Consider the following 230,686-nt stretch of genomic DNA (forward strand, 5'->3'; position numbering starts at 1 on the left):
CTGGATTCGAATCTATTATCCCACTGCATACGGGGATGAGACATATTAATGGATTCATTTTCGTCGCAGAAGGCGTCTGTGCCTGAATAACTTTTCATCGGTACAATTTTCTTGTAGTCAAAAAGGCACCAGTGGCGTTCTCCCTCTGGGCCAACCATGCAGTAATGCCATCGTCCACCTTCTTTGAAATTCATCGATTTGGTCTCTGCCCTCCACGGTTTTGGAGCCCACCATTGATCAAGTATTTCAGCCTCCGTCCAGGCTGCCCAAACAAGTTCTATAGGCGCGTCGAATGAGCGTTCCACTTTGATCTTCTTGTTGGTTTTGTCTACCTGAAAGTTGAAAAGCATTGTAGCATTCATTTCTTTTTGGTTTTAAGTTGAGCTAATACGTCATCTAACTGTTCGAATCGTTTGGCGAGGAGTTTCCTGAATTCCTCGATCCATTTTTCAATCTCTCTCATTTTGTCTGCATTCAAATGATAGTAGATTTCTCTGCCTTGATGTTCCTGACTTACGAGCGCACATTCAGACAATACCTGAATGTGTTTCGAAATCGCTTGTCTGCTGCTGTTGAAATGTTCGGCAATGGCGTTTGGTGTCATTGCCTGGACTGCCAACAGCATAATGATAGCACGCCTGGTCGGATCGGCGATCGCCTGAAAAATGTCCCTTCTCATACCTGGAAATAGTGTGATAGCCCGAATAAGCAACTAACTGGTTGCAAATATATACGCAACTGAACGGTTGCACAAGTGCTTGTGGTAAATTTTTTTATTGCTCGCTTAGCCCGAAGCTATTTTCAGAAGAGCCTGAATCTACTTCAGGCTGGAACGCCAGCGTACGAGTTCTCTTGGATGGTCCGTTTGCATGCCCTGCACTCCCAGTGAAAGGACCTTTGTCCATAAAGCCTCATTTTCATCTGGTTCTTGAACATCGACCCATATGGATTGCCCATTCTTATTAATACCGCGAACGAGATCGGCAGTGTAATCACTATGGTCGCCGTCAACGATCTGGACATTTACCAACTTTTGAAAGTTTAAATATGAATTGATATTCTTAACGGTGTCGGGCAAACTGGCCATCAACGGTACTGCTGGAGCATGTGACCGCCAGCCCTGAAGCTGCTCCTCTTTATTCAGGTAGACAACGACCCGGTTCTCCATGTCAAACTCCTGAATCAATCGCCAGGCCTTTTCAATGTCTCCGTCTTTAAAATCCAGGTAGATACCGATCTTGCCCTTACAGATCTTTAACACTTCAGCAAATAAAGGCACTTTGTGATTCCCAAATTCCGGATGCTTCTTGTCGCTGACCATCAGTTGTTTTATGTCGGACCATTTGAGATCGCTTAGTTTTCCATGTGATGTTGTCATCCTGTCGATGGTCGCGTCGTGCATAACAACAAGTTCACCATCACTGCTGGCACGTACGTCGACCTCTACATAGTCAACGCCAGTAGCGATAGCATCACTAAATGCCTTCAGTGTGTTTTCAGGTGCCGTCGTGTGATCACCACGATGCGCGATGACGATTAATTTTTTTGATTGACCTGAGGTGCGTTGTGGCATCGCAGCGCATAGGGTTAGTGCTGTAACCAAAATCACAGCATGATATCGGAGTGTTTTCATATTTCAATACGATCGAAAATTTAACAGAACACTGGCTGAATGCGAAATCGCGCTGATGATTTCACTGCCTCATTCCATCGTTTTATCTTTATGGCCACGTAATACAATGACGAATCAGAAAAATTTGTTGGTCAGCTTGTGTAAGGAATCGATCAGGCAAAAGATCGAGCGTATGCGCGTGTTGATTCAGGAGGCTCAGCAATCTGCCAACGAAGAAACAAAGAGCACCGCTGGCGATAAGTACGAAACGGCGCGGGCTATGGCCCAACTGGAGATCGAGAAGTATGCCTCTCAACTATCCGAGCTTCAGAAGCAGTCTCTTGAGTTGGAGAAGATAAATACTTCGGTATTGCGTGATCGTATCGGCCCTGGCAGCCTGGTGGAAACAAGTAACGGAAACTTCTTAATCACTGTTAATGCCGGCGAGTTTGAAGTTGGCGGAAGAAAGTTCTATGCAGTTTCCCAGCAGTCGCCAATAGCCCAGAAAATGTCGGGTTTGACAACCAATGATTCGTTCGCCATAAACGGACGGACTTACACGATCGTATCGTTGGAATAGGACAAAAAAATACCCCTTCCTTGTGAAAAGAAGGGGTAACTCTAAGTGATTGACACTCAGTAAGTACCTAAGGCCGGAATCGAACCGGCACTCCCGAAGGAACACGATTTTGAGTCGTGCGCGTCTACCAGTTCCGCCACTCAGGCTTTTCTGCAACTAATTGCAGCTGGTATGAACCCGCCAGTTGAATAGCGGGGTGCAAATATGTGTTAAAGTTTGATGGAGAGCAACCGCTTATGCTAATTTTCGGCAAGTCTGTTGAGGGAGAAAACGGACCAAACCATGCGGGTTCATGTACTAAAGCGGCGTCATAGAATGGGCTCGTGGCTTTTGATCGAACATAGGTTTGACCCGACCCCAGACGGTTCGAAAGAGAGAGGAAGTCCGATAGTTTTCAAGATCTTCAAGCTTTTCCCAATGACTGATGGTTGAAAAGTGGCAGTCATCGTCAATGTCATGTAAAAGTTCGAGCCTCACGCAACCCTGCATGCTGCGGATCGAGCTTTCACTCTCTCTGAAAATCTCAAGGAACTTTTCGACCTGATCTTTCGTAAAGTGCATATGTACAATCCTTACCAGCATATCGCCATGATTGTTCCTGCTATTCGTCAAATGTGATGTTCACTGCGCTGTCATAGGCCAGGCCCAGCAATTCACAGGCGTTACCTTTGAATATTCCAATCTCAAGGAGGTTGAGACTATTGAAGACCAGAAAACATTCTCCCTGCTCTGCCTGTTGATAGCTGGTGTGAATGCGTCTGAATTTTTCGCCACCAAATTGCACTGTGTAGTTCTTACCTTTGCTCAGTAGCTCGAAAGTGTCGCGCTGAATGTTGGTGATAAGATTCCCCATTCCGTCGACTCGGATCACTGTACCAACGATCTGTTTACGAGTGGCCTTTACCTGGCGATCTATCAGCTTTTTGATGTTGTCGACGGGCGTTCCCAGTTCGATAAGCGGCATTCCACCAGCAATTCTGGCGGCCGCTGCTGCAAAGACGTCGCGTTCGGGGAACGTACTGGAAGTATTTGCTGACAGACTAAGCTTGACAACCTGCTGTACCTGTTGATCACTGATCAGACTGAAAATGCCATTATCACAGCCGACAAAGAAGTGGTCCTCGAGTTGCAGCGCGATGAATTGGTCATCACGGCCGCCTGTAGCATTTACTCCGACCAGATGAACAGTGCCGGTTGGAAATTCGCGAAATACACTGCGGAGAACATACGCCCCATGGGCTATGTCAAGTGCACGGATGTTATGGCTGATGTCCTCGATACGAATAGCTGGATTGATCCGGATAATTCGGGCTTTCACAGCAGCTACATAATGGTCACTTTCGCCGGAGTCTGTTAGAAGAGTAACAATGGCCATGGTTGATGCTGCCGGGGATATTCGCTAATTTTACCAATGGCAAATTAAAGAAATTTTTAGAGGGATTTTATTCACACAAATTAGTATCGCTTTGATCGAAAAAGTAGTTACACTGGACAACATATCCTTAATTGACTTTCTGGGCGTTGAAAACAAGACAATTGATACGCTCTCAGCCGCATTTCCAAAGACCCGAATTGTTTCGCGAGGTAATCAGATCCTTTTGAAGGGTTCAACCGAAGAAATCCTTCAGGTCGACGATATTTTGAATTCTCTTAAGGATCACTATCACAAGTATGGTCGCGTCACCGAGGAAAATGTGCAGGCCATAATCGACCAGGAACATGAACTTCAGCTTCCTGAGGGACAGCAACTGAATGCTGACGATGTGATTGTTTACGGCACGAAAGGAACACCTGTAAAGGCAAAATCCGTAAATCAGCAGAAGCTTGTACAACAGGTTCGCGACAACGATCTGGTCTTTGCACTCGGCCCCGCGGGTACAGGTAAGACGTATATATCCGTGGCATTGGCCGTAAGAGCACTGAAGAACAAACAAGTGCGAAAAATTATCATAACCCGACCTGCTGTTGAAGCAGGGGAGAACCTCGGATTTCTTCCTGGCGACCTCAAGGAAAAAATTGATCCTTATCTGCGGCCGATCTACGATTCGCTTAATGATATGATTCCCTATGAAAAGCTGGGCTATTACATGGAGCGCGAAATAATCGAAATTGCACCGCTGGCATACATGCGCGGACGTACGTTAAACAATGCGTTCATCCTTCTCGATGAAGCACAAAACACGACGCCCATGCAAATGAAAATGTTCCTGACAAGAATGGGCCCGGAATCCAAGATGATCGTTACCGGCGACCTTACTCAGATTGACCTTCCGTCTCGCCAGAGTTCCGGCTTGCGTGAGGCTGCGCGAATATTGAAAGATGTGAAGGGTATTGGCTTTGTTGAGCTCAACGAAAAAGATGTTGTCAGACACCGGCTCGTTCGCGACATCGTGGAAGCGTACGGCAAAGAGGGGTCGTAATAAATGCGGTACCTTCCATCATGTATAGATGGATACCCTACGCATTTGTCCGCATTTCAATTCTGTACGGCAGTGGCGTTGTGATCGGTATTTCATTTGCCGATCGCATCGACACACGTATTAACATTATCATTACCTCCGGATTCACGATAGCCTTCCTTCTTTGTGTGTTCATTAATTGCGGGAGAACACTAACGGCAGGATTATTCGCGGCGACCTCACTATTTTCAGCGGGGTGCCTCAATGTTTTGCTCTCAGACGAATCACGAGAGCGGTATCATCTCACCAATGTTAATGGGAATGTAACTGCGTTTCAAGCCATCATTGATGCGGCAGCGCAGGAACGACCAAAGACCTGGAAGTATGAGATCGCAGTACAGCAAGTGTTGATCGGTGAGAACTGGACGGTGGCGAGTTCGCGCGCGATCTTATACGTCCGAAAAGATTCGCTCATAAGACCATATCGTTATGGCGACGTAGTTCTTGTGAGCGCGCCCCTCATCCGTATTCCGCCGCCACAGAATCCGGGAGAATTTGATCTGCAGGCGTATCAGAAAAACCGACAAGTGTATTTTCAATCCACCGTTGCCCCCTCTAAGATACAACGATTGTCATTTCACCCGCCAAACCAAATGATCGGAATGGCCATCACGGCACGGCTATGGGCAGAAGGAGTTATCGAAAAGTTTGTGCAGGGCGATCGCGAATCGGCAATCGCTTCGGCTTTCGTATTGGGAGTCACAGATGGCCTTGATAATGACCTGATCAGTGCCTATGCCGCGACAGGAGCGATGCATGTCCTGTCTGTTTCAGGGTTGCATGTAGGCATTGTATATTGGCTGTTACTCCTCTTGTTCAAACCATTCTCCAGTCAACATGTACGTTGGCAGCTGCTCGTTTTGAGCCTTATCGTACTGTGGTCATACGCATTTATAACAGGCATCTCAGCGTCGGTCTTGCGTGCAGTAGTCATGTTCTCTTTCGCATCCATTGCGCGTGCCTCGAATTACCGGATCATAATATATAATATACTGGCAGCCACAGTTTTTATACTGCTCGTCATAGACCCATTTATGATTATGTCTGTCGGGTTTCAGTTATCATTCATTGCCGTTGTTGGAATCGTCGCGATACAACCAGGTCTTTACCAGCTATGGGAACCCCATCGATGGTTATGGGATGAAGTATGGAAGGTAGTTACCGTTTCCGTAGCGGCGCAGGTGGCAACATTACCCCTCTGTCTGTTATACTTTCACCAGTTTCCGAACTACTTTCTTCTCTCAAATCTTTTCATAGTTCCCGGATCATTTGCTGTATTGCTGTTGGGAATCGGATTGTTGCTGGTGAGTCCATTGGATTCGGTCGCAAAACTGACCGGCCGCATTCTTGAATTGCTTATTGATTTCCTTAATCAACTAATTTTCCTTGTGGAGAAGTTGCCGGGCAGTGTAATAGAAAATATCTTCATTACATCTTTGCAGTGTCTTGTCCTGTCTGCCGTTGTGATTACAATCGTAGTCTGGATTGGACGCCGGTCAGGATCTTTGCTTGTTGTCGTATTATCACTAATCGCTACTTTTGGCATGACTTCGTGGGTATACACAGTCAATTTAAATACTCCGACGGTGACCGTATATTCAACAAGAGGAACAACGGCTGTCGATCTGATCTCAGAATACGTAACTTACTATATCGGTTCGCCTGATTTGAAGTACGACAGACGCCAGGTCGTTCCAAACAGGGTCTCTCATAGAGCGGCTGATAACGTAATGAATTTGACTGGCCAAACTGTATTCCCGGGATGCGATCTTTTTGTTTGGCATGGCTATAATATTGTCCGTGTTTACGGCGAGATTCCGGAGCTGGAAGGTCCGTTGCAGGCAGACCTGGTGATCTTTAGTGAGAACGCAGTAAGGGATCTGCGACGCGCCTCGGATTTGATAGTAGCGAAACGATATGTTGTGGATGGAAGTAATGATTTGAAAGTAGGCCAACAGTTAATTGAACAGGCTGCCGGCCTTCACTTTCTGCTTCATAGCGTCCTGCATCAGGGCGCCATGCAACTTAACTTTGAATATGGAACTCATTAGCACATACCAAAAAGGTAGCAAAGCTGTTATTGTTCTCAACCAACCGGAAAAGAGAAATGCGCTTTCTCCTCTAATGATCAGGGAATTGAAAACAGCATTTGACGACTTTAGCAATGACCCGAATGTTAGGGCGATTGTGCTGCGTGCGGAAGGAACTTCTTTCTGCTCCGGAGCTGATCTTGCATCCTTGCGCGACATGCAGCAGTATGGCTATGCTGAAAATGTTGCGGACTCGGCAGCGTTAAAGGATTTGTATTATAGCATGTACACCAGTCCTAAACCAATCATTGCCGAAGTACAGGGACATGCATTAGCTGGAGGATGTGGCCTTGTAACGGTATGCGACTTTGTCCTTGCTGTTCCCCAGGCAAAGTTCGGCTATACTGAAGTACGGATCGGCTTCGTGCCTGCCATAGTCATGGGCTTCCTCATTAGAAGAATAGGCGGCGGGCATGCACGAAACATGTTGTTGAGTGGCGGCTTGATCAGTGCGGAAAAGGCCTGCGAATGGGGACTAATAACACGTGTAGTATCGCCGGATGAACTATCTGCAGAGGTAGAAAAATTTGTTGATCAGTTAGTGACAGGTAATTCCGGGGAGGCAATGGCCATGACCAAACAGATGCTTGCTGATATTCAGTCAATGGGTCTCGTTGAGGCGCTTAGCCATGGCGTTGAAACAAATGTGAGGGCAAGAGTAACAGCCGACTGCCGTCGGGGTGTCGAGGCTTTTTTACGAAAAGAAAAACTTGACTGGTAAGTGGAGACACCCCATAGCATTCTCAGGAAATACTGGAAGCATGATCGTTTCCGTCCGCTGCAGGAGGACATAATACAGGCAGTTCTTACTGGTAAAGATGTGCTTGCCTTACTCCCAACGGGTGGTGGAAAGTCAGTGTGTTTTCAGGTGCCCGCGCTGTTGCTTGATGGAATATGTGTAGTGGTCACACCACTCATTGCCCTGATGAAGGATCAGGTGGAGCAATTAAAAAACCGGGGCATTGAAGCGGTGGCTGTATACTCAGCAATGCCGCGATCACAAATAGACATCCTTTTGGACAACTGTGTTTATGGGCAGGTGAAATTTCTGTACGTCTCGCCGGAACGTTTGCATAATGATTTGTTCATGGCTCGATTCCAGAGAATGAAAGTCGCCCTCCTCGCTGTTGACGAAGCCCATTGTATATCCCAGTGGGGATATGATTTCCGTCCACAGTATCTTCAGATCGCCGCTATCCGCGAATTCCATCCTGAAGTTCCTGTAATAGCGCTTACCGCTACCGCTACACGCCAGGTAGCATTCGACATCATGGATAAACTTGCCTTTCGTGCTGGAGGCGTTAAGTTTCAAAAGTCATTTGCCAGGGACAACCTGGCATTCGTCGTTCGGAAAAGTGAGAATAAGGAGAAGAAATTGCTGGAGGTTCTGCGAAAGGTGAAAGGCAGCGCTATAATCTATGTTCGCTCGAGAAAGGCAACGCAGGATATTGGTTCGTGGCTCTCCCAGAGAGGAATTACCGCATCCCACTATCACGCCGGCCTGTCATTTGAAGAACGTACTTCGAGGCAAGACTCATGGATAAAAAACCAGGTAAGGGTAATGGTAGCAACCAACGCCTTCGGCATGGGTATCGACAAACCTGATGTCAGGATAGTTATTCACCTCCATCTGCCTGAGAACATGGAGGCTTATTATCAGGAAGCGGGCAGGGGAGGCAGAGACGAAAAGCGGGCCTACGCGGTTGTTATATTTCACGACGCCGACATTCAGAATCTGGAGGTCAAGGCTGAACAATCCCAACCTACAGGCTCTTATCTGGCACGTGTATACCAGGCGTTGTGTAATTACTTCCAGTTGGCAATTGGCAGCGGCGATGGTGAAAGCTTCGACTTTGAGCTTCAGGATTTCAGCGAACGCTTTCATCTGCATCCCGCAGAAGTCTTTCATGCCTTAAAGAGACTTGAATCCGAAGGGCTGATCCAATTTTCTGAGAGCTTCTACAGCCCATCGGCAGTTCATATGGTGGCGGACAGAACGAAACTCTACGAGTTCCAGATTGCAAATGCCAAATTCGACCCGATAGTCAAGTTATTGCTGCGCCTCTATGGGGGGGAGCTGCTTTCCGGTTTTTCGAAGATCTCCGAGAGCCAGATAGCGCGGGCGTTGAAGGTTGGTCAGAATGAGGTTGTGGATATCCTCAAGCACCTGCATGAGCTTCGGTTGATCATTTATCTGCCGGTGAAAGACAAGCCACAAGTAACCTTCACGCTACCAAGGCAGGACGCCGAACGTCTACCCATCGATAACAAGCGTCTGGAGGAACGACGCGTACTGATATTGTCCAAAATGAAAGCGATGTCCGGGTTCGTCACAAAAGATCGCTGCCGGATGCAATTGATTCAGGAGTATTTTGACGAAGAAACAGACAGAACTTGTGGAATATGTGACGTTTGCGTGAAAAATAAGAAGGATGCGGACGATGATGCCTTCGCTAATATGCGGGCAGAGGTATTGAGAGTTCTGCAAGGGCGGCTTCTCACGATTGAACAAATTGAAACTCATATCTCACCGTCAGATCGTGAGCTCTTCGTTGATGTAATCCGGGACATGGTAGACGAAGGAATTCTGGAATACGATTCAGCCTGGAAACTAGGGATAGCCAAACAAAAGCGGTAATTTGTTATTTTAGGGATATGACACGTGGGTTGAAAAAGTTCTTTAAGATTTTCCTGTACTTCCATGTTTTCCTTGCCTTGGCGATGCTGCTGACACATTGCAGCTTTTCTCATTATGCGAAGAAGTCTTATGAACGTGCAAAAAAGGAAAAACCTTTTGATGTAATAATTGTACCCGGTGTTCCCTACGAAAAGGAAAACACCACATCTATCATGACGATGCGCATTCTTTGGGCGAAGCAACTTTATGATAGCGGATTTACTAAGAACATCATATTCTCAGGTTCGGCAGTGTATAGTCCATACGTGGAAGGGATTACCATGAAGATCATTGCGGACTCGCTGGGCATTCCCCCGGAGCACACATTCTCTGAAACCAAGGCCGAGCACAGCACGGAAAATGTGTACTACAGCTGGAAGATGGCCAAACAAATGGGCTTTGAGAAAATTGCTCTTTCGACCGATCCCTTCCAGGCCGGCTTGCTTCGAAGCTTTATGAAGAAGTACACGCCTGGGGTAAAAGCTATTCCGATAGTGTTCGATAGGATTGACCTTGATGGAAAAAAACTGCCAGTAATAGACTACTCCTCTGCATACGTTTCGGATTTTGTCAGTATCACAAAGCGTGAAGGTTTCTGGGAGCGACTCAGAGGAACAATGGGACGGCGAGTAAAAAAGGAAGTGAAAGCTGAGCGTAAAGCACAGAAGAAACTTTCAAGGAAGAAAGAAGTTGCCTGATGGCCGTTAAAAGTCAGCTGAAACCTTAACGAGGCTTTGTTCGGATGAACACTAACGAAGTTATTGGTTAGATAGGAGATTGACGAAGCTATTATTTCGCGTTCAATAACTCCTGTGCATTTTCCAAAGCTACGCGCGACGGTTTTTCTCCTCCTATCATTTTGGCGATCTCAGAAACGCGCTCCTGCTCTGATAACGGGCGGATTGAACTGGTCGTTTTTGCCGCAGAATGATCCTTGAAGACAAAGTAATGAGCATCTGCTTTTGCTGCAATTTGTGGAAGGTGGCTGATAGAAATGATTTGATGACGCTTCGAAATCACTTTCATCATGTTACCCAGCTTAATGGCAACTTCACCTGAAATGCCGCTGTCTATCTCGTCAAGAACCAAAGTAGGCATGGCACTTTTCTCTGCCATTACATATTTGATACTGAACATAAGTCTTGAGAATTCTCCGCCCGAGGCAACTTGTGACAATGGTCTTGGCGCTATGCCTTTATTGGCGCTGAACAGGATATCTATCCGATCAGTACCATTTGCCGACAACGGTATCTTTTGTGCGTCTACCTGCAGCGTTGCGTTTGGCATTCCCAGATTGCCCAGGAGCGAGGAGATTTGTTTTCCCAGCGGCGCCAGCACTTTCTTTCGCGCTGCACTGAGTTTGGAACTGGTTTCAGTAACTGTTGTCAGGGCCTGTTCCGCATCTTTTTCTGCAGCGGCCAACGCTTCGTCCAAATTTGAAGTGAGCTCGTTCTTGCGACCAAGCTCAGCCTGGATCACCAACAATGCTTTGAGATCACCCGCCTTATGTTTCTTGAGCAACCGATAGAGCTGATTCAAACGTTCTCTAACGACCTCGGCACGTTCGGGATCGAACTCAACTCTTTCACCTTCCCGTTCAACCTCACCCATCAAATCGTCAAGTTCAATGATCACGCTTTCCAGCCGATCCTGAAGCTGCTGAAAAGCCGGTACGATTGAGGCCACTTGCTGAAGATGTCCACGAGCCTCTGACAGTCCGTTACGGGCCGCATATTCAGATTCAGTTACGAGGTCAAGTACCTGCTTGAAGCGTCCTTTAATGTCGCTCGCATGATCCATAATCCGAACCTCCGACTCAAGCGTATCCTGCTCGGTCTCTTCAAATCCCATCTTTTCCAACTCCTCAAGTTGAAAACCGATATAGTCTGCTTCCTGCCGAAGAGTATCTGCTTCGGCGGTCAGCTCTTCAAATCGTTTGCGCGCCTTTTGATATTCAGTCCATTCAGTTGCATACGTTTCGAGCAAAGTGTGATTCCCGGCAAACGCATCGACAAGGCGTAATTGAAATGCTTGTTGCCCCAGCAGAAGTGTCTCGTGCTGGGAATGAATATCCATCAACATGCCACCAATGCGCTTCATAACATCAACGGTAACAGGTGTGTCATTAATGAAGGCGCGCGACTTCCCACCAGGACTAAGTTCCCGCCGGATCACCGTCTGATCATCATAGTCGAGATCTTCTTCTTTAAAAACGCGTCTGAGCTTGTATTCTCCAATATCAAACGTGCCTTCAATAATGCATTTCTGATCTTCGTCGAGCAGTACTTTGCTGTCGGCGCGATTACCCATGAGCAGCCCCATGGCGCCCAGTAAAATTGATTTTCCCGCTCCGGTTTCTCCGGTTATTACGTTCAGACTTGCCGAAGGCTCAAGCGAGAGTTGACGGATCAACGCGTAGTTCTTAATGGTAAGTTGCTTCAGCATCAGGCCAGCGAATCAATGTATATCTCAGTAATTTTCGATAGAGGATAACTCTGTTTCCTCATTGCCATGTTTTGCAACACGATTTCATGATCGTTAGACGCTTTCAATATTCCAAGCATAGCCGTTCCGTCGTGAAGTACAATATTGATTTTTTTGCCCACAAGCTGCCCTACTTGCTGCCTGATTTGCTGAACATCCGATATCCTGAGTTGTCGTGTTGCCATGTTAGATGCAATCAATCCAGCGCAAAGTCGTAAAAGAGAGGGGCGTGTGCAATGCCTGAGGGACAGATCAGGAAAACTGTGTCAGTAACTGACACTAAAAACACCAGGCAGGGTCAGTTCTTGATCATTTTCTCGTACGCCGTCCTGTTGGAAGGATCGATGGCAGTGATGATATCGTATGCCTCCCGACGCACCTGTACGTTTCCGGTCGAGAAGAGGTTGGCCAGCTCTTTACTCTTGGCATCGAAGAAACTGACCACGAGTATTGAAGTTGGATTTACATCGCGGACTTTTTTTACTTCGCGAAGGCCTTTCACGATGACTTCACGACTCTTGTCAGGGTCTTTTTCAAATGTGTCGAGACCCAAACGATGATAGGAATAGAATGATTTTCGCATTTCGGTCATCTGCCCATTATTATAATTCTCCACAATCCAGTAGCGGCTCCGGTTACTGTTCATGGGCTCCCAGCCAGCACGGTTTGATTGCTGCGCATTGTTCACTACGGCAAGTGCTTTTTGGAAATAGGGGGTACCTCCAAGTTCAGCAAAGGAATCAGAATCCACACCGATCATGAGGTAGGCGTAAACCGCCAGCATCGAGGTGAGGTTCGTCGTAAAGGTGTTGTCGTTGTACTCCATTGGCAACGACTCGATGTACTCAAACTCAAAATCCCGGTCGGCAAAATTGAATGTGAGGCTCGAGTAATTTGTATTGAACACCGGACGTGCTGACTGTATCTGGAGTGATGCCGAGAAGTTTCCGACTGAAGGCATCTTGGTGATTGTCATCAAAAGGTTGCATTTGATCTTCTCATGGCTCTTGTAAGCATCGCCCGACCACTTACGGGAATTCATGAACTGTTCGATCGCTGATTTCATGTCACGGAAAATACCACGGTCAGAGGTAGTGATCTGGGTCGAGTTAATGGTGCAGGTGCAGTTCAATTCCTGCCCAAGAAGCGGCGTTCCGACACAGACTATCAATAGCAGTGCAAAAAGTTTACGCATCGTTACAAGGTGTTCTAACTAAAAAAATAATGATCGGGTCTGACCTTTATAAACTCGTGACCGACCGTTTCGTCTGTAAGATTTCCACAATGGCATTTACAATGTCATTGGCCACCTCGCGCTTGCCTTTAAGCTCAAAAGTGGTTGCCTTTTCATTCCGATCAATGATCGTCACCTTGTTGGTGTCAAGTCCGAACCCAGCTCCTTTGTCCTGCAGTGAGTTCAGTACGATCAAATCAAAATTCTTGGCCTTCAGTTTTTTCAATGCATTCGAAACTTCATCATTGGTTTCTAGAGCAAATCCTACAAGGACCTGATCAACGCGTTTCCCTTTTCCAAGCTCCGCTGCAATGTCCCGCGTCTTAGTCAGTTCAAGGTTAATATTGGAGTCCTTCTTCTTAATCTTTTCACTCGCTGCCGTCACGGGGAGGTAGTCTGCAACTGCTGCTGCTAGTACTGCGATGTGAACAGTTTCAAAGCTTTTCCTGCACGCCTCGTACATTTGCTCCGCGGAGATTACAGGCGTAACGCTGATGAGTGGATGGTTAGTATGTTGTTGGGTTGGGCCACAGACTAAATGTACCTCGGCCCCAAAGTTCGCAAGTGCTTCAGCGATTGCGAATCCCATTTTGCCACTGGAGTGATTGCTGATAAATCGAACAGGATCAATGGCCTCGAGTGTAGGTCCTGCAGTCACCAGGGCCTTCACACCACGTAGTGGCTGCACGCTGGTGAAAAACATCTGTACTTTTTGAAGAATGTCCTCAGGCTCCGCCATTCGTCCCTGACCAGACAAACCACTGGCAAGTTCTCCGATGCCCGGATCAATGATGTGATTACCGTATGAAAGTAACTTCTCGAGGTTCTCCCTGACCGAAAGATGCTGAAACATATCCAGGTCCATAGCAGGGGCCACGAACACAGGACATCTGGCCGATAGATAAGTCGCCAACAATAAATTGTCAGCCTGGGCGTGAGCCATTTTCGCGATCGTGTTGGCTGTTGCAGGTGCGATCACCATTACATCAGCCCACAAACCCAGATCTACGTGGCTGTTCCATTCGCCCGTATCGCCTTTTGAAAAGGCCGTCAATACCGGATTCTTTGATAATGTAGAAAGGGTAAGCGGAGTAATGAACTCGTGCGCCGATGGTGTCATGATAACTTTCACGACGGCACCCTCTTTCACCAGCAGACGCGTTAGCACGGCCGTTTTATAAGCAGCGATGCCGCCACAAACGCCCAGCAGAATACGCTTACCCTTCAACATGAGATGGCTAAGATCAGAGATCCTGCTTCGAATTCAATTCATTTCTCATCCGGAAGTTCAACTTTCCTTCCAGGAATTCTTCTGTTGCCGTGGTTGTAGGCTTCGGCATACGTTCATAAAACTTTGAGATCTCAATCTGTTCGCGGTTCTCGAACACTTCCTCAAGGTTGTCCACGGTGGTAGCAAATTCAGCAAGCTTGTTGTTAAGCTCTTCTTTAATGTTTACCGCGATTTGACGAGCACGCTTGGAAATAACCACTACTGATTCATAGATGTTTCCAGTTTGCGCTGCAATCTTTTCTACATCGCGAGTAATGACTGATGATTGAACTGCCATTTGTTTAAGTATTACGGATTTTCGACTTGTTTACTTTTTCCAAACTTGATGCATAAAGTTTCTCTGCATCATTGAGGTAGGTACTATTGGGATACTTGTCCACAAAAGTTTTATAGTGTTCAACTACCTCCTTATAACGATCAAGCTGTTTGCTATAAATGCTTTGCTCTGCCAGTCTGTACTCTGATACGATCACCAGATAATACGACCGTTCGAGATATTTTGAGTCAGGGAAATTATCAATGAAGTTACGCAACGCAACAATCGCTGCCTTGTAGCTGCGCATCTTATAATACTGATATGCATTGTCAAATCCTTTCTTCTCAAGCTTCTGCTGAGTGTCAAGTATGACCTCTACAGCCTGGTCCTTAAATGAGCTGGCGGGATACCGGTTCAGGAATGACTGCATGGCAGACATTGCATCGACACTGCTCGACTGGTCAAGATTGGAATTAGGCGATGATCTGTAAAGCGAGTATGCGTACATGTAACGAGCTTCTTCTGCCAGTGCGCTGCGACCATAAGTCTCGTAAAACGTTTTGAACTGCTCCGAAGCCAGAAGATAAAGCTTGTCGTAATACTGGCAGTATGCCAGGTTAAACTGAACCTTTTCACCCTCGGGTAATCCACGCACGATGGGAATGATTTGTTCGAAAAGCACCGATGCTTTGTAGTAGTCCTTCTTGCTATTGTAGTATTTCAGTGCCGCATCGTATTTCACACGCCAGTCCTGGCTCTTCTCAATTTTCCGGAAGTTACTACATGATACACCGGTCAATAGCACGGTAACAAGTACAAGGATCGTTGAATGGCGTCGCATAAGCCCGCAAATATAGTACAATAATGGGATGAAGTGAAAAACAGGAAGGTTTCCCGCTAGGGCGCTAAATCCGCGATTTATTTTCGTACGATCAGCTTGCGGGTCATCACGCTCTCATCGTCCACGTACAGGGTGTAAAAATAGATTCCAGCGGCCAGGTCGTCAGTTTTTACGCGAACAAGGTTTTCGAAGCTGGGAAGCGAGTATTCTCCAACCACATTGCCCAGCAAATTGTGGACGACGAGCTTTGCCTTAATGCGTTCGTTGAGGATTTTATAGTCTACAACGGCCTGATCTACAACTGGATTGGGGTAGACATCGTGAAGGGTCACAAAGCGGGATGAGTATATATTTTCTTTTTCCGGTCGCTCCTCTACGTTGAAATTCAGGTCGAATTCTACAGGCTGGCCAGGGTTGATGCGGTTGTAAATCTGGTACTTAACTACACTTTCTCCAGATACAAGCCCGGCGTCCAGCACAATCTGAAAGGTGTTCAGACTTTGGCCGGCATCCAGCTTCACAATGTAGTCTTCTACCCGTTGATCGAGGCAGTTGCCATCAATACACAGATAGTTCTTTTGTGTGGATCCGATTTGACTGGAAATCTTGCGAATAACGACCGTAATGGCCTTGTCAGAGGTGTTCTTGATCCTGACGGGAGCCTTGATGGTTTCTCCGATTGTGCCGTTGTAGTTGTCCTGGAGGCCTGTTATTTCGAATCCCTGTGGGAATGCCACAGTATTCAAAACAACCACCATCACCACTAACAACACAATCTTCATGGCTCCGAACGAATTTCACAAAAGTTAAACTTTTTGCGGTTTTGTCATAATAGAACCATGACATTTTCGTTACCAACAGGTTAACTTTTTAGAGCAAACGATTGCGGCGATTGTAAATGGCTGTCTCCTAGGGACGAGATCCGACAACGTCGCTCCTTTCAGGCTTCTTGTCTTCCTTCCAGGTGAACCCTCTAAGAGTCATTTCCTCCTTTTTTAGCTCGTGGGGTGGGATAAAGCGTGCATCGGGCTGCCTGTAGAAACTTAGGGTCTTCACTTGTCCATCAGAAAACCTGATGGTAATGTCGCTGCAGATAATCCTGTTCATACCCATGGCACCCCCCTCTTTTTCGCTCAGCAGGAAGTATATACTTTCTCCGTTACCATTGACGTAAACCCGGTTTATCTTCTGGTTCTTAAACTCCGCCGTCATATGCCGGCCTTTGATCTGATTAAAGTTCAGCAAAGTATCTCTTGAAATCACAAAGGCGTTAGCATTCAGATAAACCTTATCAATGGTCTGGTTGCGCAGGATCATTTGTATTGAATCAGCCGACATTTGATTACCCTGAGTCCAAAGAACGGGCTGCTTATAAAAATACAAAGCTGAATCCAGCGTACGGTACTCTAGCGAGTCGGCAATTCCCTGCATGTCGCTTTTGTATATACGAACATTGTTGTAAGCCAGCAACCGCTTCTTGGATTCGTCTTCATTCTCGATTGATACCAATGTATCGGCCGCGATGAAAAGCGTATCATTGTTGTCGGTGATCTTTGCCGCATAGGCGCGATTATAAACCTTTGAGTAACCCTTCGCCCGGTAATAGTCGGCAGCCTGCCCGAATATGAGAAGGTTATCTTTCTTAGAAGTCATTACAACATCGCCTCGCAGTTTATAAATCTTGCGCATATCATCAAGCTGATAGTCTTTGCTTACCACCTTGTATTCTGAAGTCTCTCCTGTGCCTTGCTCTGCAACAGAGTGGCGTGCGCGCGTGTCGTACTCACCGGATTGATATACGAACGTGCTGCTGTCTTTCCGATGCACCACGTTTGTCGGGGTACGGAAGTATATGACTTTGCTTTTCGAATTGTATTGCAGACTGTCAGCCTTCATGATGTAGTCGGGATGGGTAACAACAACATCCTTCTTGAACGATGCCATGTTGTTATTTACATTATAATATCCCTTACTGCTGGTCAGCACATTTATACTGTCGACTAACTTTCCTCCGTTATAGTAAAAGGCCAGATTATCGGGACGACTGAAGTCGAGAAACTCTGTGTATAGCGTAGACGTTGCAAGTTTCGTGAACACGACGTTCTTCCGCAGCTTTGCATGCTTGGTATTTCCATCATATTCCAACCGGTTACCGGTGATCGTAACGGAGTCTCCCTCCGTTATACGAATGTGACCAAATGCTTCAATAGAGTTTTTCTGCTTGTAGAAATAGGCAGAATCGCAGTATATCGTCGTTGTGTTCTGATTAAAAATAACATTACCGATAACCCTGTCGAACTTGTTTCCGGCAGCATCCTTCCCGCTGCGCAGCTGATCGCCGTGTTTGAGCTTGAGGCGTTTCTGGGCCGAAACCTCTGTCGCCGAAGTCACCACCAGAACCACACACACTAATATGCTGAGGATCAAGCCGGAACAAAGTCCGGAAAAATAACAGCTCGTGGAGTGCGTTATGGAGGATGGTCCGTTTTTCATCGCGTCTGCAAGCTACAACCATTGGGCCAAAAAATGCAGTCCTGTCCATCCATTGGGAGTCGAAATCGTACATTTGCAGAATGCTTGACCAGTTTTTGCAGTTCGTTAGCCGGAATCAGTTGTGCTCTCAGAGCGATTCAACTTTGCTCACCGTTAGCGGTGGTATCGACTCTATTGTCATGCTGTACCTTTTCCGTGAGGCTGGTTTCAATATCTCCGTTGCCCACGCAAATTTTCAACTGCGGGGAGATGAGTCAGACGGCGATCAGCAATTTGTCACGGAAGTCTGCAAGGCGTTTAATATACCCTTCTTTACCCGTCGCTTTAACACTGAAGAGTATGCGTGGGAAAATTCTTTATCCATTCAATTAGCGGCGCGTGAAATGAGATATGCCTGGTTTAAAGAACTGGCCGACGCAAAGAAATTTGATCACATAGCTACTGCACATCACTTCGATGATACTATGGAAACCATACTTCTTAATCTTATAAGAGGAAGTGGCGTAGATGGTTTTTCAGGAGTGCCCATAAAGAATGGTCGCATTATCAGACCATTGATGTTTGCTTCCCGAAAACAGGTTGAGAAGTATGCCGATGTGCATGGAATTGTCTGGCGCGAAGATGAGAGTAATCATTCGGATAACTATCAGAGAAATTATATTCGACATCATGTGATGCCTCATCTGCGTGAAATGAATCCCTCACTTGAATCAACCTGGAGAAATGGATATGACAAGGTGAATCAGGAGATCAGCATCATTCTCCGCGCATCCGAAAAATGGAAGACTGAATACGTCAGGGAGTTTCAGGGCAGAACCTTAGTGAGCAAGACGGCACTTGATGAATATCCCGGCAATCCGGCGATGCTTTGGAGATTCATCAGAAACTTTGGTTTTAACTTCGACCAGGCTTGTGACATACTGCGCGCCGTACATGGTCAGCCTGGGAAGCGTTTCACTTCACCGACTCACCTTCTTGTATTGGATCGTACAGATATCATCATCATAGAAAAAAAGAATGAGTGGAATGAGGTAATAGTTAATGGTGCAACCGGAGCATACTATATGGGACCCTGGTCACTTGCATTTCATAGTGTTTCTGAAACCGAGCCTTCCGACAGTCATTTAAACAATTCACAAGACACGGCAATTCTCGATGCATCAAATGTATCTCTGCCGTTGACCTGGAGAAAATGGAAGGCGGGTGACTTCTTTTTTCCATTGGGTCTGGGACACCGGAAAAAGCTGAGTGACTTTCTGGTTGACGAGAAACTCTCGGTTGCCGACAAGGAACTGGTAACTGTAGTGGAGTCAAACGGCAATATTGTCTGGGTTTCCGGTCTGAGAATAGACGATCGATTCAAGATAACTACGGCCACCACGAAACGTATCAGGTTAGAGATCAGTCGTTTATAGAAATGTTTTCCTGGTCCCGGACCATTTTGGTGCGTTCGTCTTTTGCGAAAAATAATTTTCAAATCGGTATCGAATTAATAACTTGCCGCGCCTCAAAAGGAGGTCTTTATCCAATCATTTAAACCCAATTAAAAATGAAAGTGACCGTAGTTGGCGCTGGTAACGTAGGTGCCACTTGCGCTGATGTACTGGCCTACCGTGAAGTAGCCAATGAGATAGTACTGGTAGACATCAAAGAAGGTCTCGCTGAAGGCAAAGCCCTTGATGTTTGGCAAAAAGCGCCCATCGACCTTTACGATAGCAGAACAGTTGGCGTTACGAACGACTACGCTAAGACAGCAGGTTCCAGCGTCGTGGTGATCACTTCAGGTCTTCCCAGAAAGCCTGGCATGAGTCGTGATGACTTAATCGGAACAAACGCCGGTATCGTAAAGTCTGTTACAGAGAATATTGTAAAGTATTCACCTGAGGCGATTATCATCGTCGTTTCTAATCCGCTCGATGTGATGACCTATCAGGCGCATATTACAAGTAAGTTTCCTAGAACTCGCTTGATGGGTATGGCAGGTATTTTGGATACAGCCCGCTATCGTGCATTCCTCGCAGAAGCACTGAATATTTCTCCTAAAGATATTCAGGCCATGCTGCTCGGTGGTCACGGTGATACAATGGTGCCACTCCCTCGTTACACTACTGTCGCGGGCATCCCTGTTACAGAGTTGATCGACAAAGATAAATTGACTGCTATCCTTGAGCGAACCAAAGTTGGTGGTGGTGAACTCGTGAAGCTGATGGGCACATCTGCCTGGTACGCTCCTGGTTCTGCCGCAGCACAAATGGTTGAAGCGATCGTTAAAGATCAACGTCGTGTGTTCCCGGTTTGTATGAAGCTTGAAGGCGAGTACGGAATTAAGAACTGCTACCTTGGTATCCCTGTAGTTCTTGGTAAGAACGGTATCGAAAAGGTTATCGAACTCGATTTGAATGCCGGTGAAAAAGCTCTGCTCGAATCAAGCCGTGCAGCTGTGCGAGAAGTAATGGATGTGCTTGAGAAATTAGGTTAATCAAATTGTTAAAAGAGTTGCAGACGGAATTGTTCGTCGGCAAACTTTAAAATAATAGTGTCACCGACACTCAAAAAAGTAAAAGGCCACCCAGGTGGCCTTTTCTTTTTGTATGAAACTGTGCTGCCAAACCTTCGCTTACGAAGGCGGGGCATATTCGCCTTTGAATCCTCCGTAAAGAATCTCACCCTTAACAAGACCGTATTTCTTTTGATCGGCTTCACTCAGGTGATCAACGTAATCACTTTCGATCGGAGTGAACCCCCCTCGTTTTAAGCGCAACGGATAATCGTGGCCATACTTACGGACGTGATCAGCCTGTCCAAAGATGCGTTCCCTGTCGCGAGGGCTCGTAATGGCAGGGTCTTCATATGTGGTATCGTCGATCGGTCGGAAGAACGGTACCTGGAGGATGGCAAATGCTTCACGTTTAAGAACCCGTGTCATTTCCCGCATGGCGGCGATGTCATCCTGAACATGCTCCAGTACGTGGTTGCATAATACCACATCAAATGTGTTACTCTCGAAAGGTAAGTGATGAATGTCTGCTTTGATTTTGGCCAAAGGCGATTCAATGTCAGCGGTGATGTACTGGTCACCATGAATCTCCTCCAGCCGTTTCATGAAGCACGCCTCCGGCGCAATATGCAGCACTCTTTGTTTTCTGGTGAGCGCATCGCTGTTGTCTTTCAGGTAAAGCCATATCAACCGATGTCGCTCAAGCGACAGGCAGCTGGGACACAGTGCATTCTGCCGGGGATTGATGCGTCCATAAGGCAGAAATTTCTTGAATTCCCGTTCACAGATTGGGCACTGGACTCCTTTGCCACTGTACAAAATGGCCAGTATTTTCATTCCCACGCCACTTACCCTCTGCAGGTACTTCCGCGGTACATAACGTATCAAAAAGGCAATGATATTCTTCATGGCCCGCAAATCTAATAAAATGACCTCTCAGGCCACCGATCACAGGCCATAGTAAAACCTGACAAAATTACTTTTGATCGGGTTCCATAGGATTGTCATTACGGGACCACTCGCTCCAGGAGCCCACATACAACTTTGGAATTTCCATACCAGCCTGGTCGAGTGCCAGGAGCGTATGGCATGCCGTTACTCCGGACCCGCAGTGGACGATCACATGGCTGGCACTTATCTCACCAAATGCCTGTTGATATTTTGCACGCAACTCCTCAGGCGACAGGAACTTGCCATCAGCATTCAGGTTTGAAGCAAACGGAATATTCACGGCTCCGGGAATATGTCCTGCAATAAGATCGATTGGTTCCTTAATGCCATTATAACGATCCGGATCGCGAACATCAACGACAACAGATCCGGAATCTTGCCTGGCCTCGTCTACATCAGACATGCCAGCAAGCGGCAGCCGGAATTCACTGGCAGGGTAGGGGGCTACTTTTTGGGGAACTGTCGATTCCTTCGAAACAGGAAACCCGGCTGCTACTGCCGACTGATACCCGCCATCGAGGACCTGGACACGCTTATGCCCGACTGCTTTCAACATCCACCAGAGCCGCGCAGCAGCGTTTGCTCCGTTCTTGTCGTCGTAGGCAACGACCCGGCTATCAGGCGTAATTCCAAGCGAGGTCAGCGATGCAGCAAACTTCTTTGCTGACGGCAATGGATGGCGACCACCTTTGGAAGCATCGGGGCCGATCTCGGCAAGTTGCCTGTTCATGTCAACAAAGACTGCACCTTCCAGGTGATGATCGTCGTAGGTTGTGCGGGCATCTGGTGCCCCGTTTGCATCGACCAATACGACATCACTTTTGCTCAGGAGCGACATCAGCTCGGAAGCATCGATTAAGGGAGAAATGCGTTCAGCCATAGCGTTGTTGTTTACTCTCAAGGTTATTGTTTTCTCTCAGGAAAGGTACAAAGTTAACAGTTGAGAGCTTTGGGCCCGGCGAATTAATTGAGTCAGTCTGCTGAAACAAGCATTCACGAGTACCTAGAACCATCTGCGCTAGGCTTCCCGCACGATCGGGAATAGTCGTCTCAGCGCAGGTAGCCGCAGCCACAGACCTCCCCACATCAGAATTCCAATGTATACTGGAAATAACTGATGACTGAACAACGGATTGTCCACACGCACATGAATGGCAATTGCGCCTCCCATTTGAGCTGTTATCAGAACTGCTCCAAGCACCGCCGTCCGGGGGATTGCGTACAGAATAACTGCGACTAATCCAATCACTCCGAGGAGGCCAATATGATGCGGCTTGAAGCCTAATTCATTAACCGTTGTTTCTACAACCTGTGGTGGCATGGCGAACTTGATTACAGAGTCGAACAGCAGAAACATGATCACGAATCCACTCATCACCCAGCCAGTGATGCGTTGTGATTTACTGGGAATAGTTTCAGTAAGCGAAAGGGTAGTCATAATGTTGAAGTTTATTTCTTTGATGTATTTGCCTCAGCCGCGTTCATTGCTGCTGATGATACAAATCTCAGCAATCATAGCGATTTGTCTGCTTGTCGGATGCGACAAACCAAAGGGTACATTGCGACAAATCAATTGCCCGCATCGAGGGCATCAACCCACGCTTTGACAACACGGGTTAAAGCAGCCTTGCGTTTGATCACTTCCGCTTCCGACCGGAAACTGGCAATGGCTCTGTCATTTCCTCTCCAATTGAGCATGCCGGAATTATCTTCTATCAGAGGCGCTGGAGGCTGTTCAAGCACTGCTGCCCCTCGGTGAAATATGAGTTGTATCTGAGTTGGCGGATGGATTTTCATCGTTATGCGATCTTCACCTTCGTGAAAAAAATTGGGCCCGTTCCATTTGATATTCTCCTCAAGGTCCGGAGATGCGCTCGTGATAATTCCTCTCAGGTCATCAATTACTTTTCTTAAAGGATGATTCAACTCGTCCAGAAATCCCTTTACATCTGTTGGCGAACTTTTTTTACCGATAGCCTTTTTGGTCATATAGTTTTCTCAAAACAGTTGTTGTCGTTGCCTTCTTCTGTTCTCCGGAATGACAATCAATTGCCAGTTCCTTCGATATGCTTCTTTTGAACCCTCAGGAATTGCCGATAACGAACTCGAATAATGTTGTCAACGCTTGTGAAAGCCTCATTGATTCCATTTCGCGATTCCTGTAACATATAGATCAACTCGAAGCGACTGCCCGCGTTGAGTCTATACCCAACGCCCGTTCTGATTCGGAACCTGTTGGCAAATCGCTCTTTCACATCGTTAGTGGTATAAAGCAATTCTACGTCAACAATTCCATACCACAACCTGTCTTCATAATAGCTCTTACGGTTAATGGGAATGATTGATTCAAGTCTTACACGTGGCCGGTAAGACGTCTCCCATTCCTTGGTATCTAAATTTTTCAGGTTCCGCTGTTCAACTCTGAGATATGTCCTGAGCAATACTCGTTGATTGGGAGTAATATGAATGCGCGTGCCAATTGCGGGACGAAGTTCAAACGTATTGTAGTCTTCGGTTTGCGCAGTAAATGTCATGGTAGCTGCGGCCGTAAGTGTCAACCAGTTTAATACTGAGTAATCAAGTGTTGGGCTATACTCGAACGATCGCCATTTGGGCGTGGTAAACGCGGTGCTGTAGGATATTGTGTTTTCAAGATTAAAGGAATTGGCAAACGCATAGTTGAGCATATACTCTGCCCACAATTGCCCGTTGCGCGATTGCGACATTGCTGACGGGCAAATCACCACGAACCAAATGAGCAGTAATCTACACTTCATGTACGACGATGGATTCAAAGCTGAAAGTGATTAGTCAGTTGTGTACGGACCGATCATCATAAACCTACGAATTGTATGTCAATTGTAAACGAATCGCAGATGGTGACCTTCAGTTAACGGTTAATGGAAGGTAAAACATCATTCCTTTTGACTGGCCTTTCTGGCCTTCTTGCTGATGCCAATTGGTATTCCGACATAGGCATAGAACGAACGATTGAAAACATCTGGTCCGCTGTCATCAATTTCAATATCAGTAAAACCAAAGTAGTATCTGACGCCGAGATTTAAACCATGTCCTTTCATTAGTCGGTAGCAAACCCCGCCAATCAAACCGAAGTCCAGAGGATGATATTGTTTCTTAATTTTCACCGTGTGAATAAGATCGTCGTCATCTGCAACAGAGTTGATAAACTCATCCACACCCTTGTTCATGAGACTTATCATGGGGCCTGCTTCGACAGAGAACCTGCGCGTAAACTTGTACTTCATCATGACGGGCACATTGAAATAACCAAGCTTGCGTGTAACTGAGCCGTTAGTGAATACCGCGTCGAGTTCTGGATCGCCTAGAGGATATACCGGCAGTTTGCGCGCACCAAACGAAGACTTCACCATTACACCGGTGTGCACCATCCAAGAGGTGTCGCGCAGCTTGATGTCAAAGTAAAATCCCAGGTTAAAGGCTGTTCGCGGTTTGCTGATAGGAAGTCCCTCCAGATTGGACATACTTATTCCGCCGTCCAGGCCGAACTCTATTTTGTTGGAATTGAGTTTGTCGCCAAAGACCAGGCTGATGAGTACCTGGGCATTCGAGGTCTGAGAAGTGAGGATTGACATGAGAACGACAATGACAGACCACTTTGGAAATGACAAACCTTGCGCTGGTCGTATTGAAATCTCTTTTACCTCTTTTTGACGATCCATGAGTCAGGGTGACGCGACTCGTCAATATACAAGATGCAATCGATATGCAATAAAAGTGGCTTCAAATTCATAGCAGGATGGTCGTTCCTGGTATTTGGTTGCCTAATCATGGCGTCAGAGCCGACGCCATGATTACAAGCATAATGTTACTTTGACACTTTCTGCATTTTCCCATTCGAATCGTAAGTTACCTTCCGGCCGTCTTTCAAAGACAGTACATAGTATTCAGTTTTTTTTCCGTGATCAATAACTTTAACATGCTTGTCTTTGGCCAGAGCGACATCCTTGTATTCTCCGCTTGCCCAGGCAGTGCGAACCGCAGGCGGCAAGGCAACGTCTTTCTGTTCTTCCCTGGACATAATCAACTTGCCCGTTGCATCGTAAAGGGCTTCAAAGTTTGAGTTCTTCCCCTTCATGTCAACTTTGTAATAGTCTATTTTTTGGCCAGGCTTCATGTCCACGGATTCGGACACACGCCAGTCACGGTTCACCGTCGTTTCGCCCACATTATAATATTTGAATGGAGATGCATCTGGGAAATCCTTCTCTGCTTTCGCTACAACCGGTCCGGGTACCGCATCCTTGTTAACAAGTTTGGCGTCCATTTCTTTAACTTTTTCATCCTGGGCATAGCTGCTAAGAGCGATGCACAGTGCCGCGCATGTTGTTAAGAGAGTTTTCATTGTATTAGGGTTAATGTTTTGTTGTTTGTTGAAATCCTTAAAATTTTGCGATGAGAAGTTCAACGCCTGACTCCTGACCGATATCAAAAATCGCGCTGCCTCAGCACATATTACTTTGACTCAAATGTCAACTCCTCTTGATAGCGGCGTATCATATTATGTGTTACATATAAACGTTCGCGATGCTATCCGCAGCTCATTTCACCTTAACCAGGAACTTCCGAATACGATGTAATACGCCCATTGTTCCGGTCCGCGTGCGAGATCAACTCCCATTCGCACTTTGAACTTCCGAGCTATCAAATAGCGAAATCCTCCACCTCCACTTCCTACCCAGCTTGCATTTTTAAATTCTCCCCAGCTATCATAAGCTTTACCAGCGCCTCCGAACCCAACAACACTCCAACGGGAAACAATGTCCCACCGTACCTCTACTTCTCCAACTGAAAATATGTTTCCCTGGTATCGTGCGGTGGGAACACCACGTAAATCAACATAAGGCTCAAGATAGAAAGGTACATCGCCAAATACCTGTTGCATCTCATAGCGCAAACCCGTCACAACGTTGTGAAACATTTGGAAGTAGCCGTAGATGAAAGCATTCAGATTTTGGTAATTGTAATCACTCCCAAATCCATCATCAGAGAAGCTTACATTCACCTGAGACCGGATGCCTTTGTTCGGCGTGAAGATGTTATCCCGACTATCAAATTCCAATGTCAGTCCTGGCATACTCACTCTGCTATTGATTTCTTTGCTCTTAACGAAATCAGGTAATGAACCGCCATCTACGGATACTTTAGTATTTAGAAAAGTATAATCAACTCCTGCGCTCCAGGGTGTACTCCCAAAACGTTTTAATAAAGATCCGGTAAACGGTGTCGTTCGAAGATTAAATTCTGTTGAAAACTCTTTACCGGCTGCAGTGTTTCGATAGAACTTCATGTTAATGTTGGCGTAACCCCCACCTGCGCGATATTTACTCCCCGCCTTTAGCCATGTGCCCTGACGAAATGCCAGTGCAGCCCAAGTATTGTTTACTGTATACATGCCAACACCCCCTGTGACATCCGGCGGAATTCTCACAGCTTTTCCAGACTTATCGACTGTCGGTTTGCGCCGGGTGATGAAGATGGGAGCGACTCCAAGTCCAAATCCTCCAAGTGCTGGTTCTGTGACTATTACCGGCACTGGTATGAATCCGTTCGCTTCTATCAGAAAGTCACTCATGTCCAACTTGTGGTCGAGGGAATCGAACATCGATGGCTTACTTTTTTTCTGAGCACATACCGACAAGGTGACGAGCAATGCAAGTGTCGCCGTAAGTACGACTTTCAATAAGGTCTTCATGTTAAGCCGCACTTATTTAATAATTAAGCTGAGGCAATGATTGCGGAATCACGACCTCGCGATGACCGAACTATCGGCCAAGCGATGTAACTAATCCAAGATTCAGTCCAAGAAATGATTGTGAGTCCAGATCGCGGGAACTGAAGCTCATATTGTATCGCACCGAAACAAGCGCTGATGTTCCCTCTGCAATTTTGTAAGCTAAACCTGCTTCGGGTGCAACCGAAAACTGCCACGGGTCGGCCCTCCATGTGTACATACCCATCTCGAGATCAACACGGTTATACGTCGTGCCAAGGCCAACCCCCACGAACGGTTTCAAATCTGCCTCTGAAAAATAATAGTCTGCCATAACCAGCAAGGGTACACTGTTCATGTAGCGGAATTGTTGTCCGCTCGCTGTGATCGACTCGTCCTTTGAAGTATATGAATCGTAGCCAGCTTCATTGTAGAATGTATACCAGCCTGCGCTCACACCAACCAGGATCCTGGGTGTCACTTCATACCGATAATCAAATGTAAGTCCTCTAAAACTTGGCTTCGATATAAAATCTGCTGTGTTCCCCATGGGAAAATTGATGGAATATTGTGCAGACGCATAGCTTTGGGCAAGAGCAGAGTGACCGATGCTACACAACAATATTGCGTATAAATATTTCATGGCATCTACGGTTTATTTGTCAATATCCAGATAAGGTGATTGCTTGAATGCCTGATCAATGCCTCGCTCAATTCGCGAGTCGACATTATTTGTACCGCCCTCCAGCAAGCCGTTGAGGATTGCAGCCCATGGTACCGGAAGATTGCCCACTGCGGTCTGACCTTCGCGGTGCGTCATCTGTAGAAACACAGTGCCCGACGTGTAAGAGCCTCCATAGATGTCGTATGGATAGTACCATCCAAAATAATCCCACGGGTACCACCAATCCCACCACCACCAGTCATAGTACCAGACAAAAGTTGTTGAAGACATTGCAGTTGGAAAGATCACCACATCAGCCGTCGAAACATCAGCCTGCTCCCAGCCATACGACTCCAGATTGTCTTTAACGGCTTTGAGTATGACCTGCGCATATTCATCGTCGACAAACACTATCTCATCACCCTTAGACGCGTTACCTGTGATCTTCACTACGTCATCTGGAATTGCATAAGTGCGAACGTTCTTAAAATTGAATGTCTTGTCAAACCTCGTGACAACGAGGTCCAGGTCATTAACATAATCAGGTCCATTGGGGTAGCATCCGCAAACGATGCCCATGATCATCCCCATTCCCCATACACGTAACAATACCTTCATAATTTCTTCTTTTTTAGATTATGACATCGATCGGTTCTGCCAAATACATATTTAGAGATATTGAATACGCAGCGACAGTTAAACGGGGACTTAACAGTTAACCCTTGCAGCTTCCGTGCGTTTGCCGTGCATTATGTGCAGGCGTACACATCGCTGCTGGCAATTCCGGACGATCCGGAAGAAAGTATCCGATTGTGGCTCCCACGGATCACGTCCTTCTCGACTTTCCGAGATATTTTAGTAATTCGGTTTCCAGATCAAGCAAGAGCTTTCGATACTCAAGTTCGTGATTCTGATTAGAAAATAGTTTCCTCTCATGGCGTTCAAGCGTTTGCGTCATAGTAAATATGTCTTCGCAAAGACCTTTAAACTCGTCATTGTCGGTATACGCCTCAATAATTTCCTCCTTAAAAGAGGGAAAACGGTTTAGAATGAACTTGATGTCCTCGCTCATATTGACGACTCCGGATTAACACGCAAACGCGTCGGATTTTTCTCGCATGAATGGATAACAGCCTTGGAATGGCCGGATTTTGCTTAACTTACCTACGGTATTTTGAAGTTCGCCCAGGAATCACTGAGACACAGATGTATCTCTTAGGGTGAATTTATCGAGTGTTAAATTTTCTTAGAAGTTGTACACCGTGTTTTACGGTGAAAGTCAGATGTTGGGTTTAACGCTATAGAAACATGAACTCCATTACCAATCACGAAGTTGTAAGGCAACTGGATCGTGTACTTGCCTCGGCAAATTTTTTGCATTCATCGGTTCTCGCCAGGTTTCTTAAGCACATTGTGCAGGAAACTATTGAAGGTAGGGCACACGAGCTAAAGGAATACACTATCGGAGTTGCTGCTCTGAAGAAGGATCCTGACTTCAATCCGCAGATCGATTCTATTGTAAGAATCCATGCAGGAAGATTGAGGCGCGCCTTGCGCGAATATTATCAGACCGACGGTGCCACCGATCCAATTGCAATCGTGGTTCCGAAGGGAAGTTATGTGCCTACGTTTGAAATCAATACCCTGGCAAATTTTGTGGCCGCCTCAGAGGTGTCCCATGAAATAACGTATGACGTAGCAAAGTCCAGGGCAGACAGCCTTAGTCCATCGCCTCTGGAGCGCCTGGAAGGAAAGCCATCTATCTTTGTTGCGCCCTTCAAGATTGTCACCAGCGACCAGGTGGAAATTCATTCGTCCCTGCCTGAGTATCTGAGTTCTGAGCTCACCAAATTTGAAGACATCGTCGTGATATCTGTTGAGGCTGACCCGGCCACGTCACAAAGAGCCGACTACATTATAAGGGGGACCATCCATATGGTCAATCAACGCATGCGCGTATTCGTGTATTTACTCGGCAGAGACAGTCGTCAGCACTGGTCAAATACTTTCACGATGACATTTGACGAGCTGTGGCAAATGGAAGAAGAAGTAGTCGCGCGGACGGTTGCAGCTATAGCCGGTATTAACGGTGTGATTTCACGTGTCGAAGCTCAGCATATGGCATTGCATTCTTCAGGCGACACCCATCGTCCCTTATCGTACTGGTATAAGCAGAACATAACTCATTTCGATCCACTCAAGACCCGTGCGGCAAGAATGTATTACGAGGACGTACGCGCGCGTATGCCTGACAACGCTCTCGCTGCCGCCTATCTTTCCGAGATAACTTGCAGGCAAGCTTTCTTCGAAGGCGATAAGGAAAGGGGAGAACTTTTATTGAAAGCCATGGACCTTGCACGTGAGGCATTGCTCATCGATCCTACTTGTCAGCAAGCCTATCATGCGATGGCTATGATCACTATGGTTTTTGGCCGCGGCGAAGAATCTGTCAGATACATTGAGAAGGGTCTTGCGATAAACAGCAACTCAGTAGACTTTCAGGCAGCAGTTGGATCATTGTTCATCTATCTGGGAAGGTATGAGCGTGGCATGGAGCTGTTGGAACGCGCTCTTGAATTACTTCCCGATCCAAGCTGGGGGCATTTGGTGAGTCTGTCTATCAATGCATTTCATCACAAAGAATACAGAGAGGCGCTTGCGTGGCTGGATCAGTCGAAGGTGGATACCTATTGGGCGCTTCTGGTTAAAGCCGCGTCGGCCATAAACATTGATGAGCCCGACATAGCAAACGAAGCACTCGCTAAGTTTCGCAGAAACTATCCCAATCTTAATCCCAGTGAGAAATCTGTGATCAACGACCTGTTCGTGCAACCGGATATTGGTAACGCAATTCATGAAGCATTGCAAAAGTTAAGCGGTGCACCGTTGTATGTAATCGAGAGGGAAAGCACCCGCTTTGCCAAGAAAAACAGAATGTCACTTTAACTGTTAAACACGGTAATTAACTTTTACATGGATTAAGTCGTGTGTAACTAGGTAGCGGAAAAGAAGACAATTATTCTATAACGCTACCGATAATGAAACATGCGGCATTTGTATTTGTCCTTGTCGTCACTGCCTGCGCAAGTGTTTCGACCAGCTACGACTTCGATAAGTCTGCAGACTTCAAAAAGGGAATGACTTATAACTGGGATAAGCATGTGCAGGATCTTGCTATCGACCAGCTCAACAAAACACGCATTATCAATGCGGTTGAAAAGGAAATGGCCGCGCGCGGCTATACAAAATCAGAAAGTCCCGACTTCCTTGTCGATCTTCATTTGAAACTTCAACAGGAGGAATCTGCGACAGCCACAACAACCGGGCCTGGTGGATATGGCCGCTGGGGCTATGGATGGGGCGGTGGCTTTTCGACGACCACGATCGATGTGAACAAATATGTCGATGGCACTTTGTTCATCAATGTGATTGATAAAGCAACAGAGAAGATCATCTGGCAGGGCAGGGGCGAAAAGACCCTTGATGATAAGCTCACTCCCGAAAAACGCGACGCACAAATCAACGCCGCTGTTGCGTCAATTTTTAAGCAGTATCCGATACAGGCGCCGTCGGCCAAAAAATAAGGGCTCCGCTATTTTTTTTAGTTAGCAGGGTGTACAAAGGGATGACCGGTAAGGGTGACCGGTCTCCCTTTTTTTATTGCAAATCCGCTGGATCTTAGTCAAATGCAACCGATGACAGCTGGATGTAACGGCTTGATTGACAGGACTCAGTTCAAATTTTCACAATTGCTTTAGAATGTGCTAAAAAACTTTCAGAAAGGGCTAAAACTATTTTTTGAAACCCGTCATCTTTAAGTAGAAAAACGCGGAAAACTGCGAATTAGACCGAAACCCGTGACCGAAACGCTTCCTCAAACTGCAATGATGCATTCTGACAATCTCATTGCCCAGGCAAAAGCCGGCGACCAGAATGCGCAAGGAAGGGTTGTGCAGCTTTGGTATAAGCGGATTTACAACTTTGGTTACAAGTTCTTTCAGGACCATGACATGGCCATGGAGGTATCGCAGAAGACCTTTATTTCCATGTGTCGGAATCTTCCCTCTCTGCAGGAAAATGCACGATTCAAGTCGTGGCTGTATAAGATCGCTGTAAACTACTGTCGCGAGGAAGCGCGCAAGCGTAAGAACAACCGCTCTCTTTCATTTGATGTGGTTTGGAATCGCGAGGCTGAAGAGTCGCCGCGGTGGGAATCGTCCTCCAGCCGGTTCGATAGCCCTGAGCGTCAATTTCAGCAGCAGGAGCTTGCCGATGTACTTCAGAATGCCCTGATGGAAGTGAATGAAGAGCAACGCGAAGTAGTGATCATGAAAGAGTACGAGGGGCTTAAGTTCAGAGAGATTGCAGAGATCCTGAACATCTCAGAAAATACAGCCAAGTCGCGCATGTATTATGGACTCGAAGCATTGAGAAAAGTTTTAGAAAGTAAAAACATAAACAAGGAAACGATCGGTTATGGCTTATAAAGCAACGGAACAGGACTTGATGGCATACCTGTACGGCGAGCTTGAGGGCTCCGAAAAGGAAGCCGTTGAAAAGTATTTGGCAGAGAATGAAGAGGCGAGAGCGTCACTTGAAAAGCTTAAGTCCCTGCGTATGCTCATGTCGAACGTTAAAGACAAGGAGGTAATCGCACCTCCGTTGTTCCTGGGAGATGCTCCCAGGGCTCGTCTGCTGGATACACCTTATATTCGAACGATACTGAGCATAGCCGCATCGTTGCTACTTGTGATGCTTGCAGGCAGGCTGCTTGACATACGTGCGTCATGGTCAGGAAACGAATTGTCGCTCAGCTTTGGCGCACCTTCAAAGCCGGTTGAAGTTACTCCTGTAAATGCCACGCCTTCGATTACTGAAAACAACGTTCAGCAAATGATCAACGCTGCCCTCGCTCAGAACAATGCAGCGATGCAGGTTAACTGGGAGGCTACACAAAAGAAACTGGATGCTTCTATTAACAGGAATCTCGACCAGAACTCAGCCAAGATCGATCAGCTATTAAAGGAATCTTCTGCTGCTTCGCAGGACCAGATCCGTGAATTTGTCGCAGGCATGCAGACCGAAAACCTAAAGGTTGTGAAGAGTTACTTTCAAATGAATTCTACAGAACAAAAGAAATATGTTGAAGGGTTGCTCGTAGATTTTTCCAAGTATCTGCAACAACAGAGAAACGACGACCTGCAGGTTGTCCAGACGCAAATGAAGAGTCTGGAACAAAACACAGATCTGTTCAAACAGGAAACGGAACAGATATTAACAAGCATTATCTCTACGGTGGGCACAGGCAAACCGGCGGGAACAAGAAATTAAATCACTGCCTGAGCAAGGTTCACAGTTAAGTCATCTCAAAATTGAAAGCTACCATGAAACCACGGATTTGGATGCTGTTCACACTGACGGCATCGATAATATTGAACAGCGCTGCAGTCAACGCACAGAGATTTGACAAGGAGCGAATGGATCGCGACATCGCAGTGGCAGAGAATGTTTTGTATACACTCATTAAACAACAGTTTGCCAATCAGCGTACATTCTTTCAGCTTCAGGTAAGAGGAAGTTATCAGGCAGGATATGGAGTTACCTTTGTTCTCCCTGCCGATTACACGACACCTATTGTTCTTCAGCAAAATGACATGATCTGGACACCGGCGGGCGGTGGTACCAACGTAAGCATATACGATGGCAGCACACCGAGGTCGCAGGACGTAATAGTCAACAGGCAAAATCGACAGAATAATTCAAACGTGGAAAGCCTGGGTGATCAATCGCGTGAACGTGCGAAGATTGATATGGACAGCATTCGCGATGCATCTAATAAGAAAGTTATTGACGCAGCAGCTACCTTCCTTCTCGATTATGGAGATCTCATCGCTCAGCTTGCACCAAACGAAAAGGTCATTGTAACCAATCAGGGAAATCAGCCACGTGCATGGGTGAATCAATATTTTTCAGCACCAAAACGTACGCACCTTTCTGTCGAAGCACTCAAGTCGGATCTCACACTTCTTAGAACGGGTAAGCTCACCCGCGAGCAGGCACAGTCACGACTCAAGGTGATCAACACAGAAACGGTAGAGGAAGTTGAGGCGGATCTTGAGTTGCTCTCCAGCATCTTTACGCGTCTGTACAGCGAGGATATTTCAAAGACCTACTTTGTCGGTGATAACGTCTACTTCGAACACCTCAAAGACTTTGGCGCCATCTACTATATGACGATGTTCAGCGCTATCGAAATGGGCGACTATTCACGTCGGTATATCCTTCCAACGATTGGCCTGGCAGATGTGGATCAGGCTACCCGCGACAAGAAAGTCAAAGAGATGTATCCGAAATTCGAGAGTGACCTCAAGGAAAATATCCTTGAGTACGGACGAACCTTGAAGAGCCTGAAGGACGATGAGGTGCTGGTGTTTCAGATAACCAATACACGGTGTGAAGGTTGTTCAATACCCGTAACATTGGAAATTACGCTGAAGGGCTCTGCTCTGAAAGAGTATAGCCTGGGTAAAGCCGATAAGGCAGCCACGCTTGCAAAGATGACGGTAAAGAAAGGCGCCGCTCAATAGGCGCTCACCTTCACCATTTGCATAGCGGCTTTCTCACGGTTCTTTAAAGGATAACAAATCCCGTTGATCATTTGAACGAAGTGTATGCCGAAAGCCAGGACCAATGGCTTGGTACTCCCAGCAATCTCGGTGTCAAACGATGTGGCGTCCTGACGTGGCCTGTCAATTGGAATAGGTTCGCTGTTTAAACTCCTGGAATTAAATTTATGGCTGATGAAGTCAAGTTCAGCAGCGATCGTTGTCAAAATGAAATGGGTGGCACCAGGAGGTGAAGTTATTATTGCTGCCGGGGAAAACATGTTCACGTCAACGGACAGCCTACCTGATGAACGATCGATGCTCGGTGATACCAACATCCTGAGCTCTGGCGACAGCGATGTTTGCTTATTGAATTCGAGTCCTTCGAACGCGGCCAGGGCATTGGACTGAAGCTTGCGGGAGCCCCTTAAATTTATATTATCCTGCTGCACAAGTTTAATGAACAACGACGATAAGCGTTTCGTGATGCCACCGTCTGCTACTTTTGTAACCACGTCAGAGAATGCAGCACGGAAAAGTTTAACACACTTCATTGCCTCTGCGAACTCCGAATTGGACTCCCGGGTTCGCACAAAACAAGGGTCGTTTTTTATCCTGTTCCTATCGTTGCCTCCTGATCTTCTCACAGCATATCCGTAATCGGTCTGGTAGAAAATCAGGTCTCCGATTCTTCCTGTGAGCTGAATTAATCCCTGTTGAATAGCCATAAAATTTGATTCAATAATTAGTTTATCTGTCGTGTAACCAGGCACACGACAGTCAAGCCTCACAACGAGAAAGAATCTGATGCCAAACCCTGGTTTTAGAAGCTTAAGGTTATTCACCGGTTTCCTGATCGCTGTTAAAGCAATATACAGTGGCCCAAAATTTCACTGTCCGGATTTTTTCCGTTCCTTTTCGTTTGTTGCTAATATTTCCATTATTTCTCAAAGAATGTTTTGCAGTCAGCAGCCGGCGCGGTCGCCTGAGCATTTACCGGCATCCCCTCATCTGCATAAGTGTTAGCCTGACACGAAATTCCATGTGACCTTAATCTTCCCTTGTAGCATGCGGGCGTGGTACAGGTGTTATAGTGGTGCCATCGTGGTGGTATACTGGTATCAAACCCGTGTCAGACCCGTGTCAGACCCGTGTCAGACCCGTATCAAACCCGTGTCACATCCGTATCAGACCCGTGTCTAATTGCTTCGGTAGTGCTGTGGAAAGGTATCTTGAGCCGTCTGATTACGCACGACTGGCGCAATATTGCGAATGAGCTTTCACGGGCGACCGACGCAACTACTGGCGGGCTGAGAAGGTAACTTTCAGCAACTTTGATAGTAGGGGTGGCGGTGGATGCGAATCTATTTTCGGCCTAAACAGACTTCAGCAATTCAGAACGGTACCTGGTGAGTACGCTGGATTTGGACACAAAGCCCACATACTTTCCATTGTCAACCACGGGCAGGTTCCATTGGCTGGTATCGTCAAATTTCTTTAGTACCGTGTCGAGATTCTCGTGCAGGGCAATGGTCGCCGCGGGTTTAGTGGTAAGATCCTTAACGGTCAGCTTTTCATATTTCTCCGGACTGAAAATGATGCTCCGTATGTTGTCCATATGAATGATGCCCATCAGTTCCCGGTTTGGATTAACCACAGGAAATGTGTTCCGGTTCGACGACGAAATTACTTTGATCAGCGACTGTACCGGTTCATCTATCCCCAGCACGGAAAAGTTGGTTTCTATCAGTGCCGAGAGATCCAGTTTACTGAGCAGGAACTTGTCGCGGTTCTCTACCGTAAGGTTGAGCATGGATGAGAGCTTCTTGGCTTCCATGGAAAGTGGCTCAAAGTAATGTGCAACGGTATTGCTAAGCGCCGAAACAATCATCAGAGGAATCATCAGTTCATAGCCGCTGGTGATTTCCGCGATGAGGAATATAGCAGTGAGAGGTGCATAGAACACGCCACTCAGGATACCTGCCATTCCAACCAGGGTGAAGTTCGTCACAGGGATATGGGCTATTCCGGTCATGTTAACGAGACTGGAAAAGATGTATCCCAGATAGGCACCGACGAACAGCGATGGACCGAAACTGCCCCCATTTCCTCCACTTCCGAGTGTTACGGCAGCGGCTACAGTTTTCAAAAACATAAGTGCACCCAGGAACAGCAACAATACGCCTTCTGAATTGATGAAACCGCGCAGGATGCTGGCGTCAATCAGTGAATCAGATTGGAGCTTAGCAAGGACCTCTATAGAGGTGTAGCCCTCTCCGAACAGTGGAGGAAACAGGATGAGCAAAACAAATAACGATAGTCCTCCCACCAGAATCCGCAGCCATACGTTCTGAACGGACTTTATTCTTTTTTCAATCCAGCCGAATACCTCTGCGAAATAGAGCGACATGAGACCGGCAAGCACACCCAAGATGATGTAGTACGGCACATTACTGCTGCTAAATGGTTGCTGCAACGTAAAGGCTAGTATCACTCCTTGCTTGACAACCACTTTCGACAGCAGTGCTCCACAAGCTGCGGCGATGATGAGAGGAACGAATGCGGTCACGCTTACATCAGTAAGTATGACTTCAACAGCGAACAGCACACCTGCTATTGGCGCATTAAATGCCGCGGCGATACCGGCCGCCGCCCCGCATCCCAGGAGGATTGTCCGGTCCTTGTACGACAAATTGTACGTACGCGCGAAGTTTGATCCGAACGCTGCCCCCGTCGTCACCATCGGAGACTCCAGTCCCGTGCTACCTCCGAATCCAACGGTAAGCGCGCTGGTGATCATGTTCGAGTACATCTGTTGAGTAGGAAGTATGCTTGACTTCTTTACAATTGCATAAACAATCTCGGCCGTGCCCTTCTTGAAATTGTTACGAAGTGCATATTTCACAAACAGCACAGCAAGCAGGATGCCCACAAGCGGAAGAGCAGCAAACACCACGAAGCCTTCGTAGTTAACAGCATAACTTCTGACAAACGCTGCAATCGAATGAACAAAATACTTCAGTGTAATAGCGGCCGCTCCGGATGAGAGACCAACAAAAATGCTTGAAAGTATAAAGAACTGGCGCGCTGAAAGTTTATCACGAAGATAAGCAACTGGCTTACTGACGATATGATGAATGGCACCCAGCATGAATCGGTAAATATACTATCGCATTGGCTAACGGCACAATGCGACGTGTTATCATTCATTCTTCAGTAGTTCATACTTTCCCTGAACAGGAAAATGATCAGTGTAGGGCAGGTCATATCGTGTCTTCAGCTCGATCGACCGCAGGGGGCCACGGTAGAATTGATTGTCGATTCGAAGAACCCGAAGTGTTCCGCCATTGTATGTAAAACCGAATCCCCGCCCGGATTCTTCAAAAGCGTTCTTCATATACTTACGTAGATAACGATAGGTATAAGCGTAAGGCATGTCGTTATAGTCACCGGCACAAACAACGGGATAAGGAGAATTTTCAACAAACCTGGATAACTGTTGTGCCTGATTGCTTCGTTCGAATACGCCTTCTTTAAGTTTTCTAAGGATTATGCCCGTAGCGCGCCCCATGTCTTTCAGACGCGACCGCTCGCGGGGATCAAAGCGACCCAGCCCCATAGAGTGTAAGTGCACGTTGACTATCCTTACAGTATCGGACTGAACAACTATGTCCACATACGACACCCTGTTGAATCCTGCTGTGCCTTCCAGTACATCGCCTCTGGCAATGATTGGAAACTTTGAGACGATAAGAGTGCCCGCTCGGGCCCAGTCAGCGTATCGTGCGTCCGGATCCATGGAGAAATAGAAATTCCGGTTTAACTCAGTAAGCCGTTGAATTATGTTTCCGGTCTTGCTCCACGGGTAGTTCATGAACTCCTGGTAACATTGCACATCCGTTTCAGGATTTAGTACCATGTCGTATAACTCTGTGGCGCTGTCCAGTTTCTGCTGGCTGAATTCCCCCTTCATATGAAAGTTCGACAAGTTGTAATCGAGCAGCGTAAATGATGTCGCGGAAGGATCTGCTTGCTGAAAGTAGGACTTAACTCCTATAGTGCTCACCATGTAAGGAAAGCCGATTACCATAGGTACCAGATAAAACAATCCGGACCGAATTCGTCGAATAGCCGTGATGACCAACAAAATTGTATTGGTCACCATGGCAAAGGGAATAAGAAAAATTGTTATCCAGATATTATAGCGTTCCGTAGGAGGGATGCTGCCGGTCAGATACAGCAGCGACAACAGAACGGCGACTATAATATGAAAATACTTCAAGGGACTGAAGCGTTGTTATTGCTGGTGAAAGCTTACGCTCGCGAACTTTAATACTTCCGGCAGGGCCGACCGCCAGTAAGACCAGCTGTGCACTCCTTCACGAACACGGAATTCGTGAGGAATTTTCTTATCGATCATTGCAGCATGCAGCGCCATATTTCCTTTGATGAGAAAGTCCTTGTCGCCGCAATCGAGATAGTACCTAACCTTGCTTAATGCCTCTGCATTCCCGTTGTTCACAATGCTGATAATTGAATTCTCCTGGTAGTGAGGAGTGAGGCGGTTCTTTCCTGTAAGCTCTTTCTTTCCATAAAGGCTGCTCAGCATAGACCACACGTTATCGCTGGCTGAAGCTATTTCGTCATCTGTGAATACTCCCGAGCTAAGCGCAGAACAGGACGAGAACATATCGGGATGCTTTGTTGCCTGTAGCAGCGATCCGTAACCCCCCATTGACAAGCCGGCGATCGCACGGTATTGTTTGCTGGCACGGGTCCGGTAGGTCTTATCAATATGAGGTATGAACTCCTTGATGAAGAAATCCTCATACTTCACCTTGCCGTCAAAAGTATTCAGGTACCAGGTAACGCCACCATCAGGCATCGCGATGATCATGGGCGTGGCAGTGCCATCGGCAATCGCTTTATCAGCGATGTGTTCCACCTCTCCGAATTGAGTCCATCCTGTTTCATCGTCACCGTATCCGTGAAGCAAATAGAGTACAGGATAAATGCGATTGGTACGATCGTATCCGTCAGGAAGGTAGATACTGTACTGCACTTCCTTTCCAAGTATTGTACTCTGAATAGGCAGAGTTTCTTTAATAACGCTCTGACCAAATCCGGCCGAAGAAAGTAAGAAACTGAACAGGAGGAGGAATAGAAATGATTTCATTGGATTTGATTCCATTTAAGCTTACAAGGTAATTAAAAACTATGCAGTATGGTTTGAGGTTGTCAGGAAAGAGACGGCGTGAACTCTGGCTTTTGTCGCTTGTGAGAAACCTGTTCATAAGCATATGCCAGTGTGATAAGCGATGCTTCCTGGTACGCACCTCCAACAAAGGAGAGCCCGATGGGTAGTCCCGATACCAGCCCCATGGGAACGGTAATGTGGGGATAGCCAGCCTGTGCTGCAGGACTGTAAGTTCCGTACCCTGTGAAAAAGTCGCCGTTAACGTGATCGGTACACCACGACGGTCCGTTGGTAGGGCCAATAATGGCATCGAGTTTTTCGGCTTTGAGCACACTATCGATGCCCTCACGCGTGGTCTTCTGAACAGTCTGCAGAGCGCTAAGATATTCTTTGTCGTTGAGATCGCCTTTGGCCGCTGCATCTACGAGGATGCTTTGTTTAAAGTAGGGCATGGCCCGTTCGGCGTTCTGATTGTTGAACGAGATAACGTCGTCGAGTGACTTCATTTTTGAATGAGCTGTTGAAAGGTATTTGTTCACACCATCTTTGAATTGGAACAGCAGCACAGTGAATGGGGCTGAGCCCATGTCCCTGAACTTTGAACGGATGTCGATGTCCACTATGGTGGCGCCTTTGGAGCGCAATGCGTCCAGAGCAGCCGTTATTAACTCATCTACTCCCTCATGTTTCCCCAGGACAGACTTGTCGAATCCCAGTCGCTTGCCGTTCAGTCCGTTTTCGTCGAGGGCAGATGTGTAGTCAGCGAGCCGATGCCCTTCGCTTTTAAGAGTGACAGGATCTGCCGGATCAGGCCCAACCAGAGCGGAAAGTAGAATGGCTGCGTCAGTTACCGTGCGGGCCATGGGCCCTGCCGTATCCTGTGTGTGAGATATCGGAATAATTCCATTCCGGCTCAATAGACCAACCGTTGGCTTGATGCCCACGATCCCATTGATAGACGACGGGCATGCAATCGATCCGTTGGTTTCAGTTCCTATGGCTGCGGCGCACAGGTTTGCAGCCACCGCTGTACCCGATCCGGAGCTTGAGCCGCAAGGATTTCGGTTCAGCACGTAAGGATTTTTGGTCTGGCCACCACGACTGCTCCAGCCGCTGCTTGAGCGCTCGTCGCGAAAGTTTGCCCATTCACTAAGGTTAGTCTTACCCAGCACAACGGCGCCTGATTTTCGCAGCTGCTCAATGATGAAGGCGTCCTTTGAGGCAATGTTTCCTTCAAGAGCGAGTGCACCCGCGGTAGTCATCATCTTGTCGCCGGTATCAATATTATCTTTTATGAGGATGGGTATGCCGTGCAACGGTCCCCGTAGGCGTCCTTCGGCCCGTTCACGATCGCGTTCGTCGGCAATAGACAGTGCATCCGGATTAATCTCGATCACAGAATTTAGCGCCGGGCCATTGCGATCTTTCTGCTCGATCCGCTCCAGGTAAAGCTCACAGATTTTCCGGGAGGTAAGTTTGCCGTCTTTCATTTGTTGCAGCATGGACGTAATGTCTGATTCCTCCAGAGGGAACTCCACAGGTGTTGTCGTTGCTTGTTCTGTTGTCTTTACGGTTTCCCGGCACGCATAGAGTATCGTCATGGTGCTGCCCAGCCCCAGAAGGCCGGTGGAGAGAAAGTTTCGGCGTTTCATGTTTGAGTTGTGTGGTCTTTATTATGACTTCCTGCGATCATCTCACATGGAAATGATTTCGCCGGCGCCATAGTGGTGTGTTTGGTCTCGTCAATTTATATATTTGGATGAGCTTTCCCAGAAGTTTATGCCCGGATCCCGCAGGCTTTCCTTGTTGATCGCCTTTATTCCCTTCTTTATGCAAGTGTTGTTACAAGGTTGTCAGTCTGACGCTGACCTTCGGCGGCAAATTGAAAAGGAACTGTCTTCCGTAGACGGAGAATTTGCTGTGGCCTTCGAAGACCTCACTTCGGGTGAACAACTCCTGATCAATGAGCGGAAACATTTTCACGCCGCCAGCACGATGAAGACACCGGTCATGATAGAAGTGTTTAAGCAGGCGGCAGCTGGTAAGTTTTCGTTGAAGGATTCTATCGAGATCCGCAATTCATTCAGCAGTATTGTTGATAAAAGTTCTTATAGCCTGAAAGTTGAAGATGATAGTGATACGCTTATTTACAGGCAGATCGGGCAGCGTCGAACCATCTATGACCTTGTCTATGACATGATCATTCAAAGCAGCAACCTGGCCACGAATCTGGTGATCGAACTGGTAGGACCAGACAATGTAACGGCAACCATGCGAGACTATGGAGCGAACGACATACAGGTTCTCCGCGGTGTAGAAGACCAGAAGGCTTTCGATAAAGGATTGAATAATTCCATCACAGCCTTTGATCAGTTACTGATCATGAAGAAGATTGCTTTGGGCGAGGCGGTAAGTAAGGAATCTTCGGAAGCGATGATGAACATACTATTCAATCAACGGTTTCGGGAAATAATTCCTGCCAGGCTGCCATCTGATGTTAAAGTGGCTGACAAGCGCGGATGGATTAAAGGTCTTGAACACGATTGTGCGATAGTTTTGCTGCCCAACGGTAAGAAGTATGTACTTATCTTGTTGTCAGACAAACTAGCCGATCGGAACAAGGCAGTCGGGGCAATGGCAAATGTATCGCGGTTGATCTATGATCATGTTGCGCGGGAATAGGAATTTGCAGTCAATATGGGCCTTGTGTGGGTTGAATCAGGCTGCGTTGCCGTCTGAATTCTTTATCAGTGACCCACTGACTACTGGTTTTCGTTTTGGATACCATCATTCTGTAGCTGCCTGGTTTTATCCAACAGTTGATTAAACAATGCCAGGAATGTCTCTCCGGCGCCTGCGTTATTCTCATTGCGAAGGCGTTTGATATTCAGGCGGAAGGTCTCGTCATTCATCAGGTTGCTGAGCTGTGTTTGTATGCGATCTGTATCTGCATCAATGTCACCGAGGATGCCCATGCCATGAAACTGAACGCGGGCGGCATTGCCTGGAGGATCGAACTGTTGGTGCACCACAATCATCAGCATGGGAACAATGGCCTCAATGGCTTCCTTAATAGAACTCAGTCCGCCGTGAGTGATGAAAGCATCGCTGTCACGCAGAAGTTCCTGTTGTGGTACCGAGGGAAACACCCATACATTTTTTCTTATCAGCCCAGCAGGAGCAGTTCTTCTCGTACCTATTGAAACCACGAGCTGATTATTGTCACGGGTAACGGCGTCGGCAAGGCGCAGAAGGAACGCATCGGTCTGCTCTTCGCGACCGGACGCTATGGTGCCGAACGAGCAATAGACCAACCGTGATCCGGAAGCACGTCGCCGTTGTATTACAGACTTCACCTTCGACCACTCTTCAAACGCCGGCAGGTTCACTTCAGCCTGCATGAAACCGACATAATGATAGTTAACGGGATTTTGAAATGAGGGGTAGTCGAATTGTCGCGGTGCAAGAACGAAGGATGGTACGTTGTTGGTCTGAAAATCAAACAGCGAGGGGAGATCGAGACGCACGTTCGCTGGTATCCGGTTCTTTTTCAGCCTGCGGCTAATGAGAAAGCGATCACTAATGCCAAGGTACAGAAGGCGCTGCTTGAAGTCCGTCCGGTTTAGTTTAGCATTCATTCGTTTGAGTGCTTGCGTTTCTTCGTTGTCATCACCCGGTACCAGGGTGCTGTCAACAGGAGGACGTCCGGGAACAACATGCGTGGGAAACATGGCATGTAACATCGCATGCCCTATATGCCGCTCTTTCATGGTGTTGTACAGTACAATGAAGTCGGTTGCCTGGGTGGCGTCGAAGAATATTATATCCGGGTTTAGCGCGTCCAGCGCGGTTGTCAGCTCACGCTCGCGCTCGTGATAGAGGCGATCAAAGTATCGGTCAGTCAGGTCTGCCCAATACTTGAATCGTGCTTTTCGCTGTGCATTGACCCACGACTCAAAACCTAATCCAAAGGGAACTGATTTTAGCGGATAGTGATGAAATCCAGAGCGTGTAACGTGACCGTTGAAGTGCGCAACGGTTGCCAGTGTTACAGTGTGTCCTTCATTTTCGAGAATGCGGGCGAGTGGAAAACAGGGATTGATGTGACCAACTCCATGATAGCAGAGAAAGAGGATGCGCGCGGGCATAATCTACATCATGATTCAGTCATTTACGTCGTTATCGGACAACCACCTTTCTTATAATCTTCGAAAACAGAGAAGGGAAGAATCGCTTGATATAAATCATCAATACTTCTTTGCCTCCAATGTAAACTTCGTCACGTTCGTTCTCCATTGCATTAACGATCGCATCGGCACATTTTTCTACTGGCATTCCTTTCGACTGAAGGTCATCCATCTTATTGTTTTTCGAGCCATCGCCTTTCAGTGCGGAGTAAGAGATCGCCGTCTTAACCACACCAGGGCAAACCATGGTCACCCGCACATTATCCTTCCAGTATTCAGCTCTCACGGCATCATAAAATCCATGTAATGCATGCTTTGACGCCGCGTATCCGGATCTGAAGGGTGTGCCATACTTTCCTGTCACGCTGCTGATCACAACAAACTGACCTTGCTTACGTGAAACAAAGTGAGACACAAGATTGCGCGTCAGGGCAATTCCACCGAAGAAGTTTACTTCCATGATCCGTCGATATACATCCATGCCGGTCTCGTGAACGAAACTTCTTTGGCTGATGCCACCGTTGTTGATAAGCACGTCGATATGTCCGTAAAGAGATAATGCCTTTCGTGTGACATCATCAAGTGTGTCTGCCGCAGTGAGATCCAGAGGAAGGAGTTGTGCCTCACCTACGCAATTTTGTTTCACGCGGTCAAGCTCTTCGGTACGTCGCGCTGACAGGATTAAGCGTGCACCTTTCCTGCTCAACGCTATCGCCAGGGCTTCGCCGATTCCTGACGATGCGCCGGTAACCCAAATTACTTTATTGCTGAGGCTTGCCATGAGTTGTTAGGTTTGAGGAGATCACTTTATTTGTTCCGTTCGTACACGACGAAGTCAAAGGGGTAAGCGTGTTTTTCGTCGGCATCATGATGCCTGCGGGTTGCTACGTGCCAGTCCTCATTCTTAAAAGCGGGAAAGTATGTGTCGCCCTGTATTTCTGCATCTATTTCCGTGAGATAAAGGCGATCTGCTTTAGCCAAAGCGAGGGCATAGATCTCCGCTCCGCCGATTACAAACGCCTCGGTCTCACCGTTCTTGCGTGCAACTTCGAGTGCATGTTCCATGTCGTGAACAACAATGCATCCCGGTGCATGAAAGGCACGCTGACGTGTAACGACTACGTTGGTACGGTTAGGTAATGGTTTGTAATTGTCCGGTAATGAATCATAGTTTTTCCTTCCCATGATCGCCACATGACCACGCGTAGTTGTCATAAAATACTTCATGTCGTCAGGAAGCTTCCATGGCAGATCGTTGTTTCTGCCGATCACGCCATTCCGGCTGCGTGCAGCAATAAGGGAAATAATCATAGGCTAAAGGAACTGCGCCACCTTGAAGGCGGCAGTGCTAAATGCCGCACAAAATAGTCACAACTTGTTTCCCCTGAAAAAATCGGAGACACTCATTTTTCGCTTTCCTTCTGGCTGGAGCTCTTCGATAGCCACCCAACCATCGGCCGCACGGACCTTCAGATAGGTCTTTTCATCCGTCTCGATAGTTCCCGGGCTGCCAGTGCCGCCGCCTTCCACGGAGGCCCGCTGGATTTTAAAAATCTTTCCCTGCAGCGTTGTCCAGGCAATTGGAAATGGATTAAGGCCCCGAATGAAATTCCTGATGTCATCAGCAGGTTGATCCCATTTGATCTCACACGTCTCACGAAAGATTTTGGGTGCGTGTTTAAGTGTGCCGCCATCGTGTTGAGGCTGAGCAGGTGCATTACCTTGTTCTATAGCCTGTACCGTCTTCAGTACGAGAGCCGCTCCTTTGATCATCAGGCGTTCGTAAACTGATCCCACAGTGTCGTCGTATGTTATTTGCTCACGGTCCTGGTAGATGACACTACCGGTATCAATCTCGTGCTTCAGGAAGAACGTTGTTACCCCTGTTTCCTTTTCACCATTGATGACCGCCCAGTGAATAGGTGCCGCACCGCGGTATTGTGGCAACAGGGACCCGTGAAGATTGAACGTTCCGAGTTTTGGCATAGACCATACTATTTCAGGAAGCATTCGGAATGCAACGACAATTTGAAGATTGGCATTGAGCGATCGCAAGGCTTCAACGAATTCTGTTGCCTTCAGATTGGTAGGCTGGAGGATGTTCAGGTTATGCTTTACTGCCGCAGCTTTGACAGGGGATACTTCAATCTTCTGTCCACGGCCCTGGGGCTTGTCAGGTGCGGTCACCACAGCGACCACGTTGTAACCCCGTTCAAGAAGAATTTCCAGGCTGGGGACGGCAAATTCAGGCGTGCCCATGAAGACTATTCGCAACTCATTCATACGAGTGCGAAATAAGCGATCACTGCGATATTTCAGTCACAAATGCCGGGTATTTTGTATATATGCTTTCAGGAGGAAGCTTCCATATGGAAGATCCACCGCGTTACCTATGAGTACAAGTACGAAAGTTTCTCAACCAGAATATATCTCCGTTCGTTTTGGTAGCTTATTGCCCTGGCCATTTCATTTCGGCGCCGGAGTTGGGATTTTTATTGCTATTGGCGTCGGTGCCGAACATCCATGGACGGCCCTGACTTTTGCCGTTTGCTCATTGTTTGTGTTCACCAGTTCAGAAGGAACCGACATTGACCTGGTTAACCGTCGCTTTCGTGAGTACACATCGATTTTCTTTTTTAAGACAGGCAAGTGGGTAGCCTTCGATGCCATCGAGAAGATATACGTGAACAGGAACAAGATGCGACAGAATGTTACTCCGACCAGGACTGGATTTACGTCGTCATTTACGTTTGATGAATTCAGTGCTTTTCTAAAGTTCAATGAATACGAGGTCGTTCAGCTGATCAAGGACAAAAACAAGGATGTTGTGATGAAGCGCTCCAGAATATGGTCGGAGCAAATGAACATACCTCTTTACGACAACGCTGGAGATGAGTAACGATGATTCGTGGCCCGGTAGAAACCTGTTTTGCTGTGTCCTTGGCATTCAAAAACATGAATCGAATCTTCATGGCAGTCGCCGTGGATTTGTAACCGGTGAGGCCTAGTCCCGGAGATCCTTCCGCATATACTTTGAGCAGATTGGACAGTTCGTCCATACATGACCTCGTGCCGGGCAATACTTCCTTCCGAAATAGATGATTTGCAAATGGACCTTATTCCAACGAGCTTCCGGAACCAGTCGCTTCAGGTCGTGCTCTGTTTGCTCAACGCTTTTACCATTGCTGAGCCCCCATCGGTAGGCCAGCCGGTGAATGTGCGTGTCGACGGGAAAGGCAGGCACGCCAAACCATTGCGTCATCACAACTGATGCTGTCTTATGACCGACCGCGGGCAGAGACTCGAGGGCTTCGAATGAGTTGGGCACCTCGCCATTGTATTTGTCAATGAGAATCTTCGATAAGCCATATATGCCTTTCGATTTCATCGGCGACAGACCACAGGGTTTTATGATCTCCCTGATTTCATCGGCGCTCATCTTCACCATGTCGTAGGGATTGTCGGCTTGTTTGAATAATGAAGGTGTGGTTTTATTGACTCGTTCATCAGTGCATTGAGCAGAGAGCAAAACAGAGATCAGTAACGTATAAGCATCTTTGTGATGCAGTGGCACTTCTGGATCGGGGATGTATTGGTCGAGTAACTGAAGAATGTCTGCGACCTTCTCGGCTTTCTTTGTCATCGTTACATGATCATTCGTACAACAGATATTTCCTGCGCATCACTTTATACTTTTGAAGATCGTTTTGCCAGGTGGCGCGAATTTGTTCTTCAGTCATGCCGCTTTTAATCTGTTGAGCCAGGTCATTGCTGCCCGCCCATCGTCCGAAGTGTTCCACGAAGAATTTGTCCTTAACCGGAAACGCGTTGTACATACTGATCAGGTAGGAGAGATTAATCTGTTTTTCCACCTTTACCTTCCTAAGGTCGAGGCCGTGACAAAGTTTCCCTTCCAACGGAGGGTCTACTGCCATTCCGGGAATGTCGACAGGAGTAAAAGAGAACGGCTGATTTTTTAAGTCAGGATGACCAATTACCTGAAATGGCATTTGCGTACCACGGCCAAGGCTTAGTGCAGTGCCTTCAAAGAAACAGACCGAAGGATATAGCTTTATTGATTGTTGATTCGGAAGATTAGGAGAGGGCTTAATGGGTAATATGTATTCATCGCTGTGCTTCCAGTTCTTCATTGTTACCACTTCGAGTGCACATTGCCTGCCGCCTGCAAGCCAGCCCTCGCCATTGATCATACCAGCGTATTCGCCAACGGTAAGACCATGCACAACAGGTACCGCGTGCATGCCGATGAATGTTTCAAACTCCTTATGCATTATCGGACCGTCTATGTAACCGGCATTTGGATTAGGACGGTCCAGAACAATTACTTTCCTGTTGTTCTCAGCGCAGGCCTCCATGACATAATGTAGCGTACCTACATAAGTGAAGAAGCGAACACCCACATCCTGAATGTCGAACACCACAATATCAACATCGGCAAGTTGTTCGGGCGTAGGTTTGCGTCCTTTGCCATATAGCGATACAACAGGCAGGCCGGTCTTTGTATCCAACCCATCACTAACATGTTCACCAGCCGTCGCGTTGCCTCTGAAACCGTGCTCCGGCGACATGATCTTTATAATGTTCACCCCGAGCGCCCTCAGCGTATCGGCCAGGTGTGTCTTGCCGACCATCGCCGTATAATTCACGACTAATGCCACATTTTTGCCTCTGAGTTTATCCAGTACCGGCAGGATCTGTTCCGCGCCTGTTACTGGTAGTGCAGTTTTAACCGCTTTAGTGCCGGAGGCTTCGTTTGTGTCAGCCGATGGAGTGCTACTGCCGGAAGCCGTGGTGGCTGCCGGTGTGGTATCAGAATTAGCGTTGTTTTTTGAGGCGCTCTTACAGCCATGTGTGATGGCTCCTGCAACAATGAACGCCATGATTATTAATCCTCTCATGATGTCTTCAAATGGCACTTGTCGATTCTTCGCGTATTGTCTTATCTTAGCATTTTGGCGCTTAAGTTAGCAATTAGCATTGAACCTGTCTTACTTCATATCCCGCAGAATAACCCGTGAACAAACCCGGGGTTTCTCTGCCGCTATACACAGAATAGCTGTTGTCAGCATCGGCATCGGCCTCGCTGCCTGCATCGTTTCGTTCCTCGTAATGCTGGGATTCCAGGAAACAGTTAAAAATAAGATTTATGGTTTCAGTGGCCATCTGCTCATTACAAAATTCACGATGAGCAATGCGATGGAAGAGCCTGCAATGAATTACCATGTCAAGGTATACGATGACCCAAAGCAGTTTCCTTATGTGACTCACGTGCAGGAGTACGCGCATAAAGGCGGACTCATCAAAACATCAACCGATGAAGTACTGGGAGTGTTTGTGAAAGGGGTTGGTCCCCGTTTCGATACTAAGGCCTTTGGAGTGAACATGGTGGAGGGCACCTTCATCAGTTTCCCGGATTCTGCTTACGCGCCCGAGGTTGTGGTTAGTCGTACCATTGCCGACAAGCTGGATGCAAAAGTGGGCGATCAGCTAGTCATTCACTTTTTTCAAGATCCGCCACGCTTCAGACGATTAAAGATCACCGGCATTTACGAGACCAATTTGTCCGAGTACTTCGATGGCCGCTTCATAATCAGCGACATTCGCATGATACAACGATTGAATGACTGGTCAGACAGCATTGCCGGAGGTCTTGAAGTTTTTGTTAGTCAGGAAGAGCAGGCCGAAGTTGCGCAGCAGGAAATCGGCGAATCAATGGATTTCGACTTGTCTATTGAGCTGGTGAAAGACAAATTCATGCAAGTCTTCGAATGGTTGAATCTCGTAAGCAGGCAGGTGAACATTCTTCTTGCGATCATTCTTATTGTGGTATGCGTAAATATGATTTCCATCGTTTTGATTCTGGTGATGGAGCGAACGCAGATGATTGGCATGCTGAAGGCTATGGGTGCTCACAACGGATTTATTCGGTCGATATTTGTATTTAACGGCGTGAATCTCATCCTTAAAGGCTTGCTGTTGGGAAACCTTCTTGGCCTTGCCGTATGTTTTCTGCAATGGAAGTTTCAACTCGTTAAACTTAACCCTCACGACTATTACATGAGCTACGTTCCGATCGGATGGCACTGGGATGTAGTGATTGTTTTGAACCTGCTAACGTTTGTCGTTGTGACAATGGTGCTGCTGGTGCCTACGATGGTAATCGCACGTATCAGTCCAATCAAATCAATCCGTTTTGACTGAAGCATTTAGATGACAAACTCGAATAATTTCCTATTTTTGCTTTAATCAGGGAGCCCACCCGATCCGAAAAGTTAAAGTTATGCAGCTAAAATTTAAGAATCCGGTTCGACCGGACTTGACCAGTACTATTCAGAAGAGAAACCGTCGATTGCAGGCGTTCTTTAATGCAAAGAATCTGGATGTTCGTTTACACGGTGACGCACAGAATCCTCTTATGGTGTTGTGCGGTTGCGTCGGCTTATCGTCGTACGTTCACAACTTCGATCTGAGAATGTTGGACAAACCCAACCAGGGAGAAGTTTTAAAGATCTACAAGCTGACTGAAATTATTCAGGGAACACGCGAAGAGATTGTTGAATGGTTGCAGCAGTATCCTCAGATGCCTCTGTACAGGATTCAACATAAGGACAGCAGACTGTATTTGTGTGGTTTCAATTTCGTTGACCGTGAGCAAAAGCTTGGACGCTATCCGGTGTTTGCCCGCGAAGATTATCACATTTACAAGCAACGGGAAGCAGCAGACGATATTCTGAACATGCTCAAAGAAGATGGCTACGAAGTTGAAATATCGGAGCCGGATCTGGAGCTTGTGAAATCGCACGTTGGTCCCGTGTCGTTTGTCGGTTACCAGGAGTAATAGAGAAATTGAATTGAGAGTCAAAGAAATTATTAAGGCCCCACGTGGGGCCTTGACCAGGTTTCTTTGAGTCAAAAATATTTGCACGTATTTACATATATTATACCCGTTGTCATTAACTTCTGTTTCTAGTTAATAATTTGCCGCACTCACTAAATACCTCCCCGTTTTATGAAATTACTTAAAGTCGCAGTGCTGCTACTCGCAGTATCCAGCGTGTCGCTGGCGCAGTCTTTTGAGGGCAAGATCATTTACCAGAATTCATACAAGAGCAAAACGCCGAATGTTACGGATGCGCAATTCAATGAAATGATGGGAACCAGGCAGGAGTATTACATTAAGGGAGCTGAATACATGACTGCTACGAACGGTACTTTTTTTCAATGGCAAATTTATTCAAGCAAGTCGAACCTTCTCTACAGCAAAATGTCGAATTCGACGTCAATATTTTCGAATGATGGTGCTGCTAGTACAGACGAAATAGTTAAGGCCGAGGTGAACAAAGGTGTGACCACAATTCTGGGGCACAAGTGCGATGAGCTGGTTTTGACGTGCAAGAACAGTGTGCAGAAATATTATTTCAGTTCGGAGCCTAAGATGGATGCCAGTTTATACGCGAAGCACAAGTTTGGCAATTGGAGTGAAGTGCTTGCTAAAACCAATGCAATGCCGTTGAAGATTATCATGGACAACCAACAGTTTTCACTCGAAAGTGTAGCTACAGACGTCACAACTTTTAAGGTGTCAGACAAAATTTTTGAGCTTCCAGCCGGAAGTAAGGTCGAGAAAAGTCCTTATTAATTCTTGCTAAGGGTGCCCGCGCATCCAAGGACAAGTTAAAACAAAAAAGAGCCGAAAGGCCCTTCATAATATCATTCTCAGGTTGTCAATTCTACGAATAGCTTTTCTTCAGCCTCGTCTGTGTTGTTGTAGACTGCCCAAACGGAATAAACTTCTTGAACCAGCTTTGTATTGTCATTTGCAGAACGCCAAAGAAGGCTTCTTTGAAAATCCCTGCCGACATTTTTGATTCGCCACGGGTACGTTCCGTAAAGATGATTGGAACCTCTGTAAGATTGAACCCCAACTTCCATGCGAGGAACTTCATTTCTATTTGAAAGGCATATCCAACAAAGCGCACCTTATCAAGAGGGATTGTTTCCAGTACATGACGACGATAGCAGAGAAATCCCGCAGTAGTGTCACGTATAGGCATGCTGGTTATTAGTCTGACGTAGCTGCTGGCGAAATAGGATAGAAGCACGCGACCAATTGGCCAGTTGACAACGTTTACTCCCGTCGCATAACGCGAGCCAATGGCAACATCGCTTCCACGCTCAGCGCAGGTGAGATAAAGGTTCACAAGATCTTTCGGGTCGTGTGAAAAGTCAGCGTCCATCTCCAGAATGTAATCGTATCCTTTCTCGATGGCGTATCTGAACCCGGCAATGTAAGCAGTTCCAAGGCCCAGCTTTCCTTTCCTCCGTACCATATGCAGCCGTACCTCATCGGTATTATATTCTTGCTGCATCTGTTCAACAATCTCTGGCGTACCGTCCGGAGAATTGTCGTCGACGATGAGAATGTGGAAATCTTTAGGAAGTCCAAACACAGTGTCGATCATTGCGCGGATATTCTCGCGCTCCTTATAAGTGGGAATGATGACGATTGCGTTCTTCACAGAAGGGATGGCTTTTGACAAAACTATAAAAACTCATCATTTTAACAATCGTTTACGAAAGTTGGTTTGTTTTTTTTCCGATCGCGGTGGGTATAATTTATTTTCGGCGATTTTGGCCCGTTTTGAACGTGTTTAGCAGGGAGATTCGGCAGATAATTCAAAGCACAAAGGGCAGAAACGTTGTGGATTTCTGCCCTTTGCGATTGATAAAAGCCCAAGTCGAAGATATGAGTCTAAACAGCTTCTGCCATCTGCACAGACTTTGATAGCTTTTGCTGAACATCAGCCGGGACTGAAGCGTAGTCGGAAAAATGCTGTGTAAATCGCGCACGACCCTGCGACAGCGAACGCAGTGCAGTTGAGTATCGGTCGAGCGTCGCCAAAGGAGTGCGTGCCTTGATCACCTGGTAGTTGTCGCGACTATCCATTCCCATGATCAGTGCGCGCCGGGTCTGAAGATCGCCCATCACTTCGCCCATGATATCTTCCGGTACCAATACTTCGAGATCGTAGATCGGTTCCAGCAATTGTGGTTCTGATTTCAGAAACGCTTCACGGAATGCCATCATACCGGCTATTTTGAATGATATATCATTAGAATCGACGGGGTGCATTTTCCCATCATAGACCATCACGCGCACGTCCCGAACGCGCGACCCGGTTATCGGGCCCTCTTCCATTTTTTCCATCACACCTTTAAGGATTGATGGAATGAATCGCGCATCAATCACCCCACCTACAATGCAGTTGTAAAAGACAAGTTTGCCTCCCCAGGGAAGATCGATCACTTCCTTGCCGCGGACGCTATAGTCTTTTGGCTCCGGCATGCCTTCCGAATATGCTTCAACTTTCATATGAACTTCGGCAAACTGTCCGGCACCACCTGATTGCTTTTTGTGGCGATAGGTGGCGTTGGCACCTTTTCTGATAGTTTCCCGATACGCAATGCGCGGCGTTTCAAACTCTACCGGAAGCTTATAAACATTTTCCAGTATCCATTTGCAAACAGCAAGATGTAGCTCGCCCTGCCCGCTAATCAGCAGTTGCTTTACTTCCGGTGAAAACTCTACTTCCAGAGTGGGATCCTCCTGATGGATCTTCTGCAATACTTCGCCTATGCGTTCATCATCCTTTTTACTCCTGGCCGTTACCGCCGTGCGTATACGCGGCTCCGGATACTCCATTGGTTTAATGGTTACATCGTATCCTCGCGCATGCAAAGTCTGATTGGTGTACGTGTCGCGTAGCTTGAGCGTTGCGCCAATGTCGCCGGCAACAAGGCGTTCAACCGGATTGCGCGTCTTACCGTCCATGATGAACAACTGATGAAATCGTTCTGCTGCTCCAGTTTGGCTGTTGATTAACTCTGAGCTTGTAGTTATTTCTCCGCTGATCACTTTAAAGAAGGTGAGCTTTCCCAGGTTTGGTTCCAGGTGAGTCTTGAAAACGAAGGCTGCAGCCGGCTGCTCCTGATCAAAGGTAACTTCCTTTCCGTCCATGGTTTGTTCAGGCTTTGCTTCCAGTGGTGACGGTGCAACATTGTCTATGAATCCCATTAGTCGTCCGCTGCCCATGTTCTTCTTGGCCGACACCACGAACACCGGGAATACATCATGATGAATCATTCCCAGCATAAGCCCCTCACGCATTTCATCTTCGTCGAGGGTTCCCTTCTCGAAATATTTTTCCATCAGACCTTCATGATTCTCTGCAGCGCGTTCAACAAGTTCGTTGTGAAGCGCCATAGCTTTTTCTTTTTCACTCTCGGGAATTGGTAGTTTCTCCGGACGCCCTCCCTCAGCAGGGAAGCGATACATCACCATCTTCAAAAGGTCAATGATTGCATTGAACGACTCGCCCTGATTGAGCGGATACTGCATTTGGACAACGGCCTTACCAAAACGATCCCTGACCTGACTGAGCGCTGTTTCAAAATCTGCTTTTGGATGATCGACCTGGTTGATAGCAAAGATTGCCGGCTTTTGCATGCGGTCGATGTAGTCCCAGATGAGTTCGGTGCCAACCTCTACACCGTACTGTGCATTCACTACGATTACACAGGTATCTGCAACGCGTGCGGCAGAAACCATTTCTCCAATGAAGTCATCGAAACCTGGTGTGTCGATGATGTTGATCTTATAATCTCGCCATTCCGTGTGCATCGAAGAGGCGAAAACCGAATTCCCCCGCTCTTGTTCAATCTCATGGAAGTCCGACACCGTGTTTTTACCTTCGATTGTACCCCGTCGGTGTGTGATGCCGGCTTCAAATACCATGTCTTCGGCCAGCAGGGTCTTGCCGGCCTTGGGCGCACCCAACAGAACAATGTTCTTCAGGTGCTTTTCGTCGTAGATTTTCATGTGCGTTTGGTTTAGTCGTCACACGAAACGCTCTTAGGAAGGAAAACGTAAGGCCACTGAGTGCGTCGAATGAGCATTTCATGGGCGAACGGTTAGAAGTGGAAGATGGGAATAACACAATGAATATAATAAATTCAATGCTCGAAAAAGCGAATGGCCTAACTTATTATGCCTTTCCTCGTTATTTAGCTACATTCGGGTAATTCGGGAATGAAGGTTATCTGCAGCCACTCAAATTTTACTTACAGGTTCATCATCTTATTCAGACATATCTAAATTTATGAAGCATCTTTTAACATTAGCATTTCTTTTTTTGGTCACCGTCCTCACCGCTCAGGATTTTGAAGGCATCATGAAGTGGAAGATCACTTCTGAAATAACAGATCCTAAAATGAAAGCCCAGATGGAGGAAGCGCAAAAGAAGGCAAATGATCCAGCCACGCAGGCGCAAATGAAGGAGTTGCAGGCTAAGATGGAAGATCCGCAATTCAAACAAATGATGGAAAACAATCCACAGATGAAAGCTCAGATGGAAGCGGCTCTGAAGATGGCGCAGGGCGGAGACATCAACTCGATCATGCCAAAAGGTTACACAGCCAAGTTCAAAAACAAGAACATGGTCAGTGTAATGGAGGGCGGCATGATGTCGGATATGGAAGTATTATACCTCGCAGGTGAAGACAAAGTTTACATGATCAACCGGTCAGCAAAGACTTATTCACCCATGGCCAGCAACGCAACTCAGGAAAAGAAAGACGTCGACGTTAAGGTGACAAAGACAAGTGAAACCACGCGCATTCTGAATTACACTTGCACGAAGTACATCGCTGAAGTTAAATCAGAAAAGGGCCAAACTATGCAGCAGATCTTCTGGACTACTAAGGATATCCCTGGCATCGACTTTAAGAGCATGGCGAAACAACGCCTTGGCAATTCGAATCAGCGCATGTGGTATGCGGAAATTGACGGAGTGCCACTCAAACTCGAAATGAAAATGCCTCAGGCTAATATGGTGATGGAGGCAACTGAAATCAAGAAGCAATCCATGCCCGCATCGGACTTTGCAATCCCTGAAGGATTCAAAGAGAAAAGCCTCGGATTCTAATCTCCTTATTTAGGAGCAGCTACTCCAGCATATGTTTGGCGAACGATCTTGCCATCGTGAATGATGAAGGTATCAGTCGCGTAGGTAAGATTGAATGTTGGTGTATTCGCTTCCCATAGAATGTACCCAACGTCCTTATTAACCACGCTCTTGTTGAGTTTAAGCGTAGCCTTGTCTTTCGGGAATGCCTGGAATGCTTTGATGAAATTCTGGCGTATCTCCGAAAGCCCGCGATATGTTTGGTCGGGCGTTATCAGAACAGATTCCTCTGTGTAGTCGGCCATCGTTCCTTCCAGGTCGTTCGCCTGAAATGCTGTCCAGTGATGTTCCAATACTTTCTTTGTTGAGGCTTCGTCGATTTTTCCTTCGTTTGTCTCGTGTCTGGGTGGCGAGTATGAAAGGATGGAAAGCAAAAGTAGAGATAGGTAAATTTTCATTTTAAATGTGGGTTATCAGTGCAGACGGACTCTTAATACAATGCTTGTGAAGCTAACCCTTTTTTTGGAATTGGTTAACAGAAGCAATATTTCCTCCGCATATGGTTGTACCCAAATTTGACGAACGAACAACTATCGCATGTATTACCTCGACGCACCCAGTTGTTTCAGCATACGCCCGTGGGCGAGTATAGCTCCTCCAAAAGTTTTATAACTCTTGTACGGAAGCCCAAACTCTTGTGCTGTAGTTTGCACGATGCCAGCAATCTTCCTGTAGTGAACGTGACAAATATTGGGAAACAGGTGATGCTCAATCTGAAAGTTTAATCCGCCCACATACCAGGACAGTAAACGGTTCCCGTTGCCAAAGTTGGTTGTGGTTAGTAATTGATGAACCGCCCAATTGTGTTCAAAGCTCTTTTGCTCATCGGGTTCAGGATACTCCGTTCCTTCAACGACGTGTGCAGGTTGGAAAATTATAGCAAGTATGAATCCGGCAACGTAATGCATGAAGAGCAACCCGAGAAGTACCTGCCACCACAGCAAGTCCGTAAACATTACAGGAATCACAAATGCGTAAGTTATGTAGCTGATCTTGGTGATCGCCAGGACTGCCCACTGCGCAGCAACCGTTGTCTTCTGTGCCTGAAGCATTCCATTGCTTTGATATTTAATGAGACGCGTAAAATCTTTGAAGATCACCCACACAATTGTCATCAAACCATAAAGGAACCATGCGTAGACATGTTGGTACCGGTGTACTGGCTTCCACTCTGAAAGTGGTGCCATTCTCAATGCACCCCGCGGACTAATATCTTCATCCTCCTCGAAAATATTTGTGTACGAATGATGAAGTACATTATGTTGCACCTTCCAGTTGAAGGAAGTTGCACCTAGCATATTCAGAGAATATCCGATAAGATCGTTAACCCATCGCTTCTTCGAATAAGCACCGTGATTGGCATCGTGCATCACGGACAATCCAATACCTGCAAGGCCAATGCCCATCACAAAGACAAGACCAATCAGTCCAGCGGTATTCACAACGGTACTGGTCACGATCAGTATATAAGGCACAAAATAAATCGAGAACATGATGACGGTCTTTACAACCATTTCGGGGTTGCAATGCCGTTCGATCTTATTTGTCTTAAAGTATTCGTTTACCCGCTTGTTGAGCTCGACAACAAAATCGCGGCGCGAACTTCCAAACGTGATAGAAGCTGTGGGAACGGTTGCCTTTGTCATAGTTCCGTTTGTTTGGGCCGATTTTCAAACACGAAAGCACGCCCTCCAGACGACACGTAAGTATTTGAATTGGACATGTTGAGTAAGTGTTCTTTCTGCCTGGTAACTGAGGAGACTTAAGAAACTGTTGGCAGGGGGCCTGATGCAGTGAATTAGATTTCCGCAATTGATTTGGTAAAAGTAATGTTTACGCGACGGAGTTCCAATTGCAGCACTGCTCCCCTCGACATGGTGCAAACATGCACGATGAAATACCATCTGGTATTTGGCAAACGGATACGCTGGTCATAAATTATGTTAGTTACCGGATAATTGTTAGCCTTGTATAAACCGCCATTTGTGAATAACTATCTCACTCCCTTCTTCAGAACAATCGTTTTCTTCTGGGCTTTTTTCGGTTCCGAATGCTCGTTTGGACAGTCGGAAGTCTTGTCGCTGGATCGGATATTCAGCCGATGGAATAATGCCACACCTGGCGTTGCCGTGGCTGTTAAACTTGGCGATAGTGTCGTTTATAGAAAGGGCTACGGTCTTGCAGACCTCGAGCACAATGTGCCAATCACTCCGCAATCGGTACTGGAGTCAGGCTCGGTAGCGAAGCAATTCACAGCAATGAGCATTTTATTGCTCGCCGATGAAGGCAAGCTATCGCTTACCGATGATGTGCGAAAATATATTCCTGAGTTGCCAGCTTACGCGACGACAATAACCATTCAGATGCTTCTGAATCATACAAGTGGATTGAAGGATTGGGGTTCAATCGGAGCTCTCTCTGGATGGGAGAGAACAACCCGGGTATATACTCAGGAACTGGCACTACAAATCATAGCCAATCAGAAGGCAACGAACTTTATTCCAGGAAGTGAATACTCTTACAGCAATTCGAACTATTCTTTGTTGGTGACCATTGTCGAGCGGGTATCCGGGATGTCTTTGTCTTCATTTACATCGAGCCGATTGTTCATCCCACTCCAAATGAACAACACCAGATGGCGCAATAATTTCCGTGAGGTAGTTGAGAATCGTGCAATTGGGTATCGGAAAAATGAAGGAAGATATGAGCAACTCATGCCTTTCGAAAATGTCCATGGGCATGGGGGATTGCTGACGACTGTCGATGATCTGTTGAAGTGGAATGCTCTACTGGAAACGCATAGCATTGGTGGAGATAAAGTCTTTCAGGAGCGGATACGCCGAGGTAGTCTGAACAATGGAAAGCAAATTTCTTACGCTGCAGGTTTGCAGGTGTCAGATTATTATGGATTCAGGGAGATTGCCCATAGCGGAGCGACCGCGGGCTACAGGGCATGGCTGGCATACTATCCGCAAAACCGACTATCAATTGTGCTGCTTAGTAACGATGCATCGTTTCAGCCATCGAACGTTGGCCGGCAGGTAGCGAATGTATTCCTGGGAACAGGAACTGAAAAAAAGAATGTAAAGAAGTCGGTGCAGCCGGCTGCCGATGATTTAAAGAAGTTTGAGGGCTATTTCAGAAGTGTACGTCATTTGGATTTTCATCAGCTGAAAATAAAGGGTGGGTCCCTGTTCCTGGATGGTGAAGGTGTGAGCTTTGCTTCCCCTGACACGGTTTTATCCGGCGCAGACAAATGGGTGTATCAGCGTCCCGGACGAATTCAACTGATTCAGTCGGGCGATACACTGGCGTTTCGAAAAGTCGATCCTCCGGGAATGAATTCAGATATCGCTGGATCATATCACAGTGAAGAAGTAGGAGCGGACTACGCCTTTCTTATCGACAAGAATGAACTGTATCTGAAGATTGGTCACTGGCCTCCCCGGTTTCTATGGTCTGTGTTCCGTGATGGATTCACCGACGACAATGGAGTACTCTATGAATTCATTCGTAACAAGAAAGGACAGTTGCTACGACTCGAAGTGAGTGTGTCGCGGGCAGAGAAAATGTTGTTTCAAAAAGTTAAGGAGCAATCGGCCATTCGTTGATTGAATGTTAGCCAGCATGGGCATAACACCAGCCGGATATACAGCATATGCTACGCCGCTTGTGCAGTGCCTGGAAAAAGATTTGATTACTTCGCGAGTCAGTATAAGCTAACTCAGGATTTGTATCCGAGTACACTTAACATGCTTTCGCTCGTTTGCTCTTCAGCGAATAGCCTGGTCGTTATCACACCGTCTTCATCGCGATCCACAAGCACGTGCTTTGGAGCTGGGATCAGGCAGTGTTGAATGCCACCATAGCCCCCCAACGCTTCCTGGTACGCGCCAGTGTGGAAGAATCCAATAAACAGCTGCTCTTCATCCGTGATCATAGGTAAGAACACCTCACCAGTATGGGCTTCCGAGTTGTAGTAATCCATGCTGTCGCAGGTAAGTCCTCCGATGTTGACCTTGTGATAAGGATCGTCCCACTTATTGAGGGCCAGCAGAATGTACTTCTGATTTAGTCCCCAGGCGTCCGGAAGGTGTGTGATAAATGATCCATCGATCATGTACCAGAGCTCCTTATCGTTCTGGAGTTTTTGATCTACCAGCGAGTACAATACCGCGCCACTCTCGCCAACGGTATAGCTACCGAACTCGGTAAAGATGTTGGGAACAGGTACGTTGTTCTTATCACATATCCACTTGATGTTTTCCACGATCTGCTCGATCATGTATTTGTAGTCATAGTGGAAAGTAAGGGAAGTCTTGATGGGGAATCCACCTCCAATATCGATGGAGTCGAGCGTAGGGCAGATCTTTTTAAGCTCGCAGTATTTGAAAATGAAACGGCTTAACTCGCTCCAGTAGTAAGCGGTGTCCTTGATGCCGGTGTTGATGAAGAAATGCAGCATCTTCAGCGAAGCCTTTGTGCTGTTCTCAATCTTGCCTTTGTAGAAGCTGTTGATATCGCTGTATCGGATACCGAGACGCGATGTATAGAACTCAAATTTTGGTTCCTCGTCGGCAGCCACGCGAATCCCTACCTGATAGGGGGCCTTTACGCTTTCTTCGTAATAATCGATCTCGCCGAGATTGTCGAGGATCGGAATGCAGTTTGTGAACCCGTCGTTCAGGAGCTCGCTGATATACTTGCGGTATTGCGGCATCTTGAAGCCATTGCACAACACGTAAGTGTTCTTCGTGATCTTCCCTTTGCTGTACAAAGACCGAACGATGGGAATATCGAACGCTGATGAGGTTTCGATGTGCACATCGTCGTTTTTGAGCGCTTCCTCCATGACGAAGGAAAAGTGCGACGATTTCGTACAATAGCAATAGGTGTACTTTCCGTTATATCTGAATCGTTCGATGGCGCTTTTGAACGTCGCCTGAACGAAGCGGATATTCTCGCTAATGCGAGGAAGGTAGGTTAGTTTTAGCGGCGTGCCGTATTGTTTGATGATTTCCATCAGTGGCACATCGTTGAACAGTAATTCGTGGTCGCGGACCTTGAATTCTTTTTGGGGAAACTCGAAAGTTTGCTCAACAAGTTCTCGGTAACTCTTCATCTAATCCTGGCGCGGTTTTTCTTGGGGTTCACCCTGATAATTATGCAGTTGGATACTTTCTTTTTCTTTGCGTTTCCCCTGCAGGCATCACTTTATTGCTCAACCTGAGTTCGCGAAAGAAGTGCAATATTGAGATAAATTTGCCATCTTTGCAATACATTCAAATTGCATGGCAGATCGTTTTAATCGGCTCATTTTCGCCCCGAAATATTTCGGGACCCGCGCATTGCCTGACCTCTGACGATCCCCTATTCCCCTTAGCGCTGCCGCGCAGTCGAACCCATTGCAAACATTTTAATTTTTTATCCTGTGAAGACGTTGAAGATCATTGAAGTAAAATCCGAAATCGGTGCCGGCACCCGCGGCGCAAGCTTAGGTGTTGAGGCAATTAAGATTGCCAGTCTCGATATGAAGTCAGACTTCTTCAAGCAATACGAATCGATAGAGGTAGAGAATGTTAACGATCTCCTTTTTGAAGGTGCAAAGCATGCTCACGCTAATTTCATAGAAGGAGTCATGATCATGGAGGAACGAGTTTGCCTCGAAGTCTATGAAAATATCTGGGAAGACTATTTTCCTATGGTCATTGCAGGCGATCACAGCACAGCATATGGTACAATCGCCGGAATAAAGAAGGCTAATCCAAAACTTCGCCTGGGCGTAATATGGATTGATGCACATGCTGACATCCATACCCCCTTCACCACACCTTCTGGAAATATGCACGGAATGGCTCTGGCCATGGCCTGCGGTATCGACAATCTGGAGTGTAAAGTCAACGATCCGCGTGGTGAAACGCTGGACTATTGGGAAGAAATCAAGAATGTAGGAATTCCAGGCGCAAAAGTTCTTCCTGAAGACATCGTGTATGTTGCCGTTCGCGATTTGGAAAAACCGGAAAACTATCTCGTGAATAAATATAACATAAACTTCATCGAGATTGAGGAAATAAAGAAGGCCGGAGCCGCGGCCATGGCTGAGCGTGCGCTCGAAATGCTGGATCACTGCGACCTTATTTATGTTTCTTTTGATGTCGACTCCCTTGACTCAAGAATATCCACCGGAACAGGGACACCGGTTCCCGATGGCCTTACTGTTGAGGAGGCAAAACTCCTGAACGCCACCTTGGCGAAAAACCCAAAGGTTTGTGCCTGGGAAATAGTCGAAGTAAACCCCACGCTTGATACGGAGAATCGGATGGCAGAAAGCGCTTTCGAAATCCTGGAGACCACTGCCAGATCAGTGGCAAGTCGTCCGGTGCTTGCAGAATAATTCTTCGGTAGAGATTAATGTGGAACCGTGGCGAACTGCCGGGGAGGATTCACTTTTGCCTACGGTTTTTCAATCAGCGAAACAAAGTCTTCTATGGTGCTCACCATATTCGATCTCACGATCGGATCGGTCAGCATTCGGGGAATATCCAATGGCGTCGAGAATATTGTGTAGGTGACCTTGACCTTACCAGTATCCACCTGTTCTAAAAGCCATGTTCCTGCAAGTGTAAGGCGCGTGACGCCTTTGCGTTCGGGAGCAAGACTTTTGTTCTCCTTCGATTTGAACGAGATGAGCATTTGATTGGGGCTGCAGGAGGATATCCGATACTCCATGAAATGATCCTGGTCGCTTACCGGCCAGGGAATGTCGTGATACGAATATTCGTACCACACCGAAGTGTCTCGCTGAGGATAGACTTTAAATTCACTGACATGGTCCTGCCATTTCATGCCCATCGACTGATCCTTTAAAAGACTTAACCCTGCGTGTATAGAATTCTTGTAATAGAAAATGCTTCTTACCTCCCGCGCCTGCTTTTCCTCTTCACCGGGTATGTCTATCCATCGCTCGTAAAGACTGATGTCGCCCGAGCGTTTAACGAGCTGAAATTCCCCATATTCTGTGCTTTGAGCCTTTACGACCTGTTGGGTGAGCATAAGTCCCAGAAACAGCAGTGTGAACACATACATCATAGGCTGTCGCTTTTAATCAATGACTAGCGGGAAATGCTTGAGGTTGCATCGACGCCGGGATCCGCTATCATTAAAAATAGTCCTTTATCTTCAGGACTTTTAGCTTAATTTCGCCGGAAAAATGAGTTTCACGTCAATTCGCCATAATCATGAGTCAAGTTGCAATTGCATTCCGGCTTCAGAAAAGCGGTTTTTCAGCTTAAATTAGCGGCTTGAACTTTGTTTTGTCTACTCTGATCTCCAGAATGTCGGAACAAATGTCGGAACAAAAGTATGAACAGAAATGAAGGTGTCAATTGACCTGTATCGAGGAGTGCTTACGCTACGATTTAGCGTGAACCGGAAGACGTACAAATACTCCACCGGAGTGAAGCTCACTGAGCAAGAATGGAAGGACGAAAAACGTAAGGGATTCAAGAAGGCAATGCAGGCGAGTGAGATCGCGGAGAAGGCTTCGAATGTAATCGATGTGATCGACAAGGAGACCTTCAGCTTCGCAGAGTTCAAGCGACTCATGGAAGAGCCGACCACATCAAAAGATCCTGTCGTTGTTTGGTTTGAGCGCTTCATCGCATTCAAGGTTGAACAGCGTAAGGCAGTGTCCACGATCGATGCACTGAAGACGATCCAAAAGATCGTTAATACCTTTGTAAAACTTAATCAGAAGTACTCTGGTGTCTTACAGTGGAACGAGGCAACGCTGGCTAAGTTCAACGAATACATGATCGACTCGGGCATCAAGAACGTCACTACACGGAAGGTCTACCTGACCAACCTGCGTACCTTCTTCAACTACCTGGTAAAGGAAGTTGATGTGTTAACGAAGTCACCGTTCGCTAGCACTAAGTTTAAGATCCCGAAGAGCAAGGCTCACTGGTTTCCATACAACGACGAAGAACTGAAGACTCTACTTGCAATCAAGCCAAACACGAAGGGCGAATGGAGAGCTTTCAATTGGTTCCGACTCATGCTGTTCACCGGGGGAACAGACTTCAAGGATTTTGCGATCATGAAATGGAACCAGGTAAAGGCCAAGGAGCTTCACATCATCCGGGCAAAGACCGATAGCTACGGAGATGCATCTCAGAAGCTCATTCCATTCTCAGAAGATATACGTGAATTGTTTGATGCCCTGAAAGGGCCTAAGGGAGATCCGGATGATTACGTGTTCAAGATCCTGGACCCGAACCTAAGCGCAGAAGACAACCATCAGAGGGTTCATAGCGCCACACAGACTATTAACAACAACATGAATCGGATGCTTGGCGGCAAGGATTCAAAGTTCAGATTTGTGATTAAACGAATAAGACCAACGGCTGCAGTGATTAGCAATGAGGTAGGAGGGGTAGCTTATTCACAGAAGATGCTCATGCACTCGAATCTTTCACAGACGTCTGTGTACCTGGCGAACATTCCAAGCGAGCGTCTGCGAAAGAGTCATGCGCAATTTGAGAATGCAATCAAAAATTTATCAGAACCCGAGAGCGTTCCTGATTCTAAGTAATAACATCCTTGCGTTTCAAGGTCACCTTTTTTCCAATTTTTTTACAGGGATGTTCAGTTTGCCATTACTTAAGTATGAATACAACGTTGAAGTGGAGAGGCCAGTAAGGGTGGATGCTTCCTTAATGTTAACTGTCTCATCAACTAAAATACCTTCGGTCAGTGCTGGGCTTTCTCTGTGGTTTAATAACATGGCCAGCATGTTCTTTACCTCCGCGATGTCCCGTGCTAACGATTCGATTGTGGCTCTCTCATCTCGCATGGGGATTACATGAAGGAAAAGAGTCCACCGCGCCACGTATGGCGTTAAAAAATCGCAATAACATATTGATTGAAAACCCGTCCTAAAGCGGGGCCAGAATGAAAGGCCGGCGAGCCTGTGATTGTGGGCGCAAGATACGCAATGTTTTGAGATGGAAATGATAATCTATTGTTCATTGCATGAAATTTTATACCGTTGATAATCAGCGCACCACGCAATAGCGCAGCCGTTGTTCTTGGGTATGTGGATATATTAACACTATATTCGCACATCGATTCATTGTTCGTCAGTTGGCGAAACATCTCAGCCGGTCGATACATCCAGTGATCTTCTTTGTTGTTTGAGCCTCGCTCAGGCTCCTAAATAATCCGAGCATCGGTCACTCTGGCCGTGTAGCCGCGAGGTTACAGAAGAGCTACCACTACTGTCTGTTGTTCATGGTTTGCTGTGTCCGCATACGTGAACCGTTCTGGCACTGCCAGGCATACGTTCGTCCTTACAGGTGACGTATACCGTTCCCTTGCGCGAAATTCGTTCGGATAGGGCTTTTAAGACAGTCGGTTCCTGTGATCCACTTGCAGCACTACAAACGCATTTTCAGCATTTAGCCATTCTCAAAATGGGCGTAGGAAGGTCAAATATCCTTCGTACCTGTAATTGAGCCTGCCGGTATTTCATAAGAATGCCGGAGTGGAGGATTTTGACAACTAAAAAACGTACAGCCTGTATGGCAACGGGAAGAGAACGACTAATGAGTTTTGAAAAAGACTTTATATACGACAGGCTTTTTCGCAGATCTAGTTCCGGGACACGACTCCAAGACTTTATTAAACTCACACGAAGACTAAGCCTCCACGATCCATGCCATTGGCATGGCCTGGGGTTGGCGTATACCAGCGCAGATTGGACCGATTCCGTTCCGCTTGAAGTTAAACGCAGGCTGTTCATGGCACGAAGAAGTCATCGCCACTACCTGATGAACATAAAGGAGAGCCGGCATTTACAAAATCTGCCAGAGAACATAACCGTTTATCGAGCTATGACTGAGACTGAGTTCGCCTCTGGAATGTTTGGTATATCGTGGACGACTGATTCAAAGATCGCGGAGTTCTTTGCTTTCAAGTATCGACGCTACGGCAAGTATCAGTACGAACCTAAGGTCATCCACACGCTGACAGTGCCGAAGAGCCAGATCATCGCCTGCTTTGACCGGCGCAAGGAGAGCGAGGTCATCTACGTCAATCAAAGAGAAGCTATGTATAAGTTCATATCAACCCCAACGAACTGAGCCATGACCGCAATTAATAACCAACTAAACGACCTACTGTTGACAGATCTCGAAGCTGAGCTGATAGACTTCATCACCCAGGAGAAGGACGGCTTGAACAGCATCACTCCAGGTGGAATATGGTTCGCCAACATGTCATACGTTCCCGAAACCAAATTCCTCTGCCCGGCGAAAGACGAAACTGGGCTGCACCAAGTCATACCTGGATGGATTTTCGCTCTTCAAGGTCTTAACTCGAATGATCGGATTTTATTGGGATTCATCGTAAATACGACAATCGGAGGGGAAGGATGTAAGATGTCAAATCCAAAGCTTGGCGAGCGTTTCGGAATGACTTCACGTCAGACTCAGGATTCGATCCGGAAGATGGAGAAGATGGGATTGATATTCTATGCCCAGGAATTGCCGAGGGTGGTCAAGGTTCGGCTATCAGACACAGTCAGCGTCGCAACTCCTGACCATACGGAAATTCGTATGGTAGAAGATGACATACGGAAATTCGTACGGTCACTATACGAAAATTCGCATGACACCATACGAAAAAACGTACACATAACAAGAAATAACCCGAAGGGTTATTATAACGAGAAACAAGAAGAGCAAGGCGAAGCCGACGCTCGACCAACAAACAAACTGGAACCAACGGAGAGATTTGACGCTATGTGGCTTGCATTCGGTGAAGGCAATCCCAGTGGAGCCAGTTGCGGTAAGGGCAAGAAAGCCGTAGCCCAGGATAAATGGCTGTCACTTTCTGAAGATCTCCAGCATCATGTCGAATCTGGATTGTCAAAGTATCTCAGTAGCAATGAATTTCAGGCTAGACCGGCATTTGTGACCTATCTCAGCAATCAGGAAAGGTGGTATAAGCCGGGCGGCGGAACTGCCAGGCCAGAAAGGAAGGCTGGAGATGGAAGTAAGCCTGCTCAGGAGAAACGGAAGCAAGAACCAGTAAATTCTTCTGGTTCAAGACAAAAGTCGGATAAGGAGATTATGAATGCTCGTCTGGATACGTTGAGGACGGAAAATCCAGAGTTGTCTGAAAAGATTAATGGTCTTATTTATAAGTGGAAGGCTATTGCTCTCGATTCAGGTAAGCATGTAACGGTGAATAAGGATAACCGCAAGTATGTTGAAACGAGCGTACTTATCTCTGCACTGGTCGGGATTCCGGACAGCGAGCTGATTACGGTTATTGAGGAACAGATCGAAGGATTATTAAACAGGTAGGCATAGTTTAAGCCTATTACAAAGAGCCGTAGGTTAAAGCCTTACGGCTTTTTATTTTTTTTTTGGTTCGCGCCCTGCTTCGCCTTCTGCTTCGCGGCGCTCAGTGGCTGACGCGTGATAAGGCTGACGCAAGATGTCGGCTTGAACCGATGAAAAGGTAGTGCCTTGATTCAGTTTCGGGGAGGTTTGATCTTTCTCAGGAAGATCGATGAGGATTCATCGCAAGGGCTGACGCAAGATGTCCTTCTGGCGGAAGAACTATTCTTTCGGTTCTAGTTTAGAGGGAGGCTGATCTGACTTGGTTCTAGCAAGAATCATTGCTCCGGAGACGATGCACACTCCGCTCTGAATTGTGTAGGGATTATCGAAAACAAATTCTGTACCCATCTCGGCCATCCACCAAAGGTTAGCCCAGTGAGTGTCACTACCGACATGCAACAGGAGAATGAAGTATGGTATGAAACCCATGCATATAAGTATAAGGGACACAATGAGCTTGATACGGTATATTGACATAGTTTTAACGGTCTAGCAATAGAAATATTTATCGAGCCGGCTTGTTAAACGTAACATCCGCGCAGTCGAATACGGTCCTTAGGTTCATTGGCATGGGAAGATTTACATTAGTGTAATGCTCACGATTGGAAACACGGACCATTGATAAGCCTCCCTTCCTTACAAGTTCATTATCAACAGTTATACGTATAGTGCTATTCACATGAGCTGATGCTCCAGCAACGACTACTGTGGATCCGCAGTCGACATCACCAAAGTGATTAAATGAAATGACTTGCCCTGCACTCGTTTTGAATGAAACTTCCGTATCAGGTCCTACGCAATCTGTCATTGGCGAGATGACGTGGAGAAAGTAAACAGAGTCGACCCTGCGGACGGCAACTATGAATGCGCTGTTTGATCTTTCTGTTTTTCCGATGGTATAGAACTTAGTCTGAACGATTCGATGACCAGTGAATGAGTCGGTGGTGTTTTCTACGCATTTGCATTTATCAACCTGGGCCAGGGATAAGGTTGACCATAGAAGCACAGGGAGAGCCAGAACTACTTTCAAAACGGGGGTGGTAGCATTGAGATCGTGAATATAGCAAATCCCCAACACCTCGTTCCTGCAGTCTGCAGATCAATCCTTTCTGTGGTTCAGTCAACTGGAATGCTGGCGCGGGGAGAATTTCCGAGGAGCGTCGCGTTGTGCTACTTGGAGCAACACTGTAACGTGTGGGGATACCGAAAGTTCCATGAATCGCATTGTAGCCATGAGCACCATCATCGAGGCAGCAACACCGAGAAAAAGCGCGGCATTGCTGCTTCATGTAAACCCAAGGTCGGGCAACATAGAGTTATTTTTTTACTCTTCATCACAAGTGCTCTGCCAATTTTTTTTGTATATTCCATTAAGTATCCGTTCTGGATTTAACTATTCTGACCCGCGATAGGACGGGATCCCAAATCACATGGTTCAAGTTGTTAAGCCGCGCACCTCCGTGTACGGCGTTGTTGTGCTCGAAGAGTCACGGAAGTTTCTGTTGGTACAGACTAAGGATGGATTCGAAGTATGGACAAAAGTTAAGGACCGTAAAGGTCATCTCGTCAAGCCCTCAAGTGATCAGCAGTTTTTTGACGGTCCCTATTGGTTCTACATGAAACGGAGCAACGCCGAGAAGAAGGTCAGCGAGTTGTCTCGCGGTGTTCGTCCTGTAGGCTGCAGTCTGTAAAGTCTGGGTGGCCGGCCACTCCGTCCAAAGGTTACAAAAACATTCGGTTTTGAGTGAATTTGGAGGGGTGGCTGTGCTATCGCGAGAGATTTCTCAGGAGGTGACAAATACCATCACTCATAGAGAGAACGCCCTTCAAACGCGACCTCCGCAAATTTAGTATACGCTGCAGGTTGAGCAGAGATAAAGTCGAAACGCTGTTTGTCAGCTACAGGTTCGAATCGCAGCTTCTATCGCGAGATCCAATCCGCTTGCGACTTTTGGAACTCTGCTTCGTCTTCGAACAGAAAGACCTCCGCCTTTCCTATATAAAAAGGAGGTTCGCCAATCGTAGTCTCCACGCAGAACCAGGTTTTTTTTCCTGAAGCGGGATCGTTTATTGAGTCATAGTCTTTCAGAAAGTGCTGATCGCCACGATTAATGCGAACCTTATTCTGATAATGAGATCGTTGGGCAGCAGCACGCGATTGGCCTGATAACTCTTCAGCGCGAGCTTGAACAGCGGGGTGATTCTTTCTGAGATCTTCAGGAGAGGTTTAGGTATTTGGCAAGGTCCGTTGAATATTGTGCCAGTCAACTCAAAAAGGTCAATTTGTCAGTAGAGGTTGGAGCGCATTATTGCACCACAGGTTATTTCAAGGACCTGCACAAACTCCCGATGCGCTCGAATCACAGTGGTCCTTCAAGCCGGTGGATTTGTAAGAAAGACAAGACGAACGAGCAGAACCGGTGAGGCGGAATCAGTTATCGTATGAGGAGGATTGATGAGCTTTCCAATGGATAATAACAACCCAAAAGCGCTATATATGGATAATCGACCCTGTAAGCTCCGCGGTGACGAGCCGCATGTCGAAATGGATGTGCTTGTCGCTCCGTGTTGTAAGCAGCATGCAGGTAGCCTCTGGGAGATCAACTCCATTGACGGCTGGTGATAAATCGGGTCAGCACTCGCCGTAAGTATCCCTAGTTTCTGCAATTTCGAGTTATCTTGGGGATAGGTGGAAAGAAACATTGACATAGTGAATGCTGAGCGGTTCGTCAAGTCCATCCAGGACATGAACTGCGGGAAGACTCCGTTTAGCCATCTAGATGCGGTTGATTTCAAGATTGACCCATTTGATATACCGGTTCCAGAAGGATATGAACCACCTGAAAAGTTTCCATTGTGTTGTCCCTTCCACGAATCTACGTTTTTGAACGTCAAAGAATGGGTAGCAAGGTTTCCCGCGTGCTGTGCTGGCCACCGCAGACTTCTGTCGGCACAATGGTTCGATAAGTCGATATACGACAACCTTGGTTTAAAGGTACTCAATCAACTAGGCTATACTGAACATGTCATTTCTCAGAAGAAGGACAAAGACGATTGGTATGAGGATATTACCGAATACATTGAATTCAATCATGATAGTTTTGGGCAGTTACCCACCGGGTACGGCGGCACACCTGGACTGGACCAATATTTTCAAGGAATTCTGTTGGGACTGAAGGAAAGCAAGACTTTGAATTCTGATAAATCAAAGCGCCTTCAGGAATTTATTGAAGGATACTACAGGAGACAAGGAGCGAAGCAGGTAGACCTGAATCAGCTGTATAACGTATACAAGCGGTGGCTGAGCTTTTTTCCCTTCAATATCGCGTACTTCCGAGAGTCAAAGGACTACTTCCAACGACGGTTCCCGATTTTGAAAGGGAGGATTGTTCAGAATAGGTATAGTAAAGTAGCGAAAGCCAAGTTACTGACACAGTCAGAATTGATTGAGTGGCTAATTCAAATAACCAAAGAACTGTTGCTGGCAATCAAGTCACACGATCTCGTACTGAACAATTTGATTCCTGATTCAAACAAGCACGCGCTTGAACTAATGTTGGAGAATCATAGAATAAGGCAAGAGGCCCTTCTTATTGCCTTCACTCAAGGCGAATTGGAGTACGTGCGGATTTTAAAGAAGTGGATGAAAAGAGAAAAAGAATTTTTTGCTGAACTGAATAAGAATATGAACATAAGTCCGGCGCCGCACAAAAAGCAATATGCACCGCCAGACAATGAAGATTATTTTGAAGACTTTGTGTGTGAGCTATACAATTTGCAACATCCTGATGCGCACTTTGAGCGGTTCGGGAAAAGAGGGGATAAGCAAAAGGGCATAGATATATTCTCGATTACAAGGAGGGAAGCAATTCAATGCAAGAAGAAGGACTTATCAAGAAAGGCAAGCGAAGTTAAGAGTGAATTGAAAGCTGAATTTGAAAGCGACATTAGGCAAGCAATGACCGTCAGCGGTGTAGATGTTCAGTTAATGATCTTTGCATCGACGTTTGGAAATAATACAGATCTCGAAGAATCTCTTCAATCGATCGCTACAGCGCTCAAAGCTCCATTCAAAGTAATGTACATTGGCTGGACTTCGATCTCGACCAAAATGCAAAATTTTCCCTTATTCATTCGCAGGCACTATCCGTAAGATAGCCTGGAATTGTGTAGGAACGTCTCGTCAAACATTAGTAGCCTGAGGTGGCGCTACAGTAAGGCCGATCGCTTTTAAGACCTCTAGACCTATCCAAGCAACGGCAGAAGTCGCGATGGGGTTGTTTGGCAACGTGGGAGGAAGGTTTCCGAGAGCTTGCCCTACTACAACTTCCCAAGGCTTTGTTACTCCCAGGATGGCGCAAATTAGCACGCGAACATCTTTAATTTTGATATGACGATGACGATTGGGTGAGGCAATTATCGCTTGCAGTAGAACAACCTGCTGATCTTGTGGATTCTTGCCGCTACACCACGCTTGGGTTTGTATTATGAATTGATTCCAGGTCGAATTCATTACAGTTAAGCATTCGTCAGTGAGGAGCAAGTTTTCAATCGCATAGCACTGCAAGCGGAAGCGCTTTATGCATCCGATGTCTTGTAGTGAGTTTGTAATACCATCACCATCGCGAAGTGAGAAACCGATTGGGTTATCATACACAGCAGGTAATATCTTGCTACAGAAGGTCTCAAGAGCGCTCATCTGTTGCACCGAGTCAGCGAGGCAGGGAAAGACCTTTATTCGACCCAAAGAAGTGCGTGCGGCTTGTTGAAGTACTCGAACATCATCTTCACCTTCAACAATCAGTATCGGTTCAAGCGCCAGGACCTGCGATAGGGGATGAGCAAAGAATGCTGCGCTTTTTCGTATTTCGTCGCCAATGGGAATACCGTTTACTGAGACATCGTTACCAAAAAGTTTTGGAGCGATTGAGCAATAGGTGGGGTCTGACAACCCGGAAATAAGAGCCGTGCTGTGAGTGACTATTATTACTTTTACCGCGTTTCTTTGATTATCGGCGAGCGATTGGATTAACCTAATAAGGAATCTACCGAATCGAACTTGCAAATCAGGATGCAAGTGGACATCCGGCTCGTCTATTAGCAGAAGGTTTGTCTTATTGCTGTCAATAGCGGAAAAAAAGTACAGAATTTCAGATGTCAGGGTAACCACCTCGGACTCTCCGCTGCTTAACTGTCCGGCTTCTATGGGGTCACCAGTATACGTCTCAAAAGAGAATACTTTTTGTGCACGATCTCTAATAATGCGGACGTTAATGAATAGGTCATTCATCTTGTCGAGATACTCTGTTTCAAATGTTCGCAGTGTGTCGTGTCTTAGCGCTGAATCGTTCTCCATCTTTCGAAGCCAGTTTAGTTCAAGTGCTTTGAGGTATGTCGCTGACACCTTTCTGAAGTTTTCACTCTGATTTCTGTTTCGCTGGCCTGCTACCCAATTGATGTTATTGTTGATTGCTTGCTCTATGCCTGAATCCTGTTCGAATATCCCATTCGGCTCTGGAGAGATATAAGTCGATCTGAAATGGTCGTGACCTTGCTTTGCTTCCGTGTCGAGAGATCGCAGGAACCGACTTTTTCCCGATCCATTTCGGCCGACGATTACAGTAATTGGTGTTATATTAACTACTTGGTGATTGGGGAGTGTTAGATTTGGCATTGTGTTAGTTTGCTGATTGTTATTTGATCATGTTACCTCAAGCACTTCCAATAACTTTGAGATCAACTGCCGCGACGTCCTTGATGTACTTCGAAGTGACACCGAGCAAAAGAAGTATGTTGTTAGTTACATTTAGTTTTGAGATGGCTGGTTGAACAATTGTGATATGCCACTTGAATGGCTTTTCATTCTTCGCAAGTCGCCTAAGTCTTTCAAGTGTTTCTTCGTCTCCCTTTTGCACTCGACTAATACTATGTGCCCCCTTTCGTTTAGTGATCCTGCGGAAAAGATGATCAAAAAAAACTTCCGGCTCTTTGTATCGCCACGCGACAGATTTTTGAGCTTGACCACAGACTTCGTATAAGTTTGAAATGTCATTTCCCACAATACCGCCAGTCGCCCACTTCAAGTGGAAGAGATGGATGTCGATAGTAGTATCATTATCCTTAATGCAGATTACGTCAGCAACTTCGCCCGAAGAGTCGTCATCATAGACAATGTCGTAGTCCTGCGTGGATAGTTCTTGGATAATTGCGTGTTGAATTGAGCTGGTTACTATTGGATTTATTCCCTGTGACTCTTTGGAGATATCAATGCCAGACCAACTCCGAGCAACTATGTCCTCTTTAGGATAGGCCAATGATTGGTGCCCGACTCGGACATGGCTATTACCGTGTAAGAATGAACCATCGACGAACCAGAAAACGGGAGGATTTTCTTTAAAGAACTCCTCGATGGAAAGCTGACTCTTCCCTTGTACCACATTGATTGATGTTGAAGATAAGTTTGTCACATCGAAGTCAGCTATCGGCTCTACGCCTTGCATTCGCTCACGTAAGTTTAGCTGAAACAAGACGTTTACATCGTCTGTGCGAAATTCAAACTGAAGGGGGCCATCAGTAGTTGCATTGGTCAGGAATAATTCAGCGTTTGCCGGTGTATACGTCGCGTTGATGGTACGAAATTCAATGCCGCCTTCACCTACGTCGTAAACGCTATGATCCCAGTCAACAAAGTATGGCATTTGGTCTGGCCGTCTAGCCACGTTGTCTGGCCGAAGAGTTCCTTCAAGCACTTTATCTGGGTCTATATCGACATCGATTAGTTTACTCCCGACGGTTGTAAACCATGTAGTCAGTTCTTTTATGTTGCCCCTTGCGTAGGACCAGATTCTTCCTTTTTTGGAGCACCCCAATGAAACCTTTTCTCCATCTGAAAATCCTACGCCAAATATGTTGTTCTTCATACCTTGGCGCCGGTCAAGGAAACTCAGTGCTTCTCCGACGCTTCTTCCTATGTAGGATTGAAAACTTAGGTCTTTACTTATCACTTTACGCAGCCCTACGTTGTATAAAGACAGCCGCTGGATATTGTGAAAGGCTTTGAAGACGTCCATTTCGTTAATGAGAATTGCATTTCCGTCACCCAGGACAGCCTTCGCCATTTCTTGAAAGTGCCCACTCTTATCAGATCCGTGGATGTAGAGTAGATTTTGTCTCGAATTCCAAAATAGAATGATAAGACTCCATTCAATATCTTGAAGTTGGACGAAGTTCACCCATTCTATAGGACTTTGTCGTCCAAGCAAGATTACCATTGTCCTCTCGTTCGCATTGTAGGACGAGAACTTGTGCGTATAGCTGTCCAAGCCGGAAATCCCAGCTTCAAAATTTCGAGGGTTCCAGCCATCGCTGCGATTGCGATAAACAACTGTGCTGAGTGCGGGACGGATATTCTGGAACGGGATTATCGATTGAGTCATGTTCTGGAAGCCAGAGATAAATTGTTGGAAGTCGATTTGATCTTGAGTTGTACGAGCACTAATTCCAGGCAGAAGAAGGTTCCAGTTTGCGTCCTTGGCATAAAGGTCTTCTAATTCGTCTTTGACGTCTGGCTGATAAACATTCGCTACGAATGAGGCGTTACCCAAAGTAGCATCGAGACTTGTTCGTGTGAAGCGCCCCGCAAACTGGAGCGTGATGGGAAGGCTCTTTCGTATATCATGGAAAGCTGCGACTTTAAGCTGCGGCAGGTCAAATCCTTCGCCCATCATGTCGACGCAAACCACTATACGATGTTTGCGCTCTCTTATCGCTTTGATAATTTTGTCTTTTGAAGGAATTCCGGAGAAGACGATAACGGGATTCAGGTCCGTTTCAGACTCATAAAGCGAAAAAACAGTTCGTGCTCTCTCTTTGTCATTGCACCGGGCCATAAGAATGTGGTCATGTCCTTTGCTCAGGTCTTCGCGAAGACGTTGGATGGCTTTTTGAGCAATTCTCTCATCGGCCTTTGTTGCGTCATACTCTCTGATTGGTAGAAACTCTATGGTCTTAAAGTACCCTTGCTCTTGAGCCTTCCGTAGGGAGAAATTGAATATAATGCGTCCTTCCAGTCGTTGTCCGTCGTTTCGATATGGCGTCGCTGTGAAGAGAACTACCCGTCCCTTACTAAATTTATTTATGAGTCGTTCCCAGCCAGCAGCCTTTGAGTGATGTGCCTCGTCAACAAAAAGGTGGGAACACAGTGATGTGAGTTTCGCTAGGTGATCAATATTCGAATCAAGAATAGCCACGGTCGCAACTATAACATTACATCTCGTTAGGAAATCCTCCAAGGAAGTTGAGGAATCAAATGTCTTTTCCACAATGCCGGTGATCGGGTTTAACGCTGCGGGACCGACGATGCCGAATTTTCTTAGATATCCCAAAGACCGAAACTTGTCTGCGATCTGATATCTTAGGGCGTGCGATGGAACGATAACAAGAAGCTTGGTGCATCGATTTGCTATCAGCACCGAAAGCATAGTCTCTGTCTTTCCTGTTCCTGTTGGCAACACAACAGTGCCTATTTCTTCATTGAGTTTCAGGTGTCCCAATATGGCGTGGATAGCACCGATCTGAGGAATTCGTAAACCAAGTACGTTGTTTTGTGGATCTTCTTCGATGAAGTGGAATTGTTCCTGCCAGGTGTCGACGACCTCACGAGGTGAATAATTACGGAGGGCTGGGTGCTTGAGCCAACGCACGAAGTACCGTTCAAGCTGTAATAAATGGTCCTGCTTTACCGCTCTCTTGCATAACACAATGAATTGGCATGTCGTGTCAACGTGTAGCTCATTGTCCGTGAAGCAACAGGAGGTTTGTGCGCTTCGAACGACGATGTAATCTCTGACAGACGTATCGACAGTGCCGTCCAGTTCAATAGGAGGACTTAATGAATGGAAATAGTGATTTCCTGACGAGTGTCGATTTTCCTGTTCGACTGCAGGCAATACGACTTTCATGTGTCGTCTCTGGATGTTGGTTAACTGTATTTCTGGGCCTTTTTCGGCTGACGGCACTCAGGGGTATGGCTAAACTACGTGTTTTTCGGTTGTGTTCAAAGTTGAAGGGATGAAGGCAGGGAGAGAACTCCCTACCTTTGCCCGGATACCTACTTCGACGATAAAAGTTGAAACCCACGATTATTGAGGCTTGCTGAATGACCGATCGGATTCCCGAATAGCTTGCCGCTTGTCCTTACTACGTGGCTTGAGTAGTGAGTCAAGCCATTGAACAATCCGTAAAGAGTTGCACCCATTGCATCCATCTCCGTGCCGACCGATTCCATTAGACTGCGCCGTTGGTTCTCCTTCATTGTGCTAAGGTCGTCTGACTTTATGTCCAGCACGTGATTGACAAACTTCTCAGCAAACTTCGGTTCAATAGGCTGTTCGGACCAACTGGTAAAGGTCTGTTGGAGCGCTTGTTGTTCCTGCATAAAGCCCTTGTAGAAAAGGACCAGTCCGTCAAGCTTCATTGACAATTGCTTGTTGTGCCTCACCTTGTGTTGGATACTCATCTTGCTGAATTGGTTACTGCACCGGATCACTACGTTGGATATACCAGTGAAGAATCCCGTCGTGCAGTCGAAGGAGTTACCCACAACCATGTAGTTCTCGCTATCAAATTCTCCTATTCGCATATTCTCAGTGTTCTTTAGGTAGGCCAGCACCTTTCGACCACCCTGGAAAACACTGTAACCCTTCACGTCGAATCCTGTGAACTCGTGAAGCTTTGATACGACCTCCAGAAATCTTTCGTTTGTGGCTGGGTGATACGACTTTTTCGTAACAGCGAGCACATCCTGATTATCATTTCGCACCAGGGCTTGATAGTTTGAGAGCGTCTTCCCATTCACCGAGACAGGTGTTTGAGCAATGTCCCATGAGAGCGACTTAGTAAGAGGCTCAGCAAATGTTGACCGTGTTGATCTTCTTGTCATGTTGGGTTTATTAAGCTGCATGTTGACTTGATTTAGGCTCTTGAGCATAGAAGCTCCTATACACTTCAATGATTCTGGCTACGTCGTTGTCGATGTGGAGGTCCTGAAACATTCCCATTGGAGTCTTTGCAGGAAACCGGCCATCAGTATTGGTCAGGAACCAATATTCAACTCCTTTGCCGTTCGGCTTTCTCCTTGGATCGGAATAGAACACGCAGGTGGCGAACTTCTCGACCTTGCCTTCGTACTCCTTTCCTCGGATTGCCATTCGAAAGATGGTATTCGCTTCTGCGTCCTGGAGAATCTCGGGATGGCCAGTAAGAAAGATGAACTTGTTCTCAATGGCTTTCAATACCTGGAACAACTCATACACCTTGCTGTTGTAAGCGTTGTACACATCGAAGCCTTTGTACCTGGCTTTACATTCAGCCATCAGCATGTCAGAGTAATCCGAGAAGCTGTCAATTACAATATTTGTGATCTCGGGATACTTCGATCCTTTGAACTGTCCGAGCTTATGCAGCAAGTCGTTGACGGTGTCAGCAGAGACTTGTTTAATGCCTTTGTTTCTGAAAGGCAGGATTTTCTTTTCAGTGTTGTACATCACTGTTTCGGGACCCAAGTTTCGAAAAGACGTACTCTTTCCGCTCGATGGCATCCCAACGATTAGTGTTAGTAGATTCATAAATGATTTTATTTTCGTTTCTTTCGTTTGGCTAATTCTGCGTCGTAGCCTCTGAACACTCCGAAGTAGGTGGGATAGATCCCATCACGGGTTCCAATGTGAACCGATATTGTGCAGTAGCGAATCCTCCACATCAACATATTCCTTTTGTGACCTGGTGAATGCAGCCACTGGCTGAAGAGTTCCTCTGCTCCAGTGAAATTGTAAGCGATGTTCTCGCAGCTGTAAACTGGTGGTGCATGACGAAAGCGACTCTCCAAGCGCTTCGCCCAGAGATCTGCTGATTGCTGCGTTTCAGTGAGATATTGGAGAGGAGGCAGGCCGTGTGCAATTCGTAATTGGTTAACCCTTCTGTAAATGATCGAGATGTTGTCGTCAATGTGCAGACGCTTGGGGGGCGAACAGTCTGTCACTAGCAGCAGTATCAGAGCAATGGCGAGCCTCCTCATAACATTCGGTATATGGATGTAATGATGAGTATCATTGCTGTGGCGAACGCAGCAATGCCACTCAGTGAGAACAATAGCCAGAACAACGGCCAGCATTGATAGGCTGGCTTTAACATTTCATCGCGGTAGTAGTTTCTTCTTCCCCAGGATCTCATCTTCATGACGACCACAAGGAGAACAAATCCAATTATCAGTTTCATTTCACTTTGTTTTTGGTTCAGTACAGATATAGTTAAAGAAGTCCTTCGTCGGCAAATGAGAAGTATTCTGCGTCAGGAAGGATGATAAGGTGATCGAGAAGAGTTAGTTCAAGCAGGCGCGCTCCCTCTTTTACTTTCTTAGTCAGGTCAATATCAGCCTGACTTGGAGTTCGATTGCCTGATGGATGGTTGTGTGCCAATATTATTCCTGACGCATTACTCTTCAGCGCTGCTTGAAACACTAGCTTTGGGTCGGCTACAACTCCGGCTACTCCGCCCAACCCAACCAGGAAGGAACCGAGAACCTTGTTTGCGCGATTTGTGTACAATGCATACATCGCCTCGCGGTGGTGAAGTATGTTTTTAAACAGGGGCGTAACAACTTGAGCAACGTCCTTCGACCCGTTTACTATAGGCATGTTGATGATGTTCAACTTAGGGTCATATCTTATTTTGATCTCTGATACTTTGCCGGTCTTCTCTGCTGTTGATGTCTTCATGGGTTCAAGTTTGATTGTGAAGAGAGCAGCAACGTGCTGCTGTTCCTGAGTTAGTAGCGACATAGTTCTGTGTCTCTGGTAGTCAGATATTCCTGGTATTCCGCCTTTGTTTCAAAGGCCACAATCTGACCCTGGCATTCGATAAGTATCAGATATGGCTTTGCCTTGCGGACCGTCGATGAATTGGTCTGCTCCTGTTCTGGAGCGCTGATTGTATTGTGCATGTTCTTGATGTTTGCAAAATGAAAGAGGGAGCCCGACAACGGACTCCCTCAATTAATTAATGAACTTGAATGCCTTAGAATGGCTTGTTCGGATCAGGCGTTTCAGCCTGATTCGTTGCTGGCTCAGCAGCTACGGCAACCTCTTCAACGGTTTTCGTGGTAGTCAGTGCAGTAGGCTTTGCAGGCCAGATATTTCGGATATACCCATCCTCGATCTGAACATTTACTAGATCCCCGCCGCGAAACTTTTTGGCTTTGGACCAATCAGAAGGAAATGAGATACTTGCATTCCTGGGAGAGGACTTTGATGTCTTCAGACACAGGTTGATGATCGTCCTGTCGTTGAAGGAGCCAATGTTGCTTACGCTCACCGGTCCGAAGAGACCAGAGTCGGTGACTGCTACAGGGTAGTTCTTTGCGTACTCGATCGCGCGTTCTTTTGCTGTGATTGACATAATAGTTTGCGCGGTTGACCCATTCACCGCAAGGTTGATGTTAGTATTGGAGGTGCCGGGGTTCGAATCGCCCTCGGTCAAAAAAATAGTGAGGAGAAAAATAATGATGATGAAGGGAAGTCGTCAGCGAGTACCGCAACCGTTGTATGCGCTGATAGCACCAAGATCTGGTACGTTGAGTGTCGTTTTTACTGTGGGTTCGACGCTTTCAATACCCATATGGTGACTGTAGACCTTTGGTTAAGTGGGCTATTCTTTTTGATAATATGGAACGTTCATCGGCGAGACCTTCATGGATTCGGGGAAAATAAGCGGCCGTTTCGCATGGTGCTTCGTTCTCGATACACAAACCGTATCGCTCTGAAAACATCGAGCAAACGTATTCAATCCCTTGCTTGTGAGCTCATTGGGTGTGGTTCAGACGCTGTGACCAAGTTGGTGCAGCAGTTAACGAGCTGAGCATGAGGGCCATGATATACAAATGGCCTCAATGATTGAGGGGACAAATGGGTAGGAATAGGTCTCAGAATTGGGTGTTTTCAACTGAGTTTAACGAGTGCGACAGAAGATGTCATGGCCGGTTTTGGGGGCTTAGCTATATATATAATATTAGTATTGATAGGACGATAAGGAAACGACGCGTCGGATCGCTGAAATAGGCGTGTTTTGATGGGGTCGTTCGTGCGGACTCGTTCGCGTTTGGTTAAGCATCGTCAGGATTGTCGGACGAAGGTGAGATTTCATGCGGTGGCGTATATGATTTGAGTTGTATCCAGATAACGTTGGAGCCCGGACGCGGTCAGATATTGGCCATCCTTTCGGTACGCATGCTATATTGTAGCATCCACAGTCAGGACCAAGTTGATTGTGGATTTTAATGGAAAAATGCCTTTGAATCGGCAGGGGCACCGTCCGTGCCTGCTTTCTAAAAATTCTGACTTGCGGATTTCCGATGAGGATTTCCGTAAGTGAATATGTGCTAAGTGCTAAATGGGAAAAAGTTTCCCGAGAGCAAGGGGACGGGGCCGTGTAGGTGGGTGTCCTCGTGTAGGCATTGATCAGAAAAAAAATTCTAAAATTTTTTTTTGATAAGCAGACTGCGGGAGAATGGCGCACAATTGTTATGATTGTGTAGTCTATGGCAAGGACAATGGATAAACTCGTTATATCCGTTTAGGCATGCGTTTACCATCTCTGACAGCCAAGCAGTGGCTTGAATTGAAAGTCCTCTGTGGCGACATCTATTGCATTCTCAGGCAGGAAAAACCTATCCCTGACTCGCTTCACTTTGGCCTCCTTGCGTTCATGGACCTGGAGGCAACAACGACTACAGATTACGTCCTGTACGGATCTATCCAGTTCAAAGCAATCACAATTCCCCTGACGCTTTTATACATGGACAGCGAACCACCAGACAAACGTCACGTGTTCATTTTACCGACTTCAAGAGTTCACCGAATCTGGCATGCGAAGCCCTGCTACAAATAGCCAGTCAGTTTACTGACACTTCTGGCCACAATCAGTACAAGACCTGATATGGTGATAATTTTCATCGCATTTCCAAGAACAGGAAACCTGTAAGCAGTGATCGCTTTCATTTCGTCTCTTTAAAACAGGAGTTGCATGGGTTATGTGCCGCAAGAGTCAACCGGTTACAACTTAGATATGGAGTCGGATGTAATGTTACTAGGTCAGGCACGTCGATGTGCGTATAAAAAATGTCAGGAATTCCTGATTGCAGATCGTGCCGGTAAGTGATAGATTGGAACATGGACCGGAATTATGATATTCGACTATCCCCCGGAAAACCGGGGATACAGAAACAAGCTGTTAAATATTTTTGTTCATTGGTTTGCACAAGAGAAAAATAAATGGCGTTATTTATCGCAGCAAGTTGCATGTAGCCGGTCAGTTGTTTTGAGAATTTTGCGACGAGTTATCCAGTAGAAAAAAATCCCCAGTTATACTTTAGTCATTTCTTTAGTTTAAAATCAAGTAGCAAGAGATATCTATTTCATTCTGTTGAGAATTTGCATGCTTTCAATTGTTTCAACGCATTTGTAGCTGGACGCTCATTCTATGCAGTTGAAGAATACATCTTAAAAAATAATCGGTCGGTAATAAAAAAGTACTGCTCCGTTCTGGAGTCCTATCGTACGCACGAACGATGGTGGATACTGTTTTGTCTATTGACCAAGTGTTGAACAGGACTTACAAGGACAATGTTATTCATGATAGTGACACGACTTTCGCGTGCCCGTTCTTTGGCCATACTTTTCTTTATGGCCGTGGGCATTACGCCAAGCATCTGCTTGAGTCAATCTATCATTCGTGAAGTTCAAGATACAACCTTTAGGATACACGCAGAAGCTTACATCGATTCATTGAAGGGTATTGCGCTTAGTAAACTAGATACGGCTAAGTTGGAATTTGATTCTGTCATTCAGATCTCAAATCGACGGTTCAATTCTATTGAATCGAAATTAGGGGCATTAAAGAATAGATTCGACAGCGTTAGGCTTGTTCAAAAGATTGACAGCATTATGCAATGGAAGGATGAACGACTAAAGAAGATTACTGACAAATCTGATTCCATTCAGCAAGCGATCAGAAGCAAGCTTGATAATTTGCCATTGCCTCCTGAGTTGCGTGACAAAGCGAATCAGGTTTTGCAGGAAATCTCGTCAGTACAGTCACCATTGTCCCGTGATCTTCAGGGCAATATTCGAAGTATTGGTAATCTGATTCCAGGTGTAAACGAGAAGATTCAATCCATCGCTACTTTGGGAAGCGATCTGCGTCGCACTGTTTCACTCCAAAATTTAGATGCGCTGGGAAATATAGAGCCCTCAGCAATTCCGAGTCGGCTGCAGCAAATAACAGACATGTCATCAATTCCGAAAGTTGGGGAGATGAACGTGGAGAACTTATCTGAGACTGCACAGCAACAATTGTCGAAGACTTCAGTTGGTTCTTCTGTGCAGGAGCAAATAGGGCAGGGGAGCCAGGTAGCATCGATGATTAGCAAGGCCGGTGATGAACAGGCTGTGAAGGAGCAAATGCTTCAGCACGTTCAGCATGAAGCAGTCGATCATTTTGCTGGAAGAACGGCACAATTGGAGGAAGCTATTGCTAAACTTGAGAAGTTCAAGCGGAAATTTGAAAATGCTGAAGATATAACGAAGCTGCCAAAGCGCGTACCAAATCCGATGCGGGAACGTCGATTTGTGCAAAGGTTACTTCCAGGGCTATCGTTTCAGATGAGCGTGAAGGGATCGTGGATGATAGACATTAACCCCTACCTCGGATACAAGGTGAGTGGACGAACTTTAGGGGGGCTGGGCTGGAATCAAAGGATTTGTTATACGAGCTCGTCTAACCATGGATTTAGTAGTGATCAAAGCTTTTTTGGTCCGCGCATTTACGGGGAATTCCTTATCGCCAAGGGGTTTTCAGCAAGAGCCGAGTCCGAATTTATGAAGGTGATTGTTCCATCGAAATTTTCGTCGGGAAACGTGGACACTGACGGGCGCGAGTGGGTCTTTGGTGCACTAATCGGAATCAATAAATCATATCGGATATTGAAACGTATAAATGGTACAGCGATGTTGATGTACAACTTGTACAACCCCGACAACCGTAGTCCATATAAGGGGAGATTGTGCGCGCGTGTAGGAATCGAGATACAACCAAAGAATTCAAAGAAGAAAGTGAAGTCATAATCGTCGTTATCAATCAATAAATAAGCAGAGATCGTCGTCATTAGCTTCATCGGTTAAACGGCAGCAAAAGGTTTATAAATCATTCCCATTATCATTTTGACATATGAAAAACGCGCTAAGAATTTTTGGTGCATTGGAACTACTATGTGCTTTCCTCTCGGCGGGAGTCTTTGAATCCCGGGCACAAAGTCAATCTCAGTATCAACTGCCGACAGTAATTCCTCCTTCGCCAACCGCTTCCGCATTAGGAAAGTACGGCGACGTACCTGCCAGTTTGTTTTCTGGAACGCCAAGCGTTGGCGTACCGCTCTTCGAGCTATCGTCGAAAGAACTTTCACTCCCTATATCGCTAAGTTATTCTGCCAGTGGGGTGAAAATCGAAGATGTTGCTTCATGGGTTGGAGTAGGTTGGTCTTTAAATGGAATGGGAGTAATCACCAGAAGTGTTCGAGGACGACCGGACGAGGATGCAGGACGACTTACCAATGGCATTCCGGACACACCAGCAGAATTAAGCAACACGGAACTAGTAGAAACCTATGCCAAGAATATACTTGATCCTGAACCAGATGTTTATTACTATAATTTCAATGGACGGTCAGGCCAAATGATGTTCGACGATGCTGGGCAGTATTACACTACAACGGCCGAGAAAATCAAGTTCGAGAAAACAAATAAGACAAGTCCCTATGAAAGCTGGATATTAGTTGACGAAAGCGGAATCCGTTATCACTTTGACGTAATTGAGTCAACATCAAGCGGTGGCGCTCCCGCCAATATTACGGCATGGTACATGTCAAAGATGGTATCAGCAGATCTCTCAGACACGATAAAGTTCACATACTTACCCAAATCCGAGTCGTATTTTCGACCCAGCTCCCAGACTTATATATGGCATAACAATCCGGGTAGCTATATCGAATCATTTACAACCGGCTTCCAGGGCGACTATATGATGGGTACATCGATATCGGGCTCGTCGCTGTTATCGGAGATATCTGGCCGAAAAGGAAAGTTGGTATTCACCACAACAGCAACGCGCGTCGATATTACCGGAGGGAAAGAACTCGACAAGATTCAAGTATTTGATAAAGCTGGTGTGCTCAGGAGAACTTTCCAATTTAAATACGCCAACTACCAAAGCAGGCTTTTCCTTGAGTCGGTGAAAGAAATTGGGCAAGACGGAACAGAAAAACCACCCTTTAAATTCACATATGAAGATCCGGGCGGGCTTCCTTCTACGATATCTATGGCACAGGACTACTGGGGTTATTTTAATGGCGCCACCGGCAATACCCATTTAATTCCCAACACATCCTCTGCATTTCTTGTGACAGATCAATTTGGTTCTCAATTGCCTTCGAGCCTCACTCCAGCAAATCGGCAATCGTCAGAAACGCATATGAAGAAAGGAGTTCTAAAAAGAATAGACTATCCCACCGGTGGTGCGACGGAGTTTGATTATCAAATGCATACTTTTTTAAATGGAGTTGAAGAGCTTGATCTGGAAGACTCTCAGTACGTGCCAGCAGAGAATGGATCAACGCAAATAAGTGCAACGTTTATTCCGATAAGCGCCAGTGTTACAATAGATATCAGATTTAATGATTACCGAGAGCCCTTTAATTATCCACGTCCCAAAGTCGAACTTCAAAAGTTGACCAATGGAACATGGGCTGCGCCCGTTGGAATGATATGGCAACTCCCATACCCGTGCTTGAATAACGTAGTAATGCATTTTAATATCGCGATTCAGCCGGGATCATCATATAGGTTAGTTGTTACGAATGAAGGTTGCGTCGGTGGAACATGCAATACACCCCCAGCAAATGCGTACTGGACACATGCGGAAGTCAGATACTTTGACAGTAACAGGAGAGTTGTGAATACAGGAGGCGGGCTTCGTGTAAGCGAAATCAGAGACTTTGCTTCAGACGTGAGTACATCTTTAGCATCGGTTCGAAAATTTCAATATGACAGCGGCCTCGTAGTTTCGGTTCCCGTATTTAAAAAGCATTTCATCAAGCACCTCTGTGCATCACCGGCACCAGGTTCGGGATGTGCTAGTCTCGGTAATATAACCTGTTATTCAATTTCCTCTCAAAGCCTTGTCAACTTAGGCACTGGACAAGGAAGCTACGTGGTTTATAAAAAGGTAAGAGAGATCTATGGCGCGAGTGGAGAGAATGGATACGCAGATAATTGGTTTGACCTAACAGGTTTGTCTTATGCCTCAACATTTGCAAACCTAATGCCTCCGTTTGCGCCCCGTGAGAACGTTGACTATAGACAGGGTAAGCTCATAAAGCAGGTAAAATACAATTCGGCAGGTGAAAAGCTAGAATACATTAAGAATACATTTAAGAACGTCGCCGTCGGCAACGCTAACTATCATACAATTCAGGGCGTTAGGATTATGCAGCAGGTTCAGTTCTCCTCATATGAGCCTGCCCTCCAAGCCGGTATGCACCTCACTGCTCCATTCAATGTTACGAGCCGATTTGTTTACCAGGACTCGCTCATCAGAACGACATATTACAAGAACGGAACCAGTAGTACCTGGACTCCTATTACCACAGTGACTCAAATGTTCTATGAAAACGCAAGTCACCTCCAAGTGACTCGGAGCTCCCAGGTAGCCAGTGACGGAAGCACCATAGAGTCAAAGACATGGTTCCCACAAGACTATGGCACAGTTGACAATTTACCCGCATTGATCGGTAAGAACGTGCTGGTAGTTCCAGTGAAGGAAGAGGTCACAAAGGGAGGACAATTGATTTCCGGAAAAGTTACGCGATACAATACCGACGGGAAACCAATTGAAATTCATATTCACGAATCGGCCATTCCGGCTACACCACCAGCACACACCACTACGGTTCTCTTGCCTGCTGGCTACGTTAAGAAAGTCGATTTGGGATACGATGCGACGTCTAAACGACTCAATAGGGTCCAGGAATTGAACAACGCTGTCGGCGCATATCTCTGGGGTTACGGTAATTCACTGCCTATTGCCGAAATAACTAATGCAACTGCGGGAGATGTCGCAGCAACCAGCTTTGAGCCTGATGCCAAAGGAAATTGGACGTACTCTGGGGCATCATCTAACGATATCGTTGTGAAAACCGGCGATTACTATTACAAACTTAGCAATGGCAATGTTACAAGGACGTTAGCCACCGGAAAATTCAAACTAGAGTACTGGGCCAAAGGAACTGTCACCTTATCCGGCGGCGCCATCGTGGATGTAAGGACGTCTGCGCCCGATGCAAACGGATGGATCTTGTATGAGAAAGAAGTAACAACTTCGGCAGCTACCACGCTCACTATAAGCGGAGCTACTGGTCTGATCGACGAATTGCGCGTATATCCAGTGGTGGCAACCGTAAAAACTTTCACTTACGATCCAATATCTGGAACCAGGTTTGTCAATGATGCAACAAACACGATAACAAGCTATGAGTATGACGGATTTGGACGTTTACGAGCAGCCAAAGATCAGAAAGGAGACATAGTCAAGTCACTCGACTATCATTATAAGGGATACTGATTCCACAAATACTTCAATCAACGTACATTATGAAGAATAACCGAGTACACCATGCAATTGGTATAGCAGCGTTCTGTCTCTTTAATTTCCTTACGGCTTCATTGAGAGCGCAGAGCGCAGATCCAAAAAGTGACACCGTAGAATGGCGATACAGTAGAATTGAAAACAAGGTCACAAATGAGACTGTTGTTTTAAGTGGAAAGTTTATCAGTTACGGCGGAGACAAGCTCAAATGGGTCCAAAATGGATTGGATCGCGAATACGTCTTTGTAAACAATTCCGCCAGTGGTGCTTGGTCGGATCTTCGGAACAATGGAGAAATCGTGTATCGGTCTACGTGCGATAGAGTGGACGGTACGGTGACATTGTCGCGAACGAAAAAAGGTCTAATCATCGAGTTAGATTTTGTTAAGCCTGATAAGAACACACCGCATTTTGTGTTTCCTATTGACTCATTCAGCAAACGTTAAGCGCGATCCGTTTATGAAATATACAATACAACTTGTTTTTATCCTTAGTTTCCTGATGATGTCAAACGCTTACGCGCAAATTAGCGGTAGCACCAATGTGACAGTCGGAAGCTCAGTGACTTATTCGTATTCGAGAGGATCAATGGTTTTTAGTCCCCTTTGGAATCTTGCTAACTATAGAGGCACGGTCAATTCACAGTGGCAAAGTGGTACGACGTACTATATTACCATTACATGGGCCAATGCAGGTGCCGAGACGCTGGCTTTTTTTGATGGCAGCATGCCTTTGGCTCAGCTGAACATCACAGTGAATGCGGCACCACCTCCAGTGCCCACACCATCCACCGCCTCCAATATAAGTTATAGCGGGTTTACGGCGAACTGGGGTCCAGTGTCTGGAGCGACTTATTATATTTTGTATGTATCAACAAATTCTGGCTTTACATCACACATTCCAAACTACAATGGAAAGACAGTATCCGGCACAAGTGAGGCTATTAACGGACTAACTGGTAGTACGACCTATTATTACCGGCTTAGATCTGCTAATGCCTCGGCCTCGTCGAATCTTTCCACCTACACCTCTGCGACAACAACACAACCACCGCCTTCACCCCCGACTTTAACAAGTGCTACTAATGTTACCTCTTCCAGTTTTACCGCGAATTGGATCAATGCATCGGATGCAACCGGATATACTGTTGAAGTGAGTCCTGATCCCGGATTCTCGTCGATTATTAGTGGGACATCTGGCGGCAGTAGTGCTTCCATCATTGGCCTCACAGGAAATACACTCTATTACGTTAGAGTTAGAGCTTCGAATGCCGTCGGCACGTCCGGCCCATCAAATGTTCTTTCTTTCACCACGCTGCCATCCCCACCCAATGCGCAAGGTGCAAGCAATGTCACCAACAGTTCTTTCACAGCGAATTGGGGGTCTGTAAGTGGTGCAACCCAATACTTGTTAGAGGTCAGTGAGAACGGTTTCTCTTCACTTGTACCTGGATACGATCCCTTGGGTACGAGCAGCACGTCCGCGAACGTGACGGGTTTAGCAGGTGGCCGAACATATTCATTTCGGGTAAGAGCACGGAACAGCGGTTGGACCACTGACTATTCAAGTCCGATAGACGTATTGACAATTCCATCCCCGCCTTTGATCATCCAGGCAACTAATATTACCAATAGCAGCTTTAACGCTAATTGGTCAACGTCAGAAGGAGCCACAAGTTATCTTGTTGACCTGGCCTGGGACTCTAATTTTACGCAACTGGTTTCAGGGGTGGTAGCGTATCCAGTGTCAGGACTCACGTTACCGATAACTGGCCTTCCTGCAGGGTATGAATTTTTTTACCGGGTTCGCGCAGTCAATGGTGCCGGCATATCCAACGTTTCAACGAACGGATACGCGCGCCTCCTGCCAGAGAAGCCCGTGGCGTCTTTAGCAACCGGTATCACGGCGACAACGTTCATTGCGAATTGGGGGTCGGTTTATAGTGCGACAGGATACTACATTGATTTCGCCGATGACATTAACTTTTCCTCCGGGCTTAATACGCAATTCAGTTCCAGCACAAGCTACACAGCCAACGCTAATCCAGGATCGACCTACTACTATCGTGTCCGAGCTGTCAATCCAACAGGACAATCAACGAGTTCCGATCCAATTATGGTAATTACCGTTCCACCAGCGCCTTTAACGACAAATCCTTCGTCAGTTGCGGCAACTTCTTTTGTTGCTAACTGGATTGCGGCAAATGGAGCGGCAAGTTACAGATTGGAAGTTTCGACTGACATCAACTTCGGCTCATTCGTGACGGGTTACAGTAACTTTTCCGTTACAACCAATTCTGCAAGTGTGACCTCTTTAGCAAGCGGCATGACTTACTATTATAGGGTGAGGTCCGTTAACTCTTCAGGAACTTCTTCTTATTCAGCCGTCAAGGCAGCATTGCTTGTTCCTCCAGTGCCGACGCCCGCGGTGGCGACAAACATCGGACCTACGTCTTTCAATGCAAATTGGATTCCCTCCAGTTTTGCGACAAGTTATCGCCTTGATGTTTCCACCGTCTCCACCTTTACATCCTTTGTTACAGGATACAACGGTCTTGTTGTCAATGGATCAAGTTCACAGAATGTATCAGGTCTTCAAACAGGAAAGACCTACTACTACCGTGTCCGCGCTGTGAACGGAGCAGGTTCGTCAGTAAGCTCAACCAATACCACAGTCTCAACACTTCTAAATCCACCCGTTGCTACAAAAGCAACGGCGATAACGTCCACATCATTTGTGGCCAATTGGAATGCGGCGACAAATGCAACGTCTTACCGGGTAGACGTTTCATCGAATAGCGAGTTTACAACGTTCTTCTCAACGTATAACAATGTGACTGTTAGTGGTACGAGCACGACGATATCCGGACTAATTCCCAAGAAGACCTATTACTATCGGGTTCGTGCTGTAAACGCAACTAGAACGTCTGTAAATTCAAACACGGTCATTGCCGTCGAACTTGATCAAAATTATGTGCGAACAATCGATGTTACGGTGCCAGGAAAAAATACACTTGCATTAGTTGAGTCGGCGACTGTATCTGAACGAATGACATCAATGAATTTCATTGATGGTCTTGGACGAACTATGCAAAGTGTCATTCACCAGGGATCGCCAGGTTCACTGGACGTGGTGCAGCCAATCGTATATGATCTATTCGGGAGAGAAGCGAAAAAGTATTTGCCTTATGCGGACGAGAACACAGGATGGTACAAAGGCAACGCCATGCGCGACCCGAATTCTACAGGCACCGAACAAGCTCAATATATAACGGGCAAACAATACGCGTTTTATCAGCCTGGAGGTGCGTTGCCCACTGATCAAAACCCATATAGTGAGACAAGGTTTGAGGCCAGCCCATTGAACCGGGCAACAGAACAGGGTAGTCCAGGTGCAGCGTGGCAGCCAGATGCAGTTAACACCTGGGAGTCGACGGACAGAACGGTTAAATCAAAATATGAATCAAATGTAGCATCGGAAGTGCTTAAATGGTCCTACGTTTATCCAACAGCCGCGTATCCGCTTGGACTCGTTGATGCAGGCACGTCACCAACTTTGACCTACTATAGTGCCAACGAGCTTTATAAAACCCGAACCAAGGACGAGCAGTACAATGAGGTTATCGAGTATAAGGACAAAGCGGGGAAAGTAGTACTTAAAAGAGTGCAGTCTACAGCCGGAACTCCAGCGATCAACGACACCAACTATGCAAGCACGTATTACATATATGATGGTTATGATAACCTGGTTTGCGTAATTCCACCAGAAGCAACTTCCCAGCTTGCAACTTACTATTATCAATCTGGTTCAACGTCAGCGACCAGGAACTCGTTTTTGGCTCGATGGGCGTTTCGATATACGTATGACGCATCGCGTCGCATGACTCAAAAGCACGTTCCTGGCGCAGCCGCCGTTTACATGATATACGACAAAAGGAACCGGCTTGTTTTGACTCAGGACGGCAATCAGCGAGCGGGCACGACTAAATATTGGTCATTTACAAAGTACGATGTTTATAACCGTCCGGTTGCAACAGGCATAACTGCCAATTCTAGTACCAGGTCGGCGATACAACTTGCAGTTAATAATTACTACGCAAACCTGACAGCTTCCCAGGCTTGGTTTGAAACTTATGTTGGCAGTGCGGCAGGCAATGTTCACGGATATGACAACAAATCGTATCCGCAAGAAACCGTTGTCAATAATTATTTGAAGGTCAACTATTACGATTCTTATGCATTCCGTTCACTATGGACGGGGACGTATACATATGTTAACGAATCGTTGGACGAAACCGTCGGTAGCGTAACATACACTCTTCCTACGGCAGAACATGCGCGCGTAGTCGGTCAACTGACCGGAACCAAGGTCAAAATACTTGATGGTGGGATCGTGGGTGGTTCCAATTATCTTAAGTCGATTACCTATTTTGACTACAAGTTACGACCTGTTCAAGTCATTTCGGACAACCAGCTAGGTGGAACAGATCGAATTTCGACTGTAATTGACTTTTCCGGTAAGGTACTTGAAAGCAAGACCACTCACACAACAAGCATTCCAACATCACGCGTTGTTGTGCGCAATATGGAATATGACAACGCGGGTCGCTTAATTCGACTTTGGCATAAGCTGGACACGGAAAGCCCAGTTCTTGTAAGCAAGAATGATTATAACGAATTAGGACAGCTCACTGACAAGAAGCTGCACAGCACAATAGCCGCGGCTACCGATGCAAAGCAGAGCGTTGACTTTAACTATAATATCCGAGGCTGGCTCACGAAAATAAACAATAGCGACGTCAGTTCAATTGCATCGGGTGACGCTGTCCGTGACCATTTCGGTATGGAGCTCGGATACAACCTGGGCATTGGAACGGCTAACACAGGAGTTTTCAATGGCAACATCTCTGGAATAAAATGGAGCGTAAATCAAGGAAATTCAACCATAAAAGAAATGGGTTACAATTTCTCGTATGATCCGATGAATCGCCTGCTAACGGCTGCCAGCTTGCAAAACAATGCAGGCTGGGTCCCTGGACAATATGATGAAAGTGTATCAAGTTATGATATGAACGGAAATATCCGGGCGCTTCAAAGAAAGGGCCTGGGTGGAGGTACTATAGATAACCTTTCTTACAATTATGGTTCGGGGACAACAGCGGGGAACCTTCTTCTTTACGTACAAGATAACGCTGCCATATCGGTTGATAAAGCTAAAGGATTCGTGGACGGCAATACCGGCACAAACGTCGACTATTCTTACGACTCGTTGGGGAACATGACGCGAGATCTTAACAAAGGTATTGGCAGCAACGTCAACGACGCCAGCAACCTGATAGCGTACAACTTCTTAAGTTTACCCGAGACCGTTACAAAATCGGGGAACACAATCAGATATGTGTATGATGCGAACGGACGCAAGCTCGCTCAGATTGTGACTTCCGGAACAATTCAAACAAGGACAGATTACGTTGGCGACTACGTTTATGAGAACAACACACTTCAGTTTGTTAATCATGACGAGGGTAGAATAGTAGTGGCCTCGACAAAGCTGGTACTCACAGATGCAGGCAAGAGTTTGACAACGATGACAGCTTCGAATGCAACGCTGTTTGATTATGATGATACTAACACCAATGAGGAGTATGTTCGCGTGACGGCAAGTAGCGCGACTGCGCGTGCAGGGGTTACACGAATAGGAAATACTATCAATGTAATTCCAAATGAACGTTATAAGATTCGCATTAAAGGTTATCGCGGCACCAATCCCGTATACATTTCTGTGAAGACGAATTCAACTACCGACTTGAACTGGCCCGGCGTCGCGCTACCGGGTAGCCTGGCGACGGAGTCGTGGGTAGAGCAAATAGTAACAGTCCCTGGCGGAGCGTCGACGTTGCACGTCGGTGTTACCTGGAATACTGCTGTAACGTCTGGCGATGCGTTTTATATTAACGAGTTCGAAGTCATCCAACTGACCACTACCGCTCCCGAGTATCAATATCATCTGAAGGACCACCTGGGGAACATACGTGTCACCTTCACCAGTAGGGATGAGACCGAAAGCGCAACGGCCACTCTGGAGACGGCAAACATGAATGCCGAACAGGCCAAATTCCTGCGCTATCAAAATGTAAAGAGAGTCCAGTCAACGTTGTTTGACCGCACTAACGGCGCTTCTACAGGATACGCCCAACGACTTAATGGGTCGACCAATGAAAAGTTCGGACTGGCGCGATCTATCAGTGTGATGCCGGGTGATAAGCTTAATATTGAAGTTTATGCCAAGTATGTAGATACCAACAATAGCGGCAACTGGACTACCGCGCTTGCCAACCTGATGACTCAAATCAGCAATGGTGCGGCAGGCGTTGTTGTGGATGGCTCAACCTATTCCACGAGCACGTCGTCTTTTCCGTTCCCTGGGATAATTAACACGGCAGGAAGCACCGGTGGGCCAAAGGCATATTTGAATTATATCTTGTTTGATCGTAACTTTGGTGTTAAGACCTCGGGCTACAAGCGGTTATCGTCAACACCGCAGGAGACGGGCGGTGACGTGGATCACGAGAGATTGTTCTTTGATAATTTGGCTATTACGGAGCCGGGGTATATCTACATATTCTTATCAAATGAGGAGACTACGCCGGTGAGTGTTTTCTTTGATGATTTCAAAGTTGAGCATATTAAATCGCCGATAATTTCGGCACAGGATTACTATCCATTTGGTCTCGCCTTTAACTCGTATAAAAGAGAAAACTCTGTAACCAATAATCATTTATTTACCGGAAAGGAAAAGCAAGACGAGCTCGGCTTGGATTGGTATGATCACGGAGCAAGAATGTACGATGCATCAATAGGACGCTGGATGGTGAGCGATCCATTGTCGCATAAAATGAGAAGATGGAGTCCGTACGCTTATGCCTTTGATAATCCTGTCCGCTTTATTGATCCCGAAGGTATGGCTCCTTATACATACAACTGGGAAAGCAAGAGGTATGAGAATGAAAAAGGGGAAGAAGTTCAGTGGAGCGAAGTTAATCAGAGTTTAAAGGACAATGGAGATCTTCAAACTGGAATGGCAATATTCGTATCCTTCCCAGATGCTAATCCAGATATACCGTCAAATCAAGGTCTTGCACAATGGGGCGAGAAAACTTTTGGAGATGGTGATGGGAAAGTGAACGGTGCGGGTCATGCTGGGGTCGTGTTGATTAATGATAAAGGTGAAACAAATTATTTTGATTTTGGTCGATATGATAGACCAGATGTAAAAGGCAGAAAACGCGGAAAGGATGAAGGTGCTGTACGGTCAAGTAAAAATTACAGAGGTTTGTCTATTCCTAATTGGGACTTCGGTAAGTCTGATAATGAAAACATGACTGCGATCTTGACTAAGCTTCATAAGTCACCTTTGTTAGCAGGATATGGAACAATAGTTGGGGCATTAGCGAAAAATCTCAATTACGGTGCAATGTTAGGTTATGCACGAGGTGCAGAAAGCGAAGGGTATTTACCTTTTGGTGGATACACAGGTGGATACAATTATTGTAACAGTGCGACTTATTGTGCAAAATTTGCTAGAGGAGTTGGGGCAGCTGGTGGTTTTGATTGGGATTGGGACACCTTTACTGGTCTGGGCAACGTTGGCGATGTTACAGAAGAATATGAAGTTGAGAGTATTACCTTACCTCCTAAACGATGAGAAATAGAGTTATTATAAGTTCACTGTTACTGTGTCTGAGTTGCACTGTGTTTTTCTGTAACAGTTCGGTAAAATCGGATGAGAATGCAACTCTGCGGCAGGATAGTGCGAGAAGACCGGCAGGCGTATCGCAGAGCGCTACTTTGATCAATCTAGGCGCAGAAGATATGCCCGTTTACCAATGGGTAGAGTATGCTGGAAAACTTATGTATGACGGCAAAGAACATCCACATATTTACGGATTCAGGTATTTTGATGATAAAGGGAAGTTACTATCTACTGTGTATTATGAAAACATGGAGATTAGAAGTGGGAAAAAAGATCTTGATGCTTCGAAAACTAAAATTCTTCCTTATCCAGGTGATGCTACTATCGAGCTTTTAAACGGCACTGACACGTTATTATTTTTTCATGTGCTAGAAAGTGATGAGTTCAAAAGAACATATCAGGGTATTGAGTATGTACGGATGCCGGCTGTGTATTTTGAGACAAACTACAATGTTGGTTTTACATCTGATGAAGATGTAGAATTTAGTATCAGAAAAGACAATGAAAGATATGTAGTGACATTTACGGGTACTCCCGTTCCATTTAAACTTTCCCCGTCCTGCAAGGGAGAGCCAGGTAAGGTTAGCTTTTTAAACGAGGAAGATGGCCGAATTTATTTTGTAGCGAGGGATTGTTACCTCGAACTTGTAAACAGCGAGGATATTCAGAAGATACGATCACTAAGGAGATAGTATTTATTCACTTCACATCAGAAAAGGACGTTCGAGAGGGCGTTCTATACTATTTTCCTATTGGTTTGTTGAAAATCCTGTGCAGAACAAATGGGACTGTGCAGACCAAAGGGGTCGCTCTATTGTCGTGTTCCATGACCATTCCCGGCAACTACTAAATTTGATTTTGAAAAAGGTTATGTACGACGGAAACCATGCACTCCTGCCGGGTTTTCAAATGTATGAACAGCCAACTACGATAGACAATCTGGTTTTCCTGATAAATATAGTATACTTGCACAAGGAAGAGATGTCGTAACAATTGTCGGAACAGCATCTTGTAACTTCCTCATAACTAACGCGGTATAATCACACAGTCATAATCATGAGTCAAAGCAAACCCATCACATCGTTTATTGAAAAGCATTTTCTTCATTTCAACGCTGCAGCCCTGGTCGATGCCGCTAAAGGATACAAGAAGCACATCGAGTCCGGCAAGAAAATGATGGTGACATTGGCAGGTGCTATGAGCACGGGTGAACTCGGCATCAGCTTCGCCGAAATGATCCGTCAGGATAAGGTTCAGATCATTTCCTGTACTGGCGCCAACCTGGAGGAAGATATCATGAACCTGGTTGCTCACTCTCACTATAAGCGAATTCCTAATTATCGTGATCTTACTCCTGCCCAGGAGTGGGACCTCTTACAGAATCACCTTAACCGTGTAACTGACACTTGTATTCCTGAAGAAGAAGCATTCCGGAAACTGCAGAAACATTTGTTCGCGGTTTGGAAAGATGCTGAAGATAAAGGTGAGCGTTTGTTCCCGCATGAGTTCATGTTCCGCATGCTCAACAGCGGTGATTTGAAACAATACTACGAGATCGACCCAAAGAACTCCTGGATGATCGCGGCAGCTGAAAAGAACATGCCAATGGTCGTGCCCGGATGGGAAGACTCAACTATGGGTAACATATTCGCATCGTACGTGTATACCGGTGAACTGAAAGCTTCGACAATGAAGAGCGGCATTGAATACATGACGTGGCTCGCCGACTGGTATATCAAGAATTCAGGTAAAGATGGCATTGGTTTCTTCCAAATCGGTGGAGGAATTGCCGGCGATTTCCCAATCTGCGTGGTGCCAATGCTTCATCAGGATCTCGAGATGGACAACGTTCCTTATTGGAGTTTCTTCTGTCAGATCAGTGATTCAACCACCAGCTACGGTTCTTATTCAGGCGCAGTTCCCAATGAGAAAATCACCTGGGGTAAACTGAGCATTGAAACGCCCAAGTACATTATTGAGAGCGACGCAACAATTGTAGCGCCCCTGTTATTTGCCTACGTGCTGGAATGGTAATGCTGTAGTCGCCAACGATCGTCACTGTTGCCATACACGCAATGGGAAAGAATCGTTGCGCGAAGGACAGACGTGTTAAGATCTAAAGGAACATTCTTGTAACGCGAGGTGATCCCTGCGAAGGCAAGGCAAATCAGAATCTGTATTGCATGAATCTCGATCAGCTTTTAAGAAAAGAAATCCAGGATGCTGTAACCGCGTTGTTCGGTCAGCAGGTCGACGGCCTTCAGCTGCAGCCCACGAATCAGGAGTTTGAAGGAACTCATACACTGGTGTGTTTTCCGTTGGTGAAGATGTCCCGGAAAAGCCCTGAGGAGACAGCGAAAGCGGTAGGCACCTGGTTGGTTGAGAATGGAACGCAGGTCGAACGGTTTAACGCAGTAAAGGGTTTTCTTAACCTGGTGCTGCGCGACCGCGTTTGGTTGTCCGAATTCGAATCGATCTTTTCCAACCGTCACTTTGGTGAGCTGCCTCCCAATGGGCAGGAGATCATGATCGAGTACTCATCTCCGAATACAAACAAGCCACTACATCTTGGACATTTAAGAAATAACTTCCTTGGCTATAGCGTAGCTGCGTTGTATGAAGCGATCGGTTATAAAGTCAATCGCGTTCAGATCATCAACGACCGGGGCATCCACATCTGCAAGTCGATGGCTGCATGGAAGCTTTATGGAAAAGGCGAAACACCAGAGAGCAGCGGCATAAAGGGTGATCATCTCGTCGGAAAATACTATGTCCTGTTTGATAAGACATTCAAAGCAGAGAAGGCGCAATTGATGGATGGCGGCGCCGACGAAAAGCAGGCTGAGAGAGACGCGCCCATTATGCAGCTCGCAGTAGACATGCTGCGTAAATGGGAACAAAAGGATCCGGAGACAGTGGAGCTTTGGCGCATGATGAACAGTTGGGTTTATGCCGGCTTCAACGCTACCTATAAGCGCATGGGTGTCGTGTTCGAGAAATTGTATTACGAGTCGGATACATATCTGTTGGGAAAAGAGGAAGTGCTAAAGGGAGTGGAGAGTGGCACATTCTTTCGCAAGGAAGACGGATCAGTGTGGGTGGATCTCACTTCCGATGGCCTCGACCAAAAAGTTCTCCTGAGGGCTGATGGCACTTCGGTATACATGACGCAGGATATCGGCACTGCCATACTGCGCTTTCATGACTTTCCGCGCATCGAGGGCCAGATCTATACCGTCGGGAACGAACAGGAATATCATTTCAAGGTACTGTTCCTCATTCTGAAAAAACTCGGCTTTGAGTGGGCAAACCGTTGTTTTCACCTTTCTTATGGCATGGTTGATTTGCCAACAGGTAAAATGAAATCACGTGAGGGTACAGTCGTTGATGCTGATGATCTCATGAAGGAAATGGTTCATGACGCAGAAGTGGTGACGCGTGAAGCAGGTAAGATCGAGGGATGGGATGAAAGCGAGCTGAAAGTTTTATTTGAAATGATCGGCATGGGTGCCCTTAAGTTTTTCCTCCTTAAGGTTGATCCCAAGAAACGAATGCTGTTCGATCCGAATGAATCAATAGCGCTGCAGGGCTTCACTGCGCCGTTCATACAATACACGCACGCGCGTATTCGCTCTATCATCCGCACAGCGGAAAAGCTGAATATTGTTCCCACAGCGGCAGATCTTGCAAAAGTCAAAGTCCTTCAGCCGTCAGAACGTGATACTCTTGGTGTTCTGTGTCAGTACGAGAACCGTCTGCATGAGGGAGCTCGTGAATACTCACCAGCAGTCGTTGCCAACTTCGCTTATGATCTGGCGAAGGAATACAACAAGTTTTATCAGAACGTGCCGATTTTTAAGGAGCAGGATCCGGATCCCGTGCAACTCCGCTTTCGGATTGCGCTCTCGCATGTGGTAGCCGATACCCTGCGAAAAGCGATGGGTATTTTGGGGATTTTGGTTCCCGACAAAATGTAACCCATATAGTTACCGTTTACGTAATATTTCGCCGCTTCCAACGGCGTGTAGAAACACTTTGCTATTTAACTTTGTTCTTAGTTGTCACGATTACCCACTGCCAGCAGATGGAAACGCAGTCGATAAATGGTCAGGAGACAGAAATTTTTTGTCAGACCGAAAAGCGGTTGTCAAACCATTAGCTGGATTCAACAGAACCAAGTAACTTTATTTTAAACAATAGCCTTATGAAAGCCTTCCTTTTCGCCTTTATTTGTCTCATGGCACCAGCAGCATCAGTTTACGAATTTAAGAAGACGTCCATCGAAGGAGATGTAATCGACTTCGGCAAGTATAAGGGCAAGACATTATTGATTGTGAACACGGCATCTAAATGCGGATTCACTCCTCAGTATGCTGAGTTACAAAAGCTCAATGATCAGTACGGTTCTAAGATTACAATACTTGGATTTCCGGCGAACAATTTCGGAGGCCAGGAGCCAGGATCAAATTCTGAGATTTCTGAGTTCTGCCAAAAAAACTACGGCGTGACTTTTCAAATGTTTGAAAAGGTGTCAGTAAAGGGTGACGATCAGGACGCGTTATTCAAATTTCTTAAGGATAAAACAGGGCAGGAGCCAAGCTGGAATTTCTGCAAATACCTGGTGAAGCCTGATGGAACGATTAAATTCTTTGCATCAAAGGTAAGCCCGCTCGATAGTCAGATCATCAATGAGATTAATTAAATCAGTAGTACTTGTTATTCTTGTCATGGGGCTTGCAGCATTTATTTCGAACAAGATAATGTCCGACGGGAACGGGAACATTCCTGCTTCGTTGTACGATCTCAGAATGAAGGCGCTCGACGGTTCGGACATTGACTTTTCGAAATACAAGGGCAAGCATCTTCTGATTGTAAACACAGCATCAAAGTGCGGATATACGCCGCAGTATGCCGACCTCGAGAAGCTTCATGAAACGTATGGCGACCGGGTTGTAGTGTTGGGCTTCCCGGCGAACAACTTTCTCTGGCAGGAGCCTGGTAGTAATGAAGACATTGCTACATTCTGTGAAAAGAATTATGGCGTATCTTTTCAAATGTTTGAAAAGATATCAGTCAAGGGCCGCGATCAGCACCCACTTTATCAATGGCTGAAAAGCAAAACGGGACAATCACCTTCCTGGAACTTCTGTAAGTATACGGTAAGTCCTGATGGGCAGAACGTCTCTTTCTTTTCCTCAAAGGTTACGCCGATGAGTGAAGAGATTCTTAAGGCATTGGAAATATAAGGCAGATGACAGTTAGATCCTGGGTTGGCGCTTTCAGGCTTAGAACGCTTCCGTTGGCGTTATCATGCATAGGTATGGGAGGTTTTCTGGCAGCAAATGCCAATGCCTTCAGATGGGACATATTCCTTCTTTGCGTGTCCACAACGATCTTTCTTCAGATTTTATCAAACCTCGCTAATGACTACGGCGACACTGTTAACGGTGCCGATAGTGCACAGCGTACAGGTCCCAAAAGGGCAGTTCAAAGTGGTGTGATATCGCTCACACAGATGAGGGCCGCCGTCACAATCTTCGTCTTGTTATGTCTGCTCAGTGGCATTGCCTTACTATTTGTTTCCTTCGGTTTCGACTGGAATGCAATACTCTTCTTCTTTGGATTGGGAGTGCTGAGCATTATTGCAGCCATTGCCTATACAGTAGGCAAGCGCCCATATGGATATGCCGGACTCGGCGATATTTCAGTGTTGATCTTTTTCGGATTAGTTGGTGTACTGGGATCATACTATCTCTTCACAAAACAAGTCTCGTGGCGCGAAGCATTGCCAGCACTCAGTTGTGGATTCTTTTCCATAGGGGTGCTTAACGTGAATAACATGCGTGACATTGAATCCGATCGCGCCGCAGGGAAATTTTCAATTCCTGTGAGGATCGGAAAAGAACGTGCTGCACAATATCACTGGTTCCTGATCGTAGGTGGACTGCTGGCTGCGGTGGTCTACACATTACTCAACTATCAGACTCCGCTCCAATTCCTCTTCCTGTTAAGTGCGCCAATGTTTGTGCGGATAGGCATAGCGGTATCCCGCAAACCGTCGCGCGAGCTTGACCCTTATCTCAAGCAGATGGCACTGAGTACACTGGTGTTTGTTGTGTTCTTCGGACTGGGCTTGTTGCTGTAATGGCCCGGATTTCAACAGATCTGCTGTTGAACTAAAAAAATCGACCCTCCTCCTTCAAACTTTATCAGTGAAAACCGTGTCAATACAGCACGCAATTTGCATTGATGATCACGCGTTTATTTGAGTAGTTAAGAATTTTGAATCTGAGGAATGAATGACATGAAGAAGTTGATGTTTTTTTTGCCTGCCATTTTTATGATGGGTTGCGAGCCGCCCGCGGACACGATGAGGCTTCTTGACGAATTGGTGGTTTCAACCACCTATGACCGGGATGTCAATTTTTCGGAATATAGGACGTATTCGATGGCAACGGATACCATAGGGTTCTTTTCGAATCAGCGTCCCAACGACACAATCTTTGTTCAGACTTCTTCGAATAACTATCCCCGGCCAGTCTTAAACAAAGTGCAGGAGAACCTGCAGGCACGTGGCTTTCAGAGAGTGGCAAGAAACGAGGACCCCGATCTGCGCATAAATGTTTACATAGTGAACGATTACAACGTGTATCAGCAAGTTAACTATCCGGGTTATTATTACCCGTCGTATTATGGATATGGTTACGGATATGGAGGTTATTACGGCGGATATCCTTACGTAAGTACTTATGCATCGAATACCGGCGCTCTCATCGTTGAGATCCTTGACCTCAGACACATCACAGCAGACAGAAAAGTAAAGTCGATATGGAATGCTTCGATGGGCGATGTGTACAGCACAATTGATCTCATTAAACAGTCAGAGGCGGCGTTGGATCAGGCGTTCATTCAATCGCCATACTTGGGAAGGTAGTAGTGTAGTTTTAGAGCAATATCATGCGAGGAAATAAAACATCATATAGTTCGATCAGTCCATTGGTTTCGTTACCATCCCGGAAAACTAACAGATTGATTTTGCGATACGCTTTGGTCACGGGCATGTTCATACTGACCACTGCCTTGACGGCACTGGCTCAGCGGAGTTATTTTTACTTTGCCTGGGACGTGAATCAACCATTGTCGAACACGAACTGGATTGACGACACAAGCACAAGGGGTGCCAGGGTTGGATTTAGAAAATTCATTGGTGATCAGAGACGGATTTCTGTCGGACTTGACGTGAACTGGAATTATTTCGAGACGTACAAGCCAACTGAAACGTTCTATACCGAGAATGGCGCGGTCACCACGGATTACTTTAACGATATAGGCCAGGTAGCTGCTGCGCTCAGTGGGCAGTACTATTTTCCGATTGGTGACAAACAAGTCTTTTATCCGTATGTCGGTCTGGGACTTGGGGCGAACCGAAACCGTTATACCGTGTCGTACAACATCTATCAGGACCAGGAATCGGCTTATGGGTTCCTGGCCCGGCCGGAAGCTGGCATTATGGTGCGTGTAGGTGAGCGCCGTCGATTCGGATTGACGGCCGCGCTGCACTATGACTTCTCAACAAACAGCAGCGAAAACTATGGCTATAACAACTTCATGGCTGCAGGTTTCAATATTGGTATCGTGGCTCTCCAATGGTAGGTCCCGTATGAACGGCCCCATCTGACGGCCTACCCAGTTTTTTTACCGCCTGTGATGCGTGCCTGCACGGTTCTGTTATCTTTGCAGCCATGCAACAAATCCTCATTCTCGACTTTGGATCGCAGTACACGCAATTGATTGCGCGCAGGGTACGAGAGCTTAATGTTTACTGTGAGATTCATCCTTTTAACAAGGTTCCAACGATAACATCGGATATAAAAGGGATCATCCTTTCGGGAAGCCCATGTTCGGTCCGCGACAACGGGGCCCCCATGGTTGACCTGCAGCTGTTTAAGAGCCTCCCTTTGCTCGGAGTTTGTTATGGTGCCCAACTGATGGCTCAGGCCGGTGGGGGACAGGTTATGCCATCTCATCATCGGGAATATGGTCGTGCGTTATTGTCGTCAGTCGATCATCAGAATGACTTGTTCAAAGAGATATCGCTTGATACGCAGGTATGGATGTCGCACGCCGACACCATATCAGCCGCGCCTCAGGGTTTTGACGTAATTGCCAGCACGCCGTCGGTTGCTATTGCTGCATTCAAAAAAAGAGGAGCGGATGTTTATGGTATTCAGTTTCATCCGGAGGTAACTCATACGCTCCAGGGCAAGACCCTGCTGAGAAACTTCGTTGTCCATATCTGCAAGTGCGCGCAGGATTGGACTTCCGAGCAATTTGTAGAAAGTACAGTTGAGTCATTGAAAGCCACCTTAGGGAACGACCGTGTAGTAATGGCGTTGTCCGGTGGAGTTGATTCAACAGTAGCAGCCACGTTGATCCACCGCGCCATCGGCAAGAACCTGTCCTGCATTTTTGTCGACAACGGTCTCCTGCGCAAGAACGAGTTCGAAGAGGTGCTTGATTCCTACAAGCACATGGGGCTGAACATCAAAGGTGTCGACAGCAGAGATAAATTTTATGATGCGTTGAAGGGTTTAACAGATCCGGAAGCAAAGCGCAAAGCTATTGGCAAGACATTCATCGACGTGTTTGATGAAGAGTCACACGGTATAACAGACGTTAAGTGGCTGGGACAAGGCACCATTTATCCGGACGTGATTGAATCCGTTTCTGTAAATGGTCCGTCACAAACGATCAAGTCGCATCACAACGTGGGCGGGCTTCCGGCGAAAATGAAGCTTAAGGTGATCGAGCCGCTGAAGACGCTGTTCAAAGACGAAGTGCGTGTAGTAGGTCAGACGTTGGGCATCGATCCGAAGATCCTGGGAAGGCACCCGTTCCCCGGTCCTGGTCTTGGCATCCGTATTCTTGGCGACATTACTGCTGATAAGGTCCGCATACTTCAGGAAGTTGATGCAATATTTATTTCCGGTCTCAGGAAGCACGGCCTTTATGATCAGGTATGGCAGGCAGGTGCTATGCTACTGCCTATTCAATCAGTAGGTGTCATGGGCGACGAACGAACTTATGAGCGAGTCGTGAGTTTAAGAGCAGTGACGAGCACCGATGGCATGACTGCCGATTGGGCGCACCTGCCTTACGAATTCCTGGCTAACGTATCGAGCGATATCATTAACAAAGTTAAGGGTGTAAATCGGGTGGTGTATGACATCAGCTCGAAGCCTCCGGCCACCATCGAATGGGAGTAGTGGAGATCGGTTCGCTTTCACTTTGAATCCATATTTTTTTCGCGATGATGAGAACATTGAAACTTGCTTACCTGATGATAATATTCTGTGCCGTGCCTGCATGCGCACAGATCGACTACCATAAGCACTATCTGAATGCTAAGACACTTTATCGTGAAGGAAAGTACAACCTGGCGATGGAGACGTTTAAGCCACTGATCGCTTACGACAAGAATAATCCATATTCTCAATACGCGTCGTTCTATTACGCGCTGGCTGCCTATAACCAGGGCTTCAAACCACTGGCTAAAACTTCGCTCAACGAAATCAAGAAGTTAAGTCCTGCGTGGGACAAGATGGACGAGGTCAACTTTTGGATCGGAAAGATCAACATGGAAGACCGCGACTATTTTCAAGGTCTTAAGGTATGGTCAACGATTCAGGACAAAAGTTTGCAACCTTTGATTGAGCAGCTGAAAACAAAGAGTATTTCAGAAGTTACCGATCTTGAGACGCTGCGCATGATGCGTGAAGAGAATCCGCGCGATGCTGTTGTAGGCAAACAGTTGGCAACGCAGCTTGCCAAAAATTCTTCTAATCCTACCGACAAAGCACAGCTGGACGAGTTGATTCGGACATTCAATCTCAATCGCGCCGACTTTGTTGCCGAAGCACCGAAGTCATTCTTCAAAGATATTTATTCGGTGTCTGTGATGATGCCTTTCATGGTTAATACACTTGAGCCTTCCACCGCGAGCAAGCGGAATCAGAACGTGCTCGATTTCTATGAGGGTATGAAGCTGGCGGTTGATACACTGGCAAAGCAGGGTGTAAAGATCAGCCTGCGCGCCTACGACTCTGAGCGGAATGTGAACAAAATCAAGAGCGTCCTTAATACCGATGAACTGAAGAATACTGATTTGCTGGTAGGTCCTTTCTTTCAGGAGGAAGTGAAGCCGATCGTGGACTTCTCACTGACGAATGGAGTGAATCTTTTCAATCCACTTCATAATAATCTTGAATTGCTGGGCAGCAATCCTTACGCATTCCTGTATCAGCCATCGCTTGAAACAATGGGAAGAAAAGCCGGTGAGTTTCTGTCAGCTAATGCAAAGAAGAAAACGTGCCTGATATTCTACGGGACGACGCGACGCGACTCTACGTTAGCGGCAAGTTTCGCAGCAGCCGCGCAGGCCAAGGGGATGAAGATTATGGCTACTCACAGGCTTTCCAGAGAGCAATCGGGAAACATTCTTTCGATACTCACAACCGCCACGGAGTTTGATGATTTTAAGAACCCCAAACAGTTTGCGTTGAAGAAGGACAGTGTGGGAGGAATATATGTTGCTTCAGACGATGCCCTGATCTATGCTAAGGTGATCAGTGGAATTGAAACACGTGGAGACCAGATTCCGGTTGTTGGTTCCGAGAGCTGGTTAGAGCAGCACACCATTGATCTTGAAAAGTTTCAGAATCTTCCCATTACACTCATCGCACCAAACTATGTCGATGCAGGCCGACCTTATGCAAGAGCCTTTAACCGGAAGTATGTAAAGACGCACGGTCGTGTTCCTACAAACTATGCGAGCACAGGATATGAACTGATGTTGTTCCTCGGTAATCAGCTTAAGAAGAACGGTGTCTACTTCCAGGAGGCGATGGCGAAAGCAGGAGCAATTCCGGGATATATCACCGAAGGTCACAACTATCAGGCTGGACGCAGTAACGACCTCGTTCCGTTCATTCGGTTCGAAGCAGGAAACATGAAGGTTATAGACAAGAAGTAGATGAGTAACTCCAGAGATAAAAGTCGTTCTCTTTTCGAGCGTGCGAAGGAATTTATCCCGGGTGGAGTGAATTCGCCTGTTCGTGCTTTCCGTGCCGTTGGCGGCAATCCCGTTTTCATGAGGTCGGCAAATGGCGCATGGCTGAACGACGAAGATGGTAACAGTTATGTTGACCTGATCAATTCCTGGGGGCCAATGATCCTGGGTCATGCGCATCCTTTGGTGGAGGAGGCGGTGCGTAAAGCGCTTGCAGGCTCTTCATCATTTGGCGCACCTACGTCGCGCGAGGTTGACATGGCAGAATTGATCTGTTCAATCGTTCCTTCGGTGGAGCGCGTGCGAATGGTGAACTCAGGCACTGAGGCAACCATGTCTGCTATACGCGTAGCACGTGGATTTACCGGGCGTGACAAGATCATCAAGATGGAAGGCTGCTACCATGGTCACGGCGACTCGTTTCTTATTGCAGCCGGCAGTGGCGCTCTTACGTTCGGTTCGCCGGATAGCCCAGGCGTTACGAAGGGAACAGCGGCCGATACGCTGATCGCACCGTTCAATGATGCCAATGCAGTGGCGAGAATCATTGATAGTAATCATGATCAGATCGCTGCTCTGATATTGGAACCTGTGGTTGGCAATATGGGGTGTGTTCCTCCTCAGCCAGGTTATCTTCATGACCTGCGTAAGCTGTGTACAAGCCACGGCATCGTGCTGATTTTCGATGAAGTGATGACAGGTTTCAGGCTGTCGCTCGGCGGCGCTCAGGAACTTTACGGCGTAACGCCAGACATGACTACGATGGGGAAAATCATTGGAGGTGGCCTTCCCGTAGGCGCCTATGGTGGTCGTCGCGATATCATGGAGTCTGTTTCTCCTGTTGGTCCGGTTTATCAGGCGGGCACACTGTCGGGCAATCCGCTGGCAATGGCGGCAGGGCTCGCAATGGTGAGTTATCTGAAATCCCACCCTGAAGTATATCAGCACATCAATACAACGACCTCTCATCTTGTTGAGGGCCTGAAGAAGCAATTGTTCTCCAAAGGGCTGGGTTACACGATCAATCAGGTGGGATCGATGTTCACCTTATTTTTTACTGATAGAATAGTTACCGACTTTGCTACGGCCACGACATCCGACACTGCGCTATTCGGTCGATATTTTAACAGTATGCTCAGTCAGGGCATATACATGGCGCCATCTCAGTACGAGGCTATGTTTATATCTCAATCTATCGACGATAGCCTTGTGGAACGTATCCTGTCGGCCAGTGAAGTGGCTTTGGGGTCTCTGTAGTGAATCCATTCTTTCTTATTTGACGCCTATAGGGTCCGTTAGACGTTTTTCTTTTTGAGAGTATCAGCCTAAGCGCTTTATTAACCGGTGTGTATCCGACAGTCTTTTTGAAGAACTGAGTCAGGGATGTTATTACGGACATTGGCCTCATCATCAGGTCAGTGTTGTCCACGAGGAATTGGTTGGAAATCCTGCAAAATCCCGATGTTCATTACATCTGATCTGGCTTTGCAAACGCTTCCGGCGAACCGCAACTTCGTTTTCAAACTGTCGAATACCTACCTTTTGTTGAAGCCGAAATACTTTTTAATCTCATGAAGAATCGCACGCTTACTCTCACTGTTGTTTTTGCGGCACTGGGTGTTTTCATCACCATTTTGAGCATCTATGTGCATCGGGGCTTATTGACCAGCCAAAAGCACGGCCTTCCGCTGATAGCGACGGCAAAAAACGCCCGTTCTGAGGTGGCCCAAACTTCTTTGCAATTGCACAAGTATCTTACAGGCGACACAAATGTTGGTGTTGAGCAACAGGTACAGGGGCCACTTGAGGCTGTTAAGGCACAGCTGCAGGCGGCCCAGGACAATAAACTGGCTGCCGGAGAAGTTTCGCATTTCCTTGATGACGAAACACTCCAACTTATCCGTCAGGGCATTGCCGACCTGGAAAAGCTTGCGGCAAGCAATCAGGCGTCGATCGATCAGCTGGTAAAGACGCCAAAGCCGGTTGCGGATAGCACTGGCGTTGTACCTCCTGCTCCAAAGATCGCTCTTGCAGAATCACCGTATACAGATTTCAACAACGCCATGCTGAAGCTCGAGACACATGTTACCGACATGGTCGAGAGCGATTCATCGTTTTATTCAGGAATGGGCTGGCTCGTTGGTTTTCTCTTAATCGCAATTATTGCAGGCGCTGTATTCAGACTGTGGCGGCTTCAGATCGATACAAAGCGAATGAAAATCGAGCAGGACACCAGGCTCGAACAAACCGGCAAGGCTGTAGCGTCACTGTCTTCATTTATTGAAGCTATCTCGGCGGGCGATTATACCGCCGAAGTTGCCCTCGAAGAGAACTCCGCATTGGGTGAGTCATTGCATAAGATGCGTAATAAGCTTCGCGAAAATGCCGACGATGATCGTAAGCGCAACTGGTCAACATCAGGTCTGGCTCAAATAGGAGAGATCCTGCGCGTGAACAATGCATCGAAAACAGAACTGTATGACAGCATCATCAAATTTGTTGTCAAGTATACAAAGAGCAATCAGGGAGGACTTTTCATTTTTAACAATGACAGTGAAACTGATCAGTTCCTCGAACTGGTAGCATGTTATGCTTTCGAGAGAAAGAAGTATCTGAATAAGCGCATAGTTGTAGGAGAGGGTCTTGTGGGTCAATGTTATCTCGAGGGAGAACGCATTTATTTACTGGAGGTACCGACGGAATATGTTACCATCACCTCAGGCCTCGGTGGCTCTTTGCCAAGCGCTCTGTTGCTCGTTCCCTTAAAAGTTAACGATAAGATCTTTGGAGTTCTGGAGCTTGCTTCATTCAATAAGTATGAGGAGCATGAGATCGAACTGGTCGAGAAGCTCACTGAAAGTATAGCGTCCACAATCTCTGCCGTAAACGTAAGCGAGAGTACAAGAATTCTCCTCGAAAAAACTCAGCAACAGGCGGAGGAAATGCGTGCGCAGGAAGAAGAGATGCGGCAGAACATGGAAGAGCTCGAAGCTACGCAGGAGGAAATGCGCCGCAAGGAAAAGCATATTCAAAACATGCTCGACAGCGAGAAGAAGCGCAATGAGATAAGCCTCAAGAATCGTCAGCTTATCATGGAGCTCACAAAGAACAAAGACATTCAGGACGGAAGATGGCACGAGACGCTGGAAAAGATTACCAGTGCGATAACGCGACAGCTAGGCGTTTCCCGTGCAAGCATCTGGCAATACTTTGGTGCTGAGAAGAAATTGCACTGCGCAAAATTGTATTCACAGGTAAAAGGTTCTTTCGAATCCGGGCAGGAATTGTCCGCGCGCATGTATCCGGGTTACTTTGAAGCCTTAACAAGCGAAGAAACGATTATTGCAAAAGAAGCGCTTACGCATCCGGCGACGCGCGAACTCGCCATGGAATACTATCGTGGCACGGGTATCCAGTCGGTGTTACAGGTTCCTTATTTTAATGAAGGCAAAATCGCCGGTGTGATTAACTGCGAACAACAGCACGATCAAAAGGATTGGACGGAGGAAGATGTTGAATTCCTGAAAGCTTGCGCTGACCTCATTACCGTGGCCTACAATACGCACCGTATTAACGAGATGCTTGAGCAACTCAGCGATGACCAGGAGACCATGCAAACGATCATCGATAACATTCCCCGCGCCGTGTTCTGGAAAGACAAAGACCTGCGCTTCCAGGGATGTAATCGCATTTTTGCCAACGTGGCCGGCCTCAAGTCTCCAAAAGACCTCATTGGCAAAACGGACTATGAAATGCCGTGGAAAGAGCATGGTGATGCTTATCGCGACGACGATCTTGCTGTCATGAACAGCCGCAAAGCGCGCCTTGACCTTGAAGAAAGAAACGTGAACTCCGATGGCATTGAATCGTGGGTGCTTACGAGCAAAGTGCCTGTGTTGAACAAGCATGCAGAAGTCGTGGCCGTACTGGGTATGTTTGAGGACATCACCGAACGGAAACGCAAGGAGGCGTTAATGGAATCAAGCCTGGTAGAACTTGAAGAGTTGCGCCGGCTTGTTCAGAAACGTGCCAGTTAAAGAGTTGAATTTTTGGACCAGGTATTACCTGTGGAAGTCCAGGCGCAGCAGGGATTACTGATTATTCGCCCAACTTTCACTAACTTTACTTGTAAACACCTAATTATAGGGTCATGACTTATCGTTTTTTTAGCGCCTTAGCTGCGTTGCTGGTTTGTACGACCGGCCTTTTTGCGCAGGGTGAACGGAAGGACAAAACGGCTGTAACTTACGAGGAACTGTATGATGAACCATACTCCGTAAACAAGCTGTTTATTGGTTTTATTCCGTTGTACGCCGATATGTTTGCCACCAACGTTAACGCCGGATACGGCGCCGAGGCGGTCTATTATCACAAGGATAAGTTCGATTTTCGGGCACATTTCAGGAAAACATATAGCCGTCAGTTCTTCGATTTTGCGAGAGACCTTGCAACCAAAAAGAGCGACGTGGATAACCATGCCGAGATTTATAATTACTATGAGTTCGGCGCAACCTATCACATCAAAGATTTCGAGGAAAGCTCAAAAACGAAGATGTTCCTTTACAAGAACAGCTATAAAGGAAATAAGTGGGCTGCTCGTGTACCACTCAATGCAGAAGTACCGTGCAAAGTGCGTAAAATCTATGGAGCGAGACTTGGTGGTATTATTTGGGATAGCTCAACAGACCTCGGTCGTGCGCTCGAAAAGCAGGGTTTAACTAACGCCGATCTTAAGAATGAAGAAGGTGTCGGACTGCCTGAAACCATTGTGAAAAATGGCGAGACTGAAACCTTTGATGTTTTCAGCAATGTGACTTCGCGTGGCCTTTACGTTGGAGGATCTATGACCTGGATCAAGAACGTTGCCGTTAGCTTTGACAAGTTTGAAGAAGGCGTGGATGACCTGATCTTTACTGTTTACCTCGATGCGCTCATCGCACCCAGTCTCGTCGTCGACGATGTCGTATACGTAGACGACGATCCTGCCAGCCCTACCGCGGGCAAACATACTTACGATGTTAGTGTACTCGACACCAAGATGATTGGATTCCGCGCCGGTATGGAAGGACGTTTCAATAGAATGTTCAGCTGGTCGTATGGCGGAGAGGTAGGATATCGCCCAAGCATTGGCGGCCGAGGTCTTTACGTAATGTTCAAGATCGCCTTCCCGGTGTTTGGTACCAACCTCGACTATAAGGTCGAATCGTTCGGAAAATAGTACCTTCAGGAGCGTTTAAAAAGCTCCTGCTTGGACATAGTAATCAAGAACATCAAAGGCATCGTTCAGGTCAGAGAAGGCATTGTAAAGCCTTTGAGAGGACCTGAGATGGCAATCCTTCCCATTATCACGGATTCCTATCTCGTTGTAAAGGACGGCCTGATTGAGGCTTACGGCCCCATGACTGACTACCCGCCAGCAGTATCAGGGTCGCCCCGGGTAATCGATGCTTCTGATCGCTTTGTATTTCCGTCGTTTGTCGACTCTCACACCCATCTTGTTTTTGCTGCCACCCGAGAAGAAGAATTCGTCATGAAGCTTAAAGGTGCTTCCTATGCGGATATCGCGTCAAAGGGAGGAGGTATTCTTAACTCAGCACGCAGGCTGCAGACCATGCCTGAAGACGAACTATATGAGCGCACCCTGGTGCGGGTCAGTGAAATTATGGCAACAGGCACCGGTGCCGTTGAGATCAAAAGCGGTTATGGACTGACAACAGCAGACGAAATGAAAATGCTGCGCGTAGCCCGGAGGATTGGACAGACCACACCGCTAACCGTGAAAACCACTTTCCTTGGTGCACACGCAATTCCCCGCGATAGTTCACGTGAACAATATATCGAACGTGTTATCAATGAAATGATACCGGCTGTTGCTGCAGAAAGGCTGGCTGATTACGTCGATGTGTTCTGCGAAGAGGGGTTCTTCACGCCCCAGGATACTGAACGGATCATTGAAGCGGGTAAGGCGTTTGGTATGCCTGGACGGATACATGCTAATCAACTTCATCGCTCCGGTGGAGTACAAGTCGGCGTAAAGACAAATGCCGTCAGCGTCGACCATCTCGAAAATATAGGAGAAGAAGAGATTGAGCTCTTGCGAAACAGCAACGTGATGCCTACCTCATTGCCTGGTGCAGCATTCTTCTTAAACCTGCCATTCACTCCGGCGAGGAAACTCATCGACAGTGGGTGCCCTCTTGCCATTGCCTCCGACTATAACCCAGGCAGCGCTCCAAGTGGCAACATGCCGCTGATGATTTCACTCGCATGCATCAAAATGAGATTGCTTCCCGAAGAAGCGATTAATGCCGCCACAATAAATACGGCATGTACACTCGGACTTCAGGATTCAATGGGAAGTATTGGAGTCGGTAAAGTTGCCAACCTCTTCGTGACAAAGCCAATTCCATCTGTTGCACACCTGCCTTATGCCTTCGGTTCGGGTACAATTGAAATTGTGATACTAAAGGGGAAAATCATTGATCAGAAATGAGCTGCTGATGGATGCACGCAGAATTCAATTGCTTATCGTTCGATCTCCACGGAGAAGGTGATCACTGACTTTAACGATGAGGCAACGGAGCAATATTTCTCCAGAGCGAGTTTCGTTACTTTCTCCACCTCATCGCTGGTCGCATCGGGTGATGTGAGTATATACTTGCAATGAATTTCTTTCAGCCATCGCGGCGTTTCTTCATTGCGTACGCACGTGACTTCAACTCTAAGCCCTTCTACCGTCCGTCTTCGCTTTTTCATCATGCCCGCAACTTCAACACCCGCACAGGCTGCCAATGCCGACTGAAGTATTTCAACAGGTGACTGCCCGGTCTTTTCAGAAGCTTTCCTCATGTCAATGCGTACGAGGTTACCTGCCTCTGTCGACGATTCGAAGAGATCTTCACCGATCATCCGCGTAATAATTTTCATCTCTCTGGATTTTTGTTCCGATCGTTAGTTTTGATTTCAATTAACGCGACGCTCTGCCTGGCAAAATGATATGCCAGAATAAATTGTTCACCGGATACTTTCAGCCTCAGATCACCTACTGCTGATGAACGTTTCACGACGTGTTATTTTGTGCTAAACATAATAACTTATTTGATAAGCCGGACTACTCGCATATTTTTGGCACATATCGAACGCTTATGGAGGTTGCAGAATCAATTAAAGCCGCTCTTCGCGAAGTACAGGACTTTCCGAAACCGGGTATCGTATTTAAGGATATCACTCCACTGCTGGCACAACCGGAGCTTATGCGGGCCGCGGTTCGGTCGCTGGCCGACAGATATCGCTCTGCGAAGCTTGATGCGATTGCCGCTTGCGAAGCGCGGGGATTTATTTTCGGGTCGGCCCTTGCCCTCGAGCTCGGTGTTCCGTTCATACCTGTGCGAAAGGCCGGCAAACTCCCGTACAAAACACTGAGACAGGATTATGCTCTCGAATACGGCCATGCTACTCTTGAAATGCATATCGATGCCGTTCAACCCGGATGGAACGTACTGATTCATGACGACGTTCTGGCGACTGGTGGAACTGCGGCTGCCACGGCCGGCCTGATTCAGGTCGCCGGAGCTCATGTAGCAGGTTTTGCTTTTATAATTAATTTGAGTTTCCTTCTCGGAGGAGAAAAGTTAAAACGTGAATTTAATCTTGAACCCTTTGCGCTGGTGACTTTCTAAACGGATCAGAATCATGTCCGAGCCGACCAACATACCGATGTTCCCACTGACGATCCTGCCGTTACCAGGCGAGCTTGTTCCTCTTCATATTTTTGAACCTCGTTACAGGCAATTGCTCCAGGATGCGGAAGTCAATGACATTCAGTTCGGCATCTATTTCACTCATGAGATAAATGATCAGAAGATTGGCAGCCTTGTCAAACTCGAGAGTGTCATTAAGCGTTATCCGGGTGGAGAGGCAGATATCATAGTAAAGTGCGATGATATCTTCACAATGGGTATGCTCACCCGAACGTACAGATCGAAGCCCTATCCCGGCGGCGAAGTGCGTGTTTGGAGCCTTGATCAAAATACATTTCCAGGACACGAACTGTACGATCTTTTCCTGGCCTATCTCAAGCTGAGGAACATCAATCAGCATGTCAATGTTTTCAACCTGTATCAGATCGCGAATGAACTCAATATGGATGTTAGCGACCGCTACCGCTTTCTGACAAGTCCTGAAGAAAAGAAGGAAGTATTTGTGTTGAACCGCATAAAATTCCAGATGCACCTGTTGCAGCAGGAAGAAAAAAGTAAGGACAACTACTATCTGAACTGAATTTCAGAGGCTCATTTACTTTGTCGACATCTACGTCTGATCGTCGCGAATGCATTGCTCACGTCACTCGAATTTAAATTACCATCAGCTGGGGGATAGCAATCAGGCAACCTGTTTCTGAATAAATCGTAGCCAATTTTTCTCCCGGTATTTTGAATCTTTACAATGACTTGTTTCGTTTGGGACGCATCGTCAAGAAGAAGATTTGATCCCTCAGCTGTCTCCTTTTTTTTAACGAATCGTTAACACAAATTAACGATTGCGCTGTAACCTGAAGGGCGATATGGCCGTCTTTACGCTATATAAAACACATCTTTATGAAAAAGAATTTTTTGATTCTGACAGCTGCTTTGCTGGTTACCTTTGGAGCAGTCGCAGGAAATAAACCCACCTCTGCAGCCGGTGTTGCAGTGGTTAGCAATGGCACAACGTTGAAGCTATACTACAAGGCAGCTTCTGAGTCGAACGTGAAGATCGCAATACTAAATGAAGACGGTCGAATCGTTTATTCCGAGACAATAAAAAACATTGATGGATTCGTTCGCCCTTATAATCTTGCCAGCGCGCCTGCAGGTGAGTATACAGTAGAGGTAACGGATGAATTTTCAACACACAGTGAAAAGGTCTCTATCGGTCAGCAGCATAAACCTGAAATTGCCAAGCTTACACGTGTAAGTGGAGAAGAAGGTAAGTACATTCTTGCAATACCTTCGAAAGAAGCAAAAGACATCAGCGTTCGTATCCTTGCCGATGACAAAGTAATCTATGATGAAGTAATGGAGATCAGCTCTGACTTTGCAAAAATATACAATCTCAAAAAGGTGAAAGGTGAAGTCACTTTTGAAATCAAAGATCAGAAGGGCAATGCGAAAGTTGTAAACTATTGAGTGTATCCGTCTATAGTATATGAAAGGACCCCTGGGCCATTCCTCGTGAGTGGCCTTTTTTTTTGCCCTCATTTCAGTCGTTTTCCTTTTTCACTCTCACGCTGTTCCTCACTCTGACTCAATGTTGTATCTTTTCATTCGGTTTAGTCCAGGTAACGGGAAGGATGACGATAGCACTGCCAACACAGAGCAAGCAATGGGTAATTATCGGTACGGCTTTCTTCGTCGTTCATCTGATTTGTTACGCAGTTTATCATAGCCGACCGCTGGATGATGCAGAGCATTATGTGAATGCCGGGGCTTTATTTTTAAGTGAGGGAAAAATTGATGCTCACTTTCATGTACTGTACGCCGTTCCGATTGTATTGCTCGCCCTCTTCACGTGGTTATTTGGAGATCCTGTTTTCGGCTATATCACTTTTCAGGTGATCACTTCAGCTTTGGCTGTGATCGCACTCTATTCAATTACCAATGCAGTATCATCCCAGACTGCCGCATTTTTGGCGGCAATGATGTTTGTACTATGGATTGACAACATCAGATGGAATGTCCTCATCATGACGGAGTCCTTGTTTGGCAGCATTACGATTTTTTTGTTTGCCAGATTTCTGGCGGATGAACGAGAGCGTCACCACACATGGCAGTGTGTGGTACTGCTAGCCATTAGCGTGTTCACGCGGCCAGTGGGTCTCCTGTTGGCGATTGCTGTTATTGTTTCAGTAGTTGTTGACTATCAGAAACGACATTCGGTCTCGGCGGTAAAAGTTGCCGGGTTTGTGTTAGTTGCCTGCTGCTGTGTCCTTACAGTCGCTTACTATCTCTCCCTTAACTGGGATTTCACAGACCAGTATTTCAGAGGCAATGTAATCACCTATGCCGACACCTATGCAGGTGATAGACGCTGGATTCAGTTCGATCCGCAGTATTCAGATAATAGCGATCAGTCTTCAATGCTGAAGGCTGTTCGTTTCATCATTGAACGCCCTTTACATGTAATCCTCGTTTCGCTTCTGAAATTCTTTTACCTGGTCTCAGGCGTGAGGCCGTTCTATTCCACCCTTCACAACGTTGCCACCGTAACAGGGATGATATTGATATATGCAGGCGCTGTTATCGGAGCAAAGTCTATAGCGTATTCAAAACTCAGAACAGTATTGTTTACGGTTATCACAGGAAATTGTCTGTTGGTGATGATGACAACTGCTGACTGGGACAATCGTTTTTATATTCCAATGGAAGCAGCTGTAGTTATTCTTTCTGCTGTCGGATGGTCGAAGATTTTTGAAAAGGCATTTCAGGTAAAAACAAGTGATCTTTAGATCACAAAGGTCACCGTTAGGTTGCAATTTCATCATTTATCTCAGAAGCATCGGGAAACGAGTATTGTACTCTCCTTCGAATTGTCTCCAAATCATAAGAGAAACGTTTGCAGCAATCGTTGTAAAAAAATCCAGTTTACAAGAATCGATTGCGGTCATTGAAAGACGTTATTTATATCCTTTGCTCTATACGCGTTTTCGCGCAATCGTTGTTTCAATTTAAAAATCAGGTTTACTTACAACGGACCATCGTGCGTGTATCGCTACCGTATATTTGAATCATAACAAACAAACACGACGATGAAAACCAAATCACTTTACGTCGCAGCGCTGATGATTCTGGCTGCGGCCATTACAGCAGTCGGAAAAGATGAACCTGCCGCCCTCGGTCTCGCAGTAGTACCCGTTAAGGGATCTGAAGTATTCAGAGTAATCTACAAGAGTGAAGTTCCCAGCAAGGTGAAGTTGAGTGTATACAATGCAAATGCCCAGGTTGTATTTTCTGAAAACCTCGGTAGTGTTGGTGGATTTATTCGTCCCCTCAATTTTTCTGGCCTTGCATTCGGTGAGTACACAATCGAATTGACTGATGCGTCTGGCAAGAAGACTGAGAAGGTTTCTTACCAGCCAGTGAAGGCTACTTCGAACGTCCACGTTGCCAAATTAAATCAGGCAGACAAATTCCTTCTGTCTGTTACCAGCAACTCGACGGAAACATTTACTGTGAAGATTTTCGATTCTGCTAACAATCTTGTTCACGTAAGCTCGAAAGAGGTAAACGGTGATTTTGCTCAGCTGTTTTCGGTGAAAGAGGTAGAAGGTGTAACGTTCGAGATTTCGAACAGCACTGGTTCACTGAAGACTGTGCGCTTCTAATGAATAGTTGAATATTCAAAAAGGACTATCTCTTAAGAAAAAGGCCATCTTAACGATGGCCTTTTTTATTTTATTATTGTTTGCGTTGTTGATATGTTGATTTAAAAGGCAGTGCGTTTCCAGGCACTATTTTCCAAGTCTTTACTCTGAAATCACAATGTCTGGGAAAGTCTGGGAAAACCTTGGGAAATGACTGGGGGCGCCTGGGGGGACTTGGGAAAACGTTGGGAAAAGGTTGGGAAATACACTGGGAAAGGCTGAGAAAAAGTTGGGCGCGACCTGGGAAAACGTAGCCTAAGTCCTGCCTAGCAGTAGCCGGGCATTAGGCAAACACCTGCGGCCTTAATGCCTGCTTAGTGCCTGCTACCTTGGAACAACGATTTTGAATGTCATGATAATTTCACCTGTTCAACCAGTTCCAGTCGTTTTACAATACTGTTGGGTGATAGCACAGTTCCTGGCGACAACACTGCGTTGGCACCAATCTTTGATCCATCGCCGATAAATGATCCGAACTTGTTCACGGGCAGCAGAAAGATTTCGCCATTGATCAGGCTGCGGATGGATTTATCTTCCCGTTCATTATAGTGATTGGCAAGAATGCTTCCCGCTTCCATATTCACATTTTCTCCGATGATTGAGTCGCCGGCGAAGTTGAAATGAGCAAGTGCGCTTCTGCGAAATATGAATGAGGATTTCACTTCACAGCCTGGTCCCACTACGACGCCCTCATCGAGAAAGACCCCGCCGCGCAAATAGGCGTGCGAACCAATAAAACATCCGGGGCCAATGATGATTGCTCCCTTCATGGTTACGTGAGGCTCGATGTTAGCTGAGTGATGAATGTAAGCCGTTCCATTCTTGACGTACTCACCTGGCAGTCCTTTAAATTTTTCGGTGATAACCCGTTCTGCTACCGATGGCAGGCGCCAGACTGGTTCCGTGGTCTGGCCGAACACAGCCGACCATCGGCTGATGAACAAACCCGGGTCAAGATGATGGTCAGTTAAAGACATGATATTTTCTTTGTATTGTGCTGCACTAAATCTCGTATAGTTCCAACGGCAGGTCGTCGGGATCGGCAAAAAAGGTGAATCGTTTACCGGTGAATTCGTCAACGCGTATCGGTTCCGTTGTAACTCCGCTCTGATTTAGCCATGTAACACCGGCATCGAGATCGCTAACAGCAAACGCCAGATGTCTCAGTCCGCGCGCTTCCGGACGTGAAGGTCGTGCGGGTGTCTGCGGGAATGAAAACAGTTCTATACAATATTGACCACCCAGCTCGAGGTCGAGCTTGTAGGATTGTCGCGCTTCACGATAATTCTCCGCAATAATTTTACATCCGAGAACGTCGACATAGAATTGTTTAGAGCGAATATAATCGGAACAAATGATGGCCACATGGTGGACCCGGCTGATCTTCAACATGGACTAAAATATGTATTTTCGAAGAAACCTTTCTCATCATGGTCACGCTTTGGATTGTCGTTGGATTGCTATTGATGATCGCTGGTATCATCGGCTGCGTGCTACCTTTTCTTCCGGGGCCTCCGCTTTGTTTTCTGGGATTACTCGTTCAACAGTTTAATCAGGATCCGCCATTCTCCAGAAAGTTCATGTGGATATGGGTGGGCGTGACGGCCGCGGTTGTTGCGCTCGAATACCTTATCCCTGTTATGGGGACCAAGCGTTTTGGAGGCACGAAGTACGGGGTCTGGGGTTGCACGATAGGGCTTATCGCTGGATTCTGGTTCGGACCACTGGGCATCATAATTGGACCCTTCGTCGGTGCGTTCGTGGGGGAGATCCTGGCTAATCAGGATTCACAAATGGCACTTCGATCGGCATGGGGATCCTTTGTCGGCTTTCTGGTGGGAACGCTTCTAAAGCTTATCGTTTGTTTTGTGATGGCCTGGTATCTTTTGAAATATACCTATAGCGTGGTCGTTGGGTGAGTTCAAACTCTCACACTGGTTGATTGACAGGCCGGCCGAAACGGCAAACTATCCAGGATAGAAAGCAACAAGGAGGCAGTAACGAAACTGTTGTATGGAGGTCGTCTTTATCATTGATGGTGGTTTTCTGGCCGCGTTCTCCAATGTGACATAAGGGCCGCGACAATGTTTGTCCATAGTTCCTCCAAAACTGTAATATGATTTGTCTATAGTGCGTCCAGAGTTTTCCATGGGCTGTCCGGTCTTTCTCTAAGGTCGCTCCAGTCTTTTTCAGACCGTTCTATAGGGTGTAACTATTGTGACAAGTGCCATAAAAGAAAAAGGGCCCAGCGTTGAGCCCTTTGTTGCTATATGCCGTCGTCCCACCCGTGCTTGATAGGCACTGTGAAGTTGACTATTCCGTCGGCGCGTTTTATTGAATGATAATCGTGACCTTGTTTACTTTCTTCTCTTCCAGCTTTGCAGTCTTTTCTCCTCCTCCGGAATTGTCGAGGTCGCCCTTTTCCGCAATGACAAAGTAGCCAATTGCCTTCAGGTCTTTGAACTTCACGAGACCTTTCGCATCAGTGACGCCTTCAACAGCCATGTGTTGTTCACTCTTATAGTCTTCCTCATTCTCGAACAGGCGGACTTTAGCACCTTCGACAGTATTTCCCACCTCGTCGCGCACGGTCACGCTTAGTGTTGTTTTTATCAATTGAAATCCGCTCGCCAGCCCAACCACTGCGAACAATGCAAATACAATTAGTAGTCGTTTCATAAGTTCCTTCATTTTTGACGCATTGAAAGTACATGTTTTTCAACTCCGCCAATCCGCCATTCGATTAAAAGCCCCGAAAAAGGGGGCCATCATAATTCTCAATTCTCAATTTTCAATTCTCAATTTGCGCCTATCTCATCAGCACCACGCCGCCACGCTTCTCCATAATCCCCTCTTCAGGTCGATAGGAGCTCTTATAGCGTACCAGATAGGAGTAAGTACCTGCAGGCGACAGCTGGGCAAGGTTGTTTTTATAACCGCCGTTCCAACGGAAATCGCGATCGCCCGACTGGAAGATCATCTCACCCCAGCGGTTGAAGATGAATACCTCAAAGTCCTCGTCGTCGATAAAGAATGTATAAAGATGGAATGATTGATTCACCATGTCGCCCTCAAGTCCGATCACGGTACTTGTTGGACGGAAAGCATTGGGACCGACGATCACGGGATCACATTCTTCGAGAACGTCTGTTTTGTCCGAGCTTCCGCATCCGAAACTGTTTTCCAGCAGAACGCTGTATAAGCCGGGTTCATCAGCGGTCAGTGTAGGAGTGTTTATACCCAGATTCACACCATCTTTCAGCCAGTCATAGCTTGCGAAATCGCCTGGCCGCAATACAACGGAGCGGGTATTGGGATCTGGGTTTGCCGGGTCGGGGCAAATGTAAGCTTCGTCGTTCATCAACCCCGGTGTAACAGGCGCCAGCGTGATATCAATGTTATCAGTTGCTTTACATGATGCCGATGATGCCGTGACCTGATAAACGCCTCCGCGCTGATCCTGCAGGGTTGCAGCTGTCTGGCCGGATATGGTACTACCATCAATTGCCCAGACGTACGTTGCTGTACGGTTTGTAGTTGCTGTCAGCGTGAAAGGAGATCCCTCACAGGGAGTGGTAGACGTTAGCTCGACGGTGAGTTCTCCATCCAGTTGGATATTTACCAGATTAGAGGTGCTCTGACAGCCAGTAACCGGGCTAAACACCGTGACATAGAAATCGTCCCCGTCATTTTGCGCGCGCGTGGCAATTACCTGAGGCCCGCCAAGCCCAGCCTGATATTGTGTATTAATGTACCACCGGTAGAGATAGTTGCCGTTTGGTGTGACATTCAGAGTTACCTGATCTCCGCAGACAATTCCAGGATCCTGGAGATTTGCCAGAATTGGCGGTTGAACTATCACTGATAAGGTAGTATCGAGGTCGCAGAAACCAGCCTGAGTAATGAGCACCTGGTACTGTTGTGTGCCCGCAGCGGGATTTGCCTTCATGTTGGCAGCATTTGCTCCGGAAATAATTACAGGGCCAGTCCACGTAAACGTGTCACCCTGAGAGGCGGTAATTGAAACTGGTGCCACAGGATCACATAGCACATCAAACAATGCGGGTACTTTTGGTCCGTGGTTGATGGCTATCGGAGGCGATGACGAAATGCAATTGGCACCATCTGTCACTTCCACGATATACTGCTTGCTGTTGCTCGGCAGACCAATAGGTCCGGTAGTCGCCGAGTTCGTATTGAATGCAACTGTAGTTGTAGTTCCCGTCTGGACACCTTGTCCTGCAGGTGGGAGAGGCACTGATATGTCGATTACCCGCCATGTGTAGTTGGCAGATGGCGGTCCCGTTGGCGTGATCGTTGCAGCGATATTGATCGGATCGCAGGTCGCATCAGGCACGCCAGCAACAGCAAAGTTATTGTTGTTAATGGTGGCCGCAGTAGTTACGGCGCAGGTCGTGACCTGATCAGCAACGGTAATGCTATACGTACCGGCTGCAAGTCCTGTTGCCTGAGGGATTGGCCCCACGGTAAGATCAGAGTCTGTTATCGAGGTCGAAGGACCAGTGATCGAATACGTGAAGAGTGCAGACGCAGGCGACGTAATGCTTAGATCAATTGTACCCGCCGTCGATCCACAGGCGATAGAGTTTGCCACCGGAGCAGTGATCACCGGCAATGGATTGATTGTAAATATTACCGAATCCTTTACAAAGCAGGTGGTCACCGGATCAGTAACAGTTACTTCATATTCGGCCATCGTAGTTGAGCCTATGGATGTATTGACAGCCTGAGTGCGCCGTGTGCCCAGTGCCGACGGTGCACCGCCATTAAGCGCCAACGTCCACGCGTACGTCATTCCGGGATTCTGAGCATCGAGAGCAGCCACTGCCGTATTCTGACATATCGTTTGATCATCACCGATGTCCACAACGGGTCGGTTATCCGCTGCGAGTATTCGTCCATCTGTGCTACAGCCCGCCGCGTTGGTTACAGTCACATCGTAGTACCCACGCCGGTTAACGGAAATGGTCTCAGTCGAATCACCTGTCGACCACACATAGGTAAACCCTGGCAAATTGGTTGGATTAGCATCCAGCACCGCTGCCCCCGTACACAGTACCGCTGCGCCCGATGGATCCGGAGGCAGGTCGTTAATGCGAAGTTGCTGAACCAGCGTCGTGTCCAGGCCGCAACGGTTGGTCAGACGTAACGAAACATCGTATAGGCCTGGGGTGGTAAAGAGCTGGTTGAACTCCTGCGCTTGCGAAGTAGCAACAACATTAGCTCCCAATCGAACCTGCCAGAAGAACTTGTCGATCGGATCGGTAGGCGTTGCACTGAATGTGACCGAATCCTGTACGCATTGCCCGGCAATCGACATGAACGGCCCTTGTATCGGATCGGCAAGGCTCTGCATGAAGTTAGGCAGACCGAGTGTGCTGGTAGTTCCGCCTACGAGAGCGAAGTCTCCGGGCCTGTAGGTCGAGGCAAGAGTTTCCAGCTCACTGGGCTGAATCCGCCCCAATGTTCCTTTGCCGGGCTCAGCAACATAGATCTGTCCGTCGGGGCCCATTTGTATAGCACCCAACTCCTGACCCGTCGACAAAGGAGGGGTCATCAGCGTTGGTCTGCCGAGTGAATCAAGAGCAAATTCAACGAGCTTCGAGTTTCCTCCATCTCTGAGCGTAGCATAAAGTTTGTTGCCACCCGGAGAGAACTCGACACCGTATACCTGACCCGTTGGTGTATTGAGGTCGGCTGTTCTTGGGTTTGTGATCTTACCCGTAGTGTTATCGAAGTCAAAGATTTCGACAACATTCGAGCCCGAATTCGACAACGCCACGGCCAGGCGATTGTTAGGTCCGAGTTTCATGTAGCCCTGACCAGCAGCAGCAGTAGTGACAGAATGGTCTGAGCCTACCGCGGAAATCACAGGGTTGCCAATTCCAAGGTTGCTGATTGGATAAGCTCTGAATGAATTGTTACCATACTCATGCGCAATGAGCCATCCCTGGTTACCCGTTAAGCGTTCTGTACTTCGCGCAAACAAGAGTTGATTCTCTTCGCGCATACCACCGGTACCACCATTCATCTTTAAGTCAAAGAGAGAATAGCGAAGCTCAAATGTTCCATCTCCATAAACATCCTTGGTTGTGAAGATGTAGTAAAGAGTTTCATCTCCAGGCACGGGAATGATGAGTGCAGCCTGCGCCGAATTTACAGAACCACCAATACCCGGAGGCGGGGGAAAAGAAACCATAGTGAAATTCCTATCCCAGACACTGACACCATCCGTAAAGAAAACTACCTGGCCATTCCGGTCGCTAATGGTTGATGTTCCTGCCGGTGCTTTCATTACCGGGTTGCTTATTGGTACAGGCGCATTGGGAATGTTTGGATTAAAATCAATACCCGCATTGTTACCAAAGTACCAGACGTTCGCCCGCTGGTCTTCGACATCGTATTCCTTAATATTTACACCCGCATACGTCGCGCAATTTCCGACAGTCGCGACGAGGTAATAATATCCCGCTGAATCTGGCTGTAAAGTTTCTGTAGTAGCGCCAGCAATCAATCCTCCAGGACCAAACCACTGCAGCTGAGGAGTGCCGCTACCCTGAACAGAAGCTTTTACACTGAACGTTCCGCATCTTGGCTTTGGATTCTTTGCCTTGGGAAACGGCAGTTCACAACTACAGGCTGTTGTGTCCTGAACGAGTGAAATTTGAGTATCAAAATCGACAATAGTGACGGACCGGGTTGCCGTTGCCGTCTGTCCGTTTAAATATGCCGTAACAGTTACGTCATATGTACCTGCACCTTCGTATGTATAAACCGGACTCCAGTCACTCGAACCGGAACCATCTCCGAAATCCCATCGAAGACTGTCGGCGCCCGGCGTTACCGTTGGAAAGAAGGCGGTGGCAGTATTAGCACAAGTGTCTTTATAAGTAAAACTGATCTGAAGATCTGCCGAATCGCCAGGAGCAAAACTTGGAAACTGAGTAGCTCCGAAGTTCACATTGCCCGGAAAAGCCTGCGGTGTGTAGACCACGTTAGCCGCAACGGAGTCGGTATCCGAAATCTTACCCATGAGGAACGGTCCTCCCGGGGTCGCCTGATATAAATGATAGATGGAACTATCCGGCGCCATCTGCAGCCCATAACTCTGATAAATATTGTTGGGTTGAGGAAGCACACTTTGCATCGTGAGGGTAGGATTGTTAACGTCGTACTGCATCACGTTGCCTGGAACGCCCGGCTCACCTTCGCTTGATATGTATAAGTAGCTGCCGCTAAAACTCCACTCGGTGTCGTAAACCGCTGACCCAGCCGTGACAGTGGCCACTGCAGAATTGGGAACTTCCTGATCGAGGGAAACTACGCCTGTCAATGGATTGAAGTCGAGGATCTCCACATTCCTGTTTGCCTCCTGCGGTGACACTGCAATCTTGTTGGTGCCGGCATGATAGGCAAAATTACCCGGCTGAGTTATCACGCCGACATTATAGGTAGCGGGTGGCTGAGGACCTGCTGAAGTGAATAGGGTCACCGTGTAGGTAGTGGTGCCGTTGTCGTGAGTTATCAACCAGAAATTTTCAGTGCCTTGCTGGGGAATGACAACCATTGCCTCAGAAGTATTGCTGGCTCCTGTAACGCCAGTGTTGGAACCTGATGCTTCGCCTAACGGTATTGGATTGGGGAACACGGCATTTCCCGGTCTTGACATATCCACGGTGCGATAAGAAACCCCACCGCCGGTACTGCCGGTCGCAGAGTTAATAAACACATAGTACTGGTTGTCCTGGCCAGGCATTTTAGCAACTGCAACGGCCTGGTTGCCCGCAGAATTTCCTCCAAGTCCGGATCCACCCGGCATAGGTTGATTCGAGACGTCATAGATAATCTGACCGTCACTATAGAACAGCAAGTCGCCGTTCACTGCGCTGTTTGCCACAGCACCACCTCCCGTACCCGCCGTGGCAGGACTGGTAATCAGCGATGCCTTTTTGTCGGAGCGGCTGAATTGTACACCCTGCGGTGTGTTTCCGAAATACCAATTGGTTCCTGTGAGATTCTGCGCGTTGACGCCCAATGATACCGTCAGGGGTAATAGGAGCAACAGCAGGGAGCGTAATGAATTCGTAATCAACCTCTTCATAATGCAATCGCGCTTCAACTTACTTTATTAGTCCGGCCAGACTAAATGTAAAACGCCCAAGTTTTGCTAAAGTATACAATTTGCAGAAAATTGTCGTTAATAGATACCGCCGCGCAGATATCGGAGACGAAACGGGGATGAATAAGGTTGGCTTCGTGTCGAACAGCGTTCTCACACGAAGAACGTACCGAGGAAAGGGACAAACTGTTTCATAAATTTCCGGGATACCGTTAATTTGCCTTGATTGCGGAAATATAATGACGAAGTTGATGTACAGGTTAACCCTGCTTTTGTGCTTCCTGATGCTGGTGTTCGAGGGTTCGGTTTTAGCACAGGATCCACAGTATTCCCAATTTTATGCAGCGCCCCTGTACCTGAACCCCGGACTTGCCGGTTCAACAGGACAGGCCCGCGCCGGCATTAATTATAGAAATCAATGGCCCGCCATCGACGCCAACTTCACTACAGTTTCTGCTTATTTCGATTACTACCTCGAAGATTACAAAAGCTCAATTGGAGCAATAATAACGCAAGACCGCGAGGGCCTTGCAGGCTTGCGCTCTTTGAGTCTGGGATTACAATATGGATATGAACTGCAACTCAGCGATAACCTGGCATTTCGCCCGGGGGTTCAGGTTGCGCTATACAATCGTGATATCAATTTCGGTCGGTTAACTTTCGGGGATCAGTATGATCCAACAACCGGAGCATTCCTGGATCAGCCGACAGCGGAAGCTTTCAAATCCAATTTCAAAAAGACATTTGTTGATGTATCGCTGGGCGGTGTTCTGTTCACGAGAGTCGCATACCTTGGCTTATCGGTCTGGCATCTCACAGAACCGAATCAATCCATCATTGACGAATCAAGTCCGCTGCCTATGAAGTTTTCGGTGCACGGTGGTTTCAAATTCTATTTAAAACAAGGAGTGCAGGGCGCAGGCGCTTACGCCAAGAAAGTAGAACGTAGCATAGCTCCGGCCTTCCAGTATCGCCATCAGGGCAAGTTCGATCAAATGGACCTCGGCATGTACTTCACAGCAGCACCTCTCGTGCTTGGAGCATGGTACCGGGGAGTTCCTTTTAAGAAGGTAGAAGATTACATGAATAATGAGTCAATCGTATTGCTGATCGGGTTCACACAACTCGGCGCCAAAGATGCGATCAACATCGGCTATAGCTTCGACTATACTATCTCCAAGCTAGGCACTGGTAGTGGCGGAGCGCATGAATTCAGCCTTGTGTATACATGGCCTATGCGTAACCCCCGTAAGCCACCACGGGACAAACTGATTATCCCCTGCCCGGACTTTTAACATTTGGAGATTTAGTGATATTGGGATTTGGAGATATGGATTCAGCAGCAAAGCTGCTGGCAACAAATCCCCAAATCCCAATATCATTAAATCTGCTAATGATTGTGTCCTCCCGGGCCATGAACGTGACCGTGTGAAAGCTCTTCACTTGTTGCATCACGGACATCCATAACTTCGACAACGAAGTTAAGCTCAACTCCCGCAAGCGGGTGGTTGGCATCGACAGTTACAGAATCAAGTCCTACATCAACAACGGTTACAACGGCACCACTACCTGTTGAAAACTTCATGCCTTTCTGCACGGGCTGATCTCCAAATGCTGAACGCGGAACGCTCTGAGTCATGGATGGATCCAGTTCGCCATAACCTTTAGATGGAGGCACCTTGATCGAGAACTTGTCGCCTTTTCCCTTTCCTTCGAGACCCTCTTCCATGCCGGCAATCAGGTTGCCCGCGCCGTGGAGATAGTGAAGCGGTTCGCGTCCATCGCTGGTGTCGAGCACGTTGCCGCTATTGTCAGTCAGCGTGTAATGAATCGCCGCTACTTTATTTTTGGAAATCTTCATTCCATTCCTGGTTAGAGTATTAGAAACATGACCACTTTGGCCACCGGAACAAATGTAGGAAAGATCGACATTTCGTCTGTAGTGAAGTTGCCACGAATTTCCCATGAGCTAACCGGCGCAGTGATCCACTTCGTGCCGTTCGTCCTTAAAACAACAACTTCCAAGTCATGAAACTATGTATTTTTAGGCGCCGTCTGAAATCGGCGTGCCACTAAATCAAAAAATCAACATATCAATAAATCAATAAATGGTATGGATTGGATAACACTCATCATCGCAGGACTCTTCGAGGTTGGATTTGCAACATGTTTGGGTAAGGCCCGCGAATCTTCGGGATCGGCGGCCATACTCTGGTGGGCGGGTTTTACTATCTGCCTGTTCATAAGCATGTATCTTCTGTACCGGGCGACACTGACTTTACCGGTAGGGACTGCCTATGCTGTCTGGACTGGAGTCGGTGCTGTCGGAACGGCAATTATGGGGATCATATTCTTTAAAGAGCCGGCTGACTTCTGGCGCGTTTTCTTTATAGCAACGCTTATAGGATCTGTAGCGGGACTAAAATGGGCCTCCCACTAGGCCAGCGACCCGCGGTTATCAAACCTGGCAACCTGTAGTAAACGCTTTGCGGTGGTCGTCGGGTAAACTACCCGGTCGTCGACCGTTTCCTTTGAATCTGAGGGATTTGTTCTAATTTTAGAACATTAACAATCCCATTGTAACCTCAATATATTTTTTATCCTATGAAGAAGATCTTAGTTCCCACAGATTTCTCCAAACCGGCAGGAATCGCCACAGGCGTCGCCGCAGACATTGCAAAAAAGTCGGGTGCTGAACTCACTTTGTTACACGTTGTTGAAGAGGTAGTTGGCAACTCACTGAACGTCGAAGGACAGGTTACTGCGGATGCAGGGTGGGAGGAAAAGATTTTCAACCTTAAGCTGATCGAGAAAGCGAAGAAGCAGATGGCCAAGCTGTCTGAAGAATCAAAATTTGAGGGCGTGCGCCTGAAGACTGAACTCCGTGTAGGCACACCGTATCATGGAATGAATAAGATCATCGTCGACAAGAAGGTTGACCTTGTAGTAATGGGTACCTCCGGTCGCTCCGATCTCGAGCAAATGATCATCGGTTCGAACACTGAAAAGGTTGTCCGCACTGCAGGATGCCCTGTGCTTACGGTACACAACAAGCCTGCCACGAAAGAGTTTAAGGATATTGTCTATGCAACGTCGATGGACAAGGACGAAGAAGTTTTTTCACGCATCGTGCGCACAACACAGCAACTTTATAACTCTACAATTCACCTGGTGCGTATCAATACTCCGGCTAATTTTCAGCGCGACGTACTGGTTAAGAAATACATGCAGGATTTTGCCAAGCGTCTTCAATTGAAGAACTATACCATCAACGTCTTCAACGACGTCAGTGAAGAAGAAGGCATCATCTATTTCGCCGATAGCATCAACGCGGACCTTGTTGCCATGTCAACGCACGGAAGAACAGGCTTTGCACACGTTCTTGCCGGAAGTATTGCTGAAGATGTGGTAAGCCACAGCCGCCGGCCAGTGCTGACCTTTGTCACAAAGCGCCGTAAGCGCTAATTTTATTTTTCATTTCACTGAGGATTACACGTCGAGTGCGTGTAATCCTCACGTTATATACGACCATCGATAACGAAACACTGCACCGGCTTAGAGGTGGCGATGCGTTAAGGTTATCGACGGATATGTGAAAAGGGGGAATCATGACGTACTACGACATCCTTGGCGTTTCGCGGTCGGCTTCAGCATCCGATATAAAAAGAGCTTACCGTCGCCTGGCTGTTGCCTATCATCCTGATAAAAATCCCGATCCGACGGCAGAGCAAATATTCAAGCTTATCAATGAGGCGTATGAAGTGCTTGGGGATCCTCCAAAGCGCTCCCGCTATGATCTGGAATTGACGGGACCAACTGTTCTCGTGCAGACGGCTCCGCCTCAACCACGTCATCGTGATCCGGCTTACCGGCCGCGACGTAATCGTCCATACCGCAAGAGCGAAAGCGAACGCCTTCGCGAAATGATGGTCAGGTTGCTTCCTTACACATCACGAATCTCCATCTTTTGCTTTGCACTTTGTGTTCTCCTGTCAGTCGATTATTTCATTCCACGGCAGGTGGTATCGGACAGTATTGCGCACGTGACACAACGCAGAGACTACCGGCGGTCCGGGTCAATTACCTGGTGGGTAATCCATACTGCAGGCGATCGCACGATTGACATTCCGTTTGAACATTCGAACCGCTTCATGCCCGGGAGTAACGTTTTGCTGCACAGGTCCATGCTTTTCCGGATTCCTGTTCAAATTGACTCACGGCAGATGTCGCTGCCCCTTAGAACAAACATCTATGGGAGTTTCATATTCGCGCCGATTGCACTGATGATTGTTTCTGGCCTGGGCATACTTGCACGCCGTGATGTGGATTATGGTTTTAATCTCGGCGTCGCTACCTTTGTGATATTTATTTTCTTTATCGCACTCATTCTGATATCATAAGCCATGGCCAAGAAAAACGACTGGAAAAAGCGCGATGGAGTTGTATACTCAACCAATAGCGAGTTTGATTATTCCTATCAGGAGCAAAACGAAGCGGAAACTTTACCCGCCCGCCAGCAGGACCTTCGTGTTGAACTCGACAAAAGCATGCGTGCCGGCAAGCAGGTTACGCTCGTCACGGGGTTCATTGGAACATCCGCTGATCTTGAGAGCCTGGGAAAAATGCTGAAGTCAAAATGTGGCGTGGGTGGGTCGGTTAAAGACGGACAGATTATAATCCAGGGAGATCATCGTGATAAACTTCTCGCCATTCTTCTCAAAGAAGGATATCGCGCAAAAAGAAAGGGATGATATTATTTTCTGGTAGCCCATCCGGCGATTAGCCGCCATCAATTCTTAACTCTTAACTCTTAATTCTTAATTCTTAATTCCTGCCCCCCTGACCGTCAAACCATTCTTTAAACTCAGCTACCTTCTCACGGCTTACAATGATCTCCTTGTCAAAGTCCTGAGTTAGCGAAACTTTTAATCTGCTGTTTGAATAAACCAATACATCTTTGATGGCATTGATGTTTATGATAAACGTCCTGTTTGGTCTGAAGAACTGACCAGGATCCAGAACTTCTTCCAATGACTCGAGTGTATAGTCGATAATGAATTTTCTGTTCTGTTGTGTCACAAGATATACGTCGCGACCGTCGGCATAAAGAACGGTGATTTGATCTGTTGTGATCGATCGTATATGCTCACCCAGCTTGACCATGAAGCGGGTTTTATAGTCCTTCGTTTTTAAATTCGGATTGGAGAAGACGGCTTTCAGTCGCACATTCTGTTCATCATTATTCAACGCAGACTTCATCGCTTCAAGTTTCTGCATGCTTGTGCTCAATGCGGTAAATGTAATGGGCTTCAGCAGATAATCTATGCTGTTAACCTTGAACGCGTCAAGGGCGAATTCATTGAAGGCGGTGGTGAAGATCACAGGAGTACGTACCTGTACCTGCTGAAAGATCTGAAAACTCAGTCCGTCGCGGAGCTGTATGTCCATGAATATCAGGTCAGGCTTTTCCTTCCTGAGCCATTCTACCGCGGCTTCCGCATTATCAATCACGCCCATGATCTCGATGGAGGGATCGAACTTATGAAGGTACCTTTCCAGCTTTTCTGCCGCCGGCGCTTCATCTTCTATAATCAATACCTTCATCTGTTGAGTGCAATTTCTTCGGCTACGTTAATGATCGGCAATTTAATATAATTCTCGTCGTAGGCTTTTACGCGTATCATTGGCCGGTCACTGTACAACCCGTACGACTTTTGTAGCCTGGCAAGTGCAGCCTGTTGCTGTGGCTGTGCGAGACGGTCGTTCAATTTGCTTTGCACCGTGATGTAGTCGTCTTCCAGGTAGCATCGGATGATTAAAGGTTCGAAACGGGAGACGATAGTATTGCGAACCAGTGCCTCAACGATCAGGGGTAGAGTGCCGGGAATAAGCATGGCCTGAAGTTCACTATCGTCGAGGGCGGATTCAAACTTAAGGTGGCCAAAATACTTCTCGTTCAGAATGGCAATCACATTACGGGCGGCTTCCAACTCCTGGGATACTGGCACGAGTTCTTCCTGGCGGTTTGTCAAAACGTAGCGGTACGCATTAGCCAGATTGTCGATGTATGCTTCGGCCTTTTCTACGTCGCGGTACATCAGGCTGATGAGGCTCTCGAGGCTTTCGAATAAGAGTTCGGGATTTATGTCGTTTCTGAATTCGGTCATTTCCATTTCCAGCACATGATGCTGGTTGCGTTCCGCGGTAAGCTTAACAGTGTTCTCGCGCTGAAGGTAATAGTTGCTGAAGTAGAGAAGGTTGTACAGCAGCACAGTAACTGTATACGTTACGCTGAAGATCACCAGCTGCATTATACTGATGGAGAATCCAATGTAAAGCGAGAAGTATTGGGTTAGAAATAGAATTACAATGCCCACCGAAAGCAAAATAGAAGACAGTGGTTGTAGAAGGATCCGAAGCCTGAAGAAGTGTTCCGGCACGAGGCGGTCAAACACAAGGATGAGAAGGCGACACAGCTCAAAAGAAATGTAAGTCAGCCCTATACAGATGTAAAGCTCTTCACTGCTGAAAAAATCATTAACCTGCGATACATTGTTGTTGATGAGCAGGATGAGCAGATAGATCAGGATGCCATAAATGAGCGGCGCCAGCAGTCTGAAAAAAGCGTTGTGGACAAAGAACCTTTTCATGACAACGAGGCATTTGCGTATGTAAATCTCCGTGACTCGCGATCTGAACTTCCATCGCCTTTAGCGTCGCTTGCATCCGCCAGCACCGGCAGTGCGACCGTGAACTTCTCGTCGTCCCTGACTACGATCTTTTTGTCAGTAAAGAATTCGTAGCGCTTTCTGATGTTCTCCAGTCCAAGTCTGAAGGAATGCACGGGGCCATTCGATTTTGACTTCGTATTGATGATACGCAGGTATGTATTGTCCTGCGCCGATATGTAGATAAAGAGTTTCTCTTCCTGCTGATGAAGTACGTTATGTTTCACTGCATTTTCGACCAGGATCTGGAGTGTAAGCGGCGGAATACGACTGCGTAACACGGAGGCAGGAAGGTTTACCTCGAGGCTGAGCTGTTGCTGAAAGCGTATGCGCAACAAATAATAATATGATTGAACAAAGTCGACTTCCTCCTGCACGCTTACGTAGCGGCGATGCTGTGTTGACAGGATGTATTGATAGGTTTGCGCGAGGCGCCGTACGAACTGTTCTGCTGAAGGTGTGTCCTTATAGATCAATGAAGAAATCGTATTGAGACTGTTGAACAGATAATGAGGACTGAGCTGACTTTTAAGTGCTTCAAACTGGAGTTCAGTTTGCTTGCGTTCCTGTTGCAGATGTTCAAGCTGCGCCACCGCATATTGCTGGTAGGAGTAGAGCAATGCATAGATGATGGTATAAATAAAAATGGTGGCTGCAAGCAGAATTCCAACCTTGATGTTCATGTCATCGTCGTATGGCGAGTATCCTTCCCAGAAAAAGTCCTCGCCCTTCATGCTGACAAATACGGCTGCCAGGCCAAACGTTGCTACAAAGGCCAGGATTGTACTGGTGAGATATCCCAGGGTGAAACGGGCTGCAAAATTCTTTCGCCATGGAATCCATTGGTCAAGCAGCCGATTGGAAAAGTATAGCAAGAGGCCGACAATTGCACCGATCGCTCCACTGCTAACAAACCCGGAAGGCGTTTCACTGAATGCAGCGAAGTATCCATTCTCACTGAAGTGCAAGTATGCGAAGATGAGGATACCGACCAGCGAGGCCACGGTGATCACAAGCAGGAACCGGCGGATTGTGGGGAGCATGGTTTTTATTCCTGTGTTGAATCTTGCCATTTGCGAAGTTAAGGATTAATGACCATCACTTCGCACATGGCTGCAATGATCAATCTATTGCTTTAAGAACCCGGCCGTAGTATGTGTCGTTGTTTATACGTTTGGCCGCCTGCCGGTATGCATCCTTCACCTGCTGATCGGAATTCTTTACTTGTGATGCTATGCTCGTCAGGACTTCGGTCAGGTAATGATCTGAATTGATGCTGCTGGTTGCTTTGATCAGCTCAATTAGTTGTTCTTTGTTTAAATCCCCTTCGCCGGCCCGCTTCAGCACTTCTGAGGCATAGTTGGCAGAATTCAACTTTCCGCCTGCAATCACGACCTGCTTGAACGAAGCATCGGACAACTGTTGATGTTCGAGAAGACTTTTCAGCGCAATTGCCGAATAGTAATCGGACCCCACGCTGTTGCTCACCAGGGTTATCAATTCAGTTTGAACACCCTTATCGATAGTACCGCCTTCCGCCATTTTGGTTACAACTCCTGTCTTGTAATAGTCAGAGCTCACCCCGGATAATGACGCGACTAATTCCTTTTGTGCGCGTGCAGACAACCCTTTTTTCTCCAGTGCCTTACTGAGAACCTGGGTGCGATAATATGCACTCGGAATATTCGCTGAAACGGCAATCAGGTCAGTTAAGGATTCGTCCTTCAGGTTGTCTTCTTCGAGCAATGCACTCAGAACCACCGACAGGTAGTAATCCGACTTTATAGATGCAGCCGCTTGAAGAATGGTTTTGATCTGTGACGGAGAAGCTGAGAATTTCTTCAGCGCTTCCTTGAGCACGACAGTTTTGTAGTAGTCTGAGTTGATGCGTTGAGTTCCCTGATAAAAGGCATCGGCCGAAGCTGGCGTGACCAGCATCTTTTCAACGTGGTTTTGATAGACCGTCGCCAGATAGTAGTCGGAATGGATGTCGTCGGCAATACGGGAGACAACGGAAGCCATATCTGCCGATGGAATGTTCTTCTCCAGCAACAGTTTCGCATAGTGCGCTTTCGCATAGTCGCCGTGTAACTCGTCTATCTCGTCAAGGACACCCTTGGCACCGCCCTTTTGGAAAATGCGATTCACGCGGCCTTCCGCGCCGAGAGTAGTGGACCTGACAAGCTCGGGAAGGATTTCGCCAAGCCAGTTCTTACCATTTGGATCCCATTCCATTTTGGTGCGACCCTCATAGTACTCCCTTTTGATCTTGCCGCCACCAAGCGATTCAATCACTATCTGCCGCCTGGCGCCGAAAACCGTTTTTGTGATCTCTAAATATCCGTCGTTGGAAAGGCTCTTAATATCCTTGTCATCGTCAGTGAGTTCGATTGTTCCCCGCGTTTCGACATTGAAATCAGTGCCTACGGATGTGTTTCTCCACCGGTTTACGCTTCGACCGTTATGCCTTTCACTGGTTGATGAACTGGATTCTGCCCTAACCTCCTGGCCAGTGGCCTGAATTGTAGCACAGGTACTGATGGCGACTATGGCGGCTGTGATAACGACTGAAAACTTCATACTCTGTTTCTAAAATGGTTTCTCTACACTAATACGGTACAAGTATGGCTGAAGGATTCGACTTCCTAAAGGGTCGTGTACTGAACCGTCGCAGAACTGTACTGAGTTGTAAAGGGGTTGCAGCAACCAATCTGAATGCTCCCGAAATGGGCAAAAAACCACCTGTGTATTCTGTTTGGTGTGATATATAAAGCTTCCTATCTTGAGCCCGACGATAACCTAAACCAATTGCTAAATGAAGAACCCCTGCCGTTCTTCGGGGTCAGCTTTGTTTCTGACCCTGATAAGCATCCTTGCCATTACTTTCAGTCTCTGTGCTCAGGATGTTAGAAATCTTCCACCTGTATCAAGATCTTATGCGATAACGAAAGTGACTGTCTTTCAGGGACCGGGTCGCAAACTGGATAACGCAACAGTACTCGTTCGCGATGGCGTAATTGCCGCTGTCGGACAAAATCTCGCCGTTCCCGCCGATGCGGTTATTGTAAAAGGCGACAGCCTCTATGTCTATGCGGGCTTTATTGATGGACTGTCGAGAGTCGCGGTTAACAAACCAAAGGAGGAAACCCGGGAAAAGCAAAAGGATCCTGGCAACCCGGCGCCGGAAGCCGCAGGCATTACGCCATATGTTGATGTACGCGCATTGCTAAACCCCGTGGAAAAGTCAATCGAGGAATGGAGATCGCTTGGGTTTACAGTTGGGCAGGTGGTTCCTTACGGTGGTATGTTGCCAGGACGCGGCGCCCTGATCTACTATAACGGAGAGGCTACTGACAAAATGGTCCTGAATCCGACTGCAGGATTATATTCAGAGCTGACGCCTGCAGAAAGAATGTACCCGGCTACAATTCTGGGCGTACTCGCCAAATGGAAAGAACTCTATAGGCAAGCCACCTATGCAAAATCATACGGAGGAGTGTATGCAGCAAATAAGTCAGGTCTCGAAGTTCCGGAATCAGATCGGATACTCGAAGCTTTCTATCCGGTAATCGACAAGCAAATACCAGTAATATTCAAAGCAGAGAAAAGCCTGGACGCACAGCGCGTGTTAGCTTTAAAATCTCAGCTTGGCTTCAATCTTACGATTGCAGAACTGAAGGAGGGATGGGATCTCATCCCGTCATTAAAGTCGAATGCTAAGATCTTTCTGAGTCTGGAACTTCCAGAGGAAAAGAAAGATGATAAAGGCAAAGTCGATGCTGAAAAGAAAAAGGATGAACAGGCAATGTTCCCGGATTCAGTTGAGTTCAAAGCTCTTGAAAAACGCCGCGATGATTTCATTGCGCTATATGCAGGACAGGCGGCGGCGTATCAAAAGGCAGGAGTATCATTCGGGTTTTCAACACTGTCGGCAAAACCAAAGGATGTAAAGGGGAATCTTAAACGAATGATCAAGGCAGGTCTTTCCGAAGATGCTGCATTGGCGGCCCTCACAACAAACGCTGCACAGGCATTAGGTGTGGGCGATCGTCTGGGTACAATCGACAACGGAAAGATTGCTAACCTGGTCATTAGCCGGCGTCCGTACTTCGACGATAAGTCGAAAGTCGTCTATGTATTTATTGCCGGCAAACTCTACAAAGTGAACGCTACGCCCGAGAAGGCTGAGGCCGACAAAAAGAAGGAAAAACCGTAACTGCCTGTTATCCACATCCAAGACACAAGACATTCTATGAAATATATGTTGACAAAGGCGCTGCTACGAATCCTGATCGCAGGCTTCACAGCAATGGTTATTACGGTGTCCCTATACGCTCAGAATACAGGGACAGTACTGATAAAAGGCGGGACCGTCATCACCGTTACAAAGGGAACACTTGAAAACACCGACGTCCTGGTTCGGGACGGTAAGATTGCACAGATCGGAAAGAGCATCGCAGCACCTGCAAACAGCACGACTATCGACGCCACCGGCATGTTTGTAATGCCAGGCATCATCGACGCACATTCGCATGCCGCTCTTGATGCTATTAACGAGGCCACCAGCCCTGTAACGTCCGAAGTTTATACCGGCGAAGTGCTTAACCCGTTCGAGATCGGCATTTATCGCGCACTCGGAGGAGGGGTTACAACCATTCACGCCATGCACGGTTCGGCAAACGCAATCGGTGGTGAATGCGAAACTATCAAGTTACGATATGGAGTGAAAGACGCTAATGCGCTCCGCATGGAAGGTGCACCACGAACCATCAAGTTTGCTCTTGGAGAAAACCCAACACGCGTGCATGGTGGAGGAAGTAATATCCTTCCGCGCACACGCATGGGTGTGGAGTTTGTCATTCGCGAGGCTTTTGCGAAAGCTAAGGAATACAGTGCTGCATGGGACAAGTATAACAAGGACAAAACACAAAAGGGATTTCGCGGTGCTCCACCAGCGTATAGCATCCGGCTTGAAACATTGTCGGAGATCCTAAAGGGCAACATCATCATTCATTGCCATAGCTATCGGGCGGATGAAATTTATTCTATTCTCAAGATCTGCAAGGAGTATGGGATTAAGCGTATTGTTTTTCAACACGTGAACGAAGGATTCAAAGTCGCTCCTGAGCTGGCGGAGTATGGTGCGATGGCTTCCGTGTTTGCTGACTGGTGGGCATATAAGTTTGAAGTGTACTACTCAACGGCGTACAATGCGGCCATACTCACGAGGAATGGCGTAGTAACCTCTATCAATTCCGACGACGGAGAATTGATGCGGCACCTTTATCACGAAGCAGGCAAGACCCAGAAGTATGGTAACCTGAGCGACGAGGAGGCCCTGTCGTTGATAACAATAAATCCGGCAAAGCAGTTGGGCATAGAGTCGCGCGTAGGTTCACTGGAAGTCGGGAAAGAGGGCGACATAGCGATATTCAAAGGGCATCCGCTGTCTGTGTATGCAATTCCAATGATAACGATCGTCGACGGCATTGTGCGGTTTGACCGGCAGAAAGATGCAGATGACATGCGCGTGATGATAGATCCAAAGGAACCGCTTGATGCTGTGAACATCGAAACCAATACAGACCTTTCAGACAATTGTATGAAAGACGCGGAAGAAGTATTCTATAACCTGTTCGAACTAAAATGATTGCTACCTATATGCGCAAACTATTCAATACACTCAGCGTCATTTTTGTTTTTGGGGCTACCACATTGATGGCCCAAAGTCCCAAAGGAACCTACGGTACTTTTGCCCTGACGAATGCGTCTATCCAGACCGTTACTAAGGGCGTTATACAGCAGGGGACTGTTATCATCACCGATGGCAAAATATCGGCCGTTGGCACTAACATAACTCCGCCCTCAGGCGCGACAGTCATCGACTGTAAGGGAAAATGGATATATCCGGGAATGATCGACGGAGGCACAACTCTGGGGTTGAGCGAAGTCAATTCGGATCCACGCACGCGCGACTTCAACGAAGTGGGTGATGTTATCCCACAGATCAGGGCGATTACAGCCGTAAACCCGAACTCAGTGCTGATACCCGTAACACGCGTAAGCGGCGTTACAACGGTCATCGCTGCGCCTGTAGGTGATCTTATGCCCGGCACGGCTGCATTGGTCAACCTTCATGGCTATACGCCGGATCAGATGTTCGCTGGATTCGAGGGCGTCGTGTTGTATTTCCCGAATACCGGCCGTAAAGGTTTTCTTGATCGTCGTACACCCGAAGAGATACGCAAGGGTGTTGAGAAAGCAATGGAAAAATTGAACGAGACCTGGGACATGGCGGTTCAGTACCACAAGCTTGACTCGGCAACAAAGAATTCCCGCTATTACCCTGAGATGCAAGCGCTCATTCCGGTTGTACGGGGTGAACGAGCACTGATGGTCGAGGCAAACACAAGCAAGGATATACTCGCAGCGATCAAGTGGGTAAGTGATCGCAAGGTCAAGAAGGTAATTCTTACCGGTGTTGCAGAAGGATGGCGTGTCGCTGCCGATATCGCCAAAGCAAAATTGCCCGTCATTGCCGGCCCGGTGCTGGCATTGCCCACACGCGAGTACGACCGTTACGATAAGCCCTACGCCAACGCCGGTCTTATGCGCAAAGCAGGCGTGACAGTTGCGCTCAGAACACAACAAACGGAAAATGTAAGGAACCTTCCGTTCAACGCCGGCTTCGCTGCTGCGTATGGTCTCGGACAGGAAGAAGCGCTGCGGGCAGTCACGATCGTCCCGGCTGAATTGTTTGGCGTTGCAGACAAGCTTGGCTCTATCGAAGTCGGCAAGCAGGCAACACTTTTCGTAAGCGATGGAGATCCTTTCGAAACTAAAACGAATATACTCCAGGTGTTTATAGGTGGATGGCAAATGCCAATGGTGAGCCGTCAGACATTATTGTACGACGAGTTCCTTAAGCGCGAGCCTGGCGCAAAGAAATAAATGCTAATGAGTAAGCGCCCGCTGACCTATCCAAATGCGGAAGGCGGGCGCCGACTCCTTGCTTACAAAAACTTCTTCTCCGCTTTCAGGCAACAACTGAACGCGTATCTTCCCCTGCACCGAAGCATACTGTTTTATGGCGTGTGCCGCTGACAGGTACTTCCTGTTCAGCCGTATGAACCTGGCAGGATCGAGCGTTCCCTCCAGCGTTGTCAGATTCTTATCTACGATCATCTGCTTGCCGGAAACATCTTTCACAAACACGATCTTGTGCATCGTGAAGAAGTAGGCAACGTCTCCGATGGGCACGACAACATGCTGGTTGCCTTTCCGGGCGACTATTCGTTCTGCGTATCTGCTGCTCTGTTCACCTTCAGGTTGACCTATCAACGCATACAGATTACGTTGGTTGAAATGCTGACTTAGCCGGCCCAGCTTTTCGAGAGATCGGCTAAGCTTATCTTCAGTTATCGGCTTCAGGAGATAGTCAATAGAATTATACTCAAAGCTTTCAAGCACATACTTGTCATACGCCGTCGTAAAGATGATCGGAAATGTCGGCGCGAACTGCCTGAAGATCTCAAATGAATGATCATCCGACAGCTGGATATCGACAAAGGCAAGGTCGGGCGCGGAGTGGGAGGTAAGCCAGTCGATCGTTTCACGGACACTTCCAAGTTTTGCCTCTACAACAATGGTGCTGTTCACTTTGGCAAGCAGGTGCTCCAGCTTTGCCTGTGCCAGCAATTCGTCTTCGATAATTATAACCTTCATCAGTCTAAGTCATTTTAAATCAGTCTAACCAGGCAGAATCAGCCTGTATACTCATTGTTGCGTTTAACCCGATGATAGTAGCGGCATTCTTACGGTAAAGTGTTTTCCATCATTCTCGATGCGGATTCGTTTGCCGGTGATAATGAAGAATCGCTCGTCGAGATTTTTTAATCCTATTCCGGAGGAATGCTGGATGCTTCTCTTCGGTTGAAGCCGGTTTTGAATGACGAGATCTCCATCGTCGAAGGTCATGTCAATTCGCAGCGGAATGCGTGTGGAGATTTCATTGTGCTTCACTGCGTTCTCAAGAGCAACGAAGGCCGAAATTGGTGGAATGAGCGCAGAGCTTCCTTCAGCTAAATGATGAACAATTTCAAGTGCCGATCCGAACCGCAGCTGCAATAGCGTGACGTAGTGGCGAACGAAGGCCAGCTCATCTTCAACCATCACCAGTGTTCTCTCTTTTTGCATCAGTATGTATCGGAACACCTCGGCAAGGTGTTCCGTGAATTGCCTGGCCCGGGAGGGATCAGCATCAATCAGATAAGTTAGTGAGTTCAGCGAGTTGAACATGAAATGCGGATCGATCTGGTTCTTCAGTGCCTCCAGTTCGGCTTCAGCTTTTGCCTTAAGCAACCGGGCACTGCGAAGTTGTTCGCTTTGTTGCTCTTTCACCATGAACACGGTTTCGTATACATGGGTGACGAACAATACGCAAATCACGTTCACCAGCGTCACCGTTGTAATTACCTCCCATTTTATCTCCGGGAATTCTACCCACTGATACCAGACACAGAGCCACGCAATGGTGAGAGGTGAAGTGAAGAAGATGTTGTTCATGAACAGCAGTATAAGCTTTTCAATTGGCTTGTCGAACCACGTGAATCGCTTTCGGGTCCTGAACAGCAGATACCGATTGCCCTGCCAAATGCAAAATGCCAGACCAATGAAGTACAGGTATCCAATCCAGTAATAGAGGTCATGAATGGAAAGATTCCCGAATAGTCCTGTGAGATTTGGAATGGCAATGCCAAAGAATGGAATTCCTATGGCGCGCATGAGCCGGTCGTTTAGTGCGATTTCAGCTGTTTCATGGGCGGCCTGCCCGCTATTCCCTCGTTGTGAATAAGAGTCCGTCTCGGGTGTCATTTATGCCGCTTCGGTAATTGCATACAATTTCGTGTTTATACTCTTGCGATATTCCATGCAGTTATGGATTAAATTAACCGACGAACGTATTGCTTTACAAAAACACCCAATAAACTAACTTCACTATTATGAATGCGCCTTTTAACATCTGGGCGGTGCTCGTAGCAGCACTCTCTACATTTCTCATTGGCGGACTTTGGTATTCTCCTGCACTATTTGGTAAGGCATGGATGCGAGAAAATGGCTTCACGGAAGAAAGTATGAAAGGTGCAAACATGGCTAAAATATTCGGCCTCGCCTTTCTGCTGGGCATCATTGCGGCGATCAACCTGGCGATGTTCATGGGTCCGGAAAACAACCCTGCGATGGGGGCGATGTGGGGGTTTCTCGCCGGCTTCGGCTGGGTCGCAACTTTTGTCGGAACGCACTACCTGTTTGAGCGCAGATCGATGAGACTTTTTCTGATCAATGCAGGTTATAGCGTGATCGCCCTAACTATTATGGGCGTCATCCTGGCAGCCTGGAAATAACCGCCGCGCTTATTCCTTCTGTGGAACGTGTTTTGTATTTTCCTCCTCAAATAAAAGACATTCATATGCAATGGAGAGGACGAAGACAAAGCACAAATGTCGATGACCAGCGCGGTCGTGGTGGCGTAGGACCCATGGCTTTCAAAGGTGGCATCGGCACGATAGCAATAGTTCTTGTGATCAGCCTGATTACAGGCGAGAACCCGCTGAGGCTGTTATCACAGATGCAGACACAGGAACCCGCGACTGAACAAAGCGCTCCGTATCAGGCGAGCCCGGAAGAGCAGGAGCTGGCGCAATTTGTTACTGTTGTGCTCGGCAGCACCGAGGACGTTTGGCATAAATTAATAAGTGACTATCGCGAGCCAACACTCACAATGTTTACAGAAGCAGTCAACTCCGGTTGTGGACAGGCGACATCATCGGTGGGGCCTTTCTACTGCAGTCAGGACGAACGCCTCTATATTGACCTGAGCTTTTATGATGAGTTGAAGAATCGTTTCGGTGCTCCGGGCGACTTTGCACAGGCTTATGTTATTGCGCATGAAGTCGGGCATCACGTTCAACACCTCATGGGCATCACTGACAAGGTACACGCACAGCGCGAACGACTCAGTGAAGCAGAATACAACAGACTATCCGTTCGACTGGAACTGCAGGCCGACTTCCTGGCCGGCGTTTGGGCACATCACGCGGATGCAATGGACAAAATTCTGGACCCAGGAGACATCGACGAAGCGTTGAATGCTGCCAGTGCCATCGGTGATGATCGATTGCAGAAGCAGGCACAGGGTCAGGTTGTTCCCGATTCATTTACCCACGGAACATCAGAACAACGAATGCGTTGGTTTAAAAAGGGCTTCGAGACCGGCGACGTCGATCAGGGCGACACCTTTAATACCACAAACTTATAAATACCAACTGCATAAAGGTTTGTAGAATCCAATTCCACCTTAACCCAACAATTCCCCAATCCCTGGTTGTAAATCTCCAAATCCCAATATCACAAAATCTCCAAATGAATCTATCTTTGTCGGATGGACAAAGGATTATACCTTTCGGGATTCGGTGAAGCATTGATCTTTATCATCGTCGGGGCGTTGTTCGTTTCCGTGACGATGCTCGTGTCTCGGTTTCTGCGGCCAGATCGCCCCAATCCTGAAAAGCTTTCTACTTACGAGAGCGGAGAGGAAGCCATCGGAAGTGCCTGGGTTCAGTTCAATTTTCGCTTTTACGTCGTAGCACTGATATTTCTCCTATTCGAAGTCGAGATTGTCTTTCTGTTCCCCTGGACTACCGTGTATGCAGATCCCTTACTTCAGGAGGCAGCCCCTCAGTGGGGATGGCTGGCCATGGGAGAGATGGTTGTTTTTATTGCCATTCTGGCGTTAGGCCTTGCCTATGCCTGGCGCAATGGTTTTCTCACCTGGGACAAGCCCAACCCGACGCCTACCCGGCACCAGTCAAATGTGCCCACCGCGTTATACGATGCGATAAACGATAAGTATAAGCGGAGCGCCGACTCAAAAAAATGATTCATTATGGGATTGCTGGATAAAAGATTTGAAAACGGAGGGATCATTGTGACGCGTCTGGATGATGTGTTGAACTGGTCACGCCTGTCATCGATGTTCCCTATGACATTCGGAATCGCGTGTTGCGCGATTGAGTTTATGAGTACAGGTACAACCGTGTACGACATGGACCGATTGGGAATATTGCCGCGTTCAAGTCCACGTCAGGCGGATGTGATGATCATTGCAGGCACTGTCACATTTAAAATGGCAGACCGTATACGAAGATTGTATGAGCAAATGGCCGAACCCCGTTACGTGATCTCTATGGGTTCGTGCTCCAATTGCGGAGGTCCCTATTGGCAGCATGGCTACCATGTGGTCAAAGGAGTTGATCGAATCATTCCCGTCGACGTGTATGTGCCCGGATGTCCTCCGCGCCCGGAAGCATTGATTGGTGGTTTCTTAAAACTACAGGAGAAGATACGGAGCGAAAGTCTTGTCGCTCCCAAAGCGATCGAGAGGTTACTCAAAGAATCCGAAACGCATGCAGCCGTTTGAAGAAATACTGGCACTTGTAAAGAAGCAATGCACGCATAGCGATGCCGTTGCCGATGAAGCGGCGACTCCAAAAGCAATTCGCGTACACGCTGACGACCTGCTTCCTGTTATGCAGGAGCTGTTGAATCATTCGTCGCTTTACTTCGACATGCTCTCTTGTATAACGGGCATTGACAATGGCCCTGGACACGACATGGAGGTTGCCTATAACCTCTACTCCATTCCATTCGGTCATCAGTTGATGATTAAGGTGAAATTGAATCGCGATAATCCTGCAATAGAATCATTGAATCATTTCTGGCGCTCAGCAAACTGGCTTGAACGCGAGATCTTCGACATGTACGGTATCGTATTTCTGAATCATCCGGACCTGCGCAGAATATTAATGCCGGCAGATTGGGAGGGTCATCCTCTCCGAAAAGATTACAAGCACCAGGAATATTACCGCGATATAAAAGTTGAGTATTGATTATGGCAGAGAACACCGTTCAATACAAATATAAGCCGGGTAATCTGCTCGCCTCTGCACCAAACAAATTGCGTCCGGAGTTGCTGCGCTCAGAGGAGATGATCATCAACCTCGGTCCTCAGCATCCATCAACGCATGGTGTTTTGAGGCTGGAATTGTTGATGGAGGGTGAGATTGTAAAAGAGGTTGTTCCTCACATCGGATACCTGCATCGTTGCTTTGAGAAACACGCCGAGAACCTTCCCTATAATCAGGTGATACCATTTGTCGACCGGCTGGACTATGTTGCCGCGATGAACAATGAGCATGTTTATGCGATGGGTGTTGAACGAATGCTGGGGATCGATCAGCAAATACCCAAGCGCGTCGAATATGTCCGGGTGTTGGTTGCTGAACTCAATCGTATCGCCTCACACTTCATCGCTGTAGGTACTTACGGCATGGACATTGGCGCATTCACGCCGTTCTTCTGGATCATGCGGGACAGAGAACACATTCTTCGTTTGCTTGAATGGGCGTCGGGTTCGCGCCTGTTGTATAACTACATTTGGATTGGCGGACTTTTTTATGATCTGCCCGTTGGGTTCGAGGAGCGTTGTGCCGAGTTCGTGCAATACATTAAACCTAAGATGGAGGAATTGGAAACAGTGCTCCTCAGGAATGAAATTTTCATCAGACGAACGGCTAATGTTGGTGTATTGTCGCGCGATCTGGCCATCAACTGTGGTGTAACCGGTCCGATGCTGCGGGCCTCCGGGCTGCGCTTTGATCTTAGGCGCGTTGATGGATACTCCATTTATCCGGAGCTCGACTTCGATATTCCTATCGGACGAGGTGAGGTGGGAACGCTGGGTGACTGCTGGGACCGCACTTATGTTCGCGTCCAGGAAATATATGAGTCTTTAAAGATCATCTCGCAGTGTCTCGATAAACTCAACGGTGAGCATAAGCGCACGCGTGACTTTGATCCGCAGGCATTGCTGCCAAAGAAGATAAGACCAAAGGCACAGGACTTTTATGTGCGTGCTGAGATTCCTAAAGGTGAGTTGGGATTCTTTTTCAGAGCTGATGGTAAAAGCGACGTTCCATTCCGTTGCAAATGTCGTTCATGCAGCTTTGTGAATCTGTCTGTATTGCCCGAACTGGCGAAGGGAATACTCATTGCGGATCTTATCGCCATCATCGGATCGATCGACGTGGTTATGGGCGAGGTCGACAGATGATGCTATGAAGATTTTATCAGCCAGTCAGATTCGCGAACTCGATGCCTATACGATAGCGCAAACTCCGATAGCATCCATCGATCTCATGGAGCGCGCCTGTCGCGCATTTTCCGGTTGGTTTGTTTCTCATTTCCAGGGACGTGAACGTGTTCACGTCGTGTGTGGTACTGGTAACAATGGCGGCGATGGTATGGGTGTGGCCCGCATGCTTCGGGAACAGGGCTACGAACCGACGTGCTGGGTGGTGAAATCCGGAATGTCAGTTACAAATGATTTTTCTGTTAACCTTGAGCGGGCTAAAACTGCCGGAGTAAGGATCTTTGAAATCGAGGCGGCTGCCGGGGGCATACTTGCCGAATGTGATGTAATCATCGACGCACTTTTTGGTTCAGGGCTTTCGCGTCCTGCCGAAGGGTTGTATGCATGGGTGATCGAAGAGATGAATCGCTCCGACGCATATCGGGTGGCGATCGACATACCGTCCGGCCTTCGGGTCGATGCCGCTTCATCAGGACCTATAGTGGTCGCTGATTATACTATCTCATTTCAATTGCCCAAGCTGGCGTTCATGATGTCGCAAAACGGTAAATATGTTGGCGACTGGAAGCTTGTCGACATCGGACTGCACCGGGAGTTTATAAAAAATGCAGACAGCGGATTTCATTATACGCGTGAGAAAGTCATACGCCGGAATCTCCAGGACCGGAACCGGTTCGACCATAAGGGCACCTATGGACATGCATTATTGATTGCTGGCAGTCTTGGAAAGATTGGAGCAGCTGTTCTTGCTTCACGGGCGGCGCTGCGTGCAGGGTTAGGGTTGCTAACCGTCCATGTTCCCCGCTGCGGGAACGTTATACTTCAATCTTCGGTACCGGAAGCGATGGTCAGCCTCGATCGCGACGAGGAGATGTTTACAGCCCCTCCCGCGATGGAGGCTTACTCCTCTGTGGGTATTGGTCCGGGGCTCGGCAGAAGCAGTGAGTCTGTACATGCACTGGAATTTGTTCTAAGGCATTACCGGCATCCGATGGTAATTGACGCCGATGCGCTCAATATTTTGTCTGAACAGAAGGAGCTCATGAGTTTGATTCCGGAGGGAAGTATTCTCACTCCCCATCCTAGGGAGTTCGAGCGGCTCGCCGGCAAGACCACAGACGACTTTGCCCGTCTGGAAGCACTTCGGGAACTCGCCAAACGGACGCGTTGTGTAGTGGTGCTAAAAGGCGCTTATACTGCCATTGCCGAACCAGGTGGACAAGTTCACTTTAATAGTACCGGCAATCCGGGTATGGCCACCGGCGGCACCGGCGACACTTTGACAGGCATCATCACAGGCCTCCTGGCCCAGAAATATTCTTCACTGGATGCAGCAAGGATTGGCGTCTTTGTCCACGGTCTGTCCGGCGACCTGGTCGCGCGTGAGCTCGGAATGACCAGCCTCATCGCTTCCGATCTTACCGAATTCCTGCCGTCGGCGTTCCTGAAACTTCACCGCAAGTAGACTTGCGATTCCGTTAAACATGACTCATTTGTCATTTCAATCGTTGAATTGACAGACTTTGCTGGTTAGACAAACTTTTTTCGTCCTCTTTTTAAACCTTTTGGGCGATTCCTTCATCTAAATGGTATACTAAGCGGCAAAACGTCGGGAGGCTTAAAACTCTGGTGCGAAAGTTGTCGTATATTATACATAAGAAACGCGAATGAAAAGACTGTACTCCCTCATATTGATATTGACTCTGGCGGTTAGCGCCTATGCTCAGGGCCCGGGCGGGTCCGTCTATGAGCAGGGCGGCGGAAAGGCGGAGACCGTAAAGACGGTAAATCTTTACCCCAACCCGACCACAGAATTTGTACATGTACGCCTTGAAACCATGAACATCGACCATGTCAAGGTTTCCATGCATAACATCATCGGAAACGAACTTCCCATCGAAACGGAAAAGGTAGATGATCACGAATTGCGGATTCGCGTGAAGGATTTCGATTCTGGCTACTACCTTTTGGCTCTTCGCGATGAACAGTCGAACTTCAGAGGCACTTACAAATTCCTGAAGAGATAAGAGTCAAATTGAGATTCAAGAATAGAGAATTTGCAGGCCCTTTGGGGCCTTTTTTTATGATTGCTATTTTGCACGGACGCCAGCCACTTAGTGTTTACACGTCGCTGTGATGTCCGTTCAATTGCTTAGATTAACGATATGGAATATCTGACACTGGTGATTGGAATACTTTTTACGCTCGTCTTCGTGTGGTTACTCGTTCGAAACAGTAAACGATCAGGATTTATTCATGCCTGGCTTCGGATTGAGACACTTGCCGGTGTGATAGCCGGGACCTATTTGGTCATTAGCTCATTTGCGGCCATCATTCAATAGACCGCCGTTTACAAATATTGTGCTGTCCGGTATTTGCCAAACTTCAGGATTTAATATTCAACTTGACCTTCCTCCAAATTACTAGAGCACAAATGGGATGAACATTTTGCTTTTGCTTTTATAAATAGGGTAATCGATAGGATACCGCGCCTTCAGCGCGCGTTCCTCCATGAATGCACTATACAGGAAGTACAAAGTCCAGGTAATGTACCACAGGCTCCATAAAGCGCTGGCAGCTAACATTGAGCCAATCATTGCAAGACTTAATCCCGCGTATATAGGGTGCCTGACTAAATGGTACGGCCCGGAGGTAACAAGTTCCGTATTTTCCGTCTGAGTCATTGGCATAGCCCAGCTGTTTCCCAAGTGAAGCCGGGCCCAGATGGCAAATGAAATCCCAGAGATGCAGAGCGAGACACTGATCCATTGTAAATACGTGTCATTCGGGAATACATATACAGTGCTCAGTATTCTCAGGTCGTCGACGAGGAAACAAAGTGGGAAGACTATTGCAAGAAAGAAGCGAAACCATCGCCCGGCCTTTCCAGCCGTTTTCCTGGTTGTTGCTGAACTCGTGGCACCTGTGATCAACCAGATGACTACAACTGCGGTCCAGCAAATTCCGATGACAGTGTTGGCAAACATATTCCGAATTGTATTTCTGAATCTAACGGCGAAACCCTCATCTACGCGATCCTTTCAATCACCAATACCCTGTAATGATTAGTCGGGCCTGAATGTAAAACATTACACCTACACTTTTTCAAATTCCGTCAAAGCAGGGCAGCATTCGAATTTTCTTTATGCCGAAAGGTTAAGACAAAACTATTTCCCGCCGGACGTCATCACATCAGTATCTTTACTTACCTCTCATGCTAAAGAACTACATCATTATCGGATGGCGCAACCTCGTGCGCGCCTTTGGCTTTTCAGCAATCAACGTCTTTGGACTTTCTGTCGGAATGTGTGTGGCCATGCTCATCGGGCTATGGGTTTACGACGAGCTCAGCTTCAATGAATCATTTCCCAATCATGACAGAATTACTCAGGTGTATCACAATATCACACTTGGCGAAGATCAATTTGCGACCAGCGGGGTGGGATATCCTTATGGCGGTGCGCTGAAATCAACCTATGCAGAAATAGAGGATGTATGCACGTCATCTGGTGAAGGCGATCACATCCTCGCGTTGGACGATGTTAAAATGACTGAGAAGGGACTGTTCGTGGACCCGTCGTTTCTGAAGATCTTCTCTGTGAAATTACTGGAAGGCTCTGCTGATGCACTCAACAAGGTGCACTCTATCGTGTTGTCAAAATCTCTTGCACGAAAGCTGTTCAGCGATCAGTCGGTTGTGGGCAAGATGCTGAAGTTTGACAACCAGGAACAACTCATGGTGAATGGTGTATTCGAAGACTTTCCGCCGAACTCTCAATTCGCTGCTGTTCATCTGTTGGTGCCTATCGAATATATGTTTGCAGCAAACCCGGGTGACTGGAAGAGCCGCGATAGTTGGGAGAGCTACGCGTTTGATTGTTACGCGCTGCTTAAACCCGGTACTTCTGCCCCACAACTAAGCAGCAAGTTAGAGCAACTGCTTCTTGAGAAGTCTTCAAAGGAAGGGAAGGCCATGAATCCGGAAGGTTTTTTGTTCGCCATGAACGATTGGCATCTGAACGTATACTTTAACGACGGATCCGGCGATCCTCCCCGCATGCAGTATGTTTGGATGTTCGGAACCATAGGCGTATTCGTTCTCGCGCTGGCCTGCATTAATTTTATGAACCTTAGTACGGCGCGCAGTGAAATGCGTTCCAAAGAGGTAGGAGTGAGGAAAGTGATGGGCTCTGCCCGCCGGCAATTGATTCGTCAGTTCCTCAGCGAGTCATTGATGATTGTAATGATTGGCGCTTTCATCGCACTGATCATTGCCTGGCTGGCTCTTCCTGTTTTTAATGATGTGATTGGTAAGCAAATTGGATTGCCGTGGAACAAACCCATGTTCTACGTTGGCATATTTTCGTTTGTATTACTCACAGCACTTCTCGCGGGAAGTTATCCTGCGTTGTATTTGTCCGCATTCAACCCTGTGCAGGTATTGAAAGGAACTTTCAAAGCAGGCAGGGCCGCAACACTTCCGCGCAAGGTAATGGTCGTATTTCAGTTCACTATTTCCATTCTGCTGATAATCGGGACCATCGTAGTGTTTCTCGAAATCCAGCATGCAAGGAACAGGGAGGTAGGATTCGATCGCGCGGGAATTATTCAAATGCAGGTGCTGACTAAGGACCTTGCCAATGCAGACTATAATGCCCTGAGAGCCGAACTCATTTCCTCCGGCGCTGTAGAAAATATGGCAAAGTCTGACTTCCCCATGACCGGTGCTGTGGCTGCCGATGCATCCTTAAGCTGGGAGGGAAAAGACCCGGACGTTCATCCATTGATTGCCTTAAATCACTGCAGCCATGACTTTCCGGCTACCAATGGATTTCAGTTTGTTGAAGGCCGTGACTTTTCCCACGATCTGGCTTCCGATTCATCTGCCATCATCATCAACGAGATGGCTGCAGAGTTGTTTGGCAGAGACAAAGCCATCGGGATGAAGATTAAATTCTTTTCCGGTAAGGAGCGCACTGTCGTTGGTATCATTAGAGATCAGATCCGCTGGACTCCATTCTCAAAGCAATCACCACATATATATTATGTCAGCTATGAAGGAATGGGGCATCTCACGATACGATTAAATCCCAATATGCCCACGGCGGAAGCATTGAAGAAAGTAGAAGAAGTCATTCACAGGCACGATCCGAACTCTCCCTTTGAGTACGAATTTCAGGACGAAAATTATGGAAAGATGTTTCGCGACGAAGAACGGATGGGAAAGCTGGCAGCTGTGTTTGCCGTGCTGGCGATAGCGATCAGTTGCATCGGCATGTTCGGGCTCGCGGCCTTTGCAGCAAGTCAGCGCATCAAAGAGATCGGCATTCGAAAAATACTCGGCGCTTCCGTGTTTAAGCTATGGGGTATGCTGTCACTGGATTTTGTGCTGCTAGTTCTTGTGGCGATGGTACTTGCCTTTCCAATTTCATATTACCTGATGGGCAGTTGGCTCGCCCAATTTGAATATCGCATAGACATAACGTGGGGCATATTTGCACTATCGGGAGTACTTGCCTTATTGATTACATTGCTAACGGTAAGCTACCAGGCGCTGAGAGCGGCAGGGGCGAATCCGGTCAATAGTCTACGAAACAATTAAGAATTAAGAATTAAGAGTTAAGAATTAGCCTCCACGACCTCCGGTCGTGCATGCAATCAGCCGCAAGGCTGGCTGCTAATTCTTAACTCTTAATTCTTAATTCTTAATTTTTCAGCTCCCCCATTCTCTTCCCAAACGCCTCCACATCTTCCTCGCTCGTTTCAAACGAACACATCAACCGTACTTCATTTGTGACATCGTTCCAGATGTAGAAGAAGCGCTCTTCCTGAAGGGGAGCAATTGTATTTACAGGCAGCATAGCAAACACGCCATTGGCGTCGACGCGTTGAGTGATGGTTCCGCCATTTTGTTTTATAACTTCTGCCAGTTTGCGGGCCATCTTGTTGGCGTGTGTCGCATTGCGTTTCCAGAGATCATTGCTTAGAAGGGCTTCGAACTGGGCTCCAATGAAGCGCATCTTGGAATGCAACTGCATGCCCTGTTTTCGGATATAGGAAAAGTCTTTCGCAAGATCCGGGTTAAAGAATACGACGGCCTCGCCGAACATCATCCCGTTCTTAGTACCTCCGAACGAAAGAACATCCACACCGGCGTCGCGGGTAAAGGAACGGAACTCTGCATTAAGACTCACAGCAGCATTGGAGATGCGTGAGCCATCCATGTGAAGATAAAGATTGTGTTTTTTGGCTACAGCACTTAAGGCCCGGACCTCGTCGGCAGTATATACAGTTCCGTATTCGCTCGACTGCGAAATAGAGATTACCTTGACCTGCGGATGATGCTGATCGCCGACGCGCTGGATGCGTGCTTCGATTTGCTCAGGAAGCAACTTGCAGTCTGGCGAATCGATCGTGATCAGCTTGCATCCCGTAAACTTTTCAGGAGCGGTTGATTCATCGACATTGATATGTGCCAGTGACGAACAGATGATCGAGTTGTACGACTTTGTTATTGCGCTTAGCCCAAGCGTGTTGGCAGCAGTACCATTGTAGACCAGGAATACCTCTGCGTCCTCGCCAAAGAACTGTTTGAATAAGCGAACAGCCCTTTCAGTATACGGATCAGCACCGTATGAGCCAGCGTGGTTTGCATTGGCGCGTATCAGCGCTTCCATCACTTCAGGGTGAACGCCTGCATAGTTATCGCTGGCAAAGGTCCTCTTTCCGGTAGCCATACGTTGCTTTTAAAATTCCGCGTTGCCCGGATAGCGGGGGTAGGGGATTACGTCGCGAATATTGGTCATACCGCTAACGAAAAGCATCAGTCGCTCGAAGCCGAGACCAAAGCCGGCGTGTGGAGCTGATCCAAACTTTCGAAGCTCAAGATACCACCACAGGTCTTTCTCAGGAAGTTTGAGTTCCTCAACCCGGCGCATCAGTCTGTCGTAGCGCTCTTCGCGCACCGAACCTCCAATGATCTCGCCGATACCGGGGAACAGCACGTCCATGGCGCCCACGGTCTTTCCATCGTCGTTCTGACGCATGTAGAAAGACTTGATTGCCGCAGGATAGTCGTAAAGAATTACCGGTTTCTTAAAGTGTTTTTCTACAAGATACCTTTCGTGCTCCGACTGAAGGTCGGTACCCCACGACTCTATGATATATTGAAACTTCTTCTTCTTGTTTGGGTTCGAGTTCCTGAGAATGTCAATCGCTTCCGTATAGGAGGTACGTTGGAAGTCGTTCTCGGTCACAAACTTCAACCGATCGATCAATCCCATCTCGGCACGTTTGTCCTGCGGCTTTGAGCTTTCTTCGTCTTGCGAGCGCTTGTTCAGAAACTCAAGATCTTCCTGGCAGTTGTCGAGCGCATAGCGCACCAGGTACTGCAAAAGTTCCTGGGCAAGCTGCATGTTGTCCTGCAGATCGTAGAATGCCATCTCCGGTTCAATCATCCAGAACTCGGCAAGGTGACGTGCAGTATTGGAGTTTTCAGCCCTGAATGTGGGACCGAACGTATAAATGTCTCCCAAAGCGAGCGCATAGGTCTCGCCTTCCAGCTGTCCCGATACCGTCAGGTTGGTTTCCCTTCCAAAGAAATCCTCCTTGTAATCAATACCGCCTTCCGTTGTGCGCGGCGGCTTGCCTGCATCCAGAGTGGTAACACGAAACATCGCGCCAGCACCCTCAGCATCTGACCCCGTGATCACGGGCGTATGTATGTAAAAGAATCCACGTTCGTTGAAGAATCTGTGGACTGCATACGCCATCGCATGACGCAGCCTCATCACTGCCCCGAAAGTATTTGTTCGCGATCTGAGGTGCGCGATCTCTCTTAGATACTCGAGGCTGGGACGGTTCTTCAGTTGAAGCGGATATTTTTCAGGATCGCAGTCGCCCAGAACATTGAGTTCCTTTACCATCAGGTCGAGCGACTGACCCTTACCTAACGACTTGTGTAGCTCGCCTTTAACTTCGATGCAGGCACCTACCGTCAGTCTCTTAATTGTTGCTTCACCGAGGGCATCGCGGTCTACAACGGCCTGAAGGTTCTTTATTGTAGAGCCGTCGTTTATTTCAATGAACTGGTTGTTTCTGAACGATCGAATCCAGCCGTGTACCGTCGCGGGCTGACCCGTCGGTTCGACCTGAAGCAATTCTTTTATTTTGGTACGTTTCATGTTATACTAAATATCAAGTATCCGCCTGAGCGGCTTATTATTTTATACTGTGCGCCCCATTATTCAAAGTGATCATGCTTACGGAATGCCCAACGGCTGGGTCATTGCGTTAGGTCTGCTTTTTGCAGATTGGCATTTTATGTCTGGTGATACATGGCCACAAGCGTCAACGCCCCGGCCAAAGGGTTCGCAAAAAACGAAAATCCGGCAGATTTTCATAGCCTCAGCTCCACTAATCGCGATTCATGGAATGATCGGCCCTGTAACTGCTTCCGGCACCCCCGGGTCACTTTATTTTATTAGATTTGATGTATTACATTTGGTATTTTAAGAGAGGAAGATGCAAAAGCTTGGTTTAAATCAGTCATTACAGCAAAAGCTTTCCCCGCAGCAGATACAGTTTATCAAGCTGCTGCAGGTTCCAACGGCTGAACTCGAGGGCAGAATCGAAGAGGAGCTGGAAGTAAATCCCGCCCTCGAAGAGGGCGAGGAACAGGAACAGGAAAAGCCGGAAGAGTCCAACACTGAATCCGAGACCGAAGAGTTTCAGGAGTCGTCCTCAAACGATGATATCGATATCAAAGATTATCTCCAGGACGAAGATTACAGTGGATACAAGATGCAGGGGGACGGCGATTCGGACGAAGACAATCGCGAAATGCCCATTCCCATGTCTTCATCGCTGCACGAACAGCTGATGGGTCAGCTGGATTTTCTCGGCCTTGATGATCAACAATATGCCATCGGAAAACAGCTGGTCGGCTCTATCGAAAGCGACGGATATATACGCAGAGAACTCGAGTCTATCGTAAACGACCTTGCGTTTGCTCAGGGCATAGAGACAACAGCAGATGAAGTCGAGCAGGTTCTGAAGATGATTCAAACTTTCGACCCTCCGGGGATTGCCGCACGCAATCTGCAAGAGTGCCTGTTGCTTCAACTCGATCGCATGGACAATGGACATGATATCGACGTGGCCGTGGCCAAGAAGATCATCTCAGAATGTTACGACGAGTTCACTAAGAAGCATTATCAGAAGATCCAAAAGAAGCTCGATACAGAAGACGAGGACTTCATACGCGATGCGATGGAAGTTATCGTGAAGTTGAATCCCAAGCCGGGTGGAGGAAGCACGCAAGCTGCGACCAAGAATCAATACATCATTCCCGACTATATTCTTACGAATAATAATGGAAAGCTTGAGCTCACTTTGAATAGCCGCAATGCTCCCGATCTGCGCATCAGCAGGTCGTACAGCGACATGTTCAAGGCCTATGAAAAGAGTAACAAGAAAGACAAGAAGCTTAAGGAGGCAGTAACTTTTGTGAAGCAAAAACTCGACGCGGCGAAATGGTTCATCGATGCCATCAAGCAACGTCAGCAAACACTCCTCAAAACGATGAACGCCATCATCGAATTCCAGTATGATTTCTTCCTGGAAGGTGATGAAACAAAGCTTCGTCCCATGATCCTTAAAGACATCGCCAGCATGATCAGCATGGACATCTCTACAGTGTCGCGTGTGGCCAGCAGCAAGGCGATTCAAACCGACTTCGGAATCTATCCGCTGAAATATTTCTTCTCAGAAGGTATTGCCACAGACTCCGGTGAGGAGGTGAGCAGTCGCGAGGTGAAACAAATTATCAAGGACATCATCGAAAGCGAAGACAAAGACAGACCCTACTCCGACGACAAGCTCGAGACAATACTTAACGAGAAGGGATATAACATTGCGCGCCGTACTGTCGCTAAGTATCGCGAGCAATTGAACATCCCGGTTGCCCGATTGAGAAAGGAGATGTGAGGTAATGACTTTGGCGAGAATTGTCTCCTGGGTATTTCATCCACTATTACTGGCGACGTACCTGTTCAGTCTGTTTACATTGTTGCTGCCGGCGGGATTGGATCCCATTAGCCAGGATGGTCAGCTGAAGTTTATCTTTCTGATATTTTGCGTCACGTTTGCCCTGCCCGCACTTAACATTTTCCTGTTCAAGGCCCTGGGAACGATCAGCTCTGTTACGCTTGAGTCGAGACGGGAAAGGATGATACCGTTTACCTTCGTGGCGATCCTTTACATTCTGATCACGTGGCTACTCTATTCGAGAACGCGCATCAGTATCAACGACAATCTCCTTAAGTTTCTTGTCATTATCGACGTCCTGGTCGTGATGGCCACGATCATTACATTTTTCTATAAGGTCAGCGTTCATGCCATGGCCGTGTGGGCATTCATTGGCATTCTGCTGCCATTGAACAAGATCTCAGAGGAAGGCAAGCTGTTCGGCCCTACTCTCATTGCAATACTGTTGGCAGGCGTAATCATGTCGGCACGCCTGCAACTCAATGCCCATACGCCGCGGGAGGTGATGGTAGGCGCAATTACAGGATTGCTGCTGAGCTTTGGCGGAATGATGGTGCTGTTTTGATACGTGCATTTGAACTCCGTAGGAATTTTTGATCAATAGAAAAAGGTGTGCATTTCAAATCCCGAGGGATTTTTGATCGTTAAAAGGGTGTTGTATTCAAATCCCGTAGGGTTTTCTGATCAATAGCAAAAGCGTTCGAATGATCCTCTGTGTCGAAGGAACGCGATGATATGAAATTCCGAATTGGATTCCGACGCTTTGTTTTCAAATTGATTTTGATCGTGCATTTCGTGCGATGATTGTTGGCACTTCGTTCTGATAATTGTGCTTCGCACGATTTCACTACACTTCACCTCGCGCGTGCTACAAATCGAAGGTCCCTTCGGGATCAAATACCCATTTTATTAATCTCTGTCATTTGCTAATAACTATCGCAACCGTTTGTGTTAAACCCATTGTTGTGTTAATTTGATCCGAACACGACAACCAACTCCTCACATGGATTACAAGTATCTCGATTACAAAGCCGACGGAAAAGTCGCCCGCTTAACCCTTAATCGTCCCGAAGTTTATAACGCGCTGAATGACCAGCTTACCTTCGAATTGCAGGATGCGCTGAAACAGATCCAGGCCGACGATAACTGCCGTGTCGTTGTACTGACCGGCGCAGGAAACGCTTTCAGTTCGGGGCAGGATCTCAAGGGAATTTCTCCGGAGCCGGGATTTTCGTTCAAGTCTGCTATTGAGCGTCGATACAATCCAATCATTCGTCTTATGAGGGGTATGCCTAAGCCCATTATTTGCCGGCTCAACGGAGTGGCTGCTGGCGCCGGCTGTTCGCTCGCCCTTGCATGTGATATCATCGTTGCGTCGGATAATGCCGCGATCTCGCAGGCGTTCGTCAACATTGGTCTCGTTCCAGACTCAGGCTCTGCATTCTTCCTTCCAAGGCTCACCGGCCTCGCGCAGGCATTTGAACTGGCAACGACGGGAAGAAAGGTCACTGCCGCAGAAGCACTCACACTCGGACTTGTGAATAAGGTTGTTCCCGCTGACAAGCTTGATGACGCGATTAACGAATACGTACATCACTATTCAAACGCAGCGACAAAGGCTGTCGGGTTGATCAAACAAATGTTGTATCGTTCGGGCACTTCATCACTCGAAGACATGCTCACCTATGAAGCTTACTGCCAGGAGATCGCAGGACAAACTGCCGATCACGCAGAAGGAGTAAAGGCATTCCTGGAAAAGCGCAAGCCGGAATTCAAGGGTAATTAAGAATTAAGAGTGAAGAGTTAAGAATTAGCTTCCACGACCTTTGGTCGTGCCATGCAATCAGCCGCCAGGCTGGTGGCTAATTCTTAACTCTTAATTCTTAATTCTTAATTCCTCGCCGTCGTTTTGTCAACCAACTTCACAGGAGCGATCATCACCGCATTCTCTATCTCATTGGACTTGTAATAGAGCGTAGCACTCTTTCCCATCGAAGCCGCAACGATTTCTTTTACAGCTATTGGCATCGGATCCTTTACTTTTGAACCGACGTTAGCAAAGGTCCATTCCTTAAGCACTCCTTTTTGATCATCTAGCAGACTGAGTTTACGGGACGAACCGGTAATACCACAATGATCGTAGCTCACCGTCATCGTTGCACTTGAGTTTTTGTCCAGTACAATTGGATTGTTGGATCGTTGGCCATAAGCGTGTTCTTTCATCAGCAACTCATTTCCCAGGTAAACCTCAAAAGTGTCCATGCCAGGGCGCACAGCAAAGGACGCCAATACGGAAAGGAAAAGAGGCAGGGCGATCGTAAGAAACAATTTCGTTTTCATAGCAGAAGATTTTGTTTTCCGAGGCACGTTCGTGCCTCATTCCACTTTGAATGTACGGTCTCTGAAAATGCAAGGCTGTCTTCTATGACGCCCGGTCACCAATACTTGACCAAGTGATGACTAGACAGGAGTTGTGCAAAACTATTAACTCTTATGATGCGATGTTTCGATAGGGATTCTTCAAGAACGGAGGGCTCGTCACACCTGGCACAACAACATCCTATGCCGCACTGTCAGTAAGAAACTCAAACCTTCCGCATCCTATTCCGACCGCAGACTCTTTACCGGACTCATCAATGCCGCCTTCACTGCCTGGAAACTCACCGTAAGCAACGTGATGGCTAGTGCACCGAGACCGGTTACTACATATACCCACCACGACACGCCTGTCCTGTAGGTGAACTTTTCCAGCCAGCTATCCATCGCATAGTAGGCAATCGGCATGGCAACGACACATGATATTACAACGAGCACAATGAACTGGCCCGACAACATCGACCACAAATTCAGCACTGAAGCGCCGTTCACTTTCCTGATGCCAATCTCCTTGGTTCGTTGTTCAGCGACATACGCCGCAAGCGCAAACAATCCGAGGCAGCTGATGAGGATCGCCAGAGACGAAAATACTGCAGCAAGTACGCCGACGCGCTCTTCCGTAGCAAATTTCAAAGCATACTCCTGGTCAGCAAACTTGTATTGAATCGGTACTCCGGGCACGACCTTGTTGAATGCCGACTCAATCCCCTTCAGCGCTTCTGCCGTTGTAAGCTCCGGCTTTATTCTAATCGCCATCCAGTTCACATAGCCACTGAGAAAGTATACCGATGGAACCGCCGGGTCATATGGCGACTTCATGATCTGATCCTTAATGACTCCAATCACATAAAAATCTTTTTCACCATTCGTCCACCAGGATTGATACTTTACATGCTTGCCAACGGAAGTCTGAAAGCCCATCAGTTTTGCGGCGGCCTCATTAATGACGAAAGCTGAAGAATCACTGGCCAGGTCAAGGTTAAAGTCTCTTCCCTCTGTAAACTGCCAGCCAACCGTCTCGCCGTACCCTGGAGTCACTGTGAATGTTCCAAACTCCGCCAGAAAACCAGGAGTCATTCCTTCCCATGTAAAACCTCCGTTCGAGTTCCAGATATCTGTCGGAGGACTTGAGCAGAACCCAACATTGTTAACGACGCCGCTGGCGAGCAATTCGTTTCGCAGAGCGTCGTTCTTGCCCTGATACTCCTGCGAGTTCAGCTGCACATTCACGAGTCCGTTTCGTTCATATCCTATCGGTCGGTCTTTAGCGTAGCTTATTTGATTGTAAACGACAATCGTTCCGAGTATGAGGATCACAGAGACTGAAAACTGCGTGATCACCAGTACCTTCCGCGGCAATGACGTTGCGTGACCAAGCTTCATTCCACCCTTTAGCGCTTTCGTTGCACTGAACGACGATAGAAAAATTGCCGGATAGCTTCCTGCCAGAATACCTGTTATCGCGATAAAGCAAAGGCAACCACTCCAGAAGTATACATTCATCCAGGGCATCACGATTTGCTTGAATGAAATGTCATTGAGCCAGGGAATGCTTATCGTTACGAGCACAATTGCCAAAATAAAGGCGGCGCTGGCGATGAGGAATGATTCACTGTAAAACTGCGCGACGAGTTGTGAACGAACGGAACCGATGGCCTTTCGTATACCAATTTCTTTTGCCCTCTTTTCGGCGCGGGCAGTGCTCAGGTTCATGAAGTTGATGCAGGCAAGAATGAGTACAAACACGCCGACAACTCCGAACAACCAAACCATGTCGATGAGACCACTAATGATACCGTTGTGAAAATCGGCCCACAGATGCCACTTCTCCATTGGATGCAGAAACAACTGCGGGTTCACCTTTTTATAGTCAGCACTTTGAATGTTATTGAGAATCGCATCTTTGATATGTGCCGAAACTTCAGTTGGTTGTGAGTGCTCGGACAGTTGTACATAAATCTCCAGGAAATTATTGTCGAAGCCCTGTGACTTGATCCACGGATTTACAGAAACGATAAGGTCCCAGGGCGCGAAGAATTGAACATCATTGAAGCTTGCATTGCGCGGGATGTCTTCATAAACGCCCACAACTTTAGCATCCATTGTATTATCAATCCTCACAAGTTTGTTAATGGCGCTTTCACGTCCGAAGAGCGTCGTTGCTGCAGACTTCGATAATACAATACTGTGGGGATCGCTGAAAGGAGCATACGATCCTTCAATCATGCTGAGAGAAAACATCTCAAGTCCCTGTGGTTCGATGTAAGTTCCCCTGAGCGACCAGCTTTCCTTTTCGGAAGCGATAACATGATCACTCGTGGGCCACGTCATAGCGACATGCTTAAAGTCGGAACCATATTTCGAACGAAGCTCTTCACCAAGAGCAACGGGCAGCCAGGTTGTTGCCATGGTTTCTCCGTTGAGCGTTCCTGTTCGGTGAACCCGCGCAATGCTCTTATAGTTTTTGTAATATGTGTTGAATGTCAGCTCATCATGGATCCAGAGACCGATCAGGATCGCCACTGCCATGCCCAGCGCTAGTCCACCGACGTTGATGAGAGAGAAGCCCCTGTTCTTTTGAAGGTTCCTCCAGGCAATTTTCAAATAGCTCCGATACATGATGGTGTGATTTGTATGTTGTTGTCGTTTGGGTGACCGGATGATTCCGGGACGGAACAATAGTATAACATCTGCTATGAAGCGCCACCGTGCGTGCCGCGCGCCCCGAGCTCTTAAGCTTGCTTTGAAGTCCTCCAGTAAGTCACCTTCAATGTGAGTTACGAGATCGGCACGGCAATACCATCGGAAGAACCTATGTGCCAGCGACGGCGGCATGGCTGGTTTTCGCTCGTTTATTTCTGAACCCCTCGACAAAATCAGAACAGATATACTATTTTCCTATTTGTAGGAATAAGAATTGTGCCAAAGCTCCCATCGCCCGATTTGGACTAAATTAGAAGGGTAGTATATTTTTGCAGTGACCGCCGGCGAGTCGCGCATGTGCGCCAGCGGACATAGCATCAGCGTATAGAAGTCGGGCAGATAGCGTAGGAGACAGGATACGCAGATTGCAACACCGGGCGAAAACCAGATGATATCTATATGCTTGAAAACCTCCCCATTTCAGTATCTGCTGCATTTGCACTGATCACTGTGCTCACTTTGGTATTATTTCGCCGTATACTGTCAACAGCAAACTCCCCGAGCACGCGTCGACTCACAAACATCATTATTGGGGCGATGTTGCTGTGGCTGATCCTTCAGGGAGTGCTCTCCTTTGCCGGAGTATACTCTGATAATTTAGACGCATTGCCACCGCGCATTTTTCTGTTCGGCGTTTTACCGGCCTTGATCCTCATCGTTGCAACCTTTGCATCTTCGGCGGGAAGACAATTCATCGACTCACTTGATCTGTATCAGCTCACTGCATTACACACTATCCGAATATTGGTAGAGCTGGTTCTCTGGTGGTTGTTCATTGAAGCGGCGGTCCCAAAGGTGATGACCTTTGAGGGTAGAAATCTCGATATCATTGCCGGCCTGACGGCACCTCTCGTTGCTTTGTATGGCGTGCGTAAAAATATTCTTACGAAGTTAACCGTGATTGCCTGGAATTTCATCTGCATTGGACTATTATTCAACATCGTGATCATTGCCGTGCTGGCAGTACCATCACCGCTGCAGAAACTGGCGTTCGATCAACCCAACAGAGCGGTGCTCTATTTCCCCTTCAGCTGGTTGCCTGCTTTCGTAGTTCCCGTTGTTTTGTTTTGTCACCTCGCAGCGATCCGGCAATTGTTGAGACGTTCGAATTGAGCGAGCAAATACCGCTCGGTAATGAATACGCCTTAAAGTCCACAAGTATTTCGTTACTGGTTAAGCATCATAACGCCCAGACAAATATTGCCAACAATCAAAAGTAAACCCGCGAAATCTGTGATGCATTTCGCGGGTACGGCAGTTTGTGATGACAAGAACAAATCGAGGTTCGTTTCGTAGCTGACTTTTCGCTCTATTGTTTTACGAACGTCGATTCCCTTCCTCCCTGCCTGAGCACAAATTTGCGTTCATCGAGATGGAATTCAACAACAATATCACCGGGAGTATACCTGAACTTGTCTGTATCAAAGTATTCCAGCGCGATGGATGGCTGACCTGGATTCTTTCCCATTAATGTATTGTTCTCGGCCGTAAATACGATGTCCGGAAACTCTGCCGACTTGTAAGTACCGGTGTACTTGGTAAGATCTTTTGGAGGATCCGGAGGCTTTGGAAAGTCTGTCGATATTGTAAGCCCTTCCATATCTTCGAGCAACGCAATGATACCCCATCCATAGAAATCATTTGCAAGGCCAATGAGTAGTTCGTTGTCGCCTTCCTTCAAGGGTATTTCGAAACGAGAGTTTTCGATAGAAATCCTTCCATCTGGTTTTTTGCGCATGGCGGCAGAACGATAGTCATTCCGGTCGACAAACACTGGCGACTTGTTAATATAAACCCACACATCATCGCTGAAGCCCAGCGACATAGTGACCTTCTTTGCTGTGGGCGCGTGAATCTTTGTCCGCAGCCATGCATAGCGTCTGTTGTTGCTTGCACCGTATTCACGGGTAAGGTTAATCATGCCCCGTCGTTCAGCATTGAATGTTAGCCATTCCGTTGTATTGTTGGGATAGTCAGACTCAATCAATTCTTTTCCCCGCGGAAGTTCGTTCGGTTTGCTTACCTGCCACGTCCTGATGTAGCGGGGGTCATGATGTGTGGGATCAAAACCCGCCCGCGCAGAAAGCCCTTCGGTCTTCCCTGGCTTGATAACAACGTTGGCCACTATACATTTGCCATCGAAGGCAATTCGTCCGTTCTGCTGATTTCCTTCAAGCTGCGGAATCTCCAGCGTTGTCGTGTTGATATCGTTAACATAAACAACCATCTGCGCGCCTGAGACAATCAGCTTGACATGGTTCCAGTCGGATTTATTGATCTTCGCCGGTCCCTGAAACCAATAGTACATGTCCCACAACAGTACACCCTTGTTATAAGGTGCGTACTGAATGGCATCCATGGCCACGGGACTACCCGCTCTTGCTGTGCGCAGATACAGGTACTCGGTTTCATTGTTATCGGCCATGTGAAAGTAAATGCCCGCAAATCCCTCCGATAAGGGCTCGACGTCATATTCAATCGTACCATCGCTGAACGTGTAATCTTTCAGCATGATGCGCTCTTTGCCAATAATCTTCATGGCCGGCACATTCTTGTATTGCACGAACTCGACTCCCGCCGAGGTTCCTTCCCAACGCTCGGCAACCATAGGCACCATGAGGTCGCTTGATGAGGCTGTTTGCTTTTTAGTCTTTTGTGCCAGAGACGGCGCAACGATCACGAACAGACAGGCGACAATACCTGCCATCCGCAAGGACATAATTTTCTTCATAATGAACGCACTTTGTTTGGTTTTCGTGCCACTGGGCAAAAAGCGTTCAAAACAGGCCGTTCACGCCGTTCAAACCTGTGTCAAGTTTATTCACTCGCGTGATTAGAAATGAATGCAATGCAGGTGCATGAAACACGCAGCAATGGGCCTTTAGGTTTTGTATTTAGAATCATCTGGTCATTTCTGGACAGCAGACGAAACCGTAATGGTGTCATGAGTTCCTTAACATAAGCTTGATGGATGTTTCCGTCTAGTCAAATGCGCACAGGATTTTCCGAAAGCGGACACGTTTTCCTATGGTCGACCGGGACTGCAGTCGCCCATGCTTGAAATTACCTTCTTGGGAATTTATGATAACTGTATGTTCAACACGTGCTGTTTCGTGCTGGCCTTCTCCTATAGAAGAACTATAGTAGCACTATAGTTGGCCTATACTTTTAGACGATCGGTAGACGACTTTTCTATACCCTTCCCATACTTTTCCTATATCCGTCCTATACTTTCCTATACTATCGTACAGTTTGTCCGGATTTAACTATACACTTCGCGTTAACCTCCGAAAAACCCTTTTAAACGGCGGAGTACCAAACTTCCCCTCACTTGATTACGGATGACCTCCCTTTCTTAATCAAGTCAACAATCCAACTACAATCATTTCAGGTCGTCGTCACCAGATCTTCCGGCCTGAATCTCTTCTTAAATGTGAACGCATGCGGTGTCTCACCATTTTGTCTGAGAAGGTTGATGCGATCAACAGCGTCCTGTACAGTCGGATACTGACCCGGTTGAACATACCACAATGCCATATGCCGCTCGCGCATGTGTTCGAACCATTCGGACTTTCGTTTCAGCACCTTCGTGTGATCGCTTTTATATACATAATCGAAAAGGGCTTCTACGCTTACCCAAACAGACATGTTGACAATCAGAAAGTCATCGTCAAAGACTTTGATGGACGTGGCGTTGTTGGTATCATCTTTCAGCCTCCATACAAAGCCGGGACTGTTTTCGGCAAGAGCGTTGATCGGATCCAGATTCTCCACAAACTCGCGCATCACGGGGCTATCGATGGGAGCAAGCATCTTTGCAATGTTTACCTGAGCTAACTGCATGTGTTATTATCGATTTGGATAAAACAATCCTATAAATGGTACTCCCTTGAATGGAAAAAATCCATCCAGACTCACCGGCATGATAGGTACCAGAGAATGTGTACGAACCAGTAGTCCAAAGGTTGTGGTCAACAATTATCGGTGAAGGTACAGATCCAACGATCAGGTGTCAGAGGTATTTTTCAACATCCGCGCCGGTAATCGTATCGCCGCTCATAATAACCAGGCGTTCCACTACATTCCTCAGCTCGCGAATGTTACCCGTCCAGTTGTGTGCCTGCAATGCGTTGATAGCCTCCGGTGCAATGTTCTTTTTCTTCGCTCCATAGTCTTCAGCCAGATCATCCAGGAATTTATCTACCAGGAGTGGAATGTCGTCAGACCGATCATTCAGTGCAGGTACCTTGATCACTATGACACTGAGCCTGTGATAGAGGTCTTCGCGGAAGCGATTCTCCTCGATTTCCTTGCGAAGGTCTTTGTTGGTGGCTGCTACTACACGTACGTGAACCGTTATTTCTTTGTCGCCGCCAACGCGGGTAATCTTGTTTTCCTGTAGTGCACGAAGCACCTTTGCCTGCGCCGACAGACTCATATCGCCGATTTCATCAAGGAACAAAGTACCTCCTTCAGCAAGTTCAAACTTGCCAAGCCTTTGCTTGATCGCCGATGTAAACGAACCCTTCTCATGACCGAAAAGCTCGCTTTCAATCAGCTCCGAAGGGATGGCTGCACAGTTCACTTCAACCATCGCCCCGGCTGCACGCTTGCTCTTGTCATGTATCCATCGGGCGACGAGTTCTTTACCGGAGCCGTTGGGACCGGTGATCAGAACCCTGGCATCCGTGTTGGCCACCTTATCGATCATTTCCTTTACTTCAACAATCGTAGCCGATTCACCCACCATCTCATTCTTCCTCGAGATCTTCTTCTTCAGCGTTCTGGTCTCTTTAATGAGCGAAGTCTTATCCAATGCGTTGCGCAGCGTGATTTCGAGTCGTCCGAGGTCAAAAGGCTTCTGCAGAAAATCGAACGCACCCTTCTTTACGGCCTCAACGGCGATATCAATGGTGCCATGCGCCGATATAATGATGAAGTTGGTGCCGATGCCGGCTTCCTTCGCCTTTTGCAGCACTTCCATGCCATCCATCTTGGGCATCTTGATATCGCAGAGACAAAGATCATAGGCTCCGCCTTCGAGCTTTTTAAGGCCCTCCTGACCATCCGCAGCTTCATCCACCTCGTGGTCCTTCTCCTCCAGAATTTCCTTCAGAATGGTGCGGATCTTATTGTCGTCTTCTATGATCAATATTTTGGACATGCGCCTGAGTGTTTTGGTGCCTGGCATCCGGCCAGTACAATCGGGTTAAAAATAGAAAAACCTGTCAGCTTTTGCGCGCTGACAGGTTTTAAAAAGGCATGCCTGTAAGCCGGGTTCTGTTCCCCCCGACGTGTCGGGGAGCCCCTATCATTTATCTGGTCCCGACATCGCTATCGGGATCTAGCAGTCTACCCATCACGCCGAATACTAACGAGCCGCTAGCCACCGAAGTGGACGTGACCTATTTGACCTTTCAGCACGTAAGGTTTACCATGCACCGTTTGTCACCAAACAGCCGGTGAGCTCTTACCTCGCCTTTTCACCTTTTCCACATTCCGACAAGTCGAAACGCGGTAGTCTGTTTTCTGTGGCACTATCTGTCCTCCCGGTTGCCCGAAAGTCCTTCCCGTTAGGAAGTACGTTGCCCTGTGCTGCCCGGACTTTCCTCCCTCCATTGCTGAAGAGCGATAAGGCGGCGTTGCCAAATGCAAAGTTAATTTAAAATTGAGAATTGAAAATTGAGAATTGGGGAGCAGCCGTTTTCAGGGCCAGGCGATCTATGTTATTGTGAGGAGTTGTTTCAGATGTCCTTTTTATGGTTCCGTTTTTCCAATGTTGATTTTGATACTCAGTTTTTGATCTGCATTTTTAGCTCATTCTATTTATTCTGTTTTCACCCACATGAAACAACAACTGATACATCTCATTACCATCTGTGTTTGCCTGTTAGCCTCTATCAGCGCTGAAGCGCAACAAAAACAATACAAGTGGACCGGCGCCTGGATACCGACAAGAGTAAGTGCAGCCGATGGCATCACAGAGCTGGATACAAAAATCGGACGCTTCATCAATCTTCCCGACAAGCAGTCTCATGTGAATCTGATATCAAACATCAATAAGAAATTTCCCGGATCGGCGGCGTGGGCAACCTGGACAGTAGGTGATATCTCGAAAGCCATACCATCCGGCGAAACACTTTCCGATGCTGCGCATGAATCTTATCTCACGGCAATGGACGAAAAGGGAATCACGATCTTCCTGGAGATCTTTCCATTCAGGGGCGATGAGAGCAAAGGTCTAAATGCAACAAACGTTGAGGCCGAGATAGACCGGTGGCTCACAAAGTTTAAGCATCATAAGTGCATTGCAGGAGTGGGAGTGGAGCTGGAGTACTTTGGCAAGGCAACTGATGAACTTACCGCCTTATGGGACAAGAAACTGAAATCTCACAATTCAAAGTACCGCTTGTTCCTCAGACATTACAGCAAGGATTACATGCCTCCGGTTTATCGGGGAAGCGGCGATCTGATCTTTATATGCGACGCTTCCGAAGCAACTATCGATGACCTCAACAAAGGTTTCGCCGCCTGGGCGAATCACTTCGCGCCAACGGCATGTGCTTTCCAGATAGGCTATCCTGCCGATGAAGATGGAATGAATGGAAGTAAAGAACTTGGATGGTGGCGCCTCAAAGATCCTATCAAAGAATGGGGTGACGCAATTCTCCCTTTGATAAAGAATAACCAGCAGCAAATTGGCCTAATCTGGGTGACAGCAAAGTCAGGCAAGTCTTATAATAAGGGCTGGGACCTGACGCGCTAGTTGTACGCGTGTTTTGAGGCTGAGCATTGTTGCCGAATCACAGAAAAATCCCGGCCACACTAACGTGGCCAGGCACGCCTCGTGCCAATTGTCAATTATCAATTGTCAATTGTCAATTATAAATTCTAATGCACGTCCTTCCCAGTCAGCTTCAATTCATAATGGTCCGCCAGTTGCGCAACCTCCTGAATCATTTCCTTGATTTGCTCCTGGGAAACACTCGACGTAAGGCATGATGCTTCCACTTTCAGAAATCCCTCGTCAAGTACAAACTTACTGTAGTCGAACCGGGAATTTTGTTCCATCAAAAGTTTAAGGTCGAGCTTAGTGTGGTACTCACATACTTTGGATGTGAACGTCGCCTGATCGCGACCGGAGACAGCACTGGTTTGTGTCATGGCAAGCACAGTCTGGTAGCGGGTGCCATTGACGGGGACAACTATCACAGACTTGGTGTGATCATAGTCTGTATATTCCCCACCGATCTGTTCAGCCGTTTGCTGAACAAAATTCATAAGGTTCATAAAGGGGTTCTATTTGGCTCAACTAAATTTAATTAAAATAAGCCCCCCTTCACAGGAAGATACGGCATTAATTTCCTAATGAGTAATCGCGGGTACAAGCAAGGTTACCGGTTGTCTTGCAAAAGGCAATGGCTTTCTCTCTCAAATTTGCCGGCACCGGAAGTTGCCTAGAAGTAGAACGCATACGCCCGTACACCCTGCTCTGAGAACTGGATGGCGGGGGCGGGCAGCCTGACAATGCTTACAACTTCAATAAGACCCTTCAGGAACCTGGACCTGGTTTTAATGGCCCTCAGGTCAAAGTCAATTCCAACATAGTACTGCCTGTAGGGAGTGCCAATCCGGGCCTCAATGTTCTGCTCATCACGGGCGTATACCATACCTTCTGCCCCATAGCCTACCGCCAGGTTGAGCCACTTTGGAAACCGCATGAACTTGTCCATGTCAACCGATAACCAATAGGTCTGCCCGTTATAATCCTTGAACATTTCCGAAACGAGATTATCGCCCAGCACATTGGGGCGCATGGGTGCATAGTCGGTCTGATGAAATGAAAACTTCGGATAAATGCGTAACTCTTTCCAAATCAGCGTCTGCCCCAGATAAAGGGCAGCACCGGCGGCATTGGCAGCGAGATCGCCAACGGAGGCACCATACGCAGCTGAATATCCGTCCATAATTTCTATGGGAAGCATCACACCGAAGCCTACAATCGATCCGATCAGCGCGGCCTTCCTGTCCTTCACTCCGGCCCAGCGCAACGCATAGTCGGATGCGTAGCTAAGATAAAACGTCGAATAGAAATGGCCGACCTTGTCAACCTGTTTCCATTCCGCATTGTCATTGAAGAAATGAAACGACTCCTTTGGGTTATGGCTATACCACAGCTCGTTCAATCCATAAAGGGCAACTCCATAAGCAACTGTAGACCCCACGATAAGTCCCTTAAGTCGTCTCTTGTTCACCGTGCGTATAGTGTCACCGGTAGAAACACTGGAGGTGTCGGAAGGTGCTGATGCAGCAGGGGATGAAGTTGATTGTCCCTGTGCGTACCAGGATGAAAGAACCAGTAGCAGTGTGATTCTAATCGCTGCCATCTTCACGCTTGGTGGCTTCCGCGTTAGCTCTCGCCCGTTCCGCTTCGCGTCGCTTTTGCTTGCGTTGTGAGGCAAACATGTCGCGTAGTTCATCGAAGCTTTGGGTGTGTACGATGCTCGCCCCGGTCGTCATGTAAGTTTGCTGGGCAGCCGTAGGGACTGGATTGATGTTGGTGCGGCTGTACATTTTGACTCTCAGCTTGCCATCGGCGGTGAGCTTGTAATCAACCGTCCAGTCACCGGCTATGTTCGATGGTGTGGCCTGCGTCTGATTCACCTGGCTTTGATTGTAATAGGTGCCGTCGCCGGTAACCCGCAAACGCCCGTTAAGGAACGTATAGGAGAACCGAAGCTGGAACGTATTGAATGACTCCTGATCCATCGACGCAACGTCGACATCGAGCTCGAGATTTTCATCCACCTGACTCATCCAGTAGCTCAGCTGGTTCGAAAGCAATTCACTCAAGCTACTCGCAACGGACCCGCTGGTGTTAAACGATTCGGGAGGGGAGAAGCGACGCAATACGATCAGACTGAACACCTGACGTTTCAATTCCTGTTCATCGAGCTTTGCCTTGAAAGCAGTAAACATCAGATCGAGGTTCACTCCGCTCGTTCCGGCCGACTGAGGAAGATCCTTCGCTAAAATATCGAAGTTGATATTCGGCGATAACATCGGCCCGTCAATCATGAGCAGCACCTGAATCGGATACTTTCGTTTTAATTGCTGATTCGCACTCTCGTCAAAAGTGGAACCGTTGCTACCATTCGAATACAACGAATAGAGCGACGCGAGCTGGTTATACGATGCGTCAATGTCCATTATGCCCTCATAGGGATTGCCGGTCCAGTTGATGGTACTGCCAGGTTTGATTTCAAATTCCTTATTGATGATGTCATACAATGTGAAATTGTATCGGCCTTCAGTGAAGACGAAAGGTCCAAACATGTTGAAGTCGCCCTTGGAATCTACCTGGATCTTAAGGTCTCCGTTGCCCCGTCCGCGTATGATGTCGCCTGCCTTCACATCAAAGATGATTTCGCAGTAAGCGTCGGGTGTAACATCAAGATCAAGATCGAACGTAACGCCGGTAAGATTCACACGCTTTGAAATGGCGCTGATCACCTTTTTGGTATGCGTGGTGTCCGTGAAGTTGTTGAAGGTAATAAACTCCTTCTGATCAGTGCTTGACGCTCCGCTTACGGGAATATAGATCTTGGTGTTGGGCTGCGTGGTTGCCGCAGAATAAATCCGCAGGTTAGAGATCGGCCCCCTCATCTCCATCGTACCGGTCGCGTATGCCTGCCCGAAGAATAATGTATTGTCTCTTGTGCTCGTGTTCAATACCTGCAGGTTGGTGAACGATGCGTCCAGCACTATGGACATGCTGTTGAAGTTAACATGGTTCACTGCACCCATAAGCTTGCCCTTGTTCCGGTAGGTATCAGTGATGTCAATATCCTTAAAGTAGATCGAGGTCGGCGTAAGTCCAACCTTGCCTTTGAACTGGTAGAACGTTTTGAGGTAGTTCACCATCAGCTGACCATTGACCACATCTCCCTCGCCCGCGATCTGTGGTGCGTCCAGCTCACCCGTTATCCGGAAGTCACCGGATACGGTGCCACCCATTCTGCTGAAGATGTCTCCGAGGAATGGCTCCAACAAGTTTATATTGGCACCTTCAAGACGGGCCAGAAGATTTAAAGGTGACTGTTTCTCTTTCGGATCGTATTCTCCAATAAGATTCAGGATTCGGGACTTCTCCTGATCGATAGCCAGGTTGATGGCGAACTTGTTTTTAACGGTATCCCATTCATTCTTGCCGGTGATGTCTCCAACTAGAAAGTCATTAACAGTAAATCCGCGGATGTTCACGTCATTTTGAATGGAGAGTCTGTTATAAACATTGCTGATGTCGACTTTTGCATCTATTATTCCTTTGAATTTTTTATTCGTAAGCACGTTGAGCAATGAAAAATCGAGCTCATCAGCCGTGAGCGAAAGCACCTTCGAAGGATCCTCCGAAAGCAATCCATCTAAGCCGACATACTGCTGATCGTTGGCAAGCTTCAGGTTATGGAAGTTAACATCAGTACCACGTATAACGGTACGGTTATCCTCAGTAAACCGCCATTCGCGGCCCAGCAATTTCAACTCCGATGGTTGCATGGCCAGTACTGTGCTGTCGGACATGAAGTCTACGCCACCCTTCAGCCGAATGTAGTTGGGCTGACCATCCTGATCTGCGTCGAGGCTGAAGTCAATATGGTTCTTGTTCCAGATACCTTCAAGAAGAAGATCTTTTGACTTGAATGCAGGCGTCAGGACCTGGCTCTCCGAAGTAACGGAGATTACACCCAGCACATTGGTGCTGTCGGAAATCTTGGAAGCAGATAGGTCGATCTCGTTATGCGCAAAGACAGAACCATTATACCAAAGCGAATCAATGGAACCATACGCTCTGAGAATGCTCGTGTAACCGCTGGTGAATGTACCCTGAAGAACAGTGTTCTTTGTTACGCTCAGGTCCTGATTTAGCAGCCGCGTAAGCGGTGCAATGTTCTTCAGGTTGAGAACGAAGTTTGCCTGGTACGATTTCGGCTTCGTTTGCTTCTGCCGGTAGTAGCTGGAAGTAGCCGCTGCGTTGTTTCGGATATTCAGCTGAAATTCTTTCGACAGCGTTTGAAGATTGTCGAAAAGATCAGACAGATAATACTTGCCTGTAATTTCAGCATCGGCAAGAGACGTCTTCAATGAGAACCTTCGCATCAGGTCATCGCGTTCAGCATCGAGTATAATGCTGTCGAGTTCAAGTGTCTCTCCCTTATAGTCAATCTGAAAGTTGTGAAAGCTTGCCTTACCTTCAAGCGAATCAAGACTCAGTCCGCTGATATCGGCAACGAGGTCGGTATGAATGAATACACTATCTTTTGTCAGCTTGAGATTGTGAAAGAATGCCGTATCCAGCGAAGCTTCCAGTTTGATGATGTTGTGTCCACCACTAAGGTCAATTGAACCGGTTGCTGTGAACTGCAGATTCGGATCATCAATTTGTACAAAGCCGTCGAAGCGTTCCGAGGCAACGCGCGCGTTCGTGAGTATGTTTCGATAGTTGTATCCTTTGAAGCCGATCTCATGAACCTGTCCGTCGAGCCGGAAGTCCGCTGTCTCTGCAGTGATACCTACACCTCTTACGTGCCCCTGCATGGTGACGCGCTGAAATGTGCTGTCTTCGAGATAGGTGCCCAGGTCAAACGCGTCGAGTGAAAGATTTCCGCTGTAAACCGACCTGTCGATGTCCTTCTCGTTAACCTTGAAGTTTATATCGCTCTTGATCCCGCCGAGTGAGCTCATGAAGTTTCCGTTCGCTACGAAGTCAGTAGGATAACCAAGAAACTGTCCGTTCATCGTTAGTTCACCCAATGGCCGCATCCTGCGCATAGTGTTCTGGTTGAACAGAAACGTCAGGTCGCGCGTATCCACAACGGAGTTACGAAGGTTCACTACCATGAATGTTTCGTTGATGTTGGGAAGACCATCCATTTCTATGGATCCGCTCAGGTGTGAATTGCCGATATCGACACGCATCCCGGTGTACCTGAACTTATTGATTTTGCCATTAAAAGTTCCGTTCAGCATAAACGGTTGATCCACCTGATCTGCACCATGGGCAAAGTATTCTAGATCATTGGGATCGATAACCGAATTGGTGAGGTGCGCATGAATGTTCACCTTCTCAACAAAATCGTTCAGGTCGCGCAGTGTCTTATACCGGAAGATGATGGTATCCGAGACGGTCGTCTTCCCGGCAAGCAAATCCAGGCCGACGAATTCCATACCCGTCTGACAGATGCGGAAGAAAGTTGAGATCTGGTGAACTGTAAATTGAGTCGCCAGGTCCTGCGCTATTAGCGTCTTTACATTGAACTCGGTTGTGTCTCCGAGTATGACAAAACTGTTCAGTTGTCCTTCGTCGACACTTAATGAAAAATGTTTGTAATCGAATCCGTTCTTAACACTGTCGAGGTCCTGATCGACATAGGTAAACTGACTTTCATTGACGAACGCCTCACCAATGTTGATGCGGGGAGTCTTTCCACCCCCGCCACCGCTGCCACCATAGCCGTTATTGATGTTGGCAATGAAGACGTTCATGTTCAGATCGCGTGAGGTGTCGGACTCATTAACCTTCGTCAGAAACACGTGAGCACTGTCAAGATAAACCCCGTCGATGTTCACGTTCCTGTTGTCCAGCAGTTCCGTCAGTTTGAAGTTGATCAGGATCTCTTTTGCCCTGATCATCTTGTTATTTTCCGTGTCGTAAACGGTTACGTTGGTAAGCTCCAGGCGGTCAAACCAGAGCATTCGGAAACCCTCAACGGTGGTCCGAAAACCGGTCACCTGGCTGAAATTGCCCAGAAATCTGGTAATGAGGTATTTTTGGACCGGGGGCATCTGGAGGACCAGAAAACAGGAGATGCCGAGAAACAGAATGGCCGTCAAGGTGTAGGCGAGTACTTTGCCTATCCTATTTTTGATAACTTGCGGGTTCATCCTGCTACCACATGCGTTCCATTATCCTTGCCATCGAGTCTTCGTGCGATGAGACCTCAGCCTCGGTAATTGTAAACGGCAAGGTACTTAATAATATTATCGCTACCCAGGCGATGCACCAAAAATACGGTGGGGTGGTGCCTGAGCTCGCCTCTCGTGCGCATCAACAGAACATCGTCGCCGTCATCAAAGAGGCGATGGACGATGCCCATATCCTTCCAACGGACCTGGACGCGATTGCGTTCACCCGCGGACCAGGTTTATTGGGATCTCTTCTCGTAGGAACCTCGTTCGCCAAGGGACTGGCTCTGGCCCTCGACAAGCCCCTGATCGAAGTGAACCACATGCAGGCTCATGTGCTGGCGCACTTCATCGACGACCCGCAACCAGCGTTTCCCTTCCTCTGCCTTACCGTAAGCGGCGGCCATACCCAGATTGTATTGGTCGAAGACCACCTGAAAATGAAGGTCATCGGCGAGACCCAGGACGATGCGGTCGGCGAGGCCTTCGACAAGGCCGCCAAGATCATGGGCCTTCCATACCCCGGCGGTCCGCTGATAGACAAGTACGCCAAACTGGGCAACCCAAAGGCCTTTAAGTTTTCGCAAACCTCTATGCCGGGACTGGACTTTTCGTTCAGCGGCATCAAAACACAATTCATGTACTTCCTTCGGGACGAGGTAGCTAAGAATCCAAACTTCATCGAAGAGAGGTTGAACGATATCTGCGCCTCCATCCAGGAGCATCTGGTAACGATGCTGGTCTCCCGGCTGGAGGAAGCAAGCGAACAAACCGGCATCAAACAGATCGCTATCGCCGGAGGTGTGTCAGCAAACTCCGGACTCCGGAACCGACTTAACGGCATGGCGCCGAAGAAAGGCTGGAACGTTTACATCCCAGCATTTGAATACTGCACCGACAATGCCGCAATGATCGCTATCGCCGCCTACTATAAATTCCGCGCCGGCGATTTCACCGGACTTGATGTTACCCCACTCGTCAGAATGCCAATCTGATTATTTGGTGATTTGTTGATTTGTTGATTTGGTGATTTGGAATTGATCCCGATTGGATTTTGATCCCATGGGGATCATTGATCAATAGCAAAGCGATTGGAATTGATCCCATCGGGATTACAGATCAATAACAAAAAAAGATCACGATAACGCAGGGCGTGCGACGTGCAAATGTTCAATGAAAAACGATCGCTCATCGCACGCAACGCACGCCCTACCTGCATTCTATACGCGCCCTCTGAATCAACGCATTTCCAGCCCCCAACTTAAAAGTCCCTGAAGCGAATGCCCGACAATCGCTCCTTAACCAATCGCAGATCGACAGCACTGTCACCCAACGTACCCTTTAGCTGCTCAGGATTGCCATCGCGGAACAACAACACTCCTGTCCATTTTGGCGAGTTCGGAGGATAGTGCCAGTTGACAGACATTGAATCTCCCTTCATACTAAAGGTTCCGTAGTACCGCTGACGATAATCATTGAAATCGAACACCAGTTCGTTATTGTAATCAAAGTATATCCTTGAAGGCAATATAGATTTTTGCACGTTCAATGAATCTGCGTTTTGATTCATTGCCCCGAATTTTCCATACGGTGCAGGGTGTTTAAATACGCTCACCACCAGCAACAACGGAATTATTAGTAGCGAGATTGAAGTGGCTATCCAATTCCTGTTGCCCTCGGAAACTAAGAAGATGCTTTTCAATAAGCTTATGTTCTTTGAGATGAAGTAGCAGCATGCCAGCAGCAGGAAGATTGCGTGAATCATCACGGCAGGAGGTAGTGAATAGAAGTAATCGATCAGGACGATATTGAAGAGGATTGGAATCAACACAATAGCGCCAAGAAGGTGAGTTCGTTTGGTTGCCATTAGAATGGCTCCCACTATTTGGGCAACTGCAAGGAAAACGGTGTAGGGGTAGGAGTGACCAAAATATGCCCAGGTGAGCGAATCGCTCGTAAGCTTACTGAACGGCTCATCAAGCATAGCAATAGGGACCACGAATTGCATTCCGAAGAATTTTTGAAATCCAAACACCGACAGGTCCAGCGCAACCGCGTAGCAGAGGATGGTGTCGGCGAGCTCCCGGAGTTTTGTGGCCGACCGGGTGTCGGAGGTAACGGATTGTTTGATGCCGGCCGCGATTCCTACCACCAATATAATCACCGCCATACCGGCAGGTATAGGCTCGGGAATCCAACGGTAGAAAAAGCGTTCGGCGATGCGGTGAAAGACTAATCCAACAGTGATCGCTGTAAGAAGAGCAACCGTGAAGTAAAATGCTTTAGATCTGGGTGATAATCGTGCAGTTTCAAATGACATAGATTTTTCGTTTATGCCGAAAACTGCTGAATAGGCTATGGTTTGTCGCCCCGTTGGATCCAGAAGGACAGGTTTTGAATCAATTTTGCGTGTACCCGGGAAGCCCGTCCAATTGATGCAACCAGACTCACTAACTTAAAACTCCCATTTGTCCCGGCTGGCATTTTATTCGTGCCGGCCGTAGACAACAAGCAATCACCCTGTATCTCCCTTCCCTCCCGACCCTGCATTTTATTCGTGGCGGCCGTACACACAAACAACAACAAGCAATCACCCTGTATTAAAGTGTGGGAAAGCAAAGCCGCAGTCTCCCATTCCTGCGTCGCTCCGCGCTGCCTCGGAATTAACCCAGCTACAACCACTGCGCCATCAAAATGAAACCATAGCAAACGTGAAGCCCTTTCAAATCAACGCACTTTCCGAAAACTCTAAAACTCCCTTAACTCCCGACCCTGCATTTTATTCGTGGCGGCCCTACACATAGACAACAACAAGCAATCAACTTATGTTAAAGTGTGGGAAAGCAAAGACCAATAGCAAACAACCAGGCTTAATCTCAGGCAGGCGACGCAGCTTCGCTGTTTCCCTCACCATTCGCAACGTACTGGCTCGGCGACAAGCCAGTGTGCTTCTTAAAGGCATTGTTAAAAGTCGTCTTCGAACGGAACCCCGCCTCGTACGCTATTCCCAGCATGGAAAGCGTCTTGATCCGCGTGGTCAGCAAATACTTGGCTTCCTCCACGCGGTAGCGATTTACAAATGCATAGAAGTTTTCGCCAAACCCGGTATTCAATAAGTATGATAAAGCATGGGTACTAAGCCCTGCTTCTTCTGCCATTCTTGGCAGCGACAGATCAGGATCAAGAAACAATTTCTTTTTAGCCATAAGCTCCTCCACCCGGGCCTTATTGGCCTCAATTTCGTCATCGCTCAATCTCAGGGAAGTCACCGCATCCGGGGAGGGGTTGTTCAGTGATTGAATTTCATCGCGATGCTTCTGTGAATAAGGAAACAGTTCCCGCTGCGTGATGCCAAAGTAGGTGACGGTCATGGCGACAATCAGATAGCCGAATGGGACAAAATCCTCCAGCCACGATGAATGAAAGAGCCATGTCACGATCCATAAAACGATGGCTGCGGCAATGGCGATGAGAAACCATTGCACCCAGGCAAGGTCCGTCGTGGTAACGTCAGCTGAATAAACTTTTAAAGTGCGTCTGTATTTCGTCAGCCTTCTAAAAGAGAGAATCCAGTAGACCAGGGCCTGGGCACGGATAAACGCCATAACGAACAGGCCGATCCAACGCGATCCATTCGGTGGCAGGAGTTGTTCAGGCAGCAGATGTTGCAAGCCGATGACCAGGCCGATTCCGAAAATTGCCAGAGGTATAAAGTGTACCAGATCTCTTCTGGAGGCCTGATAGTTGGCCGTCGTGAATGCCATTATTGCCAGGTACAGAGCAGGGGCGATTACAAACACGGGTATCTCAAATACAATCTGAAGAGCGGTATTATCAATAAGAAGTGCCTGACCTTCAAGGGAGGTATGGATAAGGGTGAATGCAAAGCCAAAGAAAAGTACTCCCATCCAGCGACTTGCCTGCTGGTTGTAGCGTGGACTGAAAAGAGTTAGCTGGCACCCTGAGAGCAAAACTCCCGCAGCCAATAGCATTGTTACCGAAGTGATCATATGCCCCGGGATGATAAGACTTCGACCCCAAAGCAAAGTCGCCATATTATTGCTTAATCTCAAATTATTTTGATCTGTGGCATATCGATCGCCGTCCCCATCGCCGGTTAAAATTGCTATATTGTCGGCGGACTAGAACTTTTTGACCTCGTGCTGTGTCAATGACCAGACAAAGACTTTTTGTTTGGGCACAGTATTGCTCAGTATTTACAGGGATGAAGCCACAACGATTTTCCAACGATATCAATATCCGCAATCGCCAGGCGGGTTTTCAATACGAGCTGCTCGACAAGTACGTCGCAGGCATGGTGCTTACCGGCACCGAAATAAAATCCATTCGCGAAGGAAAAGTAAATCTTCAGGACGGCTATTGTTATATGAACGATGGCGAAATGTTCGTGAAAGGCATTAATATTACACCATACGCGCAAGGCACCCATTATAATCATGAAGCAACCCGCGAGCGCAAGCTCTTGTTGAAACGGTCGGAGTTGAAGAAACTGGAAGGTAAGGTTGATGAGAAGGGACTCACGCTCGTGCCCACGCGATTGTTTATCAACGATCGCGGTCTGGCAAAGCTGGAGTTTGCGTTAGGTAAAGGAAAAAAACTGCACGATAAGAGAGATAGTATAAAGGAGCGGGATGCAAAGCGTGAGTTAAACAGACTCAAACTGAAATGACACACATTTTTTAATCACGAATGGAGACTTTTGAGTACGGCGTTTGCCGCCTGAGTGTTGTTCCCGTTCGAATAGAAGCCAGCGATAGGTCTGAGCAGGTATCGCAGTTGCTTTTCGGAGACCATTACGAGGTGATATTTAAATCGCACGATCATAAATGGTTCAGGATCAGAACGCATTTCGATCAGTACGAAGGCTGGATCGATTACAAGCAGCACCATGGCATCAGTCATGAATATTTTGATTACCTGAATCGCGCAGAGTTCAAGATCACCACCGACACGACGTCGACGATCTTGTATAACAAGTCGCCGCTGATGATCCTGTTGGGAAGCATGATTCCGATCTCAAGCTTCGAACTCTTCAAGATGGAAGAACAGTTTGCCTTTAATGGCGAAGCAAAGAACCTGGGACAGAAACGCGAATACGAATATATGCGCAGTGTCGCATTCAAGTATTTTAATACGCCATATCTGTGGGGAGGGAGAAGTCCGTTTGGGATCGACTGCTCCGGATTCACGCAGATGGTCTACAAGATCTCAGGATACAAACTGTTCCGCGACAGCTGGCAGCAGGCAAACCAGGGAAAGTATTTCGCAACAGTAGACGAAGGTAAGCCCGGCGACCTGGTCTTCTTTAAGAACGAAGAAGAGCAGGTGAACCACGTCGCTATTTTGCTGGAAGCAGATCGCGTTATACACGCGTCGGGTAGGGTTAGGGTTGATCATGTAGACGACAAGGGAATTCTGAACGGTGATTCGAAGACTTACACCCATACTTTCTCGCATATCCGAAGGATTATAGCGATGTAAATCTGAGCTGGGACATAGCTTTCCTACAAGTTACCACTACCGTGTTCAAGGTTGCAAGCTAACAGTTGCTGGCACCATTAAATAAAAGTCTGCGGTACACTGCGTCTTAGCGTCAGCGCGGTGGAAAATGCGTCCTGAGCTTCTTCCCTTTTTTAACTGGCACGGGATTGTTTCCCGCGGTTGAAAATGCACCGCTTTCTTCCGTTGGCCTTTTGAGATCGCCACTAACTATTTTAACCCCGGATCTGCCCAGCACATCCACAACGAACATTTACTTAACACAAAGTTTCGCCCCAAGTTGATTTTCATTTGTAGCTTCATAAAAAAAATCGGCCATGCGATATGCCCTTATTTTACTGATGCTGTTTCAGCTTGCTTCTTCGGCAATGCTCGCCCAGGAAACCAAACAGGTCACCCTTCCCAATGGATGGAAGCTTTCACCGGCAGGGGAAAGTATGCCGCTTGGTGATCTTCCATTGAATATGGAAGTCAGTCCGTCGGGAAAGATGATGGCCGTAACTAACAACGGTCAGGGTATACAAACCATCGAACTTATCGACTTGTCCCGACGTGTTAAAACGGATTCCATTGTAATAAAGCGTGCCTGGTATGGGTTGGCCTTTTCTCCGGATGAGAAACAACTGTATGTCTCTGGTGGCCATAACAACCACATTCTCATATATGCAATCAATAACAGCAAACTTCAGCTCACGGATAGTATTACGCTTGGTCAACCCTGGCCCAACCGCGTTGGACCCGCTGGCATTACGGTCGACGCATCGCGCAATAGGCTATACGTTGTTACCCGCGAAGACAAAATGTTGTACATACTCGATACCCGAAAGAAAACAGTGGTGTCAAAGTACGGTATTCCTGCAGAGGGATATGCAAGCAAGCTGAGTAAGGACAAGGACGAGTTGTATATTTCATGCTGGGGTTGCGATAAAGTTTTGATATTTGATCTCATTAAAAATGTATGGAAGCAGTCGATTCACGTCGGCGATAACCCTAACGAATTGCTTCTGACTTCGAATGGAAAACATCTGCTGGTTTGCAATTCAAACGACAATACCGTTTCCGTAGTCGATCTGAAGCAACGCAGGGTGATCGAGACACTCGATGCCGCGCTCTTTCCAAATTCCCCCAGCGGATCCACAACCAATAGCCTCGCGTTGGATGAGAAATCGAAGACGTTATACATTGCGAACGCTGACAATAACTGTCTCGCCGTATTCGATTTTTCGAAGCCGGGTCAGAGCCAGCCGCTCGGATTTATCCCGACGGGATGGTATCCAACATGCGTACGGCTGGCAGATAACAAATTGTGGGTATCGAACGGAAAAGGATTTGAGTCAAAGCCAAACCCATTTGGTCCGGCTCCGACACGAAAGAAAGAAGATGTAATTCATCACGGCGGAATCACAAAGCAGGGAAGTGAGGTTCAGTATATTGGATCGCTGCTCAAGGGAACGATGAGCATCATTACCAAACCAGACAAGACTCAACTGGCTGCCTGGTCGAAAGCGGTGTATGAAAATTCCCCCTACACTGCCTATATGAAGGGGAGTGCCTCGCCCGCTCCAATAGCGTTAGGTAAATCATCCCCGGTTAAGTATGTGTTTTATATCATCAAGGAGAACCGTACTTACGATCAGGTATTATCAGATATGAAGCAGGGCAATGGCGACTCTACGTTGTTGCTGTTCGGAAGAAAAAATACACCTAACCAGCATAGGCTCGCCGAATCATTTGTGTTGCTTGATAACTTTTACGTGAATGCTGAAGTGAGTGCAGACGGACACAACTGGACGGTTGGCGGATACGCGACCGATTACATCGAGAAGACGTGGCCCACAAGCTATGGAGGAAGAGGAGGGACCTATGGGGGCGAGGGCGAACGCGAAATAGCAAACAATAAGGACGGATTCATCTGGGACAACTGTCACCGCTATGGTGTAACGTTCCGAACGTACGGTGAATTCGTTGATGATGAAGGAAAGCCAACGATAAAAGTTCTTGAAAACAATACCTGCAGGGAATTCGCGAGCTATACACTTGCTATCCGTGATACGTCGAGATTCTACGCATGGAAGAAGGATTTTTCGAGACTGCTAGAGGAGAACAAAGTTCCTCAGTTTAATACCGTGCGTTTCGGCAACGACCACACTGAAGGCATGCGACTGGGGAGGCCTTCGCCTTATGCGCACGTGGCCGACAACGACCTGGCTGTAGGCATGTTCGTTCAGACCCTGGCCGAAAGCCCCATCTGGAATGAGTCCGTCGTGTTCATCGTAGAGGATGATGCTCAAAATGGCGCCGATCACGTCGACGCTCATCGCAGCACGGCGTACCTGGCTGGTGGATATGTCAAGCGAAATTTTGTAGATCACACCTTTTATACAACGGCATCCATTCTGAAGACATTGGAACTGATCCTGGGAATGGAACCGATGACTCAATACGATGCGGCAGCAACGCCGATGTGGAATTCATTTAACGCTACACCACAGCCATTTGAATTTAAGGCCATCGCTCCCTTCATTGACCTTAACCAGAAGAACGTTGCCGTCAATATCTGGCAGAAGAAGTCGGAGAATTTTGTGTTCGACAAAGAGGACAGCAACAATGACATCGAGTTTAATCTGGTTTTGTGGCATGGTCTGAAGGGTGACGTGCCCTTCCCCGGCCCGACACGTGCTGCGTTTATTACGCCTCTCGCCGACGATGATGATGACGATTGATCCTTGATCGCGTTTGTTTAATTTTAGTTTCGTGCCAAGGGCATGGTGCTCCGGCACAAGACCAAAGTAATGATGTTAAAGGCAGGAACGATTCTCTTATGCGTCCTCGGTATTTGGCTCTCACACGGATACGCTCAGCAGCCGGTGCCCGTTAAACCGAGGATTCTCATCAGCACAGACATCGGCGGTACTGATCCCGACGACAATCAATCATTGACTCACTTGATGATGTATAGTGATAAATTCATGATTGAGGGACTTGTCTCATCTCCATCCTATGGTAAAGGTAGCAAGGCTGAAATTTTAAGAATGATTGGTTTGTATGAGCAGGATTATCCAAAGCTGAAAGCTCATCAAAGCGGTCTGGCTAGTCCTGATCATCTCCGATCGGTTACAAAACAGGGACGACAGGGAAACGCTCCTTTCGCAGGCTACACAAAGGCTACCGAAGGGTCTGAGTGGATTATCAGGTGCGCGCGATCTGAAAACACTCTTCCACTCTGGGTATTGTGCTGGGGAGGACTTGAAGACTTAGCACAGGCTTTACATGATGCCCCTGATATAGAAAGTAAGATCAGGGTATACTGGATTGGAGGACCCAACAAGAAGTGGAGCGCTAACAGCTATGCCTACATTGCCGAACACTGTCCAAACCTTTGGTTTATCGAAGTCAATTCCTCCTACTATGGATTGTTTTCAGACAACGAGAATCTCGACAGTGTAAGGACTACTGATTACTATAGCAAATACATCAAGGGCGCCGGAAGCTTGGGCAAGGACTTCAAAAAGTATTATGATGGCCATGTAAAAATGGGTGACACACCCTCACTTCTCTATATGATGGACGGCGATCCAAATATCCCCGGACGTGAAAGTTGGGGCGGCAGCTTCGAACAACTGTACAGTAGCCCGAGGGTAGTGTTTGACAGAGCCACCAATGTAAAAGATACAGTTGCCTTTTGTACAGTCGTAGAGTTTCGTCTTAGTGGGCCGGAAGTCAATATCCCGACCGATTCAGCTTGCTTCTGGATGGAGACACCTTTCAAGAATACAGTTCAAAAGTGGGCCGGGTATTATCTCGGAAACGGCAGATTTGGACTCAAGTATGTGCCCAAACAAGCCGAAGTGGTGAACTACAAATTCCGCTCTGCCATCCCAGGTTTTAAGGCAAGCGAGGGAACACTGGTAGTCACTAATCTTTGGCCTGGGAAACAACATTCTACTAACTATTCATTGGGCAATCATTGGTATACCGACAAAAATGATTTGCAATTGTTTGAGGGTAAGATTCAGGGAGGCAAAACAGTTTCGAAGTGGCGTACAGAGTTACTGCTGGACTGGGCGAAACGCTGGGAATGGCTCAAATAGCTTGGCTGTGATACAAATGGCCCAAAGACTGATACTCTTCCCGATGATTGTTCTTACATGCTGAAGTTGTTCGAAACCAGTATCTACGGTAGACCTGACAGCCGGGCAAGTAAGAAACTAATTGATGTGACCAGACAGATTTGAAGTGACTAACAAGATATGACAAACGAGACTCAGGAACGAAACAAAGAAGTCGTACGACGCTTTAACAAAGAAATACTCGAGCAGGGGAAATTTGAATCTTTCCAGCAGCTCGTAGACAAGGACTTTATTAACAGAACGGCGCCGCCCAACGCCAATGAGGCCGAAGGATTGTGGAACACATTTTCAAATGTATTAAGACCGGCATTCCCCGACCTCACCGTCGAAATTCATGACCAGGTTGCTGAGGGCGATAAAGTCGTGTCGCGAAAGACTATTTCCGCCACGCACAAGGCAAAGATATTTGACGTTCTTCCCACCGGACAGAAAATCAAAATCGAAGTGATCGACATTGTGAGAGTGAAGGATGGAAAATATATTGAGCATTGGGGAATCAATACGTTGCAAACAGTACTGGCAGAGTTGAGAAAAGTATAACTTCCAGAATGAAACTTCTTCTTACGTCAGCGGGCATTAGCAACACAAGCATTCGCAAGGCATTGATTGGCCTGCTGGGTAAGCGCATTTCTGATTCGACGGCTCTGTTCATTCCAACCGCGATATACGGCATACCTGGTGGAGGTGAAATCGTAAGAAAGGTGATATGCGGATCATTAGGTGATCCCTTCTGTGATCTGGGCTGGAAGTCGCTTGGGCTGCTGGAACTTACAGCATTGCCAAGTATGAAGAAGGAATTATGGATGCCGATGCTTCAGGAGACGGACGTGCTGCTTGTGGGCGGTGGCGATTGTCAGTATCTGTGCTACTGGATGAAACAGTCTGGCCTGACAGAACTGCTGCCAACGCTGTTGAACAAGATGGTGTATGTTGGGTTGAGTGCCGGTAGTATGATCATGACGCGATACGGAACGACGTACGGCAATCATACGCTGCCACCAGATGCTGATAAGTCAATTGGCATAGTTGACTTTGCCATCCACCCGCATCTTGATCACGCGTGGTTCCCGGAAAACTCATTGGCAAAGCTGGAGAAGTTGGCCGCTACACTACCTATGCGATCGTATGCGATTGATGACAATACAGCTATAAAGGTTGTGGATAATAATCTTGAAGTTATTTCCGAGGGACACTGGGAGCTTTTCGAGCCAGACAAAAAATAATCGTTAACCGGACGGAGAATCAAAACTACCGAACACAATTGCAAGCTGGGAATCGGACCTGGCTATTTTTTTTCAACACGATGTGACTTTCAGCCGGATTGGGAATTGTAGTGGTGGCGCTATATGAGAGTCGTTTATATCCTTACCCTTCTGACGCTGACCTCAATCGAAGTATTTGGGCAGATTACTACAAGCCGTGAAGCAGATGACGACACAATCATTTGTGTGATTGGAAGTGCTGCTTCGTATCGCGGTGGCATGGATTCACTTAAAAGCTTCATTAAGAGGAATCTGATCCAGTCATCAAACGGAACAACCGGTAGGGTGTTCGTTGCTTTTACTATTGGAGAAGACGGTAGAGCAAATGACTTTGAAATTGTAAGGGGACTCACGGCAGAGTGTGACGAGAAAGCACTCGAAGTTGCAAGGAAAATGCCCCTTTGGACTCCCGCCACTCAAAATGGTAAGGCTCTGAGTTGTCGAATGGTAATGCCGGTACTGTTTGAGTGAATCCGGTTCACGAATACCACCGAAATAAATATCAGCTCGCGTTTTCAGCCGTTGTTTATCGCTGCTGCAACTCGTATTTTCACCCTTCGCTTCAAAGCAACCAATACCCCAACCGTGAACAAAGAGAACATCATCAAGGCAACGATGCTGGCGGCCTTTCTGCTACTATTCCTTTTGGGAAGTCGATTTCAGGCAGAGGCAAACAAGGTGGTGTGCCTCGAGGAGAAATGTGAGAAGCCTCATGCACACGGTGAACTCAATTTTCATGAGCAGTTTCCTGTAGAGCATCAGGATTCGTTTGGTGTCGCCACCGTGAAGTCGTCGGCAAACTTCTGGATTGCCAATGCCAGCGGAATGACATTCGCGTTGGTGATCGCAGGTGCCGGATTATCTCTGGTACTTTCCTACAAAAGGATAGGGTCATTCCTGGAAACCAGGGGACTCAAAGGTGCTGCTCTGGGATCAGTGATTGGAATGCCGCTCAACATGTGTGCAAACTGTTCGGCGGTTGCCAGCGTGGGTATCAATGCGAGGTCAGGCAGCGCAGAATCTACCTTAGGCGTTATCCTTGGCGGCGCCTTGTTTAACTTTATTGGAATCGCCACCATGTTCACTTTATTCGATCCCGCAGTGGTGGTTTCCCGTATCGTGTTTAGCCTCATGATGATCCTGATAGTGGTACCGTTGGTTTCAAAAACCATTGTATCGCGACAACAATCTGTATTGAACGACAAGGTGGCAAATGCCATCTCATGTTATTTTCCCGAGAAGACGTTCCTTCAAACTATGGTAAAGGCCTTCGAGGACTGGCTGATCCTCACCGGCAACCTGGCGATCAAGTTATTGCCCCTGATGTTCCTGGGTACAGTGCTGGTGGCCCTGTTCAGAGTACTATTTCCGAACGAAGTACTGGAAGAAATCGGACATTACAATCCGCTGCTCGTGATCGTAATCATTTCCTTCATTGGAACATTTCTTTCTATTCCCGTGCTGTTCGAGATCCTCCTGGGTACGGTATTGCTTCAACTTGGATTCTCAAACGGAGCCATTGCAGCCATGCTATTCACTGCACCGTCCTATGGCATATTCACGATGGTGCTTACTCGGGAGAAACTGGGAGGTTACAAGGTGCCCATCATTCTGATCGCCACTACTTTTCTTTTTGGAATAGGGACGGGACTGCTGGCGGATTTTTTAACGCCTTACTTGTAAATCCAGGCATTCATGACATTGCAAAAATCCATTATTGGCATCGTTCTGTTCGCAGTTCAACTGGGCATCGCTATATACTTCAACGCTTCTGTTGACCTTAAAGTCGTTGTCGCACTTGCAATACCGACCCTGGCGTATATCCTGTATAAGTACTTTTCGAAAAAGTACGATCAAGACGCAGGCCCGATAAAATAGCATACCGGGCCTGCATTGATTTTAAGCGTTTGCTGCTAACGATGTTGACCTTCAAAAGTGGCCAACGTTCTCGGGACTATATCAATCATTTAACAGTTCCACTTTGCCATTAATCGTGTCAACGAACGGCCTGAGATTTTCCGGCACATTGGATTTCATCAAGTCAATAAACCAGAATTGTCTTTTTCCATGATGTTCCATTTCGAAATAAAGTCCGCCCCAGTCTCCCGCGTCCGGTTCCCCGATCACGGTTTCGGTAATGTCAAAGAGTTCGTCTGGAATTTCATCTCTCAGTGTTTTTACCTTTTCAAACTGAGAGTTGTCAAGTAAAACATAATCGCCCTCGTAGGCCTGGGAAGACATTGGATATTTGTCTTTGGTGTCTTCGTAAATGGAAGCGTCCGTAAGTTTATAGAACTGGACACATCGATCTCCACTGCACATCCCGTAATAGCGGCCAAAGACTATGTAATCCGAAGCTGATTTCTCACTGGTCGGGTCGTCGGACTCACAGGCCATTGTAACAGCCAGGAGCATAATAGCTATCCGTTTCATTCTCATTCTGTTTTCTGAATGTTAGACACATCCAGAGGGGAAAAAGTTAGAACGGGTATAAATTTTTTAAAGAACGTCAGTTGATTCCAGATTTTAGACAAAGGTCTGAAAGCTGGAATCAACCGCCGCCCGAAAATCCTGTTTCCGGGACTGGACTATGGATTTTTTTCGATCAGCTTATTCGTGGATATTTCCCCGCTGGGTATCGGCCAGATGTAATTGCTGGACGTAGGCAATACCTGCGGAGCTGTACCAATCGCACCTACCTTGGCTGGCAATGGTCTCCCGAGACGCTGCAGGTCTCCAAGTCTGAATCCTTCTCCCACAAATTCTATACGCCGCTCTGTAAGGATCGTTTCAATCAAAGCCTCTTGCGTGGAAACTGAAGCATCAGGAAAAACGTAGGCTGGATGCGCTCTGTTTCGCACTGCGCTTAGCAGCTGCGTTGCCCTGGAGAGATCGTTCGTACGGGCTGCCGCCTCGGCATAGTTGAGCAATACTTCAGCGTAACGAATCACGGGAACGAAATCACGGAAAGGCGCCGTTGTTATACTGAACTTTCTAAGCACTTTCTGCTTGGCAGAATTTGTACTCACAAGCGACGAGCGTGCGTCTGCAGCAGTGGTGAACACTGGATCTGATACAACTCCGTTGGCTGCCAGGAAAATAATTGGCTGGCCCAGATAATTATATGCGAGCGAACTCTGCGACGGAGGAGTCTCTGTCGTTGTATTGGCAAACGGAATGGTGAACACCGCTTCACTTCCGATGTAGCTGCCGCCAAACACTGTTGCCAGACTTGGCTCCAGCCTTTGGGTTAGGTTGCCAACAGTATACTGGAATGGCGGAGTTGCAGGCACCAGCTTTTGCGCTTCAGTAATTACGCCGGCGTAGTCTCCTTTGTGAAGATAAACCCTGGTTTTAAGCGCAACAGCGGTTGCCTTTTTGGCACGTGTCGCGTTTAGAGTGGCCGTTGAATAGTTATTTGGAAGCGCGACCTCCGCTTCGTTGAGGTCCTGAAGTATCTGTGAGTAAATTTCTGCAACACTGCTTCTTGACATGTCATTAAACCCTGCGCCTGTTATCGGTGTTATCCGCAACGGAAGGCCTAGTCCATCTTCGTCCAGATAGTAAGACTTTGCATAAGTCTGAACAAGACTGAAGTAACTCAGCGCACGGACGAACTTAGCCTCACCCGTATACAGCCGCTCTATCGAATCGGAGACCACGTTGCCGTCCTTAAGCTTGTCGATCAAAATATTAGCGGCATTGATCGCGGTGTAGCCCGCAGACCAAACGTTGTTGATGTACTCACTCGTGCTGGCAACGTTTTGATTCCATACCGCAGATCCGGCCGCCGCATTGCCATCGTTCTGTCCGAACTCATCTGCGCGTTGTTCATTAAACACGATGAGTCGTCCACCATAAAACGTGGCGCTCTGCAATTGCCCATAAAGGTTGTTCACCTGTGCCTGTATCTTTCCCGATGTACTGTAAGCGTCATCTTCAGGGATAGTCGTCTTGGGCACAGTATTAAGTACATCATCATCGCAGCCTGCCATGATCGCCATGCAAAAGAGCGCCGCAGCGACAGAAAGAAGTATTGCCTGGTTCTTCATTCGAATTTTATTGTTGGCAACAGATGTTGTTGAATCGATCTTAAATTCTTTTCTCATAACAATGCGTTTAAAAGCCCAGGTTAAGTCCGACGGTAACAACTTGCGCATTAGGTGGCACATTCTGATCCTTTCCGGAATGAATTGAGTTTCCGTTGATAGAGACTTCCGGATCGGAACCACGATACTTGGTTATAGTAAACACATTGCTTCCCTGCACAAACACATGTGCATTGGATATTTTTCCCGCGAGGAACGTGCGCTCAAATGGGATGGTATATCCCAGCGAAATGTTCTTCAGTTTGAGATAGTCGCCCTTCTCCACTTTCGATGTTGCGGAGAACGAGAATCCAGCTGATACGTTGTCGCCGTAGTACAATTTCTGGATTTCTGTTACCTGCCCTGGTGTCGTCCAACGATCTTTGATGAATTCACCATTATTGAAATATCGCTGGTCGCTATTGGTGGCACGAGTTCCGTTATAGAGCAGGTTGCCGGTAACAAAGGTGAAGTTTACGTTCAGATCAAATCCCTTATAGAGGAACGTGTTGTTGATGCCTCCGAACATCTTCGGAAGCGATGGTCCCTGCATAACGCCATCCGTATAGTTGTCAATAGCTGGCGCTTCCTTACCATCGGATACATACGTCCACTTGGGAGAACCAATGTGATTGTACTGTACCTCGCGGCCATCGTGATTAACAAAGATCATCTGACCATTCTCAGGATTGACACCATTGCAGGGCACTGCGTAAATCGACCCGATCGAGTATCCAACGCGCGTCATGTTTTGCACGCCAAACACCGAGGGTACAAACACGTCCGACACCAGCGACGTTACACGGTTCTTCAGCGTGGATAAATTAATTCCCGCATTCCATTGGAAGCCGGGATGATTGATTAGCACAGCGTTAATACCGAGTTCGATCCCCTGGTTATACAAACTGCCGACGTTCGAGTTGATGTAATTCCCGGGTATGCCGGCCGACAGCGACTGTGGTGCCTTAAGGATAAGGTCATTAACGTCATTTTTATAGTAGTCTAACTCTACAGCTATACGGTCATTCCAAAGTGTGAAGTCGATACCGACGTCCATCTTCTTACTGGTCTCCCACTTAAGATCAGGGTTTGCTGCCTGCGAGAATCCAAGTGTGGGCACGCCTCCATACGTGTTGGAGCTGTAAGTGCCAATGGCGGGGTAATCGCCGATTTCACTGTTACCCACAACACCATAGCTACCGCGAAGCTTGAACATTCCAATAATTCCCGAAAGAAACGAATCGCTGAAGAAGCTTTCCTCATGGATGTTCCAGCCAAGGGCCACGCCACCGAAGTTTCCATATTTGTTACCCTCGGCGAGCGCCGACAGGCCGTCGCGACGGAAGTTGAAACTAACGAGGTATTTCTTATTGAAGTCGTAGTTTACATTTGCGAAATAGGAGAGAAGCGCGTTTTCTGAATAAAGGTTTCCATAGGGAGCAATGTTCGTATAGCGTCCCTGGTAGTTGGAATAGTCGGGATCAGTAACATTGCTCTCAGATGCACCCCATCCGTCGGACAAAGTCTTGATGATTTCATACCCTCCCAACGCATAGAAGTTATGCTTCTCATCAAGCGACAGATTGTAAGACAATGTATTTACCCAATCAGTTCTGTAAAACTTAGTGTGGGTATTTCGGGAGATACCATTAGACGATGCACCACCGCCGTGCACAGAGTTAAAGAAGGATTTGTTCTGTACCTGGAGGTTATTGATACCATAGCTGGACCTGAACTTGAGATTCTGAACGATCTCGATTTCACCATACACGTTACCGAACAAAGTGTTGTTCTCTGATGAATTCAGATCGAGTGTTTGCACCATGGCAAGGTTGTAGGCGTTAATCGTTCCAATGATCGAGGGAATATTCGCGCCGTAACCCACCGACACTCCGTTTTGTATACTGTAACTGCCGTCGGCCCTGTACACGGGAACGTTTGGAGGAAGCACGTAAGTCATTCTGGCCAGTGGCTCATTCGTTATGTATTCCGTGTTGTAGGTTGACGGTCCCATGGAGTTGGCAGGAATAGCACCCGTGTTCGTACCAATATTCATACCGTTGCTGTACGTTGCATTCGCGCCGATGCTAATTCGTTTTGTTACTTTTTGTTCGATGTTAAACCTCACGCCAGTGCGTTCGTACGAGTTGTTGCGTATGTAGCTGTCCTGGTTCGTGTAACCTACGGAGAAGAAGTACGACGTAGCTTCAGTTCCTCCGGAGAGACTTACGTTGTGACTCTGTGCGAAGCCGGGCTTGAACCCGACATCATACCAGTTGGTATTTAGCGTCGATCCATCTTCATTGAGTGTAGGGAAATAGCCGGGCTCTTTTCCTGCATTAACCAGCGCCTCATTCTTGATCATCATGTAATCTTCTGCACTTAACAAATCTGGCAGGTTGTATGGTGTCGAGCGACTGAGCCACATGTCGTAGTTGACCTTGGTTTTGCCAGGCTTGCCTTTTTTTGTAGTGATAACGATCACTCCGTTCGCGGCACGCGATCCATAGATTGCGCCGGCAGAAGCGTCTTTAAGTACATCAATAGTTTGTATGTCGTTTGGGTTGATATCCGAGAGGGGATTGTTACCAACAAGCCCTCCGATGGAACCGACGAACATTGTTACACCATCCACGACCACCAGTGGAAACAGCCCCGACGTGATCGAGTTGATACCGCGAACGCGCATCACGGGTGTATTGTTGAGGATGTTCGTTGGCTGTATGATATCGATACCCGTAGCCTGTCCACCAAGCAACTGGTCAAAACTTACTGTAGGACGATTCATCAATTGCTTGGAGGAAACCGTGGCTACAGAACCTGAGAATGATTCCTTCTTCTGCACATTGTAACCGCTCGAGATCACGACTTCCGAAAGCGTCGTAGTACTTTCTTCGAGTGCTATCACGATTGGATCATTGCTGTTCGCTACGATCTCCAGAATTCCAAATCCGACGGCAGTTACGGAAAGGGTTACAGGGAGCGGGCCACGTGTGCGCAGGGCAAATTCTCCTTCGGTATTGGTGGTTGTCGCTTCTGCGGTTCCTTTGATCAATACAGTGGCATAAGAAATGGGTTTGCCTGAACCGGCATCACTAACGGTTCCGGTAAGCGTGGTTTCCTGCGCAAGGGCAACCGTTGTGGCAATAAAGGCGACGACAGACAAAGTGTATCGCCGTATCGACGGTAATTTTCCTGGCAGACTTAATAAACGGGTAAATGTTTTATTCATGTTTGGGCTTGTGAGTAATAGGGTAGTAAAACAATTAATGTGCACCGCGACCTCGGAGAATGCAGCAGGCAAATGAGGACAAGCATCACCGAACGTAGTTTCTACACGAAGGGTAACAGATCGGCAAAACAATCGCAGAACTTCATGAACGACTGGTCGCCCGCGAGTGCATCCTGAACATCAGGTGAAAACTTAATCTTGAAAAAGGCAGGTGCAAATGCTTAAGCAGCATCCGGCGGAGGCGACTCGACCGCTAAGCGCGTGTTGGAGTGATGAAGCGCAGGAGCTGTTTGTCCCAGGTCGTATGACCAGCCGTTTTGGGATATCACGGCTACAGGTATGCTGGCAACATAATCCTTGGTGAATTCCGTTAAGAGTTTAAACGCCTTTGAACCGTCAACGTCGGACGATTCTTTCACGAAGTCAGACATATAACCGAAGATCATCTTCTCCCGTACGTCCTTAATAGCCACTACGTATAGGGTGTCACCTTCCAGTTTCTGCTTCACGAGTTTGTAGAATTCTCCGCCATGTTCAAATGAGCCGTGCGCCGCCTCAAATTTTCCATCAGCAGGAGCGTATGGGAGGGTAAAGGGGAGTTTGAACGTTACGGTCTCTTCCGCTTTGTACGACTCATTTTCGATGCGCGCAGCCATCAGTATCCGTGCGTACTGCCTCCACGTTATAGATATGAAGTAGTAACCTCCCATGTGAAACACGAAGGCACAAAGCAGAAATATGGATGCAATCCGGGCCAAAGGAGTGGTAAGCGTGACGAGATACGAAGAATTGATAAGATGTCAAAATTCGTCTTCGCATTTAGGTGCGCTACTCAGATTCAAGTTCTTGCGACCTCTGGTTTAAAAACATGCTTGCGACATTCCGGTGTGCAGGAGCCGGATCGTCAGGCATTCATGGTTAAATGTTTATTTTCATATGGGCTTCGAACACGCCTCCGGCATATCTCTGCGGCTCCATCTTACACAACATCGCACCAATGAAAAATATAGCAATAGTCGTTCTCCTGATGGCGACATCCTTTATTTTCGGATTCGCTTTCAAATCTGCTCAAACTCAAAACACCAAAAAGACCATGAAAAAGGTAACAGGCATAGGCGGCATCTTCTTTAAGTGCAAAGACCCCAACAAAATGAAAGAGTGGTATCAAACCAATCTTGGACTGAATACTAATGAGTACGGAGCGGTGTTCGAATGGTACCAGGGCGCCGACAACACAAAGAAGGGCTTTACCACCTGGAGCCCCTTTGCCGAAAAGACAAAATACTTTGAGCCATCAACGAAGGAGTTTATGATCAATTACCGGGTCGATAACCTGGAGGCCCTCGTTGAGGAGTTGAAGAAGAATGGAGTCACTGTCGTGGATGCCATCGAAGCATACGATTATGGAAAGTTTGTTCACATCCTCGATGCCGAAGGAAATAAGATCGAGCTATGGGAACCAAACGACGTTGAGTACGAGAAGATGGGCGTAGACTTGGGAGCACAGACAACCAAATAGCTCTTCTTATCCGAGATGACCAGGGACTTTACTCACCTCATACAACGATGGGGAGACCGATTGACGAGGCTCCCGGCAGACCATATTCACGACTTTAACCTGGACTCTGAAACGATCAGATTCCTTACAACAATTGGGCTGCCCGCCGATGTGCACGAACTGGAGCGTGCAATTGAAATCAACTTCTATACTTCTCCCCGCAAGATGGTGGTGAAAGATCTTGCCGGCGTAGGGTACTTAGTCATAGGAGATGATGCAGGTACCACCCTTGGTATATCTCTGGAAGATAATTGTGTTTACGCCGTTGACTTCAGCGGAACACTGTCGGCCGACCCGGTTTGTTTTGTTAATTCCGGAGTGGATAGATTACTCGAATCGATTGGTTGCTTCATTGATTTTAAGAAACGGGCAGAAGGCAGTGAATTAATCGAACATCAGTTAATCGGACTAATGAAGGACCAATTGAGGCAGATAGATAAGAGGGCTCTGTCGTCAGCTAAAACGTGGTGGAGCCAGGTTATCGATGATCCGATAATGTAGTAGAGTTTGAAGTCGTGGCGTGAAAAGAATTCCAGCCGTTGAATGTGGTAGGCAAATAGCTGACCCAACCACCTTGTATCAAAAATCGTTGTTCATGAAAGCATCACGACTGTTATTGTTGTCAATGATTTTTACCTTCTCCTGCGGGAAGGAAGACGTAGAATCATTCGAGGCACCGGAAAGCATTTTGTTCATAGGCAATAGTTATACCTATTTCAATCGTGGCCTGGCATTTCATCTCAAACAATATCTGTCAACAGATGATAAGAATTCTTCGGTCAGGGTTGAGGAGATTGCCAAAGGCGGCTATACGCTGGAGAGTCATTGGAAAGACACGGCAACTGTAAATGCAATACTTCGTGGAAGCTGGGACATCATCGTTCTTCAGGAACAAAGCCTGCGACCCGTCGATGATCGGGGGAAGATGATGACCTACGCGGCGAAGTTCGATTCCCTGATCAAAACTTCGGGGCAAACGAAGCTGTATTTCTTCATGACTTGGGCATATAAAGACCAACCCGACATGATCTATCCGGTTTCAGATTCTTATAATGATGTGGCCAGCAAACTGAAAGCGACCGTTGTGCCAGTAGGGCAGGCGTGGAGTCAGTTCGTTAGTTCGAAGGACACGATCAATTTGTACGATTCCGATGGAGCGCATCCGAACATCAACGGCACCTTTTACACAGCGAGTATTTTCTATAGAACAATGTTTCATAAAGACCTGAGTGTAAACAGCTATCGTGATCCATTGATATCGTCGGAGAAAGCTGCCGACCTTAAACAATCGGCCAATAAGGTAGAAGAGATCAGATACTGAATTCAACAACCACTTGAAATTGATCGGAGATTAATTTAGTCCCGTGTTAAAGAGATATGTGTAATCCATATATTCGGGCGAAGACGTCATCATATTGCTCGTAACAAAGGGATAACATTTTAACCAAGTTAAATTAACCTCTCCATGCAAAGCACCATTCAACCACAAACAAACACGTTCGTTTCCGAAGAAGGACTTAAAGTTTCTTACAGGAATTGGAAGACATCCGGTAGTCCGAAGGCAATAGTAGTTCTTGCCCACGGTTTTAATTCACACAGTGGATATTTCCAGTGGACTGCTGAGCAATTGATTGCCCGGAACTATGTTGCTTATGGAATCGACTTTCCGGGAAGAGGAAACTCCGACGGTGAACGCTACTATATCGCTGACTATAATCAATTCGTCACTGAACTCGACAAGCTTGTCAATATCGCGAAGGCAGCTCACCCTGGATTGCCCACATTTCTGTTGGGCCACAGCGCAGGCGGCGTATTGTCATCTATTTATACTTTAGAGCACCAGGACAAGCTAACTGGCTTTATCTGCGAGAGCTTTGCGTTTCAGGTGCCGGCACCGGACTTTGCGCTGGCAGTGTTAAGGGGAGTAAGTCATTTGTTTCCTCATGCACATGTGTTAAAGCTTAATAATAAAGATTTTTCACGCGATCAGGCAGTAGTTGATGCAATGGACAGCGATGTTCTTCTTGCGAACGAAGTGCAACCAACCAAAACGGTGCAGCAGTTATCGTTGGCAGATATTCGGTTGAAGGACGAGATGCCTAAGATTGAACTTCCATTGTTTATCATTCACGGTACATCGGATCATGCGACAAAGCCCAGCGGAAGTCAGTACTTCTTCGATCACGCTTCATCAAAGGATAAGACACTAAAATTTTACGAAGGTCACTATCACGATCTGCTGAACGACCTGGACCGGGAAATCGTGATGAGTGATATTTTGAGCTGGTTGGATAAGCGCGCATAAGCTGAATTATCACGTACTTACTGCGTGTAGCTTCATTATGTGTTATTTTTAGAGCCATCTTCATGGTTCTGTAATGACAAGTAAGGGTAGGCGTAATGCAGTAATAATTCTAACGGTATTCTTAGCCTTCTGGGGCTGCGAGGAATTTTTCAGAAGAAAAATTGGCGGATTTGCAGGTAGCTATCCTTTTGTCGAGTCATGGGAGTTGGAGGCAAGTGAATCGGAGGTAATAGCGGCAATAGTTGAGTTGAAGAAGGAAAACCCCGGATTGCAGCCACCTGGCGAAACAGAATTATTCAAACCAAGGAAGTTGGATTATGACTGGGATACAGATGAAATGAAAACGTATTTCATGTTGCATCTGAAAGACTCTACCGTCCAACCGCCTGCAATGACCAAAGCAAATACTACGTCGTCGCCGTACTGGCTTTATGTCAATTTTTATTATGCTGGTACAAAGCAAGTTGTTCATGCCTGGACAAGACCAGCAATTGATACAACAAATACTACGTTTGCTTTCGTTAGCCTGAGTCCCCTGGGCAACCCGTCAGATCAAAGGTTGATTAACCGTGACTTTTGGTACGTCGCGAATAAGATTGAAATATGGAAATTCAAATCGCGGTTCGTTGATCAGATAAGGGAGAGGATTGAAAGGAATAGAATGAAAAGGTGACAAGCCACACAACTTCGCGAAAAGGAAATTTTCAGGATAAAGACAACAACAGCTGCAATCCACCTATCTTCGTTATGCGGCTCTCTGAGTGTCAAGCCAGCAGCACCTGACAACCTTTAACCTGCAAAACCTCGTTGCAAATGCGAAAATGTTTGTTCGCCCTCCTGTTGATCATAAACGTCCTGGCGTATTCACAAAACCCGTCGACCTTAAAAGAATACAAAAAGGTATTTCGCACCTATGGCTTTTCCGATCCTGATCCGATTCCAAAGATTGGCCCGGTATATCCCTATTTTCGGTTTGATGGTTATACCAACAAGCCGTCGGACAGGGAATGGAAGGTTGTTGAACTGGAGAACGATTATGTAAAAGTGATGATTCTCCCGGAGGTTGGCGGAAAGATCTGGGGAGCATGGGAGAAAAAATCGGGACGTCCTTTCCTGTACTACAATCAGGTAGTGAAATTCCGCGACGTTGCCATGCGCGGCCCGTGGACGAGCGGAGGTATAGAAGCCAACTATGGGATCATAGGTCATACCCCCAACTGTGCGACGCCAGTGGACTACATGACAGAAACGAAAAGCGACGGAAGTGTGAGCTGTTACATCGGAACGCTTGATCTGCTTACACAAACGTACTGGACTGTTGAGATTAATCTTCCCAAAGATAAGGCCTGGTTCACCACACGATCGTTCTGGTACAACGGTTCGGGTATGGAACAGCCGTACTACTCCTGGATGAATACGGGCATCAGGGCAGCGGGCAATCTCGAATTCATCTATCCCGGTACCAGGTACATCGGTCACGACGGCGAGTACGCCGACTGGAAGATCAACAAGGACAACGGTAGGGATATTTCCTTCTACGAGCAGAACAACTTCGGCGGATATAAGTCGTATCACGTGTTTGGCAAGTACGCCGATTTCTTTGGTGCTTACTGGCACAACGACGGCCTGGGAATGGCCCGCTATTCACCACACGACGAGAAGGCAGGTAAGAAGATCTGGATCTGGGGTCTTTCACAACAGGGTATGATCTGGGAAAAGTTACTGACCGATACCGATGGCCAGTACGTTGAAGTTCAATCCGGACGACTCTTCAATCAGGCATCGCCGGGAAGTACATATTCGCCCTTCAAGCATACCGGGTTTGCACCTTCGTCGGCCGACAGCTGGACGGAATATTGGTTTCCAGTGATGAAGACTGGCGGATTCGTAAAGGCAAATCAGTACGGAGCACTGAATGCCAGGTCACGCAACGGCTACCTCAGAATTGACTTCTCGGCATTGGAGCAACTCGACGAGCCACTGCAGATCCTGGAGGGCGAGCGGTCGTTGTACGATAAAAAAATTAACGTGAAGCCATTGAATGTATTCACGGACTCAATAGTTTTTCAGGGAGCTATCGATAATATCATAGTAAAACTTGGTACGGATAAGATGATCTATCGGGCCGATCCAAAGGACGGCGTTCTGTCGAGGCCCGTTGATACACCCAAAAACTTTGACTGGACCTCAGTCTATGCACTTTATCTTCTGGCAAAGGAAGATGTCGATCAGCGCTTCTATGTTACCGCCGAAGAGAAGTTTCGAAAATGTCTTGCCAGGGATCCCAATTATCTCCCGGCATTGTCGGCGATGTCAATGCTCAAGCTCAGGAACCTGAATTACGATTCGGCGCTTCATTATGCGCGTCATGCTTTGAGTATCGACACGTACGATGCAGCAGCCAACTACTACTATGGACAAGTAAACTTAAGATTAGGAAACACAACCGATGCGAAAGACGGCTTCGACATCGCGGCATTGTCGATGGAGTATCGTGATGCTGCCTTTACCAGTCTGAGCAAGCTCTATTTTGGTGATGGCAACCTGACAAAGGCCGTATATTATGCTCGGAAGGCCGTCGAGTTTAATGCAAACAACGTGGAGGCTATACAGGTCATGGCAACTGCAGCACGCCTCCAGGGAGATAAGAATGCCGCCGCTGAGTCGCTCGAACGCCTGACAGCGATCAATCCATTGAACCACTTTGTCCGCTTTGAGAAATACCGTTCGGAGCCGTCGGAAGCAAACGCCACAACTTTCAGGTCGCTGATCAGGAACGAGATCTCCAGCGAAACCTATCTGCAGCTTGCCGAATGGTACTACTCACTGGGACAGATCAATGAAGCCCTCACCGTGCTGCAACTATCGCCGGAGCATGCTGAGATAAGCTATTGGATTGCTTATTTCAAGAGCAGGATGAAAGACAAAGAAGCATTCCCTTACCTTGAAAAGGCAGACAAGCTCTCACCAAATCTAATCTTTCCATTCCGCCTAACGAGTTTAGAAGTTTTTAAATGGGCAGTTGAGAATTCAAAAAGCTGGAAGCCGAAGTATTACCTGGCACTTCTTTACTGGAGCAGGAACGATCTTGATCCAGCCAGGACGTTGTTCAACGAGTGTGGCAATCCTGACTACCCTCCGTTTTATGCGGCACGTGCGGAACTGATGAAGAATGATGGTTATGCGAACGACGTCAAGAGGGCGGCGCAACTTGATCCGCGTGAGTGGCGATATGGCAAGCTTCTGGTCAATAATTATATCGAAACGAAGAACTATGATCTGGCACTCGTAACAGCAAAGGAATACAACAAAAAGTTTCCACAGGACTTCCGGATCAGCATGCTGCTGGCGAAGTCGTTGTTGCTGAACAAACAGTACAAAGCTTGCAGCGACTTATTGGACAAGATCAGCATCCTTCCTTACGAAGGAGCTACCGATGGCAAGCAGCTCTACAGCGAGGCCTGGATGATGCAGGCGATCGATCAGCTGAAACGCGGTAAGTATCGCGAGGCGACGGCATCGGTTAGTAAAGCACGCCAGTGGCCCGACCGTTTGGGCGTTGGAAAGCCATACGACAATGACATCGACGACAGAGCGGAAACTTACCTCGACGCCTTGATCCTGGAGAAATCAAAGAGCGCCGCTGCGGAACAAAAATGGCAGGCCGTGATCGCGAATAAGACCGGCTACAGGAATGCCAATATGCTTCTGAGTGCGCTTGCATTGAAGAAGGCCGGTCGGGAATCAGAAGGAGAGAGGCTCTTGATGGATTGGAAGAAGGCCCAGCCTTTTAACAAGGTTGCCGACTGGTGCGCGAGTGCCTTCCAGGGATACATAGCTCCGTTGCCGGATGAGCTTCAGAATAATGGTTGTCTGAGGGTTGTAAGAGAGATCGTTTTGGCGGCTGGCGGGAAATAGCCTTGCTCAGGCTGCCAGGCCTGACGACCGCGAAAGGCCATAACTATTGTGTATAATTAGAAATGGCGACTTTGAAAATATTAACTGAAAAGCATAATCTGATAAGTGAGACGAAGTTTCATTTAAAGTCGTTTCTATTAATCCTTAAGCGGCAGCTTCAAAACACCTTTGCCGACAACAGGAAGTTCACAGACAATCGACAGCTAAGATCCCAGTCAATTATTTCTGTTTCTGAGAGTAATCTTTGGAACATTGACGACAACGAACAGAACTGGATTCTGACGGCAGGAAAAATTGAGAACTTGCGTTTAGCCGCAAGACGACTAAACGGAATTGAAGTTGATGCAAACAGAACGTTCAGCTTTTGGAAACATTTGGGAAATCCAAACATCGGAAAGGGTTATGTAGTAGGCCGGGAAATCAGAGAGGGCTGTATCGTGCCGACAATTGCAGGCGGACTTTGCCAACTCTCAAACGCTTTGTATGATGCAGCATTGAAAGCAAACTTTGAAATCATTGAGCGCCACCGGCACACAAAAGTGATTAAAGGTTCATTGGCCGAGCAGGATCGGGATGCGACTGTGAAATGGAATTATGTTGACCTGCGTTTCAGATCAAACAACTCTTTCAGAATTGAAATTGATATTACTGCCGATAAGCTAATTGTCAAGTTTCGTAGCATTGGAAGAAACAGTTCATCGGTGGATGTTAATTCAAAGGTTTTACTTCAGTCCTCAAAACTAAATGACTGCTATTCTTGTGGCAACTTTGAATGTTTCAAGCATCCCGACAGGACTGCGATGAGACAGGAGAGAGCTATTACAACATTTATTCTTGACGACAAATGGAGTGAGTATGACAACTACATAAAAACAATTTCAGCCAACAAGGATTGTTTCGTTGTTCCACTTTTCAAAAGTAGATTTATTAAAACCAGTCGTTACGATTGGACAATTAAAAATGCAAAGAATGTTAAGGCAACCTCGTTCGAAGCGATAAAAAGGGCATTGCATTTACGTGTTGCGTCTAAAACGCAGAATAACATTTTTTCATTATTGCTTCGTCTTGACAGAAAGATAGCGCTAGCTGCATCCAAACTTATCCCGATCGAAAGCACTCATCTTGTAATCTCACAAAACTTACTGCCGTTTATGTGGGAGCAAGGTGTTTTAGGCGGACGTACATTCGATGTTCTGATGAGCCGTTTGCCCATGGAAAAGCTACATCAACGGTTAGATATTGCTCACAGACAATTTCCCGAAAGCAAAACGCTTAATGACTTTAGAGCTTCGCAAGCTTTGATTGAGTTGGAAAATATTGCTTTAACCAGGGCGCGTCATATCATTACGCCACACAAGGAAATTGCGGAGATCTTCAACAACAAGTCTGTTAAATTGGATTGGGTCCTGCCGACCGTCAAAACCAGGCACACATCGGGCGACAAAATTCTTTTCCCTGCATCTGCAGTGGGAAGGAAGGGGGCTTATGAAATAAGGCGACTTGCTGAAGAGTTAGGTCTCACAATTGTTCTAACAGGACAAGCAATGGAACACAAGGATTTTTGGAAGGGAGTAACAACAGAATTTGCTGGCAGCAATCCGTTGGACAATGTTCGGTTGGTTGTCTATCCCACTTATGTAGAGCATCAGCCACGGCTAATATTGAAAGCGCTTGCGGCCGGAATTCCTGTTATTACTACAACGGCTTGCGGACTTTCACCGACGGACAATTTGACCATAATTCAGATTGGAGACTACGAAGCTTTAAAACAAACAGTAAAACAACGGATTGATGACAAACCGAACGACTGACATAGTTATGATCTCGACAAAAGGTATAAACCACGTCGGTACGGTTGATATTAAAGTACTATATTGCTCAACCGCAACTCCCGAAAGTTAGAAGTTGTTTGTATTTCGGACTCATGGGATTATTGAGAATAATTTCGGAACTCTTTTTTGGCATTAAGTTCATCAGCGTAGCAAAGTCTTTTATTTCCAGAGACGAGTTATTTCAGTTGACCTTTGACGACAATTGGGTTTACTCAAAAAAGGGTAATTCATTCTATAGTTTCCACAATCTAAGAGATGATTTGAAAGGAGGACTTCAGCTTTCGATCTCGTGGAATGTAAATCCACCTGAATCGATGAATGAAAAGGAAGCAGTATTGGACTTTATATACACGAGCGAAAACGAGCATGTTGACTATGAGACTGTAATGATCTCTGATCTTCAGGCTATCTACTATCGCAAAGAAAATACTGACTCTAACATGACGTTTTATAAGTGGTACATTTACCACGAGAAAATCTTGTTAGTTATGACATTTATGATCTTTGATGGAGAATCAAATAAAGTGAAAGATATGTGGATCAAAAGGCTGGATGGCATAGTCAAGAGTTTAAAGCTGGATGCTAACAAATTTAAAACGACGCGAATGCGTTGAGTTGCTTTATTGCTGAAAGTTGGGTCTCACAGTCATTGACGATAGGACAATGGAATACTTTAAAATATCAAAGACCGTAAATCAATATTGGTTCGAACCAGACTATGTTAATTTTGAAAAAACTAACTGTGCTGGATTGACCATCGATTCGACGCGCCTGGACGAGTTCCAAAAGAAATTATTCAAAAACTTCAAGTATGACCTGGTGGTGTATATCGATAGAGCTGATGAAACCAGGTTCGGACTCGCAGCCCTAGGTAGCATTGACAAGACGTTCGTCGAATATCCGTTGATAAAAGAACTGGAGAAAGATAGAATTGATTCTTTTGCGATTAGAAGTTTTCGGCCAACAAGATTCGGTGGCCGAATTGAAGTTATGGCTCGTTACAAAGATGGGCAAGAGCGAGAGTTATTTCAGCCGATGATAAGAAATATCAGATATGATATTTGGGACTGGTGTGTAAAAAAGTATGTCATAGACCCAATGAATGATATTTCAGAACTGACTGGAATTGGAATTGGCGAATTGATACAGGAATACGAGCCATAGGTGGCACGAGTGCGCCTATGCGTGGCGTTTGGTGAACTTTTGTTTCGGACGAATTAGTTTGTTATACAACATGATAAGAGCACTGTCATTATCGGTTTTGTTCCTGCTGGCCCAGAATGCCTTTGCAGACGTTGGGTCGTCTCATATCATTAAAGCCAAAGTCATTTTTAAGGGTAAAGAGCAAGTTGGATATTTTCAGGTCTGGGGTTATCTATATCTCACAGAGGACTCACTGAACTACGATGCGCCAGAGTTTACCCGAAAGGTCAGGAATTGGGTATATGGAGATACGATCAAATTCTATTCGGAGCTTATCTTTGTCAAAGATTGCGACCTTACTATACTGCCGGTTGATAAATTTATCAGGATCAACAAAAATGACATCTCCAAAATATATCCACTGTCATTAATTAGTGACAATCAATGGTACTTTTCTTATACTAGGTTGCGTTCCAGCGATAGGGGTTGGGTACTTGGTCGGGTTCGTGCTGAGCAGCAGATGATTGTGAAAGAGAGTGAGCTATGTACGTACTCAGTGTTGTATTTTAGCGATCCGGATAGCATAAGTAATGATCTTGTTAAAAGGCTGCAAACGGAAGTCACCAAAGAGTTCGCGACTGGAAAGGAGAACTCTACGAACATCGAACCACTGCTTGCAAAGCTTAGGGAATTGAAGGTCGTGATTCTTATGCATTGTTCTCCAACGTAAATATAAGCGACTTACATCCGATGTTACGATTATCAAAAGACAAGGTCACGTCATGCCTATGGGTTTACACTGAAATTAATGATCCGTGGGAAGGCAAGAGAAGCACGTTTCCAGACCTTAACAATGAAGACAAGGAAAGGTACCTGAGAGAGATCAATTTTGGCGTAGATCAAAAGCACACCAGGGACTTTTTGACCTTTTTGGAGTATGCAACCCGTGAGGAAGCTACACAATTGACAATCGAACTAACTGATGTTCCGCCCAGGACTCCCAGATGGCTGGATGATCCGACAGACTATTTTAGCTGGCCCAGAATGTCATTCAGGGAGCTATCGATCGTCAGTGATAGTCGTTCTTATTGCGTGATGGATACAGCAAATTTGAAATTTGAGCTGCACGTGACGCGGGAGAAATGCTTTGAGTTGTTTTCCCGGGTGTATATATGCAATACGATCTATGCCACCGGATGGGATAATATTGTTCAGGTTGATTTGAAATCGGGACTTAACTACGAGAAACGAGATTTTGTTGTTTGGGGAGTGGTGAACGGTGAACCAATACATTACTAAAGAGCGGGCGGTCTACAGTGCATCGGATCCTGGAGATTGGAGCTAAGAAGTCGTTTGTCCGGTGGAACACCAATCTGCTTCCGTTATTTGCCGAGAAAGACGAATATGTATATAGATTTCACGAGCTTAGATTACCTGAAAAATGGCACCGATAGGCAGCGCCTCGCCTTTGTAACATTAACGGAGAATGAGGTTCTCACAAAGCTTCGCGAATATGATCCCTTACTCGTAGGCACTATTCCGATCAACATTGATATTGAAAACAGTGACCTTGACATAATCTGTTATGTGCAAAATAGCAATGAATTTTCGGAGAAGGTGCGGAGCTGTTTTGGTATCTATGAGGGCTTTGAGCTTAATGAGTCGGCTGACAACAACGCCGTGATTGCCAGGTTAAGAATTAACGATTTCATGATTGAAGTTTTTGGACAGAATACACCTACCCGGCAGCAACACGCTTTCCGTCATATGACTATTGAGTACAAACTGCTATGTGAACGCGGCGAAGCCTTTCGACAACGAATTATTGAGCTGAAGCGTCAGGGATACAAAACTGAGCCTGCGTTTGCGCTTGTACTCGGGTTGGTTGGAAATCCTTATCTTGAATTATTGAAACTTGAGAAGTAACCAACGATTTCCATTACTGTCTGTAAGCCAATGGTTAGAAATCCGCCGAAGAAGCGACACCTTTATGCGGAATGGCGGCATTTGGATTCCGTCATTGTGCTGGGGACGTTGACAGGCGAATTGTTCAAACGCGATATTCTGATCACGTGTCCGATTAATCGGTTGGAAGCATCTGACGTGGGAAAGTGGTTGGAGGATTCTGAAAGTGAAGGAGCACTTCTCTTCTTCCATGCCATGTGGGGACAGCAGGCGCAATTCCATCGAAAGAACCTTCGTTCAATAGATACAATTCTTGGCAATCAGCCGGACTGCGGTATACAGACAGTAATTTCTTTCATTTGGCACGCAGGGGGTGCGTTGTATACGCGCAATTGGCATCAGGCCTCTGCAAAAGGCGAATCACTCGGATGGTTTATCGGGTGGATATGTACTCATTTCAGTAAGGTGAACGTATTGTGCCATTCGATGGGAAGCCGCGTCTTTGAGGGGGCATTACGAACTTCAGGTCATCACACTGGGATCGGTCCGCGGTTTAATACCATTGTCCTTTTTTCACCCGACCTCGACGCTGCAGTAGACGACCCTGACTTCGTGCGGCTTCGCCAGGCAGCGAGGCGTGTAGTAGTATTCAGGCATCGGCGCGACAGACTGCTGTTACTTTCTCAGTGGGCCCATAGAAGGGAACGACTTGGCCGAAGTGGTCCCAGGGGCAACATAGCAGTTGCTGCTTTGATGTCTCCGTTGTCGGTGATTGATATGACCCAGCATGTCCGTGGCATTCAAAATCATACGCATTTAGATAAGAATTGGGTCCAGCAGTGCATTGGGGATAAATTGAAATGAAATAGATTAGACTACATGGCCTGGACAAATAATGTAACACTCCTCAATCAGCGACCAACAATGCCGAGTCGCGAATTATTAAAGGCTATTTAAGGGCGATAAACTTTTGATTTGGGAATTGAAATTACTGAAATAAATGAGCGTACGCATTAACGGTTATGCAAAACATCCCGATTCAATTGTCGGAAAAATTGAGTGCCTGGGTTATTACGAGGTTAAGCTGGATGCAATCCAGAAACATAAGCTAAGCGAATTCCCGATTGAGTTCTTTGGCGATATTCTACTCATCACCGAGACCGGCAGGCTCGATTGGTTGAACGACATTGGACTTAACAGGAGCAGCTTCATCTTCTATGATCTGGCTTCCAATTATTTCAGTGGACAGAGCCTGAAAACGGTAGACGGCGAGACCCGCGGACTTATGTTTGAGCCGTCATTAATGCATTACGCGATTACAAAGCTTCTGGATAAGCAAAAAGTCCTGATTATCAGTTTTGACAGCTTTATTCAAAATGAAATAAGAGACAGACAAGAGATTGAGAAGCTTATGGAATTGAAAAAGCTTGTTGAAGAGACAATCGAAAAGCAAGGCATGATAGGGATTGTGATTGGATAATAACATAACCGGGACATCCACTGATGCTTGAGAAAATAGTAACTCTCACAATTGCCTGTGCAGTGCTCTCACTCTGCTGCGTGGGACAAGATGCGCGAATCAAACAAATCGAGGCTACTGTCGGATTGATTAATAACAACAATAGCCTGGTCTTAAATGAGCTTGATGCTAACGAGCTTTACAATCAGTCGTTTGACGGTGGCGGAACCTGTCATCATGGTGTTGGCTGGTCGCAGGATAGCAACTTTATTGACTTAAAGCGGAAAAACTCCGCAGCTTTCGCCACGGAGTTTCCCTTTATCAATTAACCTATTCTTAGAAATCGAAGCTCACGCCGCCAAGGACCATGGCTGGAGTCGCATCTGATTTGTAGTATTCAATTGACTTTTGATTCAGCAGGTTCTTGCCAGTGACGAAGATCGAAATGGCCTTCACCGGAGTGTAAGATACCTTTGCATTCACCAGCGCCTTGCCGTTGATGTGCTCGATACCACTCTTGCCGTCGTTGATCAATGTATTATCAAGCTGATAGAACGTCTGCTTGGAGAACCAGTACGTATTCAGGTTTACGTTGAACTTCGAACTGATGCTGTAATTGATTTGCGCACCACCATAAGCCTTCGGAGTGAACTTGTGATTTGTCTCGGTTCCGATTCCTGAGTTCACATTGTACGCGGCAGGATCATAGTTGTTGTTGATGCCTGGTGCAGCGTCGCTGGTCGAGAAGTACTGAGAATAGTCTTCAAGCTTCGTATTCTGCAGCGTGATGAAAGGCTTGATCTGAACCTTGCTGATAACCGCCGTGAGGGAAATGCTCACGCCTGCCTGATGTACGGTCATTGGGATGTTTTCAATACTCATGGCCGTGTTGGCAACGATAGGATAGTTCTCAGGGGTGAACGACGTTTCATCCTGTATTAGTGCCGAGTAGTTGTTCGTCGTCGTGTAGTATCCCTCGATATCAAGTGACAAATTGTTTCTCAGCATTGAACGGTATCCGAGTTCCATCATGTCTGAGTGAAGCAGCTCAAGGTTTCTGTTACCCGTTACCGCATACTGACTGTACATGCCACCGCCGATTGGATTGACCGATGAATAACTTACAAACGTGTCGAAGATGAACGGTGAACGGTATGCCCTGGAATACACAGCACGTACGATGTTCTTTTCGTTAAGCTTGTACGACAACGCTGCCTGGTAGGAAGCAAACCATTTCGAAGGGTAAGTGAACTTGTCCATGCGAACACCACCGGTAAAGCGCATACGTTCCTGGAGGAACTTATAATCCAGTCGCAGGCCGCCACCAAACGTGTTCATGGTTTGTGTGCCGCCGAAAGTTCCGCCGCCGTTGCTGACGTCCCAGTATGCTCCGTCCTTGTAGGTTGCCGTTCTGTAGGTAACGCCCGGCTTAACAGAAAGACCATGAATGTTAATATCATACTCGGCTGTAGCATCAACTACATCGTAGTCGTACTTTGATCCCTGCATACCCATCACCGGTGCCTGCACTGCGGTAACGTACGATACCTGCGTGCTGAGTCCATAGGTCTGTGCCTGGAAGTCAACATACTTAGAATTCGTCGACGTTGTGCTCATGTTGGTAACGGAGTTATCGAACATGATGGACTGCACCTTTGAATCCTGCAGACCTGTTGCAAGGCTGAAATGCGAATTGCTGTTAGCCTGGTAGTTGACAAACGCGTTCACACCGTACTTCTTCATCGACTTGTCAGGATCAGGATAGCGCTCGTCTGTATTCGGTACGCCGAGGTCGGCGGGTGAGTCCACCCATTGTCCGGTAGCGTTGTTCCAGTAGAGGCCATTCGAGCGGTCGCGCACCTGAGTGTTTCCTGAAACCGTAACATCGAATTTGTCATTGAACTTGTATCCGACGCTTGCGTTGGCGATACCTGTGCTCATCGATCCGAACTGGCCACCACCGCGAACGGTGAGTCCTTCTTTAGCAAGTTTCGTCGTGATGATGTTGATTACACCCGATACAGCGTTAGGACCGTATAGAGTAGACGAAGGACCACGTACCACTTCGATCTTTTCAACGTCGTTGAGATCGATTGGAAGCGATTCCCAAAACGTACCACCCTGTAGATAGTTGTATACCGGGCGGTTATTGATCATCACCAGCGTAGTTGTGTTGGTTGATGAAAGAATAAGTGAATTAGGCGGCACGTTGTCCAGGCCGCGAACGTGTATATCATAGTTGCCGTTGGAGATCTCGCGGACGATCACGCCGGGAACAAGGCGCAGCGCCTCCATAATAGAGGTGGCTCCGGAGTGTTTGATTTCTTCGCGCGTAAGCACTGAAGCAGAAAGTGAAGCATCAAACAGACTTTCCGCTTTCTTGGACGCGGAAACGATTTGAATGTTCATAAGTTCTTCAAGACTAAAGGAATAGAGGTCTGTTGAATCCCGTTGCTGGGCCAATCCCATCCCCGCCGAGCACGTCATCGCTAGCCCAAGAGTAAGTTGTTTCAGTTTCATGAGTGTTTTTTATTTCGTGTCGGCACACGCAAATACTATGGAGAAGATAGGGGATGACTAACGTTGCCCTACACGCCGGGTGGGAAATGCCTTAAAACATCGCCTAAACCAACAGTTTCTTTCAGGAAGCGATTTATTACCGCAAAACAGCGGGACGAACTTTGTTCGATTTGGGAATGAATAGTTTCATCTCAGGAATAACGACGATTATTTCTATTTTTTACCACCCTCTTTTCGGGCATTTACAATGATATTGTAGAGGTATTTTCACAGTGACTATAATCCCTTGAGAATCTGTCATTGTAAGAAACAGCGGTTATGTTGACGTTATAGGTAAGCTCAGATGATGCGTTTTTCAACTGCATTCCTTTTTTCAAACGGTGGATATGCTCTAAAACACTATGCGCCGATAAATCTATTTCAAATATCGTGGAGATATGTCTACGCGTCCGGCGAGTCCCGACGCGTGCGATGTGATGTAATTTTATTGTGAAGGTTGTGTTAGATGACGTTTTAAAGATTGCCTTCTCAGAGGCCGAAAAACTCCCCGCTTCCCGATCCGGGATTTCGGTAAAGTCTATTTTCAGTATTAATAATAAAATGCTCTCAGATAAGCCTGATCAGTCACATCTTCCATTAGAAAGGCCGACTGCTGATATAGCCGAAAAGCGCAATGCTTGGAGAAGCATGATTGGTCGATTGCGTGACTTTCCACCTGGGAACGCATTCTATGTACGAACCGAATTTTGCGTACGACACCCAATAATGCAGCACCACAAAATTGGAAAGCTTCCGTGTGATTATGTATAAACTGATATTAGTTGTAGTGCTCTCTCGCATAGGTCATTTCGCGCACAGTCAGGACGATGTGTGCGCATGTAGTGCCACAATTCTTTGCAATTCGGCAACGACTTCACAAGTTTCTTTCCTCCAAACTTAATGAGACATACGAATACACCAAAGGACTTCTTTCGAAAATTACTTACTCCTTTGAGAAGAACAAATGTATTATGACCTTTGAATACAACTGAGATAGGAGCACCATCAGGGCGTTTGTAAGTGAATATTTTAGTGATAAGTTTGGACGTTATCTGCGCTTATGTTTGACTTAAAGACCGAGCCATACCATCAGTCTGTTGAACGCCTTCCTCCTAGCGGACAGCAAATCATCGGATACCAGAACGATAGTTCAATTGTGGTGTATCAGGCGTATAAGCGGAGCACTGCGGACTTCGCAGCTAAGAATCAGGTCTTTGGCGGCGATGGGTTTAGCTACAACAGGATGTCCTGGATCAAACCCAATTTCCTGTGGATGATGTTCAGATGCGGATGGGCAGAGAAGGAAGGGCAGGAAGGTGTTCTGGCAATTACTCTGTCGAAAACGTTCTTTCTTGAGATATTGAGTAAAGCCATTATCTCGTCATTTAACACCGACTACTACTCAGACCAAAACAAATGGAAGGAGGACTTAAGCAATGCTGATGTCAGATTGCAATGGGACCCCGATCACGATGCGCTTGGTAACAAAATTACACGAAGAGCAATTCAGCTTGGCCTGAAAGGCGAGATGCTGGAAAGGTATGGCAAGAGTGAGATTATAAGTATCCGCGATATCACGCCATTCGTAGTTGAACAAAAGAAGCTGCTTGATTATGGCAATACACAAGCGCTGGTTGTGCCCCACGAAACGATTTTTCAAATAGACGATGCTAATCTTGCTACGCGGATTGGAATAAGATTGACGTAGTCCATGAGAAGACGATCGACACTGCTTTGGCTATCGGGTGCTACGCTCATTGGCGTTGCGATAGTTTATTTGGAAATTCTTCCTGTATTCATTCCCCCTTTACTTTTCGGACTAGGCCTTGTCTCAAGCAATGATGGCTACATGAAATACAGATTGAGCCACATAGTCATTCCAACTACCTTCGGAGTTGTATTCCTGTGGGGGACACTTCCGTTTTTCTGGCTGGGCCTATTATTGGAACTCGGCCCATTCGGGACTACGTTGACAAGCTGTATAGGATGCTTCCTGATGACTTGCCTCACCGTCAGACTAACACTCAGAGAACTTTACTTCGGTCCCGGTCATCTTGCCTTGCTAGTTACGATGGCATTCATAACGGTGTACCTGCATGCGCTCCTCACTGGTCAATCATCATCAACCTACGAAGGAGCATTAATGGAACCGTTCGCCCTAACTATATTGCTATACCAGTTGTCGATGACCGTTACATTTATGGCAATGATGACCCCAATAGGTCCTCGATTCGGCCGCTGGAGGAAACAAAACTCCTAAACTCCCTTGCCTCCCGAATCTGGATTTTATCCCGTGGCGGTCCGACGATCTGTCTGGAACGAAGTCGCACACTTCGATCGGATCACCACAACGCAATCCTACACGCCACAGGTTTGATCATTGCTTTTTACTTCGTATCTTAAAGAACCAAACGTTAGCAACACCCAATAGTTAACCCCACACGCATGGAGGAGTTAGAAGAATCCGAATCCGGAGCAAGAATCTTTCGCTACTCAGAAACCCAGGAAAACAAGTTTGAACCCGCTGTCGGCGACAGCGAAAACATCGAAGCGATTTCCGAACACATCGAAAAACATGTCGGACCAATCGAAATGGTATTCCATGAGATCGTTTCCGACCAGGTGCACATCGACGTCCATTGGGTTAAGCCCAGCGATAGCATACCGTTCCATGTGCTGATAACCTCCGGGATGAGCGACAAGCCGATGAATGTCCCTGAAGGCATAGATGCTCCTAAACACCTTGAACTTTGCCTCCTGCTCCCGCCCGACTGGAAAATGGAAGGCATGAAAGAAGAGTCAATGGAGGAGATATTTTCCGACGAGAATGTGTACTGGCCCGTCCGTTGGTTAAAGACCATGGCAAGATTTCCTCATTCCTATAACACGTGGCTGGGTGTTCAGCACACCTTACCCAATGGAGAAAATGCTGAGCCTTTTGCTGACTCGACTAAACTCGGATGTATGATGCTCTTACCGAGCATAAGTCTGGGGGAAGATTTCTTCGAGCTAAAAATAGAAAACACAGCAATCAATTTTCTTTGTCTGATTCCGTTATACCGGGAGGAGATGGAATACAAACTTAAGCATGGCACGGAGAAGCTGCTTGATAAGTTTGATGCCTCGGGCATCGGCGATGTTGTTGACCCTGAAAGGAAGAACGTTTGCGCGAAGAAGGGACTGTTTGGTTTATGGTGATTGGAACATTAGCGGTTATTATGGATTCCGTAGCAATGAGAAAATTTACGAGAGTATTGATACTAGCTGCATTGCTCGTGTCGACAATAACCTGCACTAAATCGACAGATAAGATGACCAACGAGAGCCGCGAAGAAATGGCGCGGAAAGAGAAGGAGGGTTTTAAACAAATTGCTGAGGCCAGCGCCGACGCCTATAGCAAGATGCCTTACTTCCCTGCTCAGGTGTCAGCCGATGCTCAGTTCTTTTCTGTTCAAATTACCGCTACTTCGAGCATGTTCTTCACAGATGAATTTGACCAGCATGGCCTGTATGGCAATGGTTATTGTTGGGCAGGAATCGTAGAGCAGTTGCTGGAAGAAAATAATCCCGCCCTTCTGAAGAAAGTAACACTCGATCCGGAAGCCGATACATGTTTCATTTCATGCCCTAATGAAGAAGTAATGAATGAGCTTGCGAAGGCGCTTCATGAATCTTTTTCGACAAAGGAAAAAATGCTGAATGTTTTGAAGTCAGCGGACAAGTCACGTTTGGATTGCTAGCTGATATCTGCCAATGACAACAATGGTGTTTAAGTAATACAAGATTTAGTTTATGAGGAAGCAACTAGCGGTTCTCGCCCTTTTATACGCAGCCATGTCGTGTGACAAAGATTCAGATGCTACGCCCACTGAAGATGCAATGCTCGGGCTGTGGAACCGGGAGATCGTTTATTTGAATGGGACCAACTCAGATCAGATCTGGGACAACCTGAATGGAACAAACCACTTACAATTTAATAGGGATAAAACGTTCGGGCGAGCATATGAAATCGGTCATTGGGTACTGTCAGGGAAATCACTAACGCTTGACCGGGACGAATCAACGGGAGGTCGCGACTGGATTTATGATATAATTGAAAACTCAAAGGACAAACTCGTTCTGGAGATTAAACTTCGGGAAAGCGAGTACTGCTGCGACTTCGACGCGTTTTCCGATACAGAGATAATTACTATACGTGAAGTTTATCGGAAGGTGACTTAATGCTTATCATTGATGAGCCTCAATGATGTTGCAGTCATTCTTTCTCCAATGAACTTTATGACATTTTGGATACTCGTAATTTCAGGCTTCCTCATTCTAATCGGCGGACTCCTTTTTCTGAGTTACTGGATTCCGAAGAAGCTTGGAAACAGAAGGTTAGGTGTCTGGCTATCGCGTCTTCTGGCAGCTGCCTTGGTCGTTTGGGCGGGATCAGTCGCGCTCAAAGACTACCTTTTCTTCAAGACCGATGCAAAAGAGTTCCTGGCAAGGCAAAACATCATCTTGAATGATGAATTTGAAATATTGAATAATGACGATGACGAGATCCTTGGGGCATTTCAAAGATTCCAGCTGGAGATTTCGGACAATGACAGAGAAAAATTGATTGCATCTATAGTAACCTCCGCGAATTTTGGAGCAGATTCCATTAACCCGTTAGAGAATAATCAAATCACGATCAAGAACTATCAGGAGGGAGATCTATATATCCGAAAAAAGCGGACGTCATACGGACAGAATCAAGTACCCCTACTTGAGATAGTAGAAGTAGACAAGAATTCTAACGTAGTGACTTGTTATACCTACAACCCTTAACTTGATCCAACCACGACACATTATCTAGTGGATCTCGATCTCTGCCTTCGCTGGCAGCTTCGGGAACGCTCCATGCGGTTCACGCTGGTACCAGTAGGCCACCGTTATAATATCCGACTCCTGTGGCAGATAACCTCCCTGGCGCCAGCCAAGGTCCTGAATCGTAACCTTCAGATCAGAATCAAAACGGATCGGGTCCTGAATATGCCAGCGGTACATGCCGAAGCGCTGTTGGGAAACGTATAGCCCATCCGGTCGGATTACCTGGTGCAATCCTGCGTAAGGTGTGCTGAACTCTTCGTACTGCTTCTTCGCCTTGTTCTCGAAATTGTAAGAACCACAAAAGTAATCTTCTGTGCCGGTCCCAACAATGGTTGCGTTGTCTTTATCACCATCCATGAAGAACTTGATTTCGCCTTCACCCCACCAGCCATTGTTACGAGTGCCGAGGGCCATGTACGTGCCCACATATTGTCCTTTGCCTTTCACGCCATCGAGAATGGTGTGCAGCGATCCTTTGTTCGGGTTCGAGCGGCGATACTGGGCATGGAAGTATGCCTCATCGTCGCCAACGGTCGTCAACGTATAGTCTACCTGGTAGTAAAGGCGCATGGCTTCATCGGGGTTGATGTTCTCCACGGTGATCTTGCACTTCTTCCGGAACGGCATCTTCCAGTAGCTGTTGAAGGCGCTTCCAGGATTCACGGTCATCGCCAGTGAATTCATCGGAGCGTACGTGTTCCAGGCCATGCCAAAGAACGCACCGATGGGAGCCTCAACAGACGGCGTCTTCTCGTCGTCCCAATAGAAGCGGATTACAGAGAACTGCCAGTTGCCGGTCGGCGTCATCCAAATGTGTTGAATGGCACCGGATCCATCGATCTCTGCAATTGTAAATGTCTCTTTCGGATTGATAATGATAAAAGGATTCACCTTCCAGCCAGTGCCAAGTTCGTCAGCTTCGTTGGCCGCGTTCGCCACATTGCGTTGTCCTTTTTGTTTGATCGGATCTGCGAGCGCGCCTTTTCCCTTTTCTCCGGTAAAATTTTCAGGACTTATCGAACGCGTCTTGGCATCCGACAATCTTGAGAGGTTGCTCATGTTCATGTCGAGACCATCGAACTTTGATTGCGCATTGGTGATGATCCCACACAAAATCAGTAGGAGTGAGAAGGCAAATTTTTGCATTGACGTCTGTTGGTTAGCTATTTCTAAAGATATGTTATTTTCGTTATAAATTAGTAGAGCCGGTTTGCATCATCAATAAGTTGAAATAGGATTGCATTGACAAATGGATGAGTGGTATGAAAACGGATAACACGAGAGTATACAGGTATACCTTTGCAAGCATCTACCTTTTGTATATTCAGAAGGTGGAGAAGAAGGAGCGCACGAAAGATGAATTGGACGAGGTGCTGTTCTGGCTCACTGGCTATAACTCGAAAACATTGCAGGGTCAGATCGATAAGAAAGTGGACCTCGAAGCCTTCTTCGCCCAGGCACCGCGTATCAACCCGAATGCATCGTTGATTACCGGTCTGATCTGCGGCTATCGCGTCGAGGATATCGAGGACAAGCTCATGCAAAAGATCCGCTACATGGATAAATTGGTAGATGAGCTGGCAAAAGGCAAAAAGATGGAGAAGATCCTGCGCCAGTAGTGGCTGTATTTCTCCACTCTCACACTGTTCCTCACTCTGAATTTCACTCTCACACTGTTCCTCACTCTAATTATGGTTGACTTCCTCGACTCCTCCATCAAACAATTCGAGTACTACAGGCTCCTCGGCGACAAGACCTTCGCCCAGCTAACCGACGACCAGCTTTTCTGGGAGTACTCCGAAGGCTCGAACAGTATCGCAGTCGTTGTAAGGCACCTGTGGGGCAATATGCTATCACGCTGGACTGATTTCCTAACCACCGACGGCGAAAAAGAGTGGCGCAACCGCGACGACGAGTTTGAAAACAACATCACCAGCCGCCAGGACTTATTGGATAAATGGAACGAAGGCTGGAACTGCCTGTTCAAAACACTGAATTCACTGACTCCCACTGACCTTGATAGGATCGTATACATCCGCAATCAGGGCCACACGGTCATGGAGGCCATCAACCGCCAGTTGGCACATTATCCTTACCACGTAGGCCAGATCGTCCTTATCGGAAAGATGCTCACTGGCAATCAATGGAAGTCTTTGTCCATTCCCAGGTGCAATTCGAAAGACTACAATGCGGATAAATTCTCAAAGCCAAAGAAGAAGGGTCATTTCACCGACGACTATCTGGATGACAATACACGCGTATAACGGGTATTCACTCTTCGTCACTCTCACACTGTTCCTCACTCTGTTTTTCGTGCCCTGTTCTTTATGATAAAAGATAAAATAACGCAGTCAGCACAATATTGATAAAGAGATCCTGTTTGCTTAGATAAGATTCGGTTGGGTAGTAGGGTTTGGTTGTCAGATATGTTAACTTAATAAAGTTGTTACCATCATGAACCTGAAGTTGTCTGTATTGTCATTCTGGATCGCAGTATTGCTACCGTTGTGTACGAACGGTCAACATAAACTCACCGGCGTTTTAAGAGACTCAGTGGGGCATACATTTCTGGCCGGTGCTACGGTGACGATCGAGGGCCAGAATAGGTCCACGAACGCCAATGGGGCGGGTGAGTTCGAGATCGAATCACGTACAGCCACAGCCATGGTCACTTTTTCATACATTGGATACAGGACAATAACGCGCAAGGTTGTGGCCGACAACCGTGCCGTGATCGACATGAATCTCGATATGGAGGCTCTGCAAAATCGCGCGGTTGTCAGGACTAGTTTCGAACTCGGCTACTATGGCGAACCGCGATATGCACCGTTTGGGGTCATTCTCACGAATCATTTGCAGTCCATCGGTAACACTCAGCTTGGAATTACCTCAATTTTTAAAGTCTGGCAGGATGAATATGGCTTCGAAGCCGCTATCAACAAGGAATTGTTCGGAGGTATAAGGAAGGTAGTGGATAACGTTTTTGTTGGTTACAAAACAGTCGATTACGCGCCTTTTGTATACAGTTTGAAGCAGGTGCGCGGTGTAGTTTCGCGTTCGATACCATCTGCCTTTTTGTCCATCGATGCAGGAGCTGCCTATAACGAAACCTTCTCGAACAATGAAACTGGAATTGCCTTCCAGTACTATGTTTCCGGATCACTGGGGGCCACGAAAGTTATCAAGTGGTTCCTTACGCCCGCCCTTTCGGGGTTGGGATTTCATGGAACAGTGAACTATCATCCACTCCGTACAATTTATGAGGTAGGTACTTTTAAGTCCTTCTCATTTAAAAGGTTTCCGTCTATGGTGGCTATGGTGAAGTACTACAACTATCAGGAAATCGATGGCTGGATGCTTTCGCTGCGGTTTAATCTCTTCAGTAATGAGTACTACTGCTGCTATTCCTATGCCGCTCACGCAAGGGAAATCGCGGCCTTCCGATAGTACAGACGCTTTGAACCTACCCGCATTTCCCTTTTAAATTTTACATTTAGAGTTTACATTCTGCGGTTGCATTGTGCTCTTACATTCTTCGGTCCGCATTCTATCAATAACTCTCCCTTCCCTCTGACCAACTATCTTAAAATGTTCTTCAGTTCTCCGCTTGCTTCCAACCGATTTATAGCATTCAAAAACGCCATCTTTCGGAATTGCTTGTCATGATTTATTTGCGCCGTCAACTTTTGAAAATCATCCCTGCTCCTTAGTGGTTCCAGCATTGGATCGTTTTTGTATCCCCAGTCCCAGCCGTGCTGATGATGAAGAGCACTGTCGAGGCATTGAACGGCCAGGTCATAGTTTCCAAAGTACGTGTTGTCTACTGCCATGTCATAGTAGATGGAACCATTCACATACCAGGCTCCTGTACTTCGTTTGCCGGCAAGTTGTTCCTCGCGAATGTTCAGGTCTTCGCGAAACAGTACATCCGCTTCTTTCTTCCTGCCCATTTTCAAATACACCATTCCCAACCTGTGACGGAACGCAACTGTTTGTGTGGAGTCCTCAAATCGCGATTCAATTTCCTTGTACCTCGACCAGTATTTCGCTGCATTTTCGTAATCACCGGTAAGGTAATATAGCCACGCAAGGTCGTCGATAATTTGGTTGGATTCGGGAATCAACTTCTCTGTCGCCTTCCCCGATACTAAACCTTTTTCATACTGTCCGCTAAACCAGTATATGGTCGTCTGCTGGAGAAAGGGGCGAAAGCTCTTGTTGCCCATGCTTATTGACTTGTCGATGAGTCTGGTTTGCAGGTCATACTCTTCCAGATTGAAGAACGGTTGAGAAAGTGCTACATAATAGTCGGGGTCTGCTATCGAGTATTGTTTTGTTATCCCTCTCAGGATCATGTCGGCACCTCGTTCATCGCCATGGCGAAGTAGCTGCATTCCATAGGCGCGCAATGCGTCCGCATTATTGGGAGCAAGCCGATAGGCAATTGACTCAGCATCTTCAGCCTCCGCGATTCTCCCGAGATAACGATAAACATTGCCTTGCACGATGTAACCCTCAGGTGAAGACGGATCTATGCTAATAGCTTTCGCACAGTAGAACAAAGCTGAGTCTTGCCATAGTGTTTGCTTCACTCCAAATGTCCGGAGATTATACCATGCGCGCGCTTTCAAGGCGTACGCTTGCGAAAAGTTAGGATCGAGTTGCAACGCCTTGTCAACCATTTGTAAAATGGTTTGAAGCTCAGCCTTCGATCCGTTGAACCAGAAACGACCCTCTCGTGCCCTCAAAAAATAGTCGTAGGCAAGTGCATTTTGAGAAGACTCTTTCTGAATATTCTTTCGCTCCGTTGCTGTTAGTCTTGCTTCCAGCGCGTCAGCAATTTGAATGGCGATCTCACTTTGAAGCGCGAGTACATCTTTCACTTCCCTATCGTAGCTTTCAGACCAAAGGCGAACATCGGTTTTTGCATCAACGAGCTGAACAACAACCCTGATTTTGTCACCTACGCGACGAACACTTCCTTCAACTACATTGCCGACGGCCAGTTCATCACCAATCTCAGTAATTGCCTTTTGCGTGCCTTTGTATTGTAGCGTCGACGTCCGCGATTTTACTTTCAGGTCAGCTATCTTGGTCAGATGATTGAGGATGTCTTCCGAAATCCCATCGCTGAAGTAATCCTGTTCCGGATCATTGCTCATATTGGTAAATGGCAGTACGGCGATTGATTTATCGGTGACATCAGCAAGTTTTTTTCCAAAGCCCCCAAAGTAATAATAAGCAAAGCTGACGATGCCCAGCACAACAACTGCGGCAGCAAGCCACCCAAGATTTCGCCGGCTGTTTAATGAAATCAGGTCTTCAGATCTTATTGCGAACGCTTGCTCGGGCAGATGTCGTGGCGTCTGCATTCCGGTAACCAATTCCTTAATAGCTCGCGCCACTTTATTGATCTGGTCGCGATAAAAAGTGTGGTTGAGATTTGCCTTGTTGTCTTCTTCATTGTGTTTTAACGGCCGCACCACGCCGGTGCTGCGATAGATGAATTCAACTCCACGAATGGGTCCTCCAAGTTCGGCCTCCAGGAGTTGTTTGTCGTCGGCATCAAGGTCGTGAATCGAAACGGGTAATATTCTGCTGGCAATGTTCCTATTGATCAATTTAACTTTCAATCCAAACTCATCCTCTGATGCGTTTTTTCGGAAGGCCAGGAATTCGTGTTGCCAGGCGAAAGCCTTCGGATCGCAATACGTTTGCGAAATGATCGGAATGAATACAAGGCATTTTAATCTCTTCTCAAGGGATGATTGGACATCATGGGTTTCCAGGAGCCCATCAGTAGGATTGCAGTCGAAGTATATTGATATGTCTTCTTTGAAAATGGATTCAAGCTCCGTCCGTAGCGAATCGACAAATTCCGTTACCCAGTGATCGCCTTTATTGTCCTTCTGGCGGTAACTGACAAATACGTCGCATTCATAGCCTGGTATGAGGGCGGGCATATACCAAAGATAACAAATTGAGGGATAAGTGCCGGTGTGGATTTATGGCCATATCACTGGTTTCAGTGACACCATGCCTTCCCGTTTTAAATTTTACATTCAGAGTTTTACATTTTGCGGTTGCATTCTGCCATCATAATTTGCAATTGGAAATTATCAGGAGAACTCTAGCCCTAATGAAAACAGTGCGGGAGAAATATGGCTTATTGGTAATCGGTATCCTGGTTGGCATCGCCTATGCCATCATTACCCGGATCGCCTTTGGTGAGAAGGCCATGCTGGCTTCGGTTACTTACCTTTTCCTCATTCCAACTGTTCTCGGTATGGTACCGCTTTTGTTCGCCAGTCACGAACAGTTAAGGTCGTACAGGAACTTTATCTTCATTCCCTGGCTGGTCGTCGGCTCTTCATTGATGATGATGGTGGCTTTGGATCTCGAAGGATTGATTTGTCTGATCATTCTGGGCGCTCCGTTTTTCATGCTGGCAACCCTTGGGGCGTTTATCGTCCGGCTTGTTCAGTTAAACAGGGAAAGTAAAAACAAAGGAAAGATCATCGGTCTGCTGATACTCCCCTTTCTTTTGTCGCCTGCCGAGAACTTCGTTACGAGTCCGAGCGAGGTATACGAAGCGAAAAATACAGTCATCATTTCTTCGACGGCTGCGAACATCTGGGAAAACATCGTAGAGGTCGATGAGATTTCAACTGATGAATACGAGTCTGGATTCTTCAACGACCTCGGAATCCCGCGACCAGTAAGTGCATCAGTAGATAACCGTAAGGTGGGAGGTCACAGGATCGGTCACTTCGGCGGCGGACTGGTCTTCAACGAACTGATTACTCACTATGATTCTTTGAAGAAGGTGGCGTTTGAAATCGATGTCGATTCAAAAACCGTAAGCGACAATGTCTTCGATCAGCACGTTTTGAATGGCAACTACTTCAGGTTTGTAGATGCCACGTACACGCTGACAGAACTGCCGGACGGTAGAGTAGAACTTGCGCTTGCCTCGAAGTATCAGCTTACGTCGAAGATAAACTTCTATGGGAAGTTCTGGGGCGACATTATATTGGAGGACTTCCAGAGCCGTCTGCTAGTGGTGATCAGAAAGCGATGCGAACAGTGATTTAACAGCCATCAGGTTTTTGATTTCTGGTCGCGGTCCCTAAGTTGGCACGATTCGATAGAACTTACAAGCTTCAAGTACAATAACGGGATGATACGAATAATTGAGCGTAGAGATAAGGATCTTGATGCTTTGCGAAATCTTTTTTTGAGGACAAGGCTGATTACTTTTTCTTGGGTTGATACATCACAATTCATGCTATCAGACTTCGAAAAAGAAACCGATGGCGAGTATATTTTGGTGGCTCTCGACGGTGAACTGTTAGTTGGATTTGTTTCCATATGGATAGCTGACAATTTTGTTCATCATTTATATGTTGACGAAAAATATCATAATAAGAATATTGGATCTGAATTGTTGAAAACTGTGATTGATAAAATCGGGTTGCCCATTAGACTAAAATAACGTGAAAGCGGTAGGCTTCTACAGGCAAAAAGGGTTTGTTGAAAAGGAGAGGGGGAAATCTAAGAACGGAACATACATTTTGTTTGAACTAATCGATTCGGGAACATCGTAAACCCGCATTTACGCGATAAATATTTGGAGTTGGCGTTCTTGTACATCGTCATCCTGTCATCCATCTTGCATTAAAACAATTGGACGGTGGCGATGTTTGTCTTCGCCGCATAATAAAAAAAATTAAGCTACTCGCATTGATATGGATTCCGAAGCACTCAAGGCCCTTCAGGCGCCTCTAAAAGAAAAGTATAAAAGCACACCCGAGTCTGCGCTGATCACGTTGCGTGCGCACGGCAACATAGGGGAGGGCATCTCCTGCAAAGTGGCCACGGGCCGTGCCATGGTTGAAGCAGGTCTTCACCCTGCAACGGGAGGGACAGGCGAACTGGCCTGCTCTGGTGATTTGCTCCTGGAAGCGCTCGTCGCTTGTGCTGGCGTTACATTGAAAGCCGTTGCCACGGCAATCAACTTTCAGTTTGATGGTGGTACAGTATTGGCAGAAGGCGATCTCGACTTTCGCGGAACGCTTGCAGTCGCGAAGGATGCCCCCGTTGGTTTCAGGGTAATAAGATTGAAATTCGAGTTGAATACTTCCGAAGACAGGGAGAAAATTGATACGCTTCTAAAACTAACCGAGCGGTATTGCGTGGTGTATCAAACTATTGTCAGAGGCACGGAGGTAACGGCAATGATCGGTGCAGCTTAAGTGCCACTACAATAAGCCGCTCTTTTGTTGTGAATGTGAATAGGCTTCACTACTTACCGTCGCGTAGCGCTTTCATCTTCTTGAAGCCGTTCGGATCTTTTGGATCCAAAACCCATTTTTGTTCGCCAGGCACATTACCGCAGGTAAGGCTTGCCCTGGCTTCATTATGGGGTAGGTCAATTGCAACCACGGAGATCACGGTTCCGGCAAGGTTGGCATTGATGACCGTAGTGAAATATCTCCATAAGCCTTTCTTGCCTCTTAACTGCGCCTCACCCTTTTCAAGGATTTTTCCATTTTCAGTTTCAATTGTAACCGATAAAGACACAATCTTAAAGTCATCAGATGCCCGAATCCTGATTACCTCGCCAGGAGCACCAGTGTAGTTTGGCAACTCTATTGCGTGAATAATCGGTGCAAGTAAAAAGTCTCTCACTATGAGATTTTGTGCTGTTCTATTGGTGCCTTTCGCACGTCTTTCATAAAGCTCGCGGACAGCAGGCTGTTTTAGCTGCTCGTCTGCATATTCAACGCCTAGCCTAAAGTTCTCGAAGTGATCCCTTTGCTTTCTTGAGTTTGTTTTGCGCTTCTTAGGCTTGTTCTGCATCACTCTCCGGCCATCCTTATACTCCTTAATAATGATGTTATCTCCGATTTTTCCGGACACACCTTTCAAAAGCGGGTTGTTCTTAATTCGAGCCATATTGCCGTTACTATTTGCCTGAAATCTTGTCTGCTCCAAAACTGGTTTTATTCCGCTGGTTCAACACTATGGCCACTTTATTGCGACTCTATGGCCACCCTATGGCTGGAATTGTTATTTCGTATGAAATTGAGCTGGAAAATGGGGTGCCGTCGTGTAGTGTTACGAAATTGAGCTAAAAAACGCGTTTTGGTTGACGGCCATGACCAAAAGACTCAAAATTCAATCAACCGCTTAAATTCTAACCACAACTTTCAGGAACGGCCATTGTGAATATAACAAACAGGATCTATATAGTAGCGAACAATCAGCTTAAAACATCTAAATCCTGAGCTCGCTTTGAAGACAAAAGCCGTGCCGCCTTTGCTAATTCTTAACTCTTAATTCTTAATTTTTAACCGTGTTGCCATTCGCTTCCAGTATCCTATGAAAGAACAACACATGGTACGGAAGTGAATTCTGCCAATACGGCCACGTGTGTGCCCCTGGATGTTCAGTGTAATCATGAGGCGTGCCGTTGTAAACAAGTCTCCGGTGAAGCTCGCGATTCGCGTCGATAAGAAAGTCATCAACCCCACAGTCAATAATGATGGGCAATCTATTTTTCTTTATTGTCTCAGCCATGCTGATGATAGAATTATCAATAAACACCTGGTCATTGGGATTTGATGTACCAAGAAGTCGCATATATCGGTCAGCAAGTGACTTGGCGAAGTCTTCATTGATTTTGTACCGCGTCCAGTTCATATCCATTGCTCCGCTCATCGTTCCTGCCGCGCAGAACAGATCGGGATGCCTTGCGGAAAGGTACATGGCACCGTGCCCACCCATCGAAAGTCCGGTGATCACTCGTCCTTTGTTGCTTTTTATGGTTCTGTAGGTCTTGTCGACGAGCGGAATAACTTCCTTCGTCACATGCGTTTCAAACTGGCTGCCCTTATCCACGGGACTGTCGAGATACCAACCAAATGTTTCTCCCTCGGGCATCACGATGATAAGATTGTACTGATCGGCGAGGTTCTTCACGGCCGATTTATCCGGCGTCAGCTTTAGCCAGTCGCTGAAGTGTCCACCGCCTCCATGCAACAGGTATAGCACCGGATAAGAAGCCTTGCTCTTGGCATATGATTCTGGGAGCACAACGGCTGCCTTATACGTCTTGCTCATCGACGCGCTGGCGACTGCGAGGCTATCGACCTTGGCGGCCTGAACTTTGATAAACAGCGTACACAGTATCGCGAGCGTTGACAGCCGCTTCAGATTAAGGGTTGACATTGGTGGAAGGTTTGTGTTTAATTCAAGATAGCACATTAAGTGGATATCGAGCATGAACTGGTTAAGCGATGTTCAATTTCTGGAGCGATCAAGTTGCGTCTTCTTTTCTTCAGCAGACTTTAAAATATTATCAAGCGATGTACGATCGTAGTAGTTCCCGAATTTCATCACGCCATTAATCGCTCTAAGCGCGCGTATGTCTTCAAGCGGATTCTTATCCAGTACAACCAGGTCGGCCTGCTTTCCCTCTGTTAATGTACCGACCTGCTTCTCGATGCCGAAATATTTTGAACCGTTGATCGTTGCCGTCTTCATAATGTCCGGTGCCTTGAGCCCTGCTTCCTGAAAGATCTCAAGTTCCTGTATCAGCGACTCTGCAGGATACACATAGGTATTCAGCGCTGCAGCATCGCTTCCAGCGATAATCCGAATTCCGGATTGATGAATCAACGGTAATTGATTCCGGAGGAACAGATATCGGTCCTTGCGCTGTTGTCTTTGTTCGGCGGTCTCGTTGCTCATCCGTTGAATGCGCCATTGGTAATTGGAAACGAATTTCTCCGTGAGAAACCGTAGGGGCATGTCCTTGCTATGATCCGTTTCACTTAGGTAGGCCAATTCGCGCCCGCCGATGAACGTGGGACAAACGAACAGTCCTTTCTTTCCCAGTGCCGTAAACTTTTGCAAAGCCACACCGCGATCGAATCCTGAGGAATAATTCTGTTCGGCTTCTGCCTTGGTGATCTTTCCGGAAGTAAGATCACGGGTGATCTGTTCATCGTCACTTCCAAGCCGGAGCAGATAGCCAGCATGCTCTACGCTGGTGAATCCGGCATCAACTAATTGGGAGATGGTGAGGTCGATGGGCACGTGCCCTGAGACTCTGTATCCGCGCGCATGTGCAGCGGCGACGCTCTTGAGAAACAGTTCTCCTCCAAGTGTATTCTCCGTGATCTTCACAAAATCAACTTTATATTTGTCGAGAAGGTTGAGCATGTCGTTCAGCTCGGTTTCATTCTCAATCTCGAGGTCGCCCTTCCAGATCGAGTTTTTCCCCTCCAGCTTTCTTCCGGCAGTGAAGATCGTCGGCCCTACAATGTTGCGTGTATTGATATCGTTGCGCCACGCAAGTACCTGCTCGCCAAGGTCACTGGCGCAATCGCGAATGGTGGTGATCCCATACGCCAGGAAGACGGGTAATAACAGAGCATTGTCTTCTACGAGCTCGGCCCCTTCAAGATGGACGTGCATATCCCAAAGGCCGGGGATGATGTACTTGCCTTTGCAGTCAATGCGCTTCGTGTCCTTGGATGCCTTCTTCGATAGCGTCTTGTAGTCGCCAAGGGCTTTAATCTTGTCGCCTTCAATGAGCACAGCTTGCTGGCGCAGCTTACCAGTTTCAACATCAACCACATTCCCATTAATCAGCAGCGTCGTGTTCAACTGTTGTCCGATGGCCTTAGGCGTCTGGAACAGTGCAAGTGCAAATAGGAAATGGAGTATGGTTGCCGTGCGCATGGCTGTTGGTGCCGGGCGTGAAAAATTTCCGGCGCTCAAAGATATTATGAATTTTGCTTACATGCCGCTGCCCTGTTGTTCATGAATAGGAATGAATTCATCAGCCTTGTGACGACTGGATTCTGCGCACGCGATATTTTGCATATATCCACCAGACGACCACCGCGAAAACGCTCATCGACGACATCATCTCTCTGAAGTGCCCCCATCGTACGCTATCCGGAAACAGTGCGTTGGGAATAATCAGCGTTATGCTCACAGTAGAGAACACGAGCAAAAGACTGATGAGCAAAGTCCTGGGTTGATTGGAGAACATCTGTGCCAAAGGCAGTACAAACAGTCCGAATAGAACTCCTCGGAAAAACTGAAAGGGAAAAATGACAGGGCGGTCGCGAAGATTGTCGATCAGTCCGCCAATGAATCCGTTATCAGTTTCGCGTCCTGTGTAAAAGGCGCGCAAGTCGCTCACTTGCCACGCAACGAAATAACCGAAGACGAAGTAGATCACGACGTAGATGATGCCGGTCAGTGCGAGTTTGATAAGCAGACTTTGACTGCCGAACAGATTCGATGCGCTGGCCATGTACGCTGGTCCCAATCCGGTCCGTATATCCTTCCTTCTGAAAAGTATAAGGCTCAGGGGCGCGGCCACAAGAGGAACTGTTCCGTTGGCGATCATGATCAACAGAATATCGCCAATGGTGAGCACCTTAAATGCATGACCAAAAAACATCGTCTCTATTTGCATCATGAAGGAGAGCACAAGAAATAACATCAACGGAAGTACGATCATGAGTTTCTTTTTCTCCCAGCGAGAACGTTTTACGATGTACACGATCGTAAAGCAGGTCCAGCTAATAGTTGCTAAAATATAGAGGGCGACCGACGGATCAGCACTTTGATTGATTGCCTTGAATGCGGTCGAATATGGCATCAATGCCGAAACAACGAAGAACGCGATGGTAGTCAGAAAGACCAGTAATAGAAACTTCATCATTGTTTTCATAGATAAATGGTTCGTTGATTGTTATGCGTCGATATAAAATCCCTGATTGAATTTGGACTGAGTTGTTATACCTGAGCGTCAGCCTTGTCTGAGTTTTACGCCTGATGCCCGCTGAAAATATTACGCTCTGAGAAGGCTGCCATTCAGGTCACGCTTTCCCGGAATACGCCGATTGTACTTTTTGAATCCACTTTAAGGTCGATTTGTATGAATGGATTCCGTGTTCATAGGCGAGTTTTCCACCCTTAGGCATGTGTGTTCCGGTAGTCTTGTAGTAGCTTTCCAGCTCACCGATGTATTGTTGCAGTGCCTCCGAAAAAGACGAAAGAAAACTCGATCGCTTCTTTGTGTCGTCAGTGAGATCCAGGAAGGCAATCCGTAGCGATAGTGTGTCGATGCCCCTGGTGATATCCTCACGGGTAGGAGGGCTCAGGATCCAGGCATTCAATGCACGCAGCCCGGCTTTCGTAATTGCAAACAGTTCGGTGCGTTTTTCTGAAACTTCTTTCTTCCCGATAAGTCCCTGCTTTTCAAGACGCGCCAGTGCCGGATAGATCGTTCCGGGACTGCCGCTGAATTTTCCCATCGCAGTCTTTTCAAAGACCATTCGGATTTGATAACCCGTAAAGCTGCTGGTGGCCAACAGTCCGAGAATGGAATAATCCAGGGCGGTTATTTTCATACTTTATATGTTTTAGTACGTTGCGTACTAAATTAGTACGCTGCGTACTATTATTGATCACTTGCTATGCGGTATTTTATAATGTAATACTACGACCAGTTCAACTTGATAAGACCGGTATGCCGGAAGTTTTTGACTGTCTTCGAGTGTCCTGCTATGGAGGAGAGTAACAAGCTTAATGGGGACGGTATACTGGCAGGGATTAACGCCTGAAATTGAGAGTTAGAGGGCTGTTAATTCAGGTTAACCAACGATGAAATTCAGGACTAATTATGTAAGTTGCAGTTCGTTTCAGTCAGTTTGTGTATCACTACCGTTGCGAACGAACCTTGTACCCCAAAATTGTTAACTTAACCCATGTTATCCCGTGAAGTATTTTCTGACGTTGCTGACTGCCTGCATTTGTTCATTTGCTGTGGGGCAGGAAGTTTCTGCCACTGAAAGCCAGGAAAAATCTGCAATTGCCACTTCGGCAACAGTCGCTGATTCACCGAAGCAATCGGATCTCGTCGTGCTGCACTTATATCGAAAAGGAGGTGCCGGCTTTGCACTTGTTTATAAAGTGCACCTCGATGACACGGTGCTCTGGGAATCGGTAGCGAAAACAAAAGCAACCTTCAAACTTAAGAAAACGGGCTCTCATGTCTTGTGGGCGAAGACGGAGGCACGTGAAGAATTGCCGATCACCCTCGAGCCTGGTCGCGAATATTACGTCCGTTGTGGAGTAACAATAGGCGCCTTTGCGGGGCACCCGAGTCTCACGCTCGTCGATGAAAAGGAGGGTAGGAAGGAATTTGGCGAGATCAAGGGGAATCCACGAGACATCGTTTACCTGAAGAACGGAAAACGCATCGAATGCATGATCAAACGCGAGGACAATGACAACGTTTATTGCACGATCTTGCGGAACGACAAGCAGCTGGATACCCACATCGCAAAGTCCACCATAGAAAGCATCGAAAGGCGGGAGTAACGTGAAGCACTACAAGACGCTGTATACTATTGTCAATTTCCGTTGCAACAATTTGCTTCCTTCCGGGTGTGCTGTTAACGATGGTAGGCGGGCGCTGGCGTTTTCATAAATCGTATTCGGCCTTGATCCCCGAACGACGCACAAGAATTGGGCTCGACAGACTGAATTTTGTTTATATTTATTGAAGCCGCTGCTTATTGTACATCCCCGGGAAAGTTTGAATGGATGCTGCTGAACATGGAAGGCAAGGAGCGCACTTGTCACTTTACGCGCAACCTTACCAACATGGAACGCAATACATTTCTTCAGATTTCATTGCTGGCACCATTCTCCCTGCCGGCGCTTCAAAAAGCTATTGAACAGAATCCCCAAAAGGGCTTTAAAGTTTCCGCTGGCGACGATCGTTTCCAGGAGGAATTGAATATCATGGGCGGGCAATTCAGATGCGTGGTTGCCTCCAAAGACTCCAATGGAGAGTTATTAATTTATCATACCTCGCGCCGCGAAAAGGGGGGACCTGCGCTTCACTTTCATCATGAACAGGACGAATGGTTTTACGTGCTAAGCGGTGAGTTTACAGTCAAAGTAGGCGACGACGTCTTTAATCTTAAAGCAGGTGACTCGGCCTTCGCTCCCAGAAAGATTCCTCACGCTTTTGCAAAGATCAGTGATGGCGATGCACAGATGCTCGTCCTCTTTCAACCTGCGGGTTCAATGGAAGACTTCTTCAAAGAGATGAGCAAACTGGGTAAAGAGATCCCGAAAGATCAGGAAACCAGACTGAAAGCCCTGTGGGTATCCCACGGCATGCAGATCGTTGGCGCCCCCCTGAAGTTCTGAAACGCATAATTCAGATTCGACCGAATACGATTCGCACTAGCTACCAGCATCGCCTTTTAACGCATATAAATGGAAGCCCGTAAACACCCCGACGGCCGCGAGGCCGGCCAGCAAATTCTTAATTCTTAATTCTTAATTCTTAATTTTCGCCTCTACCTCCTTCCTCCTCCCTTTAATCGCCTCTGCCTTCTCCTTACTCACCCCAAACACCTTTCCTTCCGAAGCATCAAGCATGAACTTGTCAATGTATCGCTGACTAAGCGCGGTATTGTCGCCGTACTGCGCTCTAAGTTGATCAAGGCGCGCATGAAGTTCCTTCCTCACTTTCGCATAGGCCGGGTCGTTGTAAACGTTCTTCAGCTCCTTCGGGTCCTTCTTTCGATCGATCAGCTCCCACTGGTCTTCCACGTAATAATAGTGGATCAGTTTGTAGTCTTTGGTGATAATCGCATAGTGACGGTTCACCATGTGCTCTGCGGGATACTCATAATAGTGATAGTACACCGCGTCACGTTTCCATTTTTGAGGTTCGCCCTTTAACAGCGGAACCATGCTTAGTCCCTGCATGTCCGAAGGCGCCTTCACGCCGGCTGCATCCAGAAATGTTTGAGCAAAATCCAGATTTTGAACTAACTCATCGGAACGGCTACCTGCCTTCGTCTTCCCTGGCCACGCTACGAGCAAGGGCGTCTTGAACGATTCATCATAAACGAAGCGCTTATCAAACCAGCCGTGCTCTCCAAGATAGAATCCCTGATCGGAAGTATAAACTATGATAGTGTTGTCCATAAGTTTATTGGCCTCAAGATAGTCAAGAAGCCTTCCGACATTCTCATCAACTGCTTTGATGCATCCGAGATAATCCTGCATGAAACGCTGATACTTCCACTTCATCTTCTGCTCGTCCGTCATGGTGGGATAAGCTTTCTTAAACTCATCATTGATGGAAGTGTAGGCCTTCTTGAAATTCGTTGCCTGCGTTTCATTGAAGCGTCCCATCTCGTATGCATAACGACGCTTGTCAAAGCCGATTTCAGGGATGCCGAGCTCGTCCATTACTTCAGGAAATACTTTGTTGTCACCTGCCCACGCCATATGACGAAGAACACTCATCTCTGCTTCCTTCGCGGGAGTAGTTCTGCCTGAGTAGTCGTCGAAGAGTGTTTCGGGCTCGGGAAACTTCTTATGCGTGTATTCATCGAGGTGACGTTCAGCCATGAGCCATGACCGATGTGGTGCTTTGTGCAAATACATCAGCAGGAACGGTGAGTCTTTCTTTCGGTCTTCCTGCAGCCACTTCAACGTCATGTCGGTGATGATGTCCGTAACATAACCATCGACTTTAATGTTGCCCTGCTTTTTGGTGATGAAATCGGGATTGTAGTACGCTCCCTGGTCAGGCAATATTTTGAACTCGTCAAAGCCCTTGGGACTATTTCCAAAGTGAAGCTTTCCAAACATCGCAGTCTGGTAGCCTGCGCGTTGCAGCAGGACAGGGAAGGTTACATTCGTGGTGTCGAAGGGAAAGTGATTGTCGATCTTGCCATTGCGATGTGAATGCTTCCCGGTCAATATAGTTGCTCTTGACGGTGCGCATATGGAGTTCGTGACGCTGGCCTGTGTGAACAGCATGCCCATCTTGGCGATGCGGTCGATGTTCGGCGTTTCAATGAGCTTGTTGCTGTAGGCAGAGATGGCCTGATAGGCATGATCATCGGACATGATGAACACGATGTTGGGACGGCCGTCTTTCTGGTTTTGCTGCTGGGCGATCGCTGTGGACGGTGATAATATGATGGAAAGCAGAATTAACGTCAGCACCAGGAAACCTCTAACTGTGTGCGTATTCATGGCAAGGTTAATTCCCGTTATTGTTTTGATGTCTGATAGAGTCTTCATTTGATTCATAAGCATGCCTTCAATTTCGTCCTGGAACTTGTACTATAATGCTCTATCCGCAATTTTATCACCGGCTGGAAATTAGTCAAATTATTATCAGGCAAACCAAAAATGCGCTGAGCGCTACATCTGCGGTTTTGGTGGCGTTGAAGGTGCGTCAAACGACCTTATTCCCTGGGCACTGATCTTCCTGACGAACAACTTCCCGTCACCGGAAACATATAAGCGGTCCCCGACAAGTTTAACGTCATGCGTACGCTTCGTGGTCTTCGAGAAGATGAAGTTCACCCGTCCAAGCTGATCGGATA

Annotated in this window: 204 protein-coding genes, 1 tRNA gene, 1 other RNA gene and 1 pseudogene (2 of these 207 running past the window's edge); 114 read left to right on the forward strand and 93 right to left on the reverse strand. The window is 47.1% G+C overall.

The window, feature by feature from the left end; genetic code table 11:
• The 3 genes from WBG78_RS15385 to WBG78_RS15395 all read right to left on the reverse strand — a co-directional run.
• On the reverse strand, positions 1-362 hold the beginning of the coding sequence (locus WBG78_RS15385) for an SRPBCC domain-containing protein (RefSeq protein WP_337327337.1). It extends 601 nt beyond the left edge of the window; the window shows 362 of its 963 coding nt (coding positions 1-362); its start codon is at positions 360-362; its stop codon lies beyond the left edge, outside the window.
• On the reverse strand, positions 359-679 hold the full coding sequence (locus tag WBG78_RS15390) for an ArsR/SmtB family transcription factor (protein ID WP_337327338.1): 321 nt from the start codon (positions 677-679) through the stop codon (positions 359-361). The genes WBG78_RS15385 and WBG78_RS15390 overlap by 4 nt, the downstream gene beginning before the upstream one ends.
• 138 nt (positions 680-817) lie before the next feature.
• Positions 818-1,633 (reverse strand): glycerophosphodiester phosphodiesterase family protein, encoded by an 816-nt coding sequence (locus WBG78_RS15395; protein ID WP_337327339.1) that lies wholly within the window; start codon positions 1,631-1,633, stop codon positions 818-820.
• A gap of 106 nt (positions 1,634-1,739) precedes the next feature.
• Here WBG78_RS15395 and WBG78_RS15400 point away from each other — a divergent pair, with 106 nt between their 5' ends.
• On the forward strand, positions 1,740-2,192 hold the full coding sequence (locus tag WBG78_RS15400) for a hypothetical protein (protein WP_337327340.1): 453 nt from the start codon (positions 1,740-1,742) through the stop codon (positions 2,190-2,192).
• 64 nt (positions 2,193-2,256) lie between these two features.
• Here the strand turns inward: WBG78_RS15400 and WBG78_RS15405 are convergent.
• From WBG78_RS15405 to WBG78_RS15415, 3 genes are all read right to left on the reverse strand, one after another.
• Positions 2,257-2,338: transfer RNA gene (locus WBG78_RS15405), tRNA-Leu, on the reverse strand.
• A 151-nt stretch (positions 2,339-2,489) separates the two neighbouring features.
• Entirely contained in the window at positions 2,490-2,774 is a 285-nt protein-coding gene (locus WBG78_RS15410) for a putative quinol monooxygenase (RefSeq protein ID WP_337327341.1), read from the reverse strand.
• A gap of 19 nt (positions 2,775-2,793) precedes the next feature.
• On the reverse strand, positions 2,794-3,567 hold the full coding sequence (locus tag WBG78_RS15415) for an SAM hydrolase/SAM-dependent halogenase family protein (protein ID WP_337327342.1): 774 nt from the start codon (positions 3,565-3,567) through the stop codon (positions 2,794-2,796).
• A 91-nt stretch (positions 3,568-3,658) separates the two neighbouring features.
• Between WBG78_RS15415 and WBG78_RS15420 the strand changes: the two genes are divergently transcribed.
• The 5 genes from WBG78_RS15420 to WBG78_RS15440 are packed head-to-tail and all read left to right on the forward strand — an operon-like array spanning position 3,659 to position 10,116.
• The gene (locus WBG78_RS15420; protein ID WP_337327343.1) at positions 3,659-4,612 is read left to right on the forward strand and encodes a PhoH family protein; all 954 of its coding nucleotides are present in this window, start codon (positions 3,659-3,661) and stop codon (positions 4,610-4,612) included.
• Between the two features lie 20 nt (positions 4,613-4,632).
• Positions 4,633-6,702: a ComEC/Rec2 family competence protein gene (locus WBG78_RS15425; protein WP_337327344.1), complete on the forward strand. Its 2,070-nt coding sequence runs from the start codon at positions 4,633-4,635 to the stop codon at positions 6,700-6,702.
• On the forward strand, positions 6,689-7,462 hold the full coding sequence (locus tag WBG78_RS15430) for an enoyl-CoA hydratase/isomerase family protein (RefSeq protein WP_337327345.1): 774 nt from the start codon (positions 6,689-6,691) through the stop codon (positions 7,460-7,462). Before WBG78_RS15425 ends, WBG78_RS15430 begins: the two co-directional genes overlap by 14 nt.
• Positions 7,463-9,379, forward strand: a complete 1,917-nt coding sequence (locus WBG78_RS15435) for a RecQ family ATP-dependent DNA helicase (RefSeq protein ID WP_337327346.1) — start codon at positions 7,463-7,465, stop codon at positions 9,377-9,379.
• 17 nt (positions 9,380-9,396) lie between these two features.
• On the forward strand, positions 9,397-10,116 hold the full coding sequence (locus tag WBG78_RS15440) for a YdcF family protein (RefSeq protein ID WP_337327347.1): 720 nt from the start codon (positions 9,397-9,399) through the stop codon (positions 10,114-10,116).
• A gap of 91 nt (positions 10,117-10,207) precedes the next feature.
• Here the strand turns inward: WBG78_RS15440 and recN are convergent, their stop codons facing one another.
• The 8 genes from recN to WBG78_RS15480 all read right to left on the reverse strand — a co-directional run bounded on the left by recN (position 10,208) and on the right by WBG78_RS15480 (position 18,017).
• A complete protein-coding gene (recN, locus tag WBG78_RS15445) occupies positions 10,208-11,863 on the reverse strand; it encodes a DNA repair protein RecN (protein WP_337327348.1) in 1,656 nt (551 codons plus the stop codon).
• Positions 11,863-12,087 carry a hypothetical protein gene (locus WBG78_RS15450; protein ID WP_337327349.1) on the reverse strand — a complete coding sequence of 75 codons (225 nt, stop codon included), beginning with the start codon at positions 12,085-12,087 and terminating at the stop codon, positions 11,863-11,865. Before WBG78_RS15450 ends, recN begins: the two co-directional genes overlap by 1 nt.
• A gap of 113 nt (positions 12,088-12,200) precedes the next feature.
• A complete protein-coding gene (gene porD, locus WBG78_RS15455; RefSeq protein ID WP_337327350.1) occupies positions 12,201-13,097 on the reverse strand; it encodes a type IX secretion system protein PorD in 897 nt (298 codons plus the stop codon).
• Between the two features lie 46 nt (positions 13,098-13,143).
• Positions 13,144-14,367 (reverse strand): bifunctional phosphopantothenoylcysteine decarboxylase/phosphopantothenate--cysteine ligase CoaBC, encoded by a 1,224-nt coding sequence (coaBC, locus tag WBG78_RS15460; RefSeq protein ID WP_337327351.1) that lies wholly within the window; start codon positions 14,365-14,367, stop codon positions 13,144-13,146.
• Positions 14,368-14,380: 13 nt separating this feature from the next.
• Positions 14,381-14,704, reverse strand: a complete 324-nt coding sequence (locus tag WBG78_RS15465) for a DNA-directed RNA polymerase subunit omega (protein WP_337327352.1) — start codon at positions 14,702-14,704, stop codon at positions 14,381-14,383.
• Between the two features lie 4 nt (positions 14,705-14,708).
• Positions 14,709-15,524 carry an outer membrane protein assembly factor BamD gene (locus tag WBG78_RS15470; RefSeq protein ID WP_337327353.1) on the reverse strand — a complete coding sequence of 272 codons (816 nt, stop codon included), beginning with the start codon at positions 15,522-15,524 and terminating at the stop codon, positions 14,709-14,711.
• A gap of 77 nt (positions 15,525-15,601) precedes the next feature.
• Positions 15,602-16,306: a T9SS type A sorting domain-containing protein gene (locus WBG78_RS15475; protein WP_337327354.1), complete on the reverse strand. Its 705-nt coding sequence runs from the start codon at positions 16,304-16,306 to the stop codon at positions 15,602-15,604.
• A 127-nt stretch (positions 16,307-16,433) separates the two neighbouring features.
• The gene (locus WBG78_RS15480) at positions 16,434-18,017 is read right to left on the reverse strand and encodes an OstA-like protein (protein ID WP_337327355.1); all 1,584 of its coding nucleotides are present in this window, start codon (positions 18,015-18,017) and stop codon (positions 16,434-16,436) included.
• Positions 18,018-18,097: 80 nt separating this feature from the next.
• On the opposite strand from WBG78_RS15480, the gene tilS reads away from it, so the two are divergent.
• Together tilS and mdh are read left to right on the forward strand one after the other, a co-directional pair.
• Positions 18,098-19,432: a tRNA lysidine(34) synthetase TilS gene (tilS, locus tag WBG78_RS15485; RefSeq protein WP_337327356.1), complete on the forward strand. Its 1,335-nt coding sequence runs from the start codon at positions 18,098-18,100 to the stop codon at positions 19,430-19,432.
• Between the two features lie 134 nt (positions 19,433-19,566).
• Complete coding sequence (gene mdh / locus WBG78_RS15490; RefSeq protein ID WP_337327357.1) at positions 19,567-20,496, forward strand: malate dehydrogenase; 930 nt, start codon at positions 19,567-19,569, stop codon at positions 20,494-20,496.
• A 138-nt stretch (positions 20,497-20,634) separates the two neighbouring features.
• Here the strand turns inward: mdh and WBG78_RS15495 are convergent, their stop codons facing one another.
• The 11 genes from WBG78_RS15495 to WBG78_RS15545 all read right to left on the reverse strand — a co-directional run bounded on the left by WBG78_RS15495 (position 20,635) and on the right by WBG78_RS15545 (position 28,953).
• The gene (locus tag WBG78_RS15495) at positions 20,635-21,423 is read right to left on the reverse strand and encodes a class I SAM-dependent methyltransferase (RefSeq protein ID WP_337327358.1); all 789 of its coding nucleotides are present in this window, start codon (positions 21,421-21,423) and stop codon (positions 20,635-20,637) included.
• Positions 21,424-21,490: 67 nt separating this feature from the next.
• Positions 21,491-22,345: a sulfurtransferase gene (locus WBG78_RS15500; protein WP_337327359.1), complete on the reverse strand. Its 855-nt coding sequence runs from the start codon at positions 22,343-22,345 to the stop codon at positions 21,491-21,493.
• A gap of 138 nt (positions 22,346-22,483) precedes the next feature.
• Complete coding sequence (locus WBG78_RS15505) at positions 22,484-22,903, reverse strand: DoxX family protein (protein ID WP_337327360.1); 420 nt, start codon at positions 22,901-22,903, stop codon at positions 22,484-22,486.
• 131 nt (positions 22,904-23,034) lie between these two features.
• Positions 23,035-23,454, reverse strand: a complete 420-nt coding sequence (locus WBG78_RS15510) for a DUF1801 domain-containing protein (RefSeq protein ID WP_337327361.1) — start codon at positions 23,452-23,454, stop codon at positions 23,035-23,037.
• A gap of 56 nt (positions 23,455-23,510) precedes the next feature.
• Positions 23,511-24,242 carry a DUF2490 domain-containing protein gene (locus tag WBG78_RS15515; RefSeq protein ID WP_337327362.1) on the reverse strand — a complete coding sequence of 244 codons (732 nt, stop codon included), beginning with the start codon at positions 24,240-24,242 and terminating at the stop codon, positions 23,511-23,513.
• A gap of 138 nt (positions 24,243-24,380) precedes the next feature.
• Entirely contained in the window at positions 24,381-25,166 is a 786-nt protein-coding gene (locus WBG78_RS15520) for a porin family protein (RefSeq protein WP_337327363.1), read from the reverse strand.
• A gap of 146 nt (positions 25,167-25,312) precedes the next feature.
• A complete protein-coding gene (locus tag WBG78_RS15525; protein ID WP_337327364.1) occupies positions 25,313-25,849 on the reverse strand; it encodes a hypothetical protein in 537 nt (178 codons plus the stop codon).
• Positions 25,850-26,050: 201 nt separating this feature from the next.
• Positions 26,051-27,199 (reverse strand): hypothetical protein, encoded by a 1,149-nt coding sequence (locus WBG78_RS15530; RefSeq protein WP_337327365.1) that lies wholly within the window; start codon positions 27,197-27,199, stop codon positions 26,051-26,053.
• Between the two features lie 70 nt (positions 27,200-27,269).
• Entirely contained in the window at positions 27,270-27,860 is a 591-nt protein-coding gene (locus WBG78_RS15535) for an outer membrane beta-barrel protein (protein ID WP_337327366.1), read from the reverse strand.
• A 12-nt stretch (positions 27,861-27,872) separates the two neighbouring features.
• Complete coding sequence (locus WBG78_RS15540; RefSeq protein WP_337327367.1) at positions 27,873-28,499, reverse strand: DUF4136 domain-containing protein; 627 nt, start codon at positions 28,497-28,499, stop codon at positions 27,873-27,875.
• Positions 28,500-28,707: 208 nt separating this feature from the next.
• Positions 28,708-28,953, reverse strand: coding sequence for a hypothetical protein (locus WBG78_RS15545; RefSeq protein WP_337327368.1), 246 nt, complete (start codon positions 28,951-28,953; stop codon positions 28,708-28,710).
• Positions 28,954-29,189: 236 nt separating this feature from the next.
• Between WBG78_RS15545 and WBG78_RS15550 the strand changes: the two genes are divergently transcribed.
• From WBG78_RS15550 to WBG78_RS15570, 5 genes are all read left to right on the forward strand, one after another.
• A complete protein-coding gene (locus WBG78_RS15550; protein WP_337327369.1) occupies positions 29,190-30,827 on the forward strand; it encodes a tetratricopeptide repeat protein in 1,638 nt (545 codons plus the stop codon).
• Between the two features lie 92 nt (positions 30,828-30,919).
• On the forward strand, positions 30,920-31,465 hold the full coding sequence (locus tag WBG78_RS15555) for a DUF4136 domain-containing protein (RefSeq protein ID WP_337327370.1): 546 nt from the start codon (positions 30,920-30,922) through the stop codon (positions 31,463-31,465).
• 300 nt (positions 31,466-31,765) lie between these two features.
• The gene (locus WBG78_RS15560; RefSeq protein WP_337327371.1) at positions 31,766-32,368 is read left to right on the forward strand and encodes an RNA polymerase sigma factor; all 603 of its coding nucleotides are present in this window, start codon (positions 31,766-31,768) and stop codon (positions 32,366-32,368) included.
• The gene (locus WBG78_RS15565) at positions 32,358-33,212 is read left to right on the forward strand and encodes an anti-sigma factor family protein (protein WP_337327372.1); all 855 of its coding nucleotides are present in this window, start codon (positions 32,358-32,360) and stop codon (positions 33,210-33,212) included. The genes WBG78_RS15560 and WBG78_RS15565 overlap by 11 nt, the downstream gene beginning before the upstream one ends.
• Positions 33,213-33,265: 53 nt before the next feature.
• Positions 33,266-34,468 carry a hypothetical protein gene (locus WBG78_RS15570; protein WP_337327373.1) on the forward strand — a complete coding sequence of 401 codons (1,203 nt, stop codon included), beginning with the start codon at positions 33,266-33,268 and terminating at the stop codon, positions 34,466-34,468.
• Here the strand turns inward: WBG78_RS15570 and WBG78_RS15575 are convergent.
• The 5 genes from WBG78_RS15575 to WBG78_RS15595 form a co-directional block, all read right to left on the reverse strand.
• The gene (locus tag WBG78_RS15575; protein ID WP_337327374.1) at positions 34,462-35,214 is read right to left on the reverse strand and encodes a hypothetical protein; all 753 of its coding nucleotides are present in this window, start codon (positions 35,212-35,214) and stop codon (positions 34,462-34,464) included. The genes WBG78_RS15570 and WBG78_RS15575 overlap by 7 nt on opposite strands.
• A 647-nt stretch (positions 35,215-35,861) precedes the next feature.
• Positions 35,862-37,637: a chloride channel protein gene (locus WBG78_RS15580; protein ID WP_337327375.1), complete on the reverse strand. Its 1,776-nt coding sequence runs from the start codon at positions 37,635-37,637 to the stop codon at positions 35,862-35,864.
• Positions 37,638-37,688: 51 nt separating this feature from the next.
• Positions 37,689-38,768, reverse strand: a complete 1,080-nt coding sequence (locus tag WBG78_RS15585) for a hypothetical protein (protein ID WP_337327376.1) — start codon at positions 38,766-38,768, stop codon at positions 37,689-37,691.
• A 15-nt stretch (positions 38,769-38,783) separates the two neighbouring features.
• On the reverse strand, positions 38,784-39,662 hold the full coding sequence (locus WBG78_RS15590) for an alpha/beta hydrolase (protein WP_337327377.1): 879 nt from the start codon (positions 39,660-39,662) through the stop codon (positions 38,784-38,786).
• A 62-nt stretch (positions 39,663-39,724) separates the two neighbouring features.
• A complete protein-coding gene (locus WBG78_RS15595; protein WP_337327378.1) occupies positions 39,725-41,335 on the reverse strand; it encodes an amidase in 1,611 nt (536 codons plus the stop codon).
• Between the two features lie 103 nt (positions 41,336-41,438).
• Here WBG78_RS15595 and WBG78_RS15600 point away from each other — a divergent pair, with 103 nt between their 5' ends.
• Positions 41,439-42,365, forward strand: coding sequence for a serine hydrolase (locus WBG78_RS15600; protein WP_337327379.1), 927 nt, complete (start codon positions 41,439-41,441; stop codon positions 42,363-42,365).
• An 80-nt stretch (positions 42,366-42,445) separates the two neighbouring features.
• Here the strand turns inward: WBG78_RS15600 and WBG78_RS15605 are convergent, their stop codons facing one another.
• Genes WBG78_RS15605 through fmt form a run of 4 tightly spaced genes read right to left on the reverse strand, consistent with a single transcriptional unit; the run spans position 42,446 to position 46,153 of the window.
• Positions 42,446-43,831, reverse strand: coding sequence for a glycosyltransferase (locus WBG78_RS15605; protein ID WP_337327380.1), 1,386 nt, complete (start codon positions 43,829-43,831; stop codon positions 42,446-42,448).
• A gap of 31 nt (positions 43,832-43,862) precedes the next feature.
• Positions 43,863-44,651 carry an SDR family oxidoreductase gene (locus tag WBG78_RS15610; RefSeq protein ID WP_337327381.1) on the reverse strand — a complete coding sequence of 263 codons (789 nt, stop codon included), beginning with the start codon at positions 44,649-44,651 and terminating at the stop codon, positions 43,863-43,865.
• A 26-nt stretch (positions 44,652-44,677) separates the two neighbouring features.
• Positions 44,678-45,181, reverse strand: a complete 504-nt coding sequence (locus WBG78_RS15615; protein ID WP_337327382.1) for a dihydrofolate reductase — start codon at positions 45,179-45,181, stop codon at positions 44,678-44,680.
• Positions 45,182-45,238: 57 nt separating this feature from the next.
• A complete protein-coding gene (gene fmt / locus WBG78_RS15620) occupies positions 45,239-46,153 on the reverse strand; it encodes a methionyl-tRNA formyltransferase (protein ID WP_337327383.1) in 915 nt (304 codons plus the stop codon).
• Positions 46,154-46,262: 109 nt separating this feature from the next.
• Between fmt and WBG78_RS15625 the strand changes: the two genes are divergently transcribed.
• On the forward strand, positions 46,263-46,769 hold the full coding sequence (locus WBG78_RS15625; RefSeq protein ID WP_337327384.1) for a hypothetical protein: 507 nt from the start codon (positions 46,263-46,265) through the stop codon (positions 46,767-46,769).
• Positions 46,770-46,874: 105 nt separating this feature from the next.
• Here WBG78_RS15625 and nth read toward each other — a convergent pair whose 3' ends face one another.
• Positions 46,875-47,513, reverse strand: a complete 639-nt coding sequence (nth, locus tag WBG78_RS15630) for an endonuclease III (RefSeq protein ID WP_337327385.1) — start codon at positions 47,511-47,513, stop codon at positions 46,875-46,877.
• A 10-nt stretch (positions 47,514-47,523) separates the two neighbouring features.
• Positions 47,524-48,789, reverse strand: a complete 1,266-nt coding sequence (locus WBG78_RS15635; protein ID WP_337327386.1) for an exo-beta-N-acetylmuramidase NamZ family protein — start codon at positions 48,787-48,789, stop codon at positions 47,524-47,526.
• Positions 48,790-48,868: 79 nt separating this feature from the next.
• Here WBG78_RS15635 and WBG78_RS15640 point away from each other — a divergent pair, with 79 nt between their 5' ends.
• From WBG78_RS15640 to WBG78_RS15650, 3 genes are all read left to right on the forward strand, one after another.
• Positions 48,869-50,092, forward strand: coding sequence for an ABC transporter permease (locus tag WBG78_RS15640; protein ID WP_337327387.1), 1,224 nt, complete (start codon positions 48,869-48,871; stop codon positions 50,090-50,092).
• Positions 50,093-50,171: 79 nt separating this feature from the next.
• Complete coding sequence (locus WBG78_RS15645; protein ID WP_337327388.1) at positions 50,172-50,729, forward strand: hypothetical protein; 558 nt, start codon at positions 50,172-50,174, stop codon at positions 50,727-50,729.
• A 171-nt stretch (positions 50,730-50,900) separates the two neighbouring features.
• On the forward strand, positions 50,901-51,530 hold the full coding sequence (locus WBG78_RS15650) for a hypothetical protein (protein WP_337327389.1): 630 nt from the start codon (positions 50,901-50,903) through the stop codon (positions 51,528-51,530).
• A gap of 91 nt (positions 51,531-51,621) precedes the next feature.
• On the opposite strand, the gene WBG78_RS15655 is transcribed toward WBG78_RS15650, so the two are convergent.
• Both WBG78_RS15655 and WBG78_RS15660 read right to left on the reverse strand, forming a co-directional pair.
• Complete coding sequence (locus WBG78_RS15655) at positions 51,622-52,410, reverse strand: polyprenol monophosphomannose synthase (protein WP_337327390.1); 789 nt, start codon at positions 52,408-52,410, stop codon at positions 51,622-51,624.
• A 233-nt stretch (positions 52,411-52,643) separates the two neighbouring features.
• Entirely contained in the window at positions 52,644-54,770 is a 2,127-nt protein-coding gene (locus tag WBG78_RS15660; protein ID WP_337327391.1) for an elongation factor G, read from the reverse strand.
• A gap of 280 nt (positions 54,771-55,050) precedes the next feature.
• Between WBG78_RS15660 and WBG78_RS15665 the strand changes: the two genes are divergently transcribed.
• Positions 55,051-55,875 (forward strand): DUF4412 domain-containing protein, encoded by an 825-nt coding sequence (locus WBG78_RS15665; protein WP_337327392.1) that lies wholly within the window; start codon positions 55,051-55,053, stop codon positions 55,873-55,875.
• A gap of 5 nt (positions 55,876-55,880) precedes the next feature.
• On the opposite strand, the gene WBG78_RS15670 is transcribed toward WBG78_RS15665, so the two are convergent.
• Together WBG78_RS15670 and WBG78_RS15675 are read right to left on the reverse strand one after the other, a co-directional pair.
• Complete coding sequence (locus tag WBG78_RS15670; RefSeq protein WP_337327393.1) at positions 55,881-56,312, reverse strand: nuclear transport factor 2 family protein; 432 nt, start codon at positions 56,310-56,312, stop codon at positions 55,881-55,883.
• A 144-nt stretch (positions 56,313-56,456) separates the two neighbouring features.
• Positions 56,457-57,560, reverse strand: coding sequence for a fatty acid desaturase family protein (locus WBG78_RS15675; protein WP_337327394.1), 1,104 nt, complete (start codon positions 57,558-57,560; stop codon positions 56,457-56,459).
• Between the two features lie 339 nt (positions 57,561-57,899).
• On the opposite strand from WBG78_RS15675, the gene WBG78_RS15680 reads away from it, so the two are divergent.
• Positions 57,900-59,525 (forward strand): serine hydrolase domain-containing protein, encoded by a 1,626-nt coding sequence (locus tag WBG78_RS15680; protein ID WP_337327395.1) that lies wholly within the window; start codon positions 57,900-57,902, stop codon positions 59,523-59,525.
• A 113-nt stretch (positions 59,526-59,638) separates the two neighbouring features.
• On the opposite strand, the gene WBG78_RS15685 is transcribed toward WBG78_RS15680, so the two are convergent.
• Complete coding sequence (locus tag WBG78_RS15685; RefSeq protein ID WP_337327396.1) at positions 59,639-61,036, reverse strand: arginine decarboxylase; 1,398 nt, start codon at positions 61,034-61,036, stop codon at positions 59,639-59,641.
• 309 nt (positions 61,037-61,345) lie between these two features.
• On the opposite strand from WBG78_RS15685, the gene WBG78_RS15690 reads away from it, so the two are divergent.
• Entirely contained in the window at positions 61,346-62,308 is a 963-nt protein-coding gene (locus WBG78_RS15690; protein ID WP_337327397.1) for an arginase, read from the forward strand.
• 59 nt (positions 62,309-62,367) lie between these two features.
• Here the strand turns inward: WBG78_RS15690 and WBG78_RS15695 are convergent, their stop codons facing one another.
• Complete coding sequence (locus WBG78_RS15695; RefSeq protein ID WP_337327398.1) at positions 62,368-63,003, reverse strand: hypothetical protein; 636 nt, start codon at positions 63,001-63,003, stop codon at positions 62,368-62,370.
• Positions 63,004-63,286: 283 nt separating this feature from the next.
• On the opposite strand from WBG78_RS15695, the gene WBG78_RS15700 reads away from it, so the two are divergent.
• The 3 genes from WBG78_RS15700 (at position 63,287) to WBG78_RS15710 (ending at position 67,283) form a co-directional block, all read left to right on the forward strand.
• Positions 63,287-64,507: a tyrosine-type recombinase/integrase gene (locus WBG78_RS15700; protein WP_337327399.1), complete on the forward strand. Its 1,221-nt coding sequence runs from the start codon at positions 63,287-63,289 to the stop codon at positions 64,505-64,507.
• Positions 64,508-65,714: 1,207 nt separating this feature from the next.
• Complete coding sequence (locus WBG78_RS15705) at positions 65,715-66,056, forward strand: hypothetical protein (RefSeq protein WP_337327400.1); 342 nt, start codon at positions 65,715-65,717, stop codon at positions 66,054-66,056.
• A gap of 3 nt (positions 66,057-66,059) precedes the next feature.
• Entirely contained in the window at positions 66,060-67,283 is a 1,224-nt protein-coding gene (locus tag WBG78_RS15710) for a hypothetical protein (RefSeq protein ID WP_337327401.1), read from the forward strand.
• 258 nt (positions 67,284-67,541) lie between these two features.
• Here the strand turns inward: WBG78_RS15710 and WBG78_RS15715 are convergent, their stop codons facing one another.
• Together WBG78_RS15715 and WBG78_RS15720 are read right to left on the reverse strand one after the other, a co-directional pair.
• Complete coding sequence (locus tag WBG78_RS15715) at positions 67,542-67,799, reverse strand: hypothetical protein (RefSeq protein ID WP_337327402.1); 258 nt, start codon at positions 67,797-67,799, stop codon at positions 67,542-67,544.
• A 28-nt stretch (positions 67,800-67,827) separates the two neighbouring features.
• Positions 67,828-68,352 (reverse strand): hypothetical protein, encoded by a 525-nt coding sequence (locus WBG78_RS15720; protein WP_337327403.1) that lies wholly within the window; start codon positions 68,350-68,352, stop codon positions 67,828-67,830.
• A gap of 400 nt (positions 68,353-68,752) precedes the next feature.
• Here WBG78_RS15720 and WBG78_RS15725 point away from each other — a divergent pair, with 400 nt between their 5' ends.
• The 3 genes from WBG78_RS15725 to WBG78_RS15735 all read left to right on the forward strand — a co-directional run bounded on the left by WBG78_RS15725 (position 68,753) and on the right by WBG78_RS15735 (position 71,475).
• Positions 68,753-69,013: a hypothetical protein gene (locus WBG78_RS15725; protein WP_337327404.1), complete on the forward strand. Its 261-nt coding sequence runs from the start codon at positions 68,753-68,755 to the stop codon at positions 69,011-69,013.
• A gap of 806 nt (positions 69,014-69,819) precedes the next feature.
• Positions 69,820-69,945, forward strand: coding sequence for a hypothetical protein (locus WBG78_RS15730; RefSeq protein ID WP_337327405.1), 126 nt, complete (start codon positions 69,820-69,822; stop codon positions 69,943-69,945).
• A gap of 66 nt (positions 69,946-70,011) precedes the next feature.
• Entirely contained in the window at positions 70,012-71,475 is a 1,464-nt protein-coding gene (locus WBG78_RS15735; RefSeq protein ID WP_337327406.1) for a hypothetical protein, read from the forward strand.
• Between the two features lie 30 nt (positions 71,476-71,505).
• On the opposite strand, the gene WBG78_RS15740 is transcribed toward WBG78_RS15735, so the two are convergent.
• From WBG78_RS15740 to WBG78_RS15780, 9 genes are all read right to left on the reverse strand, one after another.
• Positions 71,506-72,996, reverse strand: a complete 1,491-nt coding sequence (locus tag WBG78_RS15740) for an AAA family ATPase (protein ID WP_337327407.1) — start codon at positions 72,994-72,996, stop codon at positions 71,506-71,508.
• Positions 72,997-73,033: 37 nt separating this feature from the next.
• Positions 73,034-76,282: a DEAD/DEAH box helicase gene (locus WBG78_RS15745; protein WP_337327408.1), complete on the reverse strand. Its 3,249-nt coding sequence runs from the start codon at positions 76,280-76,282 to the stop codon at positions 73,034-73,036.
• Positions 76,283-76,431: 149 nt separating this feature from the next.
• Positions 76,432-77,262 (reverse strand): DUF932 domain-containing protein, encoded by an 831-nt coding sequence (locus WBG78_RS15750; RefSeq protein WP_337327409.1) that lies wholly within the window; start codon positions 77,260-77,262, stop codon positions 76,432-76,434.
• Positions 77,263-77,272: 10 nt separating this feature from the next.
• Positions 77,273-77,947, reverse strand: a complete 675-nt coding sequence (locus WBG78_RS15755) for an AAA family ATPase (RefSeq protein WP_337327410.1) — start codon at positions 77,945-77,947, stop codon at positions 77,273-77,275.
• Between the two features lie 8 nt (positions 77,948-77,955).
• Entirely contained in the window at positions 77,956-78,396 is a 441-nt protein-coding gene (locus WBG78_RS15760; RefSeq protein WP_337327411.1) for a CAP domain-containing protein, read from the reverse strand.
• Positions 78,393-78,596, reverse strand: a complete 204-nt coding sequence (locus tag WBG78_RS15765) for a hypothetical protein (RefSeq protein WP_337327412.1) — start codon at positions 78,594-78,596, stop codon at positions 78,393-78,395. Before WBG78_RS15765 ends, WBG78_RS15760 begins: the two co-directional genes overlap by 4 nt.
• Before the next feature lie 32 nt (positions 78,597-78,628).
• Positions 78,629-79,159 (reverse strand): JAB domain-containing protein, encoded by a 531-nt coding sequence (locus tag WBG78_RS15770; RefSeq protein ID WP_337327413.1) that lies wholly within the window; start codon positions 79,157-79,159, stop codon positions 78,629-78,631.
• Entirely contained in the window at positions 79,147-79,320 is a 174-nt protein-coding gene (locus WBG78_RS15775; protein WP_337327414.1) for a hypothetical protein, read from the reverse strand. Before WBG78_RS15775 ends, WBG78_RS15770 begins: the two co-directional genes overlap by 13 nt.
• A gap of 74 nt (positions 79,321-79,394) precedes the next feature.
• On the reverse strand, positions 79,395-79,775 hold the full coding sequence (locus WBG78_RS15780) for a hypothetical protein (RefSeq protein WP_337327415.1): 381 nt from the start codon (positions 79,773-79,775) through the stop codon (positions 79,395-79,397).
• A 1,179-nt stretch (positions 79,776-80,954) separates the two neighbouring features.
• Here WBG78_RS15780 and WBG78_RS15785 point away from each other — a divergent pair.
• The 19 genes from WBG78_RS15785 to hutI all read left to right on the forward strand — a co-directional run bounded on the left by WBG78_RS15785 (position 80,955) and on the right by hutI (position 112,384).
• Positions 80,955-81,263 carry a hypothetical protein gene (locus WBG78_RS15785; RefSeq protein ID WP_337327416.1) on the forward strand — a complete coding sequence of 103 codons (309 nt, stop codon included), beginning with the start codon at positions 80,955-80,957 and terminating at the stop codon, positions 81,261-81,263.
• Positions 81,264-82,318: 1,055 nt separating this feature from the next.
• A complete protein-coding gene (locus WBG78_RS15790; RefSeq protein WP_337327417.1) occupies positions 82,319-83,497 on the forward strand; it encodes a hypothetical protein in 1,179 nt (392 codons plus the stop codon).
• 103 nt (positions 83,498-83,600) lie between these two features.
• On the forward strand, positions 83,601-87,047 hold the full coding sequence (locus WBG78_RS15795) for a hypothetical protein (protein WP_337327418.1): 3,447 nt from the start codon (positions 83,601-83,603) through the stop codon (positions 87,045-87,047).
• A gap of 29 nt (positions 87,048-87,076) precedes the next feature.
• Positions 87,077-87,517 (forward strand): hypothetical protein, encoded by a 441-nt coding sequence (locus tag WBG78_RS15800; protein ID WP_337327419.1) that lies wholly within the window; start codon positions 87,077-87,079, stop codon positions 87,515-87,517.
• 13 nt (positions 87,518-87,530) lie between these two features.
• A complete protein-coding gene (locus WBG78_RS15805) occupies positions 87,531-94,775 on the forward strand; it encodes a fibronectin type III domain-containing protein (protein WP_337327420.1) in 7,245 nt (2,414 codons plus the stop codon).
• Between the two features lie 167 nt (positions 94,776-94,942).
• Complete coding sequence (locus tag WBG78_RS15810; RefSeq protein ID WP_337327421.1) at positions 94,943-95,515, forward strand: hypothetical protein; 573 nt, start codon at positions 94,943-94,945, stop codon at positions 95,513-95,515.
• A gap of 364 nt (positions 95,516-95,879) precedes the next feature.
• On the forward strand, positions 95,880-96,857 hold the full coding sequence (locus WBG78_RS15815) for a deoxyhypusine synthase family protein (protein WP_337327422.1): 978 nt from the start codon (positions 95,880-95,882) through the stop codon (positions 96,855-96,857).
• Between the two features lie 149 nt (positions 96,858-97,006).
• A complete protein-coding gene (argS, locus tag WBG78_RS15820) occupies positions 97,007-98,800 on the forward strand; it encodes an arginine--tRNA ligase (RefSeq protein ID WP_337327423.1) in 1,794 nt (597 codons plus the stop codon).
• A 227-nt stretch (positions 98,801-99,027) separates the two neighbouring features.
• Entirely contained in the window at positions 99,028-99,525 is a 498-nt protein-coding gene (locus WBG78_RS15825) for a glutathione peroxidase (protein WP_337327424.1), read from the forward strand.
• Positions 99,512-100,069, forward strand: a complete 558-nt coding sequence (locus tag WBG78_RS15830) for a glutathione peroxidase (RefSeq protein ID WP_337327425.1) — start codon at positions 99,512-99,514, stop codon at positions 100,067-100,069. The genes WBG78_RS15825 and WBG78_RS15830 overlap by 14 nt, the downstream gene beginning before the upstream one ends.
• Positions 100,070-100,074: 5 nt before the next feature.
• Entirely contained in the window at positions 100,075-100,968 is an 894-nt protein-coding gene (locus WBG78_RS15835) for a 1,4-dihydroxy-2-naphthoate polyprenyltransferase (RefSeq protein ID WP_337327426.1), read from the forward strand.
• A 225-nt stretch (positions 100,969-101,193) separates the two neighbouring features.
• Positions 101,194-101,757, forward strand: coding sequence for a DUF4136 domain-containing protein (locus WBG78_RS15840; protein ID WP_337327427.1), 564 nt, complete (start codon positions 101,194-101,196; stop codon positions 101,755-101,757).
• 101 nt (positions 101,758-101,858) lie between these two features.
• Positions 101,859-102,476, forward strand: a complete 618-nt coding sequence (locus WBG78_RS15845; RefSeq protein ID WP_337327428.1) for a hypothetical protein — start codon at positions 101,859-101,861, stop codon at positions 102,474-102,476.
• Between the two features lie 89 nt (positions 102,477-102,565).
• Positions 102,566-104,089 carry a glutamine-hydrolyzing GMP synthase gene (gene guaA, locus WBG78_RS15850; protein WP_337327429.1) on the forward strand — a complete coding sequence of 508 codons (1,524 nt, stop codon included), beginning with the start codon at positions 102,566-102,568 and terminating at the stop codon, positions 104,087-104,089.
• Positions 104,090-104,133: 44 nt separating this feature from the next.
• Complete coding sequence (locus tag WBG78_RS15855) at positions 104,134-105,855, forward strand: ABC transporter substrate-binding protein (protein ID WP_337327430.1); 1,722 nt, start codon at positions 104,134-104,136, stop codon at positions 105,853-105,855.
• Positions 105,856-107,148 (forward strand): glutamate-1-semialdehyde 2,1-aminomutase, encoded by a 1,293-nt coding sequence (gene hemL, locus WBG78_RS15860; RefSeq protein WP_337327431.1) that lies wholly within the window; start codon positions 105,856-105,858, stop codon positions 107,146-107,148.
• A 314-nt stretch (positions 107,149-107,462) separates the two neighbouring features.
• On the forward strand, positions 107,463-109,928 hold the full coding sequence (locus WBG78_RS15865) for a GAF domain-containing protein (RefSeq protein ID WP_337327432.1): 2,466 nt from the start codon (positions 107,463-107,465) through the stop codon (positions 109,926-109,928).
• A gap of 113 nt (positions 109,929-110,041) precedes the next feature.
• Positions 110,042-111,109 (forward strand): hypothetical protein, encoded by a 1,068-nt coding sequence (locus WBG78_RS15870; RefSeq protein WP_337327433.1) that lies wholly within the window; start codon positions 110,042-110,044, stop codon positions 111,107-111,109.
• 30 nt (positions 111,110-111,139) lie between these two features.
• Positions 111,140-112,384, forward strand: a complete 1,245-nt coding sequence (hutI, locus tag WBG78_RS15875; RefSeq protein ID WP_337327434.1) for an imidazolonepropionase — start codon at positions 111,140-111,142, stop codon at positions 112,382-112,384.
• Between the two features lie 32 nt (positions 112,385-112,416).
• Here hutI and WBG78_RS15880 read toward each other — a convergent pair whose 3' ends face one another.
• Complete coding sequence (locus WBG78_RS15880) at positions 112,417-112,818, reverse strand: OsmC family protein (protein WP_337327435.1); 402 nt, start codon at positions 112,816-112,818, stop codon at positions 112,417-112,419.
• 218 nt (positions 112,819-113,036) lie between these two features.
• On the opposite strand from WBG78_RS15880, the gene WBG78_RS15885 reads away from it, so the two are divergent.
• The 5 genes from WBG78_RS15885 to WBG78_RS15905 all read left to right on the forward strand — a co-directional run bounded on the left by WBG78_RS15885 (position 113,037) and on the right by WBG78_RS15905 (position 117,253).
• Positions 113,037-113,570 (forward strand): adenine phosphoribosyltransferase, encoded by a 534-nt coding sequence (locus WBG78_RS15885; RefSeq protein ID WP_337327436.1) that lies wholly within the window; start codon positions 113,037-113,039, stop codon positions 113,568-113,570.
• A 13-nt stretch (positions 113,571-113,583) separates the two neighbouring features.
• Entirely contained in the window at positions 113,584-114,171 is a 588-nt protein-coding gene (locus WBG78_RS15890) for an LON peptidase substrate-binding domain-containing protein (protein WP_337327437.1), read from the forward strand.
• Positions 114,172-114,488: 317 nt separating this feature from the next.
• A complete protein-coding gene (locus WBG78_RS15895) occupies positions 114,489-115,058 on the forward strand; it encodes a hypothetical protein (RefSeq protein ID WP_337327438.1) in 570 nt (189 codons plus the stop codon).
• Positions 115,059-115,222: 164 nt separating this feature from the next.
• A complete protein-coding gene (locus tag WBG78_RS15900; protein WP_337327439.1) occupies positions 115,223-116,377 on the forward strand; it encodes a glycosyltransferase family 39 protein in 1,155 nt (384 codons plus the stop codon).
• A 300-nt stretch (positions 116,378-116,677) separates the two neighbouring features.
• Positions 116,678-117,253, forward strand: coding sequence for a hypothetical protein (locus WBG78_RS15905; RefSeq protein WP_337327440.1), 576 nt, complete (start codon positions 116,678-116,680; stop codon positions 117,251-117,253).
• Between the two features lie 389 nt (positions 117,254-117,642).
• Here the strand turns inward: WBG78_RS15905 and WBG78_RS15910 are convergent, their stop codons facing one another.
• Together WBG78_RS15910 and gloA2 are read right to left on the reverse strand one after the other, a co-directional pair.
• On the reverse strand, positions 117,643-118,269 hold the full coding sequence (locus WBG78_RS15910; RefSeq protein ID WP_337327441.1) for a DapH/DapD/GlmU-related protein: 627 nt from the start codon (positions 118,267-118,269) through the stop codon (positions 117,643-117,645).
• Between the two features lie 25 nt (positions 118,270-118,294).
• Complete coding sequence (gene gloA2 / locus WBG78_RS15915) at positions 118,295-118,684, reverse strand: SMU1112c/YaeR family gloxylase I-like metalloprotein (RefSeq protein ID WP_337327442.1); 390 nt, start codon at positions 118,682-118,684, stop codon at positions 118,295-118,297.
• A gap of 38 nt (positions 118,685-118,722) precedes the next feature.
• Here gloA2 and WBG78_RS15920 point away from each other — a divergent pair, with 38 nt between their 5' ends.
• Positions 118,723-119,211, forward strand: a complete 489-nt coding sequence (locus WBG78_RS15920; RefSeq protein WP_337327443.1) for a DUF456 domain-containing protein — start codon at positions 118,723-118,725, stop codon at positions 119,209-119,211.
• 412 nt (positions 119,212-119,623) lie between these two features.
• On the opposite strand, the gene WBG78_RS15925 is transcribed toward WBG78_RS15920, so the two are convergent.
• Both WBG78_RS15925 and WBG78_RS15930 read right to left on the reverse strand, forming a co-directional pair.
• A complete protein-coding gene (locus WBG78_RS15925; protein WP_337327444.1) occupies positions 119,624-119,971 on the reverse strand; it encodes a hypothetical protein in 348 nt (115 codons plus the stop codon).
• 130 nt (positions 119,972-120,101) lie between these two features.
• A complete protein-coding gene (locus WBG78_RS15930; RefSeq protein ID WP_337327445.1) occupies positions 120,102-125,414 on the reverse strand; it encodes a PKD domain-containing protein in 5,313 nt (1,770 codons plus the stop codon).
• 269 nt (positions 125,415-125,683) lie between these two features.
• On the opposite strand from WBG78_RS15930, the gene WBG78_RS15935 reads away from it, so the two are divergent.
• Complete coding sequence (locus WBG78_RS15935; protein WP_337327446.1) at positions 125,684-126,727, forward strand: PorP/SprF family type IX secretion system membrane protein; 1,044 nt, start codon at positions 125,684-125,686, stop codon at positions 126,725-126,727.
• 95 nt (positions 126,728-126,822) lie between these two features.
• On the opposite strand, the gene WBG78_RS15940 is transcribed toward WBG78_RS15935, so the two are convergent.
• Positions 126,823-127,293: an FKBP-type peptidyl-prolyl cis-trans isomerase gene (locus WBG78_RS15940; protein ID WP_337327447.1), complete on the reverse strand. Its 471-nt coding sequence runs from the start codon at positions 127,291-127,293 to the stop codon at positions 126,823-126,825.
• A 252-nt stretch (positions 127,294-127,545) separates the two neighbouring features.
• On the opposite strand from WBG78_RS15940, the gene WBG78_RS15945 reads away from it, so the two are divergent.
• The 4 genes and pseudogenes from WBG78_RS15945 to WBG78_RS15960 all read left to right on the forward strand — a co-directional run bounded on the left by WBG78_RS15945 (position 127,546) and on the right by WBG78_RS15960 (position 130,183).
• The gene (locus tag WBG78_RS15945; protein WP_337327448.1) at positions 127,546-127,872 is read left to right on the forward strand and encodes a DMT family transporter; all 327 of its coding nucleotides are present in this window, start codon (positions 127,546-127,548) and stop codon (positions 127,870-127,872) included.
• Positions 127,873-128,036: 164 nt separating this feature from the next.
• Positions 128,037-128,897, forward strand: a complete 861-nt coding sequence (locus tag WBG78_RS15950; protein ID WP_337327449.1) for a universal stress protein — start codon at positions 128,037-128,039, stop codon at positions 128,895-128,897.
• 143 nt (positions 128,898-129,040) lie between these two features.
• Positions 129,041-129,229 (forward strand): annotated as a pseudogene (locus WBG78_RS15955) (DnaJ domain-containing protein); the annotation flags it as partial.
• 606 nt (positions 129,230-129,835) lie between these two features.
• The gene (locus WBG78_RS15960; RefSeq protein ID WP_337327450.1) at positions 129,836-130,183 is read left to right on the forward strand and encodes a translation initiation factor; all 348 of its coding nucleotides are present in this window, start codon (positions 129,836-129,838) and stop codon (positions 130,181-130,183) included.
• A gap of 73 nt (positions 130,184-130,256) precedes the next feature.
• On the opposite strand, the gene WBG78_RS15965 is transcribed toward WBG78_RS15960, so the two are convergent.
• Genes WBG78_RS15965 through WBG78_RS15980 form a run of 4 tightly spaced genes read right to left on the reverse strand, consistent with a single transcriptional unit; the run spans position 130,257 to position 134,740 of the window.
• Complete coding sequence (locus tag WBG78_RS15965) at positions 130,257-131,036, reverse strand: LytR/AlgR family response regulator transcription factor (RefSeq protein WP_337327451.1); 780 nt, start codon at positions 131,034-131,036, stop codon at positions 130,257-130,259.
• A complete protein-coding gene (locus WBG78_RS15970; protein WP_337327452.1) occupies positions 131,033-132,082 on the reverse strand; it encodes a histidine kinase in 1,050 nt (349 codons plus the stop codon). The genes WBG78_RS15965 and WBG78_RS15970 overlap by 4 nt, the downstream gene beginning before the upstream one ends.
• Positions 132,079-133,233, reverse strand: a complete 1,155-nt coding sequence (locus WBG78_RS15975) for a sensor histidine kinase (RefSeq protein WP_337327453.1) — start codon at positions 133,231-133,233, stop codon at positions 132,079-132,081. Before WBG78_RS15975 ends, WBG78_RS15970 begins: the two co-directional genes overlap by 4 nt.
• A gap of 49 nt (positions 133,234-133,282) precedes the next feature.
• The gene (locus WBG78_RS15980) at positions 133,283-134,740 is read right to left on the reverse strand and encodes a hypothetical protein (RefSeq protein ID WP_337327454.1); all 1,458 of its coding nucleotides are present in this window, start codon (positions 134,738-134,740) and stop codon (positions 133,283-133,285) included.
• Positions 134,741-134,975: 235 nt separating this feature from the next.
• Here WBG78_RS15980 and WBG78_RS15985 point away from each other — a divergent pair, with 235 nt between their 5' ends.
• Genes WBG78_RS15985 through WBG78_RS15995 form a run of 3 tightly spaced genes read left to right on the forward strand, consistent with a single transcriptional unit; the run spans position 134,976 to position 139,111 of the window.
• Complete coding sequence (locus WBG78_RS15985; protein WP_337327455.1) at positions 134,976-136,376, forward strand: amidohydrolase family protein; 1,401 nt, start codon at positions 134,976-134,978, stop codon at positions 136,374-136,376.
• 36 nt (positions 136,377-136,412) lie between these two features.
• On the forward strand, positions 136,413-137,810 hold the full coding sequence (locus WBG78_RS15990) for an amidohydrolase (RefSeq protein WP_443092782.1): 1,398 nt from the start codon (positions 136,413-136,415) through the stop codon (positions 137,808-137,810).
• Between the two features lie 11 nt (positions 137,811-137,821).
• Positions 137,822-139,111: an amidohydrolase family protein gene (locus tag WBG78_RS15995; RefSeq protein WP_337327456.1), complete on the forward strand. Its 1,290-nt coding sequence runs from the start codon at positions 137,822-137,824 to the stop codon at positions 139,109-139,111.
• A 3-nt stretch (positions 139,112-139,114) separates the two neighbouring features.
• Here WBG78_RS15995 and WBG78_RS16000 read toward each other — a convergent pair whose 3' ends face one another.
• Both WBG78_RS16000 and WBG78_RS16005 read right to left on the reverse strand, forming a co-directional pair.
• Positions 139,115-139,885, reverse strand: a complete 771-nt coding sequence (locus WBG78_RS16000) for a LytR/AlgR family response regulator transcription factor (RefSeq protein WP_337327457.1) — start codon at positions 139,883-139,885, stop codon at positions 139,115-139,117.
• Between the two features lie 63 nt (positions 139,886-139,948).
• Positions 139,949-141,034, reverse strand: coding sequence for a sensor histidine kinase (locus WBG78_RS16005; protein WP_337327458.1), 1,086 nt, complete (start codon positions 141,032-141,034; stop codon positions 139,949-139,951).
• 128 nt (positions 141,035-141,162) lie between these two features.
• Between WBG78_RS16005 and WBG78_RS16010 the strand changes: the two genes are divergently transcribed.
• From WBG78_RS16010 to WBG78_RS16050, 9 genes are all read left to right on the forward strand, one after another.
• Positions 141,163-141,564, forward strand: coding sequence for a DUF1761 domain-containing protein (locus WBG78_RS16010; RefSeq protein ID WP_337327459.1), 402 nt, complete (start codon positions 141,163-141,165; stop codon positions 141,562-141,564).
• 65 nt (positions 141,565-141,629) lie between these two features.
• Positions 141,630-142,478, forward strand: coding sequence for a KPN_02809 family neutral zinc metallopeptidase (gene ypfJ / locus WBG78_RS16015; protein ID WP_337327460.1), 849 nt, complete (start codon positions 141,630-141,632; stop codon positions 142,476-142,478).
• A 123-nt stretch (positions 142,479-142,601) separates the two neighbouring features.
• Positions 142,602-143,099 (forward strand): NADH-quinone oxidoreductase subunit A, encoded by a 498-nt coding sequence (locus WBG78_RS16020; protein WP_337327461.1) that lies wholly within the window; start codon positions 142,602-142,604, stop codon positions 143,097-143,099.
• Between the two features lie 6 nt (positions 143,100-143,105).
• The gene (gene nuoB / locus WBG78_RS16025) at positions 143,106-143,639 is read left to right on the forward strand and encodes an NADH-quinone oxidoreductase subunit NuoB (RefSeq protein ID WP_337327462.1); all 534 of its coding nucleotides are present in this window, start codon (positions 143,106-143,108) and stop codon (positions 143,637-143,639) included.
• Entirely contained in the window at positions 143,626-144,108 is a 483-nt protein-coding gene (locus tag WBG78_RS16030; RefSeq protein ID WP_337327463.1) for an NADH-quinone oxidoreductase subunit C, read from the forward strand. Before nuoB ends, WBG78_RS16030 begins: the two co-directional genes overlap by 14 nt.
• 2 nt (positions 144,109-144,110) lie before the next feature.
• Entirely contained in the window at positions 144,111-145,331 is a 1,221-nt protein-coding gene (locus WBG78_RS16035; RefSeq protein ID WP_337327464.1) for an NADH-quinone oxidoreductase subunit D, read from the forward strand.
• Positions 145,332-145,335: 4 nt separating this feature from the next.
• Positions 145,336-146,835 (forward strand): NAD(P)H-hydrate dehydratase, encoded by a 1,500-nt coding sequence (locus tag WBG78_RS16040; protein ID WP_337327465.1) that lies wholly within the window; start codon positions 145,336-145,338, stop codon positions 146,833-146,835.
• A gap of 202 nt (positions 146,836-147,037) precedes the next feature.
• Complete coding sequence (locus tag WBG78_RS16045; protein WP_337327466.1) at positions 147,038-147,397, forward strand: T9SS type A sorting domain-containing protein; 360 nt, start codon at positions 147,038-147,040, stop codon at positions 147,395-147,397.
• A 138-nt stretch (positions 147,398-147,535) separates the two neighbouring features.
• Entirely contained in the window at positions 147,536-147,712 is a 177-nt protein-coding gene (locus WBG78_RS16050; protein WP_337327467.1) for a hypothetical protein, read from the forward strand.
• Positions 147,713-147,793: 81 nt separating this feature from the next.
• On the opposite strand, the gene WBG78_RS16055 is transcribed toward WBG78_RS16050, so the two are convergent.
• Positions 147,794-148,357 (reverse strand): methyltransferase family protein, encoded by a 564-nt coding sequence (locus tag WBG78_RS16055; RefSeq protein WP_337327468.1) that lies wholly within the window; start codon positions 148,355-148,357, stop codon positions 147,794-147,796.
• Positions 148,358-148,584: 227 nt separating this feature from the next.
• On the opposite strand from WBG78_RS16055, the gene WBG78_RS16060 reads away from it, so the two are divergent.
• Positions 148,585-150,972 (forward strand): ABC transporter permease, encoded by a 2,388-nt coding sequence (locus WBG78_RS16060; RefSeq protein ID WP_337327469.1) that lies wholly within the window; start codon positions 148,585-148,587, stop codon positions 150,970-150,972.
• Positions 150,973-151,075: 103 nt separating this feature from the next.
• Here WBG78_RS16060 and WBG78_RS16065 read toward each other — a convergent pair whose 3' ends face one another.
• Both WBG78_RS16065 and asnS read right to left on the reverse strand, forming a co-directional pair.
• On the reverse strand, positions 151,076-152,107 hold the full coding sequence (locus tag WBG78_RS16065) for a threonine aldolase family protein (protein ID WP_337327470.1): 1,032 nt from the start codon (positions 152,105-152,107) through the stop codon (positions 151,076-151,078).
• Positions 152,108-152,116: 9 nt separating this feature from the next.
• The gene (asnS, locus tag WBG78_RS16070; protein WP_337327471.1) at positions 152,117-153,553 is read right to left on the reverse strand and encodes an asparagine--tRNA ligase; all 1,437 of its coding nucleotides are present in this window, start codon (positions 153,551-153,553) and stop codon (positions 152,117-152,119) included.
• A gap of 340 nt (positions 153,554-153,893) precedes the next feature.
• Between asnS and rpoN the strand changes: the two genes are divergently transcribed.
• From rpoN to WBG78_RS16085, 3 genes are all read left to right on the forward strand, one after another.
• On the forward strand, positions 153,894-155,357 hold the full coding sequence (gene rpoN / locus WBG78_RS16075; protein ID WP_337327472.1) for an RNA polymerase factor sigma-54: 1,464 nt from the start codon (positions 153,894-153,896) through the stop codon (positions 155,355-155,357).
• Positions 155,358-155,361: 4 nt separating this feature from the next.
• Complete coding sequence (locus WBG78_RS16080) at positions 155,362-155,982, forward strand: phosphatase PAP2 family protein (protein ID WP_337327473.1); 621 nt, start codon at positions 155,362-155,364, stop codon at positions 155,980-155,982.
• Positions 155,983-156,420: 438 nt separating this feature from the next.
• The gene (locus tag WBG78_RS16085) at positions 156,421-157,203 is read left to right on the forward strand and encodes an enoyl-CoA hydratase/isomerase family protein (protein ID WP_337327474.1); all 783 of its coding nucleotides are present in this window, start codon (positions 156,421-156,423) and stop codon (positions 157,201-157,203) included.
• Positions 157,204-157,307: 104 nt separating this feature from the next.
• On the opposite strand, the gene WBG78_RS16090 is transcribed toward WBG78_RS16085, so the two are convergent.
• The gene (locus WBG78_RS16090) at positions 157,308-157,757 is read right to left on the reverse strand and encodes a hypothetical protein (protein ID WP_337327475.1); all 450 of its coding nucleotides are present in this window, start codon (positions 157,755-157,757) and stop codon (positions 157,308-157,310) included.
• A gap of 261 nt (positions 157,758-158,018) precedes the next feature.
• Positions 158,019-160,628, reverse strand: a complete 2,610-nt coding sequence (locus tag WBG78_RS16095) for an ABC transporter permease (protein ID WP_337327476.1) — start codon at positions 160,626-160,628, stop codon at positions 158,019-158,021.
• 267 nt (positions 160,629-160,895) lie between these two features.
• Here WBG78_RS16095 and WBG78_RS16100 point away from each other — a divergent pair, with 267 nt between their 5' ends.
• A complete protein-coding gene (locus tag WBG78_RS16100) occupies positions 160,896-161,609 on the forward strand; it encodes a hypothetical protein (RefSeq protein ID WP_337327477.1) in 714 nt (237 codons plus the stop codon).
• A gap of 196 nt (positions 161,610-161,805) precedes the next feature.
• On the opposite strand, the gene WBG78_RS16105 is transcribed toward WBG78_RS16100, so the two are convergent.
• The 4 genes from WBG78_RS16105 to rnpB form a co-directional block, all read right to left on the reverse strand.
• Positions 161,806-163,227: a hypothetical protein gene (locus WBG78_RS16105; protein WP_337327478.1), complete on the reverse strand. Its 1,422-nt coding sequence runs from the start codon at positions 163,225-163,227 to the stop codon at positions 161,806-161,808.
• 656 nt (positions 163,228-163,883) lie between these two features.
• The gene (locus WBG78_RS16110) at positions 163,884-164,339 is read right to left on the reverse strand and encodes a DUF3291 domain-containing protein (protein WP_337327479.1); all 456 of its coding nucleotides are present in this window, start codon (positions 164,337-164,339) and stop codon (positions 163,884-163,886) included.
• Between the two features lie 169 nt (positions 164,340-164,508).
• Positions 164,509-165,660, reverse strand: a complete 1,152-nt coding sequence (locus tag WBG78_RS16115) for a sigma-54-dependent transcriptional regulator (RefSeq protein ID WP_337327480.1) — start codon at positions 165,658-165,660, stop codon at positions 164,509-164,511.
• Between the two features lie 90 nt (positions 165,661-165,750).
• Positions 165,751-166,144, reverse strand: an RNA gene (gene rnpB / locus WBG78_RS16120) — RNase P RNA component class A.
• Between the two features lie 197 nt (positions 166,145-166,341).
• On the opposite strand from rnpB, the gene WBG78_RS16125 reads away from it, so the two are divergent.
• A complete protein-coding gene (locus WBG78_RS16125; protein WP_337327481.1) occupies positions 166,342-167,262 on the forward strand; it encodes a hypothetical protein in 921 nt (306 codons plus the stop codon).
• Between the two features lie 125 nt (positions 167,263-167,387).
• Here WBG78_RS16125 and WBG78_RS16130 read toward each other — a convergent pair whose 3' ends face one another.
• The 3 genes from WBG78_RS16130 to WBG78_RS16140 all read right to left on the reverse strand — a co-directional run bounded on the left by WBG78_RS16130 (position 167,388) and on the right by WBG78_RS16140 (position 173,438).
• Complete coding sequence (locus tag WBG78_RS16130; protein WP_337327482.1) at positions 167,388-167,786, reverse strand: hypothetical protein; 399 nt, start codon at positions 167,784-167,786, stop codon at positions 167,388-167,390.
• A gap of 167 nt (positions 167,787-167,953) precedes the next feature.
• A complete protein-coding gene (locus tag WBG78_RS16135; RefSeq protein ID WP_337327483.1) occupies positions 167,954-168,883 on the reverse strand; it encodes a DUF2279 domain-containing protein in 930 nt (309 codons plus the stop codon).
• Positions 168,870-173,438 carry a translocation/assembly module TamB domain-containing protein gene (locus WBG78_RS16140; protein ID WP_337327484.1) on the reverse strand — a complete coding sequence of 1,523 codons (4,569 nt, stop codon included), beginning with the start codon at positions 173,436-173,438 and terminating at the stop codon, positions 168,870-168,872. Before WBG78_RS16140 ends, WBG78_RS16135 begins: the two co-directional genes overlap by 14 nt.
• A gap of 11 nt (positions 173,439-173,449) precedes the next feature.
• Here WBG78_RS16140 and tsaD point away from each other — a divergent pair, with 11 nt between their 5' ends.
• Positions 173,450-174,454: a tRNA (adenosine(37)-N6)-threonylcarbamoyltransferase complex transferase subunit TsaD gene (gene tsaD / locus WBG78_RS16145; RefSeq protein ID WP_337327485.1), complete on the forward strand. Its 1,005-nt coding sequence runs from the start codon at positions 173,450-173,452 to the stop codon at positions 174,452-174,454.
• A gap of 266 nt (positions 174,455-174,720) precedes the next feature.
• Here tsaD and WBG78_RS16150 read toward each other — a convergent pair whose 3' ends face one another.
• Positions 174,721-175,779: a hypothetical protein gene (locus WBG78_RS16150; protein WP_337327486.1), complete on the reverse strand. Its 1,059-nt coding sequence runs from the start codon at positions 175,777-175,779 to the stop codon at positions 174,721-174,723.
• A 556-nt stretch (positions 175,780-176,335) separates the two neighbouring features.
• Positions 176,336-177,469, reverse strand: coding sequence for a helix-turn-helix domain-containing protein (locus tag WBG78_RS16155; protein ID WP_337327487.1), 1,134 nt, complete (start codon positions 177,467-177,469; stop codon positions 176,336-176,338).
• A 161-nt stretch (positions 177,470-177,630) separates the two neighbouring features.
• Here WBG78_RS16155 and smpB point away from each other — a divergent pair, with 161 nt between their 5' ends.
• From smpB to WBG78_RS16200, 9 genes are all read left to right on the forward strand, one after another.
• Positions 177,631-178,149, forward strand: coding sequence for an SsrA-binding protein SmpB (gene smpB / locus WBG78_RS16160; RefSeq protein WP_443092783.1), 519 nt, complete (start codon positions 177,631-177,633; stop codon positions 178,147-178,149).
• Positions 178,150-178,169: 20 nt separating this feature from the next.
• Positions 178,170-178,961 carry a C40 family peptidase gene (locus tag WBG78_RS16165; protein ID WP_337327488.1) on the forward strand — a complete coding sequence of 264 codons (792 nt, stop codon included), beginning with the start codon at positions 178,170-178,172 and terminating at the stop codon, positions 178,959-178,961.
• Between the two features lie 335 nt (positions 178,962-179,296).
• Positions 179,297-181,702, forward strand: a complete 2,406-nt coding sequence (locus WBG78_RS16170) for a bifunctional YncE family protein/alkaline phosphatase family protein (protein ID WP_337327489.1) — start codon at positions 179,297-179,299, stop codon at positions 181,700-181,702.
• A 69-nt stretch (positions 181,703-181,771) separates the two neighbouring features.
• Positions 181,772-183,070 carry a nucleoside hydrolase-like domain-containing protein gene (locus WBG78_RS16175; protein WP_337327490.1) on the forward strand — a complete coding sequence of 433 codons (1,299 nt, stop codon included), beginning with the start codon at positions 181,772-181,774 and terminating at the stop codon, positions 183,068-183,070.
• 159 nt (positions 183,071-183,229) lie between these two features.
• Positions 183,230-183,649 carry an ester cyclase gene (locus tag WBG78_RS16180; RefSeq protein ID WP_337327491.1) on the forward strand — a complete coding sequence of 140 codons (420 nt, stop codon included), beginning with the start codon at positions 183,230-183,232 and terminating at the stop codon, positions 183,647-183,649.
• 8 nt (positions 183,650-183,657) lie between these two features.
• Complete coding sequence (locus WBG78_RS16185; RefSeq protein ID WP_337327492.1) at positions 183,658-184,332, forward strand: Type 1 glutamine amidotransferase-like domain-containing protein; 675 nt, start codon at positions 183,658-183,660, stop codon at positions 184,330-184,332.
• A 123-nt stretch (positions 184,333-184,455) separates the two neighbouring features.
• On the forward strand, positions 184,456-184,842 hold the full coding sequence (locus WBG78_RS16190; RefSeq protein WP_337327493.1) for an energy transducer TonB: 387 nt from the start codon (positions 184,456-184,458) through the stop codon (positions 184,840-184,842).
• 114 nt (positions 184,843-184,956) lie between these two features.
• On the forward strand, positions 184,957-186,054 hold the full coding sequence (locus WBG78_RS16195; protein ID WP_337327494.1) for a permease: 1,098 nt from the start codon (positions 184,957-184,959) through the stop codon (positions 186,052-186,054).
• 12 nt (positions 186,055-186,066) lie between these two features.
• The gene (locus WBG78_RS16200) at positions 186,067-186,249 is read left to right on the forward strand and encodes a hypothetical protein (RefSeq protein ID WP_337327495.1); all 183 of its coding nucleotides are present in this window, start codon (positions 186,067-186,069) and stop codon (positions 186,247-186,249) included.
• Positions 186,250-186,330: 81 nt separating this feature from the next.
• Here the strand turns inward: WBG78_RS16200 and WBG78_RS16205 are convergent, their stop codons facing one another.
• The 4 genes from WBG78_RS16205 to WBG78_RS16220 all read right to left on the reverse strand — a co-directional run bounded on the left by WBG78_RS16205 (position 186,331) and on the right by WBG78_RS16220 (position 192,401).
• Positions 186,331-186,804: a hypothetical protein gene (locus WBG78_RS16205; protein ID WP_337327496.1), complete on the reverse strand. Its 474-nt coding sequence runs from the start codon at positions 186,802-186,804 to the stop codon at positions 186,331-186,333.
• A 155-nt stretch (positions 186,805-186,959) separates the two neighbouring features.
• Entirely contained in the window at positions 186,960-188,480 is a 1,521-nt protein-coding gene (locus tag WBG78_RS16210; RefSeq protein WP_337327497.1) for a RagB/SusD family nutrient uptake outer membrane protein, read from the reverse strand.
• A 10-nt stretch (positions 188,481-188,490) separates the two neighbouring features.
• On the reverse strand, positions 188,491-191,691 hold the full coding sequence (locus WBG78_RS16215; protein ID WP_337327498.1) for a SusC/RagA family TonB-linked outer membrane protein: 3,201 nt from the start codon (positions 191,689-191,691) through the stop codon (positions 188,491-188,493).
• A 221-nt stretch (positions 191,692-191,912) separates the two neighbouring features.
• Positions 191,913-192,401 (reverse strand): hypothetical protein, encoded by a 489-nt coding sequence (locus WBG78_RS16220; RefSeq protein ID WP_337327499.1) that lies wholly within the window; start codon positions 192,399-192,401, stop codon positions 191,913-191,915.
• A 287-nt stretch (positions 192,402-192,688) separates the two neighbouring features.
• Between WBG78_RS16220 and WBG78_RS16225 the strand changes: the two genes are divergently transcribed.
• The 15 genes from WBG78_RS16225 to WBG78_RS16295 all read left to right on the forward strand — a co-directional run bounded on the left by WBG78_RS16225 (position 192,689) and on the right by WBG78_RS16295 (position 206,140).
• A complete protein-coding gene (locus WBG78_RS16225) occupies positions 192,689-193,210 on the forward strand; it encodes a VOC family protein (RefSeq protein WP_337327500.1) in 522 nt (173 codons plus the stop codon).
• Between the two features lie 15 nt (positions 193,211-193,225).
• Positions 193,226-193,750, forward strand: coding sequence for an SUKH-4 family immunity protein (locus tag WBG78_RS16230; protein ID WP_337327501.1), 525 nt, complete (start codon positions 193,226-193,228; stop codon positions 193,748-193,750).
• A 94-nt stretch (positions 193,751-193,844) separates the two neighbouring features.
• Positions 193,845-194,570, forward strand: coding sequence for a DUF4886 domain-containing protein (locus WBG78_RS16235; RefSeq protein WP_337327502.1), 726 nt, complete (start codon positions 193,845-193,847; stop codon positions 194,568-194,570).
• 144 nt (positions 194,571-194,714) lie between these two features.
• Complete coding sequence (locus tag WBG78_RS16240; RefSeq protein WP_337327503.1) at positions 194,715-195,554, forward strand: alpha/beta hydrolase; 840 nt, start codon at positions 194,715-194,717, stop codon at positions 195,552-195,554.
• Between the two features lie 73 nt (positions 195,555-195,627).
• A complete protein-coding gene (locus WBG78_RS16245; RefSeq protein WP_337327504.1) occupies positions 195,628-196,227 on the forward strand; it encodes a hypothetical protein in 600 nt (199 codons plus the stop codon).
• Between the two features lie 140 nt (positions 196,228-196,367).
• Positions 196,368-199,472 carry a DUF5107 domain-containing protein gene (locus WBG78_RS16250; protein ID WP_337327505.1) on the forward strand — a complete coding sequence of 1,035 codons (3,105 nt, stop codon included), beginning with the start codon at positions 196,368-196,370 and terminating at the stop codon, positions 199,470-199,472.
• 62 nt (positions 199,473-199,534) lie between these two features.
• Positions 199,535-201,283, forward strand: a complete 1,749-nt coding sequence (locus tag WBG78_RS16255) for a VanW family protein (protein ID WP_337327506.1) — start codon at positions 199,535-199,537, stop codon at positions 201,281-201,283.
• A gap of 113 nt (positions 201,284-201,396) precedes the next feature.
• Positions 201,397-201,918: a hypothetical protein gene (locus tag WBG78_RS16260; RefSeq protein ID WP_337327507.1), complete on the forward strand. Its 522-nt coding sequence runs from the start codon at positions 201,397-201,399 to the stop codon at positions 201,916-201,918.
• A gap of 49 nt (positions 201,919-201,967) precedes the next feature.
• Positions 201,968-202,468 (forward strand): hypothetical protein, encoded by a 501-nt coding sequence (locus tag WBG78_RS16265; RefSeq protein ID WP_337327508.1) that lies wholly within the window; start codon positions 201,968-201,970, stop codon positions 202,466-202,468.
• 70 nt (positions 202,469-202,538) lie between these two features.
• Entirely contained in the window at positions 202,539-203,177 is a 639-nt protein-coding gene (locus WBG78_RS16270) for a hypothetical protein (RefSeq protein ID WP_337327509.1), read from the forward strand.
• A gap of 20 nt (positions 203,178-203,197) precedes the next feature.
• The gene (locus tag WBG78_RS16275) at positions 203,198-203,746 is read left to right on the forward strand and encodes a hypothetical protein (protein WP_337327510.1); all 549 of its coding nucleotides are present in this window, start codon (positions 203,198-203,200) and stop codon (positions 203,744-203,746) included.
• Positions 203,747-203,851: 105 nt separating this feature from the next.
• Positions 203,852-204,373 carry a DUF4269 domain-containing protein gene (locus WBG78_RS16280; RefSeq protein WP_337327511.1) on the forward strand — a complete coding sequence of 174 codons (522 nt, stop codon included), beginning with the start codon at positions 203,852-203,854 and terminating at the stop codon, positions 204,371-204,373.
• A 30-nt stretch (positions 204,374-204,403) separates the two neighbouring features.
• The gene (locus WBG78_RS16285) at positions 204,404-205,216 is read left to right on the forward strand and encodes an alpha/beta hydrolase (protein ID WP_337327512.1); all 813 of its coding nucleotides are present in this window, start codon (positions 204,404-204,406) and stop codon (positions 205,214-205,216) included.
• A 136-nt stretch (positions 205,217-205,352) separates the two neighbouring features.
• Positions 205,353-205,832: a hypothetical protein gene (locus WBG78_RS16290; protein WP_337327513.1), complete on the forward strand. Its 480-nt coding sequence runs from the start codon at positions 205,353-205,355 to the stop codon at positions 205,830-205,832.
• A 23-nt stretch (positions 205,833-205,855) separates the two neighbouring features.
• Positions 205,856-206,140 (forward strand): hypothetical protein, encoded by a 285-nt coding sequence (locus WBG78_RS16295; RefSeq protein WP_337327514.1) that lies wholly within the window; start codon positions 205,856-205,858, stop codon positions 206,138-206,140.
• A 7-nt stretch (positions 206,141-206,147) separates the two neighbouring features.
• On the opposite strand, the gene WBG78_RS16300 is transcribed toward WBG78_RS16295, so the two are convergent.
• Positions 206,148-208,331, reverse strand: coding sequence for a TonB-dependent receptor plug domain-containing protein (locus WBG78_RS16300; protein WP_337327515.1), 2,184 nt, complete (start codon positions 208,329-208,331; stop codon positions 206,148-206,150).
• 1,099 nt (positions 208,332-209,430) lie between these two features.
• Here WBG78_RS16300 and WBG78_RS16305 point away from each other — a divergent pair.
• From WBG78_RS16305 to WBG78_RS16330, 6 genes are all read left to right on the forward strand, one after another.
• Positions 209,431-210,078: a DUF4291 domain-containing protein gene (locus tag WBG78_RS16305; RefSeq protein WP_337327516.1), complete on the forward strand. Its 648-nt coding sequence runs from the start codon at positions 209,431-209,433 to the stop codon at positions 210,076-210,078.
• A 3-nt stretch (positions 210,079-210,081) separates the two neighbouring features.
• A complete protein-coding gene (locus WBG78_RS16310; protein ID WP_337327517.1) occupies positions 210,082-210,630 on the forward strand; it encodes a hypothetical protein in 549 nt (182 codons plus the stop codon).
• 185 nt (positions 210,631-210,815) lie between these two features.
• Positions 210,816-211,568 (forward strand): suppressor of fused domain protein, encoded by a 753-nt coding sequence (locus WBG78_RS16315; RefSeq protein ID WP_337327518.1) that lies wholly within the window; start codon positions 210,816-210,818, stop codon positions 211,566-211,568.
• Between the two features lie 35 nt (positions 211,569-211,603).
• On the forward strand, positions 211,604-212,110 hold the full coding sequence (locus WBG78_RS16320; protein ID WP_337327519.1) for an Imm51 family immunity protein: 507 nt from the start codon (positions 211,604-211,606) through the stop codon (positions 212,108-212,110).
• A gap of 52 nt (positions 212,111-212,162) precedes the next feature.
• Positions 212,163-212,591: a hypothetical protein gene (locus WBG78_RS16325; RefSeq protein WP_337327520.1), complete on the forward strand. Its 429-nt coding sequence runs from the start codon at positions 212,163-212,165 to the stop codon at positions 212,589-212,591.
• Positions 212,592-212,603: 12 nt separating this feature from the next.
• Positions 212,604-213,185, forward strand: a complete 582-nt coding sequence (locus tag WBG78_RS16330) for a hypothetical protein (RefSeq protein ID WP_337327521.1) — start codon at positions 212,604-212,606, stop codon at positions 213,183-213,185.
• 24 nt (positions 213,186-213,209) lie between these two features.
• Here WBG78_RS16330 and WBG78_RS16335 read toward each other — a convergent pair whose 3' ends face one another.
• Positions 213,210-214,373 carry a glycoside hydrolase family 172 protein gene (locus WBG78_RS16335; RefSeq protein ID WP_337327522.1) on the reverse strand — a complete coding sequence of 388 codons (1,164 nt, stop codon included), beginning with the start codon at positions 214,371-214,373 and terminating at the stop codon, positions 213,210-213,212.
• A 107-nt stretch (positions 214,374-214,480) separates the two neighbouring features.
• On the opposite strand from WBG78_RS16335, the gene WBG78_RS16340 reads away from it, so the two are divergent.
• The 3 genes from WBG78_RS16340 (at position 214,481) to WBG78_RS16350 (ending at position 216,674) form a co-directional block, all read left to right on the forward strand.
• Positions 214,481-214,846: a DUF2200 domain-containing protein gene (locus WBG78_RS16340; RefSeq protein WP_443092784.1), complete on the forward strand. Its 366-nt coding sequence runs from the start codon at positions 214,481-214,483 to the stop codon at positions 214,844-214,846.
• Positions 214,847-214,918: 72 nt separating this feature from the next.
• Positions 214,919-215,491: a DUF1572 domain-containing protein gene (locus WBG78_RS16345; RefSeq protein WP_443092785.1), complete on the forward strand. Its 573-nt coding sequence runs from the start codon at positions 214,919-214,921 to the stop codon at positions 215,489-215,491.
• Positions 215,492-215,681: 190 nt separating this feature from the next.
• Positions 215,682-216,674 (forward strand): carboxypeptidase-like regulatory domain-containing protein, encoded by a 993-nt coding sequence (locus tag WBG78_RS16350; RefSeq protein WP_337327524.1) that lies wholly within the window; start codon positions 215,682-215,684, stop codon positions 216,672-216,674.
• A gap of 131 nt (positions 216,675-216,805) precedes the next feature.
• Here WBG78_RS16350 and WBG78_RS16355 read toward each other — a convergent pair whose 3' ends face one another.
• A complete protein-coding gene (locus WBG78_RS16355; protein WP_337327525.1) occupies positions 216,806-219,190 on the reverse strand; it encodes a tetratricopeptide repeat protein in 2,385 nt (794 codons plus the stop codon).
• Between the two features lie 176 nt (positions 219,191-219,366).
• Between WBG78_RS16355 and WBG78_RS16360 the strand changes: the two genes are divergently transcribed.
• The 3 genes from WBG78_RS16360 to WBG78_RS16365 all read left to right on the forward strand — a co-directional run bounded on the left by WBG78_RS16360 (position 219,367) and on the right by WBG78_RS16365 (position 221,482).
• On the forward strand, positions 219,367-220,317 hold the full coding sequence (locus tag WBG78_RS16360; protein WP_337327526.1) for a hypothetical protein: 951 nt from the start codon (positions 219,367-219,369) through the stop codon (positions 220,315-220,317).
• Positions 220,318-220,407: 90 nt separating this feature from the next.
• Positions 220,408-220,722: a GNAT family N-acetyltransferase gene (locus tag WBG78_RS30780; RefSeq protein WP_443092786.1), complete on the forward strand. Its 315-nt coding sequence runs from the start codon at positions 220,408-220,410 to the stop codon at positions 220,720-220,722.
• Between the two features lie 253 nt (positions 220,723-220,975).
• A complete protein-coding gene (locus WBG78_RS16365) occupies positions 220,976-221,482 on the forward strand; it encodes an OsmC family protein (protein WP_337327527.1) in 507 nt (168 codons plus the stop codon).
• Between the two features lie 49 nt (positions 221,483-221,531).
• On the opposite strand, the gene WBG78_RS16370 is transcribed toward WBG78_RS16365, so the two are convergent.
• From WBG78_RS16370 to WBG78_RS16390, 5 genes are all read right to left on the reverse strand, one after another.
• Positions 221,532-222,185, reverse strand: a complete 654-nt coding sequence (locus tag WBG78_RS16370) for a hypothetical protein (protein WP_337327528.1) — start codon at positions 222,183-222,185, stop codon at positions 221,532-221,534.
• Positions 222,186-222,572: 387 nt separating this feature from the next.
• On the reverse strand, positions 222,573-223,460 hold the full coding sequence (locus WBG78_RS16375) for an alpha/beta hydrolase (protein WP_337327529.1): 888 nt from the start codon (positions 223,458-223,460) through the stop codon (positions 222,573-222,575).
• A 72-nt stretch (positions 223,461-223,532) separates the two neighbouring features.
• A complete protein-coding gene (locus WBG78_RS16380; RefSeq protein ID WP_337327530.1) occupies positions 223,533-225,017 on the reverse strand; it encodes an amidohydrolase family protein in 1,485 nt (494 codons plus the stop codon).
• 61 nt (positions 225,018-225,078) lie between these two features.
• On the reverse strand, positions 225,079-225,984 hold the full coding sequence (locus tag WBG78_RS16385; RefSeq protein WP_337327531.1) for a hypothetical protein: 906 nt from the start codon (positions 225,982-225,984) through the stop codon (positions 225,079-225,081).
• Positions 225,985-226,132: 148 nt separating this feature from the next.
• Positions 226,133-226,666: a PadR family transcriptional regulator gene (locus tag WBG78_RS16390; protein ID WP_337327532.1), complete on the reverse strand. Its 534-nt coding sequence runs from the start codon at positions 226,664-226,666 to the stop codon at positions 226,133-226,135.
• 367 nt (positions 226,667-227,033) lie between these two features.
• Between WBG78_RS16390 and WBG78_RS16395 the strand changes: the two genes are divergently transcribed.
• Entirely contained in the window at positions 227,034-227,639 is a 606-nt protein-coding gene (locus tag WBG78_RS16395) for a hypothetical protein (RefSeq protein ID WP_337327533.1), read from the forward strand.
• A gap of 168 nt (positions 227,640-227,807) precedes the next feature.
• Positions 227,808-228,479, forward strand: a complete 672-nt coding sequence (locus WBG78_RS16400) for a cupin domain-containing protein (RefSeq protein ID WP_337327534.1) — start codon at positions 227,808-227,810, stop codon at positions 228,477-228,479.
• 132 nt (positions 228,480-228,611) lie between these two features.
• Here the strand turns inward: WBG78_RS16400 and WBG78_RS16405 are convergent, their stop codons facing one another.
• Both WBG78_RS16405 and WBG78_RS16410 read right to left on the reverse strand, forming a co-directional pair.
• Positions 228,612-230,378, reverse strand: coding sequence for a sulfatase family protein (locus WBG78_RS16405; protein WP_337327535.1), 1,767 nt, complete (start codon positions 230,376-230,378; stop codon positions 228,612-228,614).
• 123 nt (positions 230,379-230,501) lie between these two features.
• Positions 230,502-230,686, reverse strand: the final stretch of a protein-coding gene (locus tag WBG78_RS16410) for an alpha/beta hydrolase-fold protein (protein ID WP_337327536.1). 1,462 nt of this gene lie beyond the right edge of the window; the window shows 185 of its 1,647 coding nt (coding positions 1,463-1,647); its start codon lies beyond the right edge, outside the window; it ends in the stop codon at positions 230,502-230,504.

The organism is Chryseolinea sp. T2 (assembly GCF_037203685.1).
In the GTDB taxonomy this organism is placed as follows: Bacteria; Bacteroidota; Bacteroidia; order Cytophagales; family Cyclobacteriaceae; genus Chryseolinea.

Coding starts and splice junctions, on each gene's coding strand:
- WBG78_RS15390 (WP_337327338.1), bottom strand. CDS start 679: ATGAGAAGGGACATTTTTCAGGCGATCGCCGATCCGACCAGGCGTGCT.
- WBG78_RS15395 (WP_337327339.1), bottom strand. CDS start 1,633: ATGAAAACACTCCGATATCATGCTGTGATTTTGGTTACAGCACTAACC.
- WBG78_RS15400 (WP_337327340.1), top strand. CDS start 1,740: ATGACGAATCAGAAAAATTTGTTGGTCAGCTTGTGTAAGGAATCGATC.
- WBG78_RS15410 (WP_337327341.1), bottom strand. CDS start 2,774: ATGCTGGTAAGGATTGTACATATGCACTTTACGAAAGATCAGGTCGAA.
- WBG78_RS15415 (WP_337327342.1), bottom strand. CDS start 3,567: ATGGCCATTGTTACTCTTCTAACAGACTCCGGCGAAAGTGACCATTAT.
- WBG78_RS15425 (WP_337327344.1), top strand. CDS start 4,633: ATGTATAGATGGATACCCTACGCATTTGTCCGCATTTCAATTCTGTAC.
- WBG78_RS15430 (WP_337327345.1), top strand. CDS start 6,689: ATGGAACTCATTAGCACATACCAAAAAGGTAGCAAAGCTGTTATTGTT.
- WBG78_RS15440 (WP_337327347.1), top strand. CDS start 9,397: ATGACACGTGGGTTGAAAAAGTTCTTTAAGATTTTCCTGTACTTCCAT.
- recN (WP_337327348.1), bottom strand. CDS start 11,863: ATGCTGAAGCAACTTACCATTAAGAACTACGCGTTGATCCGTCAACTC.
- WBG78_RS15450 (WP_337327349.1), bottom strand. CDS start 12,087: ATGGCAACACGACAACTCAGGATATCGGATGTTCAGCAAATCAGGCAG.
- porD (WP_337327350.1), bottom strand. CDS start 13,097: ATGCGTAAACTTTTTGCACTGCTATTGATAGTCTGTGTCGGAACGCCG.
- coaBC (WP_337327351.1), bottom strand. CDS start 14,367: ATGTTGAAGGGTAAGCGTATTCTGCTGGGCGTTTGTGGCGGCATCGCT.
- WBG78_RS15465 (WP_337327352.1), bottom strand. CDS start 14,704: ATGGCAGTTCAATCATCAGTCATTACTCGCGATGTAGAAAAGATTGCA.
- WBG78_RS15470 (WP_337327353.1), bottom strand. CDS start 15,524: ATGCGACGCCATTCAACGATCCTTGTACTTGTTACCGTGCTATTGACC.
- WBG78_RS15475 (WP_337327354.1), bottom strand. CDS start 16,306: ATGAAGATTGTGTTGTTAGTGGTGATGGTGGTTGTTTTGAATACTGTG.
- WBG78_RS15480 (WP_337327355.1), bottom strand. CDS start 18,017: ATGAAAAACGGACCATCCTCCATAACGCACTCCACGAGCTGTTATTTT.
- tilS (WP_337327356.1), top strand. CDS start 18,098: ATGCTTGACCAGTTTTTGCAGTTCGTTAGCCGGAATCAGTTGTGCTCT.
- mdh (WP_337327357.1), top strand. CDS start 19,567: ATGAAAGTGACCGTAGTTGGCGCTGGTAACGTAGGTGCCACTTGCGCT.
- WBG78_RS15495 (WP_337327358.1), bottom strand. CDS start 21,423: ATGAAGAATATCATTGCCTTTTTGATACGTTATGTACCGCGGAAGTAC.
- WBG78_RS15500 (WP_337327359.1), bottom strand. CDS start 22,345: ATGGCTGAACGCATTTCTCCCTTAATCGATGCTTCCGAGCTGATGTCG.
- WBG78_RS15505 (WP_337327360.1), bottom strand. CDS start 22,903: ATGACTACCCTTTCGCTTACTGAAACTATTCCCAGTAAATCACAACGC.
- WBG78_RS15510 (WP_337327361.1), bottom strand. CDS start 23,454: ATGACCAAAAAGGCTATCGGTAAAAAAAGTTCGCCAACAGATGTAAAG.
- WBG78_RS15515 (WP_337327362.1), bottom strand. CDS start 24,242: ATGAAGTGTAGATTACTGCTCATTTGGTTCGTGGTGATTTGCCCGTCA.
- WBG78_RS15520 (WP_337327363.1), bottom strand. CDS start 25,166: ATGGATCGTCAAAAAGAGGTAAAAGAGATTTCAATACGACCAGCGCAA.
- WBG78_RS15525 (WP_337327364.1), bottom strand. CDS start 25,849: ATGAAAACTCTCTTAACAACATGCGCGGCACTGTGCATCGCTCTTAGC.
- WBG78_RS15530 (WP_337327365.1), bottom strand. CDS start 27,199: ATGAAGACCTTATTGAAAGTCGTACTTACGGCGACACTTGCATTGCTC.
- WBG78_RS15535 (WP_337327366.1), bottom strand. CDS start 27,860: ATGAAATATTTATACGCAATATTGTTGTGTAGCATCGGTCACTCTGCT.
- WBG78_RS15540 (WP_337327367.1), bottom strand. CDS start 28,499: ATGAAGGTATTGTTACGTGTATGGGGAATGGGGATGATCATGGGCATC.
- WBG78_RS15545 (WP_337327368.1), bottom strand. CDS start 28,953: ATGAGCGAGGACATCAAGTTCATTCTAAACCGTTTTCCCTCTTTTAAG.
- WBG78_RS15550 (WP_337327369.1), top strand. CDS start 29,190: ATGAACTCCATTACCAATCACGAAGTTGTAAGGCAACTGGATCGTGTA.
- WBG78_RS15555 (WP_337327370.1), top strand. CDS start 30,920: ATGAAACATGCGGCATTTGTATTTGTCCTTGTCGTCACTGCCTGCGCA.
- WBG78_RS15560 (WP_337327371.1), top strand. CDS start 31,766: ATGATGCATTCTGACAATCTCATTGCCCAGGCAAAAGCCGGCGACCAG.
- WBG78_RS15565 (WP_337327372.1), top strand. CDS start 32,358: ATGGCTTATAAAGCAACGGAACAGGACTTGATGGCATACCTGTACGGC.
- WBG78_RS15570 (WP_337327373.1), top strand. CDS start 33,266: ATGAAACCACGGATTTGGATGCTGTTCACACTGACGGCATCGATAATA.
- WBG78_RS15575 (WP_337327374.1), bottom strand. CDS start 35,214: ATGGCTATTCAACAGGGATTAATTCAGCTCACAGGAAGAATCGGAGAC.
- WBG78_RS15580 (WP_337327375.1), bottom strand. CDS start 37,637: ATGCTGGGTGCCATTCATCATATCGTCAGTAAGCCAGTTGCTTATCTT.
- WBG78_RS15590 (WP_337327377.1), bottom strand. CDS start 39,662: ATGAAATCATTTCTATTCCTCCTCCTGTTCAGTTTCTTACTTTCTTCG.
- WBG78_RS15595 (WP_337327378.1), bottom strand. CDS start 41,335: ATGAAACGCCGAAACTTTCTCTCCACCGGCCTTCTGGGGCTGGGCAGC.
- WBG78_RS15605 (WP_337327380.1), bottom strand. CDS start 43,831: ATGCCCGCGCGCATCCTCTTTCTCTGCTATCATGGAGTTGGTCACATC.
- WBG78_RS15610 (WP_337327381.1), bottom strand. CDS start 44,651: ATGGCAAGCCTCAGCAATAAAGTAATTTGGGTTACCGGCGCATCGTCA.
- WBG78_RS15615 (WP_337327382.1), bottom strand. CDS start 45,181: ATGATTATTTCCCTTATTGCTGCACGCAGCCGGAATGGCGTGATCGGC.
- fmt (WP_337327383.1), bottom strand. CDS start 46,153: ATGAATGAGTTGCGAATAGTCTTCATGGGCACGCCTGAATTTGCCGTC.
- WBG78_RS15625 (WP_337327384.1), top strand. CDS start 46,263: ATGAGTACAAGTACGAAAGTTTCTCAACCAGAATATATCTCCGTTCGT.
- nth (WP_337327385.1), bottom strand. CDS start 47,513: ATGACAAAGAAAGCCGAGAAGGTCGCAGACATTCTTCAGTTACTCGAC.
- WBG78_RS15635 (WP_337327386.1), bottom strand. CDS start 48,789: ATGAGAGGATTAATAATCATGGCGTTCATTGTTGCAGGAGCCATCACA.
- WBG78_RS15645 (WP_337327388.1), top strand. CDS start 50,172: ATGCAGCTAAAATTTAAGAATCCGGTTCGACCGGACTTGACCAGTACT.
- WBG78_RS15650 (WP_337327389.1), top strand. CDS start 50,901: ATGAAATTACTTAAAGTCGCAGTGCTGCTACTCGCAGTATCCAGCGTG.
- WBG78_RS15660 (WP_337327391.1), bottom strand. CDS start 54,770: ATGAAAATCTACGACGAAAAGCACCTGAAGAACATTGTTCTGTTGGGT.
- WBG78_RS15665 (WP_337327392.1), top strand. CDS start 55,051: ATGAAGCATCTTTTAACATTAGCATTTCTTTTTTTGGTCACCGTCCTC.
- WBG78_RS15670 (WP_337327393.1), bottom strand. CDS start 56,312: ATGAAAATTTACCTATCTCTACTTTTGCTTTCCATCCTTTCATACTCG.
- WBG78_RS15675 (WP_337327394.1), bottom strand. CDS start 57,560: ATGACAAAGGCAACCGTTCCCACAGCTTCTATCACGTTTGGAAGTTCG.
- WBG78_RS15685 (WP_337327396.1), bottom strand. CDS start 61,036: ATGAAGAGTTACCGAGAACTTGTTGAGCAAACTTTCGAGTTTCCCCAA.
- WBG78_RS15695 (WP_337327398.1), bottom strand. CDS start 63,003: ATGATGTATGTGTTCACACTGCTGTTTCTGGGACTTATGCTCACCCAA.
- WBG78_RS15700 (WP_337327399.1), top strand. CDS start 63,287: ATGAAGGTGTCAATTGACCTGTATCGAGGAGTGCTTACGCTACGATTT.
- WBG78_RS15705 (WP_337327400.1), top strand. CDS start 65,715: ATGGCACGAAGAAGTCATCGCCACTACCTGATGAACATAAAGGAGAGC.
- WBG78_RS15710 (WP_337327401.1), top strand. CDS start 66,060: ATGACCGCAATTAATAACCAACTAAACGACCTACTGTTGACAGATCTC.
- WBG78_RS15715 (WP_337327402.1), bottom strand. CDS start 67,799: ATGTCAATATACCGTATCAAGCTCATTGTGTCCCTTATACTTATATGC.
- WBG78_RS15725 (WP_337327404.1), top strand. CDS start 68,753: ATGGTTCAAGTTGTTAAGCCGCGCACCTCCGTGTACGGCGTTGTTGTG.
- WBG78_RS15730 (WP_337327405.1), top strand. CDS start 69,820: ATGGATAATCGACCCTGTAAGCTCCGCGGTGACGAGCCGCATGTCGAA.
- WBG78_RS15740 (WP_337327407.1), bottom strand. CDS start 72,996: ATGCCAAATCTAACACTCCCCAATCACCAAGTAGTTAATATAACACCA.
- WBG78_RS15745 (WP_337327408.1), bottom strand. CDS start 76,282: ATGAAAGTCGTATTGCCTGCAGTCGAACAGGAAAATCGACACTCGTCA.
- WBG78_RS15750 (WP_337327409.1), bottom strand. CDS start 77,262: ATGACAAGAAGATCAACACGGTCAACATTTGCTGAGCCTCTTACTAAG.
- WBG78_RS15755 (WP_337327410.1), bottom strand. CDS start 77,947: ATGAATCTACTAACACTAATCGTTGGGATGCCATCGAGCGGAAAGAGT.
- WBG78_RS15760 (WP_337327411.1), bottom strand. CDS start 78,396: ATGAGGAGGCTCGCCATTGCTCTGATACTGCTGCTAGTGACAGACTGT.
- WBG78_RS15765 (WP_337327412.1), bottom strand. CDS start 78,596: ATGAAACTGATAATTGGATTTGTTCTCCTTGTGGTCGTCATGAAGATG.
- WBG78_RS15770 (WP_337327413.1), bottom strand. CDS start 79,159: ATGTCGCTACTAACTCAGGAACAGCAGCACGTTGCTGCTCTCTTCACA.
- WBG78_RS15775 (WP_337327414.1), bottom strand. CDS start 79,320: ATGCACAATACAATCAGCGCTCCAGAACAGGAGCAGACCAATTCATCG.
- WBG78_RS15780 (WP_337327415.1), bottom strand. CDS start 79,775: ATGTCAATCACAGCAAAAGAACGCGCGATCGAGTACGCAAAGAACTAC.
- WBG78_RS15785 (WP_337327416.1), top strand. CDS start 80,955: ATGCGTTTACCATCTCTGACAGCCAAGCAGTGGCTTGAATTGAAAGTC.
- WBG78_RS15790 (WP_337327417.1), top strand. CDS start 82,319: ATGCAATGGAAGGATGAACGACTAAAGAAGATTACTGACAAATCTGAT.
- WBG78_RS15795 (WP_337327418.1), top strand. CDS start 83,601: ATGAAAAACGCGCTAAGAATTTTTGGTGCATTGGAACTACTATGTGCT.
- WBG78_RS15800 (WP_337327419.1), top strand. CDS start 87,077: ATGAAGAATAACCGAGTACACCATGCAATTGGTATAGCAGCGTTCTGT.
- WBG78_RS15805 (WP_337327420.1), top strand. CDS start 87,531: ATGAAATATACAATACAACTTGTTTTTATCCTTAGTTTCCTGATGATG.
- WBG78_RS15810 (WP_337327421.1), top strand. CDS start 94,943: ATGCCCGTTTACCAATGGGTAGAGTATGCTGGAAAACTTATGTATGAC.
- WBG78_RS15815 (WP_337327422.1), top strand. CDS start 95,880: ATGAGTCAAAGCAAACCCATCACATCGTTTATTGAAAAGCATTTTCTT.
- argS (WP_337327423.1), top strand. CDS start 97,007: ATGAATCTCGATCAGCTTTTAAGAAAAGAAATCCAGGATGCTGTAACC.
- WBG78_RS15825 (WP_337327424.1), top strand. CDS start 99,028: ATGAAAGCCTTCCTTTTCGCCTTTATTTGTCTCATGGCACCAGCAGCA.
- WBG78_RS15830 (WP_337327425.1), top strand. CDS start 99,512: ATGAGATTAATTAAATCAGTAGTACTTGTTATTCTTGTCATGGGGCTT.
- WBG78_RS15835 (WP_337327426.1), top strand. CDS start 100,075: ATGACAGTTAGATCCTGGGTTGGCGCTTTCAGGCTTAGAACGCTTCCG.
- WBG78_RS15840 (WP_337327427.1), top strand. CDS start 101,194: ATGAGGCTTCTTGACGAATTGGTGGTTTCAACCACCTATGACCGGGAT.
- guaA (WP_337327429.1), top strand. CDS start 102,566: ATGCAACAAATCCTCATTCTCGACTTTGGATCGCAGTACACGCAATTG.
- WBG78_RS15855 (WP_337327430.1), top strand. CDS start 104,134: ATGATGAGAACATTGAAACTTGCTTACCTGATGATAATATTCTGTGCC.
- hemL (WP_337327431.1), top strand. CDS start 105,856: ATGAGTAACTCCAGAGATAAAAGTCGTTCTCTTTTCGAGCGTGCGAAG.
- WBG78_RS15865 (WP_337327432.1), top strand. CDS start 107,463: ATGAAGAATCGCACGCTTACTCTCACTGTTGTTTTTGCGGCACTGGGT.
- WBG78_RS15870 (WP_337327433.1), top strand. CDS start 110,042: ATGACTTATCGTTTTTTTAGCGCCTTAGCTGCGTTGCTGGTTTGTACG.
- WBG78_RS15880 (WP_337327435.1), bottom strand. CDS start 112,818: ATGAAAATTATTACGCGGATGATCGGTGAAGATCTCTTCGAATCGTCG.
- WBG78_RS15885 (WP_337327436.1), top strand. CDS start 113,037: ATGGAGGTTGCAGAATCAATTAAAGCCGCTCTTCGCGAAGTACAGGAC.
- WBG78_RS15890 (WP_337327437.1), top strand. CDS start 113,584: ATGTCCGAGCCGACCAACATACCGATGTTCCCACTGACGATCCTGCCG.
- WBG78_RS15895 (WP_337327438.1), top strand. CDS start 114,489: ATGAAAAAGAATTTTTTGATTCTGACAGCTGCTTTGCTGGTTACCTTT.
- WBG78_RS15900 (WP_337327439.1), top strand. CDS start 115,223: ATGACGATAGCACTGCCAACACAGAGCAAGCAATGGGTAATTATCGGT.
- WBG78_RS15905 (WP_337327440.1), top strand. CDS start 116,678: ATGAAAACCAAATCACTTTACGTCGCAGCGCTGATGATTCTGGCTGCG.
- WBG78_RS15910 (WP_337327441.1), bottom strand. CDS start 118,269: ATGTCTTTAACTGACCATCATCTTGACCCGGGTTTGTTCATCAGCCGA.
- gloA2 (WP_337327442.1), bottom strand. CDS start 118,684: ATGTTGAAGATCAGCCGGGTCCACCATGTGGCCATCATTTGTTCCGAT.
- WBG78_RS15920 (WP_337327443.1), top strand. CDS start 118,723: ATGGTCACGCTTTGGATTGTCGTTGGATTGCTATTGATGATCGCTGGT.
- WBG78_RS15925 (WP_337327444.1), bottom strand. CDS start 119,971: ATGAAACGACTACTAATTGTATTTGCATTGTTCGCAGTGGTTGGGCTG.
- WBG78_RS15930 (WP_337327445.1), bottom strand. CDS start 125,414: ATGAAGAGGTTGATTACGAATTCATTACGCTCCCTGCTGTTGCTCCTA.
- WBG78_RS15935 (WP_337327446.1), top strand. CDS start 125,684: ATGTACAGGTTAACCCTGCTTTTGTGCTTCCTGATGCTGGTGTTCGAG.
- WBG78_RS15940 (WP_337327447.1), bottom strand. CDS start 127,293: ATGAAGATTTCCAAAAATAAAGTAGCGGCGATTCATTACACGCTGACT.
- WBG78_RS15945 (WP_337327448.1), top strand. CDS start 127,546: ATGGATTGGATAACACTCATCATCGCAGGACTCTTCGAGGTTGGATTT.
- WBG78_RS15950 (WP_337327449.1), top strand. CDS start 128,037: ATGAAGAAGATCTTAGTTCCCACAGATTTCTCCAAACCGGCAGGAATC.
- WBG78_RS15960 (WP_337327450.1), top strand. CDS start 129,836: ATGGCCAAGAAAAACGACTGGAAAAAGCGCGATGGAGTTGTATACTCA.
- WBG78_RS15965 (WP_337327451.1), bottom strand. CDS start 131,036: ATGAAGGTATTGATTATAGAAGATGAAGCGCCGGCGGCAGAAAAGCTG.
- WBG78_RS15970 (WP_337327452.1), bottom strand. CDS start 132,082: ATGAAAAGGTTCTTTGTCCACAACGCTTTTTTCAGACTGCTGGCGCCG.
- WBG78_RS15975 (WP_337327453.1), bottom strand. CDS start 133,233: ATGGCAAGATTCAACACAGGAATAAAAACCATGCTCCCCACAATCCGC.
- WBG78_RS15980 (WP_337327454.1), bottom strand. CDS start 134,740: ATGAAGTTTTCAGTCGTTATCACAGCCGCCATAGTCGCCATCAGTACC.
- WBG78_RS15985 (WP_337327455.1), top strand. CDS start 134,976: ATGAAGAACCCCTGCCGTTCTTCGGGGTCAGCTTTGTTTCTGACCCTG.
- WBG78_RS15990 (WP_443092782.1), top strand. CDS start 136,413: ATGAAATATATGTTGACAAAGGCGCTGCTACGAATCCTGATCGCAGGC.
- WBG78_RS15995 (WP_337327456.1), top strand. CDS start 137,822: ATGCGCAAACTATTCAATACACTCAGCGTCATTTTTGTTTTTGGGGCT.
- WBG78_RS16000 (WP_337327457.1), bottom strand. CDS start 139,885: ATGAAGGTTATAATTATCGAAGACGAATTGCTGGCACAGGCAAAGCTG.
- WBG78_RS16005 (WP_337327458.1), bottom strand. CDS start 141,034: ATGACACCCGAGACGGACTCTTATTCACAACGAGGGAATAGCGGGCAG.
- WBG78_RS16010 (WP_337327459.1), top strand. CDS start 141,163: ATGAATGCGCCTTTTAACATCTGGGCGGTGCTCGTAGCAGCACTCTCT.
- ypfJ (WP_337327460.1), top strand. CDS start 141,630: ATGCAATGGAGAGGACGAAGACAAAGCACAAATGTCGATGACCAGCGC.
- WBG78_RS16020 (WP_337327461.1), top strand. CDS start 142,602: ATGGACAAAGGATTATACCTTTCGGGATTCGGTGAAGCATTGATCTTT.
- nuoB (WP_337327462.1), top strand. CDS start 143,106: ATGGGATTGCTGGATAAAAGATTTGAAAACGGAGGGATCATTGTGACG.
- WBG78_RS16030 (WP_337327463.1), top strand. CDS start 143,626: ATGCAGCCGTTTGAAGAAATACTGGCACTTGTAAAGAAGCAATGCACG.
- WBG78_RS16035 (WP_337327464.1), top strand. CDS start 144,111: ATGGCAGAGAACACCGTTCAATACAAATATAAGCCGGGTAATCTGCTC.
- WBG78_RS16040 (WP_337327465.1), top strand. CDS start 145,336: ATGAAGATTTTATCAGCCAGTCAGATTCGCGAACTCGATGCCTATACG.
- WBG78_RS16045 (WP_337327466.1), top strand. CDS start 147,038: ATGAAAAGACTGTACTCCCTCATATTGATATTGACTCTGGCGGTTAGC.
- WBG78_RS16050 (WP_337327467.1), top strand. CDS start 147,536: ATGGAATATCTGACACTGGTGATTGGAATACTTTTTACGCTCGTCTTC.
- WBG78_RS16055 (WP_337327468.1), bottom strand. CDS start 148,357: ATGTTTGCCAACACTGTCATCGGAATTTGCTGGACCGCAGTTGTAGTC.
- WBG78_RS16060 (WP_337327469.1), top strand. CDS start 148,585: ATGCTAAAGAACTACATCATTATCGGATGGCGCAACCTCGTGCGCGCC.
- WBG78_RS16065 (WP_337327470.1), bottom strand. CDS start 152,107: ATGGCTACCGGAAAGAGGACCTTTGCCAGCGATAACTATGCAGGCGTT.
- asnS (WP_337327471.1), bottom strand. CDS start 153,553: ATGAAACGTACCAAAATAAAAGAATTGCTTCAGGTCGAACCGACGGGT.
- rpoN (WP_337327472.1), top strand. CDS start 153,894: ATGCAAAAGCTTGGTTTAAATCAGTCATTACAGCAAAAGCTTTCCCCG.
- WBG78_RS16080 (WP_337327473.1), top strand. CDS start 155,362: ATGACTTTGGCGAGAATTGTCTCCTGGGTATTTCATCCACTATTACTG.
- WBG78_RS16085 (WP_337327474.1), top strand. CDS start 156,421: ATGGATTACAAGTATCTCGATTACAAAGCCGACGGAAAAGTCGCCCGC.
- WBG78_RS16090 (WP_337327475.1), bottom strand. CDS start 157,757: ATGAAAACGAAATTGTTTCTTACGATCGCCCTGCCTCTTTTCCTTTCC.
- WBG78_RS16095 (WP_337327476.1), bottom strand. CDS start 160,628: ATGCCGCCGTCGCTGGCACATAGGTTCTTCCGATGGTATTGCCGTGCC.
- WBG78_RS16100 (WP_337327477.1), top strand. CDS start 160,896: ATGCTTGAAAACCTCCCCATTTCAGTATCTGCTGCATTTGCACTGATC.
- WBG78_RS16105 (WP_337327478.1), bottom strand. CDS start 163,227: ATGAAGAAAATTATGTCCTTGCGGATGGCAGGTATTGTCGCCTGTCTG.
- WBG78_RS16110 (WP_337327479.1), bottom strand. CDS start 164,339: ATGCAGTTAGCTCAGGTAAACATTGCAAAGATGCTTGCTCCCATCGAT.
- WBG78_RS16115 (WP_337327480.1), bottom strand. CDS start 165,660: ATGTCCAAAATATTGATCATAGAAGACGACAATAAGATCCGCACCATT.
- WBG78_RS16125 (WP_337327481.1), top strand. CDS start 166,342: ATGAAACAACAACTGATACATCTCATTACCATCTGTGTTTGCCTGTTA.
- WBG78_RS16130 (WP_337327482.1), bottom strand. CDS start 167,786: ATGAACCTTATGAATTTTGTTCAGCAAACGGCTGAACAGATCGGTGGG.
- WBG78_RS16135 (WP_337327483.1), bottom strand. CDS start 168,883: ATGGCAGCGATTAGAATCACACTGCTACTGGTTCTTTCATCCTGGTAC.
- WBG78_RS16140 (WP_337327484.1), bottom strand. CDS start 173,438: ATGAACCCGCAAGTTATCAAAAATAGGATAGGCAAAGTACTCGCCTAC.
- tsaD (WP_337327485.1), top strand. CDS start 173,450: ATGCGTTCCATTATCCTTGCCATCGAGTCTTCGTGCGATGAGACCTCA.
- WBG78_RS16150 (WP_337327486.1), bottom strand. CDS start 175,779: ATGTCATTTGAAACTGCACGATTATCACCCAGATCTAAAGCATTTTAC.
- WBG78_RS16155 (WP_337327487.1), bottom strand. CDS start 177,469: ATGATCACTTCGGTAACAATGCTATTGGCTGCGGGAGTTTTGCTCTCA.
- smpB (WP_443092783.1), top strand. CDS start 177,631: ATGACCAGACAAAGACTTTTTGTTTGGGCACAGTATTGCTCAGTATTT.
- WBG78_RS16165 (WP_337327488.1), top strand. CDS start 178,170: ATGGAGACTTTTGAGTACGGCGTTTGCCGCCTGAGTGTTGTTCCCGTT.
- WBG78_RS16170 (WP_337327489.1), top strand. CDS start 179,297: ATGCGATATGCCCTTATTTTACTGATGCTGTTTCAGCTTGCTTCTTCG.
- WBG78_RS16175 (WP_337327490.1), top strand. CDS start 181,772: ATGATGTTAAAGGCAGGAACGATTCTCTTATGCGTCCTCGGTATTTGG.
- WBG78_RS16180 (WP_337327491.1), top strand. CDS start 183,230: ATGACAAACGAGACTCAGGAACGAAACAAAGAAGTCGTACGACGCTTT.
- WBG78_RS16185 (WP_337327492.1), top strand. CDS start 183,658: ATGAAACTTCTTCTTACGTCAGCGGGCATTAGCAACACAAGCATTCGC.
- WBG78_RS16190 (WP_337327493.1), top strand. CDS start 184,456: ATGAGAGTCGTTTATATCCTTACCCTTCTGACGCTGACCTCAATCGAA.
- WBG78_RS16200 (WP_337327495.1), top strand. CDS start 186,067: ATGACATTGCAAAAATCCATTATTGGCATCGTTCTGTTCGCAGTTCAA.
- WBG78_RS16205 (WP_337327496.1), bottom strand. CDS start 186,804: ATGAAACGGATAGCTATTATGCTCCTGGCTGTTACAATGGCCTGTGAG.
- WBG78_RS16210 (WP_337327497.1), bottom strand. CDS start 188,480: ATGAGAAAAGAATTTAAGATCGATTCAACAACATCTGTTGCCAACAAT.
- WBG78_RS16215 (WP_337327498.1), bottom strand. CDS start 191,691: ATGAATAAAACATTTACCCGTTTATTAAGTCTGCCAGGAAAATTACCG.
- WBG78_RS16220 (WP_337327499.1), bottom strand. CDS start 192,401: ATGGGAGGTTACTACTTCATATCTATAACGTGGAGGCAGTACGCACGG.
- WBG78_RS16225 (WP_337327500.1), top strand. CDS start 192,689: ATGAAAAATATAGCAATAGTCGTTCTCCTGATGGCGACATCCTTTATT.
- WBG78_RS16230 (WP_337327501.1), top strand. CDS start 193,226: ATGACCAGGGACTTTACTCACCTCATACAACGATGGGGAGACCGATTG.
- WBG78_RS16235 (WP_337327502.1), top strand. CDS start 193,845: ATGAAAGCATCACGACTGTTATTGTTGTCAATGATTTTTACCTTCTCC.
- WBG78_RS16240 (WP_337327503.1), top strand. CDS start 194,715: ATGCAAAGCACCATTCAACCACAAACAAACACGTTCGTTTCCGAAGAA.
- WBG78_RS16245 (WP_337327504.1), top strand. CDS start 195,628: ATGACAAGTAAGGGTAGGCGTAATGCAGTAATAATTCTAACGGTATTC.
- WBG78_RS16250 (WP_337327505.1), top strand. CDS start 196,368: ATGCGAAAATGTTTGTTCGCCCTCCTGTTGATCATAAACGTCCTGGCG.
- WBG78_RS16255 (WP_337327506.1), top strand. CDS start 199,535: ATGGCGACTTTGAAAATATTAACTGAAAAGCATAATCTGATAAGTGAG.
- WBG78_RS16260 (WP_337327507.1), top strand. CDS start 201,397: ATGGGATTATTGAGAATAATTTCGGAACTCTTTTTTGGCATTAAGTTC.
- WBG78_RS16265 (WP_337327508.1), top strand. CDS start 201,968: ATGGAATACTTTAAAATATCAAAGACCGTAAATCAATATTGGTTCGAA.
- WBG78_RS16270 (WP_337327509.1), top strand. CDS start 202,539: ATGATAAGAGCACTGTCATTATCGGTTTTGTTCCTGCTGGCCCAGAAT.
- WBG78_RS16275 (WP_337327510.1), top strand. CDS start 203,198: ATGTTACGATTATCAAAAGACAAGGTCACGTCATGCCTATGGGTTTAC.
- WBG78_RS16280 (WP_337327511.1), top strand. CDS start 203,852: ATGTATATAGATTTCACGAGCTTAGATTACCTGAAAAATGGCACCGAT.
- WBG78_RS16285 (WP_337327512.1), top strand. CDS start 204,404: ATGGTTAGAAATCCGCCGAAGAAGCGACACCTTTATGCGGAATGGCGG.
- WBG78_RS16290 (WP_337327513.1), top strand. CDS start 205,353: ATGAGCGTACGCATTAACGGTTATGCAAAACATCCCGATTCAATTGTC.
- WBG78_RS16295 (WP_337327514.1), top strand. CDS start 205,856: ATGCTTGAGAAAATAGTAACTCTCACAATTGCCTGTGCAGTGCTCTCA.
- WBG78_RS16300 (WP_337327515.1), bottom strand. CDS start 208,331: ATGAAACTGAAACAACTTACTCTTGGGCTAGCGATGACGTGCTCGGCG.
- WBG78_RS16305 (WP_337327516.1), top strand. CDS start 209,431: ATGTTTGACTTAAAGACCGAGCCATACCATCAGTCTGTTGAACGCCTT.
- WBG78_RS16310 (WP_337327517.1), top strand. CDS start 210,082: ATGAGAAGACGATCGACACTGCTTTGGCTATCGGGTGCTACGCTCATT.
- WBG78_RS16315 (WP_337327518.1), top strand. CDS start 210,816: ATGGAGGAGTTAGAAGAATCCGAATCCGGAGCAAGAATCTTTCGCTAC.
- WBG78_RS16320 (WP_337327519.1), top strand. CDS start 211,604: ATGAGAAAATTTACGAGAGTATTGATACTAGCTGCATTGCTCGTGTCG.
- WBG78_RS16325 (WP_337327520.1), top strand. CDS start 212,163: ATGAGGAAGCAACTAGCGGTTCTCGCCCTTTTATACGCAGCCATGTCG.
- WBG78_RS16330 (WP_337327521.1), top strand. CDS start 212,604: ATGAGCCTCAATGATGTTGCAGTCATTCTTTCTCCAATGAACTTTATG.
- WBG78_RS16335 (WP_337327522.1), bottom strand. CDS start 214,373: ATGCAAAAATTTGCCTTCTCACTCCTACTGATTTTGTGTGGGATCATC.
- WBG78_RS16340 (WP_443092784.1), top strand. CDS start 214,481: ATGAGTGGTATGAAAACGGATAACACGAGAGTATACAGGTATACCTTT.
- WBG78_RS16345 (WP_443092785.1), top strand. CDS start 214,919: ATGGTTGACTTCCTCGACTCCTCCATCAAACAATTCGAGTACTACAGG.
- WBG78_RS16350 (WP_337327524.1), top strand. CDS start 215,682: ATGAACCTGAAGTTGTCTGTATTGTCATTCTGGATCGCAGTATTGCTA.
- WBG78_RS16355 (WP_337327525.1), bottom strand. CDS start 219,190: ATGCCCGCCCTCATACCAGGCTATGAATGCGACGTATTTGTCAGTTAC.
- WBG78_RS16360 (WP_337327526.1), top strand. CDS start 219,367: ATGAAAACAGTGCGGGAGAAATATGGCTTATTGGTAATCGGTATCCTG.
- WBG78_RS30780 (WP_443092786.1), top strand. CDS start 220,408: ATGATACGAATAATTGAGCGTAGAGATAAGGATCTTGATGCTTTGCGA.
- WBG78_RS16365 (WP_337327527.1), top strand. CDS start 220,976: ATGGATTCCGAAGCACTCAAGGCCCTTCAGGCGCCTCTAAAAGAAAAG.
- WBG78_RS16370 (WP_337327528.1), bottom strand. CDS start 222,185: ATGGCTCGAATTAAGAACAACCCGCTTTTGAAAGGTGTGTCCGGAAAA.
- WBG78_RS16375 (WP_337327529.1), bottom strand. CDS start 223,460: ATGTCAACCCTTAATCTGAAGCGGCTGTCAACGCTCGCGATACTGTGT.
- WBG78_RS16385 (WP_337327531.1), bottom strand. CDS start 225,984: ATGAAAACAATGATGAAGTTTCTATTACTGGTCTTTCTGACTACCATC.
- WBG78_RS16390 (WP_337327532.1), bottom strand. CDS start 226,666: ATGAAAATAACCGCCCTGGATTATTCCATTCTCGGACTGTTGGCCACC.
- WBG78_RS16405 (WP_337327535.1), bottom strand. CDS start 230,378: ATGAAGACTCTATCAGACATCAAAACAATAACGGGAATTAACCTTGCC.